Below are 230,686 nucleotides of genomic sequence, written 5' to 3'. Positions count from 1 at the left end.
AAAGCTCTGGTAAACTGGTCAACATACTGCTGATCATTCTTCAGTTTGGTAATCACATTTTCCATACTCTCATCCATCTCTAAATGATCTTGTATAGGCAAAATCGCTTGGTCGCGCAATAAATCAGCTCTACCATCCCAAAAGAATTGGTTGGTGTTGTAGGCCATGTTAAAAATAGCCATAGCTTGACGTTTTCCTACACTATTGTCCACCCCAAAAGAGAATTGATTGGTATCTGAAAAGGCATTGGCTTGGTTATGACAACTTGCACAATTGATAGAACCGTCTCTTGAGAGTTTGTTTTCATAAAACAACATGCGTCCTAGTTTTACCTTTTCAACAGTAAGTGGGTTATCTGCCGCAACAATAAATTCAGGGAGCGTATTGTTTTTAAAATTCACGGTATACGCCTTAGGGTTGTATTCTATAATGTCATCCGTGCCTTTCTTACAAGATGTAACAAAAAATACTCCCCCAAGAAGTAGTGGTACTATTTGTTTTAAATTCATCTTAGTATACAATTTTTCGCGTTGTCAATACACCATCTACATCCATCACTTTCAATAAGTAAACACCTTTATTTTCTAATTGAATTTGTGCTTCTTTTTTATTTTCAATAGAACTTTCAGTAATTAAAGTTCCTGCTGCGTCATAGATGTAAAGTGTTGTCATCTCTTTATTTGAGCTAATATTTACGTGTCCATCTGTACTCGGATTCGGGAAAGCAATGATTTCTGTTGCTGGAGTAGCTACCTTTTCAGTAGATGCAATTGCCGAAGGGTAGAAAACATCTGTACTGAAGTTTTGAAGCATCTTTTTAGCTTCACCTATTTCTCCATGAGAGATTAAACCTTGAGAAACACTCAATCCGTTTAAGGCTCCGCTGTAGTCTGCATGAACTTCTAAGGTTTGAACTCCATTGATAACTGTAGAACCAGTCATTATTTCATCTGTTTCAAAGTAGTTCGAGTTTCCTAAACCGTGTAATTGCCACATCTGAGAAAAGTTGGTTCCAGCAACGCCTTCGAGTGCTGCAAATCTATATCCTGCTGCCCATCCCCAGTGCATGTTTGGTAAACTTGGTGCAAGCGGGTGTCCTGCAGGCTGCAGAGAAGGATTTTCATTGTTTACAGGTGCGTAAACACCGATGTGGAATTTTACACCTTCAAGTGTAGTTGCATTAACTTCTCCTAATTCTATGGTTGTATTTAAACCGTGATCAACGTTTACTAAAGCAACAGTATCATCGCTAATTGGTGTTACTTGGTTACCGTCGTGAATTACAGAAATTCGCGTAATGTAATATTGAATTCTTGTAAATTTAATTTCTTCTCCATTACGTATTAAACCTGGAGTGTTCATTACAGGAGTTTGGTTGTTAAAGGTGTGATGTATTAATAGGTTAACATCAACTTGAGCATTAGCAAAGCCTGCGAATACTAGGGCGCAAAAAAGTAATAAATTTTTCATGTGCATGTGTTTTTCTTGGATGTAAACATCCGTATTAAATTTTAGTTTTAAGTGCGGCAAAAAGCCTTAAGATTTATAGTTTGAGCTGTTTTTGTGATACAGCAAAAAGAATTCGATACTGGCGTATCAAATTAAATAACAGGCAATACGTTGGTAAATTTTCCTGTTAAGGGGAGGGGGAGCATCGGTGTAGATAGATGTCTCCTCTTTAAGATTACCTACAGCTGTTAAAGGGGTAGGATGTATGTATGTGAGGGAAATAAAGTCAAGACTAACCCCCGTATCATTAAGATTTTGGTTGTAGTCTAAACCATTACTTGCATTCTTGAGTTGAGAGGTACAGCAAAGAGCTTGTATGCTCGTTTCTTCGCTTTTAGCAGTGTTGCAACAAGCGGGGGGCGTTTCGCAGCAGGACTGTTCTTGCGCCAAATTTTCATTCTGATGCTTACAACTTTGGAAACTAAGACTCGTGCTTACTTCTTGAGAGGTTCTACATAAATTCTCATAGACGCTAATTCCCTTTACCAGAAAAGAACTGGTAAAAAGTAGCACGCCCAATAGAAGTGTAAGTAGACTTTTCACACCATGAAAATAGTTATTCTTTTGTAGTCTTCAGAACGTTTTTTGATTTAATACTTGAAATCCTATTTTATCGTTTTCGGGTAAAACCAAAAAAGGGAACTCCTCAGAGCTCCCTTGTATCGTGTTTGTAGTTTTAATTAATGACCGTGTTCAGCTTCTCCCTTCATCAATTCTGCCATCATGTAATAGGCTTTGTTTTGAAGAAATATTTTGTTTTTTAAATCATCGGCTAAACGAACAGAGGAGTATTCTTCATTGGTATTGGTAACGATAACTTCAACCATTTGTAAGTCGTATTCTTCTCCTTCATCTTTTAGGATAAAAGCAAAGTTTTTTCCCTTGTCTGTAGTAATGGCTTCGTTGGGTAGCGCCAAAACAGCATGGTCTGATGTACTTATTTTTCCTTGTACATACATTCCTGGAAGCATAAATTCTTTCTTGTCTTTGATGTCGGCATGTATGTGCACAGCTTTCGGGTCAGACTCAAAAGCCTTTCCTACGCTGAAAATAGTTGCGGTATAGCTTTCATGGGGAGCGGCTTGTAATTTGAAACTGATGGTTTGACCTTCTTTTACCTTGTTGATGTCTTTTTCAAAAACCATTAAATCGGCATGTACATGATCGTTATTGACGATGTCAAACATCTCTTTTGAGGGAGAAACGAATTGACCGGTTTTTACGAATACCTTTCTGATGTAGCCAGAAATAGGACTCACTACAGGTATGCTTTCGTAGATTTTTCCATTTTCCACTTTTTTAGGATCTATAGACAAGAGTTTTAATTCCGCTTCCAGACCTAATACTTCTCCTTTTGTGGCTTTGTATTCAGCGTCTGTAGCTTGGTATTCTTTTCCTGAGGCAACTTGTTCATCGTAAAGTTTTTTAGTTCTTTCTAAACTTTGCTCAAGGAATTTTAACCTGCTTTTACTCTGAACGTATTGGGTTTGAATTCGAATAATTTCAGGGTGTGTTAAATAGGCTAAAACCTGGTTCTCTTTAATTTTTTGCCCCTCTATCACTTGAATAGATTTTACATTAGCTCCCAAAATAGAGGTTACAGTAGCTTCGTTTTGAGGGGGTACTTGCAAGTAACCATTTACTTCCACCCAATCATCAATGTTTACATACTGTAAACTATCTGCGAGGAGTCCCATTTCTTGAAACTTCGCTTTGGAAAGATGATACCCTTCCGTTTCGTGGTCATTGTGGTGCTCTGCATCTTCATTGTGTGCGTGATCATGCGCAGGAGAAGCAGTTGTTTCTGGTGCTACATCATTTTGACAAGCTGCAAGGGCAAGGGCCAAGATGAATATGCTATATAATTTTTTCATGTCTTTTACTTTTTACCTAATAAATTAGATAGGTGAATAATGGATTGGTTATAGCTGTTGATGCTCGCTAAATATTTTACTTGTATATCTAAAGCAAAATTGATGTTTTGAAAATATTCAATGTAATCTATAGCTCCTTCTTGATAGCTCAATTGCGCTTTTTCGAGAATGAGGTTTGATTGAACAAGGGCTTTTTCTTGAAAATACAAAAGGTTGTTCTTTTCTTTTTCTACCCGAATAATTTCCATTTCAACTTCGTTCATTAATTGATTTAACACATAGGCATTGTTTACGCGAGCTTGTTCCAAAGCGATGTTGCTAGCTTTGATGTGCGCCTTTTGTGCTCCGAAGAACAAAGGAATTACAACGCCTAATTCAAGGGCTTGAAACCTATCGTTGTAACCTGCCGATGGATTTCCAAAGTAGGGCGTACCTATCATGGAAATGTTGAAATAGCCCAAGGTAAAACTCGGACTCAACTTCGCTTTTTCTACCTCCAACTGCGCTTGGCTGTACTTTACCTGTTCCTCTTGTTTTTGTATGCTTGGGTGCAGGTTTAAGCTGTCTTTATCCCACAACACCAAATCTAAAATTTGCAGTTCTGGTTGAAAGCTATATTGCAAACTGTCTTGTAATAAGAAATGTAATTTGTTTTCTTGAATTGCAATGTCCTGAGCATTTAAGAACAAATCGTTCTTCACTTGATGTAATTGAGTTTCTGCATTGGCCTTTTCAAGTATACTGCTTCCTTCTAATTCAAACTTTAGGGTAGAAGCCTTTAAATTGTTGGTGAAAAGGGTGTCTTTCATGCGTAGAACATCCTTTACAGCATGCAGATAGCTCAATTCCATCCACGTTTTTCTAACTTCTTCACTTACGTCGAGTGCAACAATTGCTTGGTCTTGTTTGGCGATGTTTACCCGTGTTGAGTTTGCCTTTTTATTGCGCAGGTAAACATGAGGTAATTCGAAGTTTTGAGAGATGGAAATTCCATAGTCGTTCAGGTAACTGTTGATTTGACCATAATTTACCCCTACGTTGGTTTTGTCTAAGTTAACCGAGGTTTTTACCAATGCTTCGTAATGCGCTAAGTCGAGCTGACTCATTTGCACTTTTTGATTGTTTGCTAAAGCGACATTAACTGCTTCATCAGCATGTGTAAGGACCTTTTCTTGCGCCATAAGTTGTGGCGTAAACATGAGTATCACCAAGGCTAAAACTGCTTTCTTTAAAGGTGCACTAGAATTTCTACTTTCCATAATTTTATAGAAAATCGGTAAAACAAAGAGGGTTAACAAAGTGGCTGAAATCATTCCTCCAATCACTACGGTTGCTAATGGCTGTTGTACTTCAGCTCCTGCAGATGTTGAAATTGCCATGGGTAAGAAACCAAGTACATCTGTTAAAGCGGTTAAAAGAATGGGTCTAATTCTTCGTTTCGCACCCTTGGATATTCTTTCTGCAAGACTCAATTCGGGTTCTTCCTCCTTGAGTTCATTCCAACTGTTCACCAGAACTAATCCGTTGAGAACCGCAACCCCAAAGAGAACGATAAATCCAACTCCTGCCGAAATACTAAAGGGCATATCGCGTAAAACTAAAGCAAGTATACCTCCAATCGTAGCAAAAGGAATAGCTAAGAAGATCATAATACTTTGTTGCATAGACTTCAAGGCGAAGAAAATGAGCAATAAGATTAATGCCAGTGCTATAGGAACAACAACTTTTAGTTTCGCCGATGCTCTCTCTAAATTTTCAAAGGCACCACCGTAACGAATAAAGTAACCTGGAGGTAGGTCTAATTTTTCATCCAATATTCCTTGAATTTCTTTGACCAATGAGGCGATGTCTCTATCCCTTACATTAATACCCACGTAAGTCCTACGGTTCGTATTGTCTCTACTTATCTGCATAGGTCCGGGTTGGTATGTAATCTCGGCCAACTCACGCAAAGGAATTTGTGAATTGTTTGGGAGTCGTACATAGAGGTTTTTAAGATCTGTGATACCTGACCTTTTCTGTTCTTGTAGTCGAACCACCAAGTCAAACCTGCGTTCTCCTTCAAAAATTACACCCGCTTTAGAACCTGCAATGGCACTCTGAACCAATTTATTGATGTCGGCTATATTTAATCCATACTGGGCAAGTTTCGCTCTGTTGTAATTTATGGTGATTTGAGGTAAACCTGCAGTTGCCTCCACTTTCATGTCTCCAATTCCTTGTACACCTCCTATTAGTTGACCAATTTCTTCCGCTTTTTCAGCCAAGATGTCCAAGTCTTCTCCAAAAAGTTTAATGGCAATGTCTTCGCGAACACCAGTAATTAACTCGTTGAAGCGCATCTCTATGGGTTGTGTAAATTCATAAGCTACGCCGGGTACCTCAGAAATCTTAGCCTTTATTTTTTCGATGAGTTCAGACTTGCTAGAAGCGCTGGTCCATTCGTCTTGTGGTTTAAGTATGATAAAACAATCGGCCAAGTCCATAGGCATAGGGTCAGTCGGAACCTCAGCTACACCAATTCTACTCAATACTGTTTTGGCCTCTGGGAAATTGTCTAAGATGATTTTTTCAACTTTAGAAGTTGTGGCTGTCATTTCACTTAGCGAACTTCCCGGGGTTAAAATAACGTGGTAGGCAATGTCGCCTTCATCTAATTGAGGAATAAATTCTCCTCCCATTCTCGAAAAAAGCCAAACCACAGAACCCAAAGCGAGAATAGCAAGGGTCAATACAATTTTCCATTTGTTCAATACCCAATTCAAGGCTGGTGTATAGATTCTTTCTAAGAAAAGAATGAATTTATCACCCCTGGAAAGTTTATTGCTGCTTGCTCCGCGTAGGAACCATGCCGACATCATAGGGACATAGGTTAAACACAATAGCATAACCCCTATCATGGCAAACATGAAGGTAAAGGCCATAGGTTTGAACATTTTTCCTTCTACGCCTTCTAAGGTGAGTATAGGGATGAAAACAATTAATATAATTAACTGACCAAAGAAGGCACTTTTCATCATTTTACTTGAAGAAGATATTGCCGCTTCATCGCGTTGTTGTTGGTTGAGTTTTTGGCTGAGGAATTTGTCGTGTATCATGAACACGGTTCCTTCAACAATAATTACCGCTCCATCCACGATAATACCAAAGTCAATGGCACCTAAACTCATCAAATTGGCCCAAACACCAAAGTAGTGCATAAGGATAAAAGCGAAGAGCAAAGAAAGCGGAATGGTAGAGGCTACAATTAATCCACCGCGCCAGTTACCTAATAAAATAACGAGGACGAAGATTACAATTAAAGCCCCTTCAATTAAGTTTCTGGCAAGGGTAGAGGTGGTTGAAGAGATTAAGTCAGAACGCTCCAAGAAAGGTTTAATGCTTACTCCTTCTGGCAAAGATTTTTGAATTTCATCCATGCGGATTTGAACATCCTCAATAACATCGTTAGAATTGGCGCCTTTCAACATCAAGATCATACCTCCAACGGCTTCACCTTTTCCATCTTTGGTTAAAGCACCGTAGCGAATGGCATTTCCATATTGAACTTTTGCCACATCACCAATGGTTACAGGTATGTCATTTTTAATTTGTACGACTATCTGTTTGATGTCATCCAAACTTTTAATCAAACCTTCACCACGAATAAAATTGGCAAAGTGATTTTTTTCTATGTAAGCACTTCCTGTATTTTCATTGTTGCGTTCTAAAGCGTCGAAAACTTCTGTAATACTGATATCCATCGCTCTTAACTCTTCTGGATCAACAGCTATTTCGTATTCTTTGATGTCTCCCCCAAAGGCATTTACCTCTACAACTCCTGGTACCATAGCCATTTGGCGACGTATAATCCAATCTTGTATGCTTCTGAGCTCTCTTAAATCATAGTCTTGGCTGTGTTCTTCATCTACCTCTAAAGTATATTGATAGATTTCACCTAAACCTGTTGCGATAGGACCGATGTGAGGTTCTCCAAATTGAGCCGGTATTTCTGCTTTTACTTCCACGAGTTTTTCAGAAACAAGTTGTCGGGGAAGATAGGTGCCCATATCATCTTCAAAAACAAGCGTGACCACCGATAAACCAAAACGGGAAATAGAGCGCACTTCCACAATGCCTGGAAGGTTGGCCATACTTACCTCTATGGGGTAGGTTACAAATTGTTCGATGTCTTCGGTTCCTAAATTAGGAGCCTGGGTAATAACCTGTATTTGGTTATTGGTAATGTCTGGAACTGCATCTAAAGGGACTTTCGTCATACTCCAAATCCCCATTGCAGCCAGCGCTATGGTCATAAGACCTATTATTAATTTGTTCTTTACTGAGAAAGAAATAATTTTTTCTATCATGAGATAAAAGTTTAAACGTGTGCAATTTCGTCCCAAAGTGTGGGACCTAATCTGTGTTTAAACTTGAGAAGGAGGACCGCGAAGAAGATGTTGTTTCCGCTGAGGGGGCTGATAAATATTCGCTCTGTAAAAGTCGTATTGTTTCCCAGCTTTTAAGTCGATTAATTGTAAACCAACAATTAAAGCAAAGGTGAAAACGAGGCTTAGAATAAAAACTTGAGAAATTTGATCAGCTGAAAAGATTTCAACTTTTATGGAATCTCCTAAGTGTTCATTTTCTGTGAGGTAGCATAGTAACAAGTCAAATACGCCCTCATCATAGTGTTCACCGTGTTCTATTAAACTCGTGTGTTCATGACCGTGCTCTATGTGAGAAGGGTGTTCTCTGTGCTCAAACTTTGCGTGTTCTATTTGTATATCATTACTTTCACACAAAGGCAGAAAACTATTACCTGCACCAAAGGTGTACAGCAATACTAATCCTAAAAAAAGGTATGTGAGTAACTTAGTCACTTCGCAAAAGTAGAAAATTTTCCTTTGTTTAAGGAAGAGAAAAGTGCTAAGAAACTGTTAATCCTCTATTTGGAAAAAGGCAAAATTCACACCTCCGTATTTTCTTACAAATTGAAAATGTTTGTAGGCTTCAAAATTACATTCTCTACCGTGCTCTATTATAAGAACTCCACCAGGGTTTAACAATTCTCTTTCAAATACCAAACGGTGTATATCGTCGTGTATATCTGCTGCAAAGGGTGGGTCGGTAAAAATGATATCGTAGCTTTCTTTTGTTTTCTCTAAGAACTTAACAGCATCACTTTTGTAGACCTTTACATCATCGTGTAAGTTGTGTTTTTTTACCAAATCAAAAATGAACTTGGTACACTTGAAGTTTTGATCAATCGCTGTGATATGTCCTGCTTCTCTTGATGCAAATTCCAGTGTTATGTTTCCTGTACCTGCACACAAATCAAGGATGTCTAGGTTGATCAACGAATATTGATTTTCCAACATGTTGAATAATCCTTCCTTAGCAAAATCTGTAGTTGGTCGAGAAGGAAAACCTTTCGGGGCACTAAAACGTTGACTCTTTAATTTACCTCTAATTATACGCACAGTAAGTGATGTTTTATGTATTGGTGTTCTTTCACTTCCAAGCGAATATTTTTTAATTCGTCTATAGAAGTAAAGGTTTCTTTTAATTCCTTTAAATCAATTTTGGCGTTCAGGGCAGAGATGGCAATTTCGCCACTTTCCTTACTAATTTCTAGTTTCTGTAAAACCAAAAGGGTATGATAAACTATATCATTTACGTGGTTGTATTCAAAGGCATTGGAGAATTTCAGTTCGCCGTGCACAAATACATTTAAGTAAAAGTGTTGATCATTCACCTCAATTTCTACCGTTGGCTTAAAGCTATTGGCTTGATTCATTCCTCGCAAAAACAAAGTAGAGGCATGTTGAATAACAATGCGTGGATACTTTACGATAAAGAAGGATTTGATCCAAGAAGGAAGGTGAAATATACTTGAAATACCAAGCTGAGGTAACATGTTGTAGTCTATCTCATTTTTAGCAAAGTGATCACCAAAACAAAGGGTAAATGCGTCGGTGTAATTTTTACTATCAATAAGACTAAAAGGTACTAAAGTGTAGGTATTGTTCCAGTAGGCTAAACTTACTTCATCGAAATCTCTTCTGAGATTATTGGCGTGGATGAAGGTTAAAAGTTCTGTTTTGATCTCTTCTTCAACAAAAGAGCTAAACTGAAGGTGATAGTGATTTACAACTTCTTCTGAAGAACGAAGAACCTCAGCAAAATGTGCTGAGGTTCCAGTAATATTTATACAAAGTTGTGTAGCCATATGCTTACTCCCAAGTTCCTGTTAAAGATCCTGTTTTCAAGTTACCAAATCCTATAGTATCTTTTGTACCTCCTTCAAATTTAGAGATAGGCTCTTCTGCGTAAACTCTGATTACTGGCATAGTATCTTGAATAACTATAGCAGAATCTATGGTTTGAATTGTCCACTCATATCTTGGTTCAGAAAGTGGTACGTATCTAATCTCTTCAATATCGAAAGGACCCATGTTGAATCGAGCTCTGTTGGCTTTCATCGACTTGTTGTTTAAGAAACTTTCTTTGAAAGATATCTCTACTGTATCTCTTCTGAAGTTATCTAAACCAGGGATGTTTGTTGGGTTGTTGAATTCGTATTTCAATCTGTACGCTTCCAATTCTGTCATGTTCTCATCAGAAGGAGGGTTAGCGTTGTACAACAACATTTTTTCTGCCTTCTTCAATTTGTATTGAGGAACTGTTCCTTCAGACTCAACTTTCTTAACTGTACCTGTTTCAAAGAAGTTTTTCAACTCATCGAAATTAGCAGCGTATCTTCCGTTTTGTTCTTTAAATGCTTTTTCAAGTTCTTTGATTTCAGTCAAAACCTGAACAGTTTGTAACTCAGCAGCCACTCTCTTTTCATTGTGAAGAATAGAGTCGTTTACTGATTCATATGAAAAGTAACCTATCAAACAAGTCACCACCGTACATAAAACTGCTAGAACTATAACTAAATTTCTTTTTAAAAGTCCAGAGCTTAGTAATACTGCAAGTACACCTCCAACAAAGATGTTAGCAGATGCTACTATGAATAATGAATCTTGACCGTTTTTCTCGTTCAATCCGTAGATTAATAAAACCAAACCTACTATTGCAATTACCGCTGCAAGTAAATATTTCTTAAAAATAATGTTTATAGAACCGTTCATTCTTTATGAATTTCATTTATGCCTTACAAAACTACAATTTTTTTAATAGCGCAATATTTCACACAGTAGTTTTTTTGAACCGTTTAATCAATTGCAAAGGGAGAGCAGTTTAGATTTGAACATTGCCCCAGCATGAAAGGAAAGTTTTTAACTTCGCAATTATGCATCCAAAAACTGAATTTAAGGCAAAAGTAAGTAAGGCTTTTGGTCATCCTATGACCTCAGACCAAGAACGTGCTGTAGATCAGTTAATCGAGTTTACCTATAAAAAATTAGAGAAGGATGTATTCGTATTAACGGGGTATGCCGGAACAGGGAAAACCAGTGTGATGGCGGCCTACGTGAATGCCTTAAAGTCTGTAACTAAGAAGTTTGCTTTGTTGGCGCCAACGGGTAGGGCAGCAAAAGTTTTTGCCAATAAGGCAGGACACAGAGCCTATACCATACACAGTTATATCTATAAAGGAAGTGATGAATTAGAACCTGGTTCTGCTTTTGTACGACCAAACGATGCGGGTGTTCGAGTGATTATTGTGGATGAAGCTTCGATGATAGCAGAGTCCTCTTTCCAAGAAGGACGAAATACTTATGTGCAAAACTTATTGCAAGACCTCTTCACATTTGCTTATTCTAATGGTAACGCAAAGATAATATTCGTAGGAGATGAAGGACAGCTTCCTCCCGTAGGATGTAATTTTAGTCCGGCTTTAAATAAAGACTACCTCAAAAGCAATTATTTTCTCGACAATACCTATCACATACAATTAACAGAAGTCTTGCGTCAAGCGCATGATTCAGATATTCTGCACAATGCAACCTTATTGCGTTCGGCAGAAAACGGGCGTTATCCTCACTTTGAGTTACGAGGTAAGGCCGATTTACGAAGAATCAATGGTGAAGAATTGCAAGAAGAATTAGACAGTGCCATTTCTAATTATGGAATAGAGGATACGATAATGATAACCCGAAGTAACAAAAGGGCGAATTTATTCAATGCTCAAATTAGAAGTAGAATACTTTGGTATGAAGATGTCTTGGTGGGAGGAGATTACCTAATGATTGTCAAAAACAATTACAAGTGGTTGCCCAAAGACAACAACATAGGTTTCTTGGCCAATGGAGAAATAATACGCGTTCGAAAGTTGCACAAACTCGAAGAAATGTATGGTTTTCTTTTTGCTCAAGTAAGTGTGGAGTTAGTGGATTACCCCGAAATGGATCAGCTTGAACTTTATTTAAACTTAGAAACCTTAACCTTAGATGCACCTAATTTATCTAGAGAGAGAATGAAGGATTTATGGGAAGCACTGGAGATGGATTACAGTTGGGAAAAGAACAAGAAGAAGCGTTATGCTCGTATTTTAAATGATCCTTATTTCTGTGCGCTACAAGTAAAGTATGCTTATGCTATTACCTGTCATAAATCACAGGGTGGACAGTGGAGTGCTGTGTTTTTAGATCAAGGCTTTTTAAATGAAGAGATGCTGGATAAAGACTTTTTTAATTGGTTGTACACCGGCTTTACCCGAGCATCTGAAAAATTATTTCTCGTGAATTTCCACGACGCCTTCTTTGAGGAAGACTAAAGATCTTTAAGTTTTACACTCACCGTTCCTACATCTACACTTGCTTTCTTCAACATTTTATTGAAGCGTTTAATAATCTTTTTCGCTTCACTTGGCGACATGTACATGTTGGCAAGAACAGTAATTTCTTGTTGCATTTGTTTAGCCAGTTGCGCACATCTGAATAAGGTCAATACATCGTTATCTGTGAATTTGTATTTTGCCTTCAAGGCATTTACCTTTTCATTATTCACGCTGAAGTCTGTTATAACAGGATCAGTATACGAACTGATGTAAAGGTTGATGGCTCTGTTTATATTCACATAAATTTCATTGCTTCTTAAGCGCTTAAATGATAAACTATCTCTGTGTGCTGGAGTTGGGTATTCATCAAATTCTCTTCCTTGAAAATCTTTTTCAACATGTGAACCATTCCATTTTCCTATTCCGCCAGCTACTAAATGTGTATGTGTTTTTAACTTTTTATTCAGCATTGCTTCGAAGAATTCAACCATGGCAGTGCTGTCTTTCTCATTGAACAAAGTTCCTTCAAGGGCATAACTTTTTTCCTCAAATAAATCAATGGCAGCAAACTGAACTTTACTCGCATATTTTGGAAGCGCGTCCATTACAGAAATGTGCAGCATGTTGTCATCTGCGTCTGTGGAATTATAGTCGTAAGGTATAGTCAAAACTCTAATTTCTATGGCCTCTGGTTCTGCAGATTCTGGAATCCAAAACTCTTGTGTATACAAATCAAAGGTACATGAGTCCTCGAAAGTGTATAAACCGTCTTTTACCTTATAGCTGGCCCAGTTTCTTCCAATAAGTTCTTCTGATTTTGATTTTTTACGTTCCAAGTTGCTCAATAACTCCATAGCTCTTTCTTTTTCAAGCGTGAGTTTTTTGATTTCAGATTTACATTGGTCGTAATATCCGTAAAGAGTAAGTACCTTTTCTTGCATTTCTCTTCTTTTATCACCTCCGTCAGAAACGCTTGGGTAGCTCTGACCTTTCTTCTTTTTCTTACTGGTAGTAATAGTGGTACTTCCTCTAAAATCGCTTACCTTCTTTTCGGTTTTATCTATAGAAAGTGAGGTCTTTGCCTTTTCTTTTTCCCAGTAGGCTATCCAGAAATCATATCCTTTCTTACCGTAAATCATATCATTTACGCGGGCAATATCTCTAGTAAGGGCATTAATGATGCTGTAGTAGGTTGCCTCTCCTGCATAACTAGAGTCTGGCGATAAAAATCGGTTGTCCACAGATCCGAACAAGTGGTAACTTAAGCCATTTCTTTCTATGACTACTGTTGTTTGTTTTTCCTCGTTGTAACCGTATACATCAACATGAATATTTGTTGCCTTGTTTTTCCCTGAGGTGTAAATATTGGTGATATTGGTTCTACGTGGCTCTATACTTTTAGTCGTTTTACGCTTTCCTTCTAATTTTTTTTCAATTTGTATTTCGTAAGGAAAGAGTCCGCTAGATTTTGGTAAGGCTACATTGAACCTGTTGTTTTCGTCTTTTTCTCTGTCTACAAAAGTGCTAGACGACATGGTTCCATCTCCCACAGCGATTAGGAAGTTTTGATAATTGTCTGCTTCACCACCCAATTGAGTGAATATTTCATAACTTCTATTATTTACATAAGTGTTAATTGCCAAAGCAATTGCGTTCAATACTTGCTGTTGCTCGTTGAAATTTAAAAAAGGCATGGCAGAAACCATGGTGACTTTGTTTCTAAAGTTGATGGAAGGATCCATAACATTGTCAAACCTTTCGTTGATGATCTTTTTTCCGTCTATGGTTTTAAATGCACTGGAAGGTAGGTGACCTCTTAATACTTCCTCGAATTGTTGGTATTTGTGTTCGAGTCCTTTTTTCTCTAATTGCTTAGAACGTTTCGCTTTTAGGAGATTATTCAAATCCCATAAAGCCAGTTTGTTGGCTGCTTCTGCAAGAATTCCTTTAGGAGCTTTGGCAAGGGTGTAGGTGTCAAAATTTAAAAATTCTGGGTGACTAATAATCAAACTCTCTATACTGTCGAAATTCACCTCTCCGTTGGGCATTCGAACATCTTCTCCCGTATATATAAGGTATCGACCTAGGTTTTGGTCGAGTATAGGACTCTTTTTTACGATGTGATAGAAGTAAGCTTTTTCTTCAGGTGTAAAACTCGTTGCGGTCTGTGAAAAACTAACGGTACTTACTACCAGAACAAGAAGGGTAAAAATGTATTTCATAGTCAAATTATAAGCGTTGCAAATATGCGATTTATAGTTCAGTAGATTTAAAAAGTTGATGCTTTATTTTAATGGAGAACTGTTGAAAGGTTACAAGTTTTGAATCTAACTATATTTACCTCCTTGAAATTTAAGAAATGAGTTATAGAGATCTATTTATTGTTTTAATACGAGCATTTGCAGCTTATCAATTACTTTTTGCTGTATTAAATTGCATAGAATTGCTTAACAATTACTTTTTTGATGTGAACATGGCAGTGGATATAAAAGAAGGAGCTTTGGTAGCAATTTTAGTGAGTCTTGGTTTTTTATTCTTCCTAATTTATAAGACTACTTGGTTGGTTGATTTTCTGAAATTAGACAAAGGTTTTGAATCTCCTCGTATAAATCTGAAAAACATTAATTCAGGAAATATCGCAGTGATAATTATTTTTTTCGTTGGAGCATCCTTAGTTATAAAGAGCCTCGTTCATTTTATCATCTCTATTTTCATTTATCTAGATAAAGGTGGTATTCGATTTTTAAGTAATGATTTAAACCACCTTATTTACCTTTTTATTGGGGTGATATTGATCTTAAAAAAGAACTGGATGGCCAATTTGTTTGTTCAGGAAAAGATTTAAAACTCTCCTAAGGGGATATGCTTAAAGGAAAATCCTTTTTCATCATACACTTTTTCGAAAAGATGAGGGTAGTACCTATACATTTCTTGGTTCATTAATTTTAAGGGAACATCGGCAAAGCTACCGTGAAATTTGGTGTATTCCATAAATTTTTCTTCTCCTACAAAGGCTTGAAGTAAAGCGTCTTTTTCTCCGTCAAAGTCCAAAGGTTCTACTTTGGCAATTCTACAAACGCGCTGGTCAAAAGTTGGACTACACTTCACCCATTTATCATCTATAAACATTTCCACAAAACCATGAAAAACTATTTCTTCGTGCTGTAGGTAGTGCATGAGTTTTTCCACGCCTATATGATTGATCACATTGGCATAACCCAATTTAGTAGGAATACCTAGGGCTCTCGCACCTGCTGCCATAACGATACATTTCTCCACACACCACGCTCTTTTTTTAGACAGAATTGTACTTGCCTTTAAAGCCTGGGCTGTGAGGTCCAAATGATAAGGATCATACAAGAAAGCATCCCTTACCTTATAATAAAGCGCTATGGCTTTATCTTTTGCATTGTCTATGTCTTTTAAGGGAGCAATAAACGCTTTAAGTGTATCATCTTCAAAATCTAAATAGGATGTAGGAGCTAAATATTCTTGCATGTTTACATTTCAATGAGTACAAATATAGAAGACTTCCTCTGAAGTTTGTAGGATAAAAAAGTAGAGAACTTCCTCTAGGTTACCTTTTCTTTTTTAATACATTTAGCTTTCACCTTGGTAGTAAACACCTATTATTTTTGAATGCACAGATGGCGCTAAAAATAGACACACAAAAACTCAATACAGTATCGCCCAAAGATACCCTTACCTTTTTAAGCAAAATTCGCTTAGGAATATTTGGGAAACAAAAGCCGGATGGATTTACGCGTATTGTTTTCTTTCTTAATGTTTTGGGTTTCTTCATCTTTATTTGTTGGGCTGCGATAAGTTATGTGGCCATCGCTTTGAACGATTTAATACAAAAGAGTAAACAAATCAGTGTAGAAGAAATAGTAATTAAAAGAGGAGAGGAGCTTGGTTTTGAAAAAGGAGAAGTCTTTTTAGAAAATTTCAAACAGTTTCAATTCCTAGATATTTTCATTTGGTTAGCACTATTCTGTGGTTTGGTGTTTCTCTACCGTAAAAAATCTATTTACGCCCTCTTTTATTTTGGAGCTTTTATTCTCCATTTTTTATTGATGTTTTATTTGTTGGGTATGGATTATATTTTTCAGGATATATCCATGTTTGATAAAATTGCATACGCTGTAATGCTCCTTCCTACTTTACTTTATTTCTTCCTGCTAAAAAAGGAAAAAACAGACGAAATTAATTATGATGAATAGTTTAAAACAGTTCCCTCTTTTTGGATTAGGTACCTATAAATTGTTGGGAGATGAATGCACAAAGGCCGTAGAGTTTGCCCTAGAAAACGAGATTACCCTGATAGATACTGCCTCTTTTTATGGAAATGAAACGGAAATTGGTAAAGCCTTGGCGAATACAAGTATAGACCGCGATGCATACAATGTTGTTACTAAAATTTGGACAGATGAAATGCGCGAAGGCAATGTAGAAAAGGCCTTAATGCAAAGTTTGAAAAAATTGCAGCTAGAGTATTTGGATGCCTATCTGGTTCATTGGCCCGTGGTAGATAAATGGGAAAAAGCTTTTGAACAGATGTTGCGCTTTCAAGAAGAAGGTGTTATTCGCAAAGTGGGTGTGTGCAATTTCAATATAGAACATTTGGAAAAGGTGAAACAAGAGTTTGATGTTTATCCTTTTTTAAATCAAGTAGAGATGCACATGCAGTTTCAACAGAATGAAATGCAGGAGTTTTGTAAAGAACAAGGAATCCTGGCGCAAGCATGGCGACCATTAATGAATGGAACAATTGGTGAGGTTGAGGTGTTAAAAGAAATAGGAGGGAAATATAACAAGTCGCCTTTCCAAGTAATTTTAAGATACTTTACCCAAAAAGGAGTAGGTGTAATACCTAAATCGAGTAAATCGGAAAGAATTTTAGAAAATTCATCTCTTTTTGATTTTAATTTATCTGAAGATGAGTTACTTGAAATAGCTGCGTTAAATAAGGATGCACGCACAGGGCCCGATCCTTTGACCTTCGATTTTTAACATATCTTAAGAGAACAATTTACCCGTGAAGTTGTTACCTTGGTAAATAAATTGTATTTTTGTAAGGAAATTTAGATTTAGTCGTCTAAATAACGATAAGAATTAAAAGAAGTAGCGATGACAACAGAATTAACAAAATTATGGCATATAGATTCAATCAACTTGTTTGAGGGAATTTCGTTTGAGGATAAAAAGAAAATTGAGCAGCTTACTTCGACTAGAAAATTGAATAAAGGAGAATATGTTTTCTTCCCAGATGATTCATCAGGAGATATTTATTTTTTAGCCAGTGGTAGAATTAAGCTTGGAAAGCATTCTTCTAACGGTAAAGAAAATATCAAGGCGATTATCTACGAAGGAGAGATGTTCGGAGAATTGAGTTTACTAGAGAAAAATCCTTCTTCAAAAAGAGAAGACTTTGCCATGGCAATGGACGAAGATTCTATCGTTTGTACGATCTCTCAAGATAACATGCAAATGTTATTAAAAGAGCACCCAGTTTTAAATGAGAAAGTAATGAAACAAGTTACCAAACGTTTAAAACGTACAGAGAAAAGAATGGAATCTTTAATGTTCAAAGATGCCAGAACCAGATTAGTAGATTTCATCAAAGAGTTAGCAGCAGATTTAGGAAAACCTGTTGGACACGAAATCTTGGTAAAACACAAATTAACGCATCAAGAGATAGCGAGCATTACAGCGATATCAAGACAAAAGGTAACTACCTTATTGAATGAATTGAAAAACGAGGATAAAATTCACTTAGAAAGAAAATCACTTTTAATTAGAGACCTTTCTGATTTGAAATAAGAAAAATATTCTCAACAACTTATTACCTTTGCATCCATGATGCAAAGGTTTTTTTTTGAAATTTCCTACAACGGAACCCCTTACTTTGGTTGGCAAGTTCAGCCTAAACAAGTGAGTGTTCAAGAAACGCTAGAAAACGCGCTTACAAAGCTAAACAGTAAACAGCATGTGAAAGTAGTGGGCTGCGGAAGAACAGATACAGGAGTTCACGCGCATCATTATATTTTTCATGCAGATCTTCCCCAACATTTTAAAGATGTAGAGCAATTGAAATACAAGCTCAATAAAATGTTACCCCCCTCCATTGCTATACACAATATCTTTCCTGTAAAGGATGAAGCACACGCGCGTTTTGGAGCCACCAATAGAACCTACAGGTATTTCATCCGCCAAGAAAAAAATCCTTTTGAAGTACAGACCTCAACTTATTTTCCCAAGGAATTAGATCTAGAAGCTATGAACAAGGGAGCTCAATATTTGTTGGGAAGAAAAGACTTTACTTCTTTATCCAAATTACATACAGATGTTAAGACCAATATATGCGACGTAAGAAAAGCGCATTGGTTCAGACAAGAGAATGGAATGTTGGTATTTGAAATAAGTGCCGACAGGTTTCTTCGCAACATGGTAAGAGCTACCGTTGGTACTTTATTAGATGTTGGATTGGGAAAAATAAAAGCTTCAGATATTCCTGCCATTTTGGAGGCAAAAGACAGGGGAGAGGCCAAAATTTCTGCACCAGCTGATGGCTTGTACTTGTGGAAGATAGAGTACGATTGGGAGCAAATAAAATTATAATATATACGCTTTATAATTAATAGTTGCCTTTCATCCTTTCGTCTTCCCTGCATAAGAAAAATAAGGAGTAGATTTATACAAAATTTAAGAAATGAAAAAAGGCCACGCTTTATTTTTACTGGCATTCTTACTGGGAATGACAAGTTTTTCTTTTGCCCAAAAATTCACCATTTCAGGTAGTATAACTGATGCTTCAAATGGTGAAGATCTTTTCGGAGCGAGTGTTATCGTTAAAGAACTTGAAAACACCGGTGCTTCTACCAACGTTTACGGCTTTTACTCTTTGAGTCTCCCTCAAGGAAATTACACCTTAATTTATAGAGCGCAGGGTTACGATGCCGTGTTAAAGGAGATAGCATTAGACAGTAACCTGACCATAAACGTGCAATTAGCAGTTCCTTCAGAAGTTCAAGAAATGGAGGAGGTTGTCATTCAGGCAGAGCGCGATAATGCCAATGTAACCGGAGCGCAAATGAATGTAACAACTTTGGACCCTAAGGATATAGAAACCTTACCCGTGTTATTTGGTGAAAAAGATGTAATGAAAACTTTGCAGTTGACCCCTGGTGTTAAAGGTGCCGGTGAAGGAAATGCAGGTTTTTACGTACGTGGAGGAGGAACGGATCAAAACTTGATTTTACTCGATGAATCTACAGTTTACAACGCTTCTCACTTGTTAGGTTTTTTCTCTGTATTTAATTCAGATGCAATTAAGGATGTCTCACTTTACAAAGCGGGAATACCTGCCAAATATGGAGGAAGAGCTTCTTCTGTAATGGATGTTGTGATGCGTGATGGAAACAACAAAAAGTTTCAGGCCAGTGGTGGTTTGGGGTTAATTTCTTCGCGTTTAACACTTGAAGCTCCTATAGTAAAGGAGAAAGGTTCGTTCATTGTATCGGGTAGAAGAAGTTATTTGGATATGTTTTTGAAATTATCTAATGACCCACAAATCAATTCTACATCACTTTACTTTTACGATTTAAACGCGAAAGCAAACTATAAAATCAACGATAAAAACAGGGTCTTCTTATCTGGGTATTTTGGTAAGGATGTTTTTGGATTTGCCAAAGAATTTGGTTTTGATTGGGGAAATGCCACAGGTACGATGCGTTGGAATCATGTGGTAAATGACAAGTTGTTTTCTAATACCTCTTTAGTCTTCTCTAATTTTAATTACCAATTTACCATAGGTCAAGGCGATGAAAGTTTTGGGGTAGTTTCCTCTATACAAGACTATAATTTAAAGCAAGATTTTTCTTATTTCATAAATAAGAACAATACCATGATGTTCGGGTTTAACGCCATGCATCACACCTTTAAACCAGGAAGACTAGAAGCGTCTACGGATGATTTTGGTTTTAATCAAATTGAATTAGACCCGAGAAAGGCCTTAGAGATAGGAGTGTACGTGCAAAATGAACAAAAAATTGGAAACCGCTGGTCGCTCATGTATGGTCTGCGCTACTCTGGATTTAACCTAATTGGTGCTGGAACAGCCTATGAATTTGATGAGGTTGGAGATTTAATAGGTCAAAGGCAATATAAAAGTGGAGAGTCTATGGCTTACCATCAAGGGTTGGAACCGCGTTTTTCGGCAAGTTTCATTTTAACAGAAAGCAATTCTATCAAATTTGGATACAACAGAAATTTCCAATACATCCACCAATTAAGTAATGCAACTACAAGCTCTCCAACGGATGTGTATGTTCCTTCTTCTAACAATGTTAAGCCTCAAATTGCCGATCAAGTTGCCTTGGGGTACTACCATAATTTCAGAAAAAACATGTACCAAACTTCAGTGGAAACCTACTACAAAGCTTTGGGCAATCAAATTGATTATAGACCTGGAGCGAGTTTGATTTTTAATGAATTGGTAGAGGGTGAATTAGTCTACGGAGACGGTCAAGCATACGGTGTTGAATTCCAATTGAAAAAAGTAAAAGGGAAATTCACCGGTTGGATAAGTTATACGCTTTCAAGATCATTGCGCCAGTTTGATGATATTAACAACGGAAAGAAATTCTCAGCACGTCAAGATAGAATTCATGACATATCTATAGTGATGATGTACAAACTAAACGATAAGATAGCCTTAAGTGGTAGTTTTGTTTACTATACCGGAGATGCAGTAACTTTCCCTTATGCTAAATATGAAATTGAGGGTTACACTGTAGGTTATTACGAGGAGAGGAACTCTTACCGCATGCCTGATTACCACAGGTTAGATTTAGGTTTAACATGGTATTTTAAAGAAAGAAAGAAGTTTGATCACAACTTAAATATATCTGTATACAATGTGTACAATAGAGAGAATGCCTACGCCATTACTTTTAGAGAAAATGCAGACACCGGAGCAACTGAAGCAGTGCAAACAACTTTGTTCAAAATAGTTCCAGCAGTTACTTACAATTTTAAATTCAAATAAGATGAAAGGATTAATAGCATTAGGAGGTTTAGTAATGATCTTTACTTCTTGTCAAAAAGTAATAGACGTAAATTTGAATGAAGCGGCACCTCAGGTGGTCATAGAAAGTAATTACTATGCTTCTGGAGATAGCGTAGTGGCTAAATTGAGCTATACTTCCAATTATTTCTCCAATGAAGATTCTGAAAAAATAGCCAACGCTAGTGTAAGTATTACTGACCCACAAGGTGTGGTAACTGTTTTGAATAATGCAGGTAATGGGAGATACGATTTATTCAATTATACACCCCAATTTAACGGTAACTATAGTTTAGAAGTGCAATTTGATGGGACGACCTATTCGGCGACTTCATTTTTAAATGATCCTACACCTTTAGATTCTTTGCCTTATCAGTTTATTCCACAAAGCTTGTTTGGAGATTCGGGCTATGTCGTAAGTATGGCCATAACAGATCCTGTAGATGAAGCGAATTACTGGAGGGCGATAAGGATTTCAAGTGACACGGTAAACGATCATGAGGATGAAATCTTTTTGTTTGATGATGAGTTTGTCAACGGAAATGTCTTCCAAATACCATTCTTTGCCGATAGATATGACGTGGGAGATACTATCTTTGTAGAGTTGCGAAGTTTGGACAGAGTTACCTATGATTACTATACAGAATTAATTTCTGTGTTAGGTGGAAATTCAGCAGCTCCAACCAATCCAACAAATAATTGGAACAACAACGCATTAGGTTATTTTGCGGCTTGGGGTAGGGATACCTTGATTATAGTAATTGAAGAATAGAAATGAATCAGTTTAAGGATTTTCCGGAAGAAAGTAGAGTTTGGTTGTATCAAAGCAATAGAGCCTTAAGTGCTACGGAGGTAAATTATGTCGACGAAAAGTTGAAGGCTTTTACCAAAGAATGGGCCGCGCACGGTAAACAATTGTGGGCAACGGCTGCTATTGTAAATCCTTATTTTATTGCAGTTGTTGTAGACGAAAGCATTACTCCGCCAAGTGGATGTTCTATAGATGCTTCCGTGAAGTTTATTAAAGAGCTAGGGGCAGAACTAGAGGTAGATTTCTTTACACGTATGCAATTGACTGTGGAAGAAGAGGGGAAATTGAAGCAGATTCCTTTCCATGATTTATCAACAATGGAGGGAGTTGGAGATCTTTTAATTTACGATACGCTAATAGATAGTTTAAAGCAATTGCGCGGACAATGGCCGCTTCCTGTGAAAGAAAGTAGTCTAAAACAACTGGTGGAAAACTAGTGGTGTTTTAATTTAGATTTATTCTTAATAAATAAGGGAAGTGTTTATATTTGCAGCATGAATGTTTTAATCGCAGATAACAATGATTTGATCCGTGTGGGCTTGCAAACGGTGCTTGCTTCAACGGTTGGAATTCAAGTAGTAGCTGAGGCTTCTTCTAATGAGCAGTTGTTAGAGCGTGTAAAGGCTTTTGATATAGATGTTATCCTTATCGATTATACTTCTCCTAACTTTTCTATAGATGTTATTCCTCAAGTTTTAAATGAAAAAAATCATTTGAAGTTTGTAGCGATTACTCCAGATCAAAGCGCGCATACCGTAGTTCATGCTTTGCGTTCAGGTGTTATGTCGCATATTAAAAAAGATTGTGATTTAACAGAGATCATTAATTCTGTGCAAGAAACAGGAATAGGGAATCAATTCTTCTGCGGTCAAATTCTAGAGACCATACAAAAAGCAAACATAGATGTAGAGGATATGAACCTCGAGAATTTCTCTTGTGAACCGGTTATTTTATCGGAAAGGGAATTGGAAATCATCGTGAAAATTGCAGAAGGTTTTACCAATGCGCAAATAGCAGATATGCTACATTTAAGTACGCATACCATCAATACGCACCGTAAAAATATCATGGCAAAGTTAGGGGTTAAGAATACTGCGGGTATAGTCATGTACGCTGTGAAATCAGACTTGGTGAGTCCGAATAAATTCTTGTTTGCCTCAGACAATTAATCACCACAAATCGCTTAAGTCAACATCCTTAATATATTCACTCAGTATTTGCTGATTACTTTGAATTTCTATCCATTGTACTTGGTTAAGGGAGATGATTTGCCATAATTCTACGTAGTAACCATTATAGATAAAAAGGTATACTCTATGACTAGGCGTGGTTCGCACCCCCACATAATCACCTGCAGATTTAAGCAGCTTGTAGCGCTCTTCCAACCTCAATTTTCTAAATTCTTTCTCGCTGTACATAACACTAACAACAATTTATAAATAAATTTTTGAACCCTTTTCACTTAGAGTTGTACTTTTAGATGTGATGAGGAATTTTATTTACATAGTGACCGTTTTTTGCTTTTGCTTTGCTGCTTTCTCTCAGCAAAATGAAGAGAAGTTTAAAAACAATACAACGATTTCCAATAGGTTGGAAAAGAATGAAGTGGAGGCGGATGAAGAGCTTGAGTCGAACCAGGCAGTTGGTTTGGAAGGAAGTGAACTCCAAGCTTTTGAAAGTGCAAAAAACGAATTTAAATTTCAGTATCAACTACTACATAAACAAGCGGCAAAGAAGTCATTCTCTTCAGAAGAACAAAAGGTATTGAACCAGCAATTGGCGGTAATGGGCGAGTATGGGAAGTCAACTTTTGAATATAATTTCTTCACCTATTTGGCCGGAAATTACGATACAGCTAATTTTCAATTTTTAGAAAAAGCAGCTTTTTTAGCTCCGAACAATCCTGAGGTATGGGAAGAAATGCTGGCCTATTATCATATCATAGGAAACACGGCGAAAGAAAATGAATTCTTAAAGTTACTTGAAAAGAAGAATGTTTACGATGCATCTCTTTTGGCGTATGCTGAAGATGTTTTAATTTCTGCTCAAGGTGGAATACTATTGACACATGGAGAGAAAGATACCTATCCTTTACTTCTCGCAAAGAAAAAATTAGGCCTAGAAGCAGAGATCATCAATATAGATTTTTTAACCAGCAAAACCTATAGGGAAGCATTGGCGCAAAAGAATTTCGTTTTACCAGAGGGGGCTTTTGTCAATACGGTTTACGTAAAAATGTTTTTAAGCTTAAATAAGGAACGACAACTTCAAGTGGCTATGACTTTACCCAGTGATTACCTGTCCTTGCTGGATCAGCAGCTCTCTACAAAAGGACTCACCTACAGCTATGCACAGCCTTTGAATGTAAAAGAGAATGAAAAAATATGGAAATCACTTTATAAAAGCATCTTAAGTAAGGAGGATCAAATGGCGCAGCGTTTGAGCGCGAATTATATACCCTTGTTAAAGGTACTCTACAAGGCTGAAAAGAATCTAAGCGCAAAAGAAGCTTACAAACAAAAAGTAGAAGCCATCCTCCAAGGAATTAATAGAGAAGATCAATTGAACAAATTGCTGGAGATAGAAGAATGAAGTTGTTTAAAAAAGACTACAGTGCATTGAGTGATGAGGAGCTCGTTGTATGGATGGCCAAAGGTAAAAAGCTTGCCTTTGATCATTTGTATGAACGCTATGCTGCGGCTATGCACTACTTTTTTCAACAAAAACTTAAAAAAGACAAAGAGAAAGCGGAGGACTTTGTTCATGATTTGTTTGCTAAGCTCATTCAAAAACCAGAGTCATTTGATAGTTCAAGAATTTTCAAAACTTGGTTGTATTCGGTGGCCAATAACATGGTGAAAAATGAATACAAAAAAATGCAAGTAAGGTCTAATACTCAAAATGGATTAGAGGAAGATTTTGGAATAACGGATGATAGTAGAGGAAGTTTAGAGATCCTTCACTGGCAAAATTTTGAGGAAAAACTAGAAGGAGTTATAGAAGAGTTGGATATAAAGCACAGCGAAGTGTTTCAGTTGCGCCATTTGCAAGAAATGAGTATCAAGGAAATAGCCGAAGTGTTGGTGATTAATGAGGGAACCGTGAAATCTAGGTTGTTTCATGCGCATAAAAAGGTGGCAGAACGCATGAGGGAGTTTGATCCTAAAAATAGGAGGTAAGGAATGAAAGAAGAATTAGATCATATTATTAAACATAAAAATTACCGTGATTTAACAGGTGATGAATTGCGTTTGCTAGAGAAGGAAGGCATCTCTAAGGATGATTTTATAGCCTTAAAATTGTTCTTCCAGCAAATGGAAATAGATAAAACTGAACGCCTGGAAAAATTGGCTCCCGTAAAAAGTAAGCTGGATGATTTGTTTGAAGCGAAGCATAAAAAAGGAGGCTTGATTTTATGGAGAATTGACAAAGCTTTCTATGCGCAACCCTTACTTCAAATTGCTGCTACAATTGTTTTAATTGTACTCTTTTACAACAATATAAGTTTAAAACAAGAGCCAACATTAGCCATGAATCAAGAGGTAGTTGAAAACAAGAACTCGGATGCTAGATCTGCCAAAAGCACCAAAAAGTTAGACCTCCAAGAAGAGATGTCCGCAAAAGATGAATCTTTATTGAAGGATGTTGAAACAGAAGGAAATCAAGAAATAGTTGAAGAAAACGCTCCGTCTGAAACGAAGGATGAAAAGCTAGTAGTTACTGGTATGGATGCTTTTGCGTCGGTTAAGGCTGCTGAGGACACGCCTGTCAAGGAAGAAGAGGTGTTGATGAATTTCGACGAAATAGCTGCTCCATCTCTTCAGAAAGCGCTTGAAGAGCCAGCGCTCAGCGCATATTCGGAGGTAGATGCAACTTCAATTGTAACTTTTAACTCTTCTACAGATGCATCAGTACCCAAAATTATAAGGGATTCAACACCAGTAGCTTTGTATTCAGTATCAAGTAGGGAGGTGATGGCTAAGAGTTATAAAAAAGAGAAAGAAGTAATGGAGGTAGTGAATTTAGAGGAGAAACAAGATGAATTTGCTATTTTGACGCCTTTATTCTAAGTTCTTGTAAATCTTTAAGTTGTTTTTTTAAGGCTTTGATTCTTTCCTTTTTACCCCCTAAACGAATGTTGATAGATGTATTGGTGTAATACCTGTGCGTATTCACTAAATAATCCAATTGGAATTTAAGCCATTCCTCATCTGTCATAGACGTGCCTTTTTCTTCCAGCTCTTTTCGAAGTCTGTTGGCAATTGTTGTATAATCAGGTCTTCCTAAATAATCATGATCGGCATCACACATTATTTTTTCCAAAAGAGTTTCGGGTTGAACCGTATATTTTGTACTCTTAACGATGTTCGATATAACTTCTATATGTCCTGCGTTGTAGCCGTAATTGGGAAGCATGGTTTGCAAAAGCTGAATGGCTATATCTTCGTTGTTGTTGTAGCGTAAAATAAATCCAGCGTCATGGAAAAGGGCCGCGGTTCTGAGTAAGACCAAATCTTCACCAACCAAACCTTCTAATTTAGCAATTCTTATGGCGCTTTTTTCTACGTTTAAGGTATGTTTAATGTCATGGTAAATGAGTTCTTCCGGCAAGCTTGTCTTTAACTTGTTGAGTATGTCTTTTCGCGCATGCTCAAAATCCATTTCCATTAGATCTGCCTTTTTGCGAATTTCTGAACAAGCAATTTTACCCTCACCATATAAACTGTATTCCGTTTTAATCGTTTCAAGGGTATACATGTCTAAAGAACCACCATATTTCATTGGTATTTCCCCACGGTGAGTAAGGTTGAAGTAATCACAGATTTTCTCGGCAATTACTTTGGTAATGTTAATGGTATTGGGTTCGGCATGTTGTTCGGCACGGGCTGCAATGTTTACGGTATCTCCCCAAACATCAAAGCTTGTTTTCTTGGTGCCTATGATACCCGCTACTAAAGGACCAGAGTGAATACCCACGCGCATTTCCCAATAGGGTTCATTCATGGCTTTAGAAATGGCAATTCTTGTATTGATAAAATCGCGCATTTCTATTGCTGCTAAACTAGCTCTAATCGCCGGGTGCTGATTACTTTCTGTAACCCCTGCTAAAGCCATGTAAGCGTCTCCTATCGTTTTAATTTTTTCGAGTTTGTAACGTTCAACGATTTCGTCAAACTTGGTAAAGTAGGTTTCTAATTGTTTTACCAATTCCAAAGGAAGCATGTCCTTAGAAATTTTTGTAAATCCTACAAAGTCAGTAAAAAGAACGGTTCCATCGTCTATTCTTCGCGGCGAAAATTTACCGTAGGTATTTAAATCATTTAAAACATTTTCTGGAAGAATATTCGAAAGCAATTGGTTGATTCGAAGGTCTTTAAAATAAAGCTTTTTTAAAACTCCAACTTTGGCTCTGGTAAGACTTCTTTTATAAGGCGTATGGATGTAATCTATGGCTCCTTGTTTGAGTCCTTTTACGAACTGGTAGCCATTAACATCTCTGGCCGAGGTGATAATTTTGTAGCTATCTATCCCCAATTTTTCTTTGGCCAATTGTTTGATAAACGCCAAACCACCAAAAGCTTCATCATCTATATTGATGATCATAATACCAAACTCTCTTCTGCGAAGTTCATCGTAAACATCTTCTGGTGATTGGGCAAAGACCAAATTATTACCATTGCCACTTAAAATGCGTTTTAAGTCAGCAATGTTTTCTTCTTTGTTATCCAGTACTAGAATGTTTATAAATCTCTCCACAATGTGAATATATCATTTTCCATCAAAATTTCCTTGTCTCTCTCAAAGATTAAGATGAAGTGATGTTAAAATTAGATGGATGTAGGGTGAAATGGGTATTAAGCATCTAGAAAATTCCTTATTTCTTAAACAGAAATAGAGGTCTTTAAGGGGCATTGATTATTTTAGCAAGGAATTAGAACTAACTATGGATAAAATTAAATTTGGTACGGATGGTTGGAGAGCCATCATAGCAGATACATATACTACCAATAATGTGGCTCGTGTGAGTTACGCAACTGCCCAATGGGTGAAAGAAAATTACGAAACTCCTCGTATAGTAATCGGACATGATTGCAGATTTGGAGGGGCTTTGTTTATGGAAACAGCAATCAAAGTTTTCATTAAAGAAGGAGTGCAGGTTATTAAGGCAGATGGATTTGTTTCTACGCCTATGATTTCATTGGCAGCCAACAGATATGAATGTGGAATTGGGGTGGTTATTACTGCTTCGCACAATCCACCAAGTTATAATGGGTACAAGCTTAAAGCAAGTTTTGGTGGACCATTGATTCCGGAGAAGGTAGCAGAAGTTGAAGCGATCATCCCAGATGAAATGCCTTATGATTACAAGGAGGTTAGTTTAGAAGGTCTCTCTGAAGATCAGTTGAGAACGGCTGATTTAGAAACAGAATATGTAGATCACGTAAAAGCCAATTTTGATATAGATGCCATTAAAAATTCTGGATTGAATTTGGCGTATGATGCCATGTATGGAGCCGGACAAAATGTATTGAAACGTATCTTCCCAGATATGCATTTCTTGCATTGTGATTACAACCCAAGTTTCATGGGACAAGCACCAGAGCCAATTGCAAAGAATTTACAGGAATTAGAGGCCTTTATCAAAGAAAGAGGAGATATAGACTCTGCTTTAGCAACAGATGGAGATGCCGATAGAATAGGATTATACAACAAAGAAGGTGAGTTTGTAGATTCTCATCACATCATTTTATTGTTGATTCACTATTTAGTGAAGCATAAAGGAATGACAGGTGAAGTGATTACCGCTTTCAGTTGTACCCCCAAAATTGAGAAACTTGCTCATCACTACGGATTAACTTCTACCACTACCAAAATTGGATTTAAATACATCGCTGGTTTAATGACCGAAAGAGATGTATTGTTAGGTGGAGAAGAGTCGGGAGGTATAGCTACCAAAGGTCACATTCCAGAAAGAGATGGTATCTGGATGGGAATGATTATTTGGGAATACATGGCCAAATCAGGTAAGTCATTGAATGAATTAATTGATGAGGTTTACGAGTTGGTTGGACCGTTTAAATTCGAAAGAAGTGATTTACATATCACGGAAGAATTGAAGCAAAGCATCATAGCGAACTGTAAAGAGAACAAATACGCATCATTCGGTGAGTATAAGGTAACGGACATTCAAACGATAGACGGATTTAAATTTTTCTTAGACAATGGAGGATGGGTAATGATACGTCCATCTGGAACTGAGCCAGTTTTACGTGTTTATGCGGAAGGTAAAGATTTGGATGAAGTTCGCCAGATGTTGAGAGTTACAGAAAAAGAAATTTTATAAGATGGCAGGGAATTCTATTGGAACACTTTTTAAACTGACCAGCTTTGGTGAATCTCACGGTGAAGGTTTGGGAGGAATTATAGACGGAATGCCGTCTGGTGTTGCAGTAGATTTGGATTTTGTTCAAGAGGAATTGGACAGAAGAAAACCAGGTCAAAGTGCTATTGTAACTCAACGTAAAGAGGGAGATCGCATAGAAATATTATCGGGCGTTTTTGAGGGTAAAACCACAGGAACGCCTTTGGCTTTTTTGATTCGCAATGAAAATCAAAAGTCAAAAGATTACAGTCACATCAAAGATACTTACCGTCCTTCACACGCAGATTATACCTACGATCAAAAATACGGTATTCGGGATTATAGAGGAGGAGGAAGGTCTAGTGCTAGAGAGACAGTGGCTCGAGTTGTAGCGGGAGCTTTTGCTAAAATGTATTTAAGGCAACAGGGCATTAACTTTAGTGCATTTGTTTGTCAAATCGGTCATTTAAAACTAGAGAAGAGTTACCAAGAGTTAGATTTAAGCTTAACCGAGACAAATAATGTTCGTTGTCCGGATCTTGATCTTGCAGCAGAGATGGAGTCTTATGTAAAAGATGTAAGAAAGGAAGGTAATACCGTTGGTGGTGCTATACAATGTGTTATACAAGGACTTCCTACAGGGTTAGGAGAACCTGTTTTTGATAAGTTACATGCCGATTTAGGTAAAGCCATGCTCTCTATCAATGCAGTGAAAGGTTTTGAATACGGCTCCGGATTTGAAGCCATAAGCATGAAGGGATCTGAACACAACGATGCATTCAATACGGATTTTTCTACCCAAAGCAATTACTCCGGAGGCATACAGGGAGGGATCTCCAATGGAGAAGATATTTATTTCAAGGTTGCCTTTAAACCGGTTGCAACCCTTATGCAGAAGCAAACAACGGTTAATGCGAAAGGAGAGGCTGTAGAAATGGAAGGAAAAGGAAGACACGATCCTTGTGTTGTTCCAAGAGCAGTTGTTATCGTAGAAGCTATGGCCGCTCTTACCATTATGGATCATTATTTACGAGCAAAGAGCTACCAGTAGGTTGACTTTCTAGCTCTCGTATTTTACTTATATTAGTCCCCACAAGTACAATTTTATGAAGGAAAAGAAGAAGATGGCATTGCATTGGCGTATTATGATTGCTATGGCCTTAGGTGTGATCTGGGCTATTGCATCGAATTACTTAGGATGGAACGATTTTACCAAAGCTTGGATAGGTCCTTTTGGAACCATCTTCATCAATTCCCTAAAATTCATCGCCATCCCTTTAATTTTATTTGGAATAATAGGTGGTGTAGCTAGTTTAGAAAACATTGGTTCTTTAGGTAAAATGGGAGGTAAGACACTTTTTACTTATTTAGTTACAACCGTCATTTCAGTTAGTTTGGGATTGGTGTTGGTTAATCTTTTTAATCCAGGGAAAACAGACGATGAAGCCATGGCGCGCCAAAATCGATTGGAGTATGAGATGTGGGCGACGGAGAACAAGGTTGAGGTTAAGGATAATAAAAACTTAATGGCATCAGCCACTCCAGAAGAAATCAGCAGGATAAAATCTGTGATGGTTTCAGATACAGCCTCTGCAGATTATAAAGATGTAGTTGCCAAAAAGAGTGCGGCTGAAAAGAAAATGGGAGGCCCCTTACAACCTCTTGTAGATATGGTTCCTACCAATTTGTTCAAAGCTTTTTCTGAAGGAGAGATGCTACAGGTTATCTTTTTCGCCATATTTTTTGGTGTTGTATTAGCCTTTTTACCGAATGAAAAAGTTGGAGTTGTTATCAATTTTGTGAACGGAATGAATGAAGCTTTTGTAAAAATGGTAGACATTATTATGATTGCTTCACCTTATTTTATCTTCTGTTTGATGGCAGGTGTTTTGGCAAAAATGGCCAATACACCAGATGAAATGTTTGAAATATTTTACAGCTTGGGTAAATATGCCTTGGTTGTATTGCTCGGTTTAATCTTATTGATTTTCGGATTTTATCCGCTTTTATTGAGGTTGTTTGGTGCTAAGGTTGGTTATAGAGAATTTTTCAACGCGATGAGTCCAGCCCAATTCCTTGCTTTTTCAACGGCTTCTAGTGCAGCAACCTTACCGGTCACCATAGAGTGTGTGGAAGATACCTTAAAGGTTCCTCAACGTGTAACACGATTTGTATTGCCGATAGGAGCAACGGTAAATATGGATGGTACTTCGCTGTATCAATCCGTTGCGGTGATTTATTTAGCTCAAGTTTTTGGAGTGGATTTAGATTTTCAACAACAATTGGGTATTGTAGCAACTGCAACTTTAGCCTCAATTGGTTCGGCAGCAGTTCCAAGTGCTGGTTTGATAATGCTTATGATCGTTTTAGAATCGGTAGGTTTAAACTCATTCTGGGTTGTATTGATTTACCCTATAGATCCACTTTTAGATAGATTTAGAACGGTAGCCAATGTAACAAGTGACGCCACTGTTTCTACTATAATTGCAAAGACAGATAAGGGATGATGCAACGAATCTTTTTGATTTCTGTACTACTCATTTCTATATGTGGGTGTAATGAGGTTCAAACAAAAATAACTCCTTGGGAAATTTCATACCCTGCCGATAATACTGCAAATGCTGAAATTGCTGCCTTCGGTAGAGAGTTGTTTTTTGATAAGGATTTATCCGTGGATAATACCATTGCTTGCGCGTCATGTCACATGCCTGATCACGCCTTTGCAGATACTGTTGCTTTTTCAAGAGGTGTGAATGGAAGACAGGCGGGAAGAAATTCCCCCTCATTAATTAATGCGGCTTTTAGTCCAAAATTCATGGGTGAAGGGCAGGTTCCAACTTTAGAAATGCAGGTGTTACTTCCTCTACTAGACCAACGAGAAATGGGGGCGAGTATGAAGGAAGTGATTGAAGAGTTGAAACCAAAATACAATGCTAAGTCGCAAGAACTTTTTCAAAGAGATTTAGATGCCTATGTGATAACGCGTGCTTTGGCAAATTATGAACGTACATTAGTGGCTTATGCATCCCCCTTTGATTTATATTATTACGGGAAAGATAAAAATGCTTTGAACAAGGAGGCACGAGAAGGTTGGAGGTTGTTTTCTGAAGAATTGAATTGTGTAGCTTGTCACCCAGCACCCAATTTCACAAGTTTTGATCTTAAAAATAATGGCTTGTACAAGGATTACCCGGATGAGGGGAGGTACAAAGTAACAGGAAGATACGGTGATAAGGGGAAGTTTAAAATTCCATCTTTACGAAATGTAGCGCTAACAGCACCTTACATGCACGATGGAAAGTATGCGAGTTTAAAGGAGGTAATTCAACATTATAGTAGGGGAGGCGAAGGTCACCCAAACACAGATACCTTAATAACAGGGTTTAAATTGAATCCTGAAAAAGAGGCTCAATTAATTTCCTTCTTAAATGCATTAACGGATACAAATATTCATAAATAAATCAGCGCTTTTGAGATAAATAATTCCCCCTTAGTGTTAAGCGCATATCTGTAATTGTATTTAAAGGAATATTCGTCCAAAACTCCCTGTAAATGTAAAGTCTGTAATTGATGATAGGTTCCCTTTATAAGTTTGATAATATTATTCCTTAATTTATTTTCCCATTTGGGAAGGATGGGACATTTCTCTAAGCATTTTAATTCTGTAGTTTTAAGGGTGTTATTTGCATGAAGAAGTTTGGGGAATGGATAGTTTGAGGAACATTTTTTTAAGGCCAAGATAAGTTTCTTTCTTCCGGATTTAGAGAGCGTTAGTCGAATTTTATCTTGTTTTCTACCCTTTGTCTTTTTATAGGTTACAATCAAATGGTAGGGAGTCATTCTCGTATAATTTTGTCTGCTTTGTTTACGCTTGTCAAACCTAATTGGCGTGTAATATTGGCTACTTTCAATTTGATTTATCTTCCCCATTTCTTGTCTGATCTTTAATACCATATGATACACGGTTTCATAGCGTGTTTGCTGAGATATTCTATAAATTTCATTTATGGAATAAGACTTTTTAGAGTGACAAATCAAATGAATGATTTCCCACCAGTCTTTAAAACTTTTATTACTATCCTTCATAAAGGAAATAGATTTTAGAGAGTATTTCTTTGAACATTTTGAACATCTCCATCCATGAAAGGAGTTAGACCATGTTAATTTGTTATTTCCACATTTCGAGCAATGGGTGAGTTTTTTTTCGTAGTGGTGTTTAAAAATTTGAAGACAGGAATCTTCGGAGGAGTAGGTGGTGTAGAACTTTTGGTGGTTCATGGTGATAAGATTTTAGGTTGATCACCATAAGTTAAGAATAATTTATTGAATATACATTATTTTACCAATCTTAATATATTGGTTTACAAAGGGTTGTTTGCGTGAAGGTGGTCGAAAGTTGATACTTTTAATCTTTACAAGGGATTATAAAAAATCTAAGTGTACTATTATTACTGTAATATTCACATGGTAGTACCCCGTATATTCAATGTATTGCTAATTAAAAAAGTCCCAACTCACCCCAAGTCTCACAAACAAAGGCATAATAGGATACTCCTCATCCACTCTTATCCTTGCATCGTTCCATAAACTCGAAACATTCTCCGCTCTAAAAAACAACCTAAAAGGATCCAAATCTATAGCGGCAAAGGCATGAACCAACACGTAATTACCTGTACTTTGGGCACCGGTAAGGGGGGAATACAAACTCATTTCGGGCAAATAAAGCATAGAGTTGTATTCTGATAGGTACTGTAGGTCTAAACCTAAGTTCATTTTTAATTTAGCAGCTTTAAAAATCGGCGTTTTGTAAGCGATTCTATTGGAAGAAATCACCTTGGGTTGGAAGTTGAAATTGGCCGAATTGAGGTTGAAAGCTAGGTTGTGCGACAAATGAAGTTTCCCCAGATTATAGTCCACAAAGGCATTGATACGAACAGCACTTACCGTGTTTAGGGTGTCTTGACGCCAAGTGTTATTGATAAAATACAAACCATTATTTACTGTCGTTGCATCCACACCAACGCCGGTATTTAGTTTACCTTTTAGCTTAAGATCTCCACCCAAAGTAATGATTTGTTGAGGGGATAGACTCGTGAGTTTCCATTGGAAATTGTTGGCGTAATGTTGACGCTGGTAAGGAGTGGGGTAAAGGTTGTTAATGTCTAATTTCGCGTTTAAGTCAAATAGGGGGAGGGCCATCTGCAAACGTGTATAGTTCTTAATCTCACCAGTTGCCCCTACTAGGTTAAAATAGAATGTATTGTGAAGGTTAAACTTTTCAAACCCAGCATAAAGTTCAGAAGCTAAAAATATTTCAGTGGTGTCAAAGTAGCGGTTTAAATTTTGATTACTCCAATAACGGTGGTTCACACTAGCATTTATTTCAAAATATTTAGAGGAGAAAAAGTAACCTGCACCATTCTTAATAGAAGCCGTTTGGTATTGGTCTCGGGTGCGATTTGAGTCTATGTAGAAGGTGTCTGTGAGCTGAGTTGGAGCATTGTCTGTGAACAGGCGGTTGATCACTTCATAACGCGTAACCTGATAAAACCCCGTCTTTATCATATTATCTCCACTTAAGTTCAAGTAATTCTCCCAAGAAATATCTGCTTTTTTAACCGTTGATTCGGCAGACGATTTATTCACCGGTGTAAAGCTAATTATGTAATCTTGGAGCAAGCTATCTTCAGACATACCACCGTTTTCGCTCCAAGTATAGGCACTGTATTTCGCATCTAGTTTGGTACTGTAGTGCTTATTTCTATGAATCAAAACAGCGTTAACATCGTTCACAGCGTATTTAGATGAACGTAAAAAACCATCACTGCTCTTTTTGTTGTAATGGATGTTTAAAAGGGTTTTCGGACTCAATGCTTGACTATATTGAACATCCAAATTTTGTGTCAATGATCCACCAAAAGAGTACTGAAACCCAATGTAGGGAAGCGGAGAAATCAAGATGGGAGTGGAGGCCTGTCTTTGCAAATAATTAAAACCAGCCAAATTAGCCCCTAAAGCATCGCGCTGATGTAACAATTCATTTAAACCAAATTCGGGCAAATTAAACCCCGAAGGTCTCAAGTTTTCGTTGGCGCCATATACAACGTCTACGGAGTCGAGTGCATATCCACTGCTTCTATAATCAAGGGTTATACTGTCTATTTTTGGGGCCAACAATTTGTTTTGCGCTTGTGCACAAAATCCCGTTAAGACCAACATTAAAACCAAAAGTATACGCTTCATAAACCGACTCTACAGATCAAGTCTCAAATATAGAAATACTACCTCTAAATACACTTTTATCTTTTATAAAAGCCGAGGTATTTGTGAATTTTTAGGGTGTTTTTTGTAGACAAACTACTTTTCTGAAGAAAAGCACCGGGCTCTCCCTCCAAGTCCTTTGTAGTTTTTTATTTCCGCTAATGCCTCAGTAAAGCTTCTAAAGTCGCTTTCTCAGGCAAAGCCTCAAGTAAAAAACTCCTACAGGCGCTATCCGTCCTATCCCTGTTTGAAATGGAAAAATTTAGAGGTGTAGGAAAGCTTTTGTAAAAAAGAATTTCTTCTCACCACAACTGATACTGCTTAAAAATCTAATACCATCTCGTATTGGTTAATAGCATTCTTTAACCCCGTTTGTTTCAAAGCTTCTATTTTTTCTTCTAAGTTCTCGTCAACGTTGTTAATGGAAATTGTTGGGCTCACTTGTTTTATTCCTTGAAATAACCTGGCCCAAGCACTTTCGGCGGATTGAAGAACTTCAAATTGAACAATTTGTTTACTTGCTGGATTAAAAATAAAGTAAGATTCTACCTTGTCCTCAAAACTAACAGTGTAGTACAAGTCATTGCTTTCTTTTATGGTTTCCCAACGGTAATCCCAAGAATAATCCTGATCGTTTTGTAACTGTTCATAAGTGATGTCTTTCACTTTCATTTCTTGAAGAAGTATATCATCTTCACTGCAAGTTTTTATTTCTCCAGAAAAACATCTGTACTTTTTACGCTTGGTAAATCCTATTGTTTCGTAAGAGTGTATAGCAACCTCGTTAAGTGTTATCACCTCGAGTAAACATTGTTCTACACCTTCCTTTTTTAGAATAGGCAACGCATGTTCGTACAAGGTTTTTGTGATTTTTTTACCACGTTGTTTTGGAATTACACCCGTACCGGCATTGTAAGCAATGCGCTTACCATTTCTGGTATCAATGGCATTCAAAATAAAACCAACTAACTCATTTTTGTAAAACATCCCATAAGAAAGGGAGAAGTCTACTTTGTTGAGGGTCCACCTATTTTTAAAATAATCTGGATCATCGGGGAAGTCGACGAAATGATTGCTAAAGGCTTTTAAGAAACAATCAATTATAACTTCTATGTCCGTATTTTTTAAACTTTTTACTTCCATCTTTCTTCCTTAACTGTTGTAGATATGACCGTCACCGAATTTACTAAAAATTCTGTTTTTTGCGACTCAATATACAAATTATCTCTGGGGTGTCGTTAAGGTTGTATAAGGGAAATGAGTGTTAGATCTTGAGCTATTTAACATCTTTTTAAGTGAACGACTTTTGCTCAATCTTCACCTACTTAGACGAGTAATTAACGCTTCATGCTACCCATTTTCTTTAGAATGAAATTTACAGCTTTTCGTGGATTAAACCTATAAAAAATGTCTAAGAATCGTGCGTCCTTTCCAACAGTTGCCCTGAATTTATTTTCCACTATGGCCTGAACAATAACCTCAGCAGCCTTGTCTGCGGGGAGAGTCATGTTTTCCTGACCTTTTTGTTCTGCTTTACTGACATCTAGGTGAACACCTGAATTGGCCATGATATTTGTATTTATTGCACCGGGATGAATTACTGTACAATGAACGTTGGTCTCTTTTAGTTCTGCGTATAATCCTTCTGTTAAAAGTTTCACTGCAGCTTTGGAGGCTCCGTAAAAGGTTTGTCCAGGAAAAGGAATAAATCCACCCATGCTAGAAATGTTACAAATAGAAGCTTCGGGTCGTTTTAAAAGATGGGGTAAAAAGGTTTTGGTCATAAACAAAGTGCCGTAAAAGTTGATGTTCATGATACGGTCGATCACTTCATATTCCAAGTCGTTAACGTCTATAAAAGGTTGTATGATTCCTGCGTTATTAATAATACCATCTACATCACCTAATTCGCCTATAATTTGTTCTGGTAGTTTTTCAACCTCTTCTCGGTTGGCAATGTTAAGGGTATGTATGGAAGTTTTGTCCCTTCCCGAAATTTCGGCAGTTTCCTCCATTCCCTTGGTATTTATATCTACCATTGCAACCTTAGCGCCTTTACTCACCAGCAACTTGGTTATTTCACGCCCCATGCCACTACCTGCGCCGGTTACTACAAACACTTTATTCCTAATTTCCATCTGAGTTTTTTTATACAATTTACTTGAAATTATTTGAACTTATAACAAATTGTTCGTTGGTTTTTACATGGAAATTTTCAGGTATGTAAGATTTGTTAGGATGTGGTTTTTCATTACTTCCTCCCCATTTTTGGGTAGTGCGAGGACCGTAAAATATTTGATAAATAATCGACAAGAACCTAAATTTATCTCCAAAATTCACTGCTATGAAAAATATACTAATCAGCTTATTGCTCTTAATGAGTCTCTACGCTTTTGGCCAAGAAGGGAAGTATAAACAAGAATTATCTTCCCAAACAAATTACACTGAAGGCGCCAACTCTGGTACGGTCAACATTAAAGTAGTTTTTGATGTGTTTTTTGGAGAACCCACAGTGGCTGCAATTGCTAAACTTGAAAGTTTTGAGGGTTGTAAACCCTATACCCTGAACCTTAGTGTCGATATATACGATGGGGCACGAAAAGTTAGTACCAGAACCTTTACCAACTTAATTTCTTTTGATGTGAAGTCTAGCCCAGATTGGGATGAGATATTTCCAGGACTTTCGGAAGAACAAGCAAAAGACCTCTACAAGCGCGGTTTTTCTATTCGCAATCCACGAATGGTAGATTTAAAATTTGAAGATTGCGCTTCGAATACCGAGGATGCACAGAGCACAGGTGCATCAACCAATTCTAGTTCTGTAAATGCTCAGGAGAATACAGGGACGTCGAATTCTAGTGAAGAAACAAAAGCACAAGAGGAAGAAGAGAGAAGGGCAGCTGAAAAAGCAGCTGAGGAGGAAGCTACGGCAAGGGCAAAGGCCGCTGAAGATCAACGTCAGAAAGAAATCGAAGCTGAGCAAGCCAAAAGACAGGCAGAGGCAGAAGCGGCACGAAAAGAACAAGAACGCAGGGCCGAAAATCTGCGAAAAAAGCAAGAGTATGATAGAAAAGTTGCAGAACAAAGAGATAGAAATGTTCAACAAGCTGGAGCAATGGCTGCCTCAAATTTGGGTGCTATGGCTGCTATCGCCATGGTAGTTTATGCAGACATGGGAAAAGTGAAAGCTGAGAATACTTACTATGGAAATCAGCTGGCATTGGGAATAGACATGGGATATTCTTTAAGTTCCATGCCCCTTGTTTTTAATTCAAGTAGAACAACCTATATCTACAATTACAACACAGGTAACAATCAATATGTTACTTCTACCGAAGATGATGATAGACGAGCTTCAACAATTAATTTGGAATTCAAACCTTTTATTGGCTATGAACACGACAATTGGGGATTCAATGCATATGGTTGTTTTCAACCTGGTATTTCTTTAATTATTGATAGATATAATATCAGTCATTATTACGGAGGAGAGGTGTTTGGTGGAATAGGGGCACTAAAGTTTTTTTACGAATACAGAAGAGGTAATCGAAAGATGGGAACCATAGAATGGATAGATCCTGAAGAATTTGGTGACGGAATAGCTATGTATAAATACAAGCAAAGTAAATTAGGGTTGAGAATCACCTTTGAAAATACTTACGGTAGCTATGCCAGACATCATTTAAAATTCGGTTTGATATATGAAAACTTTTTGGAAGCCTTAGAGCACGAGCACGGTAAAACACGAATGTGGTACTATAATTTAAATCCAGAAAAGTTGGGTAACCCCAATAAATATTACAGAATTTTTGGATACCATTTTTCTTGGAACAAAGAACATAACTTCAATTTTTACATGAATGTTTACCCTAATCACCCTATCGTTGGTGTAAACAAATACAGCAATTCAGACTCCTTCAAAGAAAGAGAAACAGGTGCTCCTTTTGTAGAGATAGGATTTGTTAGACAGATAAAAGCATTTTTTTAAAACCAAAAAAGCAGAGGCTTTCCGACCTCTGCTCACTATAAACTAAACTAAAAACTAACGCATGATTAACTTACGTGTTTTTACTAGACCCTGACTTTCGATTTTAAGAAGATAAACTCCTTTTTCCCAAGTATCAGCATTTAGTGTTATTGATCCATTAAAAGATAATGTTTCTGATATTTGTGCACCTGTAAGCGTGTAAACTGTAAGTTTTGCCTCCGTGTTTCCTCCCAAATCAATTGTAAAACTTCCTTGAGAAGGGTTTGGATAAACACTTAACTGGTCTAAACTTCCAACTTCCTCCGTACCTACGGTGTTAATTACATCGAATATTTCATTAACTATTGTATTTCCACAAGCATTCGTTAAGGTTGCCGTAACGATATAATTTCCTGGAGTTCCGTAGTAATGATCTACTGAAGCTGGTGCATTCAGAGCTGTGTTTTGATCTCCGAAATCCCAGTCGTAACGCGTTACATTGGTAGGGTTAATAACCGTGAAGTTCATGGTTGGATAAGTTCCTTGCATGTAAATGTCTGAAGCTGTTGGTAAGCCCATAACATCAACATCTATAGAACCTATTCCTAAACATCCATTAGTGTCTGTTACATAGGCAACGTAGTTTCCTGCTTGGTCAACCGTTATGGTTTGAGTTACATCATTGGTATGACTCCATGTATATGTGGCTCCTATGTTTTGAGCATCAAGCACAAGTGAACTTCCTATACAAATAGTTGTGTCATTCCCTAAATCAACAACAGGGTTAGTGTTTTCAACCATTACCGTTTCTATGTTCTTACCACAAGTAACCGCCTGATCTTTTGATATCCAAACATGGTATTCTCCCGGTTGAAGGTTTTCAAATACAGTTGAATTTTGCCAAGTCGTTGGTGGAGTAGTGGCACTTCCCTGAGCAATACCGTACAAGGCAGTGCTAGATTCCATGCTTAAGTTGGAGATGGCGTGTCTTTCAGCATCTCCTCCTGTTTGAGCAGAAAACAAATGTTTCCATCCTGTTGTATTAGTATTTTTGTAAGCAGCTGGCATCATAACATTTTCGAATAAGGTGATTCCATTCACAGTGATACTGGCTTTTCCTTCCGCATTGATTTCAAATTCTACAGGAACATCTGTTAAACCTTTCCATGCAGAGGTGTTGCTAGAATATGCTACCGTTTCTGTGTTGTTTGGTCCGTAAGCATTTCCTGCTGTCCAACCATAAACAAGATATACCCCTTTTGTATTACCATTATCAGATCCATTATCCGCGGCATCAAAAGACAAACGGAGACCTGTACCTCTACCATTATGACCATTTCCATTACCTGAAGGAGTAGCATCGTTTCCAAAAGAATAAGCAATTCCATCAGCACCACCTGTTCCCCAGTTATTGATAGGTAAATCTGTGGTTAAATCGAAAGTCATTTTAAATGAGTTGTTACTTCCAGTAGTAAAGTTGGGAAGGTCAATTTGTGCGTAACCTGTTGAACTTGTTTGAGAAGGAGTAAGTTCTAATCTCGATGTTAAAACAGCACTTCCACTTAGTGTAACATCAGTCATACTTGCGTTTGCGTCAAAGTTGTTTTGGTAGAGCGTATTTACAGCTGTTTGAGCAAAGATGTTATCCAAAAGGATGCTTCCTCCCATGTTGTTACAGTTGTAATCTATGGTACTTACATCCGCTCCAAACCCTACGACAACTGAAAATGGAATAGAATCCATAGCTGAAGTACAAGAGCTGTTTTCTAATTGATAGAAGAAATTGTATACTGAATCTTGCGAAGGTGTAAATGTATAGGTATTAGAACTACCCCAAGTTTGCGCTTCCGTAGAGCCGTCTGCTTCTAATATTCTGTATGACCAAGTACCGCCGTTTGCATTTGCGGGTGCATTTAAGATGTCTACAGTTACTGGACTTCCCGATGCACAAATTTCTGTTGGTGTAATCAAAGTTTCAGCCTTAACCTCTGAAGCGGGGATTACAGTTACTTGAGCCTTATTGATACATCCATTTGCGTTGGTTCCTGTAACTTCGTAGGTAGTTGTTGTAGATGGCGCTGCATTTACCGCACTTACGTTATCGTAATTTAAACCTGTAGAAGGAGAATAAGAGTAAGTACTTGCTCCTGTTGCTATTAAAGCGGCAGAATCTCCAGCACAAATCATTGCTTCTGTAAAGTTTAAAGCTACTGTTGGCAAGGCGTTTACCGTTAATGTAGTTGTGTTTGAAGCTGTGTTTTGTCCTGAAGGAATACATCCTAATTCTACTCTGTAATCTGCTGAGTTAGCCAGAGCGGATGTAGGATAAGTGCTATTTGTAGCTCCTGAAATATCATTCCAAGTTGTTCCATCGTAAGATTGCCATTGAAAGCTGTATTGCGTTTCAAAAGGAAGGTTATCAATCGTCAATTCTGTAGAATCTCCCGTACAAAATTGATTTCCAAATGTGCTTGATACGTTGGCAACTATTGGTGCTCCAGTACAAGGCTGTGTTGGATTAGCAACAAATTGTATGTTTGGAACATAGCCAACTCTTCCCGTTGCAGATGGCGGGTTTGATACACTAGGGTTTGTCCAGTCATTTCTATAGTAGATTCCTCTATCTGCTCCTAGATCTGATTTAAACCAATGATTTGTACAGTTGAAACCTGAAGAATTTTCTTTAATACCAACCACAACATTGCTTAATCCATCGTACAAGAAAGGTGTAGTTAGGGTAATTTCTAACCAGTTTCCTCCACTCGGGTAATTAACGATACCACTAAAGCATTCGGTAAGATTTGTACTTAACTCCCAGTCTGTATCACTTGTAAAACTGGTTTTGTTGGAATGACCGATAAAAACTTTCCAATCATTGCTGTTATTGGAAGAACCAGAGCTGAGTTTAAAGCGGACTTTGGTAATTTCATAAGAACCAGAGGTTGCTCCCGAGTTCATTTCAGCAGCAGTATAAATTTGCTGAGAATAGGTGTATCCATAACAAGAGGTTATGGGTAAATTAGAACTGGTTCCCACCCCTGTTCCTATTTCAACATCTACTTGGGCTTGTGTGTGGAATACTACGAAACTTGCGGCAGCAAATAAGGCTGATTTAAGTAATGCAGATCCACCATTTTTGAATAGTGTTTTAATTTGCATGAGTTTTTTGATTTGATTCTAAAACTCATAATTAATTGTTCAAGTTACTGAAAAACAGGGTGGACAAAGAGAGGACAAAGTCTTCTCAACTTCTTCCTAGATGGATAAAATAAGGGCTTGAAGTTCTTTTTGGTCCTTAATATTTAATTTTTTTCTCAATCTTAAATTGGTTTTACTAACCGATTCAGGACTAATTCCAAGAGCCTTGGACATCTCCAATTTCTCTAATTTCAATTTTATCAACGCCGCTAACCTTATTTCTGCATTGGTAACATGCGGATAATTTTCTTGGAAATAGTCAAAGAAACCTCTGTGACGTTTTTCAAAGAGGCGTTTAAACTCCACCCAATCTTCATCCGTGAGGAAAGTGAAAGACTGCAACTTATCAGTCAATGCCTTCATTTCTTCTTTTTTCTCGCTGCGTGATTGTACACTGTTGATTTCTTCGTTTAGTTCGTTAATACGCTCATTTTTAAGGATAAGATTATTCAAAACCTGATTCATTTCGCTTTCTAATCGGTTTAAATCTTCCTCCATTTGCTGGTTTTTCAATTGCATTAACTCTTTTTCTTTCTTTCTTCGCTTCATGATTTGCCAAATCAAAATAGCAGAAGCAAGAATGATGGTAGAGGTTAAAATCCAAAGACTTATAATTCGAACTCTATCTGTTTTTTGTGTTTCATGTAGCAATTGAATTTCAGACTGCTTTTTCTCAAAATTAATCTGGAACTCAGTGTTTTTGATGGTTAGGAGGTCCTTAGATTTAGTGATAGAATCATTATACTCTCTATACAACTTATAGTTCTCAAAAGCCTTTTTGTAATCTCCTGTTTCCTCGTAGAGTTTTGTTTTGGTTTCGTAATACTCAAGATAACTTCCCTTTCCTTTATGGAATTCTTGTAGAGAATCATGTATGCTTAATAATTCTATGGCTTTTGCGTAGTTTCCCTTGGTAACTTGAATTCTTGCCAATAAGCTTAGGGCGTTCATAGCGCTTCCCAATTGGGAATGTTCCATACTACTTACGTAATCTATCTCAATGTATTCATATGCTTTTTCTATATCTCCTTCTAGGAAGAGAATGTTACCTATGTTTCCAGAAAGTACACCATACCAAGCCGCGTTGTTGATTTTTTTAGCAATATCCATGGCCTTTTTAAAGTTGGAAATAGCTTCTTCTGATTGATTTAAATTGGAATAAATTAAACCAATAGTATTGTAAATATTGATTTTAGAAGCATCTGATATCCCATCGCATGCTAAGCCCTTGTTGAAGGTTGTTTCAGCTTCAGAATATCTTCCAAAGAAAAAGTAAGAAATACCCAATACCTCATAGAAATCACAGGGTATTTGATGAAGGGTAGGGTTGTCTTCTACGTATAAGGCCGTTTTATATATGTAAGGGTAGGCCAATTGAAATTCACTATAACGTTGAAGTTCCTTTCCTAAATAATAAGTTACCTGTGGGTAATTTTCTCCACCTACAATTAACAAGTCTTCCAAACTGGAAAGAAATTCAATGTAATTTTTTTTCGTGGTAAAAAAATCTTCTCTGTGTTTCTTGGCATAAGATTCGATGTGAGCGTTTACTTCCTTTTTGGGAATTGCGTGCAATTCTAACTGAAGATTTTGAACGCCTTCTTTTGCTGTTAATTCACCGGCAAAAAGTTGGTGGGTTAAAAATGTAAATAATAGAATTATATAGTTTCTAATATTAAGCATTAAAATTGGGTGTTTTAGTTTCGGGAAAAGTACTAAAAAATCACCTTTATCTGTTGTATTTATTTATGTATACAAAAAAGAGACGGCCATAATCACCGTCTCTTTTGTACTATTTTATACTATTCTATTTTAGATCAAACCTGTCTAAATTCATTACCTTATTCCACGCTGCAATAAAATCGTGTACAAATTTGTCTTTTCCATCTGAACTGGCATACACTTCTGCCAAGGCTCTTAATTCCGACTGAGAACCAAATACTAAATCGGCTCTAGAACCTATCCATTTTAATTCTCCGGTTGTTCTATCTCTACCTTCGTAATATTCTTTGTGTTCTGACTTAGCCTTCCAAATGGTATTCATGTCTAAGAGATTTACAAAGAAATCATTGGTAAGCAACCCTGGCGTATGTGTAAATACTCCTGTATTAGAATTATCGAAATTTGTATTCAATACTCGCATACCACCCACTAGTACCGTAAGTTCGGGAGGGGTAAGTGTAAGTAACTGAGCTTTATCTATCAAAAGTTCTTCGGTAGAAACTTGAAACTTGTTTTTCAAGTAATTTCTAAATCCATCGGCTTTGGGCTCCAGGTAAGAAAAGCTTTCTATGTCTGTTTGCTCTTGCGTTGCATCTACTCTCCCTGGAGTAAAGGGAACAACTACATCGTGGCCTGCATCTTTTGCTGCTTGTTCTATTCCTACACATCCAGCTAGTACAATTAAATCGGCCATGGAAACCAGGTTTCCACCTTTTTCATTGAAGTTGGCTTGAATACTTTCTAATTTATCAAGAACCGTAGCTAATTGTGCAGGGTTGTTTACTGCCCAGTACTTTTGAGGTGCTAAACGAATTCTACTTCCGTTGGCACCACCTCTTTTGTCAGAACCTCTAAATGTTGAAGCCGAAGCCCAAGCTGTAGCTACCATTTCACTCACACTTAAACCTGATGATGAAATGGCATCCTTTAACGCTTTTATATCAGCATCGTTGATAACATTTCCTTGAGCTTCTGGTAATGGATCTTGCCAAAGTAGCTCTTCATTGGGTACTTCCGGACCTAAATATAAGGCCAATGGCCCCATGTCTCTGTGGGTTAATTTAAACCAAGCACGTGCAAAAGCATCTGCAAAATCTTCCGGGTTTTCATAGAATCTTCTGGATATTTTCTCGTATGCAGGATCAAACCTTAAAGATAAATCCGTGGTGAGCATAGTAGGAATTTGCTTTTTTGAAGCATCAAAAGCATGCGGAATATCAGCTTTGGCATTTTTAGCTTGCCATTGTAAGGCTCCTGCTGGACTTTTGGTTAATTCCCATTCGTACCCAAATAAATTTTCGAAGAAATAATTGCTCCATTGTGTTGGTGTCTGTGTCCAAGTAACTTCTGGTCCACCCGTAATGGCATCTGCACCTTTACCGGAACCGTGTTTAGAAATCCAACCTAACCCTTGTGCTTCCATAGGTGCAGCTTCTGGCTCTGGACCAACAAGGTCTACATCTCCTGCACCATGTGTCTTTCCAAAGGTGTGTCCACCCGCAATAAGGGCAACGGTTTCTTCATCATTCATAGCCATACGTTTAAAAGTCTCGCGTATGTCGTGTGCTGCCGCGATGGGGTCCGGATTTCCACCAGGTCCTTCAGGGTTAACGTAAATCAATCCCATTTGAACTGCAGCAAGTGGATTGTCTAAATCTCTTTCGCCCTTGTATCGTTTATCGTCTTCTAACCATTCTGTTTCATTTCCCCAGTTTACATCTTCTTCTGGTTCCCAAACATCAGCTCTTCCACCAGCGAAACCAAATGTTTTGAACCCCATGGTTTCTAGGGCAACGTTACCTGCCAATATCATTAAATCTGCCCAAGAAATTTTTTGACCGTATTTTTGTTTAATAGGCCAAAGTAACCTTCTGGCTTTATCTAAGTTGGCATTATCAGGCCAAGAGTTTAACGGAGCAAAACGTTGTTGTCCAGCTCCAGCGCCACCTCTTCCGTCACCCACACGATAGGTACCAGCACTGTGCCAAGCCATACGAATAAAAAGCGGACCATAATGGCCAAAATCAGCAGGCCACCAATCCTGAGAATCCGTCATTAGATCGGCCAAATCTTTTTTTAAACCAGCATAATCTAAACTTTGAAAAGCTTTAGCGTAGTCAAATTCTTCACCTAGAGGATTTGAGTTTGAAGCGTGTTGTCTTAAGATATCTAGTTTCAATTGGTTGGGCCACCAATCTTTATTTTTAGTTCCTGTGGATCCTGAATTGTGTGATGTAGCGTTTCCAGTAGCTCCAGTAAATGGGCATTTACCTTCTCCATTTGTTGTATCCATATTACAATTAGTTTACGTTAGAATTTGTTTTAAAAGTTAGAAAAAAATGTACTTAATGGCACTACCTTTTTCATTATTTATTTTTTGTTTCTTCTAAAGTTAATACCAGATTTACAATGGTTTTCATTGTATGTAACAATGGAGCTATAGATAATCTTTATGCTGTAGAAAGTTTTTTGAGATGTGTCGAAAATTGATGAAGGAGTTTAGGAAGGAATAGTGTGAAACTTATGTTAGAATAATAAAAGGCGGGGAAGTTAAACACGGTGTTCAGCCTCTTCTAAACTTTGAACAAAGTTGATTAAATCACCCTTGTTACTTTCTCTGATGAAATCTTTCATGCTTTTTTTTGTGAAGTTGGAAAAATCGCAAACAATGATGAGACACATGCGGAAATTGGAAAACTTTTGAAGTATTTCTCCTGCGGTGCCATTAGACAAATCGAAGAAAGTAGGGTGGAAGTTTTTCTCCTGCATAATCAGAACTTCTATGCCCTGATAATAAATGTCCCCCAAAAGGTCCAAACCATCATCTAGGTTGTTTACTAAGATATTTGGACTTTGTATTTCACCGACTTCTCGACCTTTGATTTCCTCAATTTTCACTTCGAACTTCATGGTTTAGTATTAAGTTAAAAACTAGTAAGTAAGCTCACTTAACTATATCAACGTATGATTTACGAAAAGGATGTGGGGGCATTACTCTTTAGGAAGAAAATACTATAGCTTATAAGGTATTCCAGAAAATTTCACTTACTGAGGAGTTAAATCTTTAATCAAAGGAAGTAATTTCTCTATGCTCACGTGATCCATAATAACCACCTTGTACCATTTAGGATTTTTATGATTGTCCGGTACGAGTCCGTAGGTATGAGCAATTTCTTCGGGTATGTATTGCGCTTTCATGGTAATGATGTTAGAATGAGGATTTCTAAAGTATTCCACGCCTAATTCATCCAGTTGAGCTGTAAACCACTCCGTTCTTTTTTGAAGAATGAATATTTTTTCCTGCCAACCAAAAGGACCGTAATTATTTAATATCATCCAAACTGCAATAGCATTAGCACCAGATCTACTGCCGATGAGGGTAAAATCTTCACCCTCTACGTAACTAGCTTCAGCTGTGTTGACGTAAGAAATCAATCCTTTTCTGATGAGAAAAATTCCTGTTCCATAAGGGGATTGCGCCATTTTATGGGCGTCTAAAGTGACTGAACTTACGGCAGGATTACTAAAGTTTAGAGAATTGTTCTTATCTGTAAAAGGATAATAAAAACCACCATAAGCACCGTCGACATGAATTTTATATTCAAAATTAAAGGGTGAAAGTAAGGAGACGATAGCGTCTATATCGTCTACAGAACCATACATGGTGGTCATCATGTTACAAACCACTATGATGTATTTTTTTCCTTTCGCTTTGAGTTTTTGAAAGATAAGTTCTGAGGCTGAAAGATCTATAGTCCTCGTATTTTCATCCACTGGTAATTTGGAAATATCTATTCCTAGTAAGTTAGACGCTTTGGCCATGGAGTAGTGACTGTCTTCACTGCACACAATTACAATTTCCTCCTTATTGGCATTGAATTCTTTAATAAAGTAATTTCTGTACACCCAAATTGCTTGAATGTTGGCTTCGGTTCCTCCAGAAGCTACATAACCATCTTGTTGGTAAGGTTCTCCCTTTAAAATATCTACCGCACAGATTTCTATAAGTTCTTTCTCTATTTCTTGGGTTCCCGCAAAGAAGGATTCAGAATTTCCTAGGGTATGACAACCTATGTGGTTTGGGTTTTTCACCATAACAGACATAAAAGGAGCATCTTTCAAGAAGGAAGCATCTTGGTTGAAAATTTCATCATCTAAGTAGGAAGCAGGAACACCGAGTACACCCGTGTTATCGTAATTCGTGTTTTTCTTCAAAGCTCCAAAAATGATTTCCTTAATCTCCTCTCGCGATTTTTTATTCCAAAAATGTGTCATACTCTTTAACTTCTTTTGTTGTTGCAATAGTAAGTTGAGTGGGGTAGAGGGACAAGGATAAAAATGTAGTGAAAGGTTAACATTTGTCAATTTTCATAGAAGAGGAACTACTAAGAGCGCTTGTTCTTTTCTTTCTGCCCGTGTTTACTATTTTTGAAATAGATAATTACGATACACATGAACATACATAAACCAAAAAGACATTTTGTACAAGAAGATTTAAAAATCAATGCTTGGGAAGATGTAAAACCTTATTTCGAAGATTTAACCCAAAGAGAATTAACTACCAAAGCAGATGTAGAACAATGGTTGAAGGATAAATCTGAATTAGATGCTGTTTTAGAAGAAGATGCAGCATGGCGCTATATCAGAATGACCATAGATACAAGGGACGAAGCGTTAAGTGAAGCCTATAAAGTTTTTGTTACCCAAATTCAGCCCCAACTGGCACCTTATGAAGATCAGTTGAACCGCAAATTGATGGCTTCAGAATTTGTGGATGAATTTAAAGGAGAGGATTACCACATTTACTTCCGTTCTGTGAAAACAGCATTGGAGTTGTACAGAGAGGAGAATGTTGCTTTACAGGCCGAAATTGCAGAATTGAGTCAGCAGTTTGGTAGTATTTCAGCTGCACAAACCATTGCATATAAAGGAGAAACCTTGACTATGCAAAAGGCGGCTACCTATTTAAAAGATAAGGATAGAGCTGTACGTAAGGAAGTCTATGAATTAATGACTGCCCGCAGAGCTGAGGATGTTGAAGCCTTGAATGATTTATTTACCAAATTAATAGAGAAGAGACACCAAGTAGCTTTGAATGCAGGGTTTGAGAATTTTAGGGATTATAAATTCCAAGCCATGGGACGTTTTGACTATACCAAAGAAGATTGTTTCGATTTCCATGCTTCCATCAAAAAGCACATTGTTCCTTTGGTGAAGGAAATTCAAACCAAACACAAGAATGATTTGGGTGTAGATGTTTACAGACCCTATGATACGGAGGTAGATCCGAGTGGTAAAGAAGCTTTAAAACCTTTTGAAGGAGGAGAAGAGTTGTTGCAAAAATCAATTGCTGCTATGGGGAAGATAGATCCTTATTTTGCAGACTGTATTGCTACGATGGATGAGATGAAACATTTGGATTTAGAATCTAAAGCCGGAAAATCTCCAGGAGGGTACAATTATCCCTTGTATGAAATTGGGGTTCCATTCATCTTTATGAATGCCGTAGGAGCGCAAAGAGACTTGGTAACGATGGTCCATGAAGGTGGTCATGCAGTTCACTCTTTTTTAAGTAGAGATTTGAAGTTGACAGGGTTTAAAAGCTTGCCTTCAGAAGTGGCAGAATTAGCCTCTATGTCTATGGAGTTGTTAACAATGGAACACTGGGATGAGTTTTACAAGGACGAAGACGAGTTAAAAAGAGCCAAGCGAGATCAACTCGAAACCATTTTGAAAATATTACCCTGGATTGCAACTATAGATGAATACCAACATTGGATATATGAGAATCCAACACATTCTGTTGATGAAAGAGCAGAGGCATGGTTACGAATTAGTAAAGAATATGGAACGGGTCAGGTGAACTGGGAAGGATACGAAGAAGTGAAAGCAACAAGTTGGCAACGTCAATTGCATTTATTTGAAGTTCCTTTCTACTATATAGAATATGCATTTGCTCAGCTAGGGGCATTAGGCGTGTGGAAAAACAGTAAAACGGATTTAAAAGCAGCCGTGAATAACTACAAGGAGGCTTTGAAGTTAGGTTACACGAAGAGCATTCCTGAAATTTATAAAACGGCAGGAGTGAAGTTTGATTTCTCGGATAACTATTTATCTGAGATTGCAAATTTTGTCGGAGAGGAATTGAAGGCTGTGTAAAAAAGATGAATGAAAATAAAAATCCCGGTGTATGTACATCGGGATTTTTTATGTCGTTATAATTAATTACAATTCAAAAAAGAAGGAGAACCTATATATTAAAGGGAGAAGTGCTTTGTTTCCAGAACCATCAGTTTTGGACAAAAAGTAAGAACTTCTAAAGGGTGAATTGTCGTGGTTAATCACATCATAAAACAAGCCTGCATTAATGCGAAAGAAATCCCAAGATTTGGATAATCCTCCTCCTATAAATGCCGTTGGTACCCATGAAGGTGAGTCGACAAACGTATAGTTGATGGGAGTGTGTAGGAATTCAACTTCCGTTCCTAAATAAACAATGTTATCTATTCTATAATGTAAAAAGGCTCCTCCACCATAAATGGAATAAGAGGTGCTTTGTCCTGTTAAAAAATTGTTTGCCCACACATGCTGGAACCTCACAGAGGGTCCCCAAGCAATATTTGGGTTATAGGATGCAAATTTAAATTTTGGACCTATACCTATGTTTCCGCCATTTTTAGAAAATCCCATGGCTAAGTCAAAACCAATTTCTGGTCTGCTATCTTCTTGTGCATTCACGAAATGCATGGATAACAATGTGCATGCAATTAATAGGAAACGGTGTATCATAATTGTGAATTTAATTCATTTAAGGGGGAAGGATAAATGTTGTGGTCACCTTCAAAGCGAATAAAAGTAAAATTTAAATGTTTATCGGCAAAATCCTTTTCTGCAGCATGTATTCTTTCTTCATCTAAAAACTCATCTTGGTCTCCCACAACGAAGAAATTATTGGAGTGCATAAAGGCTGAATCACTTTCTATGCCTTTTAAATCAGGTGGAAAAACGCTTGCCCAGAGCACAAAATTGTCAAAATTTACTTCGCCTAGTTGATGCCAGCGCGCTGCTGTAGCTCCCCCTTGTGAGAAACCTAAAAGTGTTCTTTTTTGGTCAGTGTTCGGTTCTATATTACGGAATACTTCATTGAGGAATTGGATATTGTCGGCGATATCATCTTCTCTTGCTTCTTTGGTCATCCAACTCGCGCCAACACGCCCACTGCTGCCTTTTAAATAAAAACGGTGCATACCTTCAGGCGCAATAATGGCTGTTTCTTCATTCACTAAATCTTTAAACTTGCGAATGAAGAATTTAGAAAGTTGTCCATATCCATGTAAAACAAAAACTAAATGTTTTGCGGTCTCAGGATTTCCTTCAACGTAGTATCTATAGCTCTTTTGGGTTCGTAATATATTTTCCATTATTCCTTTATGAATGTTGTGATGGCTTTAATAACTGCTTCTTTTTGTTCAAGGTGAGGATGGTGTCCACACTGCTCTAACATCAACTTCTGTTTCTTATTACTTTTTATGTGGTCTAAAATTAAATCAACTTGTTGTTCTGTTCCGTATTGATCTGCCCATCCCTGTAAAATAAGCGCATCAACTGTTACTTTGTCTATCTTCTTACAAATGTTCCAATCCCGAAAGAAGGGCGCTTTCCAAGTATCAGCCCACGCATAGAAGAGATCTTCTGTTTTGTCCCCATGGTATTTTTTTAAGCCATCCAACTTTCCCTTTTCATAAGCTTTAACTGCAGGTTCTATACCAGCTAAAGTCTCAGGTTCATTAATCACATGGGCTGCCATGGTAACTATTGCGTGCAGGCGATGATTATAGTCGTTGGCGTATAATAAAGCAATGGTTCCTCCGTCAGAATGTCCAACCAGTATCGCTTTTTGCTGCTCTTTTAATACCAGATCTAAAAATTCTGGAAGTTCGGTTAAAGCATATTGCTCTAAGTAGTCAGCTCCTCTTTGGGAAGTTAAGGAGGAAGATAAACCATATCCTTGTCGCTCATAAACTATTCCGGGTAAGTTTAGGCTTGCGCACAGGCGTTCAGGGAAGTCCTTCCATTGACCAATAGAACCTAAAGCTTCGTGCAGAAAAACTAGAACCGTATCGCTTTGGATTTCGGAATGGAGCAGTTGATAATGAATGTGTATGTCGTTTTTAAGCGTAACAAAAGGCATATTCTGGGCATAAAAAAAGTCGACCAAAACCTGATCGACTTTAAAGTATTAAAAAGCAGCTTACGATTTTACTCTTTCAACGTAAGTACCTGTTCTTGTATCAATTTTAATTTTCTCACCATTGTCAATGAATAGTGGAACTCTTACTTCAGCACCTGTATCTATCGTTGCAGGTTTTAAACTGTTTGTAGCAGTATCACCTTTAATACCTGGTTCTGTGTAAGTAATTTCAGCCTCAATGTACATTGGTAAATCTACCAACAAAGGAGCTTCTTCTTCAGCGTGGAAAGTGATTTCACAAATCATTCCTTCAGATAAGAATTCAGACTTGTCCACCAAAGATTTGTTAATGAATACTTGGGTAAAATCTTCTGTATTCATGAAGTGGTACCCATCATTTTCTGGGTATAAGTATTGGTAATTTCTTCTCTCAATACGAACTGGGAAAATTTTGTGTCCAGCAGAGAACGTATTATCAACCACCTTACCTGTTTCGATGTTTTTAAGTTTAGTACGAACGAAAGCAGGACCTTTACCTGGTTTAACGTGTTGGAATTCAACGATAGACCAAAGTTTCCCATTCCAATCGATGCAAAGTCCATTTTTTATATCTGAAGTATCTGCCATATTATATAGTTTGAGAATGCAAATGTAATAAATGATTGAGGAAAGTGGAGGAGGGAAGGGGTGAAAAGTTTCTTACATGAGATATTTATTGAATGTGCACAATTCTACCTGAATTTTTTTTATCCCTGGAAAGTCGTAACTTATATAAATCAAATCACAACCTAACAAAAATGGAAAATTTACAATTTTACACTGCTTTTTCTGTAGAAGAAAAGTGTATAGATTATTTTAAAAAGCACCTGAGTTATAAAGTGCAATCGTGCACAAATTGTTCTTCAGATAAATTACGATGGAATAATAGTTTTTGCGGATGGAAATGTTCTTCCTGTACGAAGAAAATATCCTTGAAGTCCATATGTTTTATGAGAGATAGTAATAAGTCATTTTCCGATTGGCTGGAAATCTTACATTTAGTTATGAACGATAAAAAACCTATTTCTGTTCAAGGAATATTGAGACAATCCAAACAAAAGAGGAACGGTACAGTTTTATATATGATTAGAAAAATTCAATTAGAACTGGGTAAGATAAATTCCAAAACGAAATATTCTAAGATCTCAGAAATTTCCTTTGAAGGGAGCCGCAAAAAGTCAATTAACTTTCCGGATAGAATAGTTGTTTGTTATAAGCCTTCAGAAAATAGAAAAAGGGATGAAATAAGATTGTTCTTGAATAATAATTATAGATGTTATGCTCGAAACCTCAAGAGAAATTTGCTTTCGACAAACTTTTCATTTCCGAAGTTGTTGGTGGATGAGGGTATAAATGAAGTGAACCAGAAGTACTATCAGCGGCAGAAAATAAAGGTAAATTGGAGGAATAAAATCACGGGTAATTTAATACGACTATTAGATGGAATTCATCATGAAGTCGCATGGTATAACCTTCAATTGATTCTGGATGAATACTGTTTTAAATACAATCGAAGGTATAGTATAGAATGGAAGGTAGATTTGTTTATGCAAGAGATTGCAATTCGTACAGGTAGAATTGCGCATACCCAATAATTTATCTTTTAAGTTTAGAATTCTTCATCACTTTTCAATTACCTTTGCCCCCATGAGAAACAACCGCGAAGAAATTTCTGATTTAGTATTCGGTGTACGTGCCGTAATTGAAGCCGTTAGAGCTGAAGTGGAAATCAACAAAATAATGATTCAAAGAGGTATGCAAAAAGACCTCTTTAAAGAATTAAAGGAAGAACTTGCAGGTAAAAACTATACCCTACAATTTGTCCCGCTAGAAAAGTTGAACCGTTTAACGCGTAAAAATCACCAAGGGGTTATCGCCTTTACTTCGCCCGTTAAATACCAAAACGTAGAGGATGTTCTTCAACAAATTTTTGAAAATGGTGACGAACCCAACTTCTTAGTTCTCGATAGAATTACCGACGTTAGAAATTTTGGAGCCATCGCAAGAACTGCAGAGTGTAGCGGGGTTCACGCCATCATCGTGCCGGCTAAAAATTCGGCTTTGGTTACCGGAGATGCCATCAAAACAAGTGCGGGAGCCTTGCACAAAATTCCCGTATGTAAAGTGGAAGATTTAACCGAGACGGTTACTTACTTAAAGTCGTCTGGATTGCGCATTGTGGCGTGTACTGAAAAGACAGATAATTTTGTGTTTGACGTAACTTTGAACGAGCCATCAGCCATCATTATGGGGTCAGAAGAAGACGGTATTTCTAAGGAGTTGTTAGACTTAGCACACCAAAGAGCCAAAGTTCCTTTACTCGGAACCATAGGGTCTTACAACGTAGGTGTGGCAACAGGAATCATACTTTATGAAAAAATGCGCCAGTTAATTACAAGCTAATTTGTACCTTCATTCCATGAATAGCATACAAAAATATTTAACGCTCATCCTTTTGGTCATGAGCGTTTTTCATACCCAAGCCCAGTTACCCGCTAAAGCAGAAAAGTTAGTAGGCAAATGGGAGTACAAAAAGGGGAGTGGTTCAGAAACTTTTACCCTCCATGGCGATACCTTAAAAGGTGTGGCGGCTTTGATCGACAAATATGGTCATGAGCTTCCCGTTGAACGCATGCAAATCAAAAATGTGAACGGTCATTTTATTTATACCGCCCAAAAAATAGCATCGGATAGCTTAGGTTCAACCCAAGAACATTTGTTTGTGGCTAAGGGTAAACGACTCAAGTTCTACAACACAGAAGACGAGTTTGTGCAAGCCCTCAAATACAGAGTACGTTGTTTTAATGCCAATAAAATGGTCTTAATCATTTACACCTCTGAGGGAGACAAAAGAAAATTAAGATTGAATAAAGTGGATTAGGCCATTCCTCCCCAAGCCACTTGGGTAGGTCGGGTCATCCGTTCCTATAGCTCACCTTCCAAATCTTTTTGCTCTAATGCCTATTTAGCTTCCTGTGGTCGCTAAGCCAGGCCTAAGTTCAAAATAGCTTTGGCTGGCCAGCTATACCACTACTACCCCTAATGGAAAAGGCCCGAGTATCACCCGAGCCTTTTAAAAAATTATTTCTGGTACATCTTAGAACCTAATTCTTGCAAATCCAAAGGCAGTAGATACACTGTTGGTGTTTTCACTTACAAAACGCAAGATGTCTGTAGAAGAAATACCAAATTCATAAGCACCTCCACGCAATATAAAGTTCACACCTAAAGGTACGTTCGATTTGTACACACCTCCGCCGTAATATCCTGCTGATAGCGTTAACCATTTAAATAGTTTGAAATCTCCTCCTGCAGAAATTATAGGGTTGGCCAAACTTCCTGGGTTGTCTTTGTTGAAAGGAGCAACAATGTCTACACCAAAATTAATGCGTTTAAAAAGCTCCATACTACCCCCCAAACGTATGGTAGCCGAATTGGCAACTACTAATTTTTCTTGCCCTTCAATTTCAAGAATTCCATCCTTGTCTAAGAAGCGGTTCACAGATTGTAAAACGTTAGGATCGCTTAAACCATTTAAGCTTACACTTCCTATTAAGGTATCCCTAACTTTGTATATATTCTTATTGTAGGTAACACTTCCTAGGTTGTTAATGGCCAATCCAAAGGTGAAAATTTTGGCCATTTTTACTGTGGCAGAAAGGTCAAATCCATATCCGTTACCCACAATCTCAGGAATTTTTCGTGAAGCATCTCCAATTACTGCAGAGGGGTTGGAGTTGGCAATAGCACCGTAGTCTATGTCAAAGGTCGGACTCAATGCAGAGTACAAACTAACCCCGTCATCGTTTGATTCGAAATCAAAATGAGCAACTGATTGTATGTATCTACCACTAATTCCACCGTACAAAGCAAATGTTTCTGGTTTTCCGAATATTTTTCTACCATATCCTATATTCCACTCTCTGTCCCAACGTTGTTTAATCTTCGTTCCATTGGTTAGCTCACTAATGAGTATTGGGGAGCTAATTTGACCAGAAATGGCTGCAGCCAAAGTGTCCTGAGATATTCCCGGACGATTGGCAATTTTTGTGGTGTCACCGTTAAATGCAACAGTTAAAGAATCGAAAATCGAAGCAAATTGCCCCCTGAAAATGATGTCCGTTGTCTGTTCATTCAATTGTGAGTACCAGTTGAATTTTTCTCGTACTTGAACAGCTATTCCACCAAACTTTTCACCTTGGTAAGCAAATCCGAACCAGTTTAAATTGGCATTCATTGCTATCCCTTTTTCTGCAAAATTAGCAACAGCTTCCTTTTGTTCAGTAAGGTTAAATCCTTCTTCAGAATTTCCGGTAATTTCATTACTAATGGCAGTTCTTAGGTTAATGAAATTTTGCTTGGTTAGAGCAGGACTGTAAATGCTAAAAGCCATTTCCGAGGTTCCAAAGGTCATTTTTTTGTCCTCGTATCCCGTGCCTGTTCCCAGCATGGAAGTATTGACTCCCAAGGATTGATAATCGTTTAGAAAAGTTGTGGCAACTCCTTTTCCAATTGCAGTATAGGCTCCGTTCTGTGTTTGTCCAAAGACAAGGGTTGTTGTAAAAAGAAGGATGACTAAACTGTAAATTTTCATAGCGCGTTTTTATGTGTTGGATAAAAGTAATGATTTACTTCCATTTTATTCCGCACCCCATGCAAGGCATTTCTTTACCGCTAAATTTTTCATTCTTAACTAGTAAATCCAAAGCATGGGTGAGGTCTCCGCCTGTAACTTCAATTCCGTTCCCCGGTCGTGCGTCGTCTATTTGCCCATGGAAATAAAGTTTGTCTTCCTTATCGAAAACAAAAATATCAGGCGTACAAGCGGCATCATAGGCCTTGGCCGTCGCTTGGGTGTCATCGTACAAATAAGGGAAAGAATATTCTAATTCCTCCGCATGTATTTTCATCATGCCCGGAGAATCCTGAGGATAGCGTTCCACATCATTACTAGAAATGGCAACAAAGCCTATTCCTTGTTTTTGATAATGGTTAGCAATTTCAACCAATTTATCATTGATGAGAATTACATACGGACAATGATTACAAATGAACATAACCACCGTACCTTTTTCACCTTTTACATCCGAAAAAGAAAACATTTCTTCAGAAATAGTATCGATATGATGAAAATCAGGAGCCAAAGTACCTTTGGCCATATCGTTAGAAGCTGTCAGTGCCATTTTTTTCTTTCAAAAATAGAAAAGTCGCTTGTTTTAGCCATCAATTAAGGCAAGGAATGATAATAGTCTTTTTGCCAGAGTTGGGTTTTAGATGCTTGTTTGTTGAGTTCTTTTTCATGGGGGAAGTAAAGTCTAAAACCACACTTTCCCTTGGTACCAGAACTTTGAATAATTCCTTTTTCAGTTAAAACACTTTTGGAGAAAAGGAAGTACCCACTTTCTTCTTGGTTGAGTATTACCACGAAATCGAGCTTATCCTTTTGCTCAAAAGGATGAGTTTTTCCCTGAACTCTTTTCCAAAGTGTTACAAACTCACCCTTTTTTGTTGGAGTCTTTTTTGATTTACGTCCTAAAAAATGGGTCTGATTCACCTCAAACCTAGAACTCCAATATTCCTTGCTTTCTGTCTCCTCAACATAGTTGTTAAGGTTGTTAAATATTAATTTGAATGAAGAAATCATTTACCTCCTTTACCGAGTAAAAGTACTTTTTCTAGATACTTATTTCTAAAAGTATCAGTGGAATTTTTCACAATGGAAATATGTGTGTACTTCACTTTTCCTACACCGCAAAACTGTAATACTCCCTTTTTCATTTGTTGTAGAACGGGGCGATGTAAGTAGAGTCTGAAATACCATTTGGGAGAATCTGATGTAAAAATGAGTCGCGCAGTTTTTCCTTTCCAAAGTTTTTTCGGAAGCCCTTTTTGAGGTGCATAAGTTATTCCAGGTAAAAAACTTCTATCTATAAAACCTTTCAGTAATGCCGGTAAACTGGCCCACCAAACAGGGAAAATCCATACGAGATGATCGGCCTCATTCATAAGATTTATGGCTTTTTCTAGGTCGGGTTCTAGTGTGCTTCTTTTTCTGTAGCCAAATTTTAAATTAGGGTTAAATTCCAAATCTTTTAAATGTAGAATTTGAATTTCTAAGCCTTCTTCTTGGGCTCCTTTATAATAAGCTTCACTCAAAGCATAGTTATAGCTTTCTGGGTCGGGGTGACCATTGATAACAAGTATTTTCATTTCTTTTTTTGTGCAAAGAAAGGTACTTGACTAGGGGGAGCATAGGACAAATGTCTAAATCAAAACTTCCTTCCGAATTCTACTGAGATGACGTTGCGTAATGCCTAGATATGAGGACAGGTAATTCAAGGGTATACGTTGTAAATAATGAGGGTTTTGTTCTCTTAATTTCAAATAACGTTGCTCGGCATTTTCCTTCTGAAGTAGAAAAATACGTTGTTCCATTTCTATGTATTCAAGCTCGGTGAGTCGTTTAAAAAAGCGTACCCAATTGATGCTGGCTTTTTCCAATTCTTGTATGTAAGATTTGTCCCAACAAAGGTAAGTTGCAGCTGTAAGGGCCTGAAAACTTTCTGTGCTTGGTGCTCCAGTTAGAAAGGAAGAATAGGCCGAAAGAAAATCATTTTCACTTCTAAAACAGTAGGTAATCTCTTCTGAATTTGAGTTGTAATAGAAGGATCGAAACATTCCTTCAACAACTACAGCTACCTGATTGCAAACTTCTCCTTCTTTGGCGAAAAATTCACCCTTTTGAAGCTTTTTAATTTTTCCATCCGCGATTACTTTAGAAATTTCTTCTTCACTGAGAATAGAAAACGCATTAAAGACTTGAAATAATTGTTCTTCCATTTAATCCCAAATATTTGGACGATCTATATTTAATTGTCGCATGTAATTTAAAAACTGTCCCGCATGTACGGCTTCATGGTAGGCTGTTCGTAAAATGTATTCTCCTCTTATTTTAAGTTCAGCAACACCCGGATGTGCTAGGTCTTTTTTTAGTAGTTCTTGACCTTGAAGGTTTTGGATATAGTCTAAAAACTCGGCTCTGAAAGGAGCAGCGAATTTTAGCTCGTCCTCAACAGTGCTAAAGGCTCTATTTGTAAAGGGAGATGAATAATTACGCATATTCTCTCCTTGTAAAATTTTTAACCACCCATGATCGGCTCCCACAACATGCCTTACGATTTCTAAGAAATTCATAGCCTCAGTATCGGGTCGCCAAAGTAAATGTTCTTCGGGGACGCTCTTCCAAAGAAGAATACTCCTTCTTCGCGTCTCATTTAAGTGTTGAAGAATTATCGTTGAATTCATGCTTTAAAGATGCGAATTCTTTTGAAGTTGATAGGAGTTAAGCGGGTGAGAATTGAAAAATTACGACCTTTAAAGCCTATATTTTTCTATCTTAGAAGCATGGATATGGAAATGTCAAAAAAGAAGCCCGCCTTCAAGATTAGTGATACCTTAAGAGCTTATTTAATTGAATACGATAGAGAGGAGTCTATACCGCTTTCCTATGAAGACATGAAGCGTTGGTCGGATAGTTTGCCCGTAATTGATGCCAATGGAAATGATACACTTTGGCGCTCTGTAATGTATCCTCAAATGGATCAAGAGGAAATTTTTAACGGACTAAGAGAAATCTATGCCCTCCTTAAAACCGATGGTGATACTAGCATTATCAATCACTTAAAGATTTCTAGAATTGAATATTGTTTGTTTGGAAATTCTAACCCTTTCCGTATTAAAATCGTGAATATGATTAATGATAATCATGATTATTTCTATATCAAAAAAGCAGATGCGAGTAGGGTATACGGACTAGAACTTGAGCATATTTTAAGTCCAAATAGAATGTCTTATATCGTAGATGGAAATACTTTGGTAGAAGACCATATTGCAGGGATACCTGGAGATGTTTTTATGGAAAGCTATATGGAGAACTCAAATTTCTACCCAGTTGGTATGGCCAAGGAATTTGTAAAATTCAATGAACGTTGCTTTATCATGCTGCTCGGAGATATGCGTTCTTACAACTATGTGGTGGATGTAACGCCCGATTTCGACAAAGAGCAATACAGAGCAAGAACCATAGACTTCGATCAACTTTGTTATGAGGGAAGAAAGAATTTCTACAAGCCTCAGTTCTACAAGGAGAATATGAAAATTGTGCAATTCTGCATGGAAACCCTTACGCCAGAAACTGTTTTTCAATACCAACATGAGGAGAGAACGTTGATGAAAAAAAGGTACCATGTGGCACGTACGCGTTTAACGAACTTGTTGAATTCCATGCACGATGATGTCCTCTCTACCGATGCGAAAAGAGACAGTCTGAAGAAAGAATTGAATGAGTATCACCTTACCGATAAATTTAGCAATTGTGAAACCATGGGACAGGTCTTGCGCCTTCACCTTGATTTAATGCTTGGAAAACCCAAACCCAAAAAGCCAGATGTGTTAGCAACCTATAAAGTTTAAGGGCTTTTTAGCGGTAGGTTCTCCTTTAAAATCAGAACAATTTTTTTACTTTTGGGGGCGATTGAAAAAGCAAGGAACTTTGAAATTTGTTTTCGAAATATTTCTTTGCGATTAAGCTCAAAAAAGGAGAAATGAAAATATCATACAAGTGGCTAAAACGCTACGTTAATACAGATAAAACACCAGAAGAAATTTCTAAAACTTTAACCGATACAGGACTAGAAGTTGAAGGTCTTGAAAAAGTTGAAAGTGTAAAAGGTGGATTAAAAGGTGTTGTAATTGGTGAAGTTTTAACTTGTGTTCCACACGAAAACGCAGATAAGTTAAAGGTGACTACTGTTAGCGTCAACAACGGTGAAGATCTTCAAATTGTTTGTGGAGCCCCCAATGTTGCTGCCGGACAAAAAGTAGTTGTAGCAACTGTTGGTTGTACCCTTTACCCAACTCCAGAAGAGCCATTTAAGATCAAGAAATCTAAGATCAGAGGTGTGGAGTCTGTAGGTATGTTATGTGCCGAAGATGAATTAGGCTTGGGTCAATCTCATGCAGGTATTCTGGTATTGCCAGAAGATACAGAGGTGGGAATGCCCGCTGCGGCTTACTTCAATTTAGAAGATGATTATTTAATGGAAATAGGTTTAACACCTAACCGTTCTGACGCTATGGGGCACGTAGGTGTAGCCAGAGATTTGGTTGCTTACCTGAACGTTCATGAAGGAGCTAACTTAACTATAGATATGCCTTCAGTAGCATCTTTTAAGGTAGATGAAACTTCTCAAAATGTTAGTGTAAGTGTTGAAAACGAAGAGCTTTGTCCGCGATATGCTGGAGTTACAATAAGTAATGTAAAAGTTGCTCCGTCTCCAGAGTGGTTACAAAATGCTTTACGCGTAATCGGTTTATCTCCGATTAACAATATTGTTGATGTTACAAACTATGTGATGCATGAATTAGGTTCTCCTTTACATGCGTTCGACTTGAGAACGGTGAACGGAAATGTGGTTGTGAAAACAGCCACAGAAGGAGCTAAGTTTACAACTTTAGATGAGGAGGAAAGAACTTTAGCCGCGGATCAATTAATGATTACCAACGGTAACGAAAACATGTGTATTGCAGGTGTTTTTGGAGGATTGGAATCAGGAGTGAAAGAGGATACGACAGCTATTTTCTTGGAATCTGCTTACTTCAACCCCGTTTCTGTGAGAACTACAGCTAAGGCACATGGTTTAAATACAGATTCGTCTTTCCGTTTTGAAAGAGGTGTTGATCCTAACATGACAGGCTATGCTTTGAAAAGAGCTGCCTTGTTGATTAAAGAAGTAGCGGGTGGAGTGATTAGCTCTGAAGTGACAGATCTTTACCCAAACCCAATAGAAAATGCAATTGTTGAGTTTTCTTACGATAGATGTAACCGCTTAATCGGAACTGAAATTGCCGAAAATAAAGTGGACGCAATATTAGAAAACTTAGACATTAAAGTATTGAGTAAGAATAATGGAATTGCTCAATTAGAAATTCCAGCTTACCGTGTTGATGTTACCAGAGAAGCGGATGTAATTGAAGAGGTTTTAAGAATTTTCGGATTCAATAACATTCCTTTACCAACAAAATTGAACACTTCTTTGTCTGCACGACCAAAAGTAGATAGAGAAAAATTACAACATACAGTTGCTGAGTTATTAACTTCTTTAGGAGCCTCAGAAATGATGAACAACTCCTTAACGCAAAGTACTTACGTTGAAAAATTGGGTGGTGAAGTATTGACTCCAGAGCGCAATGTAGCTATGTTAAATCCTTTGAGTCAAGATTTGGATGTAATGCGTCAATCATTGATTTTTGGAGCTTTAGAAAGTGTAGCGCACAATCAAAACAGACAAAATCCAGATTTGAAATTATATGAATTTGGTAAAGTATACAGAAAGTTTGATGCAGAGTACAACGAGAATACGCGTTTGGTATTTGCATTAACTGGATTGAAGGAAAAGGAACAATGGAACGCAGGTAAAGCTAAAGTTGATTTCTATACCTTGAAAGCGCATGTAGAGGCCATCTTTACACGTTTAGGTTTAACAGGAATGTTGCAGCAAAAAGAATTGAAGAAATCTATTTTGGTAGATGGAGTGCAATTGAATGTGTTGAAATTCAAAGTAGGAGAGATCGGATGGATTTCACCAAAAATGAAAAAACACTTTGGTATTAAGCAAGATGTATTCATCGCAGATTTAGACTGGGATGCTATTGTTGATGCCTTTAAAATGAACAAGGTTAAATTTACAGAATTGCCTAAAACGTTTGCTGTGCGACGTGACTTCTCTTTGTTATTGAACAAGGAAGTGACATTTGCAGAGATCGTTAATTTAGCACGCAAGGCAGATAAAAAGATCTTGAAAGACATCAATTTGTTTGATGTGTATGAAGGTGATAAACTAGAAGAAGGTAAGAAGTCTTATGCGGTAAGCTTTACCTTCCAAGATGCCGAGAAAACTTTGAAAGATAATCAAGTGGATACGGTCATGGAGAAAATCAGAGGATTACTCGAAAAAGACTTGAAAGCAGAATTAAGATCATAAAACAAGAGAAAGTCCAGCCGAAAAGGTTGGACTTTTTTTAGGGAATAGAAATTACAAGAATAGATTAGAAAAGTACAGACCGTGAAAGAGTTTAAAAAATACGCAGTTACAGGAATAGGAACAGATGTAGGTAAAACTGTTGTGAGTGCCATTTTAAGTGAAGCTTTAGAAGCTCACTATTGGAAACCAGTGCAAGCGGGAGATTTGAATTTCTCAGATACGAAAAAAGTGCAAAAGTATTGTTCTAATAAGGTAAGAGTAATGCAAGAGCGTTATGCTTTAACAGAACCTATGTCGCCCCACGCAGCTGCAGAAATCGATGGGATAAACATTGCTTTATCCGATTTTAAAATTCCAGAGGTTGAAGCCAATTTAATCGTAGAAGGAGCAGGAGGATTGATGGTTCCATTTAATGCAAAGGCCGAAACTTATTTGGATCTTTTTAAACACCTTAATCTTCCTACCATTATTGTTTCTCGTCACTATTTGGGTAGTATTAATCATACCATGATGACCATAGAATTGATGCAACGCGAAGGCATAGAAATAGCAGGTATCATCTATGTAGGAGACGAACATAAAACAACAGAGGATATCATAGCAAAGAAGTATGGTTTACCTGTTATATATAGAGTGCCATTGGCCAAAGAAATCACACCAAATTTTATTCAAGAACAAGCACAAATTATTAAAGAGAAATTGTAATGAGCGAACTATTAGAAAGAGATAGAAAATACGTTTGGCATCCATTTACTCAAATGAAAACGGCCGGAGATGCTTTGCCCATCGTACGCGCCGAAGGAAGTTATTTATACGACGAAAACGGAAAGAGCTACATCGATTGTAATTCTTCTTGGTGGGTAAATGTTCACGGACATGGTCACCCTCACATACAACAAGCTTTAGCAGAACAATTCAAAACATTGGATCATACTTTATTGGCAGGTGTAACCCATCCAAAGGCGGTAGAATTAGCAGAGCGTATTGTTGGAATTTTGCCAGAGAAGTTTACCAAAGTTTTCTTCTCAGATAATGGTTCAACGGCCATAGAAGTTGCATTGAAAATGGTCTTCCAGTTTTGGTACAACAAAGGCGTAGACAAGAAAAGAATATTGGCGTTAGATGGAGCCTATCATGGTGATACATTTGGAGCAATGTCTGTTGGACAGCGTTCGTATTTTAATGCCCCATTTGAGCACTTTTTCTTTGATGTAGACTATCTAGATTTTCCTTTTAAGAACAAAGAAGAGGAAGTCTTACAACAAGCTGAAGCGTTTTTGAAAACGGGAGAGTTTGCAGGAATCATTGTAGAGCCACTCGTTCAAGGTTCTGGAGGTATGCGTATGTACAGTCCTGAGTTTTTAAATAAACTTACCTTACTTGCTCAAGAACACGATGCATTGGTGATTTTTGATGAGGTAATGACAGGTTGGGGAAGAACAGGAAAGATGTTCTCTATGGATCATATAGATGCGAAACCAGACATAGTTTGTCTTTCGAAAGGATTAACAGCTGGAGCTTTGGCTATGGGGCTAACAGTGGCTACAGAACGTTTGTATGAAGGTTTCTTGGATGATGATAAGGTGAAAGCCTTGTTACACGGACATAGTTATACAGGAAACCCAGTAACCTGTGCCGTGGCTTGTGCAAATCTTGACTTGTTTGAAAAACCCGAATTGAAAGAAAATTTGGCGCGTATCACAGCGAGTCATGAAGCATTTAAAGCGGCAAATGATAAGCATGATAAAGTGAATGAAATTAGAATAACAGGAACTATCATGGCCCTTGAAATTGAAACAGGGGAGGGGAATACTTATTTTTCTAACATTAGAGATGAAGCTTATAACTTCTTTTTAGAAAATGGAATGCTGTTAAGACCTTTAGGGAATATCATGTTTTTAAACCCTCCGTATTGTACAACCAATGAAGAGTTGCAATACTGTTATGACAAGATCATGGAGTTTGTAGAGAAGGTATAAAATTGAAGAGATAAAATTGAAAGACTGTTTCCATTTGGTGACAGTCTTTTTTTTGTTTGATTTTTTCGAGGTGGTGAAGTAGGGATAAAAAAGAAGGTTGCCAAAACTGACAACCTTCTTTCATACAAATTATTTTTATTCTTCTCCTGGTACTAAGATTCTTCCACAGTGCTCACAAACGATAATCTTACGTTTCGTTTGAATATCCATTTGTCTTTGTGGTGGTATTCTGTTGAAACATCCTCCACAAGAATCTCTATCTACAGGAACTACGGCTAAACCGTTTTTCGCGTTTTGTCTTAATCTGTTGTAAGCTTTCACCAATCTATCGTCAATAGATTTTTGAGCTTTCTCAGAATTCTTCATCAACTTCTCCTCATCTTTTTGAGTTTCTGCGATGATAGCTTCAAGTTCACTTTTCTTAGCGTCTAAGTCTTTCTTTCTTCCATCGAAACGCTCAGTAGCTTCAGCTAAAACTTCTTTTTTGTTTTCGATGCGCGCTTTCGCTTCCTTGATCTTTTTGTCGTTTAATTTGATTTCCAATTCCTGGAATTCAATTTCTTTACTTAAAGATTCGAACTCTCTATTATTTCTAACGTTATCTTGCTTCGTTTTGTAAGCAGCAATAGCTGTTTGAGAATCTTTCTGAGCATTTTTACGGTCTGTAATCTCTGTTTCCAGATCTTTCAGCTCATCCTTCATCTTGTTAATTCTTGTCTCTAAACCTTCCAATTCATCTTCAAGATCTTGAACCTCTAAAGGCAATTCTCCACGTATTGTACGTATTCTATCTATTTCTGAATCAATGCTCTGTAGATTGATAAGAGCATCCAGTTTTTCTGCTATAGTCGAAACTTCCTTAGTTTTTGTAGCCATATCGCGCTAAAAATAATTTATAGGATTTGTATTTACTCCTGTTAAACGAACTGCAAAGTTAATAAATTTTTTCTTCAAAATACGCTCTAAAAGGTGAGGAGTATATTGTTCACTTTCAAAATGTCCGATGTCGGCAATAATAATTTGGTTTTCAGCATCAAAAAATTCGTGATACTTGAAATCTCCCGTGATGTAAATGTCGGCTCCAACTGCTCTGGCTTGGCCCAATAGAAAGCTTCCTGAACCACCACAAAAAGCAATTTTTTTGACATGTTCTTTATGGATGTTGGTATGTCTAATTACACCACAATTAAAGTTGTTTTTTACCCTTTGTAAAAACTCTTTGGTATCCATCTCAATAGGTAATTCACCTACCATTCCAGAACCTAATTCTTGGTGTTGGTTTTTCAAGGCATAAACATCGTAAGCAACTTCTTCATAGGGGTGAGCTTGCAACATGGCAGCAATTACTTTTCCTAGTTTGTAGTTGTCTACTATTACCTCAACCTTGCTTTCTTCAACTTTCTCATTTTCGTTGGTAGTTCCCATAAATGGATCAGCATCTTCGAGAGGGGTGAAAGTACCCGTTCCTTCTGTTTGGAAAGAACATTCTGCATAGTTTCCTATGTGACCAGCACCTGCTTCGTATAAAGCTTTTTTTACTTCCTCTGTATAATTCTTAGGAACGAAAACTACAAGTTTGTTGAGTACATCCTTTTTAGGGGATAAGACTTTAAGATTTTCTAAACCGAGACGTTGACCAATTTCATAGTTCACACCTAAATTATAATTATCCAAATTGGTGTGAATGGCATAAATGGCAATGTCATTTTTAATGGCTTTGAGAACTGTGCGTTCTATATAATTCTTGCCGTTGAGTTTTTTTAATCCACCAAAGATGATAGGGTGGTGGGCAATGATAAGGTTGTATCCTAACGCGATGGCTTCATCAACAGTGGCTTCTATACAATCTAAAGTTAATAAAGCTCCGGTTACTTCCGTGTTAGGGTCTCCAACTAAAAGGCCGCAATTGTCATACGACTCTTGCGACCCTAGTGGAGCTATTTCTTCTAAAAAATTACTGACTTCCTTAATTTTCATGCAGAAAAAATAGTCAAATAATTCATTTATCTCAATACAGATACATGGCCAACAATTTTATGTACCTGATTATCGAGTGTTTTGTAGTAAATCACCCAAGTGTAAACACCTTCTTTTACAGGAGTTTCTTGGTATTTACCATCCCAACCAATTTGTTCTTCGAAAGATTCAAAAATCACTTCACCCCATCGGTTAAAGATTTGCATGTGGTAACCATCTTTTGCCAATCCGTAAGTTTCTGGGAAGAAGGTATTGTTGTACTTATCCCCATCTGGAGTAAATGCATTTGGAACATACACACCATGTGATGGTTTTATGGTTATTGGTTTGGCAAGTGTGTCTGGACAATTGAACTCATTGTTAGCAATCTGTAGCACGTTGTACTCACCATAGTATTCGTACATGTGCGTTGGATGTTCTTGGAAAGAGTAGTCTCCATCACCAAATATCCAAATGAATTCATTAGCATGTATAGCTGTATTCGTAAAGTTAAATACGGGATCATCCATCGTTGTTACAGATCCCGGATCTATAATAAAGCTTGCTATGGCTTGTGGATTTACCACTATCGTTGCAGAGGCTGTGTCTAAACTTGTACATCCGAATTCATTGGTTACAAGTAAACTCACATTGTAAGAACCATTGTAATCATAGAAGTTTTCAGGAGAAGGATCTGTAGAAGTGTTTCCGTCTCCGAAATCCCATGCGTAATCCCAAGATGGGTTATTGTCTCCATAGTTAATAAATGAAACTGTGTTAAACTCACAGATAGTATCACTGTTTAAAGCAATATCAACCACTGGTAATTCATGGTAGTTTACATAAACGGTATCGTATACTGTTTGACTACATTGGTTAGTTGCTGAGATCACAAACATAGTATCGCTTACAATTTGTGCAAATACAGGTTGATCTGGATCACAAGTAGGGCAGTGCTCCCACTCAATGTCTAAACCTATTGTACTTGAGGCAAAACTGTAGCTCAACATCACACTGTCAAATTCACAAATCGTTAATTGATCGGAAATTGCCGTAATGTCATCTGGGTCTGTATAATGAACAATTACCGTTGTGGCAACCGTTACATTACAGTTGTTTGCATCTGTTACTGTACATGTGTATACTTGGTCGGCTTGAGGAACATCATTCAAGAGACTACCAGTTGATAAGTTAGGTGTCCATGAATAGTTGTAATTTCCTGTACCACCAACAGGTGCAACAACCACATCGATCGCAGCTCCAAAACAAAGAGCTGTATCGGCAGTTATGGTAGCTTCTAACAATTCAGGATCATCTAAAGGAACTTCTAAGGTATCTGTACATCCGTTTACGTCAGTTACAATTCCTATGTAGTTCTGTGCATCTAATCCACTGATGTTAGCACCAACTAAACTCGAACTGTTTAACCATGTGTAAGCGTAAATTGGAGTTCCTCCAACGGCATCTACAGTAATAGATCCGTTCGCATCTCCATTACACAATATAGGATCAACTTGCACCAAGTTTAGCGCTAAAGGTGCTGCGGGTTGTGTAATTGTATAACTCGTAGAATCGATACATCCATTCGCATCTGTAACCAATACTTGATACGTACCTACAGGAAGATTCGTGTAGGATGGAGCCATTTGTGTACTGTCATTATCCCAAATACATGTATAGTTCGGTGTACCTCCAAAAGCGTTTACTTGAAGAGATCCACTTGCATCACCAAAACAGTTAACGTCTTGTTGCGTAATTAAATTAATTCCGAGTGCTTGTTGCGGTTGTTCGATGGTTACGCTAATGGTTTCAGAACAACCTAAACTATCTGTAACCGTGCAAGTATAAGTTCCTGCAGCTAACCCTGAAGCTGTAGCTGTAGTTTGCACTGGAGCTGTGTTCCATGCATACGTGTAACCTGGCGTTCCACCTATAGCGTTGATACTCGCACTTCCCGTATTATCTCCATAACATGCTACATTCACAATTGTATCTATACTCAATGCGATGGCTTGAGTTGGCTGTGAAATAGTAACTGAAGCTGATGCGAAACATCCTTGTGCATCATATACATTACAAGTGTAGGTACCTGCTCCTAAATTCGTAGCTGAATCAGAATTTTGTACGGGAGCTGTGGTCCAACTGTAACTGTAATTTGGTGTACCTCCAGCTGCAATAGCGATAGCAGAACCTGTTTGGTCTCCAAAACAATTCACATCGTTAAAATCGTTAATTGAAAGTGAAAGGGGAGCGGAAGGCTCAACTATAGTTTCCGTAACAAGTGTTTGACAACCGTTATTATCTGTAACTGTACAAGTATAGGTTCCTGCACTTAAGTTAACTGCGATGTTACTATTTTGTACAGGGTTCGTGTTCCAGAAATAACTGTATCCTGGTGTTCCACCTGTTGCATTTAACATGATACTACCATCAGATCCATTGAAACAACTAACATCTACTATGTTCAAAGTTGCCACGTTTAAAGCTTGTGATGGTTCTGTAATAGTAACCTCCTTCAGGAAGGTACAACCACTGGCATCGGTAACTGTGCAGCTGTAAGTACCCGCAGTTAAACCTGTAGCTGTATTTGAATATTGAACAGGTGTTGTATTCCATTCATAAGTATAGCCAGGCGTACCACCCGTTCCCATTACTGTTGCAGATCCATTATTACCTCCGTAACAACTTACATCCGTTTTTACCAAGATGTTTGCGTTTAAGGCATTTATGGGTTGTGAAATGGTAACCATGATAGAATCTGTACATCCATTGGCATCCGTAACCACACATGTATAAGTTCCTATGGCCAGGTTTACTGCTGTTGCAGTAGTTTGAACAGGAGAAGTATTCCATGCATAGGTATAGTTAGGAGTTCCTCCTTCTACCGAAACAGTGGCACTACCAGTTGTATCGTTAAAACAGTAAACATTAACGATATTAGAAATTGATACGTTTAATGCCGAGTTGGGTTGGTTAACTGTAACTTCAATTCCAGTTGAACATCCATTGGCGTCTGTTACGGTACACGTGTAAATACCTTCCGCTAAATTAACGGCTGTATTTCCATATTGTTGAGGAATGGTATTCCAAACATAGGTATAACCTGCCGTTCCACCCGTTGCTTGTACAGTTGCCCATCCATCAAAACCTCCGTAACAATTTACATCACTTACCGTGTCAATGCTTGCAGTAAGTGGAGCGTTTGGTTGTTGAACAATGGTTTGTAGTGTAACTGTACATCCATTATTATCCTCAACGATACATTCATAATTACCTGCTGTGAGGTTGGTAGCATATCCTGTATTTAAGTTAGGATTGTGCGACCAATGGTAACTGTAGGGTGGAACCCCACCATTACCTGTAACGCTTATAGAACCATTATTACCATCGTAACACAATACAGCTACTGTGGTGTCTATTTGGAAGTTCATCGGTGCATTTGGTTGTTGAATAATCACCGTGCGCGTAGTCGTACATCCATTGGCATCTGTGATAGTACATGTGTATGTTCCCGCAGTCAATCCTGTAGCTGTAGCCGTAGTTTGAACAGGAGAGGTATTCCATGCATAAGTATAGTTTGGAGTTCCACCTTGTACCAATAGGGTAGCAGTACCCGTTGCATCACCATAACATAAAACATTTGTTTTCCCAGCTATGATTACATTCAAAGGTGCTGCAGGTTGAGTGATAGTTACGTCTACGGTTTCAGAACAACCATTGGCATCAATTACTGTACAAGTGTAGGTTCCGGCAGTTAAACCTGTAGCGGTTGCTGTAGTTTGAACTGGTGAAGTATTCCATGAATAAGTGTATCCAGGTGTACCGTCAAAGGCCGTTACAGAAGCTGAACCGGTAGCATCACCGTAACAATCAATATGTGTAATTCCACTAATACTTACAGCTAATGGAGCTGCAGGTTGAGACAGATTTACATTGATAAATTCTGTACATCCGTTCGCATCCGTAACTGTACACGTATAAGTTCCTGCAGTTAATCCAGAAGCTGTAGATGTAGTTTGTATTGGAGTGGTATTCCATGAATAGGTATAACCTGGCGTTCCAAAGGAAGCTTGAACTGTAGCTGCACCTGATGCATCACCATAACACAAGATATCTGAGCTTGCGATAATGTTCAAGGCTAGGGGAGCAGAAGGTTCATTGATGGTAACACTGAAAGTTGCTGTACATCCTACAGCGTCTGTAACCGTACATGTATATGACCCTGCAGCCAAACCTGTAGCTGTTGCCGTAGTTTGAACGGGAGTTGTGTTCCATGAATAACTGTAACCAGCAGTTCCACCTGTTACGTTTACACTAGCTGCACCTGTCATGTTTCCATAACAATCAACATTCGTTTTGGAAGCTAAAGTGATATTTAAAGGGGCAGTTGGTTGAGTAATACTTACCATTATGGCTTCCGAACAACCTAATGCATCGGTTACTGTACAAGTATAAATTCCAGCAGGCAAACCTGTTGCTGTAGCTGTATATTGAGCTGGAGAAGTATTCCATGAGTAAGTGTAACCCGGAGTTCCATTTGATGCCTGAACCGAAGCTGAGCCAGTAGCGTCTCCATAACAATTAACGGGTGTTACAGAACTAATACTCACTGCTAATGGTGCAGCAGGCTGAGTGATGTTTACGTTGATATCTTCCACACAACCATTGGCATCAGTTACTGTACAGGTATAAGTTCCTGCAGCTAAACCAGAAGCTGTGGCTGAAGTTTGTACAGGGGTAGTGTTCCATGAATAAGTGTAACCTGGTGTACCATTCGAAGCTTGAATAGTTGCCGCACCTGTTGCGTCTCCATAACAGTCAACATTTGATGTTGCAAATACTGACAGGGTTAAAGGGGCTGCAGGTTGAGTGATGGTAACTGAAATTGTTTCCACACATCCGTTGGCATCCGTTACTGTACAAGTATATGTTCCCGCTGCCAAACCAGTTGCATTTGCCGTAGTTTGAATAGGGGTAGTGTTCCAAGCATAGGTATATCCTGGTGTACCATTTGAAGCTACAACATTTGCCGCACCTGTCGCATCACCATAACATGCCACGTTAATTTGTGGGTTAACTGTTAAAGATAAAGCTGCAGCGGGTTGAGTAATCGTAACTGAGATCGTTTCAGAACATCCTAAGATGTCAGTTACCGTACACGTATAAGTTCCCGCAGCTAAACCAGAAGCCGTAGCTGTTGTTTGAACTGGAGTAGTGTTCCACGCATAAGTGTACCCTGGTGTACCACCTGTACTCGCAACGGTTGCCGATCCATTGGCAAATCCATAACAAGAAACGGGTGTGTTGGCACTAATGCTTAAAGCAATCGGAGCAGCTGGTTGTGTAACTGTTGCGCTCACTGAGGCCGTACAACCATTTGCATCCGTTACTGTACATGTGTAAGTCCCAGCAGCCAATCCTGTAGCCGTAGCTGAAGTTTGTACTGGAGTGGTGTTCCAAGAATATGTGTATCCTGGCGTTCCGTCAAAAGCACTTACGGTTGCAGACCCTGTTGCATCACCAAAACAATTAACATCAGAAATAGATGCTATTGAAACTCCTAAAGGAGCCGCGGGTTGCGCAATAGTAACGGTAATTGTTGCTGTACAACCTAAGTTATCTGTTACTGTACAAATATAATTTCCAGCTGCTAAACCTGTCGCCGTAGCCCCAGTTTGAACTGGAGTTGTGTTCCAGGAATAAGTGTAAGCTGGAGTACCTCCTGAAGCTGAAATGGTAGCAGCACCCGTTGCATCACCATAACATCCAACATTTGTTGTTGAAGCTATAGAAAGTGATAATGGAGCAGAGGGTTGAGTAACATTCGCAGTAGTCGTTGTTGTACATCCTAAAGCATCCGTTACTGTACATGTATATGTACCTGCAGCTAAACCAGTTGCTGTGGCATTGGTTTGAACAGGGGTAGTGTTCCAAGAATAAGTGTAACCTGGTGTTCCGAAAGAAGCCGTTACAGTTGCAGAACCTGTTGCATCACCAAAACAATTTACATTAGAGATGGAAGCAACGCTTGCCGTTAAAGCACCAGCTGGTTGAGTGACTGTAGCTGTTATCGTTTCAACACAACCAAGTGCATCTGTTACCGTACACGTGTAAGTCCCAGCCGCTAAGTTTGTAGCTGTAGCTGAAGTTTGGACAGGTGTAGTATTCCAAGAGTAAGTATACCCAGGAGTACCATCATTGGCAATTACTGAAGCAGAACCCGTTGCATCTCCGTAACAATCTACATTAGAAATAGCACCTATACTCAAACTAATAGGAGCAGCAGGCTGAGTGATGTTTACGTTGATATCTTCCACACAACCATTGGCATCTGTTACTGTACAGGTATAAGTTCCTGCAGCTAAACCAGAAGCTGTAGCTGAAGTTTGTACAGGGGTAGTATTCCATGAATAAGTGTAACCTGGTGTACCATTCGAAGCTTGAATGGTTGCCGCACCTGTTGCGTCTCCATAACAGTCAACATTTGACGTTGCAAATACTGATAGGGTTAAAGGAGCTGCAGGTTGAGTGATGGTAACTGAAATTGTTTCCACACATCCGTTGGCATCCGTTACTGTACATGTATATGTTCCCGCTGTCAAACCAGTTGCATTTGCCGTAGTTTGAATAGGGGTAGTGTTCCAAGCATAGGTATATCCTGGTGTACCATTTGAAGCCACAACATTTGCCGCACCTGTCGCATCACCATAACATGCCACGTTAATTTGTGGGTTTACTGTTAATGATAAAGCTGCAGCGGGTTGAGTAATGGTAACAGAGATCGTTTCTGAACAACCTAAGATGTCAGTTACCGTACACGTATAAGTTCCCGCAGCTAAACCAGAAGCCGTAGCTGATGTTTGAACTGGAGTTGTGTTCCACGCATAAGTGTACCCTGGTGTACCACCTGAACTCGCAACGGTTGCCGATCCATTGGCAAATCCATAACAAGAAACGGGTGTGTTGGCACTAATACTTAAAGCAATAGGAGCAGCTGGTTGCGTAACTGTTGCGCTCACTGAGGCCGTACAACCATTTGCATCTGTTACTGTACATGTGTAAGTCCCAGCAGCCAAACCAGTAGCCGTAGCTGAAGTTTGTACTGGAGTGGTGTTCCAAGAATACGTGTATCCTGGCGTTCCGTCAAAAGCATTTACGGTTGCAGACCCTGTTGCATCACCAAAACAATTAACATCAGAAATAGATGCTATTGAAACTCCTAAAGGAGCCGCGGGTTGGGTAATAGTAACGGTAATTGTTGCTGTACAACCTAAGTTATCTGTTACTGTACAGGTATAAGTTCCTGCAGCTAAACCAGTAGCTGTAGCTGATGTCTGAACTGGAGTCGTGTTCCAAGCATAGCTATAGGTTGGAGTTCCTCCAGTACTTGCTATGGTTGCAGATCCAGTAGCATCACCGTAACATCCAACTGCTGTTGTAGAAACAAGGGATAAACTAATAGGAGCAAGTGGTTGAGTAATGGTAACTGATGTTGTTGTAGTACAACCCAAGGCATCTGTTACTGTACAGGTGTATGAACCCGCAGCTAAACCAGTTGCTGTGGCATTGGTTTGAACCGGAGTAGTGTTCCAAGAATAAGTGTAACCTGGTGTTCCGAAAGAAGCCGTTACAGTTGCAGAACCTGTTGCATCACCAAAACAATTTACATTAGAAATTGAAGAGATGTTTGCAGTTAATGCACCTGAAGGCTGAGTAACAGTTGCTGAAATACTGGTTGTACATCCGTTGGCATCTGTCACTGTACACGTATATGTACCCGCCGTTAAACCTGTTGCTGTAGCGGAAGTTTGAACAGGAGAGGTATTCCATGAGTAGTTGTACCCTGGTGTACCATTACTTGCAATCACAGCAATTGAACCTGTAGCATCACCATAACAATTCACATCGTTTACAGTGTTTAAGTTTACTTGTAAAGGAGCGGTTGGTTGTGAAAGGGTAGCGTTAATACTACTTACACATCCGTTGGCATCTGTTACGGTACAAGAATATGTTCCCGCTGTTAGGTTGACAGCTGTTGCGGAGGTTTGAACAGGGGTTGTGTTCCATGAATAGGTGTAACCTGGTGTACCATTTGCTGCAGCAACCGTTATACTTCCATTGGCGTCACCGTAACAAGCGATATCGGTTGAACTTGCTATTGAAAGAGCAAGTGGAGCTGCAGGTTGTGTAATAGTAACGTGAACCGTATCTATACAACCTAAAATGTCTGTAACTGTACAAATATAATTTCCAGCCAATAGATTATCAGCTGTAGCCGTATTTTGAACTGGAGATGTATTCCATGTATATGCATAGCCGGGTGTGCCGTATTGAGCAGAAGCCGTTGCAGAACCTGTTGCCGCTCCAAAACAATCTACAGGAGTGGTAGATGTAATACTAGCAGCCAATGCTGCTGTAGGCTGGGTGATAGTAACTGAAATCGTTGCCGAACAACCCCTTACATCTGTAACTGTGCAAGTATAAGTTCCGGCAGCTAGACCATTTGCCGTTGCCGAATTTTGTACGGGTACTGTGTTCCATGCATAGGCATAACCTGGTGTTCCACCTGTTACCGCAATAGTAGCTGATCCCGTAGCATTTCCATAACAACTAACGTTGGTCGTACTGTTTACCGTTAAACTCAATGGCGCAGCAGGTTGAGTAATGTTTACATTAATATCTTCTGTACATCCATTGGCATCCGTCACGGTACATGTATAGGTACCCGCAACTAAACCAGTGGCAGTAGCCGATGTTTGAACAGGTGTTGTATTCCATGCGTAACTATATCCGGGAGTACCATTCTGAGCAACTACAGTAGCTGATCCAGTTGCATCACCAAAACAGTTAACGTTTGTTGTTGAACTTAGATTTAAAGACAAGGCTGCCATCGGTTGTGTGATGGTAACCTTAGCTGTATCAATACAACCTAAGTTGTCTGTTACGGTACATACGTATGATCCCGCAGCTAAACTTGTTGCCGTAATTGAATTTTGAACCGGAGACGTATTCCATGAATATGAATAACCTGGTGTACCTCCTTGAACTGTAGTTGTAGCTGAACCTGTAGCATCACCAAAACAACCAACAGGTATATAAGATGCAACACTTGCATCTAAAGGCGCAGCAGGTTGTGTGATGGTAACTGAGGCACTTTCTGTACATCCAAAGGCGTCGGTTACTGTACACGTGTAGGTTCCTGCAACCAATCCTGAAGCTGTAGCCGATGTTTGAATAGGGGAGGTGTTCCAAGAATAACTATATCCTGGTGTTCCAAATGAAGCAACAGCTGTAGCTGAACCTGACGCATCCCCGAAACAATTTACATTGGTTTGTGCATTAATATTCACGGCTAATGCCGCTGAAGGTTGTAAAATAGTTGCGTCTATTGTTTCTGTACAACCATTGTTATCGGTTACGGTACAAGTATAAGTTCCCGCAGTTAAATTGGTAGCCATTGCCGTGGTCTGAACGGGGATAGTATTCCATGAATAAGTGTAACCTGGTGTTCCGTTGGACGCAACCACTGTTGCAGATCCTGTTGCCTCACCAAAACAATTAACATCTACCAATGAACTTAAGTTTAATGCCAAAGGTGCAGTAGGTTGAGAAATTACAGCATTAACCATTGCGGTACATCCGTTGGCATCTGTTACAGTACATGTATAAGTCCCTGCTGTTAATCCACTCGCTGTAGCTGTAGTCTGTACAGGGCTTGTACTCCAAGAGTAGGAGTAACCTGGAGTTCCATTTTGAGCACTTGCGGTGGCAGAGCCTGTGGCATCTCCAAAACAATTTACATTAGTTGAACTGGCAATAGATGCTGTTAACGCAGCAGCGGGTTGGGTAATGGTAACCATTGTTGTATCTGTACAACCGTTTTCATCGGTAATTGTACAAGTGTAAGTTCCTGCTGGTAGACCCGTTGCTGTAGCCGTATTTTGCGTTGGAGAGGTATTCCATGTGTAACTGTAGTTAGGTGTTCCTCCTTGAGCAGTAGCGGTAGCAGATCCAGTTAGTGCTCCAAAACAATCTACAGGTACCGTATTGGAAATACTTGCATTTAAGGGTGCCGAAGGTTGAGTTATAGTTGTAGAAATTACAGCTATACATCCGTTTGCATCCGTAACTATACAAGTATAAGATCCTGCGGTTAAACCAGAAGCTGTGGCAGTTGTTTGTGCCGGAGTAGTATTCCAAGAATAACTGTACGGTGCAGTACCTCCTTGTGCATTCACCGTAGCAGAACCTGTAGCATCTCCAAAACAATTTACATTTGAAATGGAAGCTATAGAAACAGCCAAAGGAGCTGCAGGTTGGGTGATGGTTACATCTATGGTTTCTGTACAATTGTTAGCATCTGTTACTGTACATGTATACGTTCCTGCGGCTAAACCTAAAGCTGTTGAGGAAGTTTGTACAGGAGATGTGTTCCATGAATACGTGTAAGGAGCTGTTCCTCCAGTTACAGTAGCGGTGGCGGTACCTGTAGTGTTACCGAAACAATTTACATTGGTTTGGTTACTCACCAGCATGATTAAAGTATCAGGTTGTTCTATAATAAAACTCGTATCCAAGGTACATCCTAGATTGTCAACAACAGATATCAAATAGTTTCCAGCCCCAAGGTTGGTGAATAATCCTGTTGAGTTGGAAAGACTATTGTTTAAATTAAAATTCCAAGGTGACTGAGTTCCTGTAACACTGGTTGTAGAAGTTCCATCCGTACCGTTGTAACAATTAACATCTGTTGTACTTATACTAACAGCGTCCTGAAAAGGGAAGAGGTTAATAGTTAAAGTATCCACATCTGCATTACAACCTTGATTTCCTGTAGAGGCTACGTATAGCTCTATTTCGTTGAGAAGTAATTCTCCAGGTGTTGGTAAATACGCAGCGTTCAAAATGGTATTACCTAAAGGGAAACTACCGTTACCTCCAGACCAAGAAACACCAGTTGCGTTTAGAACGGAACTGGTTAAGGGTATATTGGCTTGAAATTGATTACATATGTCTACATCCGGTCCGGCTGTGACGACAACTTCGGGAAGTTGAATAATCTCCAGGGTGTCCGAATTTGTTGAACAGCCTGAGGTGTCCAAAACATCTACGTAATAAATTCCAGGCCCAACGGTTATACTTGTAGTGGTATCTCCGGTGGACCATAGATAGGTGAAGTTACCAGTTCCTCCAGAACTGTTTACGGTTAAAGTTGTGCTTGGCTCATAGGAACACAAAATGGTGTCTGCAGCCGAAATACTTACATCGTGTAAATCCAAAAGTGTGGCCGTGATGGTATCACAGATGGCGGAATCAATACATCCCGCGGCATCATATCCACAAACGTAATAATCTATGACATTTGGATTATTCACATTTGAAGAAGTTAAATACGTAGTATCACAACCTGCATTACAACTCAGTAAGGTATCGTAATCACCAGAGGCACCCGGAGCCAAAGAGGTCCAGGTTACAGTTGACTCGTCGTAATACTGAGCATGCAAGTAATCGATACAACCCGAAGCGACCGTTATATCAGGTCCAATAATTGGAGCCGATATCGATTCAATCGCATAAGTGTTTTGATTATCCCCGGGCTTACAAAATGTAATTATGTGAGGCCCTGGACCATCAATACAAATGGGTTCACCGACGGGGACTTCGGGACTACAGTTTAATTGATAAAACATAGAACCACTCGCCACCGCTCCCACCGGAATGGTGAAGTTAATTGACACTGCATTTGGGTGCAGGTACAAAATAAATTCAATACAATTATTAGATGTTCCACAACATGTTCCCGCTCTGACAACAGAGGGGCTGGTCCATGTAGCTGTTGGTGAAGATGTCAAGTCCACGCTGAAACTAGGTACTACACTATCACAAGTAGATTGTGCTCTAGCACCTAAACCAAGAAAACCTAATAAAATAAAAACAATAATAAATTTGTAATTATTCCTCATATATAACGCATATTTAAGGAATAGCTGTAGTTGTAGACTAGTTAAATTTGTCAAAAGTAATGTACTGTCAAATCTAAGTAACTTTTGTTACGCAGAAAAAAATAAAAGGTTTTAATTCTTTTTTTAATGCAATATTTATTTAGCAGAAACATCGATTTAATATTCCTCTATCTCCCGTTAACTCTACTTTGGGGTAGTTTTTTCATACTTCCTGAAAAAATTATTGATGGGGAATTAAATTTAGCCGTTTGGGTGATTTTTGTATTGGGCATAGATGTTTCTCATGTTTGGTCAACTTTATTTAGGACCTATTTTGATAAGCAAGAGTTTGCGCGGCACAAGCGCTTTTTGTTGTGGAGTCCTCTACTAATAATTACGGTGGTGTTTTTGCTTGTTTATATTTCTATATCTTTGTTTTGGAGTGTGTTAGCTTATGTTGCGGTTTTTCATTTTATCAAGCAACAATATGGTTTTTTAGCCTTGTATAGATATAGGACAAAAACGTTTAAAAACGGAATTAAAAAATGGCAAGATAAATTGGTGATTTATGGTGCAACAGTTTTACCCGTTTTACTTTGGCATCTCAATCCTGAAACACGTTTAGCTTGGTTTGTAGAAGGAGATTTTATCAATTTAAAGGTAAGTAAGGAGCTTTATCAAGTGTTGGTGATGATTTTTTCATCTATCTACTTTCTTTATTTTTTCTATTGGATTTACCTCAACCTTAAAGCCCATTCGCTTCGGGTTGGATTATTACTATGGGTGATATTCACCATACTCAATTGGTATGGAGCCATCGTCTTTTTAAATTCAGATTTTATTTTTACCACTACCAATGTAGTGGCCCATGGTGTTCCTTATTTTGTTTTGATGGCTTTTTATAAATCAAAAGTTGCTGAGCGAACCCAGAAGTACAATTTTTTAAAATGGTTAAGCATCATATTTTTTACGGTGCTTTTATTCGCTTTTGTGGAGGAGTATTTTTGGGACACCCTGCTTTTTGCTGAAAAACCTGAACTCTTTGGTGAAGCATGGAAACTAGAAACAGATCAGTCACCTGCTTTGAGAGCCTTGTTTTTTGCCTTACTTGCCTTGCCGCAAATTTGGCATTATTTCGCAGATGGCATAATTTGGAAGGCAAACGATAAAAACCCATCTTTGCGAAAAGTTTTCAAATAGGAAAAAGTATGAAAAGGGGAGTTTTGTTTTTAGGCGTATTGATCATTCTAACTTTATTGGTTTGGAATGTTTATTTGGTGAATGAAAACAAACGCGTAGTTCAAGAACGTGAAGAAATGCAAATTAAATTCAATGCAAGAGAAGGTGATTTGGACATTGCGCGTTACGACTTATTAACTACTCGAGATAGCATACGCATCTTACTTAAACACATGGATAGTGTCCCTGTAATTCAAAGAAAGTTTTAATACTTTTTTCCCCACATTTTTTCTATCAACTCAGCAATGTCTTGTTCGCGCTTACTGCTACCTGGCGTGAAGAAATTCGTATTGCTCATTTGCTCTGGCATGAATTCTTGTTGCACAAAATTACCAGGATAATCGTGTGAGTATTTATAGCCATCTCCATAACCCAAATCTTTCATCAAGCGGGTAGGGGCATTTCTCAAAGGAAGAGGTACAGGTAAATTTCCGGTTCTTTTTACTGCTTCTTGAGCTTGATTAATGGCCATGTAGGCCGCATTTCCTTTGGGAGAAGTGGCCATATAAATAACACATTGTGCCAAAATAATTCTAGATTCCGGCCATCCCACGGTATTTACGGCTTGGAAAGTATTGTTGGCCATAATCAATGCGGTAGGATTTGCCAAGCCTATATCTTCCGAAGCTAAAATCACCAATCTTCGGGCAATGTATTTTGCTTCTTCGCCACCTTCTATCATTCTTGCCAACCAGTACACGGCTGCGTTTGGGTCTGAACCACGAATGGATTTGATAAAAGCTGAAATGATATCGTAATGTTGTTCGCCGTCTTTGTCGTAATTGGCCAAACTTTGTTGCGCGATGGCTTGTACGTTTTCGTTGTTTAAAACGATGTCATTGCTGTTCATTGCACCTACCACCAATTCAAAAACATTCAAGAGTTTACGAGCGTCTCCTCCAGAAATTCGAAGCAATGCTCCTTCTTCTTCGATCGTAATGTTCTTGCTCTTTAACCATGCATCTTTTTCCATGGCAGAATGCAACAAACTCATCAGTTGTTCTTTGCTTAAAGATTCTAAAACGTAGACTTGACATCTTGAAAGTAAGGCAGAGATCACCTCAAAGGATGGATTTTCTGTTGTTGCTCCAATTAATGTTACCGTTCCTTTTTCTACTGCACCTAAAAGTGAATCTTGTTGCGCCTTGGAAAAACGGTGAATTTCATCGATGAAAAGTATGGCGCCATCTTGTTGAAACATTCCCGCATTTTCTACTTTGTGTATCACTTCTCTTACGTCTTTAACGCCAGAAGAAATGGCCGACAAAGTATAGAAAGGTCGTTTGAGTTTATTGGCAATTAAATGGGCCAAAGTTGTTTTCCCCACTCCCGGTGGTCCCCACAAAATTAACGAAGGTAAAACGCCAGAATCTAACGCACGACGCAAGCTTGCATCTTTGGCTATAATGTGTGTTTGACCAATGTATTCGTCCAAGTTGGTTGGACGCATTCTTTCTGCTAAGGGAGTGCTGGGTTTTATCATGAATAACCTTCTTTTCGAGTTTCCAAAAGTAGGGATAAAGCCAGAGAGATGAAAGCTGCGATCTGTGAAAAATGAGACGAAATAATGTATAGTTTTTTAGGGGGATTTCATTCATGAACCCAACGAATGCAAACCACCTCACCTTCTTAAATCTTTCAAATCATTCGCGCAGCGAAAATCAAATCCCTCAAATCTTCCTCCTTAAATTTTTAAATCATTCGCGCAGCGTATATTAAATCTTTAAATAAAAAAAGCCGCCCCATCCGGAGACAAGACGACTTTAGCTGCTATGATTGTTTAACTGTTCCTAATTCCAACCTCCACCGAGGGCTTTGTAAATTTGTACAAAGGCATGCAATTGATTTTTCTTAGTTTCTATCAATTCGAATTTAGATTCCAACGCATCTCTTTGCGTTAACAATACTTCCATGTAATCGGCTCTGGCGGATTTAAACAAATCATTGGAGATTTGAATAGACTGTGTTAAAGCATCTACACGGTTGGCTTGCAAGGCATAACTCATTTCTAAATTGTGTAAACTAGAAAGTTGATTCACTACCTGTAAATAGGCCTTCAAAACCGTTTGCTCGTACTTGTAAATCGCTTGGATTTGTTTAGCATTTGCATTTTTGTAGGTAGCCGCAATTGCCTTTCTGTTAATCAAGGGCGCACTGGCATCTCCTATCAAATTAAAAAGCATAGACTCTGGCGTAGAAATCAAGTAAGCAGGGTTGAAGGATTGTAAACCTAATCCTGCCCTCAAGGTGAGCGAAGGATAAAAATTGGCCCGTGCTACTTTTACATCTAAGTTCGCGGCCTCAAGTTCCAACTCTGCTTGTCGAATGTCTGGTCTGTTAGCCATCAATTGAGAAGGGATACCTGCATGTATGGTATCTGGTACAAGCGTGTTAAAGTTGACAGAATTTCTAGCAATAGGCTGTGGGTAACGTCCCAACAAATAATTGATTTCGTTCTCCTTTTCTATGATTTGCTGCTGTACATCATATTGCAAACTTTTGGTTTTCATTACCTGAGCTTCAAACCTACGCACAGCCAATTCTGTAACGCGGGCTGCCTTTTTTTGTAGGCGAACCACTTCTAGGGCATCCGACTGAATAGCAATGTTTTGTTGAATCAAGGTCAATTGATTATCTAAGGCCATTAACTCGTAATAAGCATCTGCGATTTCAGCAATCAAGTGCGTTACCATGAAATTCTTTCCTTCAATAGAAGAAAGGTAACGCATCACTTGCGCTTTTTTAGCATTGCGCAACTTGTGCCAAATATCTACTTCCCAATTCATGAAACCACCTACCATAAAATCAGGTACTACCTCAGGTGTTTCTCTTCCGGGTTTTATATCAGTTGTAGCCTCAGATGCACCTTGCACGGTGTAACGTCCCACTTTTTCACCAGCGGCTCCTACACCTAAAGAAACAGAAGGAAGGTATTCTCCTTTTTTAGCACTCACTTCGTTGTTGGCCATCTGTATTTCTTGCAAGATGATGTTCAACTCCTGGTTGTTTTGAAGTGCTGTGTCTATTAATGCGTTCAAGTAAGGATCTGTAAAGTATTCTTTCCAATTCATGGTGCCAGAATTCAAGGTGTCTTTGGACATAGCGAATTCTTGCGGTAAATCTTCTCTCAGTTCTTTTTCTACTAGGGTTGGGGTCTTGCAGGCTCCCAAAGGGAGCGCTACAAGACTTATTCCCACTAGCATTTTAATTTTATTTGTTTTCATCATTACTGTCGTTGTTAAATTGATTTTGGAATTCAACAAATCCTTCAGATAAAGGATTGTCTTCTTCGTCTTTAATCAAAGTTTTGTTTTCTGCTAGTTTTCCAAATATGTAGTACAATCCAGGTACGATAATTACACCGAATACAGTACCGAACAACATACCTCCAAGTGCAGAAGCTCCAATAGTCATGTTACCAATTGCACCCGGACCATGGGCTAAAATCAAGGGAATTAACCCGGCGATGAAGGCAAAAGAGGTCATCAAAATAGGTCTAAACCTTTCTTTTGCACCTGCTATGGCTGCATCAAATACACTGTAACCTTCGCGTTTTTTCTGGATGGCAAATTCTACAATTAACACGGCATTTTTACCGAGTAAGCCGACCAACATTACCAGGGCAACCTGAGCGTAAATATCGTTGGCAACTCCCATCATTTTAATGAAAAGGAAGGAACCGAAAATACCTGCAGGTAAGGACAGAATTACAGAGAACGGAATAATGAAACTCTCGTACTGCGCTGCCAATACAAAGTAAACGAAGATCAATACCACGATGAAAATATATACTGCTTCATTTCCTCTTCGAGATTCATCTTTCGATAAACCAGCCCAGTCTATATCATATCCTTTCGGTAGAGTTTCTGCTGCAACTTCCTTAATTACGTCAATGACTTCACCTGAAGAATATCCCGGAGCTGGGTTACAACGAATTGGAGCCGTTGTATACATGTTATATCTGTTAATTTCATAGATACCTTGTGTCTTTTTCACTTTCATGAAAGCAGAGTAAGGAACCATTTCATCTTTGTCGTTTTTCACATAGAAATTCAAGATATCTGTAGGTAACTTTCTAAACGAAGGATCGGCTTGTACGAAGAGTTTAAAGAAACGTCCGTATTTAATGAAACCTTGTTCGTAGGTACTTCCCACCAAGATGGATAAGTTGTCCATGGCTTTACCAATGGAAACTCCTTTCTGCATGGCCAATTGGTTGTCTATTTCTAGTTCATATTGAGGATAATCCGTTCTGTAGAAGGTGAAGAGTCCTGTAATTTCTGGTCTCTTTTCCAATTCATCCATGAATTTTTGGGTCACCCCATTTAAACGGTTGTAATCTATGCTCGAGTTTTTGTCCAATAACTGCAAGGCAATACCTCCGGCAGCACCGTAACCCGGTACAGCGGGCGGACCAAAGAATTCAACTTTCGCCCCAGGGATGTTTTTTACTTTTTCTTCCAGTTCCTCTATGATTTCAGGAACCGTGTGGTGTCTTTTATCCCAAGGTTTTAAGTTGATGATACAGGTACCTGAGTTCGACCCACGACCTTGTGTCAAGATTTCATATCCAGCCAAAGCAGATACAGATTGAACACCATCTATTTCTTCCGCAGCCTCTTGTAATTCTCTTGAGATAGCGTAGGTTCTTTCCAAAGTAGATCCTGGAGGAGTTTGCAATACCGCGTAAATCATACCTTGGTCTTCCGATGGCACAAATCCAGAAGGAAGAACTCTAGAAATACCGACCGTACCCACAGCGAAGATCAATAACAATCCCCAAGTAACTGCCTTACGGTTGACAATCTTTTTAAGAATACCAGTATATCTTCCTGTCATTTTATCGAAGCCTCTGTTGAAAGCATCCAAACCTCTATTTAATAGGTTTCTTTTGCGTTCTTGACCATGCGTGTTTTTCAAAATCATGGCACTCAATACAGGTGTAAGTGTTAAGGCTACCAAACCAGAGATAACAATAGAGGAGGCCATGGTAATGGAGAACTGACGGTAGAAGATACCTACAGGTCCTGACATAAAGGCGACCGGAACGAATACAGAAGTCATCAACAAGGTAATGGCGATGATGGCACCAGAGATTTCTTTCAATACCAATTTCACAGCTTGGGTAGGAGAGAGGTGTGGGTTTTCTTCCATCTTGGCGTGAACCGCTTCTACCACCACTATGGCATCATCTACCACAATACCTATGGCCAAAACCAAAGCAAACAATGTAATCAAGTTGATGGTTAATCCAAAGGCTTGAATTACGAAGAAGGCACCAATTAAGGATACCGGAACGGCGAGTACAGGAATCAATGTAGATCTCCAATCCCCCAAGAATACAAATACCACCAAAGATACCAAGATAAAGGCGTCTCTTAAGGTGTGTAATACCTCTGTAATGGATGCATCTAAGAAGTTAGAAACGTCGTAAGAAATTTCGTATTCAACGCCTGGAGGGAAGTCGTCTTTCATTTCTTCCAACTTTGTTTTTACTTTTTCAATGACGTCTATGGCGTTACTACCGTAAGCTTGATTTAACGTTATGGCAGCAGATGGGAATTCATCTTTGTTGGAGTAGATATCGTAGTATTCTGATCCTAATTCAACTTTGGCAATATCTTTTAATTTCAAGACTTCACCCTCTGCATTGGCACGTATAATCACGTTTTCGTATTCTTCATCCTCGTTGTAACGACCCGGATAGGTCAACACATATTCTATAGATTCTGAACGTTTACTATCTGCTCTACCTAAACGACCTGGAGAACCAATGATACTTTGCTCACCTAAAGCCTTCATCACCTCTTCTGTAGAGATGTCGTAAGCACGCATTCTGTCTGGGTTCAACCAAACACGCATGGCGTACTGTCTACTCCCTACAATTTGCGCTCTCCCCACACCGTTGATACGTTGTAGTTCTGGCAATAAGTTGATGTAGGCGTAGTTGAAGATGAACTTCATATCTGTATTTGCAGTGTCTGTACCATACAGGTTCACATACATCAACATATTGGGCATTAAACGCTGCACCCTTAATCCTTCCAACTGAACGATGGCCGGTAAACGGTTTTTCATTTGCTGCACCCTGTTGTTGATGTTTACCACCGCTTGGTTGGGGTCACTTCCTTTTTCGAAAACGATTTGGATATTGGCCTCACCTGAACTGGCTGCGGTAGAGAACATGTATTTCATTCCCGGTACACCATTGATGGCTTGTTCCAAAGGAATTAATACAGAATTGGTAAGTACAGTTGAACTCGCTCCGGGGTAAGAGAGGTAAACCACTACCATGGGAGGAGCAATATCTGGGAATTGTGATTTTGGTAGCGTATTGATAGATAAAGTACCTACGAATACAATCACCAAAGACAACACAATAGCCAGTACTGGTCTTTTTATGAATTTACTAAACATTGTATTTTTATTTTTTTTTATGACTCTTATTCTGCATGTAATCTTAGGGTAGAAAGAACCGCCATAGGATCGTGCAGTTCATATTCAATTTTGTCGTGTTCACGTACGTTTCTTAATCCTTCTAAAAGAATTTTTTCTGAAGTCTCTAACCCTGATTTTACCACATATAAATCAGGCATTTCTGCTTCGATTTCAATTTTTCTAGATTGTAACTCATTGTTGGCATCTATCACGTAAACATACTTCTGATCCAAGACTTCAAAGGTTGCCTTTTGCGGGATGATAATGGCTTGGTTATACTGCTCTTTTACTTCTATGTTTCCGGTTTCTCCGTGACGTAAAAGTCCGGTTGGATTGGGGAAAGTAGCTCTAAACGGAATGTTACCTGTTTCGTTGTTAAAGTCGGCTTCTATGGTCTCAACTATCCCTTTGTGAGGGAAGAATTTATTGTTGGCCATTTTCAATCCAACTTCTAAGAAACTGTCTTTGTCCATATTGGTTTGATAATCCAAATAAACGGCTTCTGGAACGTTGAAATACACCCACATTTTACTGTTGTCTGAGAGGTAAGTCAACAAATCTCCTTCGTCTATTAAGCTTCCCAAACGAACATGGAATTTGTCTATAATTCCATCGTAAGGAGCTCTTATTTCTGTGAAGTCTAAGTGAACTTTGCGCAGAGCTAATTCAGCGTTTGCTTTGTCTAATTTTGCTTTTGCCAAGGCCAATTCATTCATGGAAACCACCTCGCTATCGGCCAGTTGTTTGGTGTTCAAATATTCTATGTTTGCAAATTCAGCTTCGGCTTTTGCTTTTTGCATTTCAGCCTCATACAAACGCGGCATAATTTGAAATAACAATTGGCCCTTTTTAACGTGCTGACCTTCGTCTACATAAATCTTCTCTAAATAACCTCTTTCTTGGGCTCTAATTTCAATGTGTTGAATCGCATGGATTTGCGAAACATAATCTACGGTAATCGAGGTGTCCATTCTCACTGGGTTAGTGGCAATAAAGTGCGTTTCTAACTCCTTTTCTTCATGTTTTTTTGATGTACAGCTTGTGTTAAAAATTAAGGCACACAAACCCACCATTATGCACATTCTTCTCATAATAATTTTGCTTTTAAAGCATTAAATTGTTTGGAAATAAAAATTGATGATACGGCAAGTCCCGCTTGGAAGAATTCCAAGTTTTGCCATGGGGTATCTGCACTTAAATGATATTTCTAAGCGAGCAGATGAAAGAAGATGTTAATCACAGTCTAAATACTTCTAGAACTAGAAATAGTGATTTGAATGATGATGCTTTGAATTCGTGAGCGTGGAATATTTCTTCCTCCTCGTGAATGTCTGTAGATATTACCGCCTTCTGTAAAACAAAAAGGGTTTTTAAGAAAACTCCAAAATCGGAGAATTTTTTGTGCGATCTATCCTCGTCTTCCTCAGCTCCGCCTTCAGAAGTTTCAACACCGAATAAATGATGACCATTTTCAGGAATGGCACTGAGGTAGTGGGAGTGGGTCCCATGAATGGAATACGCTGTATCATCTTCCTGTTGCGAACTTCCTTGTAGGAGTTCAACTCCAGAAATTTCAGCAAAGGCGCGACCAATGGTTTGGTTAAAACCGATTAGCAATAGTACGCTCAGTGCGATGATATATCTGAAAAGTGTATTCATTTCTGGACGCAAATGTAATACGCCTTCAGAGAGGATGCAAAATTCGAGTGCTAATATTTTGTTAAAAGATTTCTAAATGCTCAGTGTTTTCATTTGCTAGAGCTTGGCTTTTGAGGTGAGAAAAATAGTCTGAACTTTATTTCTTATCTTGTCTACAAATTAAACCACACTGTTATGAAATGGCTTGTTTTACCTCTTTTTTTGTGGAGCATGAATCTGTATGCGCAATCTTTTTTTTGGAAAGAAAAGGAGTTGACACCGAAAAGTTCTGCGGCGGAATTAGAGGGTTTTATCCGACAATTTAAAGCTTCAGAACTCCAGTGGAATACCAATATTTATTCTAATTTTCCATGTAGACTCAAAAACGCCAAGGGGAATTGGCAATTGTACGACAAAACCACAGGGAATTTACTTTTTGCTCATCCTCAAAAACTCAATAAAATGAGTGTGGAGTTTCCTACTCCTGCCCAAGAGGAACTCAATTTTACCGTTGTGAATTACCAGGATAAAAAGGGGGTGATTTCTTTTTACTCTGAGTTTATTCCACCTGTAATTTGGGAGGAGATAGTTTTTGAAAATTTAGCCGAATTGGATAGTGATTTTCGTAAAATCGATTCCTTACTAGCCCTTCCGTCGCAAGACTTTGAGTCTTGGGAAATTGATAATTTTTCGCCTTATGCAAGGTATGGGGGAGAAGCAAATTTACTCGACTACCTGGAAGTTGCTGGTAAAAAGGACGGAAAGTGGTACCGCATAGAATTACGTTCTGAAGGTCCGGATATATTAGAATTTGTAAGCGGACTCGGTTGCACAAACAAAGAAGATTTATCCCGCCCCACATTTCTTTCGCTAACAGCACTTGATTTTATGGCGCAAATGCAAAAGGAGCATAAATTGGATCTCATTGAGTCTTATGATGGACATGCTGTTTATTGCTACGGTAGGTCGGCCAAAACTCATCAATGGGGAGTGTTTGGAGGTGAAGGTACCTTTGAGTTAATAGCGCCCATTTACGATAGTGTAAAATACCACGAGGACGCATCTTGCTTTGAGCTTTGGTTGGAAGGAAAAGTGTTTGTTTACAATATGGGATACGAAAACCTTTTTGAGGAGCAATCTTTTGACGGTTTTGAAGTCGTGTTCTTAGATTATATGTACGGTGTAGCTGTGAAGTCAAACAACGCTTGGCAACTCTACGATGGACAAACAGGTGATTTACTCGTGAAAGGCAGTGCACCAACCATAGATGAGTTAATAGAGCTTTGGCTCAATCGCTTTGATGAAGAGTAGGCAATGGAGGATTTAAAGATTTAAGAATTTAAACCAGAAAGGGGGATGTTGAAACATCCCCCTTTCTGGTTATTTAAAGATGAAATACAATTCTTTAAATTGTTAAATCATTAAATTTTTAAATACCTGTGTTATACGATGGTAATTTCAATTTCCTCGTCTATCACCAAAACATCACCTTTCACAAGCTTAGCTCTACGGCGCGTTTCAACTTCACCGTTTCTAACTACTAACTCATCGTCAACAATCATTTTGGCGTGACCACCCGTTTGGGCAATGTTTACGGCTTTCAACAATTTTAAAAGCTCTATGTATTCTCCTTCGAGTAAAAATTCTATCGTTTGCATTATCTGTTTTGTTTGTAAAATTCGAACAAGTCATCAGCACTTTGGAAAGATGATTTTTCACCCTTTAAAACTGCCGCTTCTTCTGCTTTAAGTCTGTCTTTAACGGCCGAATTTAAGAAGAAATCTGCCATGAGCAATTCTTTCAAACTTTCATTCATCCAGTATTTATCTTGCGATTGCCTTTTCTGTTTAAACCATCCGTTGATTTTAGTTTGGTTTTGAAAAGAAAGTATGGTTTGCCACACCTTGTCTATGTTCGTATTGGTCAAAGAACTTGCGGTAAGCGCTTTGGGTATCCACTCGTTTTTATTGGGTGGAAAAAGGTGCATGGCGTTTTGGTATTCTCTACGCGCCAAGTTGGCCTTTTTGATGTTGTCTCCATCTGCTTTAGTTATCACTAAAGCATCGGCCATTTCCATAATACCACGTTTGATACCTTGCAATTCATCTCCGGCACCCGCCAGCATCAACAATAAGAAGAAATCAACCATGGAGTGCACAACAGTTTCTGATTGTCCCACACCAACGGTTTCTATCAAAATAATTTCAAATCCAGCCGCTTCGCACAAGAAAATGGCTTCTCTGGTTTTACGGGCCACACCTCCTAAAGAATCACCTGCAGCGGACGGACGAATAAAAACGTTGCTTTGTTGCGAAAGCTCTTGCATACGTGTCTTGTCGCCCAATATACTCCCACCACTTTTCTCCGAAGAAGGGTCTATGGCCAGTACCGCCACCTTTTTATTCTCTTGGAGCAAGTGCATACCAAAAGACTCGATAAAGGTACTTTTTCCTACACCAGGAACTCCAGTGATTCCAACACGTATAGAATTTCCAGCATGAGGCAAACAGGCGCTTACCAATTCTTTGGCAGTTACCTTGTCTTGCGGCAAATTGCTTTCCAACAAAGTAATGGCAGAACTCAAAGCCGTTAGGTTACCCGCAAGTATACCTTCCATCAAATTGTCTTTGGTCAAAGCTTCTTTACGTTGCTTTCTTTTCTCCATCCATCGCTTTAACTGCTCGTCATTCATGGTACAATTCAAAATTTAAAAATCAAAATTCAAAAAGGGGACTTTCTGTGGGAAAATGCCTTGTTTTCAAAGATAGAATTTCTAACCACTAAAAAAGGAACACTCCTTTAGGGAATTCAAAAATTCAAGGATTCAAAAATTTAAGTATTATTTTCGTTGAAACTTAACTGATGATTAAAGATCCATTTATCAAAGGAATTATCATTACCATCTTGGTAGTTTGTTTAATTCTAGTTTTAGCACCATTTTTTATTTTTTTAGGAGCTTCTTCATCTCCAGAAGGCATGAATGGAGAGCGAATACAATATTGGGGAGAATTAGGTAGTTACTTTTCAGGGACGAGTGGTATAGTAGCTTCTATATTGGTAGGAACTGCCAATTTGTTTTTAATTTATTGGGTTTATTCCAAACAAAAAACGGATAGAATAAAATCGAATGAATATGATTTAACTATTAAAATAAGTGAGCTACTTTATACTCCAGATGAAAAAAGAGAAACTTTATCAGTTTTAAAAAGGGTCTACAATGATCTGGATGTAATCCAAAGGTGGATTGAATTAGGATTTGTTGAAAATGGGACTCAATTGGTTCAAGGGATTATATTTATAAGATCAACTATTCATAATGTTTTTCCTCCAGATGTTATGAGTAGAATAGAGAAAAATTCTCATGAATTTAGTACAGTTAGAAATTCTGAATTAATTGCAACAAGATTATTGGCGGAGGAATTCAAAAAGAATAATGTTAACAACGTTGATTTTTATAAACTACATGACAATAAGGTTATCCGTAATTATTATTACTACAGATTTTTCTTTAGAAGTATAGACGTGGTAAAGGATTTACTTAAAATTAATTTAAGAGAGGAGAGAATTAGTCAATCAGTATTTGAGGGTGTTATCAGAAAGCATGAGGACGTATTTATGAAACATGAGTATGATTTTTACATCAAGAATTTGTATTGATGTATACACTAAAAAGGAACACTCCTTTGGGGAATTCAAAAATTCATCTCTCGGCTATCGCTCGAGAGCCTTTAATTACAGCATTAAAAAAGGGACACAACCCTAAGATCATATCCCTTTTCTATCTATCGTTAAGAATTAAGTCGCTTTTGACTTATCACTCTTCACTTATCACTCCCCACAAACTCTTAACTCATAATTTCTCAACTCCTAACTAGACAGCAACATTGTGCTCTCTCAATGCGTCGTTCAAAGAAGTTTTTAAATCTGTACTTGCTTTACGTTTCCCGATGATCAAAGCACAAGGAACTTGGTAAGATCCAGCTGGGAATTCTTTGGTGTAAGAACCAGGGATTACAACTGAACGTGCAGGAACTACACCTTTCATTTCAACCGGCTCGTCTCCAGTAACGTCGATGATTTTTGTAGATTTTGTCAATACTACGTTAGCTCCCAAAACAGCTTCTTTTTCTACACGTACACCTTCCACAACGATACATCTAGATCCAAGGAAAGCACCGTCTTCTATGATTACTGGCGCAGCTTGTAGAGGCTCCAATACACCACCAATTCCAACACCACCACTCAAGTGAACGTCTTTACCGATTTGCGCACAAGATCCTACTGTTGCCCAGGTATCAACCATAGTACCGGCATCAACGTAAGCACCAATGTTTATGTAAGAAGGCATCATAATTACCCCAGCAGAAATGTAAGCTCCGTAACGTGCTACAGCGTGAGGTACAACACGTACACCCAATTCTTTGTAGTTCGTTTTCAAGGCCATTTTGTCGTGGAATTCGAATGGACCCACCTCAATTGTTTCCATTTTACGAATAGGGAAGTACAATACCACTGCCTTCTTTACCCACTCGTTCACTTTCCATCCACCGTTACCATCTGGCTCAGCCACACGTAATCTACCTTTGTCAATTTCCTCGATTACTTGGTTAATCGTCTCTATCGTTTGCGCATCGTTTAAAAGACTTCTGTCTTCCCATGCTTTTTCTATGATTTCTTGCATAACTTTTCTACTTGAAGTCACAAAATTAGAGTCTTATCCGAGATTAGCCATGCCTAAGCGCACAGAAAACAGATTTTTTACATTTTTCCCAATTTTTGTTGAGATGAAGGAAGTCAGTTTTGAGTGTGAGTAGGGAGCTAGAGGATTTGCAGTGTGAGTTGGAGTGTGAGTATTGAGAAAATTTCAACTTGAAAGCAAGATCTAGAGGTTATCGAGCCGAGCGAAGTTCTATTGTGAGTAAAGACAAGCTTACGGAGTAATTTTGAATTCACACAAGTGGCTCATTTGCTTTGCTTTTCGTAAATTTGTAGGAAAACAAGTTGTGTAATGGATGTACAAGCTACAAAGTTAAAATTGCTGAAGTTTATTTTGGAAAATGATAATTCTGACTTCATCGCGCGACTTGCAGAGTTTATCCGGAAAGAGGAAGGCGACTTTTGGAATGACTTATCTGAGGTTGAGCAAAAGCATATAATTCAAGGTATAGAGGAGCTAGATAAAGGGAAAAGAATCGAATACGACTCCTTTTTAAAGAAAATTTCTTAGCCTATGAAAACCTACCTATCCGAACTAGCCGAATCACAATTATTAGACCTTTTAGATTATCTTATTTATAAATGGGGTGTAAAAGTGCGTGATAATTTCTTGACCAAATTAGACCTCAAAATAAAGCAAATATCTAAGCATCCCTATAGCTGTCCTGAATCGAAAGAATTTGGAAATCTGTTTAAATGTGTCGTCACAAAACAAACGACCTTCTTTTACCGAGTGGATAAAGAACAAGAGGAAATAGAAATAATTACAGTTTTTGATACTCGGAGAGACCCTGAAAATAGAAACTTAGTAGAGTAGAAATAAGTTGAGTTATTGATTATATAGCTCCGGTTAGTTGAATGTAATTTTTTCGAATATAGTTTTATTCATGATTTAAAGGTATTATAAACCGCGTAATACTTTTCACCTTATCTCCCTTGGCGCCGCTGAATGCATAGAAGTCAGAGAAGGCATAAATAGTTCCATTTTCGCATGTCATTTTGCCCATTACGGCACCTTCTCGTCCGTGGGTAAGGACTTTTTCTAAGCTGAGTGCTGTAATTGGATATTCTAGAAAAACACTTGTGTTGAGATCGGCTTTCGACACTGTTTTTTGTGTCTCTACCCAATGCCAAGTGAATTTGTCTGTAAAAGCTTCAAGCAAGGCATCCAAGTCTCTACGTGCATAGGCAATATTGATAGTAACCAAAAAATCTTTTTTCGGTGCATTGTCGCACCCTTTGGGGATGGAGAGTTTCATTGTTGAATTAAATCGTTGGACTTTAAAATTAAACCGAATGTTTGAAAAATCAATTTCCGATGTTCTTTCCTTTTTGTTTAATATGTTGTAAATCTACCATCAGTGGTTCTCCATTCACTGAAATACTCTCAATTTCCGGTTCGTCGCCGAGGCGATTTTGATTGTCAATGTAAAAGCAATAATGAATCGTGTGTTCACAGTTACAGAAAGCCAAGGAACTATATTGGTGATAAATTAGATTAAGGTTGTTTTCCTCAAAGGCGGCATCACAAATAAAATCGCTTCCACATTTTTCAATCACCCCTATGCTAATGTCTAAGTATTCTTCCGTGTATTCTATTTCTTTTATGTATGGGAATTTTTCATTGGGTCCAAACCTTCTACTTCTGCAAGAATTGTCCACTTTGACTTCTCCCAAACAAAAAAGTGCTAGCTCACATAAATAAAAAGAGTTTGCAGTTTCCTCTAAAACAAACGATCCTTGAGGTAAAGTATAGTCTTTTTTCGAGATTATATTTTTGCTAACAATGTTTTTAATAGCTTGTAAACTCGATATGTTTGAAGGAGGGGGAGTTTGTTCTACTCCGTTTTTTTTACATGCTGATAGTGCAGAACCCAATAGAAATAAGGTGCTTAAGAAGATTATTTTCATAGTCTGTATTTAGGGTATAAATGCTGTAATCAAGAAAGATAACACCGTATTTAGATTTCTTTTAATAAATAAACCTTTAAACATTTAAAAATCTCATGTCTTAAATCTTTAAATCACGAACGTCAGCTCTTTCTTAAATTTTTAAATACCATCCCCCCATCTAAAACTCTAAAAATCTAACCGTCTAAAAGTCTAAATTCCTACTTTTGCACCATGAACAGAATTTTAGCTTTAGACTTTGGTTTGCGTAGAACAGGTGTGGCAATTACCGATGAAATGAACATCATTGCTTCGGGTTTAACTACCGTAGATTCTCGTGATTTGATGAACTTTTTACAAGCTGAAATTCCTAAACTAGGTGTGGGAACTATCGTTTTAGGAGAACCCAAACGTTTGAACAACGAAGACACACACAGTTCTGAAAACGTTCGTTTATTGAGAGAAGCCTTGGAGAAAAACTTTCCGCTTCAAAAAATTGTAATGGTAGACGAAAGGTTTACTTCTAAAATGGCATTTCAAACCATGATAGACAGTGGTTTAAAAAAGAAACAGCGTAAAAACAAAGCCATGGTAGATGAGATTAGCGCCACCTTGATTTTACAATCTTACATGCAGCAAATGGGGATGTAAGTTCTCTAAAGACAACTCCTGAAATTATTCTTACGTTTGTAGTATAGGGTCTAATACTATTACTACATGCAACATATTCCTTCTTATTCTTTCGCGGACAGTGGTAAACCTGAGAAGTTGGTAGAGGTCTTTCCTTGGGAAGAAAAAAGCTTTTACAATTTCGAAGAAATGCACGCACATACCTACAACGAAATTTTCATTTTTTTAGAAGGAGGAGGAGAGCATGTGATGTTTGGAAAAATGTACCAGGCTCAAAAAGGGAGCTTTCACATTTTACCGGCATCTTTTCCCCATAAATTAAAACGATCTACTGATTCCAAAGGATTTACCTTGGCTTTCTCCAATCATTTCTTGGAACAATTACAAGTCTTTCACAAAGAAACCAAGCTCTTTAATTTGATCGCGAGTCCGGTGACCTATACAGCTTCTTCAGAAGAGTTTGAAGTGTTTAATTTTTACTTTAAGGAACTTTTTAGTCATAGAACCGATGAGTCGTTACGACTAAATTTAGCGGCCCATATTTTATTGAAACTTTCAGGTAACCTCAACCAGCATGATGAGGTAGACGGGGTTTTTGTGTTAGAATTTATGCGTTTGCTCAACACTTCCTATCATCAAAAACCAAATTTAAGTTTCTATGCTGAAGCTTTGGGGGTGAGTGAATCGAAATTGAGCAAGATGGTAAAGAAGAATTTTGGAAAAACCTTGCACGACATGCAAAACGAAAGAATTCTGGCCAAAGCCAAACAACTTCTTTTGGAAGATGATTTAAATATTGCTCAAATTGCAGTATCGGTCAACTTCTTTGACGAAGCTCATTTTTCTAAATTTTTCAAGCAACATACGGGTCTAACGCCAACAGAATTCAAGCAGGCAGAAATTTACAAGGAATAGAAGATAATCTACAAGGATAAAGCTTAAAAATCACCGAACTTCGTAATAAACATAAAATGTACACCATGAAAAAGTTAAAATATACGCTGGGTTGTTTGGTTTTGAGTGTCTTCACTTTCGGACAATGGCAAGCACCTGCAAGTAATCAAAGTTTTTACGGCGAGTTGAGTTATCCCGCTATAGATACTGCCTATATTACAGGAACGATAGGTGAATTATACCAAACATTGGATGGTGGAGAAACTTGGACCAATATTCAAGAATTTGGAGGTTTCTCATCTTTATATAAACCACAATTCATCAATGGTAAAATAGGTTTTGTAAATGCAAATGGAGGAGTTTATCGTACCATGGATGCGGGAGCAACTTGGGATACCATAAGTGCAGATTGGATCAACCAAACAGGTTTGCCTTTTAATGATTTGGTGATAGGAGATGATTATCTCTATGCCTATTACCAAGTCAACGACTCCATGCAAATTATTCGTTCAGCAGATTTGGGGGATAACTGGACCGATTTGGTTGTACTTCCATTTACCAGTTACATTCTTGCCTTAGACCTATGGGAAGATACTTATGGAGTAATTTTAGACCCTACGAATCCTGAAAAATACTATTACTCCACAGATGGTTTTGTAAGTGTTGATACGGTTTACACCCAAAATTTTCAAGAAGTAACAGGTGGGGGAAGATTGGATATGGTGAATTCTGCTTTGGCTGTTAACTACAGACAGTTTGGTGGTACAGGACCCTCTCAGCGTATACAAGCCAGCTCTGGTTTTGTACACGATTTAAACTTGGATGGTTTTAATGTGTTACCTGTTATCGATTTAGATCAACAATTTGGAAAACTCATCGCCTCGAGTTACTATGGAAAATACTTTATTTGTTTGAACACCAATGCTACCCAATGGACGGAGTATAACATAGGAGTAGATGCTCCCATTTACAGTATAGATTTCGCTGATGAAGAACACGCCATAGCATTGGTAGGAAATGAATTGAGGTATACAAAGAATGCTTCCCTTTTAGGCGTGTCAAACCCTATAGAAATGAACTTTAAGGTTTATCCCAATCCTTTTGAAAGTAACTTGAATCTAGAAACAGAAAACAAAGACGCCTTGTTTCGTTTATATGATGTACAAGGGAATTTAGTACACACGATGAAGTCGGGAGGGGAGCATAGTTTAGATTTCTTACAAAGTGGTGTTTACCTGTTAGAAATGACGGATGGAATACACACGAACTACCAAAAGGTGATTAAAAAGTAACAAAAGAAGAGTTTCTGTACTTCTAAGTTTTAGGTTGAAGGTAGATTTGTTAATTTTGTAGCTCAAAATTGAAAAGAATGATATTACCTGTTGTAGCATACGGAGATCCGGTGTTGAAAAAAGAAGGAGAAGAAATCGATAAAGATTACCCTGAATTAGACAAGTTGATTGCAGATATGTGGGAAACCATGTATGCAGCCCACGGTGTTGGTTTGGCGGCTCCTCAAATAGGAAAATCTATTCGTTTGTTTGTTGTAGATGCTTCACCTTTTGCAGAAGATGAGGATGAGGATCCACGAGCTAAAGGGTTGAAAGATTTCAAAAAGGTTTTCATTAATCCTATCATAGAAGAAGAGAGCGGAGAAGAATGGGCTTTTCAAGAAGGTTGTTTGTCTATTCCTAAGGTTAGAGAAGATGTATACCGTAAGGAGACAATCGTAATCACGTACTTTGATGAAAATTGGGAGTTCCACGAAGAAACTTATTCTGGTTACGCGGCTCGTGTGATTCAACACGAATATGATCATGTAGATGGGGTGTTGTTTACAGATCACCTTTCTCCCTTGAAGAAAAGAATGATTACGAAGAAATTGACAAACATTTCTAAAGGGGAAGTAGATATAGACTACAGAATGAAATTTCCACTTCAGAAAAAAGGAAGAAAATAGATTACTCAATAAACTGAAGAGCTAGCATTATTTATGCTGGCTCTTTTTGTTTTCTTATTACATTCGTTAAAAAAATAAATCATGAAGAAAATCTTTTTACTCGCGGGTTGCGGAGCACTATTATTGGCGTGTTCTTCTAAGGAAGAAACTGTGGTAAATGACCAAGCAGCTCCTGTAGAAATTACAGCAGAAAGCATTAAAGAAGGAATTAAAGTAATGGATGATTCTCTAGAGGTGATTTACAAAAACATCATGGAGAATGATGGTCAGCTCGACCGTAAAGCAGTATTAGAAGCTATCAACAGACATTTGAGTTTGTATAAAAACTTCCCCGAAGACGAAGCGGCAGCAGCATCCTTAGACAAGGCACAAATGTTATTTATGCAATTGCGCTTAGAAGAAGAAGCTGCGAAATGGAGATCAACTTTAATCAAAGAATATCCTGCATACAAAGACATACACAGAATTTACGACATGCAAATTGTGTATTATACCATAGATGATGTACAGCCTAAAAAAGCGGAAGAACTAATACGTTTGGCTTTGGTAGATTCTACAAATATGGCAACCGAGCAAGTCGAAATGTTGAAGTCTAGATTAGAAAATATCAACTTGAGCTTTGATGAATTGACGAAAAAAATGAATGCAAACTAGTCGAATTTCTTTCTGTTAACGTTGTGTTAAAAAAGCAACTTGCACAGAGTTCTGTGCGTATATTTGAAAGTAAGAAAATCAAAAAAACAAATAATTATGAAAAAGGCATTATTTACTTTGTCACTTGCAATAGCAGCTATCTTCGCTGTTAACACAGTAGTAGCTCAAGAGATTGTTGATGGAGCGAAAATTGAATTTGAAAAGACTTTACACGACTACGGAACAATTGAGCACGGAGGAAATGGAGTTTATGAATTCGTTTTCACGAACACAGGAAACCAGCCTTTGATGATTTCTAACGCAAAAGGATCTTGCGGATGTACAGTTCCTGAGTGGCCAAAGGAGCCAATCGCACCAGGAGCAACTGGAGTGATTAAAGTAAAATATGATACGAAAAGAGCTGGACAGTTCTCTAAAAGCGTTACTTTAACTTCTAACGCAGTGAATTCTCCAACTATGGTAATTAGAATTAAAGGTGTAGTGAAGTCTCCAGCACAAGGTGGAGCACCAGCTAACGGAACTGGAGCACCAGCAAACTAAGATATTGATGAGGCTATATTTCGCGATCATATTTATAGCTTTGAACTCCGCCCTTGGTCTCGGCCAGGAGGCGGAGTTTCATTTTTTGGAGAAAACAACTGTGAAGTTGGGTGACTTCAAAGAAGGGGAGACGGCAAAACACAAATTCTATTTTGTAAACAGCGGGGATGCCCCACTTCTAATTTATGCTGCAGATGTAAGCTGTAGTTGTACCAAAACAAAATTCACCTCCACGCCTATAGCACCGGGAGATACTTCATTTTTTGAAGTTACCTTTGATACGAATGGGAAATACTACTGGCAGGATAGGGAAATATTGATCAGTTCTAATGCGAAAAAGAAGGAGAAGTTGCGCATTAAATTGTATGTAATTCCAAAAGAGGAAGAAGGCCATTAAGCCCCCAATCCTCTTTCTATTTCTTGTAACTTAACCGTAATTTCACTGATTAAATACGCCTTTTGTTCATCTTGAGTTTTTCCGTTTTCTATGTAACGCGTTAAATGTAATTGCGATTCTAACACCTGTTCTTCTTCAAACGGACCTTCCAAGTTTTCAATAATGGTAATCGCCTCTAAAGCATCCATGAAATCACCATTCACGGCAATGTTTACAAAGTCTTGTAAATGCTCTGAGTAGTCCACCTTCGAATTCCAAAGGGTATTGAGTAATTTCTGACGTTGGTTAGGGTATTGATTTTCATTGATGATGGCCATGATGAAAGGAACAACCCCCGTATCTTTTAAAGAACATAAAAACTCTATGATCTCTTTCTCTACTTTTTGCTCAATTTCTCCATCAAGTTTACGTACCAAAGCCTCAATGATTTTGGGTTGACCGTGAACTTGTAAAGATTTCAAAGCCTTGATTTGTTGGTCACTATCACCTGTATTCAATTGAATAAGCAATTGTTTTACTTTCAATGCTTCTTTTTCCGCTTTTTTGTTTTGTTCTTCTTGACTCACTATGCTGAATTTTCTGCAAAGTTAATGAATATATTACCATAAAAAAGGTAGGCTCAACCTTAATTCAAAAGCTTATATTTGTGGACAAATTGTTAGAAATACTAAAGAAAACAAAGCGTATAATGAAGATTAAATTTAGCACGTTGACACTTGCATTTGCATCTGCATTTGTTTTAGGGTCTTGTGGTGGTTCTCAAGAAGAGACTACAGCTTCTGATCAAGAAGTAGAAGCAGTTCAAGAAGAATTAAACATTTATACAGACCGTCACTACGAAGTAGATAGAGTTTTATATGATTTGTTCGAGGCGGAAACAGGAATTAAAGTGAACATCCTTCCTGGTAACTCAGAAGAGTTGTTGTCTCGAATGAAAAATGAAGGGGATAGAGGTTTTGCTGATATTTACTTCACGGCTGACGTAGCGCGTTTATACCAAGCGCAAGAGGCTGGTTTCTTCCAGAATTCTTCTTCTGCAGTTTTAGATTCTATCATTCCATCTTACTTAAGAGAAGAGAATGGTAAATGGTATGGTTTAACAAAGAGAGCACGTATCATTGCCTATGCTAAGGATAGAGTTGATACTTCAATGTTGTCTACTTACGAAGATTTGGCCAACGAAAAATGGCAAGGAAAGATTGCCGTAAGAGCAGCAAACAACGTATATAACCAATCATTATTAGCTTCTATCATTGCAAATGATGGAGAGGAAGCAGCATTAGCTTGGGCTACAGCTGTAGTGAAGAACATGTACCAAGAACCATCAGGAAATGATAGAGATCAGGTAAAAGCAGTATTCGCAGAAAAAGCAGATGTTGCTATAGTTAATACCTATTACGTGGGTAAATTATTGAATTCAGAAGATGCTTTGGAAAAAGAAGCAGGTGAGTCTGTAAATATTTTCTTCCCAAACCAAAAGGGTAGAGGTACACACATTAACATCAGTGGTTTAGGAATATTAAATGGAGCCAAGCATGCTGAGAATGCTTTGAAGTTAATTGAGTTCTTAGCACAAGAAAAAGCACAAGAGCAATTGGCACAAGCGAATTACGAATTTCCAGTGAATAAAAATGTGCCCGCTAGTGATTTAGTGCAGTCTTGGGGAACCTTCAAAGAAGACACTTTATCTTTGCAGAAAATTGGAGCATTGAATGCGACTGCAATTCAAATGTTTGATAAAGCAGGTTGGAAGTAATTGAATTTCAAGAGTAAGAAATATAGAACTTGGAGCATCGTCTCCGCAATTGTGGGAGGAATAATTTTTATTCCTCTCCTTTTTGTATTAGAGGGTTTTGCCGATGGTACAAATGAAAACATTCAACACATCCAAGAGTATGTGTTACCCGATTTAATTTACACGACTCTTCGCATGATACTTGGCGTGAGTGCGGTAAGTATACTTTTAGCTGTTCCCACGGCCTATTTTGTTGCCAACTTCAACTTTCCTTTGCGTAGCTTTTTAGAAAAGGCCAATGTACTTCCACTAACTATCCCCACGTATATCATGGGCTTTGTTTATGCAAGTATTTTTTCTTTTACTGGAAGTTTCACGAAGTTGTCCATGCTCTTTTTTTCACCCAAAGAAATCTTTGCGTGGGATGTTAATGTTCTTACAGAGGGCTGGTTAATGGTCTTTTTAGGCTTTGCGCTCTATCCTTATGTGTATTCTTCTAGCTTGTTGCACTTCTCAAGTAAGAATAAAGCCATAACTGAGGCTGCTTCTACCTTAGGGGTATCAAGTATGAAACGCTTTTTTACCTTGATCTTACCCTTGGCAATACCTTCCATTTTAGGTGGAACCGTATTGGTAGTAATGGAGGTCATCAATGATTATGGTGCGGTAAGCTATTTCAATGTGAAAACTTTTTCAGCCGGAATCTTTCAAGCCAAGCAGATGGACTTTTCTGGATCCCTCTATTTGAGTGCACTAGCTTTTGTACTGATTTCTCTGATTTTTGGAAGTCTCTTTGTCTATAGAAACATGAAGCGTGTTTCCGATAAGAAGAACAGTAACGATTTTCAGTTAAAACCTTTGAAAGGTCCGAAGGCTATGCTCTTTTCTTTCCTGGCTTTTCTTCCTTTCTTTTTAGGTTTTGTAGTGCCTGTAGCGCAATTAATTTACTTGTCTTTCTTCACTCCAAAATCGCTAATTGATGAAGAGTTAATAAGTACAACCTTAGAATCGTTTAGAGTGGCTATTTTACCTGCAGTAATCATCGTTGTCATCACTCTGTTACTCTTGTACAATAAGTACCTAAATAAAGGATGGAAATCGAGTTTAATTGCCAATCTTTCCACCTTGGGATATGCCATTCCGGGAGCTGTAATAGGTGTAGCCGTTTTAGGTTTTGCTTTCTTTATGCAAAAAGATGGTGATTTTTATGCTTGGGGAATTGAGAGTTTGTTTCTCTTGAGCATGGCTTATGTTATCCGTTTTATGGCGGTGGGCTATAATACCTTAGAGTCTAACTATGCGCGTTTACCGGATGCTTTACCCGATGCTTCTAGAGTTTTAGGCAAGTCGAGTTTTGTGACCTTTTTAAAAGTGAATTTCCCTATTTTGAAATTTGGAATTTTCACCACTTTTGCTGTTGTGATTATTGATGTATTAAAGGACTTGCCTTTAACTTTGATATTACAACCTTTCAACTTTGAAACTTTGGCCACTAAAGCGTATAAAAAGGCAAAAGTAGCGGAAAGCGTTACAGATGCAGCGCCCTATGCCTTATTGTTAATTGCATTAGGTGTTGTGGTTTCTTTAGTATTGATGCGTTCCAATAAATCTTCGAAATGAGTTATCTTAAATTAGAAAATATTACCAAATCATTCGGTAAATCTCAAGTATTGAAGGAGGTGAGTTTTGCCATAGCCCAAAACGAAATTGTTGCTCTTTTAGGTGAGAGTGGTTCGGGTAAGACGACCTTGTTGCGCATAATTGCTGGACTCGAGTTTGCAAATTCTGGGAAGGTAGTAGTGAACGATAAAATCATGCAGGATGCTTCAACCTTTTTGAAGACAGAACACCGAAATATAGGGGTGATATTTCAAGACTATGCATTGTTCCCTCATCTAAATGTAAAGCAAAATATAGCTTACGGTTTGACGGATAAAAATGAGCGTATACTACAAGATTTCTTGCGCATTTTTGAGTTGGAAGATCATGCAAAGAAAAGACCGCATCAACTGTCGGGAGGACAACAACAACGTGTGGCTATAGCGAGAAGTATTATAGTTAATCCTGATTTATTGTTACTTGATGAACCTTTTTCTAGTTTAGATCAATCCCTAAAAAGAAAAGTAAGAAGTGAAATTTCAACCATATTAAGAAGACAGAATATTCCATCTATTCTTGTTACCCACGATCCGGATGATGCTATGGAAATGGCAGACAAGATAGCCATCCTTCAAAAAGGGGAGATTGTACAATTTGATACTCCTGAAAATATTTACAAGCAGCCTATCAATGAATATGTAGGAGATTTAACAGGCGGAATCAATGTAATAAATGGAAAACTCGTTCGTCCAAGCGATACGAAGATTCGAGAGAATGAGATGGGGGGCTATAAAGTTGTGAAATGTAGTTTCTACAAAGGCGATTACTTTATTACTTTACAAGCTGTTGCAAATCCAAAGGAATTTATAAATGTCATTGCTAAAACGCGTGTTGAATTAGGATCTATAATGGATGTAGAGTAAAAAAAAGGCAAACCATAAGCCGGGTTCTGTGTCCTTAAAAAGGTGTCTATCATTTATCCAGTACTAAAGTCACCTTTAGCATCTATCGATCTACCCTCCGAGTCGAACGAGCAATTCTTAGCACATTTCTGTGCGCCTCGGTATACATGATCTTTCAGTCCGTAAGGTTTACCCTGCCACTCATGTCGCCACAAGCGCGGTGAGCTCTTACCTCGCCTTTTCACCTTTTCCTCGTAAACGAGGTAGTTTATTTTCTGCGGCACTTTCTGTATTCGTTAAAACGAACCCTTCCCGTTAGGAAGTACGGTGCTCTTTACTGCCCAGACTTTCCTCTCTTCCATTTGGAACAGCGATAGACTAGTTTGCCTTTGGGGCAAAGATAAGAACTTAAGTGAATAATTGTGCTTATTGAATAAGGAGACGTTCTTGTTTCGTTTCACCGTCGATTTCAACCTCTAATAGATACGCGCCAGTAGGAAGTTTAGAAACATTCAAGTATGTCGTGAAATCTTTGGTCAGTACAATTTGACCAGCTGTATTTCTCAGCGTTAAATGTCGCACTTGATGTGAGAAGAATAACCCATCTCTAGTAGGATTGGGATAAATGTAAAACTCAGTAAAAGGTGAGGCCTCCTCCGTGCCTACAGATATATTGTCTTTGTATTCAGTTTTAGAAACGGTTTGTATCCCAAAGTTTTCGGTGGTTTCTATTCTTAAGATTGCGATGTCTTCGTTGTTGGTCCACCATTCATAAATGTGTTTGGTGGGTAATGGAAGTTCATACCATGCCCCTGCCGCTCCATTTAGAGATATATAAACAGAATCAAGTTCTACAATTCTATGATGAATGCGCAAACAGGGAAAGCTACCATAGGGTGTGCTAATGTTGCCATATCCGTCAACTTCGGAGTAATGTTGTATGTATTGCCTAAGTTGAGCGTCGTAAATAGGATTTAAATCAAAGGAGGTGTAAGCTCTTGAAGAATCCACATCCCCATAATTTAACGGAAGTTTATAAAGCCTTTCAATAGTATCTGAAGGAAAAGGAATGGCTTGTCCTTGCACACTTATTCCGTAACCTACCTTTGCAATTTGAGTGTTTTCTACCTTTATAAAGTTATCAACCCTATCAATGTTTATAGGAAGTACAGTTGAAGGTATATTGCTCAAGGTAAAATCTGTATTTTCCTGAAAGTAATTTGCTTGATATGCTGGTGGAGCAAAAATACCATACGCGGCTTGAATGAATAAGCTTGCTTGAGTAAGGGAGTTGTAATTGATAGTATCTTGACTCACCTCGTTTAAATTACTGAAATCCCAAGTATAGTTGGCTCCAGTTGAAGTGAAGTCAACATTTGTATTTGCACTCGAGTAATATTCTGCACCCGGTGAAGACTGAAAATCTGAAGATGTTAATGAAATCTGAGCGGAACTAACTCCGCTTATAAAAAGTATGCCAAGTAGAGTTAGCGTAGATTTCATTTTTTAAAAGTTTTGAGGGAACCCAAAAGTTAAATCCAACTCAGCATCTCTAATCATGCCATCTGATAAACGTTTAAGTTTACAATTGATCAAGCCATTGGCTATAGAAACAGGAATACCATCAACATTCTCTTTGTACTTTTCGTATTTGCTAATTTCAACAAATAAACTGTCGTTTTCAGGAATGTTACTTATCCATGTTTCACCATCTATTTCGAAACGTAAATCTAAACTGTAATCGTTGTTTAGAGGATTAATATTTTCGGCGAATGAAAAATCTTGAATGAATTTACCTTCCAAATCAAAATCGACCATGATAGATTTTGTGCGCTGAACACCATTACTGTAGTTAACAATAACCGTGATTGGAACTCTTCCAGTAAAGGCTGATGTTGAAAGTTCAATTGCATCTGAGAACAAAACTCCATTCACGTACCATTCAACATTGTCTATAGGGTAGATGGTATTGTTAAATACACTTAATCTTCCCGTAGATCCAACGATGTGAACGGGTTGACCAATAGCATGTTTTTTATAACCTAATATTACGTCATTACAAAGATTCGCCACTTCTCCGTCTACAAAAGTTACTTCGGCACAGATGTTAAATAAACCATGCTCATAAAGGGTAATTGAATTAGATGAATAATAATCACCATTTACATACCAATCTATGGCATCTATTTTAACATTGTTGGCAAAAGAATCTATGGCAAATTGAAAAGTAGGTGTAACCGCGTTTCGAGTAAATGCAAATTGCGGTTGATTTGTTATCAATTCTAAATTGTCATTGTCTAAATTACCATCATGTATGGTCAATTTAAACGAAGAGTTGTTGTTGCTAATATCTCCATAGAATAGATTTACACCATTGCGCTCGTCAAAACCAGTATACATGTATTGGTTGTCGTCTCCTGCAACGATGTTAATTTCTTCTTGACCAATTTTACCTTTGACCATGAATACGGGTTCGTTAGACTCTACCAATTCTGGCATTTCGTCTTTCTTACATGCTGATAAAACAAGTAAAAATGAAAGTGTCAATATTGTAGAAAATCTACTCATTATTTTCTAAAGTTATACTTAAGGTAAACAAAACCGTATTTAGGATTAATGTCTTGACCAACCATGTCAAACTGTTCAGTTAAGGCTGCTCTAGAATTTAAGTAGGTACCCATTTTGATTCCTAAATCAACTCTATTGAAAAGGTTTCTTTCTACGAAGAAATATGCACTTGAAGTATTTTGTTTCAATCCTTCTGTTAATCCGTAGTAAACACCTTCTTCTTCTAAGGCACCGTCTTGGTAAGTTCTAAATTCTGCTCTTGAGTGGTTTAAGAAATTGTATTTAAATCCAACTCCAAAACTCACCTTATTAAAGCTTGCACCAATTTCTATTGGTAGATATAAGTCGTATAGTTCTTTGTAAACCAACTCATTTGAAGAGTTTCTACTTCCGAAATCATAAATCTTAGCATAAGTAGTATAAGTAATGTTAGATTGGGTTGTAATGTTTACACCAACACCTGTTCTCACTCTAAACCAATTCTTTCTAAATTCATAATTCAAAGCTCCATTGTAAACAAATGACCTTCCAGCTATCGCGTCATTGTAATTGTCAGAAATACCTGCTCCTAACTCGATGTATAGTCTATCCTTTAAACGTTGGATATTTTTAAAATCTATCAGAGAGCTTGCTGAAGAATTCCCAAATGAACTTGCTAAAGAACCAGGTTCTTTCACACTTAATCTATCTATCTTCTTACTCAGGTTTGCAAAAGGATCTAAAGTCGCCTTCAATAAAATTGGTTGCGCATTCTGCGTTGGAGTTGAAAGCTCTTTATTCTTTACTACTTGAGTTGTTTCTTCTACTGCTTTCTCGTCTTTAACATTTACAACAGTTGTGTTTTCTTTTGCTATTGCAGAGCTAGCAAGCATTTGATCTGTTAAAGCGTTTGTATTGAATACGCTGGTCTTCTTTGATTTTGTATTCAAAACAACATTTTCACTGCTTTCCACAGCTGTTTCCTCATTGGATGAACTCGCTGTTTTCGTGATTGCCAAAGTTGATGTTGTTTGGGCATTATTTTTCTTAACAGCCGAAGTTGAATTTTGTTGAGCAGCATTCATAGCTACTACATTTTGAGGTGTAGCAATAAGTGCGTCTACTTGCTCTGCTACTGTACCATCGCTATACTTGTTTTGGTTAGGAATCAACAAGAGTGATCCAATGCCAATCAAAGCAAGTATACCAACAGAAAGCATAGAGTAGATGCCTCTCTTTCCTTTCTCTTCTTGATCTAAAAATGCGTTCATCTCGTCCCAGTAAGCTTCTTTAAACTCCACTTGTGGGGCCGAGTTGGCAGCATCTCGGAACAACTGATCTATATCTTTATCGGTTAAACTCATATAACTTTTGTTCTTAACTCTGCTTCAGTTAATTTTTCTAATCTTTCTTTTAATTCTTTTCTTGCCGTACTCAAATGCCATTTGGATGTTCCTTCAGACATGTTTAACATTTCGGCAATCTCTCTATGGTTATATCCTTCTACAACGTACATTAAGAAAACTTGTTTTGCAGCAGGCTTTAAATATTCTAACAACTGCATAATGTCCTTTTGGCCAAATGCATTTAAAGCATCGTTGCTACTCGAACTTGCGTGATAGTCTAATTCCTGATCGTTTTCTTTTATGTTGATGTTGGTTTTGTAATTTTTATTCTTTCTATAGTCATCAATTAATGTGTTTGCCATGATACGTTTAGACCATGCAGCAAACATTACTTCTTCTAAGTCTATCTTGCTTAGATTTTTAAGTATTTTATAGAAACCTTTGTTGAAGATGGCACGAGCGTCCTCTTCATTTTTGTGATACTGTAAACATTTGGGCATAAGGAATACATAACACGCCTCGTAAAGCTTCTTCTGAGCCTTGCGATCATTTTTAGCGCATGCAATCAATAATTCGGTATCAATGTGCATATAATTGTTAATTCCTTTGATTTTGTTTAGCATCTGCAAATTAATCAAATTTTACAAAAGAGAATGTAATTCTTTTAATAGTTCTTGGGTTTCTCTTCATTTTCATGAACGTTGTTTACCTTTATAAGGTTGGAACAAAAGTGAAGATTTATGAAATTATTTTTATTACGTCATGCGAAAACCCAAAAACCAGGAAAAAATCAAGATGATTTTGACCGTGATTTGATGGAAAAAGGCATCAAACAATGTGCTTTGTTGTCCGACTATTTCTCGTCTAAAAATTATAACATTCCTACCGTCCATTGTTCAACCGCTCAACGCACGCAACATACTTATGCGCGTATTAAAAACTCACTTTCTTCACATCAGTTGCATTTGCATAATGAATTGTATTTGCCTTCTAGGACCGAAATGCTCAAGTTTGTTTGGGAACAAAAAGGGGGAGATGACATGATGATTATCGGGCACAATAATGGTATTTCTGATTTAGCGATGTATTTTTTAGATGAACCACTAATGTTGTCAACTGGAGGTTTGGTTGTTTTGGAATTTCCCTTTGAATCGTGGGCCGAGTGTTCTAAAGCTACTGCTCTTTGTTTTGATCTTTATCTTCCGCAGGTTGTTTAGGTATGTAGTAATAGACTACATTTTGCGCCTTGATTTGTTCTTCCTCTTGCGCTTTTCGCATTTCTTCACGCTCCTGTGCTCTGCGCAGATTCTCTTTATACATGCCTTCTAAGTCAGGAGGCTCTATTCCCATTTCCTGTTCAATTTCATACCAATATTTAAGAGGTTTTGGTCCTTGATTCCGTGCGGCTATTGCTGCAACTATTCCTACAATTAAACCAAATAAATGACCTTCCCATGATATGGGTTTTTCGGTTGGGAATATACCCCAAATAAGACTACCGTATAAAAAGATGACAAAAAGTGAAATGGCCCACATGGGGGTTCTTTTCCTAAAGATTCCACTTACAAACAAGAAAGAGAAAAGTCCATAGATAACACCAGAAATTCCTATATGATAACTGCCTGTGCTCGGTGCTAGATTCCACAATAAGAAACCACCTCCTAGCCAAATGGCAAGAACTACATAAAGCGCAATTTTTCTGTAGTAGTAAATTAAGGCAGCCAATAAAACAAAGGTGGGCAGGGAGTTATTTACAATGTGCGTGAAATCGCGCTGTGAATGTATAAAAGGCATAAAGAATATTCCTTTGAGTCCTTCCATGGTTTGAGGAAGTACACCGTATTTATACAAATCGAGATGAAAAGTAAAATCCATTAAATAAATACTCCACAAAATAAGCAGTAACAAAAAAGGGTAGAGCAATGCTTCTAGCATGTTTCCGTCATGGATGTAGTTAAATCTTTTCACACTTTCATTCAATCAATAGTTATGCCTCCTGTTTATTTCGGTCATTGTGGCAGAATAGTTAATTTTTAGTTGATGGATGCTAGTTCAACCTTGTCGCAAAATAACAAGATTTGCTTTACTTTTTTAACCATATTTGCAGCCTAAATTTTAAACTATGAGAAGAGTAGTTGTAACAGGAATGGGAGCTTTAACTCCTATAGGGAATAATGTAGAAGAGTATTGGAATGCCCTTTTAGAAGGAAAAAATGGTGGTGCCAATATTACATCTTTTGATACATCCAAGTTCAAAACGAAATTTGCATGTGAATTAAAAGGCTACGATGAAACTGAACATTTTAACCGTAAAGAAATAAAAACGTACGATAAGTTTACACAGTATGCTTTAGTGAGTGTAAAACAAGCGGTTGAAGATAGTGCGGTTGACTTTGATACCTTAAACAAGGATAGAATTGGTGTGATTTGGGGGTCTGGTAATGGTGGAATACAAACTTTCCAGGATCAATTAGTTGAGTTTGCCCAAGGTGATGGAACACCGCGTTTCTCTCCTTTCTTTATACCGAGAATATTAGTGGACATAGCGGCTGGAGTTATTTCTATGCGCTATGGTTTAAGAGGAGTGAATTACTGTGCAGTTTCTGCATGTGCCACTTCTACAACTGCTATGATAGATGCATTTAATTACATCCGTTGGAATAAAGCAGATATGATTATTACAGGTGGTTCTGAAGCGGCAATTAACGAGGCAACTATTGGTGGTTTCGGATCTGCTAAAGCATTGTCAACCAACAATGAAAATCCAGCTACAGCCTCAAAACCTTTTGACCCAAATAGAGATGGTTTTGTGATGGGAGAGGGTGCAGGAGCTTTAATTCTAGAAGAATACGAACATGCGAAAGCGCGTGGAGCTAAAATTTATGCAGAAGTAGTAGGAGGTGGTATGGCAGCTGATGCTTACCACTTAACAGGAACGCACCCGCAAGGTGATGGTGCTGTATTGGGGATGAGCTTGGCTTTAGAGGAAGCTGAAATTAAAGCAACGGATTTAGATTACTTAAACATGCACGCAACATCTACACCTTTTGGGGATATATCTGAATTGATAGCAGCAAAACGTGTGTTTGGAGACAATCCAACCTTAACAATTTCCGGAACAAAGTCTATGACAGGTCACTTATTAGGTGCTGCCGGAGCAGTTGAGGGGATAGCTTGTATTAAAGCGGTTCAGACAAACATGATCCCTCCTACAACAAATACAGAAAATATAGAGGAAGAATATAAAGATGCTTTTCATTTCCCGCTACATAAAGGAATACAAAAAGAAGTGAAATACGCCATGTCCAATACCTTTGGTTTTGGTGGACATATAGCAAGTATCCTCGTAAAAAAGTTTGAAGAATAAAGTTTTAAATATTCTCCAATAATTAAAAGCCGTGTCTAAAAGATGCGCCTTTTTTTTAGAAATAGATGGGGTGAAAACGGAGTTGGTTTTGCGCTAAACTCAATGCTGGAAAGGGGAGTTTTAAGGTGTTGAATATGGAAAGAACTTTTTTAAGGGTTGAGTTGCGAATATTCATTTTGGAAAAGTCTATGTCTAAGCTAAGCAGCAAATGACTATGTGCATGGTATTGATCTGAACCCAAACTGAAATAGTTTTCCGTACCCACTATTTTTTCATTAACAGAATAACCTAAACTGAATTGTAGCCAGGTAGGAAAGCTTTTTGAACTTTGCGTAAAATTAAAGGGTGAAAAACTAAGCCAATAGGTTTGACCGTTATAATCCTTTAAAAGTCTTTCTTGGAAGTTGCCACCTAGAACTTCTGGTCTTATTGCGGCAAAGGGACTCGGAGAGTAAGAAAACTTTAACCTTATTTTTTCTTCCTTCCATAAAATTTGCTGACCACTATACAAGAGTATGCCGCTTGCATTGGCCATCATATCAGGCCAGGAAAAGCCATAGTTTTTTTGAAAGCCATCCAAGACTTCAAAACTGGATTGGAACAATAAAGAAATTCCAGAAGAAAAAAGGAGTGATTTTTTATCGGAGTAGTCGGCCCATTTATAGATGCGATGTGCTTGCTTTTGCAAATGATAGGCACTAAAAGCATGGCCTGCTTTGTCCATTCCTAACCAACTTCTACCATCGTTTTGTACGTGAAAATTTCCTGGTGTTTCATACCACACAGATTGAAGTAGGATGGGGGTAGTCACACAAATTCCCAATAAACTACTGTGAGCTAGTGCTTTTTTGCTCCGAGCAATCTGTTCATGTGTCTTTTGCGCATGAGAAAGATCACTCACAAGCAGACAAAAAAATAGTAGTATGGTTTTTAAAAAATTACTCACCATACTACTAAAATACGATTACTTTTCCAATTGTACTTGGAAGTCAAAATCTACCACATCACCTATACTTGGGTCTGAATCCATTCCGTATTTCGTTCTGTCTAAAGAAGATTTTACGTTGAGGATAAGTACTTTTTTATCTTCTTTTTCAGCAACACCTAATACTTTAAAGTTTACCTCCAGGTCGTTTTCAATTCCTTTCATTTTAAAACTTCCCTTTGCTGTGTATTGATCGCCATTGGCAACCACTTCCTTGGATCTGAATAAAAGTGTCGGATACTTTTCAGCATCAAAGTATTCAGCACCCATCAGGTGTTCGTCTCTCATATCAACAAATGTAGACAAGCTCGCTACAGGAATTTGTATGAAGAATTTGCTTTTTGTAATGTCCGCTGGTACTTGGAAGGTTCCTTTTATCTCATTGAATACACCTTCTGTTCTTCCTTTGTCTGGACCTAAAGCAAACTTCAAGGTAGATTTATCACTCACCACATCCCAGTTTCCTTTTGCTAACTCTAAAGATTCTCCTTTTTGTTCTTCAACACTTACACCTTCTTCTTTTTGAATTAAGGCCAAGTCACTCTTTTCTTCAATAACAACAGGCTTAATGTAAGGCAGCATGAATAAAGCCATGGCCAATACACCCAAATCTACAGGTACAGAAACTCTGTTCGAAGAGTAGGATTTTACAGGTGTTAGAATGGCTAAACCAATAACGAGGGCTGCTAAACTTAGAATTCCCCCAAGGTTTTCTTTTTGCGTATATAAAATAGCAAGTACAAAAGTGATGAAGATAGGGAAGAGGAAGTTCTTCGCCAAGTATAAATAACTCCATCCCGTTTGAGAATTTGTAGCGAATCTTAGGAATATTCTATGGAACAATAATAATAAGCCTGACATGAATAATCCTGCCAACACTTCACCTCTTGAAAAATCAAGTACTTCAAAGTTACCGTAAGAAAGTAAGAAAGGTACAAGGGTTAATAAGAACAAGCTTGCCGAAGCTGAAAAGGCTAAGATGTTGTTGATGCCAAGTTTGTCTTCAGACAATATGGTTGTTGAAAGATAAAATGTAGCCGCAACGATTAATCCCAATGCTCCTAACATCTGTGAACTCATCAAGGCTAAACCTCCAATAAAAGCATAAGTAATTAAGGTTTCTAATTGATTCTCTTGTTGCTCTTTCCAAACAACATTACCGTATTTTACCACAAGATTAGAAACCAAAAGCTTGGCAGCATGTGTTAGAATAGGTGTAATTGCTCCTAGTATAGCAAATGCAAATAAATCGTTGTTACCACTTACTATATTTCCGTAATAGTTGAGCTCATAAGCCGGTAGGAAAAAAAACACTGAACTAGCAACAACGGGGATAAATGCGAAGGCCATGTGCGTAATGCGCTTAAAGATAATGGCAATCACAAAGGAACCACCTAAAACACTTAAGAGCAAAGAGGGGAGAGGTAAGTTAACCTCAATTTGACTTTCAAAGGCGCTATAGTTGACCAAAAGTAAACCTGCACCAAGCACAGTAAAGTGCAATCTTTTATAGTATTGAAGTTTGTTTTTTTGCTGTAAAAAATGCGCCAACAAACTAAAAATAAAAAATGTTGTAATTGTAATAGTTACCATGGTAATTTTTTTAACAAACGTACAAAAAAAAGTCGAACTAAATAGTCCGACTTAATATTTTTAGAAAAATGTCTTCTAGTTTCTATAAAGTGTTGCTTTCACTGCTTTCACGATACGATCAACGTTAGGCAAAGCCTCGTCAATTAAAGTAGGAGAGAAGGCAAAAGGAGTATCTGTTTGCGTAACTCTCATTACTGGTGCATCTAAGTAATCGAAAGCGTAACGTTGCACGTGGTAAGCAATCTCAGAAGAGATAGAAGCCAATGGCCAAGACTCTTCAACTACTACACAACGGTTTGTTTTCTTAATAGACTCAACAACTGCTGGGTAATCAATAGGACGAATCGTTCTTAAATCGATGATTTCACATTCAATTCCTTCTTTTGCCAAAACATCAGCAGCTGCATGAGCCACTTTAATGATTTTACCAAAAGAAACGATAGTTACATCCGCACCTTTTCTTTTTGTATCTGCAACTCCAATAGGAATTAAGTATTCTCCTTCTGGAATTTCGTCTTTATCACCGTACATTTTCTCAGACTCTAAGAAAACAACTGGGTCATTATCTCTAATCGCTGATTTCAACAAACCTTTTGCATCTGCTGGAGTAGAAGGTGTAATTACTTTCAATCCTGGAACGTGAGCGTAAAATGCTTCGAAAGATTGAGAGTGCGTAGCAGCTAACTGACCTGCAGTACCGTTACCACCTCTAAAAACGATAGGACAGTGGTATTGACCACCAGACATCTGCAACATTTTTGCTGCACTGTTAATAATTTGATCGGCTGCAAGGATAGCAAAGTTCCATGTCATGAACTCTACGATAGGTCTTAAACCATTCATAGAAGCACCCACTCCAATACCTGCAAAACCAAGCTCAGCGATAGGAGTATCAATTACTCTTTTCGGTCCAAACTCGTCTAACATACCTTGAGAAACTTTGTAAGCACCATTGTATTCGGCCACTTCTTCTCCCATTAAAAATACGTTCTTATCTCTACGCATTTCCTCAGACATTGCCTCTCTTAAAGCTTCTCTAAACTGTACAGTTTTCATCAGTCAATATTTAAAGTCATTCAAAACGAAGTTCTTAACCGCAGAACTATCGCATTATTTTTCGAGCATTTAGCAAAGAAATTTATCAACAATTTCCTATGCGCTCTTAATATCTTTTCCGTATCCTCAATACCTTAACGAAAAGCATCGTTTAAATCGCCTAAAAAGGCAAGTATTCAAGGGGACGCCAAAACTACAAAAATATTTATTTAAAGAGTAGAACAGAAAAGAATATCAGCGAAAAAATGAGAGTTTTTATAAACACTGTGTCATTAAGCCAGAATGAGCACGAGTAGAAATTAATCTTTTGTTATTTTTGTGGGGAAAAGAAATAAAACTTATTTACATGAAAATATTAGTATGTATCAGTAAATCTCCAGATACAACATCTAAGATTGCCTTTACAGAAGGGAATACAAAGTTTGATGAGAATGGAGTTCAATATATTGTTAACCCTTACGACGAGTGGTATGCTTTGGTAAGAGGATTGGAGTTGAAAGAAGCTTTGGGAGGAACTGTAACTACCATTACTGTAGGAACAGCTGCTGACGATGCTACTATTCGTAAAGCTTTGGCAATTGGAGCTGATAACGCAGTTAGAGTGGATGCAGAAGCAACTGATGCTTATCAAGTAGCCAGCGAAATTGCAGCTTACGCAAAAGACAAAGGATTTGATTTAGTATTAACAGGTAAAGAAACAATCAACTACAACGGTTCTCAAGTTGCGGGTATGATTGCAGAAGAATTAGAACTTCCTTTCGTTTCTTTAGCTACTAAATTAAATGTAGAAGGAACTACAGCGAAATTAGATAAAGAAATCGTAGGTGGTGTTGAAACAGTTGAAGCGCAATTACCTTTAGTGGTTTCTTGTGCAAAAGGTATGGCTGAACAACGTATTCCTAACATGAGAGGTATCATGGCTGCAAGAACGAAGCCTTTAGAAGTTGTTACTCCAGTTGGTGGAGAGGCAATGACATCTTTTGTTTCTTTTGATTTACCTCCTGCAAAATCTGCAGTGAAGTTGATTGATCCAGAGAACATGGATGAATTAGTAGAGTTGTTACACAACGAAGCAAAGGTATTGTAGTATTTAAAAGAGATTAGATTATCATGTCAGTATTAGTATATGTAAACAGTAACAACGGTAAAATTGCAAAGAATGCAATGGAAGCGGTTACTTACGGAAAGAAAATAGGAAATGTAACAGTTGTAACTAACGGTGGAGCAGATGCAGGAGCATTGGCTGAGTTGGGAGCATATGGAGCAGATAAAGTTTTAGTAGATAGAGCTTTTGAAGGAACAGATCCTCAACAATTGACAAAATTAGTAGTTGCAGCAGCTGAAAACGTTGGAGCTGAAACAGTGATTTTCTCTAACGATTTAGTTGGGAAATCTGTTGCTTCAAGAGTTTCTGCAAGAATGAAAGCTGGTTTGGTTGCTGGTGCAACTGGAGTTCCAGCTGAAGATGGAACAGTGAAAGTAAACGTATTCTCTGGTAAAGCTTTTGGTTTTGTTAAAGTGAATACAGCAAAAAGAGTTATCTCTTTATTGCCTAATTCTTTCCAACCAGAAAACAACGGTGGAACTGCAGCAGTTGAAGAATTTACTTCTAACTCAGGTGAAGCTGGAATCAAAGTTTTAGAAACGAAAAAACCAGAAGGTGCTATTCCATTGCCAGAAGCTGAATTAGTTGTTTCTGCAGGTAGAGGTTTAAAAGGACCAGAGAACTGGGGAATGGTAGAAGAATTAGCTACAGAATTAGGAGCAGCAACAGCTTGTTCTCGTCCGGTAGCTGATATAGGTTGGAGACCTCACCACGAGCACGTTGGGCAAACGGGTGTAGCGATTCGTCCTAACTTGTACATCGCAGCAGGTATCTCAGGAGCTATCCAGCACTTAGCGGGAGTTAATGGTTCTAAAGTTATCGTTGTGATTAACACAGATCCAGAAGCACCTTTCTTTAAAGCTGCAGATTACGGTGTAGTTGGTGATGCTTTTGAAGTATTACCAAGACTAACAGAAGCTGTAAAAAAATTCAATGCTTCAAAGTAAGATTTAGCAGATAAATATTATTTTTACATTAGTAGGAAATTAGGGAGGCTCACTTGCGTCCCTAATTTTTTTACAGATAGTTGATTACGAACAATTTCGGAAAGAAAGTAGAGCCAACAGCAGAGTAGAGCATGGAAAAAGTAAAGTTAGAGATCGTAGGATTGTCTTACAGCCAAACACAGTCAGGTGCATACGCACTTGTATTATCTGAGGTGAATGGTAAACGTCGATTACCTATTATTATAGGAGGATTCGAAGCACAAGCAATTGCTATTGAATTGGAAAAGATGACCCCTACACGTCCTTTAACGCACGATTTGTTCAAGAACTTTGCCTTAGCCTACGATATCAACATTAAGGAAATTGTAATCTATAACCTTGTTGAAGGTATATTCTATTCTAAATTAATTTGTGAGAAAGACGGTGTGATTACTGAGATAGACGCCCGTACTTCTGATGCTATTGCCCTTGGCGTTCGATTTAATTGTCCTGTATTTACTTTTGAGTCTATTTTAAGTTCTGCAGGAGTTCAATTGGACGACCCAGACGGTGATGGGGATGCCTTTGCTATGTCTGATATGGATGACGAAGAAAGTGAAGTAGATGAAAAGGATGAAATCAAAGCCATGTCTCTTTCAGATTTAGAACAGAAATTAAATGAAGCTATAGAAAAAGAAGATTACGAACTAGCTTCAAAATTACGCGACGAAATCAATAAGCGTACTTCTTAAAAATCGCATTTATGTTTACAGGTCAGGTATTTAAAATGAAGGTAGAACTACTGGAAGAGGTAGCCTATACCCTAAATTTACATCACAACGAAGAGATACATTCTATTGCCATGAATGATTACATTGGTAAAAGAATTCGCTTGCGTTACGATGGAGATATTCACTGTATTAAATGCGGGAAGAAAACAAAAACGTCTTTTGGTCAGGGATTTTGTTATCCTTGTTTTACTTCCGCTCCAGAAGCTGCAGAGTGTATTATTAGACCTGAATTGTGTAGAGCACATTTGGGAGAGGGTAGAGACCCGGAATGGGAAGAAAGAAACCATAATCAACCCCACTTTGTATACCTGGCAGCTACCGATGTAGTTAAGGTAGGTGTTACAAGAGACCATCAAATTCCAACCCGTTGGATAGATCAAGGTGCATCTTCAGCTATACGTTTAGCTCATACACCGAACAGGTATTTGGCAGGTGTATTAGAAGTTGCCCTTAAAGACCATTTTACAGATAAAACCAACTGGAGAAAAATGCTTAAAAACGATATCGATGAGAGCATAGATCTTGAGGAAGTAAAATGGGAACTCGAAGAACAATTACCTTCTGATTTAACGGAATATTTTTCAGATGATGATGAAATCGTAGAAATCAATTACCCGGTTTTAGCATATCCAGAAAAAGTTAAAAGCCTAGGTTTTGATAAACAACCCGTAATAGAAGGGGAACTGAAAGGAATCAAAGGTCAATACTTGCTTTTTGATGATAACCGTGTTTTGAATATGAGAAAACACACGGGCTATATTATTTCCTTCGAAGAAATCTAAAGCAGAACAATTTTCATTAATTTGGTGGTATGAAACTCGTGGTCACCAAATTGCTTGTAATGTTAACCTTTTTTGTTGCCGGACAAAACGCATGGCAGGTTACAGAATTGGATACATTGCCCATGGCCACAACTAACAACGCACTATGCGAAGGCTTTGTAAATAGCGAACGTTTTGTCTATAGTTTTGGAGGCTTGGATACGTCCAAAATCTACAGCGGCATTCATCGCAAATCTTTTCGCTACAACGTCAGTCAAAACCATTGGACCTCCATAGATGATGTTCCCGATACTTTGGGGAAAATTGCATCAGCTGCCTCTTATGTGCACGGTAAAATTTATGTTTTAGGGGGGTATCATGTTTTGAGCAATGGAACAGAAATTTCATCAAATCGTGTTCATATATACAATCCAGTAACAGAGAGTTGGGAAAGCGATGGTAGTCCTATTCCTTTTCCCATTGATGATCATGTACAAACGGTATATAAAGACAGTCTAATTTTTGTGATAGGAGGCTGGAGCAATACCAATAATGTTCCTCATGTTCAGGTGTATAATGTATATACAGATAGCTGGACCCAAGCTACTCAAATTCCAAATAACTCTATATTTAAATCATTTGGAGCTTCTGGTTACATGATAGGTGATACTATTTTTTACGCTGGAGGAGTTTCGGATGGTACAAATTTTTTGGCCCGAAAATACATGCGTAAAGGTGTATTGCAAAATGGTGATCCTTACAATATACTCTGGACACAAATGGATGATTTACCAGGAGACCCTTTGTATCGTGCAGCATGCAGTGGTTACCAAAATACGGTCTTTTGGATGGGAGGTTCGGCAAAAGCCTACAATTATAATGGTATAGCCTATGATGGTTCAGGAGGTGTAGACCCTAACAAGCGTATCGTTCATTATCAGAGTGTAGATCAAGACTTAATCGAAATTAATAATGCCAGTATAGCATTGATGGATTTAAGAGGAATAGCTAAAATAGGTGGAGGCAATTGGATACTCGCTGGTGGCATGGATACTTCTCAAGTAGTAAGCAACAAAACCTATTTACTGCATAATCCTAATTTTTCAGGAATTTTAGGTGGATTTCAACCGCCATATTTCAAAGTTAAACAAGTTGGAAGTAGGTTTGAAATACAAACAGAATTCGCTGGAACAGTTAAAGTTTATGATCCTTCAGGAAGGTTGTTGTATTCAAACTATAAATTGCTCGCCGATCTCTACATTGAGAAATCTGATTTATCTCATGGGTTTTTGTTGTTCCTTTTTGATGATGGATCCAACGTTCCTGTCACCGAGAAGATAATTTCTGGAAATTAATCTCATTCATTTTGTATCGCGCGCGATGTAATGTTATATTTGTCGCACACGATATAAATTATAAGCAATGAGTTTTTACGATTTTGAAATAGGAACACCTCAAGGTGAAAAGTTAAAAATGGCGGATTTTAAAGGGAAGCCTATGTTGTTGGTGAATACAGCAACCAAATGTGGATTGGCCCCTCAGTTCGATGGATTGGAAAAACTGCACCAAGATTATAAAGACAAGGGCTTGGTTGTATTAGGTTTTCCTTGTAATCAATTTTTAGGACAAGAACCTGAAACCAATGATACCGTTGTAGAGGCCTGCAGAATTAACCACGGAGTAACTTTTCAATTAACCGAAAAGATTGATGTGAACGGAGAAAACACTCATCCTATATTTCAATTTTTAAAAAATGAAAAGGGTGGTTTTCTAGGCAGTAAAATCAAATGGAACTTTACCAAGTTCTTAGTCGATGAAAATGGGAAAGTATTAAAACGTTATTCACCTACTACCAAACCTGAAAAGATAGAAAAGGACATCCAAAAATTAGTGGGATGAAAAAGGGCGAAATTCTTTTGTTAGATAACCAATTGTGTTTTCCTTTTTATGCAATTTCTAATGCACTAACACGCTATTATGGGCCTTTGCTGAAAGAGCTAAATATTACCTATCCGCAGTACCTGGTGCTGTTACTCTTATGGGAAAAAGAAGGTAGATCGGTAACAGAGATATGTGATAGATTGTTCTTAAAAACAAATACCTTAACACCGCTTTTAAAAAAGCTAGAGCAAAAAGAGTTGGTGGAGAAACAGAAGGATAAAGAGGATATACGCAAGGTTTTGATCTTTCTAACGCAAAAGGGAAAATCATTAAAAGAAAAAGCACAATGTATTCCTCAACAACTCATAGGAGCTGCCAACATGAAGGTAGAAGATATGCTTCAACTTCGCACTCTTTTAAAGCAAATGATGACGGATATCACTCAGAATTCAACGAAGAATGCCTGAAAGTAATTTTTCTCGATTTTGTTTTGCACTTAGCTGTTAAATTATTGACCTTTAGAGGAAATATTTAAAGGAAATGAAAAAAGGCGTTGTAGTATTAGGTGCTTTCTTAGCATTTGTAATGATTAAGTGTGAAGGGAATAAACCTGAGGTAGAAGGTATTGTTGAACCAGAGTTAGAAGCAGTTGTTGTAGAGCAAGAAGTGGTAGATCACCACACAAGTGAGGATGCTTTGGATTGGGCGGGTACCTATTATGGAAGTAGACCTTGTGCTGATTGTGAAGCCGTAGAAACAAAGCTTACACTCTCTCAAGACAAGGCCTTTACCTTGGTTGAAAAGTATAAAGGTAAATCGGAGGAGGAAGTGATACGCACCGGGAAGTTTTCTTTTGATAGTACAGGAATGCATGTTATGATGGATGCCGAAGGTATGCCTCGCTTAAAAGTAGGCGAAAATACGCTTATCTTTTTAGATCAAGAAGGTCAGCAAGTCAAAGGAGATTTGGCAGAACGTTACACCCTTCATAAAGCTGGAGTGTCGTTGACGCAAACAGAATGGAAGTTGGTTGAAATCAAAGGTCAACCAGTTACAGACAGTTTAACGAATCTGGTTCCAACTTTGTTTTTAGATACCTTAAACCAAAGAGTTTCTGGAAATGCAAGTTGTAACCAATACAGTGGAAGTTTTACCACCAATAATATGTTCTTTCTACATTTCAATGAGATGATAGCGACGAAGAAAGGATGCTTGGGAGCGAACATAGAACAATTATTTCTTTCAACTTTGAGTAAAGTAGATAACTACATTATAACAGGGAATACCTTGAGTTTAAACAAAGGTAAAATGGCAACCTTAATGCGATTTGTACCTGTAGAAAAATAAAATTTTGATAGGAGATTTAAATTCTCTGCTTATTTTTGAAATGCGCTCTTTGGCTATACGAAGAGCGTATTTTTGTTATGCAAACTTACTTACAAACTCCCATAGAATACTTAAAAGGTGTGGGCTCTGCTCGAGCTGTTTTACTGCAGAAAGAATTAGGGGTAAAAACCTTTGAAGATTTGTTGGAGTACTATCCTTTCCGCTATGTGGATAGAACGCGTTTTCATACCGTAAGAGAATTAAGGCAGTTAGAAGGTTTTGCTCAATTGCGCGGCCGCATAACGCGAATTCATACAACTGGAGCTGGAAGAGGTAAGCGCATGGTGGCCAGTTTTACAGACGCCACAGGAAGCATAGATTTAGTATGGTTCAAAGGACTCAAATGGATAGAAAAATCGATCAAGGTTGGAAGTGAAATTTTGGTGTACGGCAAAGCCAAACGATTTGGTTCCAATTGGAACATCACCCACCCTGAAATAGAAGATTTTAATCCTAATCAAGCTGCTAGGTTTGAACCTGTTTATCACTCAGGTGAAAAATTAACGGCCAAAGGTTTGAGTACAAAAGGTATAGCAAAGCTTACGCAAAACCTGGTTGCAAATATCAAAGGCAAAATACCAGAAACCCTTCCTCATGAGGTCATCGAGCACTACCGCTTAATGCCCAGAGAGGAGGCTTTGATTAAGGTTCATGCTCCCCTGAACATAGAGGAGGCCAAGCGTGCACAGTTTCGATTAAAGTTTGAAGAACTACTTTTTCTCCAGCTAGAACTCTTGATGCGCAAAAAAATAATGGCTGCTAAATCTCAAGGTTTTTCTTTTGAACAAGTAGGGGATGTATTTAATGATTTTTACGCCAATTATTTACCTTTCGAATTAACGGGAGCTCAAAAACGTGTATTGAAAGAAATACGCATGGACCTAAGAAAAGGAGAGCAAATGAACCGTTTGTTACAAGGAGATGTTGGGTCGGGGAAAACGTTAGTGGCATTGTTAACTATGCTTTTTGCCGTTGGAAATGGTTTCCAAGCCGCAATTATGGCACCTACAGAAATCTTGGCCAAACAGCACTTTGAATCCATCAGTGAACTTGTGGCCAAAATGGATTTAAAGGTGGCCATATTAACAGGATCCTCACGAACCAAAGAACGAAGAATTTTACACGAGGCTTTAGAAGCAGGTGAAATAGATATATTAATCGGTACGCATGCGCTTATAGAACCCAAGGTGAAGTTTAAGAACCTTGGCTTGGTTGTAATCGATGAACAGCATAGGTTTGGTGTTGCTCAGCGTGCTAAATTGCAAAAGAAAAATACACGTCCGCCCCATGTTTTGGTAATGACGGCTACACCTATTCCCAGAACTTTGGCTATGACTGCTTATGGCGACTTAGATGTAAGTGTGATCGATGAATTGCCTCCGGGTAGAAAGCCAGTAGAAACACAGCACAGGTACGAAAAAGCTCGCCCGCAGATCTTTTCTTTCTTAAAACGAGAGATAGAAAAGGGAAGACAAGTTTATGTGGTGTATCCTTTGATTGAGGAATCGGAGAGTATGGACTACCTCAACCTCATGGATGGTTATGAATCCATACAACGAAGTTTTCCGCGACCAGAGTATCAAATAAGTATGGTGCACGGTAAAATGAAGCCTGAGGATAAGGAATTTGAAATGCAAATGTTTGCCTCTGGTAAGACTCAAATTATGGTGGCTACCACTGTAATTGAAGTTGGAGTAAATGTTCCTAATGCCAGTGTCATGATCATAGAAAGTTCTGAACGTTTTGGACTTTCTCAATTGCACCAGTTAAGGGGTAGGGTAGGACGAGGTGCCGAAAAATCTTATTGTTTTTTGATGTCGGGAGACAAAATATCTAAAGAAGGTAAACGCAGACTTGAGACCATGGTAGAAACCAATGACGGTTTTAAAATTTCTGAAGTGGATTTAGAACTAAGAGGTCCGGGAGACATCATGGGAACACAACAGAGTGGTTTGTTGAATCTTAAAATTGCTGATTTGGTAACGGATGGACCTATCGTGACGATAGCGCGAGAGACGGCCAGAAATATGTTGAAATTAGACCCTAAATTACAGGAACCTAAACATGCATTTATCCGTACTAAATTAAAAACCATAATGCGCTCTAAACCCAATTGGAGTAAAATAGCTTAAAACATGAAAATACTTATTACGGTAGCCTTTGCTGCACTTTCACTTTTTACTTCAGCTCAAGTAAGTGGAGATTTAAAAAATGACAACAGAAATTTGTTAACAGCAACAGATTTTAAGTTGAAAGGGAAAACCCAAGGAGTGATGTATTTCAACATAGCCGTTGACAGTGAAGGAAAGGTAAGTTCTGTAGTGCTGGATAGAACCAAGAGTACCATCAAATCTACCCCGAGCATGATACAAGCTAAAAATACCATTTTAGGCTATCAATTTCAAAAAGGAACACATTATCCCAAGTATCACCAGGGGGTAGTAAAGATTACCTTTGTTAAAGAAAATTAATAGATGGATTCTACGACGATGTATCCTTCATGTTCATGATATAATTCGCAAACAAAGCCTTGTTGAGGAGCGCAGTCTTCCACGCGTTCATACACAACGGTTATTAATTCGTTTTCCTCATAATTTGTAAGTATTTCATCGTTGCACACCTTAAGGTCTTTCTTGTTTTTTCTCAAGTAAGTACCTGTACAATCTTTGATGAGTTGCATGTCTTCTTGCTTGGAACATGCAAACAAAAAGGGGAGGGTGAAAAGGAGTGTTAAGTATTTCATTTTAGGTGAATTAAAAAAGGGAATCCATGTGTATAGATTCCCCTTGAATATTATCCGTAGATAGCTTCTACTTTATCTTTGTACATTTCTAAGATTATTTTACGTTTGAACTTTAAAGTTGTTGTTAACTCACCTCCTTCAGTGCTCATTTCTTTGTTCAATAATTCAAACTTTTTAATCTGTTCAAATTTTCCATAGTTTTCGTTGTAAGCATCCACTTCTTGTTTTATGCGCTCAATTACTTTTGGATGTGCTATAATTTCATCATTTGAAGCATTTGCACTTAAACCTATGTTCTTTCTTTTAGCCCATTCTTTCATAAAGGCAAATTGAGGAACAATCAAAGCTGCTGGGTGTTTTTGTCCCTCACCAATCACCATGATTTGTTCAATGAATCGACTTTCTTTGAATTTATTTTCCATCATTTGAGGGATGATGTATTTACCTCCAGATGTTTTGAAAATTTCTTTTTTCCTGTCTGTAATTCGCAAGAATTTTCCATCTTCAATTTGACCAATATCCCCTGTATGGAACCAACCTTCAGCATCTATTGCTTCTGCCGTTTTTTCCGGTTGATTGTAGTAGCCCATCATTACATTAGGACCTTTTACCAAAATCTCACCGTCTTCGGCAATTTTAACCGTTACATCTTGTATTGTAGTACCTACAGATCCTATTTTTATTCCAGCTTTGAAACAGTTAACCGATATTACTGGCGAAGTTTCTGTTAATCCATATCCTTCTAAAATTGGAACTCCTGCCGCCAAGAAAATTCTAGCTAAACGGGGTTGAAGTGCCGCACTACCAGAAGCGATAGCCTTCACATTACCACCTAGTGCTTCTTGCCATTTTGAAAAGATCAGTTTTCTTGCTATGCCTAGTTTAAAATTGTAGAAGGCGCTTTTACCTGATACATCATATTCTTCTGCTAATTCTACAGCCCAAAAGAAAAGCTTACGCTTAATTCCAGATAATTCATCTCCTTTGGCCATGATTTTTTCATATACCTTTTCTAATAAACGCGGTACAGCTGTGAATACATGTGGTTTTACTTCTCGAATATTATCGCCTATCGTTTCCATAGATTCAGCGAAGTAAATGGAACAACCCAAGTACATGTAGAGGTAGTGTAACATGCGTTCGTAAACGTGACAAACCGGAAGGAAAGACAAAACGCGTGAATGATTATCGGCTGGTATTCTTGGTTGACACCCCATTACATTTGAAATAAGGTTATTATGTGATAACATAACACCCTTCGGGTTACCCGTTGTACCAGAAGTATATATCATCGTAGCCAGCATGTCATTTTTAATTACCGACTTTCTATCCTCAACTTCTTGTTCAGCAGTTTTACTGGCTTCCTTCTTTATATCACTCCAGTGGGGAATATTTTCTAATTCATCGAAGCAATAGATTTTTTCTAAGCTCGGTATGTCTTCTTTAATTTTTGTGATTTTATGGTAGAGTTCTTCTGTACCTGTTACACAAAATTTAATTCCGGCATCGTTAAAAATGTAGTGGTAATCCTTTGTTGATATGTTTGGGTAAATAGGTACTCCAATTGCACCGGTTTGTTGAATACCTATGTCCATTATATTCCACTCATATCTGTTGGGAGATACCAAAGCAATTTTATCTCCTGGCTGAATTCCAAGGGCGATTAAACCTTTTGAAACTTCGTTGGCCTGTTGGAGAAAATCCTGCGTAGAGATCGCAGTCCATTTCCCGTCAACCTTTGTGGAGAACATTACCTCTTGAGGATAGCTTTCCATTTGTATGTAGGGAATGTCGAATAGTCTTTCCGGTGTCTTCATATCTTAGTAGTTTACCTCCTAAACTTAAGGAAAAATAAATTCATTTCATACTTAAGTTCGCAGATTTTTAACTAATACATTCGTTTTTTTTCTACACTAAATATTGAATCTAGTATTAGGTATGCATAGCTATAGCTGCTTTTTAATTTCTTAAAATGTTAAAGGACAAAGTGTTCGTTAAATTTTTATTACTTTTATACTAAGCGTCCTAATGTACTTGAAACCACTTTAAAAAAATCTTTTTTAGGGTGGGTGTAACTTTAGGATGAGTTAAATTGTTTTAATTGTAAAGCAGGCATTCTTTTGACGAGATCGGAGTATAATGAAGTTGTTAATGAGCACGCAGGTCGGTTATACGGCTATGTGTTGAAATACCTCAGGGTTGAGGCTGATAGCAATGATATTGTACAAGATGTTTTCGAAAAGCTTTGGAAAAACAGAAAAAAGATAGAAGCCGTTAAGGCCAAGTCTTGGATGTTTACAACTGCACACAATACGTTAATCAACTTTGCAAAGAAAAAAGGACGAACTGTGTATAACTCAGAAACTTTACCAGAACGGGGAGTAGAGAGTCACAGTTTTGAAGCAAAGGAGATCGTTGAAAAGGTTTTGGAATTACTTCCACCTATTCAAAAGAGTATCGTGTTACTGCGAGATTTGGAGGGCTATAATTACCAAGAGATTGGTGATATGTTGTCTTTATCTGATTCTCAAGTAAAAGTGTATTTGTACAGAGCGAGAAAAAAGATGCAAAAACAATTAAAGGATTTAACAATATTTCAATGAGCGAACCTTCTATCCAAAACATAGATAAGTGGATGTTTGAATTGCACGAGGGAAACCTTTCTCCCGCGCAAGAGAAGATGTTGATGGATTTTATCGCCGTGCATCCCGAACTTTCTGTTGACTTGGACGCCTGGAAAATGGCTGGAGTTGAAGCAGAACCTGTTCAATTCGATACACAAGCATTAATTAAAAACAAAAGAAAAGCAGCTCCTATACTTTGGGGAGCTCTGAGTGTATTTGTTCTCGGTTTAGGTGCAGGCCTTGCGCTATTTTACGGAAAGGATAATCAATCCTTATACGCTGAAAAGCAATTAGATTTAAGTAGTATTTCTGAAGGTGAAATTGGAATGAATTCAACTTCGACGAATTCTTTTTCTTCTTTTGATGCGACAAGTGCTTTATCTATGGGTGGTGTAACTTCGGAAGGAGAGGCCAATAACTTTATGGCCAATTCTAACCAGGTTTTCGATCTGTCTCAATTTGAAGAAAATTTAGCACTTGCTCGTACTAAGAAGGATTTTGAAGAGAATATCTTAAAGACTTCCATTTTTGAGAATGAGGAGCTTTTTAACACTAGTAATCAACAAATTTTCCAAGAACGATTAGATAAAATTGTTGCTGCCATAGAGAATTCTGGAACCAATCCTATAAATCAAATTCAAGGGGAAGAGCCTGAGAATCTTTCAAGTTCAGGAAACCATGGAAATAACAGTGTTCATCAAAGCAATGTGAGTTCTAAATCTGAGGCTAGCAAAAGAGCGTTCACGCTGAAAAGAGCCTTGTATGAATTGGGAAGAGATGTAAAACGTACCATGAACAACCCCGTGGCGCTTAAAAATTACAGAGATCAATATTACAGTTTGCCGTCTGCAACAGGTTTTACAGTGAACCCCGGAATGGTAGGTACACAAGTTGCACCTAAGTTTCAATGGGCAACTCGTGGACAATATTTAGGAACCGCTTCTAATCAAATTTCAAATAGATTTTCCTTTGATACTTACGTCTACGAGTTAAAAGGAGGGATAGGGGTTGACCTTAACCATAACATCATCAACAATGGTGCTGTTCAAACCATGGAAGGAGCATTTACATATTCACCTAAAATAAGTATAGGTGAGAAATTCTCTTTTGAACCAGCCCTGCGTTTTAGGTTTGGAAACAAGCAAATAAATGCCAGCAAATTAGTAATGGGCTCTGTGATAGAGTTAGACAGAGGAAGACCCGTACAGTTTTTTGAAGAAGGCCAAACACCAACCGGTCAATCTTTATGGTATAGAGATGTTCAAGCTGGATTTTTACTGAATACACCATGGTTTTACCTTGGCGCGAGTATAGATAATGTTGGAAGACACTTCAATAATATTTATTCCAACGATCTCACGCAAGATTTCAAAGCAAAACAGCTTTATCAAGCACAAATTGGAACAGATTATAAATCACTTTCACAAAAAACGGTGTTGAGTACCTACGCGGTTTTTCAACAGCAAGGAAGTTGGAGAGAATTGTGGGTAGGAGCCAATGTGAATTTTAAAGGATTTCATTTTGGTGCTGCTATAAGTAATGAATTTGACCCAGCTCTTTCGTTAGGGGTAGACACGAAAAGAGTAAGGTTCATTTATAATGCTGACTACTCTACAAGTCAGATAGACGACGCAAAATATTTGTGTCATCAATTAACCCTACGCTATAAATTAAAACCAAATCGAAATGCACGACGCATTTTAAACATGTAAGGAAATGAGAAAAATTATTGTATTCATCGCAACAATTGTTAGCTCCTTGGTGGTAGCCCAGGATTTAGAATTTTCGCAATTCTATGCTAATCCATTGTATTTAAATCCCGCCTTCGCAGGAACAAATGGTTGTCCTAGGATAGCCACAAACTATAGAAATCAATGGCCATCACTTACAGGGAATTTTGTAAGTTTTGCAGCTTCATACGATCAGTATTTCGACAATATAAGTGGAGGGTTCGGAGTTACGGCAGTACATGATAGAATGGCTGGTAATACCCTAAATCATTCACATTTATCCTTGATTTATTCTTACCACTTGCCCATCAATAGAAAATGGACAGCGCTCTTGGGTGCACAAGCAACCTGGAACCAGAAGTTTTTGGATTGGTCTAAACTTTCTTTCGCCGATCAAATAGATGATAGAAGAGGATTCATTTACGCAACTCAAGATGTTGTTAGGGGAGGAAGTAGAGGGTTTTTTGATGCTTCTGCTGGGGTAATTTTATTTAATGAAAACTTTAATGTAGGAGTTGCAGCGAAGCACTTAAACAGACCTAATGAATCTGTGATTGTAGGTGAAAGCAAGATGCCTATACGTATTACGGCGCATACTTCTGCTACCATTCCTTTAGGGTCTAAGTCGCAATACCAGAATGTAACTACCATTATGCCAACCATATTATATTCTTACCAACAAGGCTTTCAGCAATTAAACTTGGGTACTTATGTAAAGTATTCAGCTTTTACGGCGGGTGCCTTCTTAAGGAATAGAGACGCCTTTATCTTATTGGTAGGTATAGAGCTCGAAGATTTTAAAGTGGGCTATAGTTATGATATTACCGTTTCTCAATTAAATAACGGAGTTTCTGGAGGAGCACATGAAGTTTCTCTTGGGTTAACGATTCCGTGTAAAAAGAAATCTCCAAAATTCAGGATGATTAGTTGTCCTTCGTTTTAATAAATAGTTCTCTTGTTTTTACAAGATTATTGTTGTTTTGTTTGATGGAATAGCAGGTGGTAATATCACCTGCTATTTTTGTATACCTATTATTGTCCACAGATTTCCTATAAACAAATAAAGCACCCCGAAGGATGCTTTATTTAGAGTAAAGTATATGCGTATTACTCCTTAAAATTTGTAGTTAACTCCTACACTCGGAAGTATAGGTAATTGGTAAATCTTTTCGTTGGTAAGTCTGTTAACGTAGAAAATGTTTTCTCTATTGTATACATTAGTTACACCAACGATAATCTCTACTTTATTCTTGTTCTTTAATTCGTAGTTCTGTTTTAAAGTAATGTCAAATCTGTGGTAAGTTGGTAGCCTTGCAGAGTTAAGGGTTCCCAAAAGTAAACTAGGTTCACTTACATTAGAAGTGGTGTAGTCTGTAGTTACTCCTTCACTAAAGGTTTCACCTTGGTAATTACCAACCGTAGGCGTGAAAGGTAATCCTGTTCCTAAATTCCAACGTACACTTAATTCAATGTTCTTCTTTTCACCAAAAGCGTAAGTTCCTACTAAATTGATGTTGTGACGTCTATCAAATAAAGGTGTGTAGTACTCAAATCCGTCCCATCTTCTTGTTTTACCGTAAGAATAAACTCCCCAAAGGAAAAGTCTGTCTTTGGTATATTTCAACAATACATCAACTCCATAAGCAAAACCAGATTCTATTAAGAAGTCTTTTTTCGACTCATCTGCGATGTAATAGAAGGCACTGATATCGTCGTATAATTTGTTGTTATTGATGTTGGAGAGTCTTGGGAAGTATTTGTAGTATCCTTCTACATTTAAAGATAAGTTTTTGGTGAAGTCATATTCAAACCCACCGATGGCGTGCCAAGCAACTTGTAAACCATTGTCTACATCTACAACTTTTCCATTCGGGTAAGTGAAGGTAGAAGGTATACTTGTAGGAGCACTTAAGAATCCGTAGAAAAGGTTAACGATGTCTCTGTCTGAAGCTGCAGAAGTAAAGTTCTGCGTGTAGCGTCCACCTGAAACTTTGAATCTAAGATCTTCTGTAGCATTAAACTTCGCCGCTATCCTTGGTTCTGGCATCAATTCAGATAAAGAAGCATAGTATTGTAAACGTATACCTGGTTGGATGACCCATCTTCCTGTTATTAATCGGTAGTTGAAGTACCCGGCAAATTCTGTGTTGTTCTCTTTGGATTGAATCTTAGTTAGCGTTGTTGAATTGTAGGTAACAAAGTCTGTATTGAAACTTCCTAAATTGATTCCGTAATTGATCTCTGATTGATTTTTCAAGAAGTAAGTGAAGTCAAAGCCTAAATCAAATCCATTGATAGAACTTTCCCTTGGTGCCAATGAATCATTTTCTTGGAAGAATATGTTGTAACCAGAGGCGTTAAGGTGACCTTTGATATAAATCGGAGATGAACCCGGTATCAATAAAAAGTTTAATCCTCCTCCAGAACTTGTCCAGTTTAAATCGGCTACATTGGCGTAGTTTACTCTATCGTTGTTGTTAAATCCAAAGAAAGAAACTTTAGATCCCATGTCTCCTTTAAATGTTACTTTACCGTATAAATCTGTAAAATCAAAGGGAAGTCCAGATCCATTGTTTACATAAGGATAGGCAGATCTTGAGGAATAATCTAATAATGACTTTTTAGCAGAAAAGATAAAGGTTGAACCCGCATTTGAATTACTGTCTTTAGAACGCGTAAGCGGTCCTTCCATAACAGCCTTAGCCATAAAGGGAGAAATTGAAAATTTTCCTCCGAGTTTACTGCTCTTACCATCTCTGTAGGTGATGTCCATTACCGAAGATATTCTCCCACCGTATTGGGCATCAAATCCTCCTGTATATACATCTGCACTTTTTACAAGTTCTGTTTCGAATACAGAGAAGAAACCAATAGAGTGGAAGGGATTGTAAATGGTCATTCCATCCAAAAGAATTTTGTTTTGTATGGGTGTACCTCCTCTAACATAGATTTGCCCTCCTTGATCTCCTGTAGTTACAACTCCTGGTGTTACACTGATGGCAGATACGATATCATTTTCAGCACCAAAACTTGGTAGTCTTTCCAATCCCTTTTGATCTAATTTTACCATAGAGATTTCAACTTCTGTGGTTTTAGATTTATCTGAGGCAGAAATTTCTACTCCTTCTATTTCTTTTACGTCTTCTGGTTTTTTTAAGTCGAAACGTAAATTCTGTATACTCTTCTCTTTATCTAAAAGTATACTGTCTTTAATTTCTAAATATCCTGATGCTCTTACACTGATGTAGTAAAACCCTTTGTCCAATTGCGCCAAAGAAAAGAATCCGTCCAAATCTGAATTGGCTCCTTGGGTGGTTGGGGTTTCTGATTTCGACTTTAGAATTACTTTAGCGTAAGCAATAGGTTCTTTTGTTTCTTGGTCAAAAACAAAACCACGAACTGTGTTGTCTTGCGCGTAACCTAAAGTGCTTAAAATGAGCAGGGAAAAAAGTGTAAGAAATACGTTTTTTAATTTCATAATTTTGGGTTCATATCCATTATAGCCTAGCGGGCACATAGATACAGATTATTTTTAAGTTTTTTAACACCAAAAATGTCAATTGTAGGAGCTGTTGACTTTACGGTGGTTGAATTGAAAATTAGGACTTTAAGATTTGTTTGGCTTTTTCCCAATAAATATCCATTTGTTCGAGGTTCATATCTGAAAATTGGGCATCTTCTTCCTTCATTAGGATTTCCATTTTTTGAAATCTTTGAACGAATTTATTGTTGGTTTTAGACAATGCATTTTCAGGGTTGATGCCCATAAAACGAGCATAGTTGATTAAAGAGAAGAGCAAATCACCAAATTCTTCTTCGGCCTTATCCGATTGCGCGTCTACATCATCTTTAAATTCTTGCAATTCTTCTTGAACCTTTTCCCAAACTTGTTCTTTGTTGTCCCAATCAAAACCAACACCTTTAACTTTTTCTTGTATACGACTAGCTTTCACCAATGCAGGAAGAGAAGCAGGAACTCCTTCTAAAACCGATTTCTTTCCTTCTTTCAGTTTTAATTTCTCCCAATTCGCTTTAACTTCTTCTTCAGATTCAGCTACAGTATCTCCGTAAATATGGGGGTGTCTATGGACGAGTTTATCACAAATGGCATGTAAAACATCTGTAATATCAAAGGCTTTTTGTTCACTGGCTATTTTACTGTAAAAAACCATATGTAACATGATGTCTCCAATTTCTCCCTTAAGTTCGTCCATGTCTTTGGCAAGTATGGCATCGGCTAATTCATAGGTTTCTTCTATGGTTAAATGTCTAAGAGATTCTAAGGTTTGTTTTCTATCCCACGGACATTTTTCTCGTAAATCATCCATGATATTTAATAATCGCTCAAAGGCCTCTAATCGCTTGTCCATCCTTGTTTTTTTTAATTATTACAAATAAACTAAAACTTAAAAGAAGGAGCTTCTTATTTTTGTACATAATGCGCAGTATGAAAAACTTTTACATTTTATGCATGCTTATGTTGCTTTCTTTTACTGGAATTGCGCAAAAGAAGAATTATGCTTTAAGTATACATGGAGCTGGAGGTTTTTTATTGGCCCATAGATCTGTTATGGCCCATTTGCCGCAACAACATACAGGTGCCTTGAATTTTAGGTTAAGTTTTTTAGGAAAGGACGGAAAGTACTGGCAGCAACTTATGAATCAACCCACCTATGGATTGGATGTACATTTTACTTCTCTCGGAAATAAGAACTTACTTGGTAAAGGGATAGCGGGTTTATATTTTGTAGATGTTCCTTTGAGCAAAAGTCTTTTCTATCCCTCTGTGTACGGCGGTGCTGGTTTGGCTTGGGTAGAGAAAATCTATGATGTGCAGCACAACCCAAAAAATAACGCCATAGGTAGTCATTTGAATTTAGCGGTTCGTTTAGGTTTGAATATGAATTATGAATGGGAACAAACCCACCTACACTTCGGTTTTCACGTGATGCATTTTTCAAATGGTGCCAGTAAAATGCCCAATTTGGGAGTGAATTTACCCTATGTACAATTAGGAGTTTCTCAGTTTATTGGAGATGCAGAGACGGAAGAATATGCCACTTTCAAGGCTTTAAGGAAGGATGTTACGCACTGGAGAATTTTAGGGGTGTATTCCAGAAAGGATGTTTATCCCTTATTGCAAAAAGTTTCGAGTGTTTATAGTTTATCGGCAATTCGAACCAAATATAAAAGTAAGTATTGGTCCTACGATTTAGGTGTAGAATTTATCGCCAACCAAGCCCAAGCGAAAATGTTTCCCAATCGGGTGATTAAACAAGGGGAATTATTGCAGGTTGGATTGTATACGGCCTATGTTTTAAGTTTTGATCGTTTGGATCTTTTTGCAGGTTTAGGAGGCTATGTGAAGAACGATTTGAATATCGCCGGTTGGCTCTATCAGAAGGTAGGTGCCAGGTATCATTTCAATGATAAATGGGCTGTGCAATTTGCAATTAAAGCCAATTTTGGTAAAGCCGATTATTTAGAATATGGAATTAACTATACCTTCCATGAAAAGTAAGTTTTGGTTCATATTATGTGTGGTCATCTTGACTTTTTCCTGTAAAAAGAAGGAGGAAAGATCTTGTTGGAAATTTTCGGGAGAAAAAGATACCTTGACCTATGCGATTTCTGATTTTGACAGTTTGCGTTTAAACGAAAAAATAGATTTTGAACTGGTTGAAAGCAATGTTGCTAAACTTGAAGTAATTGGAGGCAGGAATTTAATTGGATTGGTGGATTTGGATAGTACAGGAGGTGTTTTAAGCATAAGGAATGCTAATAAATGTGCCTTTTTAAGAAATTATAATGCCCCTATCAAGGTACGGATTCATTTGTCTTCCCTAGAATACGTTTACTTAGATATCTCTGAAAAACTGCATAATGAGGGAGTGTTGAATTACCCAAATCTCTTTGTTTTAGCTCATTCTGGAGCGGGAAGCATAGATCTAAATGTGAATGCGAATAAGTTGTTTTTAGATGCCAGCTATGGGAATGTGGATTTCAATTTAAAGGGGCAAGTAAGCGATTTGGGCTTGAGTATTAAATCGAACGCCTATGGTTCTACCCAAGATATAAAGGTGGCGGATGAACTGGAGGTGTACAGTAATACGGTTGGTGACCTTCATTTAAATGTAGAAGGGACCAATAATGTGAAAGCGAATTTGGTGAACAAAGGAAATGTTTTTCTATACGGAACACCAAATGCAATTGAAAAGACAATTGAAGGTGAAGGGCAAGTGATTGAAGGAAATTAAAAAGCTTTCATTAACTTTGCAATAAGATTTAAGAGTTATGGATTTAATATTAATTACAGTTGGATTATTGGCCTTAGGATTTGCAGGAATTGCAATTAAAATTTGGGCAAAAAAAGGTGGTGAGTTTGCAGGAACTTGTGCGTCTAATAATCCTGTTCTTCAAGAAGAAGGTGCAGCTTGTGGATTGTGTGGAGCAAAACCAGAGGAGCAGTGTTTAAATACAGATAAATAAGACTTATTCTAGTCTATTTTTGTCAATATCTTACCCTTTCTAATTTCTAAAGGACTCTCAATATTATTGGTGTAGAGCTGTCCTGTGCCCAAACCTTGGTACATGTTTGTATTGTAAAGTGCGGTAAGTTGTGCGATACAAGATAAACCAACGTTAGACTCTAAAGCGCTGGTCATCCACCATTTTATGTTTAATTCTTCGGCAAGAGCTATCCATGCTTTTGTTCCTACTATACCTCCGTGTAAGCTTGGTTTTAAAATGATGTATTGAGGTGAAATTGTTTCTAATAATTCGCGTCGTTTAGTACCGTAAACACCAATCAATTCTTCATCTAAGGCTATTGCCAGGGGCGTTGATTTACACAAATCACGCATTTTCGCTATTTGTCCTGCTTTTATAGGCTGCTCTATGGAATGTAAATCAAAGGCAGCTAAACGTTCAAGTTTCTCTAAAGCATCTTCTGGTGCAAAAGCTCCATTGGCATCCACACGGATTTCAATTTCATCCTTGCTGAAATTTGAACGGATAAAGGACAATAATTCCAATTCTGCTTCAAAGTCTATAGCACCAATTTTCATTTTAATACAATCAAATCCAGCAGCTATCTTTTCTTGAATTTGATCATACATAAATTGTTTTTCTCCCATCCATATCAATCCGTTAATCGGAATTTCTAATTGACCTGTTGTAAAGTCTGAAGGGAAATAAACTAACTCTTGTTTTTGCTTTAAGTTTTCTAAGGCCATTTCGAGTCCGAACAAGATAGATGGATATGTTTCCAGCTCTTCTTGATGTAAGACATAATATGAAATGTTAGCAACAACCTCTTTTACTTTCGCTTCATACTGATCGAAATCTACAAAGTCTGGAGATAGACCAGTAATGATGCTGCATTCACCTAGTGCTTCAAAATCATCTTCTTTAAGGTAGATAAACCATGCGTGTTTTTGGGTTAACACCCCACGACTCGTACCTGACGGACGTTTAAAATCAAAGGTCTTTTTCTCAAATCTGGCTGTTAACGACATAGTACAAAAAGTATAGATGATAGCAAACAAATCAAAAAGGTAGATAAAGCCACCTTCTTTAATTCTGGATCTAAATTTTGAGGAGTTTCTTCCTTCTTAACAAAGTTTAAATGCTTCATTAAAAGAGCAAAGGGTAATAATCCTATCATCATCCAAGCATTTTCTTGTAATGCAAAGAAGGTTAGAAAACAGAAAAATGCCATAGAGATTAAACGGTAATGATGGCGTTTTCCTTTCTCGTATCCCATCTTAACGATAATGGTGTTTTTTCCCACTTTAGCGTCATTTTCATGATCGCGTAAGTTGTTCAAATTCAAAACTGCTGTACTCAACAAACCGATACCAATTGCGGGGATAATCAATAGTACATCAAAGCTTTTTGCTAAAAGAGTAAATATTCCCAAGGTGCTTACGAGTCCAAAAAAGATGAAAACAAAAACATCTCCCAGACCATTATAACCATAGGCTTTTTTCCCCATTGTATAAGTGATGGCTGCAATAACGCAGGCAACCGCTAAAAAGATGTAGGTATAGAGTATAGTGGCCGGTAAATCTTTTGTTCCCAATATAACCAATGGAATTGCAGTGGCTAATGAGAGCACAGAAAATAAGATAACAGCACCTTTCATTTCTTTTACGCTGATGGCTCCACTTTGTACAGATCTTTGTGGACCAACTCTACCTTCATTGTCTGCACCTTTTAGCGTATCTCCTAAATCATTGGCAAAATTTGAAAGTATTTGTAACAAAAGGGTAGTGGCCATGGCTAGTCCAAACAATAAGCCATCCCATTTATCTAAATAATAAGCGTAGAAACTTCCGAATAAAATTCCTGATATAGAAAGGGGTAAGGTACGCAAACGCGCAGCACTTACCCAAGCTTGCATCTTTGTCATAGGCCAAAGATAATTTTTTCCCTATTATTTATTGGCTTTTAAAAAGGACTCCATCATAAAGATTTCTTCTACCGTATATCTTTGGATGGCTATTCTATCTTCAAGGCTTTGTTTTTCCTTTTTACTGCTTGCCATTTCAGCTATGCTTTTGTCTTCTTTATTCGAAAACTTGTCAATACTACCGCTGTAATTGTAGTAGGTGAAAAAGTGATCTATGCTCCATTGAGTCCCATTTTTAACATAGCTTAAGTCATGCAATACAGATCGTATTTCATTGTAATAAAACCAACAAAGTTCATAGGTCTTATTGTTGTTTTTAAGCAGAGGTGCTATGCCCACTATTCTAAAATTGAGTTGTTGTTGAAGGGTATCATAAAACCAATCTTCTTTGATTCTAAATCCAACCAATTCAAGAGTATCTTCTGTTAGTTTCAGTCCTTCTAGGGGTGTGGTAAATTCATCGTCTATGGCAGAGTAAGCAGTTATAGAATCCTTGGCTACATTGTCAAGAAGCGTTTGAAGGATTTGATTGCCGAGTAGTGCAGGGTTGTCTTTAAGTTCTATTGTTCTCCACAAGCGTTCTGTCCAAATAATGTTTTCTTCTACAACGGTGGGTAGTTTTTCTAGTTGATTTAAGGAATTATTATCGTGAGGAGGAAAGGGTGCTTTTAGCATTTCTTCTTGCATTGCCTTTTGGTATTCGGCTTCACTGTAATAACTTTTGAGTAATACACCCTGGGCGTAAACATGAATAAACATCAATGCTTCATCCTCGGCATAAAAGTACCATGCACCCTGTCTTTTATTGGCCTCATAGTAACCCTGAACTTTAGTATTCTTATTTGGGTATTTGGCAAGGTATGCTCCGTTTAGTTCTTGGTCGTTTGTATGATATACCACAGCAAGGTCACCCACTTGGGTTTTGACTTTTACAGTTTGTGCATAGAAAGTAGCGGTGAGTAGTAAGCAAATGGATAGAATTATTTGTTTCATAAATTTAGGTTTTACTACTTAACGATACTCCTATTAAAAGTTACATCGGATCTACGTCTATATTTATGCGGACAGATTTATGCATGGGTTCGCTGTAGAATTTATCTATAATCTCAGTGATTTTTGCTTTCACTTTTTTCGGAGAAGCTTCCCTTTCCATTTTGAGCTTTACCACTTGTATATAATTGTTTTGTATACGCTTTATGGCCGGGGCTTCCGGACCTAAAATACGGGAACCAAATACATTGTAGAGTCGGCGACCAAAATCTGCTGCCATAGCCTCTAAATCTTGTTCTTTTCTATGTTTTAAAGTGAAGTTGATGATTTTATAAAAGGGAGGGTAGAGGTAGTTTTTACGCTCCATAATCTCATTCTTATAAAAACCATTGTAGTCGTGCTCTATAACATGACGAATAACCCAGTGGTCAACATCGTGTGTTTGGATGATAACTTTACCTCTTTTACTTTTTCTTCCTGCTCTACCTGCAACCTGCGACATCAAATGATAGCTCCTTTCAAAGGCTCTAAAATCTGCTCTGTTAAGCATCAAATCCGCATCTAAAATTCCAACCAAAGAAACATTGTCAAAATCCAATCCTTTGGTGACCATTTGCGTTCCTACCAATATATCTATCTCTCTATTTTCGAAATTAGAGATGATTTCTGAGTAGCTGTTTTTTTGGCGTGTTGTATCTAAATCTAAACGCTGAACTTTCGCTTTGGGGAAGAGTACAGACAAGTCATCTTCAATTTTTTCTGTACCAAAACCAACCATTTTAAGTCGGTTAGAACTACATTTTGGACATGACCCCATAGGGGCTGCGTAATAACTACAGTAGTGACACTTCAAGGCGTTACCATGTTTGTGATAGGTCAAAGAGACATCACAGTTTTTACACTTGGGGGTCCAACCACAAATCTCACAATTCCATATAGGGTTATATCCTCTTCTGTTTTGGAAAAGAATAATTTGTTCCCCGTTTTGCAGGGCTTCCTCCATGTGTTGCACCAAGAAAGAACTAAAGTGCATGTTCATGGTCTTTTGTATCTTTTCTTTTTTGAGGTTAGCCGTGAGAATTTCTGGCATTTGAACATCACCAAATCGTTTGTTCAATTCTACCAAACCAAACTTTCCTTCTTGGGCGTTAAAGTAAGTTTCAAACGCAGGGGTAGCCGAACCAAGCAACACTTTGGTCTTGTGCAAAGCCCCTAAAACAATGGCACTATCTCTGGCATTGTAGCGTGGAGAAGGATCATATTGTTTAAAAGAACTTTCGTGCTCTTCATCTATGATAATTAATCCTAAATCTCTAAATGGAAGGAATAAACTACTTCTTGCACCAAGTATAATTCTAAACTTTGTGGGGTTGTTATTGAGCAGAGCATTCCAAATTTCCACGCGTTCGTTTTGGTTGAATTTGGAATGGTAAACTCCTACTAAATCTCCAAAATACGCCGAAAGTCTGTTGATTAACTGTGTGGTTAAAGCAATTTCTGGCAGTAAGAATAGAACTTGTTTTCCTGCATCCAGTTGTTCTTGTATGAGTTCTACATAAATTTCTGTTTTACCAGAACCTGTTACACCGTGTAGCAAACACACATCTTTATCTGTAAAAGAAGTTCTTACTTCATCCAAAGCACGTTGCTGATCTTCAGATAGCGCCTTGCGTTGTTTGGTTTCGTCATCAGCTTCTCCCAAACGAGAAATTTCCAAACGATCACTAAACAGTACACCGTTCTTCTCAAGTGTATTTAAAGATGAAACGGAAGCACCTTCACTCTCTAATCTTTTTCTGAGAATAAATTCGGCCTTGTTGCCTTTTAAACCACCGAGTTTTAGATAGGTTAAGATGGCTTGCAGTTGTTTGTCCTTTCCTTTGGCGTCGGATAGTTCTTGCAAGTAAGCTTCTAATTTATCTTGTTGCGCATATTCATCCGTAAGGCGAATAAACAAGGCTGTTTTTGGCGTGAATTTGTGACGTAATTCTTCCTTGGTTAAAAGTACTTTGTATCCAATCAGTTTATTGATGATGGGCTGTATGGTTTTGATGCCTACAATTTCTGAGATTTCTTTTAAATCCAATTCTTCTTGAATCTCCAGTGCCTCATAGATTTGATATTCTCTATCATCTAATCTGTCCAGAATGTTTTTATTGAATTCGGGGTGAAGAATGATCTTCGTTTCACTGGCGAGTTTGAAGTTAGAAGGAAGCGCAGCGTTCATAACATCTCCCAAGGGAGCCATGTAATAATCTGCAATCCAATTCCACAGCTTAAATTGATTTCCTGTGATGATAGGATTTTCATCCAGAACATGTTCTATGTACTTGGCTTGATAGCTGGGTACATCCTCATGAACTTTCGTGATTAAGCCGGTAAATAACTTTGCTTTTCCAAAGGGAACAACTACTCTTATCCCCGGTTTTACATGTTCATTCAACTCAAATGGAACTCTGTATGTAAATGACTTGTTTAAAGCCAAAGGGAGTAATACTTCTACAAAAAATGTCTTTCTTTCCGCCACCCGATAAAGATAGAAAAAAGGAAAGTTCTACAATTGATGTGGACGCTTAATTACAGTAGAAATTATAGTTTTGGTCGTTAATGAAATCACTACAGAAAAGAAGAGGAGAAGTAATGGCTCCTTGACACAATTCTTTAGTAGAGTTTACCGATAAGATTCTCGAATTTGGCGAAAATCCTCCAAATGCAGTTCGGGTAATAGAGTGTTTCATGCGTGAGGTGAAAACTCCTAAAGCCCCATCTAAGTTTGTAAAAGTGGGTTTGTTTTGCGCTAGGCTAGAAGAAGGTTTATTTACTAATATATAGTTGTATAAATCTTCAGATCCGCCAACCACTTGAAAACGCATAGAATGCAAAGTTCTTTTGATTACATCCTCGTCTTGTGGAATTGAGTTTCTTAATAATTCATAGAAGTTAATTCCATTCATATTGATGAGCCCTAAGGTAGTACTTTCTCTATCTTGTTCTCCAATTTTCCACTCTAAGGTTTTTTGAGTACTGCCCGCGGCAGTAAATTCGTTATAGGTAATAAAGATACGGTAGTCGTACACCACTGCATTTACCCCCTCAGAGAATTTAAATGCTTCATTTTTGTAATCTCCTTTGTCTTCAACTTTATCTTCCGCAAAGTTCAATTGAGTTATATTTTTTGGATCTGTTACTTCCACTCCATAAACCAACTCGGTTGAAGCTGTTACGATGTGAGAACCATTGTTCAAGTCTAATTCTAAATCTAATCGAGCCTCCGGATTTAACTTATTCGTAGCAGGTGTTTGAAAGTAATACACCACTTGCTCAGGCGCGTAGAAAACTCCTTCTTCTTTGTTGGTAATCGTTGTGTCTCTTAAAGTAAATTCTCTAATTTTTGTTCCGTTTACAAATTCTGCAACTTTACCTTCTACAGACTTAAAATAAGAAGAATCTGGTATTTGCGCGAACTCAAAGGAATTTCCATCTCCCAAGAAAGTCTTGTTAATCTTGATGTAGTGTATGGTATCGTTAGCGTCTATAATGGCATGAACTATCGGTGTTTCTTGGTATTCTCCGTTGATACTAAATTCTGTACTACACGAGAATAGTAAAAGACCACTGAAAAGTGTTAGAAAAAAAGATAATTGTTTCATGCTTTATAGTTTAGGTGGTAAAGTTAAATGAAAATTGACCAAATACATAACCATTCAGTCAATTCTCATAACTTGTGAATCAATGATTTATTTTACTCTGTTTAATCCCATGGCTTTCAACATCCATTTTGGGAGGTGTTTTTCAGGGTTTCTATTTTTTAGATTGATGTACCAACCTAATTTCTGAGCAACGGGTACTTTGTGAGTTTCTACAAACTCTATTAGGGTACCGTCTTGATCTTCGATGTAAGAAAATCTACCTCCGGCTTCTCCCATGTCAAAGGTTTCTCCTGTGTCTATGGTGAAAGGGAATCCTGCTTTTGCACATTCTTCTTTCAAATCTTCCATGCGTTGAACATCAAAACATAGGTGTATGAACCCCCAGTCTCCCCAATATCTGTTTTCGAAGATTTTACGACAATCTGTTCTTTCTACAGCTTGTACGAGTTCTATTTTAGTAGGACCCAAAAGTTGGGCAAATGGTCCTTTTCTTAATTGCGGGTGAGAAAGCAAAACACGTCTTACTTTTTTATCACCTTGTGGTAAGTCAGAGAAACAATCTGCTACCTCAGTAACGTCATATTCTACCTTAGAATATCCGAGTACATCCGCATAAAGTTTCAGGGCCTTGTCTATATCGCTAACGCCTATCATAGATCCAGCAACTCCCCCCGTTTTTCCTGCAAATTTAGTTTTAGAGAAAACTACCTGTTCTTGAACAACGTTGAAAATGTTTCCGTTAGGGTCTTCCACAAAGAAATGAGGTTCACCGTTTGGTGCTGTTTTAAGTGCTCCTAAAACCTTTGCACCTTCTTTTTTCATGTAGTCGTATGAGGCTTTTACATCTCTTGATTTAATTCTACAAATGTATAATCCGTAATCGCCAAGTTGAATAGGAAATTCTGCTTTTTCTGTGTTACGAGATGTGAATTGCCAGATTTCGAATCCACCACCACCTTCCATAGAAAGTGCTAAAGTTGCTGTTCTTTTTTGAACAACACCTCCTGTGTAAGGAGTCATTAAGGGTGCTTCAGCAGCTTCTTCAAAAACTTTTACATCTACACCAAAGAATTTTCTGTACCATTTCCATATCTCTTCAACATTAGGTACACCTATACCCATTTGTTGAATACCACATATAATTTTTCCCATACCTTAAATTTGATGGGTAAAATTAATATTCTAATTAAGATAAAAAGGATTTTTATAGAATTAACGGATGGCTCTATCGTTGAAAAGTACATAACCAAAACTCAATTGAACACTCCACGGTTTTTCCTGTACAGGGAAGTAGTTTGTGGTGAATCTTACCGGACCAATTGGACTGTTATAAATGATAGAACCTGCGGCCATTATTTTAGGTTCTCCCCAAGATGCGTAGTAGAAGTTTCCTTCGTTAGACCTTTCAATTTTCTTGATGGGTTGAAAAATATAGGGGTCTATACGTAAATCTAGCGCGTTGTTTAAGGACCAAATAAAATTCATTCCTCCTCCTAAATATTGTGCGGCTCTGTAGTCTTCGAAGAAATATGTTTTGGCATCTGGTAAGGGTGAAAAACTCGGTGCGCTAAGTATGGATGCTGTGTAGTTGGCAAAGAGGGCTTGGGTGTTGAATACTCCCTGACCGGTAAAACCAAATTTAAATTGTTGGGTTCTCACCGGAAAATAACTCCCTTTCACTTCCACATTTAACCAGGTGTGCTTTTTTCTGAAATCATAGTCTATCGGAGAGGTGGACCCAGAAACACTTCTTTCCTTTCCTGAAACAAAACGAGCTTTGACGTAAAGTTGGTACCCTTCACTTGCCCATTGCTTGCGGTTAAGGGTGTTGGTATTGAAAATTAAGGCAGCGGATTGACCGTCAAAAAAGGTAACGTCGGCAGTATCTGAACTTAAAAAATCATCGGTTTGGTAGTAGTTGTCTTCCAAGCTAAAGTCTCTAAAGTCAAACTCTAAAGTTCTTTTGTTACCTAAGGGAAAACTGAAGGTTGCCCCATAGTAGTCTTCATTTTGCACCAAGAAAGAAGGTTTTACTTCTTCAAAGAAAGTGGCGAAATTGATGAAATAATCCCACCTGTTTCTTACGTAATATGCACTAAATCTAAACGGATAACTTGCAGGTATATCAAAGGTACCCTTCAATTTTCCTGAACCATAAAATTTCCCGAAATATGTTGAGGCTTGAACGTTAATTCCTGTTTTTCTCAAGCCAGCGAAGGAGGCCGCTAGATAACCTGTATTTACTGCTCTCGAAGAAAGGTGTCCTCCAACATCAAACTTTAAGTTCTTTTCTTTTTTAACATATAAGAAAAGGGCATGGGTGGAATCGCTCACTTTTTTTAAGGTCGGATAAAGGAAGCTTATTTGTGGTGAGGAATAGGCTCTGAAATATCTTTTTTTGAGTAAATCTTGGTCTAAATTTCTTTTGCTGTTAGGGCCTTTGATAGATTGAATAACAAAGTCCAGCGTGTCACCATTTTTATCTAAAGCAACAACTTTTTCTATGTTCAAAGGTGTTTGTTGCGAGAAATAAGTTTGACGTTTGTTGCGGAGTTCCGTTTCTGTAGTAATTCTAAATATGTGTTCCCTTATACTGTCTAGTTTTGCTACCGTTTCCTTGTAGCCGGCATCTATGGCTTGTTTTACATTTTCAAACTCAAAGGTGTTGGTTCCAGTTTGGGGTTCTAATAATATACCTTGACTACAGGGTAAATCAAAAATGGTTGGTGTAACCAGCATGTTGGTAATCTGACTCACTATATCATCCTCTGTAGGTGGAGCAGCGTTGTAGGATACATTACTTCCTATGATATAATCAACATCAAATTCTTCGTATAGAACATCTGCAGGGAAGTTGTTGTAAAGTCCACCGTCAAAGTAAAGCACACTGTCTATGGTAATAGGGTTGATGTAAAAAGGATAAGTCATAGAAGCCCTTACAGCCTCATTCAAGTTTCCGGTTTTAAAGACCACACTTTTCTTGTTGGCTATATCTGAGGCCACGCAACGAAAGGGGATAAATAAAGAGTCAAAGTTTTGAGAATGATTGGCCGAGTTCAACCCGAGAATTTCTAACATTCTGTAATCCATCAAAGCTGGAGTTACAAAGTTAGTGGGCAAAGGGTTTCGGAGTAAACTGTCTGTATCCAAACGAAAGGAGAACATACTGGCATCCTGTTCGTCATTTCTGAGTAGAAAACTTGTTTCGGGAGTAAGTTCACCACGTGTCATGGTTTGAAATTCTTCCGAAAGTACCAAGGCTTTTATTTGTTTTGGGGAATATCCCGAGGCATACATAGCGCCTATAAACGCTCCTGCACTGGTACCTGTAATAAAATCTATGGGGATGTTGGCTTCTTCTAAAGCTTCGAGTACACCTATATGCGCCAAGCCCGTAGCTCCGCCACCACTCAAAACTACACCTACGCGCTGAGCATTAGCTTGCTGGGAAAGGAGTCCGCAACAGATTAATAAAAAAACTATTAGGTGTCTCAAACAAAAATTGTGTTATTTGTACAAAAATAGAAGAATTTTTAGAGAATCTAGGAAAGTGATATTAGATGTAATAGATCATATAGGGGTGTTCTTTTTGGCCATAAGTGGGGTGTTGACAGCATCAGAGAAAGACATGGATTTTTTCGGTGGATACATCATTGCATTTATCGCCTCTTTAGGAGGGGGTACCCTGCGCGATTTATTGCTGAATACAGATGTTGCCTGGATGTCGTCTATGAGTTTGATTATAACGGTAATGCTGGGGGCAACCATAGGTATATTTTTTCAAAGTAGCTTTCGAGAAATGAGGAAAACCTTCTTCGTTTTCGATACCCTGGGGATGAGTTTATTTACAATCGCTGGTTTGCAGAAAGGATTAGAGTTTGATCAATTGCCCTTTGTGGCTCTGTTACTGGGGGTAATTACTGCAACTTTTGGTGGTGTTATTCGCGATGTATTGTGTAACGATATACCGCTTATTTTTAGAAAAGAAGTCTACGCAACAGCTTGTATAAGCGGTGGTGGAATTTATTTAGTAGGGACCTACTTAGGATTTGGAAATTCTGTGCCTTTACTCGTAATCTCTATGAGTGTCATCGTTATTATACGTACTTTAGCGGTTTGGCGCAAATGGCATATGCCTTTGGTTAAAAATGTTTTTAATAAGAAGTAATGAAGAATTTAACAATCACAGTAAAAACGCTCTTTGGTTTGGAGCAAGTGCTGAAACAAGAGATAGAGGAGTTAGGATACAAAAATGTAAAAGAACTCAACAGAGCGGTTCAATTAGAAGGTGATTGGAAAACGGTTTACGATTTAAACTTGAATCTTCGTTGTGCAATTTCTGTTTTGGTAGAGCTAGATAGCTTTAGAATTACAGAGGAAAAAGACATTTACAAACGAGCTAAGCGTATAGATTGGACATCTTTGTTTACCATGGACAACACCTTTGCGGTTAAAGGTGCGGTGAATTCTACTTTGTTTAATCACTCACAATTCCCTTTCCTTTTGGTGAAGGATGCAATTGCTGATGTGTTCAGAGAAAAAGAAGGTGAAAGACCAGATGTCGATTTAAGAGATCCAGATGTAATGATAGACCTATATGTTAGGGAAAAGCAAGTAACCTTGTCTTTAAATACATCAGGTGTTCCTTTGTTTCAACGTGGATATAGAACAGGTACCGGTGAGGCGCCTTTAAATGAAGTTGTAGCTGCAGGTTTGTTAAAATTGTCTGGATGGGATAGAAAATCTACTTTGATAGATCCTTTCTGTGGTTCTGGAACTTTGGTGATAGAGGCTGCGTTAATGGCGGCGAACATTCCAGCAAACATTAAACGAGAATACTATGCTTTTCAGGGCCTAAAAACCTTTGACGAAAAAGCATGGAAGGAGATTTATGCGAAAGCCAATAAAAATGCGGTTGACTTAGGTTTTACCATTTATGGTTCTGATTTAGATGGAGAGGTAATTGTAAAAGCAAGAAGAAATGCAGGTGTGCTTCCTATCGTGGCCAATGTTGACTTCAGCGTAGCGAACTTTAAAGATGTTAAACGACCTACTCCTAAAGGGATGCTCATTACCAACCCTCCGTACGGAGAGCGTATGGGAGAGAATATAGACCGTATGTATGAAGAATTAGGAGATTGGTTTAAGCAAGAATTGAAAGGATACGAATGCTGGGTAATTTCTTCTTCTGAAGATGGATTTAAGAATTTAGGTTTACGTCCGGATAGAAGATTGAAATTATACAACGGTTCTTTACCTTGTAGTTTTAGAAAGTACAGCATCTACGATGGTTCTAAACGTGCTAAGTTTAATAATGAAGAATACAAGCCAAAACCTAGAAAGGGTAAACCGGCTCCAGCTCCAAAAAAGCGCAAAGAAGAAACCGACAATAAAGAGCAAGTAGTAACCAACAATTTGATGGATAAAATCAGAAAGATTAGAGGTGAAGGTGCAAGTAAATACGGAAAAAGAGAAGATGATTAAAGCACTTTAAATAGTTTAAAAAATCCCAGTTCCTTAGAGCTGGGATTTTTTTTATGCTTCCTCTTCAAAAACTTTGGTGCATAAAAAATCCCGATTCAAATGAATGAACCGGGACTTATAAAAAGTTGCGTTAAGCTTATTTGCTAACTACTAATCTTTCTTGTTTTACTTCACCGTTTTCGAATCTAACAGCGTAGAAGTAAACTCCATTTTCTAAATCAGAAACATCAACTGTTTCAATTTCGTTTTCAACAGCTACAGTTCTTACTGCTTTTCCGTTAACATCGTAAATAACGATTTCCTCAGCTCCTGTAGAAACTTCAAAGTTTACTGTAGAAGTTGCTGGGTTAGGGAATGCAGAGATAGCGTTAACAACTTGACCAAACTCGGTTGTACTTGCTGTAGATCCAGCAAATTGTATGTCGTTACAAGATTGGTTGTTTGTCATGTCTGTCTCAGATACAAAGTTGTAAGAAGAATCAGAATCTGCTAACAATACAACTACACAGAAAGAGTGTTGGTTGTTATCTCCCAATTGTGGGAAACTGAATATGTCAGTTGTGTAAGTGAATGATCCTCCTGCTGCAATAGTACCAGTAGTTCTGTTTGCTGCGTAAACACCTTGTGTTACCAATTGTCCATCTAAAGCTAAACCGAAGTATACAGTATCTTCAACAACTAAGTCATCAGGACCGTTATTCGTAACAGTAAAGTCTAAATCGAAAGCTACTCCTTGAGTAATTACGTCATTAGTTGCTGGTAAGTTTAAAGTAACAGCGATTTCTTTTTGTCCGAATGTTAAAGCTGCAACAGCTGAACAAGCGATTGTAAGTAAAAATTTTTTCATAGTTATATTTTTTAATTGCGGCACAAAAGTGCTCATTTTATATTAATTACCATAACCGTTTATGTATAAAATCGATTATTTGGTACTTTCAATTAGTAAATTTAAGATGTTTTGAGCAGCTTTGGAAATTTTTGTTCCAGGTCCAAACACCCCAAAAACACCGGCTTCATACAAGAAATCATAGTCTTGTTGAGGTATTACTCCTCCGGCAACTACCATAATGTCTCCTCGGCCTAATTTTTCTAATTCTTCTATTACTTGTGGAACCAAAGTTTTGTGACCTGCAGCCAATGAACTCACACCTAATACGTGTACGTCATTTTCTACAGCTTGCTTGGCTGCTTCTGCAGGTGTTTGGAACAAAGGTCCTATATCTACATCAAATCCTATGTCGGCAAATGAGGTTGCGATAACTTTAGCACCTCTGTCATGACCATCTTGTCCCATCTTCGCCACCATAATTCTCGGACGTCTTCCTTCTAGTTCTGCGAACTCATTGGCCAAAGCCTGAGCATTTTCAAAGTCTTTATCTTGCATAGCTTCTGATGAATAAACACCACTAATAGATCGAATTGTTGCTTGGTATCTACCAAAAGTTTTCTCCATGGCTGCTGAAATTTCACCCAAAGAGGCTCTGTCTCGCGCACAATCTACTGCAGCTGCCAATAAATTTCCTTTTCCTGTAGCGGCAACTTCTTCTAACTTCGCCAAAGAAGCTTTCACTTTTGCATCGTCTCTTTCCGCTCTTAGTTTCTCCAGACGTTCAATTTGAGAAAGACGCACTTTAGTGTTGTCAACCTCTAAAATTTCAATAGCATCTTCCTTTTCTAATTGGTAGCGGTTTACACCTACTAAAATATCTTTTCCAGCATCTAAACGCGCTTGTTTTCTTGCCGCAGCTTCCTCAATACGCATTTTTGGAACTCCTGTTTCTATGGCTTTGGCCATTCCACCCAATTCCTGAACCTCTTCAATCAACTCCCACGCTTTGTCCACCAACTCTTCGGTTAATTTTTCAACGTAGTAACTTCCTGCCCAAGGGTCAATAACATCCGTAATTCCAGTTTCTTCCTGTAGGTAAATTTGCGTGTTACGCGCTATACGTGCAGAGAAATCTGTTGGTAAAGCAATGGCCTCGTCCAAAGCATTGGTGTGTAATGATTGTGTTCCACCAAAGGCTGCAGCCAAGGCTTCTATACACGTTCTTGCCACGTTGTTGAAAGGATCTTGCTCTGTTAAACTCCATCCAGAAGTTTGGCAGTGCGTTCTCAACGCCAAAGATTTTGGATTCTCAGGGTTAAACTGTGCTACTAATTTCGACCAAATCAAACGACCGGCTCTCATTTTAGCAATCTCCATGTAGTGGTTCATTCCAATGGCCCAGAAGAAACTCAAACGCGGTGCAAATTCATCCACTTTTAAACCAGCTTCTATACCAGCTTTTAGATATTCTAAACCATCTGCCAAGGTATAAGCTAACTCAATTCCTGCGGTTGCACCTGCTTCTTGCATGTGGTAACCAGAAATAGAAATAGAGTTGAATTTCGGCATGTTTTGAGAAGTGTACTCAAAGATGTCTGAAATGATTTTCATCGAAGGCTTGGGCGGGTAGATGTAGGTATTTCGTACCATGAACTCCTTCAAAATATCATTCTGAATGGTTCCTGCCAAGTCTTTCTTGTCAACGCCTTGCTCTTCTGCTGCAACAATGTAAAAAGCCATAATAGGAATTACAGCTCCATTCATGGTCATAGAAACCGACATCTTGTCTAAAGGAATTTGATCAAACAAAACCTTCATGTCTAAAATGCTGTCTATGGCAACACCGGCTTTTCCAACGTCTCCTACCACACGTTCATGATCTGAGTCGTAACCTCTGTGTGTCGCTAAATCAAAAGCAACCGATAAACCTTTTTGTCCAGCCGCCAAATTACGTCTGTAAAAAGCATTCGATTCTTCTGCCGTACTAAATCCAGCATATTGACGAATGGTCCAAGGCCTCACCGTATACATTGTGGAGTAGGGGCCTCCCAAATAAGGAGGTAAACCACTTACGTAAGCCGTGTGTTTACTATCTTTTATGTCTTCTTTGCTGTAAAAATTCTGTAATTTAATTTTCTCAGCGGTATCGAATATTTCTTTGGCTTCGTGCTTAGGAGCAGACGCCGTTGTTTTAATATCTAATGTTCTAAAATCTACCTTCTCCATTACAATTCTACGTTAGCGTCTCTTTCTAAAATTAATTCACTTCCAAACACCGTTTTTTCGGCTGCTAGCCACGTGTTGTCTTCATCTGTAATGTTCGGAAATTTGTTGATTCCTATCAAGGTGTTTTTCTTTTCTTCCACACTGGCAATACGTTGTGCTCTAATTGCATTTACGTCAGCGATAAAAGCATCCATTTCTCCGTTCTCTAAAGCTTGGAAACGCTTCCATGCATTTTCTTCCAAAACTTCAGTAATGGCTTCTAAAGCATAAGCTCCACCAGCCGGGTCTATTACTTTGTCTATGTAAGACTCTTCTTTTAAAATCAAAGAAATGTTGTTGGCCATACGCTGTGTAAACTCTGGACGTTTGTTGGTTGCTCTTTGGTCGTACGGACGAACCACTATAAAATCAGCTCCACCCACTGCAGCACTTAAACATTCTGTTGTTAAACGTAGTAAGTTAGTGTAAGGATCTTTCACCGATTTGTTTACATCTATCGTTTGAGCTTCTATGGTAGCTACCTTAGAACACGCATGCTCAGGTTGATATTGCTCCACAATAAAGCTCCACAATTTACGCAACACTCTGAATTTGGCGATTTCTAAAAAGTAAAGGTTTCCTATACCCAATTTGAAGTGTATACAAGCTGCAGCATTATCCACGCTCACACCGTTCTCTATCAAAAGGTGTAATTCTTCATGCCCTTTGTGCAAGGCATAAGCAATTTCCTGCGTAGAATTTCCACCACTCACCAAAACTTCTCTTGCGTCTATACAAATGTTTTTGGCAACCGAGTTTTTAGAAAGTATACGTACTTTATTTTCAGTTTGGTAAGCAATCTCTTGGGCCAATTCAAATTGTTCCTCATTGTTTACCGTAATAAATGTATGGATGTGTGCAAAGCCTATTCCTTCAACTACGGTTTTACATTCTTCATTAGAGAAATTTCCGAAGTCCAAACGCAAAGCTGTGTTTCCTTTCATCAAAGCATCTAGCGCATAAGCATTTTGAGCTTTAGCATCTAAATTGGCAGGAACCTCCGCCATGATTTCCCAGGCATTTTGTTCAAATTTTCCGCCTCTTTTATAGTCACCCGTTCCAGGTATTTCATTTTCTACCTCAGAGGTAGAGTAGTGGTAATTTGCTTTGTAGCTTATTTCTTCCAAGGGATAGGTATTGGTCATCGCTTCTTCGAAGTCGCTACCTCTTAAATCCTTGGTTATTTTGGCTTGCCAGTCGTTTAAACTGGGTATTGTAAAATCTTTGAAAAAATCACTCATAATTTTAGTTTCAATCGCTCAGCGTTACCCACAAAAATATAAAACTAAAGAGGAGTAGCACCCATGTCCAAGGGCGAATCAGAAAGAATTGTGTGAAATTTTAAAGTTAGGGGCAAAGTTGCTGTAAAAAGTAGATCAATTTTGGGAAAATTATCTCCTTTTTTCGCACCGGGCCTTACGCTGTAGTTGTAGCATTAAAATTCCTTTAAAACTAGGTCAGAAAAAGAGCTTCTTGGGTCGCTTTTTTCTTCTGAGTTTTGGCAGGTTTTTACTCCTCCAAGCTGTCGCTGCAGTCCCTCTTTGATGCTTTTTGTAAAGCTAAGAAGTTGAGTGTAGCCACCGCCGTCATTAGTACAGACCCTATGGCCACACCAAAATAAGGTAGACGCAGTAGAAGTGTAAAAAGGGCACCCGTTAAAATCATATAGCCAAACTTGTTTAATGCAAATTTATAACTGTTTTTACTAGAGATTTTGTGGCGTTCTAAAGAGAAGTCGTAAAAAGCAAACCCAAACCAAAAGCTATTGATTATAAGTAAGTACACGGGGGTGAGGCTATCCAGGTTAAAAAGGTTGGCCAGAGTTAAATCCCAAAGAATGAAAAGGAAAATATCTATTACAAAACCTATCAATAATATACCTATCATGCGGATAACATCCTTGATAATTTGCTCCCATCCACTTTTAAAAGTAGAACCCGTAACTTCATTTTCTATGCGCTCACTTAAGAGGGTGTTGAAAGGAGATAAGAGGGTTAAAATAAAAAACTGCAAAATGTAAATTAAGCCTACTTCGCTCCAGGTATCCATGGCAGCAAATCCTGTTCTTAAACTACTTCCAACCCATGGAATTTCTCCTGCGTAATCCAATAATCCGAAAATGAAATGGATAATTTTCACCAAAAGGAAAAAGAAAAAACTCACCAAAATACCAGGGATAAAGAAGATTAAAAATTTTCCCTTGCTTAAGAGTTGTATGCTTTGTAGTAGACTTTGTAGATGGTTGCGCAGTAGTTGCATGTTTAAAACAAATTTAAAATCAATAAGGTGATGCCGTAAAACGCTATGGTACCCATGAAAAATAGTTTTCCTCCTCTATATCCGCGGGTGTACCAGTAGTAACTATTGATAGATCCTGCAATTAGTGCAGGAATCAAGGCCAAAATGTAGCTCTGCATTTTTTTTCGGCAAAAATAACTTTTCCTAAAATATAAAAAAGATGGCATAGCTTTTGAATTTGTGTGTACAGATTTAAAATTTAAAAAGATGAAAACATTCATGTATAAAGCACTGGCATTAACGGCAATGTTTACTTTTCTTGCGGGTGTTGCAAGTGCAGGAGATCACGAAAAAAATCCCTTGTATAGAAGCTGCCCAAGAGCTATAGCAATACCCATAGAAAAACCAGCCCCCGATGCAATTATTAAAAATTATCCAGTGAAAAAAGTGGACAGAAATTTAGCCACAGAACATCTTCCCCTACAAGTTAGAAAAATGGAAAAATTAGTTCGCTAATTCCATTAACTTCATCTGAGTCCCGAAATTTTTCGGGACTTTTTTTATGGCTATAACTCCCGTGAATACTGTGTTTTTAACTTAGGAGAAAAATAATTTTAAAAATTTTCTTGCTTTTAAATTTTATTCTACTCTATCTTTGTGGCGTCGAAGAACACAGGTTCCTCGATTTATGTAGAAGAGGTGAGAGACAGGCTCTATGACCCTCTGGCAACCCGCTCAAACGATGAGCATGGTGCCAATTCCTGATAGATAAATTGAGTGATGTAAACTGTGAAATTCTAGCTTCGGCAATTTCCAAATTTGTTTTTACATAAAAATTGCGCAAGTCATTGTCCTTGCTGTGAGTTTTTACTTTTTGCATTCGCTCCAAAATTATTTTTGAATGAAAAATAACGTGGAGAAATGGATAACAGAAGAAGATTTTCTTTTGGAGTCTGGCGAAAAATTAGAGGATTTGATTGTGGCTTACCAAACTTTTGGTACCCTCAATCCTCAAAAGGATAATGTGGTGTGGATTTGTCATGCACTCTCTGGTGATACAAACCCAACCCAATGGTGGGAGGGCATCGTAGGTCCAGGTTTGGTTATAGATACCAAACGCTATTTTGTAGTCTGTGCCAATAACTTGGCCTCTCCTTATGGATCTACTCATCCTCTATCTTTTAAGCGCAACAAAGAGCGTTACTTTAGAAGTTTTCCCTTGGTAACCACCCGTGATACGGCACGTGCCTTTGATCTTTTGAGAATTTCCTTGGGGATAAGCAAAATTAAGCACCTTGTTGGGACTTCTTACGGCGGACAAATCGCCTTAGAATGGAACATACTCAACAGCAATGTTTTTGAATCATCCATTTTAATTGCGACGAATGCACAACATTCACCACATGGAATTGCATTCAACGAATCGCAACGATTGGCCATAGAGAGTGATGGGAGTTTTTACCGCAAGAGTTTATTAGGGGGCAAAACCGGATTGGTTGCTGCGCGGTCCATCGCACTTTTGAGTTACAGAACTGCTGCCCTGTACAATCAGACGCAACAAGAAAACTTCAACGGTGAACTCAGCAAATTTAAAGCTTCTAGTTACCAACAATACCAAGGAGTAAAGTTTGCTTTGCGCTTCGATGCTTTTAGTTATCACGCCATTACCAAAAGCATGGATGCCCACAATGTTGGGAGAAATAGAGGCGGACTCCATAGGGCTTTAGGAGTGATACAAAACCCATGTTTGGTGATAGGAGTGAACAGTGACGGACTCTTTCCAAAAGAAGAACAAGAGTTTTTAGCCGAGCAAATTCCAAATGCGCAATTAGGTATCATAGATTCTCCTTACGGACATGATGGTTTCCTCATCGAAAAGGAGCAAATCATAGAGTACCTCGATGATTACATCAACAACAATTTTAACAGAAACAAGATTACAAAATTTAAGAAAGTAGCGGTATGAGCACAAAGTTAAACATAGGATTATTCGGATTTGGATGTGTGGGAAGTGGATTGTACAAAGTACTGCATGAAACACAACAAATTAAAGCCAACATAGAACGCATTGTTGTAAAAGATAGAAGCAAAAAGAGAAGTATAGCTCCAGAATTATATGGTTTTGATAAAGCAGAAATTTTAGAAAACCCCAACATTAACCTGGTGGTTGAATTGATAGATGATGCAGAAGCTGCGTATGAAATAGTAACCGAAGCTTTGCGTAGGCAAAAACATGTGGTAAGTGCCAATAAAAAGTTAATTGCCGAGCATTTGGACGAATTGATAGACTTGGCCAAAGACAATGGAGTTTCCTTTTTATACGAGGCAGCAGTATGTGCAAGTATTCCTGTAATTAGAAATATAGAGGAGTATTATACATCAGATGTACTCTCGCGTTTAGAAGGTATCTTCAATGAGACATCCAATTACATTTTAACACAAACCGATGCCGGTAAATCTTATGATGAAGCCTTGCAAGAAGCCAGTGATTTAGGCTATGCAGAGTCTGATCCAACCCTTGATGTAGATGCTTTTGATGCCAAGTTTAAGTTGTGTATTTTGGTGAAACACGCCTTTGGTTTAACGGTAGAACCTAAAGATGTTTTCAATTATGGGATTCGTCATATTAAACAAAGAGATGTAAGGTATGCCAAGGAGAAGGGATTAAAAGTGAAACTTTTGGCAAAGGCGGTTAAATTAAATGACAAACTTTTGGCCTATGTTGCTCCACACTTTATTCCTGCCGACCATAACTGCTATGCCATAGATAATGCTTTGAACGGTGTAACAGTTGAAGGTTTGTTTTCTGATGAGCAATTGTTCAAAGGTCAGGGTGCGGGAAGTTTACCTACGGCGAGTGCAGTGTTAAGCGATATTTCGGCATTATTATATGACTATCAATACGAGTATAAAAAATCGAATGTGTTAACGGATTTAAGTTTAACGCAAGATTTTAAAGTGAAAGTGTATGTAGGTTCAACAGATGCCAAGCGTCTAGAAGAGCTTTCTTTCTTGCACGTGGAAGAAAATTACCAAAGTGCAGATTACTATTATAAAACAGGTTGGATTAGGTTCGAAGATTTACTTCCCTTAAATTTAAATGCGACGGCAGATTTATTTGTAGCCGTATTACCAGAGAATGAAGTAGAACTGGCTTCTCAACCCAAAGTGGAAGCCCTAAATTATGTATGAAATGAAATTATCCTTAGTAAAAGAGCAAGAAAAACTAGACTTCAATATTTATAAAGCGGGAGACTTAGTCGGTAGATCTACAGCGAGTGCGGCAGTAGGGGGTAGCGACGATGGTTTGCGACCTATGGAAATGTTTGCCTCAAGTTTAGCCCTGTGCACAAGTATAGATACGGTACACATCTTAAATAAACAACGCATTTTCTTAGAACACTTTGAAGTGAATATAGAAGCCGAACGTGTGAAAGATCAAGTGCCCGCCATTTTTAAGGAAATTATTCTAGAGTTTGTAATCACGGAAGAAGAGCATTTGGCAAAGGTGGCGAAAGCGGTTAACCTGAGTATCAATAAGTACTGTTCGGTAAGGAATATGATAAAAGACGAAGTGAAAATAGAAACCAAAATACGACTGAAAGAATGAGAGACGAAACTTTGGCCATACGATTACAAAATGAAAAGTCTCCTTTTGGAGAGCACAGTACTCCTTTGTATTTAACCAGTAGTTACGCTTTTGAAAATGCGGAGCACATGCGTGCACTGTTTGCAGATGAACAAGAAGGAAATATCTACTCGCGTTATTCTAATCCTTCGGTAAGTGAGTTTATAGATAAAATGTGCCGACTGGAAAAAACTGAAGCGGGTTTTGCAACTGCCTCTGGTATGGCAGCAGTATTCTCAACTTTTGGGGCTTTGTTAGAGAAGGGAGATCATGTTGTAAGTTGTAGCGCCATTTTTGGAAGTACGCACAAGTTGTTTACGGAGATTTTACCCAAATGGGGCATACATACAAGTTATGTAGGGAGTCAGGATTATGAAGGTTTTGAACGCGCTATTTTGCCAACAACCAAGTTGGTTTATGTAGAAACGCCTTCTAATCCGGGCTTGGATATCGTGGATTTAGAACGCTTGGGTGAGATTTGTAAAAAGCATGGACTTTTATTAGTAGTAGACAATTGTTTCGCTACACCTATTATTCAGAAACCCATTGAGTTTGGGGCGGATATCGTGATTCACTCGGCAACAAAATGGATAGATGGTCAAGGTAGAACCATGGGAGGAGTGATTTTATCTACACAAGAAATTATAAAAAAAGTAGAGGGTTTTGCCCGACATACAGGACCTTGTTTGAGTCCGTTTAACGCGTGGGTGCTGAGCAAATCTTTAGAGACTTTAGCCCTACGTATAGAAAAACACTCTGCTAACGCAGCTTCTTTGGCAGAACGTCTGGCGATACATCCAGCTGTGGAAACTTTAAAGTATCCGCATTTTAGAACACATCCACAATATGCTTTAGCAAAGAAACAAATGAGGCTTGGAGGAGGAATAGTAAGTTTTGAAATAAAAGGAGGTTTAAGTGCGGGACGAAAATTTTTAGATGCTTTACAAATGTTATCGCTTACGGCCAATTTAGGAGATACCAGAAGTATAGCCACACACCCTGCAAGTACAACACATTCAAAATTAACACCAGAAGATAGAGCCAGCGTTGGGATATCGGATGGCTTAATTCGTTTGTCGGTTGGTTTGGAACATTTAGAAGATATTGTAGCGGATGTTTTCCAGGCTTTGGAAGTGAGTCAAAAAAAGTAATACTCGATTTATTGAATCACCGCAACTTTGTTCAATCAGCATAAGACTGTTTTTTGAAAAGTTAGTTTATAGTGTTATATATTGTCTTAAGGTTTATAAAAAACAATGTGATTGATTGCGTTTTTATAAAGGACAAGTTGTGGTGATTCAATTTATTTCTACCAGCGGTAGTAGCGGCATAACTTAAACAAAAGGGCTAAGGAAACTTGGGTGAAATTTGCGACCACCGGAAGCGCAATTGCGCCTTAGTTGAATTTGCATTTTTGGCAAGTTATACAGCGGAAAACGCGGCCGGTAGCCTCCAAAACATTGCCTCAATATTAATCGAAGGCTCTTATTTAAAAGTTATAAATAATATCTATAGTTGATTAGAAATAATCATTTTTACCAATGGTTAAAATGCTCGTTCTTTGTATTTGTAAACCAATTCAAGTACAGGATGAAAAGAACATTATTTACAGGAGCTATTCTTTTAGCGCTTGCTTCGTGCAACACAGAGAAGCCCGCTGAAATGGAGGTGACAGCAGGAGGAAGCTGTCCTTTAGGATTTGATCAGAACAGGTCAACAGGACAAGTTATCGCCAACGTTGGAACAACAAATAAAGATTGGTGGCCCAACCAATTAGATCTTAGTGTACTGCGTCAAAATTCAATGAAGTCTAACCCTATGGGAGAGGATTTCGATTATAAGGAAGAGTTTGAAAAGTTAGATTACCAAGCCTTGAAAGCTGATTTAACTGCGTTGATGACGGATTCTAAAGATTGGTGGCCCGCTGATTTTGGTCATTACGGACCTTTCTTTATACGTATGGCTTGGCACTCTGCGGGTACGTACCGTACCGGTGATGGTAGAGGAGGTTCTAGAGCCGGACAACAACGTTTTGCGCCTTTGAACTCTTGGCCAGATAATGCCAACTTGGATAAAGCAAGAAGACTTTTATGGCCCATTAAGCAGAAATATGGAAACAAAATTTCTTGGGCCGATTTAATGATATTAACCGGAAATGTTGCCTTAGAATCTATGGGCTTTGAAACCGTTGGTTTTGCAGCAGGTAGAGAAGATGTTTGGGAACCAGAAGCGAATGTTTACTGGGGAATGGAGCAAGAATGGTTAGGTGATAAGCGCTACTCTGAGGATAGAGAATTAGAAAATCCTTTAGCGGCAGTGCAAATGGGATTGATTTACGTGAATCCAGAAGGACCTAACGGAAATCCAGATCCAAAATTGGCAGCCCATGATATTCGTGAAACCTTCGGGAGAATGGGAATGAACGATGAGGAAACAGTGGCTTTGATTGCGGGTGGACACACCTTTGGTAAAACGCACGGTGCAGGACCAGCAGATCACGTTGGACCTGAGCCAGAAGCTGCAGGAATTGAAGAGCAAGGTTTGGGGTGGAAATCATCTTATAAGTCAGGTAAAGGTGCAGATGCAATTACTTCTGGATTAGAAGTTACGTGGACATCTACGCCAGCTAAATGGAGTCATGATTTCTTCAAGAGTTTGTTTGAAAACGAGTGGGAATTGGTGAAGAGTCCGGCAGGAGCACACCAATGGCAGGCGAAAAACCCTGAAAAAATGTACCCACATGCCTTTGATAAAGACAAAACAGTTGCACCAACGATGTTAACAACAGACTTATCGTTGAGAGAAGATTCTATTTATGCAGTCATTTCAAGAAGATTTTACGAGAACCCAGCGGAGTTTGAAAAAGCATTTGCAAAGGCTTGGTTTAAGTTAACACATAGAGATATGGGACCAAGTTCTAGCTATTGGGGACCAGAAGTGCCCAAAGAAGATTACATCTGGCAAGATCCAATTCCAGCGGTAGATCACGCAATTATTGGAACGAAAGAAATCAAAGACTTGAAGCAAACGATTTTAAATTCTGAATTGACACAACAACAGTTAATTGTTACGGCTTGGGCATCGGCTTCTACCTACAGAGAATCTGACAGAAGAGGTGGAGCCAACGGAGCACACATTCGTTTAGCACCACAAGCAAACTGGGAAGTAAACAACCCTGCAGAATTGAAAAAAGTATTGGCCGTTTACGAGGAAATTCAGAAGGATTTCAACGCTAAAAACTGGAACATGAAAGTTTCTATGGCTGACTTAATCGTATTAGGTGGAGTAGTAGCGGTAGAAGAAGCGGCACGTCAGGCAGGAGTAGAAGTTGAAGTTCCATTTACGCCTGGAAGAATGGATGCTTTGGCAGAACAAACCGACGCCGAAGGAATGGCTGTTTTAGAGCCTATGGCAGATGGATTTAGAAACTACCAGAAAACGGAATACACGCTAAAAACAGAAGAATTATTAGTAGATAAAGCACAGTTGTTAGGCTTAACAGCTCCAGAAATGACGGTTTTAGTAGGAGGTATGCGTGTCTTGAATGCGAACTATGATGGTTCTGCACATGGAGTTTTCACTGCTACTCCAGGAACCTTGAATAATGCCTTCTTCGTGAACTTGTTAGATATGGGAACAGTTTGGTCTGCAACTTCTGAAAACAAAATGGAATTTGTTGGAAAAGACAGAACTACGGATGAAATAAAATGGACAGCAACACGTGCAGATTTGATTTTCGGATCTAACTCTGAATTAAGAGCGATTGCTGAGGTTTATGCAACCAATGATGCCAACGAGAAATTTGTAAAAGATTTCGTAGCAGCTTGGACGAAAGTTATGAATGCGGATAGATTTGATATAGCGAAATAATGCACCGGTTTTTGTTTACAGATAAAACGGTTGATCTTTCGAGGTCAACCGTTTTTTGTATATTGGAACTTTAATCATCTAAATTCATATCATGAAAAGTAAACTCACCTTATTGGCAATCTTAAGTCTCCCGTTATTTGGTTTTTCGCAGCGTTTAAATGTAAATGCAGGGACTTCATTCTCTAAAATAGATTACCAACGTTTGTACGGAGATTATTTCGTGACTGACTATGAACAATACTTTATGGGGGTAAATCTTGGTTTTCAATTAGACTATTTGGAAAAAGAACATTTTTACCTATCTAGTTCTCTGAATTATTTACAAAAAGGTGGGACTAAAGAATATGTATTTCCAAGTCAAACTGAGGAAAAGTTAGAAAGTAGTCGGTTAAACTTTAACTATTTGAGTCTAAATACGGTGATTAACTATAAATTGAGTTTTCTTCCCTTCGAAAAATTGAATCCTGTTGTTTTTGCCGGGCCGCGAGTAGATTATTTAATGGGTTATAATTCTTCTCTTGATTTGGATATCAACGCCAATGACTTGATGTTTGGAATCAATGCCGGATTAGCTTTGAGGTACGATTTTCAAAAATTCAGTTTAGGATGGAATGCACATTTTTTACACAGCTTTAATAACCTTGCTGATATTAATTATGAACCGCCACATAATTGGCATAAAATTAAAGACCTTTCATTCTCTACACAACTGAGTTTTGGGTATAATTTCTAAGTTGACGTAATAAAAAAACTCGGTTTGCGTTTTTGATACAAACACCTTATAAATGAAAAAAATAACTTTAATCACCGCATTTTTAACCGTGCTTCCTTTGGCTAGTTTTTCACAGCGTTTAAACTTAAATGCAGGTACTTCTTTTTCCAAATTGGACTTTAATTATGAATTTTCTGAAAACCTAAATGGATACAATCATTTCACAGTTGGTTCGCACATAAGTATAAACTATGATTACGTAGAGAAATCATCCTTTCTCCTTTCTTCAGGAATACATTATGTTCAAAAAGGTGGTCAGGATGAAATTCCATTAGTGGATATGAATGGAAATTATTTAGGAGATATTACTGTGTATAGACACTTCAACTATGTAGGAGCGAATACATTTATTAATTACAAACTAGAGAAACTGTTTTTAGAGAAGTTGCATCCTTACGTTTTTGCTGGACCAAGGGTGGATATACTTTTAAGCGAAAAATCAAATGATCAGCTTAAACTTGACGGGGTAAACGATATCATGATTGGTTTTAACGGAGGTATAGGTTTACGTTATGATTGGAATCGTATCAACCTTGGATTTAGAGCTCAATACTTCCAAAACTTTCATCCGATGTATCGAAGAAAAGAGGGAGAATTTAGTTTTGTAGATGCAATAAATGACTATACTTTCTCCACTCAATTAAGTGTAGGGTATAATTTTTAACTCAAAATATTTAAAACAAAAAAGCGGCTATTCTTAAAGAGTAGCCGCTTTTTTTATATTCCGTAGAAACCTAATCTACACGTTCTATGTAATCGTCGTGAATCTCAACTTTACGCGCTTTGTATAAATTTCCTAATGACTTCTTAAAGGTCTTTTTACTCATTCCTAAACGCTCGCGGATATCGTCTGGGTGAGATTTATCTGTCAAGGCCAACTTACCACCGTTTTCAATAATGGCAGCATAAATTTTATCGGCATTGGGTTCTATCTTTTCGTAACCACTCTTGTCTAAACGTATGTCTAGTTTTCCATCTTCTCTAATGGTGTAGACATAACCAGTTGTTAATTCACCCTTTTTTAATGGACGAGAAATGTCGTTGTGGTAAATCAATCCAGAGTACATTTGGTTAACGATAACGTTTTGACCCAAATCAGTTTCGTTACAAATCAAAAGTTCTACTTTATCATCAACTTCTAGGTCCAATACCTCATCAAAGAAGTGTTTTTTTACTTTGGCCGTACCTACCAATCTACCCGTTTGTTCATCCAAATACATGTAGATGAGGTAGGTTCCATTTTCCTCCATTTTGGTGGTTTGCTCCTTAAAAGGTACGAGAAGATCTTTTTCCAATCCCCAGTCTAAAAAGGCACCGAACTTGGTCACCATTTTCACTTTTAAGTAAGCATATTCATTCAGCTTAATAAGCGGACGTTGCGTAGTGGCAACAATTCTATCTTCAGAATCGTGGTATAAAAACACATCAATTTCATCACCTTCCTTCATATCTTCTGTAAGATATTTGTTCGGTAATAAAACATCATTATCCTGATCGTCTCCTAAATAAGCACCCACACTTGTAAAGCGCAGGATCTCTAGTGTATTAACTATTCCAACTCTAAGCATGCTGCAAAGATAGGAGATTTACTGAGCAAATAAGTCTTTTGTAAAAAATAGAAATATGGTATGGATTGGTGCGGGGTAGAGTTTGAAATACTAAAATACGTATCATCTCAAGTCTCCCTACTCACACTCAAAACTGTTTTCTCACTTATACTGAACAATATATTTCAACACCTCCTTCAACTGCTTTTCAGTGAATTTACTTTGAGTAAGACTGTGAACATATTTTAGAACTAGTCCGGCGTCTTTGTTTTTCTCGATGGCTTTCACCTCATCCTGCAACAAAGGAAAATCTTTGCGTTTGGTGAGTTGTAAATAGAGATCTGTAAACATGCGCAAGTTTTCAGCATTTACATTTTCAAAGTGTGTGAAAAACAAAGAGAGGTAATAGTTTAAATAGGCCTTGGGGTATTTAGCTTCCAACGCTTCCTGTGGATCATTTTCAAAGCTGAATTTATAATCTTCGGCTATGCATTCTATAATTTGTTCTGGACCAAAAAACACAAAATGACGCAGCTTTAAGCCCTTGGGGTTTTTAATGACTTGTTGAAAATGAGTCGGTGGGTTTTGCAAGAAATTACTCTTTTTCAATTCTATAAAACCGCCCCATTGTAGGTCATCTTCCTTCCAGCGGTAGGCGCCTTGGTTGTAGGCTTCAGCGGTAATGTTAGTTGAGCTATACCCGTAAACATTTTGGAAATTAAGAAATACAGGCTCATCTTCTTGCAGGTAGCTTATTCCTTCACTACTTATTTTAAAATTCAACTTTAGGTCGGTGTCTAAGACATCTATACTAGGCGTAAACCCTTCTTTTGCAGTTTTCCAATTGATTGCCAATGCAGTGCTCTTCATGCGTGAAATGTTTGCCCCAAAAATAAGCTTTCTTCGGTGTTCTAAAGAAATTTTAAAAATGAACGAAATAAGCGACCTTGTCACCTAAGTTTTTAAGATGAAAACACTATTTTTAAGCAACCTGAAAAATTCTACATGTTTTTCAGATCTAAAAAGCTGTTAATTAAGATTTTATTCCACACAAAATGAAAAAGTTTATCACCTTCTTCCTAGCTACATTTATTCTTTTTTCCTGTTCTGATAAGGAAATAGATTTATCCAAAATACAAGTTAATCCAGGATTTAGCGATTATATCAACGCCTTTACCTCTGGTGTTATTTCTAATCAAGACGAAATTAAAATAGTTTTCGTAGCTCCCTTAGAAAATGCTCAACCTGGAGAGAAAATAGACAACGACTTGTTTGATTTTGAACCCAGCATAGAAGGAGACGCTTATTGGATAGACAAACAAAGTATAGCTTTTAAACCTTCTGAGAACTTAAAAGGTGGACAAAAATATGTGGGAACCTTTTATCTAAAAGAACTCATGGAAGTGGAAGAAGCCTATGAAAGTTTAGACTTTGGTTTTATGGTAATGCACCAAAATTTAGTGGTAAACTTTACAGGGATTCACACCCAAAGTGAAAGCGATTATTCCAAGCAAGATGTAAAAGGAAGTGTAAGAACGGGAGATATGGCCTCTCCGGCTGATGTGGAGGCTTGTTTTACGGCTACGCAAGAGGGTAAAAGCTTAAACGTGATATGGGAACATAATAATTCGAGTAAATCGCACACTTTTACTTTGACAGGAATCAAACGTGGAGGTAAGTCAAGCAAAGTACTTTTATCTTGGACAGGAGAACCTTTGGGCGTAGATGTAGAAGATGACCTGATGTTGGAAGTTCCGCCAATTAACGAGTTTAAAGTTTTACAAGCCAAAGTGGTGAATGAACCTGGACTACATTTTTCTATTCTTTGTTCAGATCCTATAGAGAAGAATCAAAATTTAGAAGGATTGGTGTATTTAGCATCAAGTAAAAACCTAAGGTTAAGTATAAAAGGAAATGAAATTCTTGCCTATCCACAAGGAAAGATGTTTGAGGAAGAGCGAATTGTTGTGAACCGATCTATACGCAACAGCAAAGGGATGCCGCTCAACAAAGAATTTAGTAAACTTCTCACCTTTAATACAGAAAAACCCGCTTTAGAATTAATTGGTGATGGGGTAATCATGCCTTCCAATAATGGAACCATAGACTTTCCTTTTAAAGCCATCAACCTAAAGGCGGTTAACTTAAGAATCTTACGTGTTTTTGAGGATAATGTGAATCAATTTTTCCAAGAAAATCAGCACAATGGAAGTTCTGAATTGGCGCGTGTAGGTAGATTGGTATATGATGGTAGTGTTGATTTGGTAACCTCAGAACCTATAGACTATGGGGTATGGAATAATTTTAAAATAGACTTGAACCGTTACATAGATTCAGAACCGGGTTCTATCTACAGGGTAATGATGTCATTCGAACGCCACCAATCTTTATATCCGTGTGGAGATTCTACTGGAATCATAGAGCCTCTAGAGCGTCAGGAACAAAACTATGAGTCGAATGAATATTACATGAACGTAGACGGGTGGTTTACGGGAGGCTATGATTATAGAGACAAAGACAATCCATGTACGGATAGTTATTACAAATATTATAACCGTCAGGTAAGTCGAAATATCTTGTCCGGCAACTTTGGAATCATCGCCAAAGAAGGTGCAGATAACCGCTACGAAATTGCAATATCTGATCTAAGATCTACTGATCCTTTAAAAGGAATTTTGGTAGAGGCTTACAATTTCCAAAATCAACTCATAGGTTCCGGTGAAACAAATAGCGACGGTTTACTATCTCTTGATTTAGATGGAAAAGCCTATTTATTGATCGCTAAAAAAGGAACGCAACGCGGCTATTTACGTGTAGATAATGGATCTGCGCTTTCTACAAGTTTGTATGAAGTAGGAGGGAAGCATATTGATAAAGGGATTAAAGGACATATTTACGGAGAACGAGGAGTTTGGCGTCCGGGCGATACGGTTTTCTTAACTTTTGCCTTGGAGGATAAGTTGGCAACTTTACCTAAAAATCATCCCGTTGTAATGGAGGTTTATGACCCCATGGGGAAATTGTTTACTAAGAAAGTTTCTACAAATGGTGTGAAGGGAATGTATGCTTTTCCTTTTACAACCATGCCTGATTCTCCAACTGGAAAATGGAAGGCAAAAGTAATTGTAGGGAATTCTGATTTCTATAAATATTTGAAAATAGAAACCGTTAAGCCGAATCGTATTCGTATCAACTATGATTTGGAAGATGTCCTAAATCACAATTCAGCAAGCAGCGCCACCTTGCAGGCAGATTGGTTATACGGGGCTCCGGCAGCGAACTTAAAAGCCAAGGTTGAGTTAGATGTTTTTAACCTTCAAACTACTTTTAAAGGATATGAAAATTATCAATTCGACGATAGATCGAAAAGATATGCCTTAGACGAACCTTTGTTGGCAGAAGTGAAAACAGATGCCAATGGTAGGGCAAGGGTGAGCTTTGATTGGGAAAAACCAGAACAAGCGCCTGGAATGTTAAAACTCAGATGGAGCACCAAAGTTTTTGAAGAAGGGGGGGACTTTAGTCAAGATTACACTTCTAAAAGGTATTCACCCTACACCAGCTATGTTGGACTCAAAATGGAGGGAGGATCAAATTGGAGAACAGCCTTGAATTCAGAAGACGAACATGCCGTTTCTATAGCTGCAGTAGATGAAGATGGTAATGCACTTTCACGCAACGTGAAAGTAGAGCTTTATAAAGTTTCTTACAACTGGTGGTGGGAAGGAAATGGAGAGAATGAATTGACCAATTATGTTTCGAGAAACTCATCAGACCTTATCAAAACAGAAAGCTTTTATGTGAAAAATGGTAAATCTAATTTCACTTTAAAATTCCCAGAAAGAGGTTGGGGTAAATACTTGTTGCGCGTGATAGATGAGAAATCTGGTCACAGTGCTATGCAAAGCTTCTTTGCAGATTACTACGGTTGGTACGCAGAGGATAATGGCAATACAGAGGCTGCTTCTATGTTGAATTTAGAAACAGACAAGAACAGCTATGATGTAGGAGAAACAGCCAAAATTACAGTTCCTTCTGGTGGTATAGGTAGATTCTTTGTAACGGTAGAAAAGGGTGACCAAATTTTGGCAACCTATTGGCAAGAAGCAGATGATAAATCTACGGTGATAGAAATACCTACAACCGCGGATATGGCGCCCAATGTCTATGTTAGTGCTACCTTGGTTCAGCCTCATGGTCAAACCGAAAATGCTCTACCCATACGCATGTATGGTATAACGCCAGTTGCTGTTTCAGATCCAGAAACGCATTTATACCCAGAAATTAAGGCTCCAGAAACGGTTCAGCCTTTATCCGATTACACCGTTAAAGTGAAAGAAAAAGAAGGGAAAGCTATGGCCTATACCTTAGCTGTTGTGGATGAAGGTTTGCTTTCTTTAACGCGATTTGAAACACCTGATTTATGGCCCAACTTCTACAGCAAAGAAGCTTTAAGTGTGCGTACGTGGGACATGTATAAATATGTAATGAGTGCGCAAACAGGTAAAATGGCGGCCCTCTTAGCCATAGGTGGTGACGAAGGTTTGGTATACAAAGAAGATGCTTCTGCCAACCGATTTAAACCTGTTGTAAAATACATCGGACCTTTTTATTTAGAGGAAGGGGAGGAAGCTACGCACAAAATAAATATGCCGAATTACATTGGTGCAGTACGCGTGATGGTAGTAGCGGCACATAAAGGAGCATATGGTTCTACTGAACAAGAAATACAAGTAAAACAACCTTTGATGGTGCAAGCTACCTTGCCGCGTGTTTTAGGTCCTAAAGAACAAATTAAAGTTCCTGTAAATGTTATTGCCATGAGCGATAAGATCAAACAGGTTAATGTTAAGGTGAGTTCTAATGAATTCTTGCAGGCTAAAGGAAGTACGCAGCAAAGCGTTAATTTTTCTGGGAAAGGTGATCAGACGGTTTACTTTGACTATGAAGTAGCGAATAAATTAGGCGTTGGTAAGTTCAAAGTAGAGGTGACTTCTGGCAAGGAAAAATCATTCGAAGAAATTGAAATTTTAGTGCGACCTGCCAATCCACCTATGACTAAATCTATCGTACAATCTGTAGAAGGAAATACGAGTTGGAGTAGCGTTTACTCTGCCTTTGGAATTCGAGGAACGAATACAGCCAAAGTGGAGATTTCTCGCATCCCTCATTTGAATTTAGAGAAACAACTTTCTTATTTAATTCGCTACCCACACGGGTGTATAGAACAAACAACATCTGCTGTTTTCCCTCAATTGTTCCTTTCAAATTTTGTGAAAATGACGGCAGAGGAAAAGACGAAGGTGAACGATAATATCAATGCTGCATTGATCAAATACAAATCTTTCCAAACCACAGATGGAGGCTTTACTTATTGGCCTGGAAACAATTTTAGTTATGTATCTGAATGGGGAACCAACTATGCAGGACATTTCATGTTAGAGGCTAAAAATAAAGGGTATGAATTACCTGCAGGTATGTTAAATGCTTGGGTGAAATTCCAAAAGAAAAGAGCCAAAGAGTGGACGCGCAAATACAACTGGGGACGTTACGGCGGAGATTTGGATCAAGCTTACCGTTTGTATACACTAGCTCTAGCTGGGAAAGCAGAAGTAGGTGCAATGAACCGCTTGAAAAATGATGCTGAATTAAGTGCCGCTGCAGCATGGAGATTGGCGGCTGCTTATGCAATAATAGGTCAAGCCAAGGCTGCTACAAGTTTGAGTCAACAATCTTATGCAATTCCAGAATATAGATCTATGGGGTATAACTATGGTTCAGGAATAAGAGATAGAGCTATGATTTTGGAAACTATGGTTTATTTGAAGGATAAGACCAGAGCTGCGGAGTTAGCCAAAGAAATAGCCAAAGACTTATCCACAGGATGGCATAGCACGCAAACCAGAGCGTATGCCTTATTGGCTATAGGTAAATTAATTGGTGAAGATGATGCTGGAGCTGCAATTACGTGCAGCTTAAAAGTGAATGGAACTACCGTAGATGTTTCAACAGATGCTGCCATCTATCAATATCAAGTAGATACAGAGAAATTTAGGTCAGGACAAATAGAAGTAATCAACAAGGGAAGTAATTTACTCTTTGTGAATGTAGAGCAATCGGGAATTCCTGCAGAATCTCAGGTTACAACGGCGAGTAAAGACCTAAAAATGGAAGTGGTTTATAAAGATTTAGATGGAAAGTTAATTTCTGTTGATAAGTTAAAACAAGGTCAGGACTTTAAAGCCATTGTTACCCTTTCACATCCTGGAATAAGAGGTGATTACCAAGAAATGGCGTTGACACAAATTTTCCCTTCTGGCTGGCAAATTATCAATTCGCGTTTAGCAGATGATTACAAGCAAAATGCAAAAGTAGAGTACCAAGACATCAGAGATGATAGAGTTTACTCTTACTTCGATTTAGGGAAGAATGACAGAATAGAAATAGAGGTGTTGTTGAATGCTACCTTCTTGGGGAAATATTATCAACCCGCAATTTTCTGTGCACCTATGTACGATGAGTCTATTTTTGCCACCGAAGCTGGTAAATGGGTAGAAGTAGTTAAAGAATGAGATTAACCAAAAGAAATAAAAGGAAGTTGATAGGGTTAGTACTCTTTGGCTTCCTTTTTTATTATTTATTCCCGAGTCGCTTATTTGATTTGCCCTATTCAACTTTGGTAAATGATGAAAAGGGCGAATTGTTAGCAGCCCAAATTGCAAGTGACGGACAGTGGCGTTTTCCGCAGGTTGATAGTATACCCTACGAATTAGAACAGTGTATACTATACTTTGAGGATGAATATTTTTACTATCACCCTGGAGTAAACCCCGTTTCCACTTTCAGGGCAATGTTTCAAAACATTAGCGAAGGAAGAGTTGTAAGTGGAGGGAGTACCTTGAGTATGCAAGTCATACGCTTGTCGCGCCAAAACAAAGCGCGTACCTATTTTGAAAAAATCATAGAGCTCTATCAAGCCATACGTTTGGAGTTTAGCTACTGTAAGGATGAGGTATTGAAGATGTATGTTTCTCATGCGCCTTATGGAGGAAATGTTGTAGGGGCTGAAACAGCGGCTTGGAGATATTTCCACAGGCCTTTGCATCAATTATCATGGGCCGAGTATGCAACTTTGGCTGTGTTGCCCAATGCTCCAGCACTTATTCGTCCGGGGAAGAACTCAGAGGAGTTGAAAGCCAAAAGAGATAAGTTGCTCAAAAAGTTATGGGAGAATCAGGTAATAGATCTTTCTACTTATGAATTGTCTTTATTAGAGCCATTGCCCGGCAAACCTATGGATTTACCCAATTCTGCATTTCATTTATTGACCTTGGCCAATAGTAAAGGCAAAGGTGGTGAGCGCACAAATTCTACCGTGAATGGTCGACTTCAAAAGCGAGTGACCCAGCGATTGAATAATTATGTAAAATTCTTAGAAAACAACGAAATAAAAAACGCCTGTGCGGTGGTGGTAGATGTGCAAACTGGCGAGGTAAAAGCTTACGTAGGAAACGCCAATTTTGAAGGAGCCAATGCTCAATTTGTGGATTTAATTCAAGCTCCAAGAAGTTCGGGAAGTATACTCAAACCCTTTTTATATGCTGCGGCCATAGAGGAAGGAATGTTGCACAATACTACTTTGTTACGTGATGTTCCCATTTCTATTCACGGTTTTTCGCCCTCTAATTTTAATAAAAGTTTCGATGGAGTGGTTCCCGCAAGCGAGGCTTTGGCAAGGTCTTTAAACATACCTGCTACCAATATTTTGAAAGATTACAGTGTGTTGCGTTTTTATGATGAATTGAAAGCTTTGGGCTTTACATCCATTAATCGTTCTCCTGATAATTATGGATTGTCTCTTATACTTGGAGGAGCAGAAGTAAGTTTATGGGATGTTGTTCATGCCTATTCGAAGCAAGCAAGAAGTTTAAACAATTACATTAAAAATGAGCAAGAGAATTATGCTGGACTTTCGGTATGGAAAGGAGAGGAGTATGAGCATCCTACAAAAAACTACCACGAAGGTACATGGTGGATGGTAACCGAAGCTTTGAAGGAGGTTCAGCGACCAGGGATGGAGGAAAGTTGGCGTCAATATTCCTCTTCGCGAAAGGTAGCGTGGAAAACAGGGACGAGCTTTGGTTATAGAGACGCCTGGGCTGTAGGCTACGACGCGAATTATTTGGTGGCTATTTGGGTTGGAAATGCAGAAGGAGAGGGGAGACCGGGTTTAACGGGAGCTTCTGTAGCGGCGCCTTTAATGTTTGATATTTTCCAAGAGTTAGAAAAGAAGGGTTGGTTTGAAAAACCTTTGGCTGCCTTAAAATACATTGATTTATGTGCTAGCTCTGGTTTGGCGCCTTCTCCTGCTTGTCCTACTGTGAGAACAGAAACAAGCATGCAGGCCAAGGCTTTGGGTGTTTGTACCTACCACCAACATATCTTGATCAATGAAGAGGGCTTAAGGGTGAATAGGAATTGTATTCAGGGGAAAACCGTTAAGGATACGGTTTGGTTTTGTTTAGACCCCGTTGCAGCTTTTTATTATAAAAGAGGACATCAGAAATACAAAGAAATTCCGCCCTATGATTTAGGTTGCTCGGCCTTTGAGGAGAGAGATTTGGGTATTATTTACCCGCAAGATGATTCAAAATTGATCATTCCGAAAAACTTTAAGGGTGAATTCGAACAAGTGATACTAGAAGCAACGCACAGAGACAAGAATGCCGTTTTGTATTGGCATTTAGATGATGATTTTGTGGGAAGTACCTCAGGGAAACATCAAATGAAAGTAGACATCATTCCCGGTGATCATATTTTGATGATTATGGATGAAGGAGGTCAAAGCGTTTCTGTGAATTTCGAGGGATTTTAACCAAAAAAAACATACAAAAAAGATGTATGCTTTTAAAGTTTTATCCTCTTAGACGATTAATCATTTTCGTCCAATTGAAAAATTTCATTAACCGGTGTATTGAAAACCTCGGAAATTTTAAGTGCTAGAATTGTTGAAGGAACATACCTGCCTTTTTCCAACGAATTGATGGTTTGTCGAGAAACACCAACTTCATCTGCCAAATTTTGCTGGGTCATGTCCTTTTTTGCACGTTCTACTTTTATGGTGTTTTTCATACCTAACTCTTTTTACGTAGAAAGTACTTGTTTATTAAGTAGAAGAAAAGCATAGTAAACATGAGTTCATTTGCTGACAACTATAAGTAAGATGTTTTAACTTTTTTTTAGACAACTCATTCAGTTGTGGTTTTGATCAGAGAGTTTTTGTGTTGAATTTCATAGTTTTAGAAGGTTGGTGTATAAATAAAAAAAAGCGCGGTTCAAAAAGAATCACGCTTAAACTATTGATGAGGGAAAATCTATTTTTCTAAGAAGTTAGCTTGCATTTTAGCGATATCAACATCTAAGACATTTAAAAAATTTTCTACAGAACCATAATTCGTTTCAATAGCTGTAAAGAAAGCTTCTATGTATTCAATTTCAACACCTAATACAGGGCGCATAGCTTCACCTGCATTGTTTCCGTATTCAGCATTCATATATGCAACGGTTCCTTCGATATAATCTGCCAAGAAATCATTAGAAGCCAAGAAGTCTTCGATGATAGTTGCTCTATCCACACCTAAAGATGAGAGAACTAAGGCTGCCGTCATTCCAGCTCTGTCTTTACCAGCTGTACAATGCCAAAGGGTTACTTTGTTGTCTTCTAAATGATTGAAAATCGTTGTCCAGTTCGCAATTTTAATGGAATCTATTGTGTTGTAAGCAGAGTTAATCATAACTTCAGTAGCATCTACTTGTCCGCTAATAACGGCTTGAATAAAGTCTTCGTAACTTCCACCAGTTCCTGAACCACTTCCAGGTGCCTCATCGATTAACGGTAAATGGAAGGAGTTTACACCAGTAGGTAAGTTATCTGGGTGCTCATTAATCTCAGTATTTGTTCTTAAATCAATTACTTGCTCAATACCTAAGTCGAGCATGATTTGTTTGTCGTTTTCTGTTAGACCAGAAAGTTCTCCAGAACGGAATAATTTTCTAAATAATACGCGTTTTCCGTTTTCTCCTGTGTAACCACCCATATCGCGCATGTTGTCTTCACCTTCTAATTCTACATGCTTTTCATAACTCTGGTAAGTATCTGTGTCTGTTGTAGGAGTTACTTCTTCTTTTTTACATGAGAATAATGTTAAGGCCGAAAATGCCAAAATTCCAAACTGTGTCCCTGTTAAAATTTTCATCTTTTTTTAAATAATTAATTTCGAAGCAAAGAAATAACAAGGTTGTTGAAAAGTATTTATGGGTTTCTAAAGGATGTGTTAAAAGATTGTTTGCTATGTTAACATAATAAAAAGAGGTTTGAAACTCGCTTGATTGATTCACTCTCCTCTTTTGGGTCAGCTCGTTTTATTAAAGGTCTAGAAAGAGTTTATAATCATTATTTTAATACAATAAAGTCATTTCTATCTAGGTTGATGGATGTATCAAAAATGAAATCTATGTAGTGTGTTTCCTTTGTTGTAATCTCAGTTCGTGTTTTCGTTCTACCTTTTTCTATACTGTTGCTATTGGAAACAATTGCTAGTATTTCTTGAGAAAAATCTTCGTTTACGTCAAATAAGATGCTCAATTTGTTATCCGTTCCTTTTCCGTGACTACTAACTTTTACATCTTTAACCATCATTCCTTTAGAGGTTAAATCTTTACATAAGTTTACGTTGTAATCGTAGTTTTCCCCATACTTGTAAGCCCCTGATTTAACTGTAGAAATATCATGTAGGTTGTAATTTACTTTGTAGTGGTTATCTCCAAAATTTGGTTGAATTATTTGAGGTTTACATCCTGTAATTACAACAACTAATACGAATACGAAGGTGAAGGCTTTCATGCTATAAAAAATGTTTAGTTTAAAGCTACGGCATAAAAACCAGGTAACATTGATAAAAATCAATGCCCGTAAATTCTTAGGTAAAATGTCCTATAGAATTAGGACAATTCCGAAATTAATACCTCATGAATCTCTGAATTTCCTTCCGGAAGATCATAGTTAATGGAAAGATTGGTTTTGATCGTGAAATGTAGTTTATTCAAGATATCAACTAATTCCTTACGGTCGTGATAATGAAATAACATTCGTCCTTTTTCATGATCACCGTGCAGCTTGATTTTAGACCCTGTTGCAGGCACAAAACTCACATATAGGACGCCTTTTGGATTTAGAAGCCTTGTAATATTTTCAATAACCTCCTTTAATTTTGAAGAAGAGATATAGGGTAGAACAAATGCGCAGAGTATAGCGTCGTATTTTTCATTATGGCTATTTAGCGTGTAAAGATCGAGAAGGGTGGTTCTAACTTCAGGAATAAATTCTTTCGCTTTTTCAATCATGTTGATGGAGGAGTCCGTAACATGTAAGTCCAAATCCGGTCGAAGTTCTAGTATTTTCTTAGAAACGTTACCGGGCCCAGCACCGAGCTCAAGGACTTTTGCATTTTCAGGAAGAAGAGAACAGAAGCTTTTATAACTATCGTCATAGATATCGAGGTGCATAAATTTGTCAGCATAGGCTGCAGCTAAACCATCCCAAGTTTTTAAGGTATCTCTTTTTAGGTCTTCGTTAGAAACAATAATTTTTTCGAAAGCCAATCTTTTTGCACCATCATCTAAATGTATAATGCCACAGTAATGATAGTTGTTCAGTTTCAAAAGTTTCTGCATGCCTAAATTGTCTTCGTGCGTATCTATGCGCATGGAGGCAATGTTAAGATTAGTTAGCTGATTTTCAAAGTAATCGAACAGCTTACGAGCAGCTCCCGTTTTTCTATAGTCATTGTGTACTGCCATACGGTGAATTACTCCATATTTGGCATTTTGAGGTGTTATCCACTCACCGAGAATGGATGCATAGGTTGGTTCAGGGTCAGTAGTGAACATGGCAGTAGCCATTATTTTTTCATTTTCATCGAGTAACAAATAAGATGCGTTCAGGGCAATATCTTGTAATATCCTGTCTTCATTCGGATATCCATTTTGCCACTGATCAATGTTTAGTCCGGCCAAATAAGCTTGGGCATGACCAATGATTTCCATGATATCTTTTAAATGTTGCCCGGTAGCTTTGATGACCTTCATTTCTGCGGATTTAAGATTCAATGTTAGTTAAAATAAAGGAAACTACCAGCGGTAGCAACGGCATAAATTGAAGCCAAAGGCTAGAGAAACTTGATACAAATTTGCGACTGTAGAAGCACAATTTGGATGTAGTTGAAATTGCCTTTGGTGAAATTTATAAAGTGGATGACGCGGCACCAAGGTGGGGCTTGGTGGGGAGCTAAAAAAATAAAAAGCACAGAATTTTAGCTGATTATACGCTTGTTTGCCCATTTGTATTAATTATTGGTATTTCGTAACTTATTAGAAATCAAATCAACCTACGATGAAATTATCAGAATTCTATAGGACATTTTCCAATGAAAAGTCATGCGTCAACTACCTAAAGAAAAGTGTTGAAAATAAAGGACTTTGTTGTTCTAAATGCTCAAGTGATGAGCTGATATGGAGTTATAAAAACAAAGGCTGGAGGTGTTGTAATTGTCGAAAGAAAATATCTCTAAAAAGCGTGACGTTTATGAGGGATAGTCATGTGTCTTTTAAAAATTGGATGGAAATACTCTATTTGACTTGTGATTTTAAAAAGTCACCATCGATTTGTGAAATACACAGACAGTCTAGTTTGAAGCGCTATGAAACCGTTTATTATATGGTTCAAAAGATACGGATAGAAATGGGGGATATCATAGGCAAAGAATTTTTTGAATACAATGATTTGATGGAGTTTGATCTTCATTCAAAATCAAATCCTTTGAGCATGTGCGAGGTTTATTATGGTAAATCTGAAGGTGAAAAATTTGATAGGATAAAGCTCGAAATTGATTGCTATAGCTGGAATTTAGCTGATTCTATTGTCCACTCTAAAAAGAAAGACTACAAAATGTTGAAGATTTTGTTCAGTAATTACGGTAGACCTATGTTTAATGCTGAAGCCGAAAAAAGGTGGATAAGAGCCAAGGTTATGAAATACAACTGGTGTAAAAATGTTGTTGGAAATTTTACAAGAATAGTAAAAGGAACCTACCATCATATTAGTTTGTTGCATATCCAGAAGGCAATGGATGAATACAATTTTAAGTACAATTATAGGAAGGAAATAAAATCAAAAATTGAGATCTTTTTAACAAAGATGAGCTTGCTCAACGGGCAAACAAGCGGATAAGCAACTCTATTTTTTAATTGAGGGATATTTTCTCTAGTTTTCCCCCCACATTTTAACTTACTTTGCACCCTATAACATTCACACCATGGCAAGTTTCAAACAACTCGGAGTAAGTAAAGAGTTTATCAAAAGTTTTAAGGAATTAGGTATCGTTGATCCTACAGAAATTCAAGAGAAAACCCTACCTATTCTTTTAGATGAGAATACTGACTTCATTGGTCAGGCACAAACGGGGACAGGGAAGACTTTGGCTTTTGGAGTTCCTTTGTTAACTAAAATAAATCCTGATAGAAAAGTAGTTCAAGCACTAGTTCTTTCACCTACACGTGAGTTAGGTCAGCAAATTGCCAAGCAGTTCTTTAAATTTACCAAGTATACCGAAAAGGTTTTTACCGAATGTGTTTACGGAGGTGAGCGAATAGAAATTCAGATAGGTAGGTTACAGCGTCCTACCCATGTTATTGTGGCAACACCTGGACGTTTATTAGATTTAATGCAAAGAGGAGTTATTAGTCTAGAAAATGTTAAAACAGTTGTGCTTGATGAAGCGGATGAGATGTTGAGCATGGGCTTCCAGAAAGATTTGGAGAAGATACTTTCATCCATTCCAAATGCGCAAAACAAATGGTTGTTCTCGGCAACTATGCCCCATGGAATTGTGGAAATTGCACGTAAATACCTTTCGCCTATAGCTAAAGGTGTTCATTTGAATAAAAAGAAAATTGTCAACGAAAAAATTCAACACCAGTATATACAAGTGTTGGATGAAGAGAAGTTGGATGTATTGCTTGATTTCTTAGATAGTCAAAAGAAGAACAGAGGAGTAATTTTCTGTAGAACTAAAAAGGCATCAACCAAATTGGCCAAGCAGTTAAAAGCGAAGAACCACGAGACGGAAGCGATTAATGGAGATTTGACTCAAAAGGAAAGGGACAAAGTGATGCGTGCTTTTCAAAATAAAACCTTGAAATATATCGTTGCAACCGATTTGGCTGCACGTGGAATTGACGTACAAAACCTATCTTTTGTGGTACATTACGAATTACCGGACAAGGACGAGTATTACACACACCGAAGTGGTAGAACGGCAAGAGGTGGAAAAAGTGGACTCTCATTCGTTATAGCTAACGGGAAAGAAATGAAACAGATACGCTATTATCAGCGTGCTTTAGGAATTTCATTCATTGAAGTAAAATAACTTTTCTCTAAAGTAGATTTGAGCGAAATCAAAAGGTTTTCCTCGAATCGACCAATAATTTTTGAACTCCAAAACTGTGCATAGTTTTGGAGTTTTGTGTTTAATGTGAAGCTTGCCGAAAGTTCGAGTTGACAATTTCCGTTTTCTGTGGTGTTTAGGCGATATGTAATTGCCTGAAATTTTATCAGTCCACTAGATAAGCCATGTTTTAGGGTGGGGGAGTTACTTAACTCGGATTGGTCAATGTCTATACTAAATCTAACAAACTGGTTAGGAACTACACTATCTACACGTTCATGCAATATAACTCCGTTATTAAAGTACCCTTTTCTTACGTTCAGTATGGAATCATAAGTACTATGAGTTGGGAGAGGAACATTGAAGTAATTGTTTTCGATAATGGATAAATCTAAAGGAGGAACACGTTTAAGATGTTTGAAAACAAAATTTGTGGGACAGTTTATGTCAACAGAGTTACTAATTTGGTGCTTTGTAGTATTTGAATTAATATGATCTTCTAACTCGCCAGTGCCAAAAGGAAGTATCATTAATAGTAAGTAGAATTTATTAAGGGTATCATCCTTACGATATTCCAAAAAGTTATAAAGTAGCAGACTTATTATAATGGAGATGGCGATATAAGGAGCTCCTATAATCACCAAGCAAATTAGATCTTCTAATCGAAGTTTTACGCAAATAACAAGAAAGATAAAAACGGAAAATAAAGGACTAGTTATAGCTTTAAATATGGATTTTCTGACCACGCTTCCTTTAAAGCAAAAAGGTATTATTCCAATTATAAAAGGAATGATGTATAGATAAGTCCAACCATTAATAGTTACCCAACCCACTTCTGCGGCCAACCTCATGACAAGTGCATAGAGAATGGAAAGAGTAGTGCCTATATATTGATTTAGGAAAGGCAGATATTTTTTCATTTAGTCCACATAAAAGATATAACTAATCACTATAGCGGCGATAATTCCTGCTAAATCGGCAAGAAGCCCTAGTCCTGCAGCGTATCGTGTTTTCTTAATTCCAACAGAACCGAAATAAACGGCCAACACATAGAAAGTAGTTTCTGTCGATCCTTGGAAGGTAGCGGCCATTTTTCCCAAGAAGGAGTCTACTCCGTGGGTGTCAAAAACTTCCAACATTAACCCTCTTGCAGCTCCTCCAGAAAAAGGCTTCATAAAGGCAACGGGTAAGGCTTCTATAAAGTTGGTTGTTTGTACTCCTGCATATATTAGTAATGCTTTTAAACCGTCAAAGAGTAATTCCATGGCCCCGGAAGCTTTGAAAACACCTACGGCAACCAAAATAGCAACCAAGTAAGGAACTATACCTATGGCAACCTTAAATCCTCCTTTGGCTCCATCTATAAAAGTTTCGTATACATTTATTTTAGCGCGCATGGCCAATACAATAAAACCTATGATGATACCGAAAAGTAGAAGGTTTCCACCTATGTTTGAAACAGGGTCAACCAAGTCTGGGAATTGTATGAGTAACCACAAAAGACCTAAGATAAAAGCAGTAATACTTCCCAGATACGCCAGAACTACAGGCTTAAATAAGTTGATTTTTTGTTTGATAGAAACAGCGATTAACCCTACCAAAGAAGCAAAGTAAGTGGCAAATAATATGGGCAAAAATACTTCTGCAACATTAGCAGAACCAAACTGACTTCGATAAGCTAAAATAGAAACTGGAATTATAGTTAAACCTGATGTGTTGAGTACCAGGAACATAATTTGAGCATTAGAAGCGGTGTCCTTTTGAGGGTTCAAAGCTTGTAATTCATTCATAGCTTTTAAACCAAGGGGAGTAGCAGCATTGTCTAAGCCCAACATGTTGGCACTGAAATTCATCATCATTGAACCAAAGGCTGGATGATTTTTAGGAAGTTCAGGAAAAAGATGATTAAACAAAGGAGCAACCCATCGCGATAAAATACGAATGGCGCCGGCCTTTTCTCCGATCTCCATTATACCTAACCAAAGGCACAAGGCCCCCGTTAAATAAAGGGCGATTTCAAATCCTAATTTGGCAGTGTCAAATAAAGAGTCTACAATTTCCTTAAAGATCAAAGTTTCTCCTAAAAAAAGGAGTTTGAAAATCCCTACTACCAAGGAAACCAAGAACATTCCTATCCAAAGTCTATTTAAAAGCATGGATTAAAATTGCTAATTATTTCCCGGTTATATACAAAGAGCTCTAAGAGTTATAAACAGTAAGGGATGAACTATTCTTCTTCGTCTTTTGCTGGAGCATGATTTCTACAAATGTTCACAAAGTTTTCTATCAATCGCGCTCCCATATTTCCTGAAACTTCTGGATGAAATTGTACACCATAAAGTGGCCTTTGTCTGTGTTGCATGGCTTCATTCACACATTGGTCCGATCCTCCTAAGAGCATAAAGCCTGGAGGAATACTGATGTTCTCTGTGTGGTCCTCCATCATTAAAACTTCCTTAGGTATGGAGGTTAGCAATGGACTATCTTCATAAAAACTAATGGTTTGCCAATCTCTGTCTTCCTTTTCTAATGCAGGAAATGCGTCAAAGACCATCCCTAGGATTTGATGTCCAAAACAAATACCCAAAACGGGTATCTCAATTTCCTTAATAAAACTAAAAGCTTCTAAATAGGGATCTGGGTTTACCTGAGAAATAAGTATGGGTGCTCCTGAAATAATCACACCTTTATAGCTACTCAAGTCGGTTTTTGCCACGTCGTACATGGAGACAGTAGTGAAGTCCATATGATCATTTACTATATCTTCTAAATATGGTACTTTGTTAGACCCGCAGTTTACAATTAAAATCATTAGCTTACAGAATATTTTAACCAATGAAGGAAAGTTAAGAATACTTTTTTAATTTAGAGTTTGGTATTGTGTACGCATAAAAAATCTACTATGGATCTTTCAAAAATAAAACTTGCTCAAATGTTAAACATAGAAATGCCTATCATTATGGCTCCTATGTTTTTAGTCTCTAATATTGCCATGCTGAAGGCAGCGGCTGATAGTGGAATAACTGGTGCGATTCCAGCATTAAATTTTCGAACGGTAGACGAACTGCGCAAGGCTTTGGAAGAGATGAAGGCAACCGTAAACGGTCCTGTAGGTATTAACCTTATTGTGAATAAAAGTAATTTCTTGTACAAAGAACAGCTGGATGTTTTGTGTGAAGTGGGGGTAGATTATATCATTACCAGTTTAGGTTCACCCGAAGAAACGATTAAAAAGGCACACCAACATGGAATTAAAGTGTTTTGTGATGTTACAGATGTTAAATACGCCAAGAAAGTGGAAAGTTTGGGAGCAGATGCACTCATCGCTGTGAACAAAGAGGCGGGTGGACATGCTGGAAACTTATCTTATAAAGAATTGATTCCGCTGCTAAAAGAGAATTGTTCTATACCCGTTATTTCAGCTGGTGGTGTGGCAACGGGAGAACAAATGAAAGAAATACTTGAGCTCGGTGCAGATGGTTTTTCTATGGGGTCCATTTTTATAGCCTCGAATGAAGCCGGCGTTTCTGATGAATACAAACAGGCTATAGTAGATTATGGTGCAAAAGATATAGTAATGACAACCAAACTATCCGGAACTCCTTGTACCGTAATTAATACTCCTTACGTTGAGAAAATTGGAACGCAGCAAAATTGGTTAGAGCGCATTTTAAACAAGAACAAGAAATTGAAAAAATGGTTCAAAGCCTTTACCTTTTATAAGGGAATGAAGAAATTAAGAAGTGCGGCTTTTAGTGCAACCTACAAAACAGTTTGGTGTGCCGGACCAAGTATAGAACACGTTCATAAAGTTGAACCCGTTGCTGGTATCGTAAATCGTTTAAAAGAAGAGTTCCATGCAGCCGGTTAAAGAAATCTCCAAAGCGAAAATGCAACGCATGTTGTGGATGTTGGGCATTTTTAAAATTCCCTTATTGGCTTTTTGTCGACCAAAATTAGTTTCTATCTCAGAAAAAGAGGTTACAATTGGTATACATTTGAGGAGAAGAACCAGGAATCACTTAGGTTCTATGTATTTCGGAGCTTTGAGCGTAGGGGCAGATGTTTCGGGTGGAATTTTAGCGTTTTATTTTGCGGAAAGATACGGACTCAAGATTTCGTTTGCCTTTAAATCCTTTGAAGCACAGTTTCATAAAAGGGCAGAGACAGATGTGACTTTTCATTGTACCGAAGGGGATAAGATTAAGGACTTGGTGATGAAAGCCAAAGATTTGGGTGAGCGTCAGAACGAAAAAGTGGAGATTTTTGCCAAAGACAAAAGTGGGACAATTGTGGCTAGTTTTCTTTTGGAGCTTTCGGTTAAGGTGAAATAAGTTTATTTTTGATTGTTAAACTATGCAACTTGAACGTGAATTATTGCGTTTGAAAAGAAACAATTTAACAATTAAAATACCCAATGAACAAATTACTTTCACTTCTCATTCTTACTTTATTAATTGGCGTCAACACTAATTCTTTGGCGCAGTGTCAAGGGGTAGATGAAGTCGATCTTGGAGTAGATACAACCATTTGTAGCTACGATACCATTGTTTTATCAGGACCACAAGGTTATGACTTTTACCAATGGAGCGTTATCAATGATAATGATTCCTTATGGGTGAGTCAAGCAGGAACCTATACTTTAATGGCAGGTAATTATGGAAATACCAACCTTGTTCAATTTGGAGATTTTGAAGGAGGAAATACAAATACTGCCAATTCATTTACATCAGATTATATTCCTGGTCAAGGAGGAACTTGGGGATTGTTATCCAATGGAGGACAATACGCTATCTCTACCAACCCAAGTTTAACACACTCTAATTTTGTTACCTGCGGAGATCATACATCAGGTTCAGGGAACATGTTGGTTGCCAATGGATCTTGGACACCAAATACTACAGTTTGGCGTCAAACGGTAAATGTTACCCCGAATACAGGGTACTTGTTCTCCTTTTGGGCAACGAACGTAGTGAATAACCCAGCCGTTTCCTATTTACAATTATACATTAACAACGTGCCAATTGGAGACACCAATGTTACTTCAACTGCTTGTAATTGGGGAGAAATTGGAAGTTTATGGAATTCTGGTTCAGCAACAACTGCTCAATTGGAAATTAAAAATCACAGTACAGCAGCTTCAGGTAATGATTTTGCGATAGATGATATTTTCTTTGGTGAGGTTTGTTATTCTTTGGATACTATTGTCATTGCAGAAGATCAGATTAGTGTAAACGCTGGTCCCGACTTAAATTTCTGTGAAAATGAACCCGAACAACTCACGGCAACTTCTAATGATCCGAATGCTCAATTTGAATGGAACACTTCAGAGACCACGGCTGACATTACCCCGAATGCAGATGGAGCTTACACAGTAACAGCAACTTCTAATTTAGGTTGTACTGTAAGCGATGTGGCTAATGTTGATATTACAGAAATGAACTGGGATATAGATTCAACTTTCGTACAAAACACAAACTGTGAAGCTACAGACGGATATGTAGGTGTGATGTTGGATAACCCGAATAATTTGAATACTTCATTTTTATGGTATGGTCCAGGTCAGAATACAAGTAACTTTATCAATGCCTCTGTTTTTGGAAACTTGGGTACGGGTTGGTACTACTTAGAGGTGAGTTTTGATGGATGTACGCGTTATGATTCTGCTTACGTGGATATTAATAATGCACCAATAGCAGATTTTACAGCTACTCCAAGTACAGGATTTGCACCACAAACTGTGTCTTTCACCAACAATAGTCAGAATACTAACTCTTTCCAATGGGACTTAGGAAATGGTGTAACAGGCACTGATGAAACTCCTGCAGATCAAGTCTACCAGGAAGGAACTTATGAAGTAATGCTTGTTGCAGGTGATGGCGCGTGCACCGATACAGCTTATCAAACCTTGGTTTTTGAAATCCAAGTGGAATTACCAGGTGCAAATGTTGAGGTAGCCAATGTTTTTACCCCCAATGGAGATAATCAAAATGATGAGTTTTTCTTTGAGGTGGTGAATATGGATCCAGAGAATTTTGAACTGATCATCTTTAATAGATGGGGAGAACAAGTGTTTGCTTCAACAAGTCCAGATTTTAAATGGGATGGAAAAGTAAATGGAAAAGAGGCTTCTGAAGGTACTTATTTCTACATCTATAAAGGAAAAGGTTTGGATGGAGTGGAGCTGGAGGGACAAGGATTTGTTCAGCTTGTTAGAAATTAGAATGAATAAAATAACTCATTATAAAGGCCCCGGTTTCTTAGCTGGGGCTTTTTAATTGAGCTTATAAAAAATTAAGTTAAACCTTTCCTCTGCTGTATAATACTTGCAATAAAACCACGCAGCATAATGCTTTTTAAACTTGGTACGATAGCGTTTATGTTTTTGTAGTCGAAGTCTATATTTCCCCTCAAAAGTTTCTATACGTATTACGCGCCGCATAAGTGTGTAGTTTTGATGGGCTTTACTCCAAGAAGTACTGATTTTTATATATTCTAGTGTGCGTTTGTTCTTTAAGATATATTGGAATTCAAAGGCATCCAGGTAAAGTATTTTTATGCCTCGTATGGAACTGGGTAAATTGTATTTAGTGCTATCACCGAGCAAATAGAGTTTGTTTTCTAGACTAAGTTTAGCGTAGTGGTAATCGACGTATTTCTCTAAACATTGCGTATAAATAGTAGTAGTATCTACCTCTGGTTTTTTCGATATTTTAATGCGAATTCCCCCGGTTTGTCCCATCAAAGACCCCGAAAATAATAAGAGTAGAAGGATGTAGTGGTAAGGTTTCATGCTAGTCTCCTCTTTGTATGCGTTCAAATATGTATTTAGAATCACGCAAAGTGAAATAAACAAATGAGCTATTTTTCATTGTGGTTACGAAGGAATAGTCGGTATTAAAAATGCCCTTTTTTCGAGCAAGACATTTTGTAATTGCTACCCGTAGAAATACTTCTTTAGCACCAACAGTAATATGGTCGAATACGATAAGCTCTAATTTTTCTTTCTTTTTTAAGACTTTCAACAATTCTGTTTCCGAAAGCAAAACAATTCTTTTTCCAGCCAAACTGTCAGGAAGTCCATAGGTAGTTAAATCATCTTGTTGTACATAAATTACCTCGTCGTACTTGTAATGCACTTTTCGGAATTCAAGGTGTTTTTCAAGCGCTGTAGCGTATAAGTTGTCAGAAATTAAATCACTACTATCTTTCTTTGATATACGTATGGTGTCTTGGGCAGAAAGGTTGATGGTAATCAATCCTAGGAGTAGTACTAAAATTGTTTTCATGAGCAGTAATTGTGGTTGTTATTTCAGATAACGAACAACAAGGTAATCGTTACATGTGTTGAACGCGAGCTTTGGAAGAATATTTTAAATTTTCTTGATTCGGCCACCATTTCCGGCTATCCATTGTAGTCCCCATCAGCTAGTTTAAGTCGCAATTTGCCCTACCATTACTTCTTTAGGTCGTAATGATAGGGCAATGCTTACTAAAAAACGAGTTGTAGGGGAGCTGCCATTCCTATCCGGGGTGGGTTGTACAAATGGGGATGTTTTTATAGGAGATGTAGCGGTTTAAATTTTCAATCTTCAATTAAGGTTCCTGATTTATTGTCGAAGGACCAATTTCAAATCGGCAATTTCAAATTTTATGGTAATTATACGCTTGTTTGCCCAATGTAATTTTTGGGGATGAAATTTTACTTCAAGCGCACCAATTCCCCTTTGCGTTTTACAATGTTTTTATAGTCCCATTGTATATCCTTTGCTTGTTGTAAACAATGGATTAAACGAGACTCGTCAATTTGTTGTACATGGGTAAAGGTAAGTTCTGCAGCTTTAAATTTTCCTTGAGCGATCAGCGGTGTGTTTTCAAAACTTTGACCACTCCAAAATAATAGTCTTATTCCCATTTTAAGCTTACTGAAACCAACTATAGGGTTTCCATCAATAAACCAAACAGGATGTGCATGCCATATTTTTTGCTCCGTAGCGGGTAAATGTTCGTTAATCAAATTAGTTAGCTTCTGACAAATCTTTTGGTCCTGAACATTAAGGCTGCTAATGTATTCTTCTATACTCATGCTTTTGTTTCTTGCGAAGGTAACACCTCTATTGATTTGTTACAACTAGTGCCCAGAAAAGGGTGGCGAATAGGCTTTGGGCAAACAAGCGTATAATCACCAAAATTTCCAATCTCAAATCTCCAATTTCCAATTTCAAATCTATATCCCCTACAAAACCCCTCGCTTAAATGCCGCGTGCAATTCTTTAAAATCAAGTTTACCCTTGGCTTCAATTAGGTATTGGTATATCACTATCGCTTTTTCTTGTCTCTTATCAGCACTCTTTATTTTGTTGACCAGGTGTAATAAATTTCGCTGTTTACCTGGCGTTAAGGCATGAAAATAATCATAGAAAACAACATCATTCTTCCATAATTCTTCCAATTCTTGGGGTAGGGGCATGCCGTATTTAGAGTCATCTTTGGTAAGTGTTACTTGAATGGCAATATCTTCCTCCAAATCAAATTGCCTACGCACCTCTTTGTTGATGTTCACAAAGTAATCACCGAGGCCATCAGGCATTAAGGCGCAGTGTATATAATCTTTATCGTTGAAGTAGAGCAGTATTCTTCTATCGTCAGTGATGAAATTTTGTACCGCTTCCTGAGCAAAAGGAAGTACGTAACTCCAAAGTTTTCCATCAAACCTTCGCAAATGCGTTGTGAGTGTTTTTCCTTGATTCATCTACACTTATTGAAATTCATAGGCACCTAAATCGGGCACCCCAGTACGCGGTGTTTCCTCTATATCCAAACCTGTGCTGTGGGTAAAGCTTGTGCTTCCTGCATCAATGAACGGACTCCCAGCGGTTAAATGAAAGTCTTTTTCTGCTTGGTTTTCAAAACCGGGGAAAAGATTCCAAAGTATGTTGCTCACGCGCGGGTCGTCATCAATTTCATCCTTGGCTTTTAAGGCACAATAATCAAATTCAAAATCAAAAATGAAAGAGTTTAGGTTATCATTCAAGGTATCAAATCCTATAGCGTTATCGCCCGTAGCATCCAAGATACAGTTGTACATTTTCCCATTTATGTGCGCTCCAACATTCTCATAATGATTTCTAAATGCTGCTGCCACGCTGGCATTTCCACCATAGGATAAGAAATTAGATTGTTTGAAATAGAATTCACCTCCTTTTAAAGAGAAATAAGCGTATGTACCATTACTATGAACGGAAAGGTTCTCACCATAAATAGTTCCTCCGTCAAAATTAAATAAACCGTAGCTGGCATGATTAGAAATTTCCGAATTGTACAGTTTTACCGTGTAATCTGAGTTTGTGGGATGGGTTTCATAAATATGAATACCAGCAATACCGTTCTTTATGATCGCATGGTTAATGGTCGAGGTTTTGGCATGATCAAAGTATAAACCATAGTACTGACCAGCAACGTCATCGTAAAAATCTTCTAATCTATCACCTTGAAAAGTAACCGGTTCGTCCACTGTTCCATTGATGTTTAACGCACTTTCACTTACATAAAAGATAGCATTCTTGTGCAGGTAAAAATCTGTTCCTGCTGGGATGGTAAGGTCTTGTCCGTCTACAACACGCACCGAGCTGTAAACCACATGGGGCTTGTCGTTGGGAAGTATACCCGAAATGGTGTCTCTATTGTAGAAATACGCATCTTGTCCCCAGGCTGCCAATAATACATAACTGTATTTTCCATTAACCAAAAAGCGAATAGAATCTTCTATCACCAAGGGGTTTGTTCCGTTGTTGGGGTCTAAGGTAACCTCAACAAAGGTGTAAATGCTGTCTTTTGCAGGTATGATAACATCCTTATGCATATCTCCGCTAATTCCGTCTACATTAATTCTGAAGTTAGAATTGCTTTCGCCCATCAGTAAGATTTCATCGATTTTTACCGGACGATTTTCAGTGTTGTGAATTCTAAAGTTTAAGGTGGTAGACCCCACGGTTGTGAAGATGGTATCAAAAAGTAAAGTTTCTGTAGTAAAATTTATTCCACCCGAACTTAAAATGTCTTTTTTCTTACAACTTGTAAAGAAAGCTACATTCAAAGAAAGAAAAGCTAAGATGATATATATGTAATGTTTCAAAAGATTATTTTTAATGCGTAAACGTTGCGGAAGCTAAAATATTTCAAATATTGAAACTGACCGCAATTGAAACTTTAAAATCTAAGTAATGAAGAAATTATTAGTATTGAGCATGGCCTTGATCAGCTCTTTAACATTTGCACAATTCCAAGATGGATTGAGCGTGAAGAAATCAGCTAGAAAAACAGAAAGCTCAACTTTCGGTTTAGGAAAGATTGAAGTGAACTACGGTTCTCCTAAGAAAAAAGGTAGAAAGTTGTTCGGTGAATTGGTTCCTTATGGAAAAATTTGGCGTGTTGGGGCAGATAATGCTACAAGTATTGAAATGAACACTTCTTTCTACGTTGGAGGAAACAGAGTAGATGCAGGTAAATATGCATTGTTCTTAATTCCTGAAGAATCTGGAGATTGGAAATTGATGTTGAATAAAAATGCCGACCAGTGGGGAGCTTATGCATACGACAAAGAATTGAATGTGTTGGAAACAACAGTAAAAGTAGGTTCAGTTAAGGAAGAAGTTGAAGCTTTGGACATTCGTTTCCACGAATTAGCAGATGGTAAGGGAACTTTAGAAATAGTTTGGGGTACTACACAAATCAATGTACCTATGTCTGTTAAATTAACAGAGCAGTTCGACGATAAATTTGCTGCTATCATGAAAGCTACTCCAGAAGGAGATAAGTGGGCGGCTTATGCACAGTCTGCAGATTTCTTATTGAACCAAAACTACAAGTTAAATGAGGCTTTGGAGTATGCAATGACAAGTGTTTCTATGATGGAAGCACTAAGCGATGAAGCAAAAGCGAAATTAGGGTACTACAAAGGATATGTGAACTTTACTTTAGCGCGTGCTTACGCTGCAAATGGAGATAAAGAGAACGCAAAGAAAATGATTGCGAAAGTGCAAGCAGATAATGGTGACGGATCTTACTACAGTTACGAGAGAAATACTCCAGTTGTAGATGCTTTATTGAAAGAAGTGAAGTAATAAACGTACTTTTAAAAGATAGGAAAAGGCTGCCTTCGGGTGGCCTTTTTTAGTTGTTGGGTACAAAAAAGGACTATTAACTAATAGTCCTTTTTTTGATAGAATACTTGATTATATTACTTTCCGTTCAATTCCATGGCTCTCAAGGTGTTCATCATCAAGGATGCAATGGTCATCGGACCAACACCTCCTGGTACGGGAGTAATGAAAGAACATTTTTCAGCTACGTTATCGTAATCAACATCACCTCTTAATCTAAATCCAGATTTTTTAGAAGCATCCGGTACACGCGTTGTTCCCACGTCGATTACAACAGCACCTTCTTTTACCATGTTCTCTTTAATGAATAAAGGTTTTCCTATAGCTGCAATCAAAATGTCTGCATTGGCACATAACTCCTCTAAGTTTTGAGTTCTAGAGTGTGCTAAAGTTACCGTACAGTTTCCTGGGTTCGTGTTTCTACCTAACATGATGCTTACGGGCATACCTACAATGTGACTTCTACCAACAACAACACAGTTTTTACCAGAAGTCTCGATGTTGTATCTTCTCAGTAATTCAATGATACCTGCTGGAGTTGCTGGTAAGAAACCTGGTAAGTCCAATACCATGTTACCCAAATTTTCTGGGTGGAATCCATCAACGTCTTTCTTAGGGTCTATTGCCAAAGTAATTTTTTTCTCGTCGATGTGTGCAGGAAGGGGTAATTGAACAATGAATCCATCAATTTCTTGATCTAAATTCAATTCGTTTACCTTATTTAATAATTCCTCCTCTGTAATGCTATCTTCAAAACGAATCAACGTACTTTCGAAACCAATTTCTTCACACGCTTTTACTTTAGCTCCTACGTAAGTCATAGACCCACCGTCATTTCCAACTAAAATTGCTGCTAAGTGAGGGATTTTCTTACCTGCCGCCTTGCGTGATGCAACTGCTTGGGCCAATTCTTTTCTGATTTCTAAGGCTGTTTCTTTTCCGTTTATGATCTGCATTCCTTTATTTTTTTGCAAAGATAAACGCTTTTTTTTACCTGACCGAGCTTTTGGGGGAGATTGCTACACTTTTAAAAAATCTTCCAGCTAGAGGGAAGATAGTCGCTTGTCTTAAGTGCTACTTTCTCTTTTTTATTTGTGTATTTACCCTCTCTAACATCCCGCTTTTTCCTAAATTTGGAGCTATTCTATGGAAGAAAAATTAATCCAAAAAATTCAAAGGTCGGATAGACCTTTTTTAGTGGCGGGCCCCTGCAGTGCTGAATCGGCAGAGCAAATGGAAATGGTAGCCAGGGATATTGCTCTAAATACCCATGCCCAAGTTTTAAGAGCCGGTATTTGGAAACCGCGTACACGCCCTGATAGCTTTGAAGGGGTGGGACAAATTGGTTTGCCCTGGTTGGTAGAAGCTGCAAAGAATAACGGATTACTTTCAACCACAGAGGTGGCCAACGCTAAGCATGTAGAACTTATCTTAAAAGCTGGGGTTGACATTGCTTGGATAGGTGCAAGAACTACCGTGAACCCTTTTGCAGTGCAAGAAATAGCAGACGCCTTAAAAGGTTCGGGCATCCCTGTTATGGTGAAAAACCCTATCAATCCAGATTTGAATTTATGGATAGGTGCTTTTGAACGTTTGGAAAAGGCAGGGTTGACAGATTTAGCGGGTATTCATAGAGGATTTTCCGTATACAACAATCCGCGCTATAGAAATCAACCCAACTGGGAGATCCCTATAGCCTTGAAAGAAGAAAGACCTGATTTACCCATCATTTGTGATCCGAGTCATATTTCTGGCAAAAGAGAAAATTTGTTGCCCATTGCACAAAAGGCTATGGATTTGAATTTTGAAGGATTGATCATAGAGACGCATCCCAATCCAGAAAAAGCATGGTCGGATGCCAGACAACAAGTTACGCCTACCGCTTTGCGTGAAATGTTGAGTCAATTAACCCTGAGAAGAGAATTGATTTCAGAGGATGCGCAAAACAAAATGCTCTTAATGCGCGATAAAATAAGTGGCTTGGATGATAAAATATTTGAACTCCTTACTGCGCGTATGCTCATCTCTGAGGAAATAGGTGTTTTTAAAAGAGACAACGATATTACTATTTTACAACAAGAGCATTGGAAAAAGATGATTGCCACTCGATTGAGCAAGGCTACAGATCTAAACTTGAGTGAAGCTTTTGTAAGAGAATTTATGGATGCTTTACATCAGGAATCTATTCGTCATCAAACCAAAGTGATGAATCCTAATTTGGGTGATTAAAGAACATTAAATTTACTTAGGAATAAAAAAGACCGACGCTAAAATTTTAACGTCGGTCTTTCTATTTATAATAGGTATATATTATTGTTGAGCTTCAACACTTCCAAATACTCTTTTTAAAATATCTGTAACACGTGCTGCTGGGTCTTGTCTAATTTTGTTTTCCTCTTTTTCAACCATAATGAATAATCCATCTATGGCCTTTTCAGTAACGTAAGCATTTAGGTCTGTTGTAATTTGCTCACCTCCTGTAAACTTCATAATCTGATTGTACTTGGTTGCAACTGGTTCCCAATATTGAGTAAGTTGAACCTCGTCTATAGAGTTTTGAACTTTTGGAGAGAAAGCTTCTACTAATTGACTCGTTGTGTTTTCTCTTAAGAAATTCGTAGCTGCACCTTCACCTCCTTTAAGAATGGCAAATCCATCGGCTATACTCATATTCTTTATAGCATTGATGAAAATTGGTTTTGCCTCTGCGCTTGCATCTTCTGCTGCACGGTTTAAAGTTTCAACGATCTTATTTACCTGTGCATCCAGTCCTAAGTCAATCGCTTTTTCTTTCATGGCCAAAGCACTCTCTGGCCAGGGTAATTTGATTTCAGCATTTCCTAAAAAACCATCTGTTACAGAGGTTAAGCTTACCGAGTTGGAAATACCAACAGTTAAGGCTTCTTTTAAACCAGAAATAACTTCTGCATTTGTTAGTTTAGTTGTTGCTCCACTTTCAGATACATCTATCGCAGTTTGTGCTACTTCTTCAAGTATATCACAGCTGCTTAGTCCTAGTGTTAATGACAATAAGGCAACCTTTGCAATATTTTTTTTCATATAAATAGGTTTTTGTCAAACATACGAAATATTTTTAGGGTCAATTCAAAAAAGATACCATAGATGCGAGCAGAAATAATCACAATAGGAGATGAAATATTAATTGGTCAAACCGTAGATACAAATTCTGCGTGGATGGGACAATTATTAAGTTCTAATGGAATTTCCATATTTAGAACCACTTCTATTTCAGATACCAAAGATGAAATTATTGCCGCAGTTGATGCTGCCATGCAGCGCAGTGAGTTAGTATTAATGACAGGTGGACTTGGTCCAACCAAAGATGACATAACCAAGCACACGCTTTGTGAGTATTTCGATACGCCTTTAAAGATAAACCAAGAAGTACTCGAAAGAATTGAAGCCTTTTTTGCACAGCGTAACCGACCGATGTTGGAGGTGAATGTGCAACAGGCAGCCATGCCAGAGGCCTGTACGGTTCTTCCTAATAAACAGGGTACAGCTTCAGGAATGTGGTTCGAGAAATACAATAGTATTTTAGTCTCTATGCCTGGTGTGCCCTACGAGATGAAAGGATTGATGACAGAGGAGGTGATGCCGCGTTTGCAAAAGCGCTTAAATATCTCTGCAATTTATCACAGAACATTAATGACCCAAGGAATAGGGGAGTCTTTCCTAGCTGAACAAATAGCAGACTGGGAAGATAAGGTAAGAGCAGAAGGATTTGGTTTGGCTTACCTACCTAATTTAAGTACGGTTAAATTAAGGTTGACTTCACCTCGAGGAGAAGAAGATGCCACGCGTATAGAAGATTTGTTTCAGGAGTTAGAGGAACGTTTACCCGTTCATGTTTTTGGTAGAGACGATGTGATGCTCGAGGAAGCCGTTGGGAATCTTTTAAAAGATAAAGGTATAACCGTTGGGGCCATTGAAAGTTGTACGGGTGGAGAGTTGAGTGCAAAGTTTGTTTCCATTGCAGGGTCTTCTGCTTATTATCTGGGGAGTTTGGTAACCTATACAGATGCACTGAAGCAAAAAATGGTAGGTGTTCAAAAAGAAACCTTGGTGAAACATGGTGCCGTGAGTGAACAAACAGTTATTGAAATGGCTGAAGGTGGAAGAAAGGTTTTGGATACCGATTACGCGATTGCTATTTCTGGTATTGCAGGTCCAGATGGAGGCACGGAGGAGAAACCTGTAGGTACCGTTTGGATGGCCATTGCCAGTGAGCAAGGTACCCAAACACGTTGTCTTCACTTAGGAAGTAACAGGAGTCGCAACATCCAAATAACCGTACAGCATGCGTTGAATACTTTAAGAGTAAAAGTATTAGCAGAACATGCATAAAAAAGGAGAGTAAAATTAGTTTTGTGGAAATCAACGATGAATTGTTAAGTAAAAAGGACAATTATTTCTAGCAAAAAGGTTTTTATCTTAAAAAGATATACTATCTTTGCGCCACAAGAAAAAAAATGGTGGAGGAATTGTGATGTTTAGGAAATTATCACTTTCTTTGCACCCGCTTTTAGAATTAGAAAAACAACGATAGTTATGTCACGAGTTTGTCAGTTAACGGGAAAAAAAGTAATGGTGGGTAATAATGTATCTCACTCTAAGCGTAGAACAAAACGTAAATTTTACCCGAATTTAATAACGAAGAAATTTTATCTTCAAGATGAGGATAAATACATTACACTTCGTATTAGTACTTCTGCATTAAGAAATATTAATAAGAAAGGAATTTCTGCTTGTATCAAAGAAGCAAGAGAAAAAGGATTTTTAAAGTAGAACCATTCCCGTTGAGAAACGGCTATAAAGATTATAAAGATGGCAAAAAAAGGAAATAGAGTTCAAGTGATTCTTGAGTGTACAGAGCATAAAGATTCTGGAATGCCAGGAACTTCACGTTACATCTCAACTAAGAATAGAAAGAATACTCCTGAGAGATTAGAGATTAAGAAATTTAACCCTATCTTGAAGAAGTACACAATTCATAAAGAAATTAAATAATTGAACCATGGCAAAGAAAACAGTAGCATCTCTTCAAACTGGTGGTGGTAAAGAGCACACTAAAGTGATTAAAATGGTGAAGACTGAAAAAGGTTCTTACACATTTAAAGAGGAAGTTGTACACAACGATAGAATTAAAGATTGGTTCGATAAGAACTAATGTTTAGACAAGCTCGAAAATAGTATAAGCTTTTCATCATTGTGATGGAAAGCTTTTTGTAATTTTATACCTATGGCACTATTCGGATTATTCTCGAAAGAGAAAAAGAAAAAGTTAGACGAAGGTCTTGAAAAAAGTAAAACTTCCTTTCTATCTAAACTTACTCGTACTGTAGTTGGTAAATCAAAAGTTGATGCGGAGGTATTGGATGATTTAGAAGAAGTTCTAATTTCATCTGATGTGGGAGTGAATACTACGCTTAAAATTATTGAGCGTATAGAGGAGCGTGTCGCAAAGGATAAATACGTTAGTACAGATGAGCTGAATGGAATCTTAAAAGCAGAGATTGCATCTTTGTTGAAAGAAAATACAACAGGTGTAACCGATAATTTTGAGTTTCCAAAACATCCCGACAATGCGCCACACGTAATTATGGTGGTTGGTGTGAACGGTGTAGGGAAAACAACTACGATAGGTAAGTTAGCCAATCAATTTAAAAATCAAGGTAAGAAAGTAGTCTTAGGTGCAGCCGATACCTTTAGAGCGGCAGCCGTAGATCAATTGATTATCTGGTCAGAAAGAGTAGGTGTTCCTATCGTGCAACAAGGAATGAATGCAGATCCAGCATCTGTAGCTTATGATACCCTTCAATCTGCTAAAGCACAAGGAGCTGACGTAGCAATTATTGATACAGCAGGTCGTTTGCATAACAAAGTAAACTTGATGAATGAGTTATCTAAAATCAAACGCGTAATGGACAAGGTGATTCCTGGAGCTCCGCACGAAATATTGTTGGTTTTAGATGGTTCAACAGGTCAAAATGCCTACGAACAAGCTAAGCAATTTGCTTTAGCAACGGATATCAACGCCTTAGCAGTGACTAAATTAGATGGTACAGCAAAAGGTGGAGTGGTAATAGGAATTTCAGATCAAATGCAAATTCCTGTAAAATACATAGGTGTAGGTGAAGGTATTGACGATTTACAAGTCTTCAACAAACAAGCCTTTGTAGATTCTTTCTTTGGAGAGTAAAATGAAAGTAGCCGTAATTGGTGGTGGAGCCGCTGGTTTTTTCTCAGCACTAAGTGCCAAAAAGCATCATCCAGATGCGGAGGTTGTACTCTTCGAGAAATCAAAAAAGTTTTTAGCGAAAGTAAAAATATCTGGTGGGGGACGTTGTAACGTAACCCACCATTGTTTTGATAATAAAAAATTGGCCGAGCATTATCCGCGCGGTAAAAATCAACTTAAAAAAGCCTTCTCGCAATTCGCCGTGCAAGATACCTTGGATTGGTTTGGTGCCAGAGGGGTTGAAACCTATACTTTGCCCGACAATTGTATCTTCCCTAAATCAGATTCTTCACAGACTATCATAGATACTTTTATGAACGAAGCCTTGCAATTGGGTGTAGTTCTTAAACCATCCTGTGGTGTACGTCAATTAGAACCTTTAGAAGACGGAACGTTTAAGCTCACTTTGGACGAAGGGGAAAAGATTTTTAATAAAGTAATTGTAACAACAGGTGGATCTCCTAAAATGAGTGGACTCACATGGTTGCAAGATCTTGGCTTGGAAATAGAAACACCTGTGCCTTCTTTGTTTACCTTTAATATGCCCAATAATCCCATACGTGAATTAATGGGGTGTGTTGTAGAGGAAACCATCGTTAAGGTGGAAGGAACAAAACTCGTGGGTGATGGTCCACTTTTAGTTACCCATTGGGGAATGAGTGGTCCGGCTGTACTAAAACTCTCTGCCTGGGGAGCGAGGATTTTGGCCGACAAAGATTATAAATTTGCCATTTTGGTGAATTGGTTGAATAACCCCAGTGAAGAACAAGTTAGAGCTCAAATCAAAAAAGCCATTCAAGAGGCAGGGAATAAAAGACTTAATAAATTCAATCCTTTCCCTATAACCAATAGAATTTGGAATTTCTTGTGCGAAAAAATCGGTTTTTCAGAAGAAACCAAATGGGTAGATTTATCTAAAAAATCCATCAATAGACTCTTTACCGTATTGACCCAAGATAGGTATGAGGTAAGTGGTAAAACTACCTTTAAGGAGGAGTTTGTTACTTGTGGAGGTGTTGCCTTGACAGAGGTGAACTTTAAAACCATGGCGTCCAAGAGGTTTCCCAACCTCTACTTTGCGGGCGAGGTGTTAGATATTGACGGAATAACAGGTGGGTTCAACTTCCAAGCGGCTTGGACTACTGGGTTTATTGCGGGTAAATTGAATTAGTAAATTGTTTCCTTCTTTGCGTAACATTTGTTACATTAGGCCAAAGGTGAGAATTCTATTTTCGCCCTTCAATATTTTTACATGGAAGATTTATTAGAGTTAAACTACGGGTATTTATTCGAAGAAGAATTAATCAATGAGATTAAAGCGCTGGGCGCAATTAAACACGTTGAAGCTGGAGATCGTTTAATCGATTTTGGCGATCACATTAAGTTTATGCCTTTGCTGCTAAAAGGAGCGATTAAAATATCTCGTCAGGATGATAACGGAGACGAAATTCTTCTGTACTTCATAGAGAAAGGAGATACTTGTGCCATGACCATGACTTGTTGTTTGGGACAAAAGAAAAGTGAAATCAGAGCTACTGCAGAAACTGAAGTGGAACTCATTATGATTCCTGTAGAAAAAATGAACGAGTGGGTAGTAACCTATAAAACATGGAGAAACTTTGTGTTTGAGAGTTACAATTCTCGTTTAACAGAAATGTTAGAAGCTATAGATAGTTTGGCTTTCTTAAATATGCCCGAGCGTGTGGAGAAATATTTACGAGATAAGGTAATGATAGTAAAAGACACAGAGCTCAATGTTACGCATCAAGAAATTGCTTACGATTTAAATAGTTCACGTGTAGTCATCTCTCGCATCCTTAAAAAACTTGAAAAGGAAGGTAAAATTGAGCTTTTGAGAAATAAAATTAAAGTGTTGGATTTTTAATAGCTACCCATCACTTTTTTAAATTCAAAGAATCTCTTATAGCTTTTACTTCTTGGGAAATTTGTTCTAAGGTATAGCCAGCTTCTGAAATTACATTTAAATTTTCATCGGCATAAAAAGTGAAAGGAAGGTGATGGTAGCTGAAATCATCTGTGTTGGAAAAGTTCTTTTTAACAAAGCGTTTTAATCTAGGATAATCAGTAAATGTGCCCACAGATATACCTGTTTTGTTATTTAATACATACAGCGGATATTCTATGTTATAAGCTTCGAATAATGCTTGGTATTCTTTACTTTTTCTACTGTCAATTCCAATAAGAATGACGTTGATGTCTAAATCGCTATTTTGCATAGCCTTTCCATAAATATTTCTGAGGTATTTTTTGCTGTATACACACCAGTCCGAAAAAATGTAAACGAGGTTGATTTCGTCTTTACAGAGTTCTTTTGTAAGCTCAGATTCTATTATTTTGGGTTTGTCTTTCGATAAATGAAAAGATGTCAAAAGTACAGACGAAGTCAATATAATAAGGAAGTAAAATAGTGCTTTCATGGTGGTGGTTTTAGAGCTTAAATATAATCCAAGGTTTCTGTTTATCTGAAAAAAAATAAAATAAATTCAAAGTTATTGAGTTTTAGGTGTAACAAATTGCACATGAAACTGTCTTAACGAGTATGAAACTATACAGCATCCTTTTTTTAGCCGCTTTAGCCCTATTTTCTTGTAAGAAGGAAATAGAAGAAAGCAATTCAACAAGCTTCGAACAACCGAGTACCAAGGATTACCTCATTACTACAGCAGGTTCTTATTGGGTATACGACAATTATAAAGTAGACGGGAACGGCGTTGAAACTTCTCTAAATACTTTAGATACCATCAAATGTTTGGGAACGGAAGTGATAGAAGGAAAGGAGTACGCTGTGTTTTACCGAAGTTTTAATCCTTATTTCAACCTGTATCTTAGAGATTCGAATGGATATGTTATTGACCAACATGGAAAGGTGAATTTCTCTATGAATAAAGTAGGAGAGGTGTTTAGTAGTCGAGAAATTTCTGGTTTAATAAATGAAGAAGTAAAGGTTGCAAGTGTAGACCAAGATTTAAGTACACAAGCAGGTGCTTTTGAAACGGTTCATATAGAGGCTAAATACAGTTATTTAGACGGTACTACTTTTAACGCTTGTGGCGGTCAATCCGTAGCTTTAAATACCTATTATACCAAAGGAGTAGGCAAAGTTTGGATGGAATATGGATATATCGTGGAGCTTGAGAATACCTGTAGTTATCGCGTAAGAAAATTGAAGGAGTATTCCATAGCGAAGTAAGAAATAAATACATTGAAAAAAGGCTGTTCATTAAATTGAGCAGCTTTTTTTGTTATTCTAAATCAAAGGAATTTTTGAACCTTTTTACATCCTGCATTAAAGTATTGTACGTTCTAGCTCCTTGTCCGATAATAGTTAAGTTTTCATCTGCGTAAAAAGTGATGGGCACCCCGTTGAAATTCAGTTCACCGTAATTCGTGAAGTTACTTTTTATAAAATTTTCAATTCTAGGGTGATCTGTAATCGCTTTTAGAGAAAGTAAATCAGTGTTTTCAAGGAGGTAAATAGGAAGGTCTATCTCGGAAGCTTCCTTAAGCTCAAGGTATTCATCCTTTTTAGCGTGATTTGCTCCAATAAGAATGATGTTGACATCTAGGTCCTTGTTTTTAAGAGCTTTACTTCCGTAAAAGTCATGCAATGTTTCTCTACAGGCACCACACCAATCGGTAAAAATGTATACAAGGTTGAGTTTTTTATCAATTATAGAATGAATGTTTTCCTCCGAGATAATTCGATCATCGGCCTTAACGCCTCTAGGGTGAAAGATAAAGAACATTATAAGTGCAACAACGATAGTTTCTAGAAGTAATTTAACCCAAGATGATTTCATTTTTAGATGTGATTTTGTGATGGCTGGCAAAGATAGTGCTTCAATTGAGACAATTTGATTTTTCTGTTGTTTTTAGGAAGTGGAGGGAAGTTTTGCGGCTTTTTATCCGTTCAATCTTTCTTCAAAACAGGGAGTTAACTCGAGTTGTTTTGCTTGGTGTTGGTGCTGTGTAACAATAGTAACTGTGGTTGGCAGAGAACGACTCTACCTTTGTACCCAAATAAAATTGTACAAATGGAATTAATGGAGATTTTAGGTTTTGCAGGAGCCTTATTGATAGGATTAGTATTAGGATTAATAGGTGGAGGTGGATCCATCTTAACCGTGCCGATTTTAGTGTACGTATTGGAAGAAGACCCAGTAAGAGCTACGGCGTATTCGTTGTTTATAGTAGGTCTATCTGCTTTAGTAGGAGCGATAAGAAATGCACAAAAAGGCATGGTTGATTTTAAAACAGGTGTTGTTTTCGCAATTCCAGCATTGCTTGCGGTGTTCTTAACCCGAAAATTTTTAATACCAGCTATACCCGAGCATTTGTTTACGGTAGGAGGCTTTGAGTTTACCAAAAACATCGCCATTATGGTCTTCTTTGCTATTATCATGTTAGCAGCGGCAATCGCAATGATTAGAGGTAGGAAAGACAGTGGAGAAGAAACAGAAGTGAAATACAATTACCCCATGATTTTATTGGAAGGATCTGTAGTTGGAGTAGTAACCGGAATTGTTGGAGCCGGAGGTGGTTTCTTAATTATCCCAGCTTTAGTATTGTTGGCAAAATTACCGATGAAAAAAGCAGTGGCAACATCACTGATGATCATTGCGGTAAAATCTTTAATAGGATTTTTGGGTGACCTTGGAAACGTAGACATCGATTGGACCTTCTTAGGATCTTTCTCAGCCTTGGCAGTAGTCGGAATTTTCTTAGGAATTTATTTGAATAAGTTCATAGATGGTTCTAAATTGAAGAAGGCTTTCGGATGGTTCGTTTTATTGATGGGAATCTATATTATCTTGAAAGAAACAGTGTTTGCTGTGTAACAAAAGTGGCTGTGGCAGAGAGGCCTATCATCTATCTTTGTTGTAAGAAAATAAAAATCAAAAAATAACTTTTAAAAAATAAAAAAATGGAAATTAAGCAGATTTATACAGGATGTTTAGCACAAGGTGCATACTACATTGAAAGCAAAGGAGAAGTAGCAATTATTGACCCTTTAAGAGAGGTGCAAGACTACATCGACGAAGCAGCTAAAAATGAGGCTAAAATCAAGTATATCTTTGAAACGCATTTTCACGCAGATTTCGTAAGTGGTCACGTTACTTTATCAGAAAAAACAGGAGCACCGATTATCTACGGACCAAATGCGAATCCAAAATTCGATTGTATCATCGCTGAAGACGAGCAAATCTTTGAATTAGGTGATGTGAAAATTAAAGTGTTGCACACACCAGGTCACACCATGGAATCAGTAAGTTACTTGTTGATAGACGAAAATGGAAAAGACCACGCTTTGTTTAGTGGAGATACTTTATTCTTAGGAGATGTGGGTAGACCAGATTTGGCACAGAAAGCAGCTTCTATGACCCAAGAAGAATTAGCAGGTACTTTATTCGATAGCTTAAGAACGAAAATCATGACATTGGCAGACGATGTAATCGTATACCCTGGTCACGGAGCAGGTTCGGCTTGTGGTAAAAACATGAGTAAAGAAACGGTTGGTTCTATCGGAGATCAAAAAGCAACAAACTACGCGTTAAGAGCGGATATGACCAAAGAGGAATTCATCAAAGAAGTTACGGATGGATTAGCTACACCTCCAGCGTACTTCCCTTTAAACGTTCAAATGAACAAAGAGGGTTACCAAGATGTAGAAGAGGTTATTAACAGAGGTAAAACTGCAATTAAAGTAGAGGATTTAGAAAATATAGTTGAGAATACAGGAGCTTTAGTATTGGATGTTAGACACCAAAACGACTTCGGAAAAGCACACATCCCAAAATCTATCTTTATTGGAATTGACGGTGGATTTGCACCGTGGGTTGGAGCTTTGATCAAAGATGTGAAACAGCCAATGGTTTTAGTGGTTGATCCAGCAAGATTGGAAGAAACAATTACAAGACTTTCTCGTGTAGGATTTGATAACATTTTAGGATACGTTGACGGTGGAGTAGAAGCATGGGCTGCTGCAGGATTTGCAACAGACAGCGTGGAAGGAATTACCGCACAAACTTTTGATGAAATTTTGAAAGCAGGAGATGTAATGGTGAAAGACGTGAGAAAGAACTCTGAGTACTTATCTGAACACGTACTAGATGCAGCCAACACGCCTTTAGATAATTTGAACGATTACTTAGGAGAGTTTGAAGGTGGAACCCACTACATTCACTGTGCAGGAGGATACCGTTCTATGATTGCAGCTTCTATCTTGAAATCAAGAGGTATTCACAATATCATAGATGTGCAAGGAGGATTTGCAGCTATCAAAGAAGCAGGTGTAGAAGTGTCAGAATTCGTTTGTCCTTCAACTCTATAAGAAATTAAGCTGGATGCCTTTGCCCTCGTAGTATTAGTGGTTAAAATATATCGAGGTAAAATTCAAAATAGGGGGTGGAGCGACAGCTTTTTAAATATGTTGCTTAGTATAAACACGGTAGAAAGAGGGCGACGGAAAGAAGCCCTTTTACTGCCGATGTTGTACAAGCAAGAGATTAAAAACTACAGCGGAAGACCCGCCAGCTAACCAAGTTGCTTGGGAAGGTGGATTTTCCAAATAAAAGAAATAAGAAAATGAAAAATTTAAGTGTAAACGAATGGAGAGAGGCAGCTGCGCAAGATGAGCATGCAGTAATTTTAGATGTTAGATCTCCGGGAGAATGTATGGAGGGTATCGTAGAAGGTGCAATTCAAATGAACTTGATGGATACAGCCGCTTTTATTCAGGGGATTGATAGCCTTGATAAAAGTAAAAATTACTACGTCTACTGTAGGTCGGGTAACCGTTCTGGACAAGCGTGTATGTTGATGGAAACCAAAGGTTTGAATGCAATTAATATGGCCGGTGGAATGATGGCGTGGCCTTACGAAACTGTAATGCCTTAAGGATGAATCAATATCTCAAACAACTCAAAGAGAATTGGAAGCTTTGGCTGATAGCTTCGCTGACCTTGGGCTTGGCCCCATTTTCTCCAGAACCACATATTTGGGGAAAAATAAAATGGATAGCAGGTGGAGCCGTTGGTATGGGCCCACAAGATTGGTTTGATGTGCTAATGCACGGAGCACCATGGGTTTTACTACTGCTTTCGGGGATTTTATGGTTGAAAAAAGATTGATTATATAGTGTGTTTAGTGGAAGGATGTCTTAGGGCATCCTTTTTTTGTGCGTTGGTGTTTGGGTGACAATTATCATGGCTAATTCCAACTTTTATCATTGGGTGTGACTTTGGTTACTGATAGAAGATTTAGGTGTAGGTATTTTTGTACCACTAAAAAAATAAATGTTGTTATGAGTTGGATTTATGAGCCTTGGCCATGGTACGTGGCAGGACCCATGATTACTGGGGTTATGTTGTTATTGATTTACGCAGGGAAGTCGTTCGGAGTTTCTGCAAACTTAAGATCTATGTGTTCTATAGCAGGAGCAGGACGCTGGGTAGATTTTTTCAATTTTGATTGGAAAAAACAAAGTTGGAACTTGTTGTTCATCGTTGGTGGAGCAATAGGAGGATTTATTGCCGTTAATTACTTAACACCACATGAAAGTGTTGCTATCAGCGAGTCAACACAAGCTGCCCTACAAGAGTTGGGAGTTGAGAACCCTGGGTCTACTTTTTTACCAGACAAAATTTTCGGAGCTGAAGCTTTGAGTTCCTTTGAGGGATGGATCTTCTTAATCGTTGGAGGTTTGTTAATCGGTTTTGGAACGCGTTACGCTGGAGGTTGTACATCTGGTCACGCCATTTCAGGATTGAGTAACCTACAGTTACCTTCTTTAATCGCGGTTGTAGGATTCTTCATTGGAGGATTGATTATGACCCACTTGATCTTACCATTTATTCTGTAAGAAAATGAGAGGATTAGTTTTTACAATAGTTTGTTTAGTAGGATTGGGGGCTTGGGCAACTGAGCATGACACCGTGACTGTTGAGCATAATATGTTAGAGGCTTTCCACCACGGTCATTTGAAAGGTCAGATTAGAGACTACACCATGATGACTGTAAATGCAGGGTCTGGTGCTGATTTTTACACACAAGCAATCGGAGCTTCTCTACACTACGAAACCGCGGAGTTTTATGGTTTTTCTATGGGACTCAAAGGGATGTTTATTCACCGTGTATTTTCGAATGATATTTCAACAGCTAGGTTTGAAAGACAGTTGTATGATTTAGAAAATCCTTCGAATTACAATGAGTTGGATAGGTTGGAAGAGTTATACTTTAACTATCACTACAAGTTTATGAACTTGAGGTTCGGTAAAATGGAGGTGAAATCTCCTATTGTGAACAAACACGATGGTAGAATGAAGCCCAAGATGTTCTCTGGGATATCAAGCAGTTTTACGGTGAAAAAGAAGCATGAGCTTTCGTTCTATCATATTTCTAAAGCAACGCCAAGGTCTACGGTAGAATGGTTTAATTTACATGAAGCCATAGGTATTTATAACAATGGTTATGATGAGCACGGACACAAGTTGCATTATCACGGTCATTTAGATACAAAATTTTTAACCATGGCAGGGTACAAGGGCAAACTGGCAAAGGGTACAAAAATCGAGTTTTGGGATTATTACTTCGATAACTTAATGAATACTGCGCAGTTGAATGTGAGTCAGGAAATTGCAGAACATTATACTGCAAAGTTCATGTACCTCAATCAGTTTAGTACACAAACCAGAGCCAATACTTACAATGAGGAGTACTTTAAAAGTGGAGAGTTGACACATGTTTTTTCTGCTCAGCTCGCTGGTGAATTTAATAGCTTTGAGTTAGACCTTATGGCGAGTTATATACCGGAGGGCGGACAATATATCTTCCCAAGAGAATTGGGAGTTGATCCTTTCTACACCAGTATTACACGTAATTGGTTAGAAGGTTTGGCAGATGCCTCGGCGGTTGGACTAACCTTAAAAAAGGAACTGTGTAATTGGGATATGAAAATGTCTTACGTGCACCTAGAAAGTTCCAATGATTTTGACAATAACAGATACATGGAATTGTCGAATGATCAGGTGAACATTGACATTACGCGTCATTTTCACCATGCCTTAGAAGGTTTAGATGTACGTTTTTTATACGTGATGAAGCATACAGGAGGAAGTATTCCTGATTATGCAAACGTGGTGAACAGAACCAATTATCACCACCTTAATTTAATAATGAATTTTAATTTTTAAGATGAAGAGAGTAGCTTATTTAGCAGTAGGAGTAATATTTGGAATAGTAATGAGTAAGGCGGAAATCGTTTCGTGGTACCGTATTTACGAGATGTTCCGTTTTGAATCTTTCCACATGTATGGAGTGATAGGTTCGGCAGTAATTTTAGGGATGATAGCCGTGCAATTGATCAAGAAAAAAGAAGGAAAGACCATCAAAGGAGAGCAAATTAATTTCTCAGATAAAAACAAAAGTATTCCAAGATATTTAATTGGAGGAACCTTGTTTGGATTAGGTTGGGCAATGACAGGTGCATGTCCAGGGCCAATGTTCGTTTTATTAGGGCAAGGTGTGGCTTCTATAGGAATAGTGATAATTAGTGCGGTGTTTGGAACCTTTTTATATGGAGCGTTCAGAAACAAATTACCGCACTAGATAAGTGAGGGTGAAAGGAGAGGGTTAAGCTGAAAAGTTTAACCCCTTTTTTTGTTTACAGACTACTGAATTTACTCATATAGAAGACATAGGAGATAAAATTAGTTCTATTTTTAGTCCTGTCTAAAAATACGCTTATATTTGTGTAAAATAAATTTCTTGAATGGAAGATTTATCACACAGTGAGGAGAATTATTTAAAGGCTATTTACAACACTACTCAAGGTGAAATAGAAACTGTTTCTACCAATGAGTTGGCCGACAAAATGAATACAAAAGCCAGTAGTATAACGGATATGGTAAAGAAATTATCCGATAAAAAATTGGTGAAATACAAAAAATACAAGGGGTGTTCTTTAACGCCAGAAGGCGAGAAGTCGGCCCTAAAAGTGATACGTAAGCACAGACTTTGGGAAGTGTTTTTAGTAGATAAATTAGGTTTTGGCTGGGATGAGGTTCACGTCATTGCCGAACAATTAGAACACATACGCTCAGTTAAATTAACGGAAAAGCTCGACGAGTTTTTAGAATTCCCAAAGTACGACCCACATGGCGATCCTATTCCAGACAGAGATGGGAATTTAGAATTGCGAACAAAAATGGTTCAGTTAAACGAGCTGGAAGTAGCAGATGTTGCCGTTGTGATAGGTGTTGCGGATGGAAATCCTTCTTTTTTACAGTATTTAGATCAAAACAAAATTCAATTGGGAACAGAGTTAAAGGTGCTCGACCTTTTTGATTTTGATGAGTCGGTACGCATAGGTATGGGAGAGAGAGAATTGAACTTGTCGAAAACGGCAGCTTCTAAAATTTGTGTTGAACGATTGGAGAAATAAGATGAAAAAGATAGTAGTATTAATACTGATTCTTGGTCTAGCTGTAGGCTGTAAATTAGAAGATCAAGCCAAGAATGACGGAAAGTTAAAGGTGGTGTGTACGACCTCCATGATAGGAGATTGTTTTTTAGCAGTCTTGGATAGTATGGCCGAGGTAACAGTGTTGATGGGGCCTGGTGTAGATCCTCACTTGTATGATGCCCGACCAAGCGATTTAAAAGCCTTGGATGAAGCGGATGTTATCATTTACAACGGTTTTCATTTAGAAGGTAAGTTTGTAGATAAGTTTGAAAAATTAGCCCGCACCAAAAAGGTAATTGCTTTGGGTGATTTTGTAAAGGAGAAGGCACACGCAGCTACAGAATTTGCAAATGCTATAGATCCTCACTTTTGGTTCGATCCGCAGATGTGGGCAGAGGCATTGCAGGCTACCGTTGATAGTTTGAATAAATTATATCCCGAATACCAAGCAACTTGGTCTACCAATTTTGCAAACTACAAAAAGGAAGTTGAAGCTGCAGAAACTTTTGTTGAAGAAGCAATGTTTGAGATTCCTGTAGAGGAAAGAGTTTTGGTTACTTCTCATGATGCCTTTAATTATTTCGGCAGAAGATTTGGCGTAGAGGTGAAGGCTTTACAAGGTATCTCAACGTTGAGCGAAGCAGGGATTAAGGAGGTTAGTAATTTGGTTGATTTCATTATAGCCCATCAAGTAAAATGCATTTTTGTGGAAAGTAGTGTTTCTCAAAAAGCCTTGAAATCTGTAAAAGAAAATTGTGCAGCTCAAGGTTACACCGTTGCTTTTGGTGAAGAGTTGTTTTCAGATGCTATGGGAGCCGCAGGATCTCCAGAAGGTACTTATCCAGGAATGCTAAAGGCAAATGCACAACGCATCAATAAAGGAATTTTGAGTCATGATTAGTTTAGAAGCACATAACCTTACGGTAGCATACGATAAAGTTCCTGTGTTATGGGATATAGATTTTGAGTTACCTACAGGAAAAATCATTGGTATAATTGGTCCCAACGGTTCGGGTAAAACTACTTTGCTCAAAACCATTATGGGACTGATCAAACCAGCCAGTGGTTATGTTAAAGTATTCGAACAAGATTTAGATGAAGTAAGACAGCGCGTTGCATATGTGCCGCAAAGAGAATCTGTAGATTGGGATTTCCCGGCAAGTGTACAAGATGTTGTAGAGATGGGACGCTACAGAAAAAACAGCTTGTTTAGGAGATTAACACAAACCGATAAAGAAATTGTAGCTAATGCCATAGAAAAGGTGAAGTTGACAGCTTTTAAGGATAGACAAATTTCTCAACTTTCTGGAGGACAACAACAACGTGTGTTTATAGCACGTGCCTTGGCGCAAGGAGCCGATATCTTCTTTATGGATGAACCTTTTGTTGGAGTAGATGCAACAACAGAAACGGCAATTTTAGATCTTTTAACTACCATGCGAGATGAGGGGAAAACCGTCGTTATTGTTCACCACGATTTACAAACGGTTTCAGGGTATTTTGATCATTTGGTGTTGTTAAATACACGTGTCATTGCTTGTGGTCCAACCGCAGAGGTATTGACCCAAGAGAACTTAAGCAATGCCTATGGGGGACAATTAACCTTGTTGTCTAAAATCCAATCCATCATCAAGGAAAAAGAATTCCCTATACGTGAAAAAGGATTTGAAAAGCGATGAATAATTTGTTAGAATTTTTCTCATTTACCAATCCAACAGTAAGAACCGTTGTGTTGGGTACTGTTTTAATAGCAGTTTGTTCATCTATTGTAGGAACCTATACCTATTTGAGAAAGCGTTCTTTGGTGGGAGATGTGGTAGCCCACGCTATTTTTCCAGGCATTTGTTTGGGCTTTGTTTTATCGGGTTCTAAAAATCCAATTTTCCTAATGTTGGGAGCCATCGCAGCAGGATGGATAGCTTTAGTGTTAATGGATGCCATAGTTGCTAAAACTAAACTTAAAACAGATACAGCTCAAGCCTTTATTTTAACCTTCTTCTTTGGCTTAGGAACCGTGTTTTTGGCCTATATCCAAAAGTCAGGCTCTGCGGCTCAAACGGGGTTACACGATTTTTTACTGGGAAAAGCAGCCAATATCACCCAATTTGATTTAGCGGTTTTTGGGGTCATTAGTCTTTTGCTCATTCTTTTAGTTCTTACCTATTACAAGGTTTTTAAGCTCATTTCTTTTAATGAAGATTACGCAGCCAGTTTAGGTTATAATGTCAAATTCTATCGCTTTTTACTGACAACAATGACGGTAGTTGCTGTGGCAGTAGGTATACAGGCAGTGGGTGTAGTGTTGATGTCGGCTCTATTAATAACCCCAGCTGCAACAGCTCGTTTATGGACCCATAAACTACAACATTTAATGCTGATCGCCGGAATCTTTGGAGCGCTTTCAGGTATTTTTGGAGCCTATGTTTCTTATGCGGCGGTGAATATGCCAACGGGACCTTGGTTTGTTGTTTTTCTTACTTTCTTTGCCTTACTTTCCATTTTCATCGCCCCAAAAAATGGGATTCTTTCTAAATTGAAACAAAAGCGTATCAACGCCAATAAAATCAATAGAGAAAATGTACTCAAGACCTTTTATAATTTAATGGAACACGGTGCTGAGCAAATTAATACGCAACTCATTTTAGAAAAGCGAAGTTTCGTTCCGCGTGTGTTGGAAGCCACTTTACACAAACTTAAACACCAAGGATTGGTGCAAAGAAAAGGAAATATTTATTCCTTAACCGAAGAGGGGATGGTAGAGGCCAAACGCGTTGTTCGTTTGCACCGTTTGTGGGAATTGTACCTCACCAAACGCATGAATTATAAAGAAGATCACATACACGGGTTGGCCGAAAGTATGGAGCATATCATTACCCCAGAAATTGAAAAGGATTTATTAAAAGAATTGGATTATCCAACGCAAGATCCTCACCAAAGTAAAATACCTTATTAAGATGGATTTGAATAATTTATTGGTCATGCTAACGGCCGTGTTAATTGGAACCTCTTGTTCATTGCTGGGAAGTTTTCTCATCCTAAGAAAATCTGTAATGATAGGGGATGCTATTTCTCACAGCGTATTACCAGGAATTGTATTGGCCTTCATCTTTACCGAAGAAAGAGCTGCTTTGCCCATTCTCATTGGTGCAGCTGTATTTGGTGTTTTAACCACCATGTTTATACAATTTTTACAGCGCAAATCAAACGTGCAAGAGGGAGCTGCTATAGGGATAAGCTTTACCTTCTTTTTTGCCTTGGGGGTAATTATGATAGCTTTGAGTACAGGTGGAAATGTAGATATAGACCAAGATTGTGTATTGTTTGGAGAAATTGCCAGTACTTACCTCGATAAAATTTTTGTGAATGGATATTTTGTTGGTACACGTTCCATTTTAACCATAGCCCCCGTTTTACTCATTGTGATTCTCTTCGTTGTTTTTGGAATGAAAGGTTTGCGTTTAACTTCTTTTAATGAAGACTACGCAAAAGCACTGGGTATAAATGTAAATGCATGGAACTACGCCTTACTGATGTTAGTATCCATCACCGCTGTATTGTCCTTCGAAGCGGTAGGCGCTGTTTTAGTAGTCGGTTTTTTAACCATTCCTCCTGCAAGTGCCTACCTAATTACCAATAACTTGAGTAAAATGCTATGGCTCTCTGTTGTATTTACTCTGCTTTCAGCAGTAGGAGGTACGCTCTTGGCCTTGACTTTAGATGTTACCATCTCAGGAATGATCGTAAGTGTTGCTGGAATTTTGTTCTTGTTGACTTGGTCGGGCAAAATTATCATGACCAAATCTAAGAAAATTGAAAAATTATCCGAAGTGTAAAATGTTGTATTTCAAGTGTTTGAAAATTATTTTTAAAATAATTTGAAAAAAGTTTCAAAAAAGCATTGTGGAAAGAAAAAGACTGTGTATTTTTGCCCCAGCAAAGCTTATATAGATAAGCATTGGGTTTTATAGTTTTAGCATGGTTTAGCAAAAAAAGGAATAGTTTCAGAACAGATTATTCCTTTTTTTGTTTTTAGGTACCTGGTAAATTTTCACGTTCATGTCCAACACATTTCACCAACAAGTTTTACACGAAGACAACCACACTATTGTTATCAATAAACAAAGCGGACAGCTCGTTCAAGGCGATAAAACCAAAGACAAATCCCTCATAGATTTAACCAAAGCGTATTTAAAGGAGAAGTACAACAAACCCGGAGAAGTGTTTTGTGGATTGGTACATCGTTTAGATAGACCCACTTCAGGAGCCCTTGTTTTGGCGCGTACCTCCAAAGCCCTTTCGCGTTTATCGCAACAATTCAAAGGGAGGGAAGTTCAGAAAATCTACTGGGCCATCGTTGAAAAAGCTCCACAACAAAAAGAAGGTACCCTTGTCAATTTCTTAAAAAAGAACGAAAAGCAAAACAAATCTTACGTTTACGATACGGAGGTGGAAGGTGCCAAACGTGCCGAGTTAGACTATAAATTACTCGCAAGTTCAGACAAGTACCACTTGGTAGAATTGGTGCTAAAAACAGGACGTCACCACCAAATTCGTGTGCAATTATCAAATATAGGTTGCATCATTAAAGGTGATTTGAAATATGGTGCAAAACGTTCGAACAAAGATGCGAGTATCAGTTTACACGCTAGACATTTGTCATTCAATCATCCCACAACCAAAGAGAGAATCAACATCACGGCTCCCGTTCCAAAAGATGCCCTTTGGCAGTTTTTCGAAAAAGAAGTAGGGAAGTAGTGTTTGAGACGTTTAAACTTTTAGACCGTTAGACTTTTAGATTTTATCCCTTAAATCGTTTTTAAATCTTTAAATATGAACGCAAGTTCAGTCTTAAATTTTTAAATATTAAATAGGTGTCTAGGCTGCCTTATCTAGCTATCCATTCATAGTTTTTGTCCAGCTTTACGGTCAATTTAAGGTCTTCCTTCACTTCCGCTGGTCGTAAAGTTATCCCTAAAATGCACCAGTAAAGCTAACCAAAAAGCTATCCATTTCTATCTAGGGCAGGGAAGTGAGTTCTTCCGCCTCAGGATAATTTGTATCCGCATAAAAAAAACGGATACCTTCAAAAGATACCCGTTTTATATTTTTGTTTAAATATTTCTAGTGTTGCGCTTCTTCTGCTTTTTTCTGCTGTTCTTCTATACGCTTCTTTTCTTCTTCCACGTCGAATAACTTCTCAGCATCAGCTTTACCTTGGTTTTGGTCTAAGAACATTTCTAATTGCGCAATCGACAATTGCTTGGCAACGATCTTTTTGTCCTTATCCAATACAAACACTTGCGGTGTGCTGTAGATGTCATAAGTGTCTTGATAGTTTAAAGATTCAACTGTTGTGTAACGCGGTATAAAAGCATATGGATTTGCCGTAACCGAATCGTATAAGTTTTGCGACATACCCACATTGATAAAGTTCATATCATGCTTTTCAATAAAAGCTTTCCATTTTTCAAAATCATCACCAGTTGCTTTACCTACGGCAAAAACTTCAACATTTCTCGCTTGCATTTTTTCGTTGTATAACTTAGCAAGTTTTGGAGTTTCTTTCTTACAGTGCCCACATTCTGGATCCCAGAAGTAAAGTATAGTGTATTCAGCATTCACATCATGAAGTGCTTTCCATGTTACGTCTGTAGTATCTCTTAAGATGATATTGGGAGCAACACTTCCTAAATCAGTAACTGCTTTTTTAGCAGCATTTTCACAAGCTTCCTCCATTTTATCTGCAGGGTACCAATACGCCAAGTGTTCTCCTTTTTCATTTTTCGGACACCAGTAGTTTAAGATCATGTGGTGGTATCCTTTGTCCATTCCCATTACTTTAGAACGTTGGAAATGAAGGGTAGTTCTAAATACCAATAACTTGTACATCGTTGAGCTCGGATCAACTTGGTTGATGTAAGGAGCCATGTATTTAACAATAGTATCAGGGTTTTGAACCATGTGTTTTTTAGAGAAGAAGTATTCAATTTTAGATTGAATCAAAGGTACTCTTGCCAATCTATCATCTGTAAAGTCTACATTGTCAAAAAAGTGATTTAACTCATAGTAGTAAGTAAAAGTAGGGTCAATCGGATTTCCTTCTTCGTCTTTTGGCGCTTCAGGAATTTCTATGTCCATGGCCATTTTAATGATTTTAGAAACCAATAAATCTTGGTGGTTTTCTACTATACTTTTTTGGTAATCAACAACCTCTTTTGTAATTGCCGCTTGTTGATCTGCTATTGCTTTTTTACCAGCTTCATTATCCTCTGCTAATCCTTTTAATTGCTCGTTGAGAATATTGGCTTGTTTTCTTTTCTCGCTAAAGAAATCTTGGTAGTCGTAGAATACTTTGTTTTCTTCCGACTTTTTAATGTTCATCGTTTCAGATAGATTACTTGTACCTGCCTCTATATGTACTTCTTCATTATTAAAAATGAAATCAAAATATCTGGCACCTTTGATAGAGAAGGTATACATCCCTGGTTCTTGTTTAGAACCATCAAAACTAAATGCACCATTTTTTATTTGAGCCGTATCTGCGTAATACATGCTAGAACCTTCGTAGCGCACTAAGAAGACTGTGGTATCCTCAATTCCATTGAGTTTAAACTTCATCATTTGTGCCTGTCCTGGAAGAATGTATCCCATTAATAGGGTAAGTATTAGCAATAATCTTTTCATGTTATAAAATTTGAATATTTTGAAGTTACAGTTAAGACGCGGCAAAATAAGAAAGGGATATTATTTTAACACAATTTTAACGATTTAATATCCCTGGTTTGTCACTGCGTTTTCTGTATTACTTTTTTAGCATTGGTATGGTTGAATAAACTATAGAGTCCAAAGACCACCAACACTGCGAGTATACTTTGCCAGGTGAAATTGTTGTCTATCAATATTCCACCTTTCACAAACAACTTGTCTATAAAGAATTTAGCAAGCCCAAATACAACAATACTGCTTAGGGTAATAAGGGCAAAAACTTTGATGAAATAACGACTGATTTTTTGGGTAATCAAAGCAGGAGAGTAGCCAATTCTTAAGAGCGTGGTAATTTCATATTTATTTTTAGCCATTAACAATTGGGCATATTGTAAAAGTACCAATATGGAAAGGAAAATAGTCAGTAAACTGATGAAGAACAAAATGCTAAAAAGGGTTCCTGCTATACTTTTTAACTTACCGATTAAGACAGAGCTTTCTTTGGGTTCCAAATGATTGGCTTCCATGTATTTTTCAAATTCGCCAAATCGTCCTTCCTTAATGGAGGTCATCAAGTGCGTTACTTTTGCAGGCACTGTGCTCGGAAAGTTCTCGTTTCCGTATTCCATAAACGCTGTTGGAACCAAAATTGAGCTCATTTCATTGGTGAACCCTATAATTTTAACCGCAAACTTTTCTTTTTGATTTTCATTAGAGACTGTAAACTTAAATTTTACACTTTTCGCTAATTCGTCTGAAACTTGTGGAATACCCTTCGCGGATGCAAAGGTATTCATCATCACTAAAAATTCTCGGGGCATAATCACGGGCACAAATTCATCACCAGGCTTCCATTGCCAGCTTGCATCATCCACTTTTATAAAGTTATGATCAACGGTTTGTACGAAGATGTCGGTACTGAAGTAAGGAATTAACTCACTGTCAGTTTTAATTGAAATATCGAAGCTGTTATTAAGTATGGGGGAAACACTTTCCACGAAATCTTTACCTTCTAAATGTTTGATTTCAACCTTTCCAAAATCTGTTTTTCCTAAGGCAATGGAATTGTAATTACTCACCTTTTTTTGAACAATAAGGGTGTTGCTCCCTAAGATTTCTTCTTCTTCTCCAAACTCGTTTACACGTATAAGGTAGTGAAAAGAGGTGATTAAAAATGTAAAACCTAAAAAGGCGCCAAGAAAGGCAAGAATTAATTGTAACCTCGACTGATTTTTAAATAATATCTGATTTAACATAGCCTAAAGTTTTAATTCTACTTGGTAATTGTAACCGTAAAAATCTCCCAAAGTGGTGAGTATAAATCCAGCTTTTTCTTGGTCACATATCCTATCGATCAAAGCCAAACTCTTGCGTGCGTTTTCAGCGTCTAAGTGACTAAAAGGTTCGTCTAATATGATCCACTGAAAGGGCTGACACAAAGCGCGTATGATAGCAACACGTTGCTGTTGACCCAAGGAAAGGTTGGCGCATCTTTCATGGGTTTTATTTCCAACGCCCAGTTCATCGAGCATGTTTTGCAACTCGCTTTCGCTAAATGTTTTGTGAAGTTGATTTTTGATTTCGAGATTTTCCAAAACCGTAAGTTCTGGAAACAATTGTAAGTCCTGATAGACCACGGCAATTTTAGAACTCCTATAAGTGGCCCAGTCTTCTTTGCTCAAGCTCTTCAGGGCTACATCTCCGAAATGTATGTCGCCCGAATAATTATTTCTAATCCCTAAAAGTGTTGTGGTAAAAGTAGTTTTTCCCTTTCCAGATGAAGCATTAAGCACAACTTTGCTTTGCGCTTCTATCTGAAAACTATTGCCCCAAATACTATCTGCATCATGTTGAACATCTGCCAAGTGTTGGGGCATCACATTTTTAAAGCTTATTTTCATCCTTGAATTTTTGTCTTGAGTTTCAAATACCATTCCACTCAAGTAGTGGGTTGATTTACAATCTTTCTAAAGGTGTTTTAACACCATCAACCAAACTATAACAAGCCAATTTATCTTTAAAAACTGAGCTCTTAAATATGGACTTATTCAATAACATACGCACACACTCTTGTATACCTTCAACAATAGAAGGGTGGGGGTGAACCAATTCGGCCAACACCTCTATACCTTCATTCATTTGTATCAACAAGGCAACCGCTTGTATAGCTGTTGAAGCATGTTCACCCACGGCACGCATTCCCAGAATTTTCATTTCATCATCATTGGTAACAATGATTTTGAAGAATCCTTGCGTTTTACGCATGGCTATAGCTCTTGCAATAACACTGTAGTCGATTTTTACAACCTTAACCGGTATGTTTTGTTCTATACATTCTTTTTCATTCACACCAACCGCGGCTACCTCAGGGTTTAAGAACATGATGGTACACACGTTATCGTAACTAATGGGTTTTTTAACCTCACCAAAAATGCGTTCTACCGCATGTCTGGCTTCAATTTCTCCCATATTTACAAGCGCTATTCTTCCAGATAAATCACCTACAGCGTATATGTTTGGAATATTGGTTTGTGTGTCATTGTCTCCAATGTGCACCCCTCGTTTCGACATTTCTACTCCGGCATTTTCTATACCCAATCCTTTGATATTTGGAGTTCTACCTACTGATAGTAATGCTTTTTCAACCTGTATAGTTTCTCTACTTCCGTCGGGGTAGGATAATTCATACTCTACTTTTCCACCAATGTTTTCTAGGCGTTCTAACTGCGCCTCATGGTGAATGGTTACACCTCTTTTCTCCAGGTTTCCTGCAACCATGGTAGAAATGTCTTCGTCCTCGAAAGGCAGAATTCTGTCTTGGCGGTCAATCAAGTATACTTTGGTTCTTCCAAAATTGGCAAAAATCGTTGCGTATTCACAACCAATCACCCCGGCACCAACGATTACGATACTTTCTGGAAAGTCCTTAATGTCATCAATTCCGTCTGAGGTTAGGATAACATCTTCGTCTACATTCATGTTGGGAAGTTTTCTTGGAGAACTTCCTGTTGCGAGTATTATGTTTTCACCCCAAATAGTTTTTTTAAAACCATCGTGGTCTATCTCAACCTCATTTTTATTTAATAACGTTCCATGTCCACGTTCATAATGAAAGGATTGATTCATGGATTCGGTTTGGAGGAGTTTAATATGACAGCTGTATTGAAATTTGCGCTCGAATACAGCTTCATCCAAGGTTTTTTTAATTTCTTGCCAAGAAGGTTCAAAAGGTTCTCTTCCAAAAGAGTATATGGTTTCGTTTACGTTTCTAACGCGCTGTGAAAGTTCCCACAATGTTTTAGAGGAAAGTGCTCCGTTATAAACACCCGCACCACCCACTCTCTTCTTCTCAATTAAACAAACAGATCGTCCAAAATCAATAGCTCGCATGGCCGCTGCGTATCCTGCAGGACCACCACCAATTACTATTAGGTCAAATTTTTCCATAATACTTCGTTGCATTAAATATAATAAGTGATTTTAGATTTTGAATTTTATACTTCATTTATTCTTTTAAACAGTAGTATTAAATGTGAAGCCCCTATCTTTGTACGAGATATGGCAATGAACGAGGAGTACAGAGAAGACCTAAACGAGGCACAGGAAAAACATCAAGATTACGTGAAGTTAGTGCGTAAGTTCAAAAAGATGAAACCCAAGAAGTTAGACAACCTTATTAATGAGGAACATGACAGACAGTTTGAGAAAATTGATTGTTTGAATTGTGGAAACTGTTGTGCAACTACGAGTCCTATTTTCAGAGATGTAGATGTGAAAAGAATCTCTAAGCATTTTAGAATGAAGCCGGTTGAATTTGAAAAACAGTACTTGAAAAGGGATGAAGATGATGATTTGGTTTTGTTGACGAGTCCTTGCGCTTTTTTAGGGGATGACAATGCTTGTTCTATTTATGAGGTTAGACCCTTAGCGTGTAGAGAGTATCCTCATACAGACAGAAAGAGAATGGATCCTATCTTAGACCTTACTTTGAAAAATTCAGAAATTTGTCCGGCTGTAGCGAGAATTTTTAAAACCATAGAATCTAACTTGAGTAGGTAGTAAAAGCCTTGATTTACAAATGTTTTTAGTATTAAAAAAGTAGTTGAATTAAATTTAAAAATGTTATTTTAGCGTTTTTTGAAAATTTAATGGACTAAGAAACAACTTGATTTTTACTAAATTCTCTTATATTGTAAAGGGAGTTATACTACACTACATCAAATAATGTCAAAAGTTACAGAGAAAACCGCGGTGAAACTTCAAAATTATTTTGAAGACACTGAAGAACTTTTTCAGCGTGAAGATTACAACGTTCTGGTTGCATATGCAGGCCAGTTTTCGAAGGATATTGTAAATAGTATTCCCGAAAGCGTGGAGCAAAAACTTCATGAAAAAAAACAGAAGAAGAATATCATCAAGCGTGTTTTTAGTATACTCATAGAAGGACTTCAGAATATTCGAAAGCACAGTGATTTTGTGGATGACGACGAAAGTTTAGGCTATGTTTTCATTGCAAATAATCAAAAAGAAGTTTGTATGCAGTTTGCAAACTTGGTCAATGACGAAAGCATAGAGATTATTGATGGTAAGCTTACCGAACTCAAGGCTATGAGTGATGTTGAAATCAAAAATCACTACATAGAGATTTTAAACAATGGGTTTATGTCAGAACTTGGAGGTGCAGGTTTAGGACTTATTACCATGGTGTTAAAGTCGAGTGACTACGTGAAATATGCATTCGAAGAATTGGAGGATGGTGTACATTTATTCAGTGTAAAAATCAAAGTTCTCCTCGAGGCATAATTCTCATCTTTACTTTATTATTCCTATTATTGCCTTCCAAATTGGAAGGATTATGAAAATTTTATTGGCAGTTCTAACGCTTATTTTGAGTGTTAACCTATGGTCTCAAACAGAAAAGTTTGTAGTTGTAGAAAAGGATTCGTTGCTTTTGTTGAGCAGTGAAATTCCAAACGAAGTTTTAAAAGATTCAGAAAGTAAAGACTATTCATTTAAGGGAATGGAATTTACAGCTTCTCCCTACTTTTATTTAAACTTTACCGATGAGGATAGAAGGGTAATTGCAAAGGCAGACTCTGTTCAAGTTATCTTCAATAAAGACACGAGTTATTTTGCAGACTTTGGAAATGCTGTTTTCAGAAACCCAGGTCCAAATGGTATCATTTCTATAGCCATTCATCCTTTCATCAAAGGAGAGTCTCAAGCTTTAAAGAGCAGTGAAGGTAATTTTAAAATGTCTTTCTTAGAAAAAGAGGTACATGAGCCTATGATAAAAAACGACAAGGTTGTTTTTGGTTTGTTGTTGGTTATTCTGGCCTTCGTATTCTATACTTCAAATTCTAACAATTCAATTTGGAAGAAATTTTACACGGTAATTCCAGCCTTATTCATGTGTTATATGTTACCAGCTGCCTTGAGTAGTTTGGGTATTATTAGCGGTGAATTTAGTGGCTTGTATCACATGGCAAGTAGATATCTATTACCAGCCAGTTTGATTTTACTAATTCTTTCTATGGATTTAAAAGGACTTGTAAAGTTAGGTCCAAAAAGCTTCATCATGTTCGTTACAGGAACAGTGGGAGTAATTGTAGGTGGTGTTTTTGCCGTATGGATATTCTCTTTCATTTCTCCAGAAACGGTAGGTGGAACCGGAAATGAAGCTACTTGGAGAGGTTTATCAACCATAGCAGGAAGCTGGATAGGTGGAGGAGCCAATCAAACTGCAATGTTGGAGGTTTACAAATACAAAGAAACCTTGTTTGGAGGAATGGTGTTGGTAGATATAGTTGTAGCCAATATTTGGATGGCTGTTATTTTATTTGGAATTGGTAAGCGATCTAAAATTGACAAATGGTTGAAGGCGGACAACACAGCTATAGATGATTTAGTGGTTAGGGTAGAGAAAATGAACGCTGAAATGGAGCGTAAAGCTACCTTGAAAGATTACATGATCATGTTTGGAATTGTTTTCATAGGAGTAGGGTTGGCCCACTTCTTAGGAGATGTTTTATCGAGCTTTTTCGAAACTATTTTAGAGCCAGGAAGCACTTTGAGAAGTCAGTTCTTCTGGATGGTCGTTTTGGCAACGATGTACGGTTTAATTTTAAGTTTTACAAAAGCACGTCAGTACGAAGGTGTAGGCGCTTCAAAGTTTGGTTCCATCTTTTTATATGTCTTGGTAGCGACGATAGGTATGAAGGTAGATATTTCTGCTATTTTCAGTAAACCATTGCTTATCTTTGTAGGACTAATTTGGATAGCCGTACACGCAGGTTTACTCATACTAGTAGCGAAATTAATTAGAGCACCTTTCTTTTTCTTGGCTGTAGGTAGTCAAGCAAACATAGGAGGGGCAGCTTCAGCACCCGTAGTGGCCAATGCCTTTCACCCTGCACTCACAACCGTAGGTGTAATTATGGCAGTAGTAGGATACTTCTTTGGAACATGGGGAGCTTTAATTTGTGCTGAATTGATGTCCATGGTGGCCCCAGTTTAAGCCCAAGATTGTTAATTTCCTGTTTATAACTATAGAGTTTGCGGTGTATAACAGGCTCAAATTCTGATTAATTTTAGACGGGTATGTACGAGGAAGAGGAAGAATATTTTTCAGAAAGAGAATTCAACGAGGATTTAAATGCTTTCAATGCCATGTATAGAAAAGATGATTTTCGATTCATGGATTCAGATAGATTGGAGGCGTTGATAGATCATTTTATCATCTCTAGCAATTATAAAAAGGCAAAGTGGGGTGTGGAAATGGCTTTGAGTCATTTTCCTTTCAATACGATGTTCTTGTTGCGCAAGGCGCAGATTCTTTCTGCCAATGGTGAATTAAAAGAAGCCTTGGAGATCTTGAATGAATTGGAGAAAATGGATCCAACTAATTTGGAATTGGTGCTTACCAAAGCGAGTTCCTTTAGTCAATTAAGAGATTCTAAAAACGCTATACGTTACTTTAATTTGGCGTTAGAATTGGCGGACGATATGGAAAAGGATGAGATATACTTAGACTTGGCCATGGAGTACAACAATGTAAAAGACTATAAATCGGCTGTTAAAATCTTAAAAAGGGCGATAGCCGAAAACCCTAAAAATGAGGTTGCGGTTTATGAAATAGCCTTTTGTTACGATCAGTTAGGTGAATACAAAAAGGCCATTAAGTGCTTTAAAGATTACATAGACGAGAACCCTTACAGTTTTACAGCATGGTACAATTTGGCCAACGCTTATTTGAAAGTAGACAATTTTGAAAAAGCAATTTGGGCTTATGATTACAGCATAATTATCAATGATGATTTCCCACCTGCTTACTTCAACTTGGGAAATGCTTATTTATCGAGTAGTAAACCGCGTAAAGCGCTAGAATGCTTTGAGAAGTGTTTGGAAGTAGAAGGAGAAGATGCCTTGATATTAAGCTACATGGGAGAATGTTACGAGGATTTGGGCGAATTGAATTTGGCCATGAATTGTTACAATAGATCTGCCATTTTAAACCCACAATTGCCAGAAGCTTGGTTGGGAATGGGTATCGTGAATGATTTGGAAGGAAAAGCAGAGGAGGCCATTAAATTGGTAACAAAAGCCATAGACCTGGCTCCTGATAATGCTTCTTTTTACCATGTTCTTGCAGGTATTTTAGAAAAAGAAGAACGCATGGAAGATGCTTTGGAAGTCTATGAAAAGGGTGTGAAATTGGATGATACCAATGAAGACTTAGCGTTGGACTACTTAAAGTTCTTGGCAGGAGAGGCACCTTATCTTGTAGAATCCATTTACGAGAGCAATCCAGGTTTTCATAACATGCCAGAGCTTGACCTTATTAGAGTTTACGCTTACTATCAGAATCAGGAATATACAAACGCATATCTAATCTTAGATAATATTATAAATACAGATGCAGATTTGGCTAAAAAGTTATTTTTGCACTACCCCGAAGCTAAAAACATTAGTGGTTTTCGGGACCGAATAGAAAATTAAACACACTTATGAATTTTAATTTATCCTTTATACCAGAACGATCATCAAAACCTAGGAACGCAGGGGTAACTATGATGATGGACAAAGGGTTGAGCATTAACGAGGTAGAAAACTTTATACAAGCGTCAGGACATCTTACAGACATCGTAAAATTTGGTTTTGGAACCTCTTTCGTGACTCCAGACTTGGAAGAAAAGTTAAAGTTGTATAAGGAGGCTAACATACGTCCTTACTTCGGTGGAACGTTATTCGAAGCATTTTACGCACGTGGAATGCATAACGATTATTTAAGATTACTTGACAAGTACGATTTAGACTTAGCTGAAGTTTCTGATGGATCTATCATCATTCCTCACGAGGAAAAATGTGAATTGATTCACAACATGGCTAAAGACAGAACGGTTTTGTCTGAGGTAGGTTCTAAAGATTCTGGAATTTTAATTTCACCGAATAAGTGGATTAAAATGATGAGTACGGAGTTAGAAGCTGGGTCTTGGAAAGTAATAGCTGAAGGTAGAGAAAGTGGTACTGTGGGTGTTTTTAGACCAAACGGTACGGCACATACCATGTTGATCAACAAGATTATTGCAAAAGTAAAACCAGAAGATATCCTTTGGGAAGCACCAAAGAAAAACCAACAAGTTTGGTTCGTTAAATTGTTTGGAGCAGAAGTTAACTTAGGAAACATTGCACACAACGAAATGATTCCTTTAGAATGTTTACGTCTAGGATTGAGAGGAGATACTTTCTTTGAATATTTGCCAGAAGATTACGCTACGCGTTTAAAACAAGTAGCTTCTGAAGAAGAAGAATGATATTTAGCTTAGATAAAATAATTACAGGTCATGCCGGGGCCATCTACGATACCATTGTAGATGACTCCGGTTTTCTTTTTACCACAAGTGCCGACAAGTTTATTGCGCGTTGGAATTTAGAAAAGGGTGAACAAGAAGCCTTTGCCATAAAATTAGATCATCCGGCTTATAGTCTAGCGTTGATCAACGAGGATAAACACCTACTCATAGGTTCATCTAGGGGAAATGTTCATGTTATTGACCTTGAACAAAAGCAGGAAATAAAGAACTTAGCTCAGCATAAAACAGGTGTGTTTTCATTGTGTTACAACGCTAAGAAGTCAGAGTTCTACGCCACAGATGCAGAGGGGTATTTTTCGGTTTGGAGTGCGGAGGATTTTAGTTTGAAATTAATTCTTCCTTTAAACTGTGGGAAGATAAGATCCATGACCCTAGCCGACGAAGGAGAGTTGCTTATACTTTCTTGTCAAGATGGAACAACCCGAATTTTAGAGTGTAATTTTTACAATGAAATTGTTACTCTGAAATCTCATCGCATGGGAGCCAATGTTGCCCTGGTAAAAGATGAGGTACTATACACAGGGGGCAAGGACGCTTATATTAGACTTTGGGATTGGAAAAGCGAAAAACTCATCAAAGAAGTTCCGGCACACAACTATGCAGTTTACGACTTAATAGATATGGGAGACACCCTCGTGAGTGCTAGTTTTGACAAGACCATTAAAGTTTGGGAACCCGGTACTTTAGAAATACTTCAACGTATAGACGCGAAAAGTAAGGGACATACGCATACCGTGAATTCTTTGTCTAAAATAAGTTCTACAGAATTTATTTCAGCTGGTGATGATAGAAAAATAAAGCTTTGGATAAAAAGTTAGGTAGATTTCAATATCTGTACTAAGATTACGTTTTTACCTAAAATAAATCCTAATGATGAATAAGCTATTAGCTTTCTTGTGCCTGAGTGTGGGGATGGTATTCCCAATTGCTGCTCAGAAAAATGAATCAGAAAATCAATTAAAACCTAAGCAGGAAGCACGTTATATTGCTCCAAATGCTCTCTTTATAGGAGTTCATGTAGGCGGTGCACGCATGTTGAATAAAATGGAAGGCGCCTTTGATGTATTTGAGAACGGTGGTTTTATGGGACAAAACTATGGTGTCTCCGTTGAAAAAGGATTGGCAAAGAATTTTTATTGGTCTTCTGCAGCATCTATCATGGAAGTATGGGATAAACGCAGCTATCAAATTGGTCCTTTTTCTGGTGATGGAGGTAATGCCTTTTGGGCTACCCAAGTAGGTCTGAATTTGGGATATAGGGTAATAGGTCCTAAAAATTATAATTATTTCAATGTTGCAGTAGGAATTCAAAATGGATTCGCATTGGCAAAGAAGGGTGAGTTAGGTGGCTCATCTTTAAGTATATCAGGTTCTGATTATCAAGAAGGAGATCTTTATAGTTATTCTGCTTCACACCATTTAACAAAGGGGTGGTATACTGCCTTAAGTTTTCATCTTTCTAAAGATTTTAAGTTATACAAGGGGGTATATTTCAATGTTGCTTACAATACTCAATTTGGATTTAGGAAAATATTTGTTTCGAATATTGATTATTACCTCCACGGTGAGGAGCAAAGTAAAAGTACATCAGCTTTCATGGATGGTACGCAACAGCAGTTGATGCTAGGCTTGAAATATAAGTTTTAAGCACCGTAAACGTGAAGAATGAAAAGTACAAGCTTATATCTACTCCTACTTTTTTCATGTTTGCTATTTTCAGTAAGGGCGCAGCTCAACCGACATAACTTTATACTAGGTACAGATTTATTGCTCATGTCACCGGTGAAATTCAATAACTCCGGACAAATGCATATGCGCAGTACCGTAACTCCTGCGCCGAATATTAATTTAGGCTACACTTTTCTTTCTGAAAAAGGGAATGCTTTTGGGGTTCGCTTAAATCTAGTTGTACCGAGTATACGTGTCGGTTATCAAATCGACCAGAAGGAGGGGCATAATTTTGTAAATGAAAGTGGATCTCCACTACATCTAAAAGAGGAGAGTATGAGGTTGTATTCCTCCAAGTTCGTGCACCTTTCACCAGAAGTTTATTACCAGAAAAGTATCAGTTTAAAAGGAGGAGGAGAGTTGAATTTGGGCTGTGGACTTATGTTATGGTTCAACGAATACAATAGTTTAGGAGAGCTTTTGGACGCAAAGTATTTATTGGGAGCGAACGGGGAGGAAATACAGTTGTATAGTTTAACCCATGATGCCCATGAATACGCCACTCCCTTTTTTCCTTCTTTGTTTACGCAACTCAATTATCGTCCTTTTCATTGGCAAGACTTAAGTTTAAATCTTCGTTTTAATTACAGCTATTTCGATCGATTTTACGGCAGCTATAAATTGTTGAATCTGGGGTATACGAGCTCAGGTAGTTTTACACAGTCTTATACCTACCTAAGTTTAGGAGTGCGTTACAATCTTCCATTTAAAAAGATGGCGCAGCGCTTTAACTTTTTGAGAAAGATAGATGATGAAACGGGCTTGACCAATAATCAATTAGAAAATAAAGTAATACCGGGTACTTGGAGAATATTTATGTCTGTAGGAATTTCCAATTTAAAGGATAGGACATACGGGAATAAAAATGACATTAAAACGGGGGATAACGGTACGCTAAATATTTCTGTAGGTGCTGAAAGAGAATTGAAAGGAAATTGGTTTTTAAAAGGACACTATCAAAACTATAAGTATAGACACGGATGGATAGTAAATTCGCATACACATTTTCCTACAAAGAATGTGTCCTACAGAAGGGCGCATGAATTAAGTGCTGGAGTAGGGTTTCGATGGGTCAATTCTAAAAATTACAATTATCTCAATGTACATTCAAGCGTGAGTTTTGCAGGCTTAAGTAGCCCAGATAAAGATACCACGAAGGTGTTGAATGAGGTGGATATGTCTACAGTTGCGGAAGGAAAGGTTTGGTATGTGCAATACAATTCAATTCAACTTAGAGATACTTATACGACCCTTAATTTGGGGATCTCTAAAGATTTTAAGCTTAGTAAGAATTTATTTTTAAGTATAGATTGTACCTATCACTTGGGCCTCTATAAAAATTTTAGGACAGACTATTACTATTTTAATAAAGGATCAGAAGAAGTTAATGTTGGAAAGTCAATTTCGACTGGGAGTAGATTCATTTTTTCAATAGGGTTATTTCACAGATTGAGGTAAACTTTGTTAGAATATAATTCAACATCTACAATCGCTTAAAAATGGTTTGATTTTGGCATGCTGAGAAAACCAACTTAAATTAGTTAATAATAAATAATCAATATGAACAAATCACTTAATAAGTCCTTGCTTTTGGGACTTTCCACTTGTTTGTTAAGTACTACATTCGCTCAAAATTCTTTGTCAAAAATTGATTTTCATTTTGGATCGGATGTAATGTTTATGGATCCTCTAGATTTTGAAAATACAGGAAATGACTTTATACGGTCAAATACAACTATGAGTCCTAATTTTCAATTTGGTTGGTCTTATCCAGTTCACAAGAACCTTGAACTGGGAGTAAATGCAAACTTTGTTTTTCCCAGTATGAACCTGGGGTTTGAAATCAATGATGAAGCTGAACATCAAATGGTAGATGGAAGTGGTGAAAAAATTGACTTTCTTCCTTTTCAATATGAGAATAATAGTCTTGATAATCCAACTATTGCCCCCGAATTGTATGTAAAATATAAACTTCCATTTCTTACCAATAATATTTTCCATATATCGGGTGGAGTAATGCTATGGTTTGATAAACCTGAGGGTAATGCAAATTTGCTAGGAGCAGGATCTTATAGTGTAGGTTCAAACGATGGTCCAGACTACACGGTTTTGAGATATGAGGAGTACGGTAGAGAAGATGGACCGAGTATTGCACCCTCTTATTTTTTGGAGTTAGGCTATGAACACAAACGTATTCCAGGATTGCTTTTTAAGGCCAGGTATAACCATTCGAACCATGTTTTTAGAACTGGAACTTACGAATTTTACAATTTTGATGTACCGACCTATGGGACTTTTAGCCAAATCTACAGTTATTACAGTTTAGGATTGCAGTATACGATCAACAAGGATAGGAAGCGTGCAAAAAAAGCCTATTTGAGAGCAGTGCCTGAGGGAGGTTTACTGAAAAACAGACAAAGTGAAAGAGCAATTACTGAAGGTACTTATTTAGTAAGTGCAGGAATGGGAGCCTCTTTTTTACATGATGTTTTAAGCGGAGGAGAAGAACATTTTGAAACAAAAGGGAGAGCTGCTTTTTCTTGGGGAATGAACGTAGAGCGTGTTTTAGCGAAGAACTTTTATGGATACTTTAATTATTCTTTTCAATACTTGAAACATGGTTTTAACATCAATAGAGAAGCGTCTTATGGTTCACAATTTGGCGTAGAATATAATTCTTCTTATGAATTGGCTGTTGGTGGAGGATACAGAGTGGTAGGGCCAAAAAATTACAATTATATCAATGTGAATTTAGGTTTGGTTCAAGGTTTTACAACAGGAACATATCATGATACTATGACAGGAACCTATCAAGTACCTATGTCACAAATTGCCGAGGGTGAGATTTGGAGAGTTGATAGAAAAGAGTATGTAGAACGACAGGTTTTAACTGCTCTAAGAGTAGGGGTTTCGAAAGATTTAAAACTCTCTAGAAATGCTTATTTCTCTATAGCTTACAACTATCAATTCGGTTTATACAAACATTCACAAAATGACATGACTTACTTATTGCGCGGAGATGAACAACCCTATACAGCAAGTATTCAATCAAAAGGTTCTAGATCTTCGCTAATGTTTAGTTTGAAGTATAGAGTGAACAATAGAGTAAAGCGTCGTCCATTAGGGATATAAGCGGCAGCCCGCAGCACAAAAGGGAATGAAAAAGAGTAGGGGAAAGCGACTATAAGAAGCTTTTTATCCTACTTTATTTTGAATTGCTTTTTGGGAGAGGACTATAGCGTTTAGCCCGACTTTTTATTTTGAATAAAAAGGAATGGCCAAAAAATAGAAGACATAAAAAAAGTAGCCTTCGAAAATATCGGGCTACTTTTTTTGTATATCGTTCTTAGGGTTTTACGCCAACGTTTCTACTTCAACAATTCCTTGCGCATTGATACGTTTTAAATTCACTTTACGCATTTCATTGATATCGGCTTCGTTATAGGGTTGGGTTACTTTTACGTAGTTTTCTGTAAAACCGTACATAAAACCGTTGTCGTTTTCTCCTTCCCAAAGTACTGTAAAGTCTTTGTTTAGGTTCTCCTCGTAAAATTTACGTTTCTTTTTATCCGAAAGAATATGCAACATTTTAGACCTGTCTTTACGCACATTCATAGGCACCACATCCTTCATTTTAAGGGCTCCAGTGTTGGCTCTTTCTGAGTAAGTAAATACGTGGAGGTAAGAAATGTCGAGGTCTTTCAATAAATTGTAAGTCACCATAAACTCCTCATCCGTTTCGCCAGGGAACCCTACAATTACATCCACACCTATACACGCATCCGGGTAAATTTCTTTGATTTTATTGACGCGATTCACGTACAATTCACTCAAATATTTACGACGCATAGCCTTCAACAAGGTATCCGAACCAGATTGCAACGGAATGTGGAAATGCGGTACAAATCGTTTAGAATTAGCAAGTGTAAATTCTATGATTTCGTCCGAAAGTAAGTTGGGTTCTATAGATGAAATACGGAAGCGTTCTATGCCTTCCACTTCATCTAAAGACTTTACCAAATCGAAGAAGTTTTCCTCTCCATTTTGTCCGAAATCTCCAATGTTTACCCCTGTTAATACAACCTCTTTGATTTTAGTATCTGCGATTTTTTGCGCTTCCAAAGTCGTTTCAGCAACTGAGGCATTTCTACTTTTACCACGTGCCAAAGGAATGGTACAGAAAGTACAGAAATAGTCGCAACCATCCTGAACTTTCAAGAAAGAACGCGTTCTATCACCGTAAGAGAAAGAAGGAACAAATTCTTTGGTTTCTTTGATGTTTTCAAATTTCATTTGTGCCGTTTCGGCTTTGGCATCCATGGCCTCTAGGTGTTCGAGTATGTTGAATTTCTCGTTGGCACCTAACACTAGATCTACCCCAGGAATGCTCGAAATTTGCTCAGGTTTCAATTGCGCGTAACAACCAATAATAATCACAAAGGCATTGGGGTTAATTTTCAACCCTTTTTTGACCAATTGCTTACATTTTTTATCGGCATTTTCAGTAACACTACAGGTGTTAATTACATAAATATCAGGGGTGTCGTCAAAGTCGACCTTTGCAAACCCTGCATTTTCAAAATCTCTGGCTATGGTAGAAGTTTCAGAGAAATTTAATTTACATCCAAGCGTGTAGAACGCAACTTTTTTATACTGATTCATAAGATTTTGCAAAGATAAGGAGTTTGGGTGAGATAAGGGTGGGGTTGGTGGGGGATTTATTTGATGTGTTTCAATTAAAAATGTTGGTTGGTCGCATCCTTGCCAATTAATCTTCCAATATACTACTTATCAGGGGTTCAAACTTATCCTTCCTTCGACCATTGTAGTTGAAAGAAAATTCAAACATATACTTCTGGATATGTAGATAACTCACGCCATGATGGGCTCCCTTTAATATTCGATTTGAATTAGAAAGTAGTTTATTCATCCACGATTGAATGGAGGTTTTAATCGGTGTAATTGGATTTTTAAATTCAATGTCTTTCTGGGCCCCAAGGATTTTAAGGCACCGATACCCCGTTTTTCGTAACCTATTTTCCTCAGCATTTACATTCCACTGTAATTGTAGAGGAGCAATTAAATTGATTTCATCTTCACCTTTAGTAGAAGTATTATGTATCGCAGATATTGAATGATGTTTCAGTTCGTTTATATTGTATTCATTTTCGCTCGAATTGGACAGTATGTAGAAGAATTGTAAATATTCTTTTGCTAACAAATTTTTCCCCATTCCCATTCTGATTTTCATGGTAAGGTACCAAACAGTTCTGTACCTCTTTATCCCCAAAAGCCTTGATAATTCTAGGATGGAATAAGATTTTTTAATATGAGTCATTAGAAAGATAGCCTTAAACCAGGTGGTGTATTCGAGTTTAGTAGCTTCCATAATGGTTCCACTTTTCAAACTGATTTTTCGACCACATTTGCACCTCCAATAAAGGTGTTTAGCACGCCAGTTTTTTACTTCAGATTTACATTTGGGACAACAGATTCCTTTCTTTTCGCGGTGGTTTTTAATGAAGGAAATGCACTTCTTTTCCGTCCCAAAACGAGTGATAAATTCGTTTAGATCCATGATTTATTAGATTAGGTTGACTAATAAGTTACGATAAATTAAAATTGAAATCAAATAAATTTGGTTGGCAAGGATGCGACTAACCAATATTATTTTTCACCACTTCTTCCCCCTTTTAATCCACCCTCCCCCCAAATTTCCCAAAAAATTCCCCTATCTTCCCCTTACCAAAAATACCCCGACATGAAACGAAAACTTCTCATCTTCCCCCTTACCATTTCTACCTTCCTCTTCTCCTGCTCTAGCTCCCGATTTGTGGAACCGCTGACGAAAAAACAAAATGCGGTGAGTGCTGATTTTGGCGGACCACTAGTCAATGTCCCGGGTGTGGCAACCATGCCGTTGCCGTTTTCTAGTTTGACTTATGGGAGAGGACTCACACACAGCGCAACGATTTACGGAAGTTGGCACACTACAGCTGCCGTTTTTGGGGTGGCGCAGTTCGACTTAGGTTTGGTAAAAGAGGTGTGGTACAATAGAGACAGACACATGGGAATAAGCATTACACCAAGTGTTAATTTTGCCCGCGACGTGTTCGAACAAAACACAAAACTATGGCCCATCTTAGAGGCCAATTATTATTGGAAATACAACCAACAAGGTGTGGTGCAAGCAGATTTACTTTCCAACAGAAAAATCAAATACAATTTTGTGTATGCTGGAGTAGGGTCGTGGTTCGAATTGTCGCGAACTAGAGCCCATGATCAACCTCAAAACAATTGGGCCTTTCCTATGGTGCAGGTCGGACATACATTTCGACGCAACAAATGGAGTTTCTCTACAGAACTCAAAATGATGGTGCCCTACATGAGTAACCAGGATATCGTGCTCGACTATAAAAGTATCACCGGAGAAAGAGGTGCAACAGGAATTTACATAGGTGTAATCAAAAGATTTTAAAATGAAAAAGTGTATCATATTTAGCGGAATAGCCTTGCTTGCCTTGACTTCTTGTCGCAAGCGTTTAGACAGTTTTCTCTTCAACAATGCAGAACTTACAGAATACAAATTAGATAATTATAGCGGTGAAGTTGCCCTAGAGGTAGGAGATGATTATGCTGTACCTGTCAACGCCATTCATCCTTTCGCCTTAGAAATGGATGTCGAGGGCGTAAACGAAGAAATTCACATGGTGTATGCCGGAGATTTGTCAACCATAAACCAAGATACCGTGATTTTATATTGTCATGGAAATAGAGATCACATGGACTATTACTGGCCTCGTCAAAAATTGTTGGCCAATGTCGGCGGACTTAACCGTTTTGGGGTTCTCATGATGGATTATCCCGGTTATGGAATGTCAGGTGGCGCCCCAACCGAAGAGAACATGTACCAAAGTGTTGCCTTGGCCATGCAGTGGTTAAAAGATCAGGGCGTAACCAGTCAAAAACTCATCATGTGCGGTTATTCCTTGGGAAGCGCCGCGGCCTGTGAGTTAACAGCTAACAAAGCCGATTATCCCTTGGAACCCACAAAACTCATTTTAGAGTCGCCTTTTGCCAGTGCCGAGGTGATGGTGCAAGATGCTGCGGCGCTAGACATGCCCGGTAGTTATTTTGTGAACCTTAAAATCGACAACGCGGAGGAAATCAAAAAGGTAGATATTCCCTTGTTATGGATACATGGAACCGACGATGATTTCTTGTCTATAAAGACGCACGGAGAATTGGTTTATGCCAATAAAAGTGGAGATAAAACAGCCATTCGCGTAGAAGGTGGAGATCACAACAATCCCCCGGCAATTATGGGCTACGAGAATTACATCAAAGCTTTGGAAGATTTTATTACGAATTAGGCAAACGGCCAGGCTATCCTTCCAGTCCCCAAGCATCTTGGGGACTTTCCATCCTATCCTTGTTTGAAAAAACTTTTTCTTATCCATTTATCCACGCTCCTTACTCACACTCATAACTGTCTAAAAATCTAAAAAACTTTTACTACATTTAATCCATGCTTAACACCCTAACTCGCGTACTAATCGTTATGTCCTTAACTATGGCATTC

General features: G+C 37.9%; 205 protein-coding genes, 1 other RNA gene and 1 riboswitch (1 of these 207 only partly in view). Of the genes, 111 read left to right on the top strand and 95 right to left on the bottom strand.

Annotated elements, in window-relative coordinates; genetic code table 11:
- The 9 genes from BM327_RS06225 to BM327_RS06185 form a co-directional block, all read right to left on the bottom strand.
- Nucleotides 1-509: the 5' portion of a cytochrome-c peroxidase gene (locus BM327_RS06225; RefSeq protein ID WP_090247455.1), read on the bottom strand. Its footprint begins 580 nt before the window's first position; the window shows 509 of its 1,089 coding nt (coding positions 1-509); it begins with the start codon at nucleotides 507-509; the stop codon falls past the left edge of the window.
- A 1-nt stretch (nucleotide 510) separates the two neighbouring features.
- Nucleotides 511-1,470, bottom strand: a complete 960-nt coding sequence (locus BM327_RS06220; protein ID WP_170853690.1) for an MbnP family protein — start codon at nucleotides 1,468-1,470, stop codon at nucleotides 511-513.
- Between the two features lie 126 nt (nucleotides 1,471-1,596).
- Nucleotides 1,597-2,052 carry a hypothetical protein gene (locus BM327_RS06215; RefSeq protein ID WP_090247453.1) on the bottom strand — a complete coding sequence of 152 codons (456 nt, stop codon included), beginning with the start codon at nucleotides 2,050-2,052 and terminating at the stop codon, nucleotides 1,597-1,599.
- A 137-nt stretch (nucleotides 2,053-2,189) separates the two neighbouring features.
- The gene (locus BM327_RS06210; protein ID WP_090247452.1) at nucleotides 2,190-3,383 is read right to left on the bottom strand and encodes an efflux RND transporter periplasmic adaptor subunit; all 1,194 of its coding nucleotides are present in this window, start codon (nucleotides 3,381-3,383) and stop codon (nucleotides 2,190-2,192) included.
- A gap of 5 nt (nucleotides 3,384-3,388) precedes the next feature.
- Nucleotides 3,389-7,732: a CusA/CzcA family heavy metal efflux RND transporter gene (locus tag BM327_RS06205; protein WP_090247451.1), complete on the bottom strand. Its 4,344-nt coding sequence runs from the start codon at nucleotides 7,730-7,732 to the stop codon at nucleotides 3,389-3,391.
- A 57-nt stretch (nucleotides 7,733-7,789) separates the two neighbouring features.
- Entirely contained in the window at nucleotides 7,790-8,245 is a 456-nt protein-coding gene (locus BM327_RS06200; RefSeq protein WP_090247450.1) for a hypothetical protein, read from the bottom strand.
- A gap of 57 nt (nucleotides 8,246-8,302) precedes the next feature.
- Entirely contained in the window at nucleotides 8,303-8,845 is a 543-nt protein-coding gene (locus BM327_RS06195) for an RsmD family RNA methyltransferase (protein ID WP_170853689.1), read from the bottom strand.
- Nucleotides 8,836-9,594: a DUF3822 family protein gene (locus tag BM327_RS06190; protein ID WP_090247448.1), complete on the bottom strand. Its 759-nt coding sequence runs from the start codon at nucleotides 9,592-9,594 to the stop codon at nucleotides 8,836-8,838. Before BM327_RS06190 ends, BM327_RS06195 begins: the two co-directional genes overlap by 10 nt.
- A 4-nt stretch (nucleotides 9,595-9,598) precedes the next feature.
- Complete coding sequence (locus BM327_RS06185) at nucleotides 9,599-10,501, bottom strand: hypothetical protein (protein ID WP_090247447.1); 903 nt, start codon at nucleotides 10,499-10,501, stop codon at nucleotides 9,599-9,601.
- A 161-nt stretch (nucleotides 10,502-10,662) separates the two neighbouring features.
- Between BM327_RS06185 and BM327_RS06180 the strand changes: the two genes are divergently transcribed.
- On the top strand, nucleotides 10,663-12,087 hold the full coding sequence (locus BM327_RS06180; RefSeq protein WP_090247446.1) for an ATP-dependent DNA helicase: 1,425 nt from the start codon (nucleotides 10,663-10,665) through the stop codon (nucleotides 12,085-12,087).
- On the opposite strand, the gene BM327_RS06175 is transcribed toward BM327_RS06180, so the two are convergent.
- The gene (locus tag BM327_RS06175; protein WP_090247445.1) at nucleotides 12,084-14,312 is read right to left on the bottom strand and encodes a hypothetical protein; all 2,229 of its coding nucleotides are present in this window, start codon (nucleotides 14,310-14,312) and stop codon (nucleotides 12,084-12,086) included. The genes BM327_RS06180 and BM327_RS06175 overlap by 4 nt on opposite strands.
- 137 nt (nucleotides 14,313-14,449) lie before the next feature.
- Between BM327_RS06175 and BM327_RS06170 the strand changes: the two genes are divergently transcribed.
- Complete coding sequence (locus tag BM327_RS06170) at nucleotides 14,450-14,935, top strand: hypothetical protein (protein WP_090247444.1); 486 nt, start codon at nucleotides 14,450-14,452, stop codon at nucleotides 14,933-14,935.
- Here the strand turns inward: BM327_RS06170 and BM327_RS06165 are convergent.
- A complete protein-coding gene (locus BM327_RS06165; RefSeq protein WP_090247443.1) occupies nucleotides 14,932-15,588 on the bottom strand; it encodes a transglutaminase-like domain-containing protein in 657 nt (218 codons plus the stop codon). The genes BM327_RS06170 and BM327_RS06165 overlap by 4 nt on opposite strands.
- A 149-nt stretch (nucleotides 15,589-15,737) precedes the next feature.
- Between BM327_RS06165 and BM327_RS06160 the strand changes: the two genes are divergently transcribed.
- From BM327_RS06160 to BM327_RS06125, 8 genes are all read left to right on the top strand, one after another.
- The gene (locus BM327_RS06160) at nucleotides 15,738-16,313 is read left to right on the top strand and encodes a hypothetical protein (protein WP_090247442.1); all 576 of its coding nucleotides are present in this window, start codon (nucleotides 15,738-15,740) and stop codon (nucleotides 16,311-16,313) included.
- Nucleotides 16,303-17,103, top strand: coding sequence for an aldo/keto reductase (locus BM327_RS06155; protein WP_090247441.1), 801 nt, complete (start codon nucleotides 16,303-16,305; stop codon nucleotides 17,101-17,103). The genes BM327_RS06160 and BM327_RS06155 overlap by 11 nt, the downstream gene beginning before the upstream one ends.
- Nucleotides 17,104-17,220: 117 nt before the next feature.
- A complete protein-coding gene (locus BM327_RS06150; protein WP_090247440.1) occupies nucleotides 17,221-17,913 on the top strand; it encodes a Crp/Fnr family transcriptional regulator in 693 nt (230 codons plus the stop codon).
- Between the two features lie 36 nt (nucleotides 17,914-17,949).
- Nucleotides 17,950-18,711, top strand: a complete 762-nt coding sequence (truA, locus tag BM327_RS06145) for a tRNA pseudouridine(38-40) synthase TruA (RefSeq protein WP_317614730.1) — start codon at nucleotides 17,950-17,952, stop codon at nucleotides 18,709-18,711.
- A gap of 91 nt (nucleotides 18,712-18,802) precedes the next feature.
- Complete coding sequence (locus tag BM327_RS06140; RefSeq protein ID WP_090247439.1) at nucleotides 18,803-21,139, top strand: TonB-dependent receptor; 2,337 nt, start codon at nucleotides 18,803-18,805, stop codon at nucleotides 21,137-21,139.
- A gap of 1 nt (nucleotide 21,140) precedes the next feature.
- Complete coding sequence (locus BM327_RS06135; RefSeq protein WP_090247438.1) at nucleotides 21,141-21,929, top strand: DUF4249 domain-containing protein; 789 nt, start codon at nucleotides 21,141-21,143, stop codon at nucleotides 21,927-21,929.
- A gap of 2 nt (nucleotides 21,930-21,931) precedes the next feature.
- Nucleotides 21,932-22,405 (top strand): hypothetical protein, encoded by a 474-nt coding sequence (locus tag BM327_RS06130; protein WP_090247437.1) that lies wholly within the window; start codon nucleotides 21,932-21,934, stop codon nucleotides 22,403-22,405.
- Nucleotides 22,406-22,462: 57 nt separating this feature from the next.
- Complete coding sequence (locus BM327_RS06125; protein WP_090247436.1) at nucleotides 22,463-23,137, top strand: response regulator transcription factor; 675 nt, start codon at nucleotides 22,463-22,465, stop codon at nucleotides 23,135-23,137.
- Here the strand turns inward: BM327_RS06125 and BM327_RS06120 are convergent, their stop codons facing one another.
- Entirely contained in the window at nucleotides 23,138-23,386 is a 249-nt protein-coding gene (locus BM327_RS06120) for a hypothetical protein (protein WP_090247435.1), read from the bottom strand.
- Nucleotides 23,387-23,453: 67 nt separating this feature from the next.
- Here BM327_RS06120 and BM327_RS06115 point away from each other — a divergent pair, with 67 nt between their 5' ends.
- Genes BM327_RS06115 through BM327_RS06105 form a run of 3 tightly spaced genes read left to right on the top strand, consistent with a single transcriptional unit; the run spans nucleotide 23,454 to nucleotide 26,038 of the window.
- Nucleotides 23,454-24,560, top strand: a complete 1,107-nt coding sequence (locus BM327_RS06115; protein WP_090247434.1) for a hypothetical protein — start codon at nucleotides 23,454-23,456, stop codon at nucleotides 24,558-24,560.
- Nucleotides 24,557-25,147, top strand: coding sequence for an RNA polymerase sigma factor (locus BM327_RS06110; RefSeq protein ID WP_090247433.1), 591 nt, complete (start codon nucleotides 24,557-24,559; stop codon nucleotides 25,145-25,147). Before BM327_RS06115 ends, BM327_RS06110 begins: the two co-directional genes overlap by 4 nt.
- 3 nt (nucleotides 25,148-25,150) lie before the next feature.
- The gene (locus BM327_RS06105) at nucleotides 25,151-26,038 is read left to right on the top strand and encodes a hypothetical protein (protein WP_090247432.1); all 888 of its coding nucleotides are present in this window, start codon (nucleotides 25,151-25,153) and stop codon (nucleotides 26,036-26,038) included.
- Here BM327_RS06105 and BM327_RS06100 read toward each other — a convergent pair.
- Nucleotides 26,016-27,725 (bottom strand): adenylate/guanylate cyclase domain-containing protein, encoded by a 1,710-nt coding sequence (locus BM327_RS06100; RefSeq protein ID WP_090247431.1) that lies wholly within the window; start codon nucleotides 27,723-27,725, stop codon nucleotides 26,016-26,018. The two genes, BM327_RS06105 and BM327_RS06100, sit on opposite strands and share 23 nt — an antisense overlap.
- Nucleotides 27,726-27,912: 187 nt before the next feature.
- Here BM327_RS06100 and BM327_RS06095 point away from each other — a divergent pair, with 187 nt between their 5' ends.
- Genes BM327_RS06095 through BM327_RS06080 form a run of 4 tightly spaced genes read left to right on the top strand, consistent with a single transcriptional unit; the run spans nucleotide 27,913 to nucleotide 32,791 of the window.
- The gene (locus tag BM327_RS06095) at nucleotides 27,913-29,313 is read left to right on the top strand and encodes a phosphohexomutase domain-containing protein (RefSeq protein ID WP_090247430.1); all 1,401 of its coding nucleotides are present in this window, start codon (nucleotides 27,913-27,915) and stop codon (nucleotides 29,311-29,313) included.
- A gap of 1 nt (nucleotide 29,314) precedes the next feature.
- Nucleotides 29,315-30,382, top strand: a complete 1,068-nt coding sequence (gene aroC, locus BM327_RS06090) for a chorismate synthase (protein ID WP_090247429.1) — start codon at nucleotides 29,315-29,317, stop codon at nucleotides 30,380-30,382.
- A 55-nt stretch (nucleotides 30,383-30,437) separates the two neighbouring features.
- Nucleotides 30,438-31,838 carry a dicarboxylate/amino acid:cation symporter gene (locus BM327_RS06085; RefSeq protein WP_090247428.1) on the top strand — a complete coding sequence of 467 codons (1,401 nt, stop codon included), beginning with the start codon at nucleotides 30,438-30,440 and terminating at the stop codon, nucleotides 31,836-31,838.
- Nucleotides 31,835-32,791, top strand: a complete 957-nt coding sequence (locus tag BM327_RS06080) for a cytochrome-c peroxidase (RefSeq protein WP_090247427.1) — start codon at nucleotides 31,835-31,837, stop codon at nucleotides 32,789-32,791. Before BM327_RS06085 ends, BM327_RS06080 begins: the two co-directional genes overlap by 4 nt.
- Here BM327_RS06080 and BM327_RS06075 read toward each other — a convergent pair.
- From BM327_RS06075 to BM327_RS06060, 4 genes are all read right to left on the bottom strand, one after another.
- The gene (locus tag BM327_RS06075) at nucleotides 32,782-33,417 is read right to left on the bottom strand and encodes a hypothetical protein (protein WP_090247426.1); all 636 of its coding nucleotides are present in this window, start codon (nucleotides 33,415-33,417) and stop codon (nucleotides 32,782-32,784) included. The genes BM327_RS06080 and BM327_RS06075 overlap by 10 nt on opposite strands.
- A 408-nt stretch (nucleotides 33,418-33,825) precedes the next feature.
- Nucleotides 33,826-35,574, bottom strand: a complete 1,749-nt coding sequence (locus BM327_RS06070) for a putative porin (protein ID WP_090247425.1) — start codon at nucleotides 35,572-35,574, stop codon at nucleotides 33,826-33,828.
- A 339-nt stretch (nucleotides 35,575-35,913) separates the two neighbouring features.
- On the bottom strand, nucleotides 35,914-36,735 hold the full coding sequence (locus BM327_RS06065; protein WP_090247424.1) for a GNAT family N-acetyltransferase: 822 nt from the start codon (nucleotides 36,733-36,735) through the stop codon (nucleotides 35,914-35,916).
- Nucleotides 36,736-36,929: 194 nt separating this feature from the next.
- Nucleotides 36,930-37,730, bottom strand: a complete 801-nt coding sequence (locus BM327_RS06060; RefSeq protein ID WP_090247620.1) for an SDR family NAD(P)-dependent oxidoreductase — start codon at nucleotides 37,728-37,730, stop codon at nucleotides 36,930-36,932.
- Between the two features lie 206 nt (nucleotides 37,731-37,936).
- On the opposite strand from BM327_RS06060, the gene BM327_RS06050 reads away from it, so the two are divergent.
- Nucleotides 37,937-39,580, top strand: coding sequence for a cell envelope integrity protein TolA (locus tag BM327_RS06050; protein ID WP_139230273.1), 1,644 nt, complete (start codon nucleotides 37,937-37,939; stop codon nucleotides 39,578-39,580).
- 54 nt (nucleotides 39,581-39,634) lie between these two features.
- Here BM327_RS06050 and BM327_RS06045 read toward each other — a convergent pair whose 3' ends face one another.
- From BM327_RS06045 to BM327_RS06025, 5 genes are all read right to left on the bottom strand, one after another.
- A complete protein-coding gene (locus BM327_RS06045; RefSeq protein ID WP_090247421.1) occupies nucleotides 39,635-42,718 on the bottom strand; it encodes a T9SS type A sorting domain-containing protein in 3,084 nt (1,027 codons plus the stop codon).
- Nucleotides 42,719-42,814: 96 nt separating this feature from the next.
- Entirely contained in the window at nucleotides 42,815-44,440 is a 1,626-nt protein-coding gene (locus tag BM327_RS06040) for a tetratricopeptide repeat protein (RefSeq protein WP_090247420.1), read from the bottom strand.
- Nucleotides 44,441-44,564: 124 nt separating this feature from the next.
- Nucleotides 44,565-46,772: a catalase/peroxidase HPI gene (gene katG, locus BM327_RS06035; RefSeq protein ID WP_090247419.1), complete on the bottom strand. Its 2,208-nt coding sequence runs from the start codon at nucleotides 46,770-46,772 to the stop codon at nucleotides 44,565-44,567.
- Between the two features lie 257 nt (nucleotides 46,773-47,029).
- The gene (locus BM327_RS06030) at nucleotides 47,030-47,389 is read right to left on the bottom strand and encodes a DUF4180 domain-containing protein (RefSeq protein ID WP_090247418.1); all 360 of its coding nucleotides are present in this window, start codon (nucleotides 47,387-47,389) and stop codon (nucleotides 47,030-47,032) included.
- A gap of 135 nt (nucleotides 47,390-47,524) precedes the next feature.
- The gene (locus BM327_RS06025) at nucleotides 47,525-48,754 is read right to left on the bottom strand and encodes a pyridoxal phosphate-dependent decarboxylase family protein (RefSeq protein ID WP_090247417.1); all 1,230 of its coding nucleotides are present in this window, start codon (nucleotides 48,752-48,754) and stop codon (nucleotides 47,525-47,527) included.
- A 177-nt stretch (nucleotides 48,755-48,931) separates the two neighbouring features.
- Here BM327_RS06025 and BM327_RS06020 point away from each other — a divergent pair, with 177 nt between their 5' ends.
- Nucleotides 48,932-50,638 (top strand): M3 family oligoendopeptidase, encoded by a 1,707-nt coding sequence (locus BM327_RS06020; RefSeq protein ID WP_090247416.1) that lies wholly within the window; start codon nucleotides 48,932-48,934, stop codon nucleotides 50,636-50,638.
- Nucleotides 50,639-50,704: 66 nt separating this feature from the next.
- Here the strand turns inward: BM327_RS06020 and BM327_RS06015 are convergent, their stop codons facing one another.
- The 4 genes from BM327_RS06015 to efp are packed head-to-tail and all read right to left on the bottom strand — an operon-like array spanning nucleotide 50,705 to nucleotide 53,297.
- Nucleotides 50,705-51,268, bottom strand: coding sequence for a hypothetical protein (locus BM327_RS06015; RefSeq protein WP_139230272.1), 564 nt, complete (start codon nucleotides 51,266-51,268; stop codon nucleotides 50,705-50,707).
- Nucleotides 51,265-51,900, bottom strand: a complete 636-nt coding sequence (locus tag BM327_RS06010; protein WP_090247414.1) for an alpha/beta hydrolase — start codon at nucleotides 51,898-51,900, stop codon at nucleotides 51,265-51,267. Before BM327_RS06010 ends, BM327_RS06015 begins: the two co-directional genes overlap by 4 nt.
- Nucleotides 51,900-52,670 carry an alpha/beta fold hydrolase gene (locus tag BM327_RS06005; protein WP_090247413.1) on the bottom strand — a complete coding sequence of 257 codons (771 nt, stop codon included), beginning with the start codon at nucleotides 52,668-52,670 and terminating at the stop codon, nucleotides 51,900-51,902. The genes BM327_RS06010 and BM327_RS06005 overlap by 1 nt, the downstream gene beginning before the upstream one ends.
- A gap of 60 nt (nucleotides 52,671-52,730) precedes the next feature.
- Nucleotides 52,731-53,297: an elongation factor P gene (efp, locus tag BM327_RS06000; RefSeq protein ID WP_090247412.1), complete on the bottom strand. Its 567-nt coding sequence runs from the start codon at nucleotides 53,295-53,297 to the stop codon at nucleotides 52,731-52,733.
- A gap of 416 nt (nucleotides 53,298-53,713) precedes the next feature.
- Between efp and BM327_RS05995 the strand changes: the two genes are divergently transcribed.
- The 3 genes from BM327_RS05995 to BM327_RS05985 are packed head-to-tail and all read left to right on the top strand — an operon-like array spanning nucleotide 53,714 to nucleotide 55,590.
- Complete coding sequence (locus tag BM327_RS05995) at nucleotides 53,714-54,304, top strand: hypothetical protein (RefSeq protein WP_139230271.1); 591 nt, start codon at nucleotides 53,714-53,716, stop codon at nucleotides 54,302-54,304.
- A 52-nt stretch (nucleotides 54,305-54,356) separates the two neighbouring features.
- On the top strand, nucleotides 54,357-55,112 hold the full coding sequence (gene rlmB, locus BM327_RS05990) for a 23S rRNA (guanosine(2251)-2'-O)-methyltransferase RlmB (protein ID WP_090247410.1): 756 nt from the start codon (nucleotides 54,357-54,359) through the stop codon (nucleotides 55,110-55,112).
- Between the two features lie 16 nt (nucleotides 55,113-55,128).
- Nucleotides 55,129-55,590 (top strand): hypothetical protein, encoded by a 462-nt coding sequence (locus BM327_RS05985; RefSeq protein WP_090247409.1) that lies wholly within the window; start codon nucleotides 55,129-55,131, stop codon nucleotides 55,588-55,590.
- 216 nt (nucleotides 55,591-55,806) lie between these two features.
- Here BM327_RS05985 and BM327_RS05980 read toward each other — a convergent pair whose 3' ends face one another.
- Genes BM327_RS05980 through BM327_RS05955 form a run of 6 tightly spaced genes read right to left on the bottom strand, consistent with a single transcriptional unit; the run spans nucleotide 55,807 to nucleotide 60,014 of the window.
- Nucleotides 55,807-57,303: a DUF5723 family protein gene (locus BM327_RS05980; protein ID WP_090247408.1), complete on the bottom strand. Its 1,497-nt coding sequence runs from the start codon at nucleotides 57,301-57,303 to the stop codon at nucleotides 55,807-55,809.
- A 34-nt stretch (nucleotides 57,304-57,337) separates the two neighbouring features.
- The gene (locus tag BM327_RS05975) at nucleotides 57,338-57,892 is read right to left on the bottom strand and encodes a thioredoxin family protein (protein ID WP_090247407.1); all 555 of its coding nucleotides are present in this window, start codon (nucleotides 57,890-57,892) and stop codon (nucleotides 57,338-57,340) included.
- A 44-nt stretch (nucleotides 57,893-57,936) separates the two neighbouring features.
- Complete coding sequence (locus tag BM327_RS05970) at nucleotides 57,937-58,353, bottom strand: MepB family protein (protein WP_090247406.1); 417 nt, start codon at nucleotides 58,351-58,353, stop codon at nucleotides 57,937-57,939.
- Nucleotides 58,350-58,919, bottom strand: coding sequence for an NAD(P)H-dependent oxidoreductase (locus BM327_RS05965; protein ID WP_090247405.1), 570 nt, complete (start codon nucleotides 58,917-58,919; stop codon nucleotides 58,350-58,352). Before BM327_RS05965 ends, BM327_RS05970 begins: the two co-directional genes overlap by 4 nt.
- A gap of 54 nt (nucleotides 58,920-58,973) precedes the next feature.
- Nucleotides 58,974-59,549, bottom strand: coding sequence for a Crp/Fnr family transcriptional regulator (locus BM327_RS05960; protein ID WP_090247404.1), 576 nt, complete (start codon nucleotides 59,547-59,549; stop codon nucleotides 58,974-58,976).
- The gene (locus BM327_RS05955; RefSeq protein WP_090247403.1) at nucleotides 59,550-60,014 is read right to left on the bottom strand and encodes a DinB family protein; all 465 of its coding nucleotides are present in this window, start codon (nucleotides 60,012-60,014) and stop codon (nucleotides 59,550-59,552) included. It lies immediately after the preceding gene.
- Nucleotides 60,015-60,125: 111 nt separating this feature from the next.
- Here BM327_RS05955 and BM327_RS05950 point away from each other — a divergent pair, with 111 nt between their 5' ends.
- From BM327_RS05950 to bioA, 4 genes are all read left to right on the top strand, one after another.
- A complete protein-coding gene (locus tag BM327_RS05950) occupies nucleotides 60,126-61,181 on the top strand; it encodes a hypothetical protein (protein WP_211664708.1) in 1,056 nt (351 codons plus the stop codon).
- A 131-nt stretch (nucleotides 61,182-61,312) separates the two neighbouring features.
- On the top strand, nucleotides 61,313-63,751 hold the full coding sequence (gene pheT, locus BM327_RS05945; protein WP_090247401.1) for a phenylalanine--tRNA ligase subunit beta: 2,439 nt from the start codon (nucleotides 61,313-61,315) through the stop codon (nucleotides 63,749-63,751).
- An 81-nt stretch (nucleotides 63,752-63,832) separates the two neighbouring features.
- The gene (gene bioD / locus BM327_RS05940; RefSeq protein WP_090247400.1) at nucleotides 63,833-64,456 is read left to right on the top strand and encodes a dethiobiotin synthase; all 624 of its coding nucleotides are present in this window, start codon (nucleotides 63,833-63,835) and stop codon (nucleotides 64,454-64,456) included.
- Complete coding sequence (bioA, locus tag BM327_RS05935) at nucleotides 64,456-65,730, top strand: adenosylmethionine--8-amino-7-oxononanoate transaminase (protein ID WP_090247399.1); 1,275 nt, start codon at nucleotides 64,456-64,458, stop codon at nucleotides 65,728-65,730. Before bioD ends, bioA begins: the two co-directional genes overlap by 1 nt.
- Nucleotides 65,731-65,865: 135 nt before the next feature.
- On the opposite strand, the gene BM327_RS05930 is transcribed toward bioA, so the two are convergent.
- Genes BM327_RS05930 through BM327_RS05920 form a run of 3 tightly spaced genes read right to left on the bottom strand, consistent with a single transcriptional unit; the run spans nucleotide 65,866 to nucleotide 79,649 of the window.
- A complete protein-coding gene (locus BM327_RS05930) occupies nucleotides 65,866-66,606 on the bottom strand; it encodes a zinc ribbon domain-containing protein (protein WP_090247398.1) in 741 nt (246 codons plus the stop codon).
- 6 nt (nucleotides 66,607-66,612) lie between these two features.
- Nucleotides 66,613-67,707: a Nif3-like dinuclear metal center hexameric protein gene (locus tag BM327_RS05925; protein WP_090247397.1), complete on the bottom strand. Its 1,095-nt coding sequence runs from the start codon at nucleotides 67,705-67,707 to the stop codon at nucleotides 66,613-66,615.
- 26 nt (nucleotides 67,708-67,733) lie between these two features.
- Nucleotides 67,734-79,649, bottom strand: coding sequence for a PKD domain-containing protein (locus tag BM327_RS05920; protein WP_090247396.1), 11,916 nt, complete (start codon nucleotides 79,647-79,649; stop codon nucleotides 67,734-67,736).
- A gap of 126 nt (nucleotides 79,650-79,775) precedes the next feature.
- Between BM327_RS05920 and BM327_RS05915 the strand changes: the two genes are divergently transcribed.
- Together BM327_RS05915 and BM327_RS05910 are read left to right on the top strand one after the other, a co-directional pair.
- Nucleotides 79,776-80,828 carry a hypothetical protein gene (locus tag BM327_RS05915; protein WP_090247395.1) on the top strand — a complete coding sequence of 351 codons (1,053 nt, stop codon included), beginning with the start codon at nucleotides 79,776-79,778 and terminating at the stop codon, nucleotides 80,826-80,828.
- An 8-nt stretch (nucleotides 80,829-80,836) separates the two neighbouring features.
- Nucleotides 80,837-81,076, top strand: a complete 240-nt coding sequence (locus tag BM327_RS05910) for a hypothetical protein (protein ID WP_090247394.1) — start codon at nucleotides 80,837-80,839, stop codon at nucleotides 81,074-81,076.
- Here the strand turns inward: BM327_RS05910 and BM327_RS05905 are convergent.
- From BM327_RS05905 to BM327_RS05885, 5 genes are all read right to left on the bottom strand, one after another.
- Nucleotides 81,073-82,350, bottom strand: a complete 1,278-nt coding sequence (locus BM327_RS05905) for a replication-associated recombination protein A (protein ID WP_090247393.1) — start codon at nucleotides 82,348-82,350, stop codon at nucleotides 81,073-81,075. The genes BM327_RS05910 and BM327_RS05905 overlap by 4 nt on opposite strands.
- A gap of 307 nt (nucleotides 82,351-82,657) precedes the next feature.
- Nucleotides 82,658-84,070 (bottom strand): TolC family protein, encoded by a 1,413-nt coding sequence (locus tag BM327_RS05900; RefSeq protein ID WP_244526195.1) that lies wholly within the window; start codon nucleotides 84,068-84,070, stop codon nucleotides 82,658-82,660.
- 7 nt (nucleotides 84,071-84,077) lie between these two features.
- Nucleotides 84,078-87,284, bottom strand: coding sequence for an efflux RND transporter permease subunit (locus tag BM327_RS05895; RefSeq protein ID WP_090247392.1), 3,207 nt, complete (start codon nucleotides 87,282-87,284; stop codon nucleotides 84,078-84,080).
- Between the two features lie 26 nt (nucleotides 87,285-87,310).
- The gene (locus BM327_RS05890) at nucleotides 87,311-88,396 is read right to left on the bottom strand and encodes an efflux RND transporter periplasmic adaptor subunit (protein ID WP_090247391.1); all 1,086 of its coding nucleotides are present in this window, start codon (nucleotides 88,394-88,396) and stop codon (nucleotides 87,311-87,313) included.
- Nucleotides 88,397-88,541: 145 nt separating this feature from the next.
- Entirely contained in the window at nucleotides 88,542-88,964 is a 423-nt protein-coding gene (locus tag BM327_RS05885) for a hypothetical protein (protein WP_090247390.1), read from the bottom strand.
- Nucleotides 88,965-89,138: 174 nt separating this feature from the next.
- Here BM327_RS05885 and BM327_RS05880 point away from each other — a divergent pair, with 174 nt between their 5' ends.
- On the top strand, nucleotides 89,139-90,254 hold the full coding sequence (locus tag BM327_RS05880) for a hypothetical protein (RefSeq protein WP_139230270.1): 1,116 nt from the start codon (nucleotides 89,139-89,141) through the stop codon (nucleotides 90,252-90,254).
- Between the two features lie 131 nt (nucleotides 90,255-90,385).
- Here BM327_RS05880 and BM327_RS05875 read toward each other — a convergent pair whose 3' ends face one another.
- Nucleotides 90,386-90,601: an RNA-binding S4 domain-containing protein gene (locus BM327_RS05875; protein ID WP_090247388.1), complete on the bottom strand. Its 216-nt coding sequence runs from the start codon at nucleotides 90,599-90,601 to the stop codon at nucleotides 90,386-90,388.
- The gene (gene meaB / locus BM327_RS05870; protein WP_090247387.1) at nucleotides 90,601-91,635 is read right to left on the bottom strand and encodes a methylmalonyl Co-A mutase-associated GTPase MeaB; all 1,035 of its coding nucleotides are present in this window, start codon (nucleotides 91,633-91,635) and stop codon (nucleotides 90,601-90,603) included. Before meaB ends, BM327_RS05875 begins: the two co-directional genes overlap by 1 nt.
- Nucleotides 91,636-91,805: 170 nt before the next feature.
- Here meaB and BM327_RS05865 point away from each other — a divergent pair, with 170 nt between their 5' ends.
- Entirely contained in the window at nucleotides 91,806-92,600 is a 795-nt protein-coding gene (locus BM327_RS05865; RefSeq protein ID WP_090247386.1) for a hypothetical protein, read from the top strand.
- Between the two features lie 214 nt (nucleotides 92,601-92,814).
- On the opposite strand, the gene BM327_RS05860 is transcribed toward BM327_RS05865, so the two are convergent.
- Nucleotides 92,815-93,624, bottom strand: coding sequence for a 2,3,4,5-tetrahydropyridine-2,6-dicarboxylate N-succinyltransferase (locus tag BM327_RS05860; RefSeq protein WP_090247385.1), 810 nt, complete (start codon nucleotides 93,622-93,624; stop codon nucleotides 92,815-92,817).
- Between the two features lie 327 nt (nucleotides 93,625-93,951).
- Here BM327_RS05860 and BM327_RS05855 point away from each other — a divergent pair, with 327 nt between their 5' ends.
- Together BM327_RS05855 and BM327_RS05850 are read left to right on the top strand one after the other, a co-directional pair.
- Entirely contained in the window at nucleotides 93,952-94,170 is a 219-nt protein-coding gene (locus BM327_RS05855) for a hypothetical protein (RefSeq protein WP_090247384.1), read from the top strand.
- A gap of 3 nt (nucleotides 94,171-94,173) precedes the next feature.
- Nucleotides 94,174-94,476 carry a type II toxin-antitoxin system RelE/ParE family toxin gene (locus BM327_RS05850; RefSeq protein ID WP_090247383.1) on the top strand — a complete coding sequence of 101 codons (303 nt, stop codon included), beginning with the start codon at nucleotides 94,174-94,176 and terminating at the stop codon, nucleotides 94,474-94,476.
- Between the two features lie 64 nt (nucleotides 94,477-94,540).
- Here the strand turns inward: BM327_RS05850 and BM327_RS05845 are convergent, their stop codons facing one another.
- Both BM327_RS05845 and BM327_RS05840 read right to left on the bottom strand, forming a co-directional pair.
- Nucleotides 94,541-94,918, bottom strand: coding sequence for a hypothetical protein (locus BM327_RS05845; RefSeq protein WP_090247382.1), 378 nt, complete (start codon nucleotides 94,916-94,918; stop codon nucleotides 94,541-94,543).
- 49 nt (nucleotides 94,919-94,967) lie between these two features.
- On the bottom strand, nucleotides 94,968-95,570 hold the full coding sequence (locus BM327_RS05840) for a hypothetical protein (protein WP_090247381.1): 603 nt from the start codon (nucleotides 95,568-95,570) through the stop codon (nucleotides 94,968-94,970).
- 213 nt (nucleotides 95,571-95,783) lie between these two features.
- Between BM327_RS05840 and ruvX the strand changes: the two genes are divergently transcribed.
- The 7 genes from ruvX (at nucleotide 95,784) to BM327_RS05805 (ending at nucleotide 100,624) form a co-directional block, all read left to right on the top strand.
- Nucleotides 95,784-96,200 carry a Holliday junction resolvase RuvX gene (ruvX, locus tag BM327_RS05835; RefSeq protein ID WP_090247380.1) on the top strand — a complete coding sequence of 139 codons (417 nt, stop codon included), beginning with the start codon at nucleotides 95,784-95,786 and terminating at the stop codon, nucleotides 96,198-96,200.
- Nucleotides 96,201-96,266: 66 nt separating this feature from the next.
- Entirely contained in the window at nucleotides 96,267-97,094 is an 828-nt protein-coding gene (locus BM327_RS05830) for a helix-turn-helix domain-containing protein (RefSeq protein ID WP_090247379.1), read from the top strand.
- A gap of 65 nt (nucleotides 97,095-97,159) precedes the next feature.
- Complete coding sequence (locus BM327_RS05825; protein WP_170853688.1) at nucleotides 97,160-98,365, top strand: T9SS type A sorting domain-containing protein; 1,206 nt, start codon at nucleotides 97,160-97,162, stop codon at nucleotides 98,363-98,365.
- A gap of 77 nt (nucleotides 98,366-98,442) precedes the next feature.
- Nucleotides 98,443-99,033 carry a peptide deformylase gene (def, locus tag BM327_RS05820; protein ID WP_090247377.1) on the top strand — a complete coding sequence of 197 codons (591 nt, stop codon included), beginning with the start codon at nucleotides 98,443-98,445 and terminating at the stop codon, nucleotides 99,031-99,033.
- Nucleotides 99,034-99,114: 81 nt separating this feature from the next.
- Nucleotides 99,115-99,687 carry a hypothetical protein gene (locus BM327_RS05815; RefSeq protein WP_090247376.1) on the top strand — a complete coding sequence of 191 codons (573 nt, stop codon included), beginning with the start codon at nucleotides 99,115-99,117 and terminating at the stop codon, nucleotides 99,685-99,687.
- A gap of 96 nt (nucleotides 99,688-99,783) precedes the next feature.
- Nucleotides 99,784-100,227: a DUF1573 domain-containing protein gene (locus tag BM327_RS05810; RefSeq protein WP_090247375.1), complete on the top strand. Its 444-nt coding sequence runs from the start codon at nucleotides 99,784-99,786 to the stop codon at nucleotides 100,225-100,227.
- A gap of 7 nt (nucleotides 100,228-100,234) precedes the next feature.
- Nucleotides 100,235-100,624, top strand: a complete 390-nt coding sequence (locus BM327_RS05805; protein ID WP_090247374.1) for a DUF1573 domain-containing protein — start codon at nucleotides 100,235-100,237, stop codon at nucleotides 100,622-100,624.
- Here the strand turns inward: BM327_RS05805 and BM327_RS05800 are convergent.
- Nucleotides 100,621-101,190, bottom strand: a complete 570-nt coding sequence (locus BM327_RS05800) for a hypothetical protein (RefSeq protein WP_090247373.1) — start codon at nucleotides 101,188-101,190, stop codon at nucleotides 100,621-100,623. The genes BM327_RS05805 and BM327_RS05800 overlap by 4 nt on opposite strands.
- A gap of 122 nt (nucleotides 101,191-101,312) precedes the next feature.
- Here BM327_RS05800 and BM327_RS05795 point away from each other — a divergent pair, with 122 nt between their 5' ends.
- Genes BM327_RS05795 through BM327_RS05785 form a run of 3 tightly spaced genes read left to right on the top strand, consistent with a single transcriptional unit; the run spans nucleotide 101,313 to nucleotide 104,881 of the window.
- Nucleotides 101,313-102,380: a Fe(3+) ABC transporter substrate-binding protein gene (locus BM327_RS05795; protein WP_090247618.1), complete on the top strand. Its 1,068-nt coding sequence runs from the start codon at nucleotides 101,313-101,315 to the stop codon at nucleotides 102,378-102,380.
- Between the two features lie 51 nt (nucleotides 102,381-102,431).
- Complete coding sequence (locus BM327_RS05790; protein WP_090247372.1) at nucleotides 102,432-103,979, top strand: ABC transporter permease; 1,548 nt, start codon at nucleotides 102,432-102,434, stop codon at nucleotides 103,977-103,979.
- The gene (locus tag BM327_RS05785) at nucleotides 103,976-104,881 is read left to right on the top strand and encodes an ABC transporter ATP-binding protein (protein WP_090247371.1); all 906 of its coding nucleotides are present in this window, start codon (nucleotides 103,976-103,978) and stop codon (nucleotides 104,879-104,881) included. Before BM327_RS05790 ends, BM327_RS05785 begins: the two co-directional genes overlap by 4 nt.
- Here the strand turns inward: BM327_RS05785 and rnpB are convergent.
- The 5 genes from rnpB to BM327_RS05760 all read right to left on the bottom strand — a co-directional run bounded on the left by rnpB (nucleotide 104,882) and on the right by BM327_RS05760 (nucleotide 109,376).
- Nucleotides 104,882-105,250: RNase P RNA component class A (gene rnpB / locus BM327_RS05780), an RNA gene on the bottom strand.
- Nucleotides 105,251-105,286: 36 nt separating this feature from the next.
- Nucleotides 105,287-106,363, bottom strand: coding sequence for a T9SS type A sorting domain-containing protein (locus BM327_RS05775; RefSeq protein ID WP_090247370.1), 1,077 nt, complete (start codon nucleotides 106,361-106,363; stop codon nucleotides 105,287-105,289).
- Between the two features lie 3 nt (nucleotides 106,364-106,366).
- Entirely contained in the window at nucleotides 106,367-107,428 is a 1,062-nt protein-coding gene (locus BM327_RS05770; protein ID WP_090247369.1) for a hypothetical protein, read from the bottom strand.
- Nucleotides 107,428-108,771, bottom strand: a complete 1,344-nt coding sequence (locus BM327_RS05765; RefSeq protein ID WP_090247368.1) for a hypothetical protein — start codon at nucleotides 108,769-108,771, stop codon at nucleotides 107,428-107,430. The genes BM327_RS05770 and BM327_RS05765 overlap by 1 nt, the downstream gene beginning before the upstream one ends.
- A complete protein-coding gene (locus tag BM327_RS05760; protein WP_090247367.1) occupies nucleotides 108,768-109,376 on the bottom strand; it encodes an RNA polymerase sigma factor in 609 nt (202 codons plus the stop codon). The genes BM327_RS05765 and BM327_RS05760 overlap by 4 nt, the downstream gene beginning before the upstream one ends.
- Before the next feature lie 117 nt (nucleotides 109,377-109,493).
- Here BM327_RS05760 and BM327_RS05755 point away from each other — a divergent pair, with 117 nt between their 5' ends.
- The gene (locus BM327_RS05755) at nucleotides 109,494-109,970 is read left to right on the top strand and encodes a SixA phosphatase family protein (RefSeq protein ID WP_090247366.1); all 477 of its coding nucleotides are present in this window, start codon (nucleotides 109,494-109,496) and stop codon (nucleotides 109,968-109,970) included.
- Here BM327_RS05755 and BM327_RS05750 read toward each other — a convergent pair.
- The gene (locus BM327_RS05750) at nucleotides 109,927-110,721 is read right to left on the bottom strand and encodes a rhomboid family intramembrane serine protease (protein WP_139230269.1); all 795 of its coding nucleotides are present in this window, start codon (nucleotides 110,719-110,721) and stop codon (nucleotides 109,927-109,929) included. The genes BM327_RS05755 and BM327_RS05750 overlap by 44 nt on opposite strands.
- Before the next feature lie 154 nt (nucleotides 110,722-110,875).
- Between BM327_RS05750 and fabF the strand changes: the two genes are divergently transcribed.
- Nucleotides 110,876-112,120 carry a beta-ketoacyl-ACP synthase II gene (fabF, locus tag BM327_RS05745; RefSeq protein WP_090247364.1) on the top strand — a complete coding sequence of 415 codons (1,245 nt, stop codon included), beginning with the start codon at nucleotides 110,876-110,878 and terminating at the stop codon, nucleotides 112,118-112,120.
- Between the two features lie 55 nt (nucleotides 112,121-112,175).
- Here fabF and BM327_RS05740 read toward each other — a convergent pair whose 3' ends face one another.
- From BM327_RS05740 to BM327_RS05730, 3 genes are all read right to left on the bottom strand, one after another.
- A complete protein-coding gene (locus tag BM327_RS05740; protein ID WP_170853687.1) occupies nucleotides 112,176-112,931 on the bottom strand; it encodes a DUF2279 domain-containing protein in 756 nt (251 codons plus the stop codon).
- 153 nt (nucleotides 112,932-113,084) lie between these two features.
- Entirely contained in the window at nucleotides 113,085-114,698 is a 1,614-nt protein-coding gene (locus BM327_RS05735; RefSeq protein ID WP_090247362.1) for a YceI family protein, read from the bottom strand.
- Between the two features lie 75 nt (nucleotides 114,699-114,773).
- On the bottom strand, nucleotides 114,774-115,754 hold the full coding sequence (locus tag BM327_RS05730; protein WP_090247361.1) for a pyruvate dehydrogenase complex E1 component subunit beta: 981 nt from the start codon (nucleotides 115,752-115,754) through the stop codon (nucleotides 114,774-114,776).
- A gap of 346 nt (nucleotides 115,755-116,100) precedes the next feature.
- On the opposite strand from BM327_RS05730, the gene BM327_RS05725 reads away from it, so the two are divergent.
- From BM327_RS05725 to BM327_RS05680, 10 genes are all read left to right on the top strand, one after another.
- Nucleotides 116,101-116,841, top strand: coding sequence for an electron transfer flavoprotein subunit beta/FixA family protein (locus tag BM327_RS05725; RefSeq protein WP_090247360.1), 741 nt, complete (start codon nucleotides 116,101-116,103; stop codon nucleotides 116,839-116,841).
- Between the two features lie 23 nt (nucleotides 116,842-116,864).
- Nucleotides 116,865-117,806: an electron transfer flavoprotein subunit alpha/FixB family protein gene (locus BM327_RS05720; protein ID WP_090247359.1), complete on the top strand. Its 942-nt coding sequence runs from the start codon at nucleotides 116,865-116,867 to the stop codon at nucleotides 117,804-117,806.
- A gap of 131 nt (nucleotides 117,807-117,937) precedes the next feature.
- Entirely contained in the window at nucleotides 117,938-118,537 is a 600-nt protein-coding gene (locus BM327_RS05715) for a bifunctional nuclease family protein (RefSeq protein ID WP_090247358.1), read from the top strand.
- 11 nt (nucleotides 118,538-118,548) lie between these two features.
- Nucleotides 118,549-119,358, top strand: a complete 810-nt coding sequence (locus BM327_RS05710) for a DUF2797 domain-containing protein (protein WP_170853686.1) — start codon at nucleotides 118,549-118,551, stop codon at nucleotides 119,356-119,358.
- 29 nt (nucleotides 119,359-119,387) lie between these two features.
- Nucleotides 119,388-120,692, top strand: coding sequence for a Kelch repeat-containing protein (locus BM327_RS05705; protein WP_090247356.1), 1,305 nt, complete (start codon nucleotides 119,388-119,390; stop codon nucleotides 120,690-120,692).
- 67 nt (nucleotides 120,693-120,759) lie between these two features.
- On the top strand, nucleotides 120,760-121,236 hold the full coding sequence (locus BM327_RS05700; RefSeq protein WP_090247355.1) for a glutathione peroxidase: 477 nt from the start codon (nucleotides 120,760-120,762) through the stop codon (nucleotides 121,234-121,236).
- Entirely contained in the window at nucleotides 121,233-121,685 is a 453-nt protein-coding gene (locus tag BM327_RS05695) for a MarR family winged helix-turn-helix transcriptional regulator (protein ID WP_090247354.1), read from the top strand. The genes BM327_RS05700 and BM327_RS05695 overlap by 4 nt, the downstream gene beginning before the upstream one ends.
- Before the next feature lie 73 nt (nucleotides 121,686-121,758).
- Nucleotides 121,759-122,565 (top strand): copper resistance protein NlpE N-terminal domain-containing protein, encoded by an 807-nt coding sequence (locus BM327_RS05690; RefSeq protein ID WP_090247353.1) that lies wholly within the window; start codon nucleotides 121,759-121,761, stop codon nucleotides 122,563-122,565.
- Nucleotides 122,566-122,642: 77 nt separating this feature from the next.
- Complete coding sequence (gene recG / locus BM327_RS05685; RefSeq protein ID WP_090247352.1) at nucleotides 122,643-124,736, top strand: ATP-dependent DNA helicase RecG; 2,094 nt, start codon at nucleotides 122,643-122,645, stop codon at nucleotides 124,734-124,736.
- A gap of 3 nt (nucleotides 124,737-124,739) precedes the next feature.
- Nucleotides 124,740-125,075, top strand: a complete 336-nt coding sequence (locus BM327_RS05680; protein ID WP_090247351.1) for a hypothetical protein — start codon at nucleotides 124,740-124,742, stop codon at nucleotides 125,073-125,075.
- Here the strand turns inward: BM327_RS05680 and BM327_RS05675 are convergent.
- Nucleotides 125,072-125,347, bottom strand: a complete 276-nt coding sequence (locus BM327_RS05675) for a hypothetical protein (protein ID WP_090247350.1) — start codon at nucleotides 125,345-125,347, stop codon at nucleotides 125,072-125,074. The genes BM327_RS05680 and BM327_RS05675 overlap by 4 nt on opposite strands.
- A 50-nt stretch (nucleotides 125,348-125,397) precedes the next feature.
- The gene (locus BM327_RS05670; protein ID WP_090247349.1) at nucleotides 125,398-127,164 is read right to left on the bottom strand and encodes an AMP-dependent synthetase/ligase; all 1,767 of its coding nucleotides are present in this window, start codon (nucleotides 127,162-127,164) and stop codon (nucleotides 125,398-125,400) included.
- A 303-nt stretch (nucleotides 127,165-127,467) separates the two neighbouring features.
- On the opposite strand from BM327_RS05670, the gene BM327_RS05665 reads away from it, so the two are divergent.
- From BM327_RS05665 to BM327_RS05655, 3 genes are read left to right on the top strand one after another with little or no spacing between them, the layout of a single operon-like run.
- Nucleotides 127,468-127,950 (top strand): RNA polymerase sigma factor, encoded by a 483-nt coding sequence (locus BM327_RS05665; protein WP_170853684.1) that lies wholly within the window; start codon nucleotides 127,468-127,470, stop codon nucleotides 127,948-127,950.
- Entirely contained in the window at nucleotides 127,947-129,683 is a 1,737-nt protein-coding gene (locus BM327_RS05660; RefSeq protein ID WP_090247347.1) for a PorP/SprF family type IX secretion system membrane protein, read from the top strand. The genes BM327_RS05665 and BM327_RS05660 overlap by 4 nt, the downstream gene beginning before the upstream one ends.
- Before the next feature lie 4 nt (nucleotides 129,684-129,687).
- On the top strand, nucleotides 129,688-130,644 hold the full coding sequence (locus tag BM327_RS05655) for a PorP/SprF family type IX secretion system membrane protein (protein WP_090247346.1): 957 nt from the start codon (nucleotides 129,688-129,690) through the stop codon (nucleotides 130,642-130,644).
- A 171-nt stretch (nucleotides 130,645-130,815) separates the two neighbouring features.
- Here BM327_RS05655 and BM327_RS05650 read toward each other — a convergent pair whose 3' ends face one another.
- Together BM327_RS05650 and mazG are read right to left on the bottom strand one after the other, a co-directional pair.
- Nucleotides 130,816-133,179 carry a TonB-dependent receptor gene (locus BM327_RS05650; protein ID WP_170853683.1) on the bottom strand — a complete coding sequence of 788 codons (2,364 nt, stop codon included), beginning with the start codon at nucleotides 133,177-133,179 and terminating at the stop codon, nucleotides 130,816-130,818.
- Between the two features lie 121 nt (nucleotides 133,180-133,300).
- On the bottom strand, nucleotides 133,301-134,071 hold the full coding sequence (gene mazG / locus BM327_RS05645) for a nucleoside triphosphate pyrophosphohydrolase (protein WP_090247344.1): 771 nt from the start codon (nucleotides 134,069-134,071) through the stop codon (nucleotides 133,301-133,303).
- A gap of 77 nt (nucleotides 134,072-134,148) precedes the next feature.
- Here mazG and BM327_RS05640 point away from each other — a divergent pair, with 77 nt between their 5' ends.
- Genes BM327_RS05640 through BM327_RS05630 form a run of 3 tightly spaced genes read left to right on the top strand, consistent with a single transcriptional unit; the run spans nucleotide 134,149 to nucleotide 136,190 of the window.
- A complete protein-coding gene (locus BM327_RS05640) occupies nucleotides 134,149-135,222 on the top strand; it encodes an acyloxyacyl hydrolase (protein ID WP_170853682.1) in 1,074 nt (357 codons plus the stop codon).
- Nucleotides 135,212-135,958, top strand: a complete 747-nt coding sequence (locus BM327_RS05635) for a GIN domain-containing protein (RefSeq protein WP_170853681.1) — start codon at nucleotides 135,212-135,214, stop codon at nucleotides 135,956-135,958. The genes BM327_RS05640 and BM327_RS05635 overlap by 11 nt, the downstream gene beginning before the upstream one ends.
- Before the next feature lie 37 nt (nucleotides 135,959-135,995).
- Nucleotides 135,996-136,190 (top strand): membrane or secreted protein, encoded by a 195-nt coding sequence (locus BM327_RS05630; RefSeq protein ID WP_090247341.1) that lies wholly within the window; start codon nucleotides 135,996-135,998, stop codon nucleotides 136,188-136,190.
- 8 nt (nucleotides 136,191-136,198) lie between these two features.
- On the opposite strand, the gene BM327_RS05625 is transcribed toward BM327_RS05630, so the two are convergent.
- The 7 genes from BM327_RS05625 to BM327_RS05595 all read right to left on the bottom strand — a co-directional run bounded on the left by BM327_RS05625 (nucleotide 136,199) and on the right by BM327_RS05595 (nucleotide 146,249).
- On the bottom strand, nucleotides 136,199-137,218 hold the full coding sequence (locus BM327_RS05625) for an o-succinylbenzoate synthase (RefSeq protein WP_090247340.1): 1,020 nt from the start codon (nucleotides 137,216-137,218) through the stop codon (nucleotides 136,199-136,201).
- On the bottom strand, nucleotides 137,209-138,114 hold the full coding sequence (gene menA / locus BM327_RS05620; protein WP_090247339.1) for a 1,4-dihydroxy-2-naphthoate octaprenyltransferase: 906 nt from the start codon (nucleotides 138,112-138,114) through the stop codon (nucleotides 137,209-137,211). The genes BM327_RS05625 and menA overlap by 10 nt, the downstream gene beginning before the upstream one ends.
- Nucleotides 138,115-138,138: 24 nt before the next feature.
- Nucleotides 138,139-139,107: a hypothetical protein gene (locus tag BM327_RS05615; RefSeq protein WP_090247338.1), complete on the bottom strand. Its 969-nt coding sequence runs from the start codon at nucleotides 139,105-139,107 to the stop codon at nucleotides 138,139-138,141.
- A gap of 40 nt (nucleotides 139,108-139,147) precedes the next feature.
- Complete coding sequence (priA, locus tag BM327_RS05610) at nucleotides 139,148-141,631, bottom strand: replication restart helicase PriA (protein ID WP_090247337.1); 2,484 nt, start codon at nucleotides 141,629-141,631, stop codon at nucleotides 139,148-139,150.
- Nucleotides 141,632-141,677: 46 nt separating this feature from the next.
- On the bottom strand, nucleotides 141,678-142,754 hold the full coding sequence (locus tag BM327_RS05605) for a DUF4249 family protein (protein ID WP_090247336.1): 1,077 nt from the start codon (nucleotides 142,752-142,754) through the stop codon (nucleotides 141,678-141,680).
- 87 nt (nucleotides 142,755-142,841) lie between these two features.
- Nucleotides 142,842-143,906, bottom strand: coding sequence for a VOC family protein (locus BM327_RS05600; protein ID WP_090247335.1), 1,065 nt, complete (start codon nucleotides 143,904-143,906; stop codon nucleotides 142,842-142,844).
- 60 nt (nucleotides 143,907-143,966) lie between these two features.
- Nucleotides 143,967-146,249 carry a patatin-like phospholipase family protein gene (locus BM327_RS05595; RefSeq protein WP_090247334.1) on the bottom strand — a complete coding sequence of 761 codons (2,283 nt, stop codon included), beginning with the start codon at nucleotides 146,247-146,249 and terminating at the stop codon, nucleotides 143,967-143,969.
- A gap of 16 nt (nucleotides 146,250-146,265) precedes the next feature.
- Here BM327_RS05595 and BM327_RS05590 point away from each other — a divergent pair, with 16 nt between their 5' ends.
- Nucleotides 146,266-146,922 carry a trimeric intracellular cation channel family protein gene (locus tag BM327_RS05590; RefSeq protein WP_244526194.1) on the top strand — a complete coding sequence of 219 codons (657 nt, stop codon included), beginning with the start codon at nucleotides 146,266-146,268 and terminating at the stop codon, nucleotides 146,920-146,922.
- Nucleotides 146,922-148,238, top strand: coding sequence for a THUMP domain-containing class I SAM-dependent RNA methyltransferase (locus BM327_RS05585; protein WP_090247333.1), 1,317 nt, complete (start codon nucleotides 146,922-146,924; stop codon nucleotides 148,236-148,238). Before BM327_RS05590 ends, BM327_RS05585 begins: the two co-directional genes overlap by 1 nt.
- Before the next feature lie 136 nt (nucleotides 148,239-148,374).
- Here BM327_RS05585 and BM327_RS05580 read toward each other — a convergent pair whose 3' ends face one another.
- The 5 genes from BM327_RS05580 to BM327_RS15845 all read right to left on the bottom strand — a co-directional run bounded on the left by BM327_RS05580 (nucleotide 148,375) and on the right by BM327_RS15845 (nucleotide 153,749).
- Nucleotides 148,375-149,085 carry a T9SS type A sorting domain-containing protein gene (locus BM327_RS05580; protein ID WP_170853680.1) on the bottom strand — a complete coding sequence of 237 codons (711 nt, stop codon included), beginning with the start codon at nucleotides 149,083-149,085 and terminating at the stop codon, nucleotides 148,375-148,377.
- Between the two features lie 75 nt (nucleotides 149,086-149,160).
- Nucleotides 149,161-151,293: a methylmalonyl-CoA mutase gene (gene scpA, locus BM327_RS05575; protein ID WP_090247331.1), complete on the bottom strand. Its 2,133-nt coding sequence runs from the start codon at nucleotides 151,291-151,293 to the stop codon at nucleotides 149,161-149,163.
- A complete protein-coding gene (locus BM327_RS05570) occupies nucleotides 151,293-152,573 on the bottom strand; it encodes a methylmalonyl-CoA mutase family protein (RefSeq protein WP_090247330.1) in 1,281 nt (426 codons plus the stop codon). The genes scpA and BM327_RS05570 overlap by 1 nt, the downstream gene beginning before the upstream one ends.
- Nucleotides 152,574-152,841: 268 nt before the next feature.
- Complete coding sequence (locus tag BM327_RS05565; protein ID WP_090247329.1) at nucleotides 152,842-153,591, bottom strand: hypothetical protein; 750 nt, start codon at nucleotides 153,589-153,591, stop codon at nucleotides 152,842-152,844.
- Between the two features lie 2 nt (nucleotides 153,592-153,593).
- Nucleotides 153,594-153,749, bottom strand: coding sequence for a hypothetical protein (locus BM327_RS15845; protein WP_170853679.1), 156 nt, complete (start codon nucleotides 153,747-153,749; stop codon nucleotides 153,594-153,596).
- Nucleotides 153,750-153,837: 88 nt separating this feature from the next.
- Between BM327_RS15845 and BM327_RS05560 the strand changes: the two genes are divergently transcribed.
- From BM327_RS05560 to BM327_RS05525, 8 genes are all read left to right on the top strand, one after another.
- Entirely contained in the window at nucleotides 153,838-154,086 is a 249-nt protein-coding gene (locus BM327_RS05560) for a hypothetical protein (RefSeq protein WP_090247328.1), read from the top strand.
- A 167-nt stretch (nucleotides 154,087-154,253) separates the two neighbouring features.
- Nucleotides 154,254-154,345, top strand: a riboswitch (SAM riboswitch).
- A 126-nt stretch (nucleotides 154,346-154,471) separates the two neighbouring features.
- On the top strand, nucleotides 154,472-155,536 hold the full coding sequence (locus BM327_RS05555; protein WP_090247327.1) for a homoserine O-acetyltransferase family protein: 1,065 nt from the start codon (nucleotides 154,472-154,474) through the stop codon (nucleotides 155,534-155,536).
- Nucleotides 155,533-156,762 carry a homoserine dehydrogenase gene (locus BM327_RS05550; RefSeq protein ID WP_090247326.1) on the top strand — a complete coding sequence of 410 codons (1,230 nt, stop codon included), beginning with the start codon at nucleotides 155,533-155,535 and terminating at the stop codon, nucleotides 156,760-156,762. The genes BM327_RS05555 and BM327_RS05550 overlap by 4 nt, the downstream gene beginning before the upstream one ends.
- A gap of 1 nt (nucleotide 156,763) precedes the next feature.
- Complete coding sequence (locus tag BM327_RS05545; protein WP_170853678.1) at nucleotides 156,764-157,180, top strand: OsmC family protein; 417 nt, start codon at nucleotides 156,764-156,766, stop codon at nucleotides 157,178-157,180.
- The gene (locus tag BM327_RS05540) at nucleotides 157,177-158,349 is read left to right on the top strand and encodes a trans-sulfuration enzyme family protein (protein ID WP_090247324.1); all 1,173 of its coding nucleotides are present in this window, start codon (nucleotides 157,177-157,179) and stop codon (nucleotides 158,347-158,349) included. Before BM327_RS05545 ends, BM327_RS05540 begins: the two co-directional genes overlap by 4 nt.
- 439 nt (nucleotides 158,350-158,788) lie before the next feature.
- A complete protein-coding gene (katG, locus tag BM327_RS05535) occupies nucleotides 158,789-161,068 on the top strand; it encodes a catalase/peroxidase HPI (RefSeq protein WP_090247323.1) in 2,280 nt (759 codons plus the stop codon).
- Nucleotides 161,069-161,159: 91 nt separating this feature from the next.
- Nucleotides 161,160-161,801 carry an outer membrane beta-barrel protein gene (locus BM327_RS05530; protein ID WP_090247322.1) on the top strand — a complete coding sequence of 214 codons (642 nt, stop codon included), beginning with the start codon at nucleotides 161,160-161,162 and terminating at the stop codon, nucleotides 161,799-161,801.
- 52 nt (nucleotides 161,802-161,853) lie between these two features.
- Entirely contained in the window at nucleotides 161,854-162,504 is a 651-nt protein-coding gene (locus BM327_RS05525; RefSeq protein ID WP_090247321.1) for a hypothetical protein, read from the top strand.
- Nucleotides 162,505-162,574: 70 nt separating this feature from the next.
- Here BM327_RS05525 and BM327_RS05520 read toward each other — a convergent pair whose 3' ends face one another.
- Nucleotides 162,575-163,408, bottom strand: a complete 834-nt coding sequence (locus BM327_RS05520) for a CvfB family protein (protein ID WP_090247320.1) — start codon at nucleotides 163,406-163,408, stop codon at nucleotides 162,575-162,577.
- 141 nt (nucleotides 163,409-163,549) lie between these two features.
- Nucleotides 163,550-164,257, bottom strand: a complete 708-nt coding sequence (locus BM327_RS05515) for a hypothetical protein (RefSeq protein ID WP_090247319.1) — start codon at nucleotides 164,255-164,257, stop codon at nucleotides 163,550-163,552.
- A gap of 185 nt (nucleotides 164,258-164,442) precedes the next feature.
- Between BM327_RS05515 and BM327_RS05510 the strand changes: the two genes are divergently transcribed.
- Together BM327_RS05510 and pbpC are read left to right on the top strand one after the other, a co-directional pair.
- Nucleotides 164,443-169,959 (top strand): alpha-2-macroglobulin family protein, encoded by a 5,517-nt coding sequence (locus tag BM327_RS05510; RefSeq protein ID WP_090247318.1) that lies wholly within the window; start codon nucleotides 164,443-164,445, stop codon nucleotides 169,957-169,959.
- Complete coding sequence (pbpC, locus tag BM327_RS05505; protein ID WP_090247317.1) at nucleotides 169,956-172,262, top strand: penicillin-binding protein 1C; 2,307 nt, start codon at nucleotides 169,956-169,958, stop codon at nucleotides 172,260-172,262. The genes BM327_RS05510 and pbpC overlap by 4 nt, the downstream gene beginning before the upstream one ends.
- Nucleotides 172,263-172,318: 56 nt before the next feature.
- Here pbpC and BM327_RS05500 read toward each other — a convergent pair whose 3' ends face one another.
- The 4 genes from BM327_RS05500 to BM327_RS15840 all read right to left on the bottom strand — a co-directional run bounded on the left by BM327_RS05500 (nucleotide 172,319) and on the right by BM327_RS15840 (nucleotide 175,534).
- Nucleotides 172,319-172,519 carry a helix-turn-helix transcriptional regulator gene (locus BM327_RS05500; RefSeq protein ID WP_090247316.1) on the bottom strand — a complete coding sequence of 67 codons (201 nt, stop codon included), beginning with the start codon at nucleotides 172,517-172,519 and terminating at the stop codon, nucleotides 172,319-172,321.
- Nucleotides 172,520-172,761: 242 nt separating this feature from the next.
- Nucleotides 172,762-173,643, bottom strand: a complete 882-nt coding sequence (locus BM327_RS05495) for a tyrosine-protein phosphatase (protein ID WP_090247315.1) — start codon at nucleotides 173,641-173,643, stop codon at nucleotides 172,762-172,764.
- 197 nt (nucleotides 173,644-173,840) lie between these two features.
- Entirely contained in the window at nucleotides 173,841-174,290 is a 450-nt protein-coding gene (locus BM327_RS05490) for a hypothetical protein (protein ID WP_090247314.1), read from the bottom strand.
- A 98-nt stretch (nucleotides 174,291-174,388) separates the two neighbouring features.
- Complete coding sequence (locus tag BM327_RS15840; RefSeq protein WP_170853677.1) at nucleotides 174,389-175,534, bottom strand: bifunctional GNAT family N-acetyltransferase/class I SAM-dependent methyltransferase; 1,146 nt, start codon at nucleotides 175,532-175,534, stop codon at nucleotides 174,389-174,391.
- Nucleotides 175,535-176,063: 529 nt separating this feature from the next.
- Between BM327_RS15840 and BM327_RS05480 the strand changes: the two genes are divergently transcribed.
- Together BM327_RS05480 and BM327_RS05475 are read left to right on the top strand one after the other, a co-directional pair.
- Nucleotides 176,064-176,675, top strand: coding sequence for a transposase (locus BM327_RS05480; RefSeq protein ID WP_139230268.1), 612 nt, complete (start codon nucleotides 176,064-176,066; stop codon nucleotides 176,673-176,675).
- Nucleotides 176,676-176,760: 85 nt separating this feature from the next.
- A complete protein-coding gene (locus tag BM327_RS05475) occupies nucleotides 176,761-177,873 on the top strand; it encodes a DEAD/DEAH box helicase (RefSeq protein ID WP_090247312.1) in 1,113 nt (370 codons plus the stop codon).
- Here the strand turns inward: BM327_RS05475 and BM327_RS05470 are convergent.
- The 3 genes from BM327_RS05470 to BM327_RS05460 all read right to left on the bottom strand — a co-directional run bounded on the left by BM327_RS05470 (nucleotide 177,834) and on the right by BM327_RS05460 (nucleotide 180,703).
- The gene (locus BM327_RS05470; protein WP_090247311.1) at nucleotides 177,834-178,811 is read right to left on the bottom strand and encodes a hypothetical protein; all 978 of its coding nucleotides are present in this window, start codon (nucleotides 178,809-178,811) and stop codon (nucleotides 177,834-177,836) included. The two genes, BM327_RS05475 and BM327_RS05470, sit on opposite strands and share 40 nt — an antisense overlap.
- Entirely contained in the window at nucleotides 178,812-180,047 is a 1,236-nt protein-coding gene (locus BM327_RS05465; RefSeq protein ID WP_090247310.1) for a nucleoside recognition domain-containing protein, read from the bottom strand.
- Between the two features lie 71 nt (nucleotides 180,048-180,118).
- A complete protein-coding gene (locus BM327_RS05460; protein WP_090247309.1) occupies nucleotides 180,119-180,703 on the bottom strand; it encodes a type 1 glutamine amidotransferase in 585 nt (194 codons plus the stop codon).
- A 90-nt stretch (nucleotides 180,704-180,793) separates the two neighbouring features.
- Between BM327_RS05460 and BM327_RS05455 the strand changes: the two genes are divergently transcribed.
- The 3 genes from BM327_RS05455 (at nucleotide 180,794) to BM327_RS05445 (ending at nucleotide 184,114) form a co-directional block, all read left to right on the top strand.
- Nucleotides 180,794-181,762: an NAD(P)H-dependent flavin oxidoreductase gene (locus BM327_RS05455; RefSeq protein WP_090247308.1), complete on the top strand. Its 969-nt coding sequence runs from the start codon at nucleotides 180,794-180,796 to the stop codon at nucleotides 181,760-181,762.
- Nucleotides 181,749-182,225, top strand: a complete 477-nt coding sequence (locus BM327_RS05450) for a PaaI family thioesterase (RefSeq protein ID WP_090247307.1) — start codon at nucleotides 181,749-181,751, stop codon at nucleotides 182,223-182,225. The genes BM327_RS05455 and BM327_RS05450 overlap by 14 nt, the downstream gene beginning before the upstream one ends.
- Nucleotides 182,226-182,308: 83 nt before the next feature.
- Nucleotides 182,309-184,114 carry a T9SS type B sorting domain-containing protein gene (locus BM327_RS05445; protein WP_090247306.1) on the top strand — a complete coding sequence of 602 codons (1,806 nt, stop codon included), beginning with the start codon at nucleotides 182,309-182,311 and terminating at the stop codon, nucleotides 184,112-184,114.
- Nucleotides 184,115-184,165: 51 nt separating this feature from the next.
- On the opposite strand, the gene BM327_RS05440 is transcribed toward BM327_RS05445, so the two are convergent.
- From BM327_RS05440 to BM327_RS05420, 5 genes are all read right to left on the bottom strand, one after another.
- On the bottom strand, nucleotides 184,166-184,684 hold the full coding sequence (locus BM327_RS05440; RefSeq protein ID WP_139230267.1) for a hypothetical protein: 519 nt from the start codon (nucleotides 184,682-184,684) through the stop codon (nucleotides 184,166-184,168).
- Between the two features lies 1 nt (nucleotide 184,685).
- Nucleotides 184,686-185,180, bottom strand: coding sequence for a hypothetical protein (locus tag BM327_RS05435; RefSeq protein ID WP_090247300.1), 495 nt, complete (start codon nucleotides 185,178-185,180; stop codon nucleotides 184,686-184,688).
- A gap of 413 nt (nucleotides 185,181-185,593) precedes the next feature.
- Nucleotides 185,594-185,977 carry a DUF1801 domain-containing protein gene (locus BM327_RS05430; protein ID WP_090247297.1) on the bottom strand — a complete coding sequence of 128 codons (384 nt, stop codon included), beginning with the start codon at nucleotides 185,975-185,977 and terminating at the stop codon, nucleotides 185,594-185,596.
- Between the two features lie 150 nt (nucleotides 185,978-186,127).
- A complete protein-coding gene (locus BM327_RS05425) occupies nucleotides 186,128-186,643 on the bottom strand; it encodes a DUF1905 domain-containing protein (protein WP_090247295.1) in 516 nt (171 codons plus the stop codon).
- Between the two features lie 6 nt (nucleotides 186,644-186,649).
- Entirely contained in the window at nucleotides 186,650-188,026 is a 1,377-nt protein-coding gene (locus tag BM327_RS05420; protein WP_090247293.1) for a choice-of-anchor Q domain-containing protein, read from the bottom strand.
- Between the two features lie 88 nt (nucleotides 188,027-188,114).
- Between BM327_RS05420 and BM327_RS05415 the strand changes: the two genes are divergently transcribed.
- Nucleotides 188,115-189,014 carry a DUF2911 domain-containing protein gene (locus tag BM327_RS05415; protein ID WP_090247290.1) on the top strand — a complete coding sequence of 300 codons (900 nt, stop codon included), beginning with the start codon at nucleotides 188,115-188,117 and terminating at the stop codon, nucleotides 189,012-189,014.
- A 116-nt stretch (nucleotides 189,015-189,130) separates the two neighbouring features.
- On the opposite strand, the gene BM327_RS05410 is transcribed toward BM327_RS05415, so the two are convergent.
- Nucleotides 189,131-190,009 carry a bifunctional 5,10-methylenetetrahydrofolate dehydrogenase/5,10-methenyltetrahydrofolate cyclohydrolase gene (locus BM327_RS05410; RefSeq protein ID WP_090247288.1) on the bottom strand — a complete coding sequence of 293 codons (879 nt, stop codon included), beginning with the start codon at nucleotides 190,007-190,009 and terminating at the stop codon, nucleotides 189,131-189,133.
- Nucleotides 190,010-190,199: 190 nt separating this feature from the next.
- Between BM327_RS05410 and BM327_RS05405 the strand changes: the two genes are divergently transcribed.
- Nucleotides 190,200-191,282, top strand: coding sequence for a chorismate mutase (locus BM327_RS05405; protein ID WP_090247285.1), 1,083 nt, complete (start codon nucleotides 190,200-190,202; stop codon nucleotides 191,280-191,282).
- 81 nt (nucleotides 191,283-191,363) lie between these two features.
- Here BM327_RS05405 and BM327_RS05400 read toward each other — a convergent pair whose 3' ends face one another.
- Complete coding sequence (locus BM327_RS05400; RefSeq protein WP_090247282.1) at nucleotides 191,364-192,113, bottom strand: DUF4197 domain-containing protein; 750 nt, start codon at nucleotides 192,111-192,113, stop codon at nucleotides 191,364-191,366.
- A gap of 63 nt (nucleotides 192,114-192,176) precedes the next feature.
- On the opposite strand from BM327_RS05400, the gene BM327_RS05395 reads away from it, so the two are divergent.
- The 7 genes from BM327_RS05395 (at nucleotide 192,177) to BM327_RS05365 (ending at nucleotide 197,200) form a co-directional block, all read left to right on the top strand.
- Nucleotides 192,177-193,421, top strand: a complete 1,245-nt coding sequence (locus tag BM327_RS05395; protein ID WP_090247279.1) for a competence/damage-inducible protein A — start codon at nucleotides 192,177-192,179, stop codon at nucleotides 193,419-193,421.
- Between the two features lie 204 nt (nucleotides 193,422-193,625).
- Entirely contained in the window at nucleotides 193,626-193,862 is a 237-nt protein-coding gene (gene rpmB / locus BM327_RS05390) for a 50S ribosomal protein L28 (RefSeq protein ID WP_090247276.1), read from the top strand.
- A 39-nt stretch (nucleotides 193,863-193,901) separates the two neighbouring features.
- Nucleotides 193,902-194,084: a 50S ribosomal protein L33 gene (rpmG, locus tag BM327_RS05385; protein ID WP_090247273.1), complete on the top strand. Its 183-nt coding sequence runs from the start codon at nucleotides 193,902-193,904 to the stop codon at nucleotides 194,082-194,084.
- A gap of 7 nt (nucleotides 194,085-194,091) precedes the next feature.
- The gene (locus BM327_RS05380) at nucleotides 194,092-194,244 is read left to right on the top strand and encodes a DUF4295 domain-containing protein (RefSeq protein WP_090247270.1); all 153 of its coding nucleotides are present in this window, start codon (nucleotides 194,092-194,094) and stop codon (nucleotides 194,242-194,244) included.
- A 72-nt stretch (nucleotides 194,245-194,316) separates the two neighbouring features.
- Nucleotides 194,317-195,276, top strand: a complete 960-nt coding sequence (gene ftsY / locus BM327_RS05375) for a signal recognition particle-docking protein FtsY (protein WP_090247267.1) — start codon at nucleotides 194,317-194,319, stop codon at nucleotides 195,274-195,276.
- 1 nt (nucleotide 195,277) lies between these two features.
- A complete protein-coding gene (locus BM327_RS05370) occupies nucleotides 195,278-196,486 on the top strand; it encodes a BaiN/RdsA family NAD(P)/FAD-dependent oxidoreductase (RefSeq protein ID WP_090247264.1) in 1,209 nt (402 codons plus the stop codon).
- Nucleotides 196,487-196,567: 81 nt separating this feature from the next.
- Nucleotides 196,568-197,200, top strand: coding sequence for a Crp/Fnr family transcriptional regulator (locus BM327_RS05365; protein ID WP_090247260.1), 633 nt, complete (start codon nucleotides 196,568-196,570; stop codon nucleotides 197,198-197,200).
- Between the two features lie 10 nt (nucleotides 197,201-197,210).
- Here the strand turns inward: BM327_RS05365 and BM327_RS05360 are convergent, their stop codons facing one another.
- Nucleotides 197,211-197,753, bottom strand: a complete 543-nt coding sequence (locus BM327_RS05360) for a hypothetical protein (RefSeq protein WP_090247257.1) — start codon at nucleotides 197,751-197,753, stop codon at nucleotides 197,211-197,213.
- Between the two features lie 122 nt (nucleotides 197,754-197,875).
- On the opposite strand from BM327_RS05360, the gene BM327_RS05355 reads away from it, so the two are divergent.
- Nucleotides 197,876-198,526 (top strand): hypothetical protein, encoded by a 651-nt coding sequence (locus BM327_RS05355; RefSeq protein ID WP_090247253.1) that lies wholly within the window; start codon nucleotides 197,876-197,878, stop codon nucleotides 198,524-198,526.
- Between the two features lie 52 nt (nucleotides 198,527-198,578).
- On the opposite strand, the gene BM327_RS05350 is transcribed toward BM327_RS05355, so the two are convergent.
- Entirely contained in the window at nucleotides 198,579-199,136 is a 558-nt protein-coding gene (locus BM327_RS05350) for a hypothetical protein (RefSeq protein ID WP_090247250.1), read from the bottom strand.
- A gap of 234 nt (nucleotides 199,137-199,370) precedes the next feature.
- Here BM327_RS05350 and BM327_RS05345 point away from each other — a divergent pair, with 234 nt between their 5' ends.
- The 13 genes from BM327_RS05345 to BM327_RS05285 all read left to right on the top strand — a co-directional run bounded on the left by BM327_RS05345 (nucleotide 199,371) and on the right by BM327_RS05285 (nucleotide 210,553).
- Nucleotides 199,371-200,174 (top strand): sulfite exporter TauE/SafE family protein, encoded by an 804-nt coding sequence (locus tag BM327_RS05345; RefSeq protein WP_090247247.1) that lies wholly within the window; start codon nucleotides 199,371-199,373, stop codon nucleotides 200,172-200,174.
- An 86-nt stretch (nucleotides 200,175-200,260) separates the two neighbouring features.
- Nucleotides 200,261-201,667 carry an MBL fold metallo-hydrolase gene (locus tag BM327_RS05340; protein WP_090247244.1) on the top strand — a complete coding sequence of 469 codons (1,407 nt, stop codon included), beginning with the start codon at nucleotides 200,261-200,263 and terminating at the stop codon, nucleotides 201,665-201,667.
- Between the two features lie 254 nt (nucleotides 201,668-201,921).
- Nucleotides 201,922-202,233 carry a rhodanese-like domain-containing protein gene (locus BM327_RS05335; RefSeq protein WP_090247241.1) on the top strand — a complete coding sequence of 104 codons (312 nt, stop codon included), beginning with the start codon at nucleotides 201,922-201,924 and terminating at the stop codon, nucleotides 202,231-202,233.
- Nucleotides 202,234-202,235: 2 nt separating this feature from the next.
- Complete coding sequence (locus BM327_RS05330) at nucleotides 202,236-202,466, top strand: hypothetical protein (RefSeq protein WP_090247239.1); 231 nt, start codon at nucleotides 202,236-202,238, stop codon at nucleotides 202,464-202,466.
- Nucleotides 202,467-202,639: 173 nt separating this feature from the next.
- Nucleotides 202,640-203,197, top strand: coding sequence for a YeeE/YedE family protein (locus tag BM327_RS05325; RefSeq protein WP_090247236.1), 558 nt, complete (start codon nucleotides 202,640-202,642; stop codon nucleotides 203,195-203,197).
- 4 nt (nucleotides 203,198-203,201) lie between these two features.
- A complete protein-coding gene (locus BM327_RS05320; RefSeq protein WP_090247232.1) occupies nucleotides 203,202-204,527 on the top strand; it encodes a hypothetical protein in 1,326 nt (441 codons plus the stop codon).
- 1 nt (nucleotide 204,528) lies between these two features.
- Nucleotides 204,529-204,942, top strand: a complete 414-nt coding sequence (locus tag BM327_RS05315; protein ID WP_090247228.1) for a YeeE/YedE family protein — start codon at nucleotides 204,529-204,531, stop codon at nucleotides 204,940-204,942.
- 163 nt (nucleotides 204,943-205,105) lie between these two features.
- Complete coding sequence (locus tag BM327_RS05310; RefSeq protein ID WP_090247224.1) at nucleotides 205,106-205,777, top strand: metal-dependent transcriptional regulator; 672 nt, start codon at nucleotides 205,106-205,108, stop codon at nucleotides 205,775-205,777.
- Between the two features lies 1 nt (nucleotide 205,778).
- Entirely contained in the window at nucleotides 205,779-206,699 is a 921-nt protein-coding gene (locus tag BM327_RS05305) for a metal ABC transporter solute-binding protein, Zn/Mn family (RefSeq protein WP_090247221.1), read from the top strand.
- Entirely contained in the window at nucleotides 206,692-207,477 is a 786-nt protein-coding gene (locus BM327_RS05300; protein WP_090247218.1) for a metal ABC transporter ATP-binding protein, read from the top strand. The genes BM327_RS05305 and BM327_RS05300 overlap by 8 nt, the downstream gene beginning before the upstream one ends.
- Nucleotides 207,474-208,751 (top strand): metal ABC transporter permease, encoded by a 1,278-nt coding sequence (locus BM327_RS05295; RefSeq protein ID WP_090247216.1) that lies wholly within the window; start codon nucleotides 207,474-207,476, stop codon nucleotides 208,749-208,751. Before BM327_RS05300 ends, BM327_RS05295 begins: the two co-directional genes overlap by 4 nt.
- Nucleotide 208,752: 1 nt before the next feature.
- Nucleotides 208,753-209,631, top strand: coding sequence for a metal ABC transporter permease (locus BM327_RS05290; RefSeq protein ID WP_090247213.1), 879 nt, complete (start codon nucleotides 208,753-208,755; stop codon nucleotides 209,629-209,631).
- Nucleotides 209,632-209,854: 223 nt separating this feature from the next.
- On the top strand, nucleotides 209,855-210,553 hold the full coding sequence (locus tag BM327_RS05285; RefSeq protein WP_090247210.1) for an RluA family pseudouridine synthase: 699 nt from the start codon (nucleotides 209,855-209,857) through the stop codon (nucleotides 210,551-210,553).
- 366 nt (nucleotides 210,554-210,919) lie between these two features.
- Here BM327_RS05285 and BM327_RS05280 read toward each other — a convergent pair whose 3' ends face one another.
- From BM327_RS05280 to BM327_RS05265, 4 genes are all read right to left on the bottom strand, one after another.
- Nucleotides 210,920-212,482 (bottom strand): redoxin domain-containing protein, encoded by a 1,563-nt coding sequence (locus BM327_RS05280; protein ID WP_090247207.1) that lies wholly within the window; start codon nucleotides 212,480-212,482, stop codon nucleotides 210,920-210,922.
- 101 nt (nucleotides 212,483-212,583) lie between these two features.
- A complete protein-coding gene (locus BM327_RS05275) occupies nucleotides 212,584-213,759 on the bottom strand; it encodes an ABC transporter permease (RefSeq protein WP_090247205.1) in 1,176 nt (391 codons plus the stop codon).
- 3 nt (nucleotides 213,760-213,762) lie between these two features.
- Nucleotides 213,763-214,404, bottom strand: a complete 642-nt coding sequence (locus tag BM327_RS05270) for an ATP-binding cassette domain-containing protein (RefSeq protein ID WP_170853676.1) — start codon at nucleotides 214,402-214,404, stop codon at nucleotides 213,763-213,765.
- Between the two features lie 55 nt (nucleotides 214,405-214,459).
- Nucleotides 214,460-215,965, bottom strand: a complete 1,506-nt coding sequence (locus BM327_RS05265) for a dihydrolipoyl dehydrogenase family protein (RefSeq protein WP_244526193.1) — start codon at nucleotides 215,963-215,965, stop codon at nucleotides 214,460-214,462.
- Nucleotides 215,966-216,067: 102 nt separating this feature from the next.
- Between BM327_RS05265 and BM327_RS05260 the strand changes: the two genes are divergently transcribed.
- The 9 genes from BM327_RS05260 (at nucleotide 216,068) to BM327_RS05220 (ending at nucleotide 226,236) form a co-directional block, all read left to right on the top strand.
- Complete coding sequence (locus BM327_RS05260; protein ID WP_090247617.1) at nucleotides 216,068-216,562, top strand: YkgJ family cysteine cluster protein; 495 nt, start codon at nucleotides 216,068-216,070, stop codon at nucleotides 216,560-216,562.
- 165 nt (nucleotides 216,563-216,727) lie between these two features.
- The gene (locus BM327_RS05255) at nucleotides 216,728-217,306 is read left to right on the top strand and encodes a SiaB family protein kinase (protein WP_090247197.1); all 579 of its coding nucleotides are present in this window, start codon (nucleotides 216,728-216,730) and stop codon (nucleotides 217,304-217,306) included.
- A gap of 52 nt (nucleotides 217,307-217,358) precedes the next feature.
- Nucleotides 217,359-219,020 (top strand): DUF819 family protein, encoded by a 1,662-nt coding sequence (locus BM327_RS05250; protein ID WP_317614729.1) that lies wholly within the window; start codon nucleotides 217,359-217,361, stop codon nucleotides 219,018-219,020.
- 83 nt (nucleotides 219,021-219,103) lie between these two features.
- Nucleotides 219,104-220,501, top strand: a complete 1,398-nt coding sequence (locus BM327_RS05245; RefSeq protein ID WP_090247196.1) for a tetratricopeptide repeat protein — start codon at nucleotides 219,104-219,106, stop codon at nucleotides 220,499-220,501.
- An 8-nt stretch (nucleotides 220,502-220,509) separates the two neighbouring features.
- A complete protein-coding gene (locus BM327_RS05240) occupies nucleotides 220,510-221,316 on the top strand; it encodes a phosphosulfolactate synthase (RefSeq protein WP_090247193.1) in 807 nt (268 codons plus the stop codon).
- Nucleotides 221,313-222,194, top strand: a complete 882-nt coding sequence (locus BM327_RS05235; protein WP_090247190.1) for a WD40 repeat domain-containing protein — start codon at nucleotides 221,313-221,315, stop codon at nucleotides 222,192-222,194. Before BM327_RS05240 ends, BM327_RS05235 begins: the two co-directional genes overlap by 4 nt.
- Before the next feature lie 52 nt (nucleotides 222,195-222,246).
- Nucleotides 222,247-223,023 carry a hypothetical protein gene (locus BM327_RS05230; RefSeq protein WP_139230266.1) on the top strand — a complete coding sequence of 259 codons (777 nt, stop codon included), beginning with the start codon at nucleotides 222,247-222,249 and terminating at the stop codon, nucleotides 223,021-223,023.
- An 18-nt stretch (nucleotides 223,024-223,041) separates the two neighbouring features.
- Nucleotides 223,042-224,562 carry a hypothetical protein gene (locus BM327_RS05225; protein ID WP_139230265.1) on the top strand — a complete coding sequence of 507 codons (1,521 nt, stop codon included), beginning with the start codon at nucleotides 223,042-223,044 and terminating at the stop codon, nucleotides 224,560-224,562.
- 102 nt (nucleotides 224,563-224,664) lie between these two features.
- Nucleotides 224,665-226,236: a hypothetical protein gene (locus tag BM327_RS05220; RefSeq protein WP_139230264.1), complete on the top strand. Its 1,572-nt coding sequence runs from the start codon at nucleotides 224,665-224,667 to the stop codon at nucleotides 226,234-226,236.
- 222 nt (nucleotides 226,237-226,458) lie between these two features.
- Here BM327_RS05220 and mtaB read toward each other — a convergent pair whose 3' ends face one another.
- Nucleotides 226,459-227,766 carry a tRNA (N(6)-L-threonylcarbamoyladenosine(37)-C(2))-methylthiotransferase MtaB gene (gene mtaB / locus BM327_RS05215; protein WP_090247178.1) on the bottom strand — a complete coding sequence of 436 codons (1,308 nt, stop codon included), beginning with the start codon at nucleotides 227,764-227,766 and terminating at the stop codon, nucleotides 226,459-226,461.
- 106 nt (nucleotides 227,767-227,872) lie between these two features.
- Nucleotides 227,873-228,493, bottom strand: coding sequence for a hypothetical protein (locus tag BM327_RS05210; protein ID WP_139230263.1), 621 nt, complete (start codon nucleotides 228,491-228,493; stop codon nucleotides 227,873-227,875).
- A 372-nt stretch (nucleotides 228,494-228,865) separates the two neighbouring features.
- Between BM327_RS05210 and BM327_RS05205 the strand changes: the two genes are divergently transcribed.
- Both BM327_RS05205 and BM327_RS05200 read left to right on the top strand, forming a co-directional pair.
- The gene (locus tag BM327_RS05205) at nucleotides 228,866-229,582 is read left to right on the top strand and encodes a hypothetical protein (protein ID WP_139230262.1); all 717 of its coding nucleotides are present in this window, start codon (nucleotides 228,866-228,868) and stop codon (nucleotides 229,580-229,582) included.
- Nucleotide 229,583: 1 nt separating this feature from the next.
- Nucleotides 229,584-230,477, top strand: coding sequence for an alpha/beta hydrolase (locus BM327_RS05200; protein WP_090247170.1), 894 nt, complete (start codon nucleotides 229,584-229,586; stop codon nucleotides 230,475-230,477).
- The last annotated feature ends 209 nt before the right edge of the window (nucleotides 230,478-230,686 follow it).

Source organism: Lishizhenia tianjinensis, from assembly GCF_900116425.1.
GTDB lineage: Bacteria > Bacteroidota > Bacteroidia > Flavobacteriales_D > Crocinitomicaceae > Lishizhenia > Lishizhenia tianjinensis.
The sequence above is the reverse complement of the archived record's forward strand: the minus strand, read 5'-3'. Positions and strand labels throughout refer to the sequence as shown.

Bases quoted from the DNA above. Each gene is read 5' to 3' on its own strand.
- efp (WP_090247412.1), bottom strand. From the start codon at position 53,297: ATGGCAGATACTTCAGATATAAAAAATGGACTTTGCATCGATTGGAAT.
- BM327_RS06140 (WP_090247439.1), top strand. From the start codon at position 18,803: ATGAAAAAAGGCCACGCTTTATTTTTACTGGCATTCTTACTGGGAATG.
- mtaB (WP_090247178.1), bottom strand. From the start codon at position 227,766: ATGAATCAGTATAAAAAAGTTGCGTTCTACACGCTTGGATGTAAATTA.
- BM327_RS06190 (WP_090247448.1), bottom strand. From the start codon at position 9,594: ATGGCTACACAACTTTGTATAAATATTACTGGAACCTCAGCACATTTT.
- BM327_RS05445 (WP_090247306.1), top strand. From the start codon at position 182,309: ATGAACAAATTACTTTCACTTCTCATTCTTACTTTATTAATTGGCGTC.
- BM327_RS05455 (WP_090247308.1), top strand. From the start codon at position 180,794: ATGGATCTTTCAAAAATAAAACTTGCTCAAATGTTAAACATAGAAATG.
- BM327_RS05285 (WP_090247210.1), top strand. From the start codon at position 209,855: ATGTCCAACACATTTCACCAACAAGTTTTACACGAAGACAACCACACT.
- katG (WP_090247419.1), bottom strand. From the start codon at position 46,772: ATGGATACAACAAATGGAGAAGGTAAATGCCCATTTACTGGAGCTACT.
- BM327_RS05290 (WP_090247213.1), top strand. From the start codon at position 208,753: ATGGATTTGAATAATTTATTGGTCATGCTAACGGCCGTGTTAATTGGA.
- BM327_RS05980 (WP_090247408.1), bottom strand. From the start codon at position 57,303: ATGAAAATTTACAGTTTAGTCATCCTTCTTTTTACAACAACCCTTGTC.
- BM327_RS05975 (WP_090247407.1), bottom strand. From the start codon at position 57,892: ATGGCACTGACAGCTTCTAACGATATGGCCAAAGGTACTTTGGCTCCT.
- BM327_RS06210 (WP_090247452.1), bottom strand. From the start codon at position 3,383: ATGAAAAAATTATATAGCATATTCATCTTGGCCCTTGCCCTTGCAGCT.
- BM327_RS05770 (WP_090247369.1), bottom strand. From the start codon at position 107,428: ATGAGTAGATTTTCTACAATATTGACACTTTCATTTTTACTTGTTTTA.
- BM327_RS05690 (WP_090247353.1), top strand. From the start codon at position 121,759: ATGAAAAAAGGCGTTGTAGTATTAGGTGCTTTCTTAGCATTTGTAATG.
- BM327_RS06110 (WP_090247433.1), top strand. From the start codon at position 24,557: ATGAAGTTGTTTAAAAAAGACTACAGTGCATTGAGTGATGAGGAGCTC.
- BM327_RS06095 (WP_090247430.1), top strand. From the start codon at position 27,913: ATGGATAAAATTAAATTTGGTACGGATGGTTGGAGAGCCATCATAGCA.
- BM327_RS05360 (WP_090247257.1), bottom strand. From the start codon at position 197,753: ATGAAAGCACTATTTTACTTCCTTATTATATTGACTTCGTCTGTACTT.
- BM327_RS06175 (WP_090247445.1), bottom strand. From the start codon at position 14,312: ATGAAATACATTTTTACCCTTCTTGTTCTGGTAGTAAGTACCGTTAGT.
- BM327_RS06205 (WP_090247451.1), bottom strand. From the start codon at position 7,732: ATGATAGAAAAAATTATTTCTTTCTCAGTAAAGAACAAATTAATAATA.
- BM327_RS05810 (WP_090247375.1), top strand. From the start codon at position 99,784: ATGAAAAAGGCATTATTTACTTTGTCACTTGCAATAGCAGCTATCTTC.
- BM327_RS05710 (WP_170853686.1), top strand. From the start codon at position 118,549: ATGTTTACAGGTCAGGTATTTAAAATGAAGGTAGAACTACTGGAAGAG.
- BM327_RS05850 (WP_090247383.1), top strand. From the start codon at position 94,174: ATGAAAACCTACCTATCCGAACTAGCCGAATCACAATTATTAGACCTT.
- BM327_RS05410 (WP_090247288.1), bottom strand. From the start codon at position 190,009: ATGCAGATCATAAACGGAAAAGAAACAGCCTTAGAAATCAGAAAAGAA.
- BM327_RS05370 (WP_090247264.1), top strand. From the start codon at position 195,278: ATGAAAGTAGCCGTAATTGGTGGTGGAGCCGCTGGTTTTTTCTCAGCA.
- BM327_RS05525 (WP_090247321.1), top strand. From the start codon at position 161,854: ATGAAAAAAATAACTTTAATCACCGCATTTTTAACCGTGCTTCCTTTG.
- BM327_RS05805 (WP_090247374.1), top strand. From the start codon at position 100,235: ATGAGGCTATATTTCGCGATCATATTTATAGCTTTGAACTCCGCCCTT.
- BM327_RS05715 (WP_090247358.1), top strand. From the start codon at position 117,938: ATGGAAAAAGTAAAGTTAGAGATCGTAGGATTGTCTTACAGCCAAACA.
- BM327_RS05600 (WP_090247335.1), bottom strand. From the start codon at position 143,906: ATGGGAAAAATTATATGTGGTATTCAACAAATGGGTATAGGTGTACCT.
- BM327_RS05890 (WP_090247391.1), bottom strand. From the start codon at position 88,396: ATGAGAAGAATGTGCATAATGGTGGGTTTGTGTGCCTTAATTTTTAAC.
- BM327_RS05730 (WP_090247361.1), bottom strand. From the start codon at position 115,754: ATGAAAACTGTACAGTTTAGAGAAGCTTTAAGAGAGGCAATGTCTGAG.
- pbpC (WP_090247317.1), top strand. From the start codon at position 169,956: ATGAGATTAACCAAAAGAAATAAAAGGAAGTTGATAGGGTTAGTACTC.
- BM327_RS05585 (WP_090247333.1), top strand. From the start codon at position 146,922: ATGAAGAATTTAACAATCACAGTAAAAACGCTCTTTGGTTTGGAGCAA.
- BM327_RS05950 (WP_211664708.1), top strand. From the start codon at position 60,126: ATGTCAAAAAAGAAGCCCGCCTTCAAGATTAGTGATACCTTAAGAGCT.
- BM327_RS05270 (WP_170853676.1), bottom strand. From the start codon at position 214,404: ATGAAAATAAGCTTTAAAAATGTGATGCCCCAACACTTGGCAGATGTT.
- BM327_RS06065 (WP_090247424.1), bottom strand. From the start codon at position 36,735: ATGGAAGTAAAAAGTTTAAAAAATACGGACATAGAAGTTATAATTGAT.
- BM327_RS05865 (WP_090247386.1), top strand. From the start codon at position 91,806: ATGATTAAAGATCCATTTATCAAAGGAATTATCATTACCATCTTGGTA.
- BM327_RS05815 (WP_090247376.1), top strand. From the start codon at position 99,115: ATGAAGAAAATCTTTTTACTCGCGGGTTGCGGAGCACTATTATTGGCG.
- BM327_RS05765 (WP_090247368.1), bottom strand. From the start codon at position 108,771: ATGAGTTTAACCGATAAAGATATAGATCAGTTGTTCCGAGATGCTGCC.
- BM327_RS05330 (WP_090247239.1), top strand. From the start codon at position 202,236: ATGAATCAATATCTCAAACAACTCAAAGAGAATTGGAAGCTTTGGCTG.
- BM327_RS05260 (WP_090247617.1), top strand. From the start codon at position 216,068: ATGAACGAGGAGTACAGAGAAGACCTAAACGAGGCACAGGAAAAACAT.
- BM327_RS05775 (WP_090247370.1), bottom strand. From the start codon at position 106,363: ATGAAATCTACGCTAACTCTACTTGGCATACTTTTTATAAGCGGAGTT.
- BM327_RS05830 (WP_090247379.1), top strand. From the start codon at position 96,267: ATGCAACATATTCCTTCTTATTCTTTCGCGGACAGTGGTAAACCTGAG.
- BM327_RS05470 (WP_090247311.1), bottom strand. From the start codon at position 178,811: ATGAAAAAATATCTGCCTTTCCTAAATCAATATATAGGCACTACTCTT.
- BM327_RS06060 (WP_090247620.1), bottom strand. From the start codon at position 37,730: ATGGAAATTAGGAATAAAGTGTTTGTAGTAACCGGCGCAGGTAGTGGC.
- BM327_RS05415 (WP_090247290.1), top strand. From the start codon at position 188,115: ATGAAGAAATTATTAGTATTGAGCATGGCCTTGATCAGCTCTTTAACA.
- BM327_RS05305 (WP_090247221.1), top strand. From the start codon at position 205,779: ATGAAAAAGATAGTAGTATTAATACTGATTCTTGGTCTAGCTGTAGGC.
- aroC (WP_090247429.1), top strand. From the start codon at position 29,315: ATGGCAGGGAATTCTATTGGAACACTTTTTAAACTGACCAGCTTTGGT.
- BM327_RS05475 (WP_090247312.1), top strand. From the start codon at position 176,761: ATGGCAAGTTTCAAACAACTCGGAGTAAGTAAAGAGTTTATCAAAAGT.
- BM327_RS05320 (WP_090247232.1), top strand. From the start codon at position 203,202: ATGAGAGGATTAGTTTTTACAATAGTTTGTTTAGTAGGATTGGGGGCT.
- fabF (WP_090247364.1), top strand. From the start codon at position 110,876: ATGAGAAGAGTAGTTGTAACAGGAATGGGAGCTTTAACTCCTATAGGG.
- BM327_RS05670 (WP_090247349.1), bottom strand. From the start codon at position 127,164: ATGAAGACACCGGAAAGACTATTCGACATTCCCTACATACAAATGGAA.
- ftsY (WP_090247267.1), top strand. From the start codon at position 194,317: ATGGCACTATTCGGATTATTCTCGAAAGAGAAAAAGAAAAAGTTAGAC.
- BM327_RS05875 (WP_090247388.1), bottom strand. From the start codon at position 90,601: ATGCAAACGATAGAATTTTTACTCGAAGGAGAATACATAGAGCTTTTA.
- BM327_RS05465 (WP_090247310.1), bottom strand. From the start codon at position 180,047: ATGCTTTTAAATAGACTTTGGATAGGAATGTTCTTGGTTTCCTTGGTA.
- BM327_RS05520 (WP_090247320.1), bottom strand. From the start codon at position 163,408: ATGCTTAGAGTTGGAATAGTTAATACACTAGAGATCCTGCGCTTTACA.
- menA (WP_090247339.1), bottom strand. From the start codon at position 138,114: ATGACAAAGATGCAAGCTTGGGTAAGTGCTGCGCGTTTGCGTACCTTA.
- BM327_RS05700 (WP_090247355.1), top strand. From the start codon at position 120,760: ATGAGTTTTTACGATTTTGAAATAGGAACACCTCAAGGTGAAAAGTTA.
- BM327_RS05840 (WP_090247381.1), bottom strand. From the start codon at position 95,570: ATGAAAATAATCTTCTTAAGCACCTTATTTCTATTGGGTTCTGCACTA.
- BM327_RS06010 (WP_090247414.1), bottom strand. From the start codon at position 51,900: ATGGAAAATATATTACGAACCCAAAAGAGCTATAGATACTACGTTGAA.
- BM327_RS05230 (WP_139230266.1), top strand. From the start codon at position 222,247: ATGATGAATAAGCTATTAGCTTTCTTGTGCCTGAGTGTGGGGATGGTA.
- BM327_RS05540 (WP_090247324.1), top strand. From the start codon at position 157,177: ATGAGAGACGAAACTTTGGCCATACGATTACAAAATGAAAAGTCTCCT.
- BM327_RS05425 (WP_090247295.1), bottom strand. From the start codon at position 186,643: ATGAATCAAGGAAAAACACTCACAACGCATTTGCGAAGGTTTGATGGA.
- BM327_RS05495 (WP_090247315.1), bottom strand. From the start codon at position 173,643: ATGAAAATTTTAACAGGGACACAGTTTGGAATTTTGGCATTTTCGGCC.
- BM327_RS05300 (WP_090247218.1), top strand. From the start codon at position 206,692: ATGATTAGTTTAGAAGCACATAACCTTACGGTAGCATACGATAAAGTT.
- BM327_RS05735 (WP_090247362.1), bottom strand. From the start codon at position 114,698: ATGGTAACTATTACAATTACAACATTTTTTATTTTTAGTTTGTTGGCG.
- def (WP_090247377.1), top strand. From the start codon at position 98,443: ATGATATTACCTGTTGTAGCATACGGAGATCCGGTGTTGAAAAAAGAA.
- BM327_RS05400 (WP_090247282.1), bottom strand. From the start codon at position 192,113: ATGAAAAAAAATATTGCAAAGGTTGCCTTATTGTCATTAACACTAGGA.
- BM327_RS05965 (WP_090247405.1), bottom strand. From the start codon at position 58,919: ATGAAAATACTTGTTATCAATGGTCACCCCGACCCAGAAAGCTATAAC.
- BM327_RS05560 (WP_090247328.1), top strand. From the start codon at position 153,838: ATGAAAACATTCATGTATAAAGCACTGGCATTAACGGCAATGTTTACT.
- rpmB (WP_090247276.1), top strand. From the start codon at position 193,626: ATGTCACGAGTTTGTCAGTTAACGGGAAAAAAAGTAATGGTGGGTAAT.
- BM327_RS05885 (WP_090247390.1), bottom strand. From the start codon at position 88,964: ATGAATACACTTTTCAGATATATCATCGCACTGAGCGTACTATTGCTA.
- BM327_RS06045 (WP_090247421.1), bottom strand. From the start codon at position 42,718: ATGCAAATTAAAACACTATTCAAAAATGGTGGATCTGCATTACTTAAA.
- BM327_RS05450 (WP_090247307.1), top strand. From the start codon at position 181,749: ATGCAGCCGGTTAAAGAAATCTCCAAAGCGAAAATGCAACGCATGTTG.
- BM327_RS06150 (WP_090247440.1), top strand. From the start codon at position 17,221: ATGACAACAGAATTAACAAAATTATGGCATATAGATTCAATCAACTTG.
- BM327_RS05605 (WP_090247336.1), bottom strand. From the start codon at position 142,754: ATGAAACAATTATCTTTTTTTCTAACACTTTTCAGTGGTCTTTTACTA.
- BM327_RS15845 (WP_170853679.1), bottom strand. From the start codon at position 153,749: ATGCAGAGCTACATTTTGGCCTTGATTCCTGCACTAATTGCAGGATCT.
- BM327_RS06105 (WP_090247432.1), top strand. From the start codon at position 25,151: ATGAAAGAAGAATTAGATCATATTATTAAACATAAAAATTACCGTGAT.
- BM327_RS05440 (WP_139230267.1), bottom strand. From the start codon at position 184,684: ATGAAACCTTACCACTACATCCTTCTACTCTTATTATTTTCGGGGTCT.
- BM327_RS05900 (WP_244526195.1), bottom strand. From the start codon at position 84,070: ATGCTAGTGGGAATAAGTCTTGTAGCGCTCCCTTTGGGAGCCTGCAAG.
- BM327_RS06180 (WP_090247446.1), top strand. From the start codon at position 10,663: ATGCATCCAAAAACTGAATTTAAGGCAAAAGTAAGTAAGGCTTTTGGT.
- BM327_RS05265 (WP_244526193.1), bottom strand. From the start codon at position 215,965: ATGCAACGAAGTATTATGGAAAAATTTGACCTAATAGTAATTGGTGGT.
- BM327_RS05615 (WP_090247338.1), bottom strand. From the start codon at position 139,107: ATGAAACAAATAATTCTATCCATTTGCTTACTACTCACCGCTACTTTC.
- BM327_RS06185 (WP_090247447.1), bottom strand. From the start codon at position 10,501: ATGAACGGTTCTATAAACATTATTTTTAAGAAATATTTACTTGCAGCG.
- BM327_RS05895 (WP_090247392.1), bottom strand. From the start codon at position 87,284: ATGTTTAGTAAATTCATAAAAAGACCAGTACTGGCTATTGTGTTGTCT.
- BM327_RS06165 (WP_090247443.1), bottom strand. From the start codon at position 15,588: ATGCAAGAATATTTAGCTCCTACATCCTATTTAGATTTTGAAGATGAT.
- pheT (WP_090247401.1), top strand. From the start codon at position 61,313: ATGAAAATATCATACAAGTGGCTAAAACGCTACGTTAATACAGATAAA.
- recG (WP_090247352.1), top strand. From the start codon at position 122,643: ATGCAAACTTACTTACAAACTCCCATAGAATACTTAAAAGGTGTGGGC.
- BM327_RS05350 (WP_090247250.1), bottom strand. From the start codon at position 199,136: ATGAAATCATCTTGGGTTAAATTACTTCTAGAAACTATCGTTGTTGCA.
- BM327_RS06115 (WP_090247434.1), top strand. From the start codon at position 23,454: ATGAGGAATTTTATTTACATAGTGACCGTTTTTTGCTTTTGCTTTGCT.
- BM327_RS05640 (WP_170853682.1), top strand. From the start codon at position 134,149: ATGAAAAACTTTTACATTTTATGCATGCTTATGTTGCTTTCTTTTACT.
- BM327_RS06155 (WP_090247441.1), top strand. From the start codon at position 16,303: ATGATGAATAGTTTAAAACAGTTCCCTCTTTTTGGATTAGGTACCTAT.
- BM327_RS05530 (WP_090247322.1), top strand. From the start codon at position 161,160: ATGAAAAGTAAACTCACCTTATTGGCAATCTTAAGTCTCCCGTTATTT.
- BM327_RS05245 (WP_090247196.1), top strand. From the start codon at position 219,104: ATGTACGAGGAAGAGGAAGAATATTTTTCAGAAAGAGAATTCAACGAG.
- BM327_RS05755 (WP_090247366.1), top strand. From the start codon at position 109,494: ATGAAATTATTTTTATTACGTCATGCGAAAACCCAAAAACCAGGAAAA.
- BM327_RS05240 (WP_090247193.1), top strand. From the start codon at position 220,510: ATGAATTTTAATTTATCCTTTATACCAGAACGATCATCAAAACCTAGG.
- BM327_RS06030 (WP_090247418.1), bottom strand. From the start codon at position 47,389: ATGAAGTTCGAAGTGAAAATTGAGGAAATCAAAGGTCGAGAAGTCGGT.
- BM327_RS05250 (WP_317614729.1), top strand. From the start codon at position 217,359: ATGAAAATTTTATTGGCAGTTCTAACGCTTATTTTGAGTGTTAACCTA.
- BM327_RS06220 (WP_170853690.1), bottom strand. From the start codon at position 1,470: ATGAAAAATTTATTACTTTTTTGCGCCCTAGTATTCGCAGGCTTTGCT.
- BM327_RS05335 (WP_090247241.1), top strand. From the start codon at position 201,922: ATGAAAAATTTAAGTGTAAACGAATGGAGAGAGGCAGCTGCGCAAGAT.
- scpA (WP_090247331.1), bottom strand. From the start codon at position 151,293: ATGGAGAAGGTAGATTTTAGAACATTAGATATTAAAACAACGGCGTCT.
- BM327_RS05760 (WP_090247367.1), bottom strand. From the start codon at position 109,376: ATGCTAAACAAAATCAAAGGAATTAACAATTATATGCACATTGATACC.
- BM327_RS05220 (WP_139230264.1), top strand. From the start codon at position 224,665: ATGAACAAATCACTTAATAAGTCCTTGCTTTTGGGACTTTCCACTTGT.
- BM327_RS05930 (WP_090247398.1), bottom strand. From the start codon at position 66,606: ATGGCTACAAAAACTAAGGAAGTTTCGACTATAGCAGAAAAACTGGAT.
- BM327_RS06135 (WP_090247438.1), top strand. From the start codon at position 21,141: ATGAAAGGATTAATAGCATTAGGAGGTTTAGTAATGATCTTTACTTCT.
- BM327_RS05995 (WP_139230271.1), top strand. From the start codon at position 53,714: ATGAACGATAAAAAACCTATTTCTGTTCAAGGAATATTGAGACAATCC.
- BM327_RS15840 (WP_170853677.1), bottom strand. From the start codon at position 175,534: ATGAAGGTCATCAAAGCTACCGGGCAACATTTAAAAGATATCATGGAA.
- BM327_RS05340 (WP_090247244.1), top strand. From the start codon at position 200,261: ATGGAAATTAAGCAGATTTATACAGGATGTTTAGCACAAGGTGCATAC.
- BM327_RS05785 (WP_090247371.1), top strand. From the start codon at position 103,976: ATGAGTTATCTTAAATTAGAAAATATTACCAAATCATTCGGTAAATCT.
- BM327_RS05315 (WP_090247228.1), top strand. From the start codon at position 204,529: ATGAAGAGAGTAGCTTATTTAGCAGTAGGAGTAATATTTGGAATAGTA.
- BM327_RS06170 (WP_090247444.1), top strand. From the start codon at position 14,450: ATGAGTTATAGAGATCTATTTATTGTTTTAATACGAGCATTTGCAGCT.
- BM327_RS05985 (WP_090247409.1), top strand. From the start codon at position 55,129: ATGAATAGCATACAAAAATATTTAACGCTCATCCTTTTGGTCATGAGC.
- BM327_RS05500 (WP_090247316.1), bottom strand. From the start codon at position 172,519: ATGAAAAACACCATAAAAGTAGAACGTGCAAAAAAGGACATGACCCAG.
- BM327_RS05460 (WP_090247309.1), bottom strand. From the start codon at position 180,703: ATGATTTTAATTGTAAACTGCGGGTCTAACAAAGTACCATATTTAGAA.
- BM327_RS05435 (WP_090247300.1), bottom strand. From the start codon at position 185,180: ATGAAAACAATTTTAGTACTACTCCTAGGATTGATTACCATCAACCTT.
- BM327_RS06120 (WP_090247435.1), bottom strand. From the start codon at position 23,386: ATGTACAGCGAGAAAGAATTTAGAAAATTGAGGTTGGAAGAGCGCTAC.
- mazG (WP_090247344.1), bottom strand. From the start codon at position 134,071: ATGGACAAGCGATTAGAGGCCTTTGAGCGATTATTAAATATCATGGAT.
- BM327_RS06005 (WP_090247413.1), bottom strand. From the start codon at position 52,670: ATGCCTTTTGTTACGCTTAAAAACGACATACACATTCATTATCAACTG.
- BM327_RS05795 (WP_090247618.1), top strand. From the start codon at position 101,313: ATGAAGATTAAATTTAGCACGTTGACACTTGCATTTGCATCTGCATTT.
- BM327_RS05880 (WP_139230270.1), top strand. From the start codon at position 89,139: ATGAAATGGCTTGTTTTACCTCTTTTTTTGTGGAGCATGAATCTGTAT.
- BM327_RS05695 (WP_090247354.1), top strand. From the start codon at position 121,233: ATGAAAAAGGGCGAAATTCTTTTGTTAGATAACCAATTGTGTTTTCCT.
- BM327_RS06085 (WP_090247428.1), top strand. From the start codon at position 30,438: ATGAAGGAAAAGAAGAAGATGGCATTGCATTGGCGTATTATGATTGCT.
- BM327_RS06015 (WP_139230272.1), bottom strand. From the start codon at position 51,268: ATGATACACCGTTTCCTATTAATTGCATGCACATTGTTATCCATGCAT.
- BM327_RS05480 (WP_139230268.1), top strand. From the start codon at position 176,064: ATGGAAATACTCTATTTGACTTGTGATTTTAAAAAGTCACCATCGATT.
- BM327_RS05310 (WP_090247224.1), top strand. From the start codon at position 205,106: ATGGAAGATTTATCACACAGTGAGGAGAATTATTTAAAGGCTATTTAC.
- BM327_RS05275 (WP_090247205.1), bottom strand. From the start codon at position 213,759: ATGTTAAATCAGATATTATTTAAAAATCAGTCGAGGTTACAATTAATT.
- BM327_RS05325 (WP_090247236.1), top strand. From the start codon at position 202,640: ATGAGTTGGATTTATGAGCCTTGGCCATGGTACGTGGCAGGACCCATG.
- BM327_RS05555 (WP_090247327.1), top strand. From the start codon at position 154,472: ATGAAAAATAACGTGGAGAAATGGATAACAGAAGAAGATTTTCTTTTG.
- BM327_RS05625 (WP_090247340.1), bottom strand. From the start codon at position 137,218: ATGTCGTTAACAGCCAGATTTGAGAAAAAGACCTTTGATTTTAAACGT.
- BM327_RS05570 (WP_090247330.1), bottom strand. From the start codon at position 152,573: ATGAGTGATTTTTTCAAAGATTTTACAATACCCAGTTTAAACGACTGG.
- BM327_RS05860 (WP_090247385.1), bottom strand. From the start codon at position 93,624: ATGCAAGAAATCATAGAAAAAGCATGGGAAGACAGAAGTCTTTTAAAC.
- BM327_RS05430 (WP_090247297.1), bottom strand. From the start codon at position 185,977: ATGAGTATAGAAGAATACATTAGCAGCCTTAATGTTCAGGACCAAAAG.
- BM327_RS05235 (WP_090247190.1), top strand. From the start codon at position 221,313: ATGATATTTAGCTTAGATAAAATAATTACAGGTCATGCCGGGGCCATC.
- BM327_RS06130 (WP_090247437.1), top strand. From the start codon at position 21,932: ATGAATCAGTTTAAGGATTTTCCGGAAGAAAGTAGAGTTTGGTTGTAT.
- BM327_RS05490 (WP_090247314.1), bottom strand. From the start codon at position 174,290: ATGAAAGCCTTCACCTTCGTATTCGTATTAGTTGTTGTAATTACAGGA.
- BM327_RS05210 (WP_139230263.1), bottom strand. From the start codon at position 228,493: ATGGAAGCTACTAAACTCGAATACACCACCTGGTTTAAGGCTATCTTT.
- BM327_RS06080 (WP_090247427.1), top strand. From the start codon at position 31,835: ATGATGCAACGAATCTTTTTGATTTCTGTACTACTCATTTCTATATGT.
- BM327_RS05510 (WP_090247318.1), top strand. From the start codon at position 164,443: ATGAAAAAGTTTATCACCTTCTTCCTAGCTACATTTATTCTTTTTTCC.
- BM327_RS05515 (WP_090247319.1), bottom strand. From the start codon at position 164,257: ATGAAGAGCACTGCATTGGCAATCAATTGGAAAACTGCAAAAGAAGGG.
- katG (WP_090247323.1), top strand. From the start codon at position 158,789: ATGAAAAGAACATTATTTACAGGAGCTATTCTTTTAGCGCTTGCTTCG.
- BM327_RS05845 (WP_090247382.1), bottom strand. From the start codon at position 94,918: ATGAAACTCTCCATCCCCAAAGGGTGCGACAATGCACCGAAAAAAGAT.
- BM327_RS05635 (WP_170853681.1), top strand. From the start codon at position 135,212: ATGAAAAGTAAGTTTTGGTTCATATTATGTGTGGTCATCTTGACTTTT.
- BM327_RS06070 (WP_090247425.1), bottom strand. From the start codon at position 35,574: ATGAAGCGTATACTTTTGGTTTTAATGTTGGTCTTAACGGGATTTTGT.
- BM327_RS05705 (WP_090247356.1), top strand. From the start codon at position 119,388: ATGAAACTCGTGGTCACCAAATTGCTTGTAATGTTAACCTTTTTTGTT.
- BM327_RS05660 (WP_090247347.1), top strand. From the start codon at position 127,947: ATGAGCGAACCTTCTATCCAAAACATAGATAAGTGGATGTTTGAATTG.
- BM327_RS06025 (WP_090247417.1), bottom strand. From the start codon at position 48,754: ATGACACATTTTTGGAATAAAAAATCGCGAGAGGAGATTAAGGAAATC.
- BM327_RS05255 (WP_090247197.1), top strand. From the start codon at position 216,728: ATGTCAAAAGTTACAGAGAAAACCGCGGTGAAACTTCAAAATTATTTT.
- BM327_RS05920 (WP_090247396.1), bottom strand. From the start codon at position 79,649: ATGAGGAATAATTACAAATTTATTATTGTTTTTATTTTATTAGGTTTT.
- truA (WP_317614730.1), top strand. From the start codon at position 17,950: ATGATGCAAAGGTTTTTTTTTGAAATTTCCTACAACGGAACCCCTTAC.
- BM327_RS05655 (WP_090247346.1), top strand. From the start codon at position 129,688: ATGAGAAAAATTATTGTATTCATCGCAACAATTGTTAGCTCCTTGGTG.
- BM327_RS05630 (WP_090247341.1), top strand. From the start codon at position 135,996: ATGGATTTAATATTAATTACAGTTGGATTATTGGCCTTAGGATTTGCA.
- BM327_RS05200 (WP_090247170.1), top strand. From the start codon at position 229,584: ATGAAAAAGTGTATCATATTTAGCGGAATAGCCTTGCTTGCCTTGACT.
- BM327_RS05580 (WP_170853680.1), bottom strand. From the start codon at position 149,085: ATGAAAAAATTTTTACTTACAATCGCTTGTTCAGCTGTTGCAGCTTTA.
- rpmG (WP_090247273.1), top strand. From the start codon at position 193,902: ATGGCAAAAAAAGGAAATAGAGTTCAAGTGATTCTTGAGTGTACAGAG.
- BM327_RS05725 (WP_090247360.1), top strand. From the start codon at position 116,101: ATGAAAATATTAGTATGTATCAGTAAATCTCCAGATACAACATCTAAG.
- BM327_RS05680 (WP_090247351.1), top strand. From the start codon at position 124,740: ATGAAAATACTTATTACGGTAGCCTTTGCTGCACTTTCACTTTTTACT.
- BM327_RS05355 (WP_090247253.1), top strand. From the start codon at position 197,876: ATGAAACTATACAGCATCCTTTTTTTAGCCGCTTTAGCCCTATTTTCT.
- BM327_RS05205 (WP_139230262.1), top strand. From the start codon at position 228,866: ATGAAACGAAAACTTCTCATCTTCCCCCTTACCATTTCTACCTTCCTC.
- BM327_RS05550 (WP_090247326.1), top strand. From the start codon at position 155,533: ATGAGCACAAAGTTAAACATAGGATTATTCGGATTTGGATGTGTGGGA.
- BM327_RS05380 (WP_090247270.1), top strand. From the start codon at position 194,092: ATGGCAAAGAAAACAGTAGCATCTCTTCAAACTGGTGGTGGTAAAGAG.
- BM327_RS06040 (WP_090247420.1), bottom strand. From the start codon at position 44,440: ATGCTTAATATTAGAAACTATATAATTCTATTATTTACATTTTTAACC.
- BM327_RS06160 (WP_090247442.1), top strand. From the start codon at position 15,738: ATGGCGCTAAAAATAGACACACAAAAACTCAATACAGTATCGCCCAAA.
- BM327_RS05825 (WP_170853688.1), top strand. From the start codon at position 97,160: ATGAAAAAGTTAAAATATACGCTGGGTTGTTTGGTTTTGAGTGTCTTC.
- BM327_RS05720 (WP_090247359.1), top strand. From the start codon at position 116,865: ATGTCAGTATTAGTATATGTAAACAGTAACAACGGTAAAATTGCAAAG.
- BM327_RS06020 (WP_090247416.1), top strand. From the start codon at position 48,932: ATGAACATACATAAACCAAAAAGACATTTTGTACAAGAAGATTTAAAA.
- BM327_RS05405 (WP_090247285.1), top strand. From the start codon at position 190,200: ATGGAAGAAAAATTAATCCAAAAAATTCAAAGGTCGGATAGACCTTTT.
- BM327_RS05925 (WP_090247397.1), bottom strand. From the start codon at position 67,707: ATGAAAATTAAGGAAGTCAGTAATTTTTTAGAAGAAATAGCTCCACTA.
- BM327_RS05345 (WP_090247247.1), top strand. From the start codon at position 199,371: ATGGAATTAATGGAGATTTTAGGTTTTGCAGGAGCCTTATTGATAGGA.
- meaB (WP_090247387.1), bottom strand. From the start codon at position 91,635: ATGAATGACGAGCAGTTAAAGCGATGGATGGAGAAAAGAAAGCAACGT.
- rlmB (WP_090247410.1), top strand. From the start codon at position 54,357: ATGAGAAACAACCGCGAAGAAATTTCTGATTTAGTATTCGGTGTACGT.
- BM327_RS05365 (WP_090247260.1), top strand. From the start codon at position 196,568: ATGGAAGATTTATTAGAGTTAAACTACGGGTATTTATTCGAAGAAGAA.
- BM327_RS05295 (WP_090247216.1), top strand. From the start codon at position 207,474: ATGAATAATTTGTTAGAATTTTTCTCATTTACCAATCCAACAGTAAGA.
- BM327_RS05225 (WP_139230265.1), top strand. From the start codon at position 223,042: ATGAAAAGTACAAGCTTATATCTACTCCTACTTTTTTCATGTTTGCTA.
- BM327_RS05960 (WP_090247404.1), bottom strand. From the start codon at position 59,549: ATGGAAGAACAATTATTTCAAGTCTTTAATGCGTTTTCTATTCTCAGT.
- BM327_RS05280 (WP_090247207.1), bottom strand. From the start codon at position 212,482: ATGAAAAGATTATTGCTAATACTTACCCTATTAATGGGATACATTCTT.
- BM327_RS06075 (WP_090247426.1), bottom strand. From the start codon at position 33,417: ATGAAGGATAGTAATAAAAGTTTTAAAGACTGGTGGGAAATCATTCAT.
- BM327_RS06125 (WP_090247436.1), top strand. From the start codon at position 22,463: ATGAATGTTTTAATCGCAGATAACAATGATTTGATCCGTGTGGGCTTG.
- BM327_RS05855 (WP_090247384.1), top strand. From the start codon at position 93,952: ATGGATGTACAAGCTACAAAGTTAAAATTGCTGAAGTTTATTTTGGAA.
- BM327_RS05970 (WP_090247406.1), bottom strand. From the start codon at position 58,353: ATGATTTCTTCATTCAAATTAATATTTAACAACCTTAACAACTATGTT.
- bioA (WP_090247399.1), top strand. From the start codon at position 64,456: ATGAGCGAACTATTAGAAAGAGATAGAAAATACGTTTGGCATCCATTT.
- BM327_RS05650 (WP_170853683.1), bottom strand. From the start codon at position 133,179: ATGAAATTAAAAAACGTATTTCTTACACTTTTTTCCCTGCTCATTTTA.
- BM327_RS05905 (WP_090247393.1), bottom strand. From the start codon at position 82,350: ATGATAAAACCCAGCACTCCCTTAGCAGAAAGAATGCGTCCAACCAAC.
- BM327_RS05675 (WP_090247350.1), bottom strand. From the start codon at position 125,347: ATGAAATACTTAACACTCCTTTTCACCCTCCCCTTTTTGTTTGCATGT.
- BM327_RS05915 (WP_090247395.1), top strand. From the start codon at position 79,776: ATGCAATATTTATTTAGCAGAAACATCGATTTAATATTCCTCTATCTC.
- ruvX (WP_090247380.1), top strand. From the start codon at position 95,784: ATGAACAGAATTTTAGCTTTAGACTTTGGTTTGCGTAGAACAGGTGTG.
- BM327_RS06050 (WP_139230273.1), top strand. From the start codon at position 37,937: ATGAAAAATATACTAATCAGCTTATTGCTCTTAATGAGTCTCTACGCT.
- BM327_RS05565 (WP_090247329.1), bottom strand. From the start codon at position 153,591: ATGCAACTACTGCGCAACCATCTACAAAGTCTACTACAAAGCATACAA.
- BM327_RS05955 (WP_090247403.1), bottom strand. From the start codon at position 60,014: ATGAATTCAACGATAATTCTTCAACACTTAAATGAGACGCGAAGAAGG.
- BM327_RS05545 (WP_170853678.1), top strand. From the start codon at position 156,764: ATGAAATTATCCTTAGTAAAAGAGCAAGAAAAACTAGACTTCAATATT.
- BM327_RS05395 (WP_090247279.1), top strand. From the start codon at position 192,177: ATGCGAGCAGAAATAATCACAATAGGAGATGAAATATTAATTGGTCAA.
- BM327_RS05910 (WP_090247394.1), top strand. From the start codon at position 80,837: ATGAAAAGGGGAGTTTTGTTTTTAGGCGTATTGATCATTCTAACTTTA.